General features: G+C 65.7%; 195 protein-coding genes, 3 tRNA genes, 3 rRNA genes and 7 pseudogenes (2 of these 208 only partly in view). 82 read left to right on the forward strand and 126 right to left on the reverse strand.

The genetic code is table 11. The annotated features are described in order from the left end of the window. The 3 genes from BCR55_RS04710 to BCR55_RS04720 all read right to left on the reverse strand — a co-directional run. A protein-coding gene (locus tag BCR55_RS04710; protein ID WP_006407571.1) for a MotA/TolQ/ExbB proton channel family protein crosses the window boundary here: on the reverse strand, window positions 1-659 show its 5' portion. The gene continues 10 nt to the left of window position 1, outside the view; 659 of the gene's 669 nt are visible here — the first part of the coding sequence; it begins with the start codon at window positions 657-659; its stop codon lies beyond the left edge, outside the window. Between the two features lie 17 nt (window positions 660-676). Then, the gene (gene dapB, locus BCR55_RS04715; RefSeq protein WP_065494252.1) at window positions 677-1,474 is read right to left on the reverse strand and encodes a 4-hydroxy-tetrahydrodipicolinate reductase; all 798 of its coding nucleotides are present in this window, start codon (window positions 1,472-1,474) and stop codon (window positions 677-679) included. A 65-nt stretch (window positions 1,475-1,539) separates the two neighbouring features. After that, a complete protein-coding gene (locus BCR55_RS04720) occupies window positions 1,540-2,322 on the reverse strand; it encodes an outer membrane protein assembly factor BamE (protein WP_006400348.1) in 783 nt (260 codons plus the stop codon). Between the two features lie 142 nt (window positions 2,323-2,464). On the opposite strand from BCR55_RS04720, the gene fur reads away from it, so the two are divergent. Beyond that, on the forward strand, window positions 2,465-2,893 hold the full coding sequence (fur, locus tag BCR55_RS04725) for a ferric iron uptake transcriptional regulator (protein ID WP_006400349.1): 429 nt from the start codon (window positions 2,465-2,467) through the stop codon (window positions 2,891-2,893). A 91-nt stretch (window positions 2,894-2,984) separates the two neighbouring features. Here the strand turns inward: fur and BCR55_RS04730 are convergent, their stop codons facing one another. The 3 genes from BCR55_RS04730 to BCR55_RS04740 form a co-directional block, all read right to left on the reverse strand. Continuing rightward, window positions 2,985-3,509: an ureidoglycolate lyase gene (locus BCR55_RS04730; RefSeq protein WP_006407573.1), complete on the reverse strand. Its 525-nt coding sequence runs from the start codon at window positions 3,507-3,509 to the stop codon at window positions 2,985-2,987. A gap of 13 nt (window positions 3,510-3,522) precedes the next feature. After that, complete coding sequence (gene alc, locus BCR55_RS04735; RefSeq protein WP_065494253.1) at window positions 3,523-4,530, reverse strand: allantoicase; 1,008 nt, start codon at window positions 4,528-4,530, stop codon at window positions 3,523-3,525. 189 nt (window positions 4,531-4,719) lie between these two features. Then, entirely contained in the window at window positions 4,720-6,039 is a 1,320-nt protein-coding gene (locus BCR55_RS04740; protein WP_006400352.1) for a C4-dicarboxylate transporter DctA, read from the reverse strand. Between the two features lie 209 nt (window positions 6,040-6,248). Between BCR55_RS04740 and BCR55_RS04745 the strand changes: the two genes are divergently transcribed. Next, window positions 6,249-6,971, forward strand: coding sequence for a FadR/GntR family transcriptional regulator (locus tag BCR55_RS04745; protein ID WP_081336714.1), 723 nt, complete (start codon window positions 6,249-6,251; stop codon window positions 6,969-6,971). 7 nt (window positions 6,972-6,978) lie between these two features. Here BCR55_RS04745 and cynR read toward each other — a convergent pair whose 3' ends face one another. After that, window positions 6,979-7,878, reverse strand: coding sequence for a transcriptional regulator CynR (gene cynR, locus BCR55_RS04750; RefSeq protein ID WP_006407576.1), 900 nt, complete (start codon window positions 7,876-7,878; stop codon window positions 6,979-6,981). Between the two features lie 290 nt (window positions 7,879-8,168). Here cynR and BCR55_RS04755 point away from each other — a divergent pair, with 290 nt between their 5' ends. Beyond that, window positions 8,169-9,368, forward strand: a complete 1,200-nt coding sequence (locus BCR55_RS04755; RefSeq protein WP_053297644.1) for an MFS transporter — start codon at window positions 8,169-8,171, stop codon at window positions 9,366-9,368. 104 nt (window positions 9,369-9,472) lie between these two features. Here the strand turns inward: BCR55_RS04755 and BCR55_RS30175 are convergent. From BCR55_RS30175 to tkt, 3 genes and pseudogenes are all read right to left on the reverse strand, one after another. Then, window positions 9,473-9,835, reverse strand: a pseudogene (locus tag BCR55_RS30175) (MarR family winged helix-turn-helix transcriptional regulator); the annotation flags it as partial. 213 nt (window positions 9,836-10,048) lie between these two features. Next, entirely contained in the window at window positions 10,049-11,059 is a 1,011-nt protein-coding gene (gene gap / locus BCR55_RS04760; protein WP_006407578.1) for a type I glyceraldehyde-3-phosphate dehydrogenase, read from the reverse strand. A gap of 93 nt (window positions 11,060-11,152) precedes the next feature. Next, window positions 11,153-13,225 carry a transketolase gene (tkt, locus tag BCR55_RS04765; protein WP_006400360.1) on the reverse strand — a complete coding sequence of 691 codons (2,073 nt, stop codon included), beginning with the start codon at window positions 13,223-13,225 and terminating at the stop codon, window positions 11,153-11,155. Between the two features lie 215 nt (window positions 13,226-13,440). Here tkt and speE point away from each other — a divergent pair, with 215 nt between their 5' ends. From speE to BCR55_RS04780, 3 genes are all read left to right on the forward strand, one after another. Next, a complete protein-coding gene (speE, locus tag BCR55_RS04770) occupies window positions 13,441-14,298 on the forward strand; it encodes a polyamine aminopropyltransferase (protein ID WP_006407580.1) in 858 nt (285 codons plus the stop codon). 103 nt (window positions 14,299-14,401) lie between these two features. Beyond that, window positions 14,402-14,818 (forward strand): glyoxalase/bleomycin resistance/extradiol dioxygenase family protein, encoded by a 417-nt coding sequence (locus tag BCR55_RS04775; protein WP_006411974.1) that lies wholly within the window; start codon window positions 14,402-14,404, stop codon window positions 14,816-14,818. Then, window positions 14,815-15,582, forward strand: a complete 768-nt coding sequence (locus tag BCR55_RS04780; protein ID WP_065494255.1) for a 16S rRNA (uracil(1498)-N(3))-methyltransferase — start codon at window positions 14,815-14,817, stop codon at window positions 15,580-15,582. The genes BCR55_RS04775 and BCR55_RS04780 overlap by 4 nt, the downstream gene beginning before the upstream one ends. Window positions 15,583-15,686: 104 nt before the next feature. On the opposite strand, the gene BCR55_RS04785 is transcribed toward BCR55_RS04780, so the two are convergent. The 3 genes from BCR55_RS04785 to BCR55_RS04795 form a co-directional block, all read right to left on the reverse strand. Further along, a complete protein-coding gene (locus BCR55_RS04785) occupies window positions 15,687-16,253 on the reverse strand; it encodes a barstar family protein (protein WP_012214136.1) in 567 nt (188 codons plus the stop codon). A 16-nt stretch (window positions 16,254-16,269) separates the two neighbouring features. Next, a complete protein-coding gene (locus BCR55_RS04790; protein ID WP_006407584.1) occupies window positions 16,270-16,701 on the reverse strand; it encodes a ribonuclease in 432 nt (143 codons plus the stop codon). A gap of 371 nt (window positions 16,702-17,072) precedes the next feature. Continuing rightward, window positions 17,073-19,415, reverse strand: coding sequence for an NADP-dependent malic enzyme (locus BCR55_RS04795; RefSeq protein ID WP_035489643.1), 2,343 nt, complete (start codon window positions 19,413-19,415; stop codon window positions 17,073-17,075). A 136-nt stretch (window positions 19,416-19,551) separates the two neighbouring features. On the opposite strand from BCR55_RS04795, the gene thiL reads away from it, so the two are divergent. Genes thiL through BCR55_RS04810 form a run of 3 tightly spaced genes read left to right on the forward strand, consistent with a single transcriptional unit; the run spans window position 19,552 to window position 21,619 of the window. Beyond that, on the forward strand, window positions 19,552-20,550 hold the full coding sequence (gene thiL, locus BCR55_RS04800; protein WP_065494256.1) for a thiamine-phosphate kinase: 999 nt from the start codon (window positions 19,552-19,554) through the stop codon (window positions 20,548-20,550). Then, the gene (locus tag BCR55_RS04805; RefSeq protein ID WP_006407587.1) at window positions 20,540-21,088 is read left to right on the forward strand and encodes a phosphatidylglycerophosphatase A; all 549 of its coding nucleotides are present in this window, start codon (window positions 20,540-20,542) and stop codon (window positions 21,086-21,088) included. Before thiL ends, BCR55_RS04805 begins: the two co-directional genes overlap by 11 nt. A gap of 30 nt (window positions 21,089-21,118) precedes the next feature. Next, window positions 21,119-21,619, forward strand: a complete 501-nt coding sequence (locus BCR55_RS04810; RefSeq protein WP_006407588.1) for a CinA family protein — start codon at window positions 21,119-21,121, stop codon at window positions 21,617-21,619. Between the two features lie 36 nt (window positions 21,620-21,655). Here the strand turns inward: BCR55_RS04810 and BCR55_RS04815 are convergent, their stop codons facing one another. From BCR55_RS04815 to mpl, 18 genes are all read right to left on the reverse strand, one after another. Beyond that, entirely contained in the window at window positions 21,656-22,714 is a 1,059-nt protein-coding gene (locus BCR55_RS04815; protein WP_006410844.1) for a hypothetical protein, read from the reverse strand. 212 nt (window positions 22,715-22,926) lie between these two features. Continuing rightward, window positions 22,927-23,754: an orotidine-5'-phosphate decarboxylase gene (pyrF, locus tag BCR55_RS04820; RefSeq protein ID WP_065494257.1), complete on the reverse strand. Its 828-nt coding sequence runs from the start codon at window positions 23,752-23,754 to the stop codon at window positions 22,927-22,929. A 40-nt stretch (window positions 23,755-23,794) separates the two neighbouring features. Continuing rightward, window positions 23,795-24,856, reverse strand: a complete 1,062-nt coding sequence (locus tag BCR55_RS04825; protein ID WP_006407592.1) for an aldose 1-epimerase — start codon at window positions 24,854-24,856, stop codon at window positions 23,795-23,797. Between the two features lie 70 nt (window positions 24,857-24,926). Next, window positions 24,927-25,721, reverse strand: a complete 795-nt coding sequence (locus BCR55_RS04830; protein WP_006407593.1) for an SDR family NAD(P)-dependent oxidoreductase — start codon at window positions 25,719-25,721, stop codon at window positions 24,927-24,929. Between the two features lie 22 nt (window positions 25,722-25,743). Next, the gene (gene araH / locus BCR55_RS04835) at window positions 25,744-26,760 is read right to left on the reverse strand and encodes an L-arabinose ABC transporter permease AraH (protein WP_006407594.1); all 1,017 of its coding nucleotides are present in this window, start codon (window positions 26,758-26,760) and stop codon (window positions 25,744-25,746) included. 74 nt (window positions 26,761-26,834) lie between these two features. Further along, the gene (gene araG, locus BCR55_RS04840) at window positions 26,835-28,346 is read right to left on the reverse strand and encodes an L-arabinose ABC transporter ATP-binding protein AraG (RefSeq protein ID WP_006407595.1); all 1,512 of its coding nucleotides are present in this window, start codon (window positions 28,344-28,346) and stop codon (window positions 26,835-26,837) included. Window positions 28,347-28,422: 76 nt separating this feature from the next. Continuing rightward, window positions 28,423-29,418 carry an arabinose ABC transporter substrate-binding protein gene (locus BCR55_RS04845; protein WP_006407596.1) on the reverse strand — a complete coding sequence of 332 codons (996 nt, stop codon included), beginning with the start codon at window positions 29,416-29,418 and terminating at the stop codon, window positions 28,423-28,425. Window positions 29,419-29,525: 107 nt separating this feature from the next. After that, complete coding sequence (locus BCR55_RS04850; protein WP_065494913.1) at window positions 29,526-30,305, reverse strand: SDR family oxidoreductase; 780 nt, start codon at window positions 30,303-30,305, stop codon at window positions 29,526-29,528. After that, window positions 30,305-30,982: a 2-dehydro-3-deoxy-6-phosphogalactonate aldolase gene (locus BCR55_RS04855; protein ID WP_065494258.1), complete on the reverse strand. Its 678-nt coding sequence runs from the start codon at window positions 30,980-30,982 to the stop codon at window positions 30,305-30,307. Before BCR55_RS04855 ends, BCR55_RS04850 begins: the two co-directional genes overlap by 1 nt. 28 nt (window positions 30,983-31,010) lie before the next feature. Beyond that, the gene (locus tag BCR55_RS04860; RefSeq protein WP_065494259.1) at window positions 31,011-32,036 is read right to left on the reverse strand and encodes a 2-dehydro-3-deoxygalactonokinase; all 1,026 of its coding nucleotides are present in this window, start codon (window positions 32,034-32,036) and stop codon (window positions 31,011-31,013) included. Then, entirely contained in the window at window positions 32,033-32,932 is a 900-nt protein-coding gene (locus tag BCR55_RS04865; RefSeq protein WP_006400380.1) for an IclR family transcriptional regulator, read from the reverse strand. Before BCR55_RS04865 ends, BCR55_RS04860 begins: the two co-directional genes overlap by 4 nt. Before the next feature lie 367 nt (window positions 32,933-33,299). Continuing rightward, window positions 33,300-33,701 (reverse strand): EF-hand domain-containing protein, encoded by a 402-nt coding sequence (locus BCR55_RS04870; protein WP_006407602.1) that lies wholly within the window; start codon window positions 33,699-33,701, stop codon window positions 33,300-33,302. A gap of 93 nt (window positions 33,702-33,794) precedes the next feature. Then, window positions 33,795-35,402 carry a S10 family peptidase gene (locus BCR55_RS04875; protein WP_065494260.1) on the reverse strand — a complete coding sequence of 536 codons (1,608 nt, stop codon included), beginning with the start codon at window positions 35,400-35,402 and terminating at the stop codon, window positions 33,795-33,797. A 448-nt stretch (window positions 35,403-35,850) separates the two neighbouring features. Next, window positions 35,851-36,588 (reverse strand): monofunctional biosynthetic peptidoglycan transglycosylase, encoded by a 738-nt coding sequence (gene mtgA, locus BCR55_RS04880; protein ID WP_065494261.1) that lies wholly within the window; start codon window positions 36,586-36,588, stop codon window positions 35,851-35,853. A gap of 16 nt (window positions 36,589-36,604) precedes the next feature. Continuing rightward, window positions 36,605-37,471: a shikimate dehydrogenase gene (aroE, locus tag BCR55_RS04885; protein WP_065494262.1), complete on the reverse strand. Its 867-nt coding sequence runs from the start codon at window positions 37,469-37,471 to the stop codon at window positions 36,605-36,607. Continuing rightward, window positions 37,468-39,540, reverse strand: coding sequence for a ribonuclease catalytic domain-containing protein (locus tag BCR55_RS04890; protein ID WP_006400388.1), 2,073 nt, complete (start codon window positions 39,538-39,540; stop codon window positions 37,468-37,470). Before BCR55_RS04890 ends, aroE begins: the two co-directional genes overlap by 4 nt. An 81-nt stretch (window positions 39,541-39,621) precedes the next feature. Next, a complete protein-coding gene (locus BCR55_RS04895; RefSeq protein ID WP_006412030.1) occupies window positions 39,622-40,191 on the reverse strand; it encodes a YqiA/YcfP family alpha/beta fold hydrolase in 570 nt (189 codons plus the stop codon). After that, window positions 40,188-41,678 (reverse strand): UDP-N-acetylmuramate:L-alanyl-gamma-D-glutamyl-meso-diaminopimelate ligase, encoded by a 1,491-nt coding sequence (mpl, locus tag BCR55_RS04900; protein WP_006412032.1) that lies wholly within the window; start codon window positions 41,676-41,678, stop codon window positions 40,188-40,190. Before mpl ends, BCR55_RS04895 begins: the two co-directional genes overlap by 4 nt. A 123-nt stretch (window positions 41,679-41,801) precedes the next feature. Between mpl and BCR55_RS04905 the strand changes: the two genes are divergently transcribed. The 10 genes from BCR55_RS04905 (at window position 41,802) to BCR55_RS04950 (ending at window position 50,118) form a co-directional block, all read left to right on the forward strand. Continuing rightward, a complete protein-coding gene (locus BCR55_RS04905) occupies window positions 41,802-42,446 on the forward strand; it encodes a hypothetical protein (protein WP_006407610.1) in 645 nt (214 codons plus the stop codon). A 7-nt stretch (window positions 42,447-42,453) separates the two neighbouring features. Beyond that, window positions 42,454-43,002 (forward strand): TlpA disulfide reductase family protein, encoded by a 549-nt coding sequence (locus BCR55_RS04910; protein WP_065494263.1) that lies wholly within the window; start codon window positions 42,454-42,456, stop codon window positions 43,000-43,002. A 194-nt stretch (window positions 43,003-43,196) separates the two neighbouring features. Beyond that, on the forward strand, window positions 43,197-43,649 hold the full coding sequence (gene aroQ, locus BCR55_RS04915) for a type II 3-dehydroquinate dehydratase (protein WP_006400394.1): 453 nt from the start codon (window positions 43,197-43,199) through the stop codon (window positions 43,647-43,649). Window positions 43,650-43,714: 65 nt separating this feature from the next. After that, window positions 43,715-44,197, forward strand: a complete 483-nt coding sequence (accB, locus tag BCR55_RS04920) for an acetyl-CoA carboxylase biotin carboxyl carrier protein (protein ID WP_006400395.1) — start codon at window positions 43,715-43,717, stop codon at window positions 44,195-44,197. An 84-nt stretch (window positions 44,198-44,281) separates the two neighbouring features. Next, on the forward strand, window positions 44,282-45,649 hold the full coding sequence (gene accC, locus BCR55_RS04925; RefSeq protein ID WP_006407612.1) for an acetyl-CoA carboxylase biotin carboxylase subunit: 1,368 nt from the start codon (window positions 44,282-44,284) through the stop codon (window positions 45,647-45,649). 2 nt (window positions 45,650-45,651) lie between these two features. Beyond that, window positions 45,652-46,554 carry a 50S ribosomal protein L11 methyltransferase gene (prmA, locus tag BCR55_RS04930; protein ID WP_006407613.1) on the forward strand — a complete coding sequence of 301 codons (903 nt, stop codon included), beginning with the start codon at window positions 45,652-45,654 and terminating at the stop codon, window positions 46,552-46,554. Between the two features lie 45 nt (window positions 46,555-46,599). After that, window positions 46,600-48,042 carry a zinc-ribbon and DUF3426 domain-containing protein gene (locus BCR55_RS04935; protein WP_065494264.1) on the forward strand — a complete coding sequence of 481 codons (1,443 nt, stop codon included), beginning with the start codon at window positions 46,600-46,602 and terminating at the stop codon, window positions 48,040-48,042. A gap of 73 nt (window positions 48,043-48,115) precedes the next feature. Beyond that, window positions 48,116-48,619 carry a thiol peroxidase gene (tpx, locus tag BCR55_RS04940; RefSeq protein WP_006400399.1) on the forward strand — a complete coding sequence of 168 codons (504 nt, stop codon included), beginning with the start codon at window positions 48,116-48,118 and terminating at the stop codon, window positions 48,617-48,619. A gap of 67 nt (window positions 48,620-48,686) precedes the next feature. Beyond that, window positions 48,687-49,625 (forward strand): carbohydrate kinase family protein, encoded by a 939-nt coding sequence (locus BCR55_RS04945; protein ID WP_006407615.1) that lies wholly within the window; start codon window positions 48,687-48,689, stop codon window positions 49,623-49,625. Between the two features lie 19 nt (window positions 49,626-49,644). Then, a complete protein-coding gene (locus BCR55_RS04950; RefSeq protein ID WP_006400401.1) occupies window positions 49,645-50,118 on the forward strand; it encodes a glycine zipper 2TM domain-containing protein in 474 nt (157 codons plus the stop codon). A 214-nt stretch (window positions 50,119-50,332) separates the two neighbouring features. Here the strand turns inward: BCR55_RS04950 and BCR55_RS04955 are convergent, their stop codons facing one another. The 7 genes from BCR55_RS04955 to BCR55_RS04980 form a co-directional block, all read right to left on the reverse strand. After that, complete coding sequence (locus BCR55_RS04955) at window positions 50,333-50,947, reverse strand: histone H1-like DNA-binding protein (protein WP_053297657.1); 615 nt, start codon at window positions 50,945-50,947, stop codon at window positions 50,333-50,335. A gap of 28 nt (window positions 50,948-50,975) precedes the next feature. Further along, window positions 50,976-51,302: a hypothetical protein gene (locus BCR55_RS30185; RefSeq protein WP_080559141.1), complete on the reverse strand. Its 327-nt coding sequence runs from the start codon at window positions 51,300-51,302 to the stop codon at window positions 50,976-50,978. Window positions 51,303-51,384: 82 nt separating this feature from the next. Beyond that, complete coding sequence (locus tag BCR55_RS04960; protein ID WP_035489625.1) at window positions 51,385-52,596, reverse strand: ribonucleotide-diphosphate reductase subunit beta; 1,212 nt, start codon at window positions 52,594-52,596, stop codon at window positions 51,385-51,387. A gap of 363 nt (window positions 52,597-52,959) precedes the next feature. Further along, on the reverse strand, window positions 52,960-55,947 hold the full coding sequence (locus tag BCR55_RS04965) for a ribonucleoside-diphosphate reductase subunit alpha (RefSeq protein ID WP_006407618.1): 2,988 nt from the start codon (window positions 55,945-55,947) through the stop codon (window positions 52,960-52,962). A gap of 450 nt (window positions 55,948-56,397) precedes the next feature. Further along, on the reverse strand, window positions 56,398-56,988 hold the full coding sequence (gene ampD, locus BCR55_RS04970) for a 1,6-anhydro-N-acetylmuramyl-L-alanine amidase AmpD (protein ID WP_059936940.1): 591 nt from the start codon (window positions 56,986-56,988) through the stop codon (window positions 56,398-56,400). Beyond that, window positions 56,985-57,290: a PP0621 family protein gene (locus tag BCR55_RS04975; protein ID WP_006400408.1), complete on the reverse strand. Its 306-nt coding sequence runs from the start codon at window positions 57,288-57,290 to the stop codon at window positions 56,985-56,987. Before BCR55_RS04975 ends, ampD begins: the two co-directional genes overlap by 4 nt. Window positions 57,291-57,303: 13 nt before the next feature. Then, complete coding sequence (locus tag BCR55_RS04980; protein WP_006407620.1) at window positions 57,304-58,200, reverse strand: inner membrane protein YpjD; 897 nt, start codon at window positions 58,198-58,200, stop codon at window positions 57,304-57,306. Window positions 58,201-58,289: 89 nt separating this feature from the next. Between BCR55_RS04980 and ffh the strand changes: the two genes are divergently transcribed. Beyond that, window positions 58,290-59,657: a signal recognition particle protein gene (ffh, locus tag BCR55_RS04985; RefSeq protein WP_065494265.1), complete on the forward strand. Its 1,368-nt coding sequence runs from the start codon at window positions 58,290-58,292 to the stop codon at window positions 59,655-59,657. 94 nt (window positions 59,658-59,751) lie between these two features. Then, the gene (locus BCR55_RS04990) at window positions 59,752-60,303 is read left to right on the forward strand and encodes a hypoxanthine-guanine phosphoribosyltransferase (RefSeq protein WP_006400411.1); all 552 of its coding nucleotides are present in this window, start codon (window positions 59,752-59,754) and stop codon (window positions 60,301-60,303) included. A gap of 94 nt (window positions 60,304-60,397) precedes the next feature. Here BCR55_RS04990 and BCR55_RS04995 read toward each other — a convergent pair whose 3' ends face one another. Together BCR55_RS04995 and BCR55_RS05000 are read right to left on the reverse strand one after the other, a co-directional pair. After that, window positions 60,398-61,006, reverse strand: a complete 609-nt coding sequence (locus BCR55_RS04995; protein ID WP_006400412.1) for a MarC family protein — start codon at window positions 61,004-61,006, stop codon at window positions 60,398-60,400. Window positions 61,007-61,027: 21 nt separating this feature from the next. Further along, window positions 61,028-62,764 (reverse strand): proline--tRNA ligase, encoded by a 1,737-nt coding sequence (locus BCR55_RS05000; protein ID WP_006400413.1) that lies wholly within the window; start codon window positions 62,762-62,764, stop codon window positions 61,028-61,030. A 218-nt stretch (window positions 62,765-62,982) separates the two neighbouring features. Here BCR55_RS05000 and BCR55_RS05005 point away from each other — a divergent pair, with 218 nt between their 5' ends. From BCR55_RS05005 to BCR55_RS05015, 3 genes are all read left to right on the forward strand, one after another. After that, on the forward strand, window positions 62,983-63,630 hold the full coding sequence (locus tag BCR55_RS05005) for an RNA pyrophosphohydrolase (RefSeq protein ID WP_006400415.1): 648 nt from the start codon (window positions 62,983-62,985) through the stop codon (window positions 63,628-63,630). 13 nt (window positions 63,631-63,643) lie between these two features. Further along, on the forward strand, window positions 63,644-64,252 hold the full coding sequence (locus BCR55_RS05010) for a CNP1-like family protein (RefSeq protein WP_065494266.1): 609 nt from the start codon (window positions 63,644-63,646) through the stop codon (window positions 64,250-64,252). Between the two features lie 147 nt (window positions 64,253-64,399). After that, window positions 64,400-65,722 carry an IS4 family transposase gene (locus BCR55_RS05015; RefSeq protein ID WP_065494898.1) on the forward strand — a complete coding sequence of 441 codons (1,323 nt, stop codon included), beginning with the start codon at window positions 64,400-64,402 and terminating at the stop codon, window positions 65,720-65,722. 72 nt (window positions 65,723-65,794) lie between these two features. Here BCR55_RS05015 and proB read toward each other — a convergent pair whose 3' ends face one another. The 4 genes from proB to rplU all read right to left on the reverse strand — a co-directional run bounded on the left by proB (window position 65,795) and on the right by rplU (window position 68,901). Beyond that, the gene (gene proB / locus BCR55_RS05020) at window positions 65,795-66,913 is read right to left on the reverse strand and encodes a glutamate 5-kinase (protein WP_006400417.1); all 1,119 of its coding nucleotides are present in this window, start codon (window positions 66,911-66,913) and stop codon (window positions 65,795-65,797) included. 92 nt (window positions 66,914-67,005) lie between these two features. Further along, complete coding sequence (cgtA, locus tag BCR55_RS05025; RefSeq protein ID WP_006400418.1) at window positions 67,006-68,115, reverse strand: Obg family GTPase CgtA; 1,110 nt, start codon at window positions 68,113-68,115, stop codon at window positions 67,006-67,008. A 186-nt stretch (window positions 68,116-68,301) separates the two neighbouring features. Continuing rightward, window positions 68,302-68,565, reverse strand: coding sequence for a 50S ribosomal protein L27 (gene rpmA / locus BCR55_RS05030; protein ID WP_006400419.1), 264 nt, complete (start codon window positions 68,563-68,565; stop codon window positions 68,302-68,304). Between the two features lie 24 nt (window positions 68,566-68,589). Further along, entirely contained in the window at window positions 68,590-68,901 is a 312-nt protein-coding gene (gene rplU, locus BCR55_RS05035) for a 50S ribosomal protein L21 (protein ID WP_006025184.1), read from the reverse strand. A gap of 209 nt (window positions 68,902-69,110) precedes the next feature. Between rplU and BCR55_RS05040 the strand changes: the two genes are divergently transcribed. The 9 genes from BCR55_RS05040 (at window position 69,111) to BCR55_RS05080 (ending at window position 77,138) form a co-directional block, all read left to right on the forward strand. After that, a complete protein-coding gene (locus BCR55_RS05040; RefSeq protein WP_006400420.1) occupies window positions 69,111-70,106 on the forward strand; it encodes a polyprenyl synthetase family protein in 996 nt (331 codons plus the stop codon). A gap of 169 nt (window positions 70,107-70,275) precedes the next feature. Beyond that, window positions 70,276-70,352 (forward strand) — tRNA-Pro (locus BCR55_RS05045). A 127-nt stretch (window positions 70,353-70,479) separates the two neighbouring features. Beyond that, window positions 70,480-71,778 (forward strand): HlyC/CorC family transporter, encoded by a 1,299-nt coding sequence (locus tag BCR55_RS05050; RefSeq protein ID WP_053297660.1) that lies wholly within the window; start codon window positions 70,480-70,482, stop codon window positions 71,776-71,778. A 211-nt stretch (window positions 71,779-71,989) separates the two neighbouring features. Further along, complete coding sequence (locus BCR55_RS05055; RefSeq protein ID WP_006408715.1) at window positions 71,990-73,261, forward strand: GspE/PulE family protein; 1,272 nt, start codon at window positions 71,990-71,992, stop codon at window positions 73,259-73,261. Further along, a complete protein-coding gene (locus tag BCR55_RS05060) occupies window positions 73,258-74,469 on the forward strand; it encodes a type II secretion system F family protein (protein WP_059940556.1) in 1,212 nt (403 codons plus the stop codon). The genes BCR55_RS05055 and BCR55_RS05060 overlap by 4 nt, the downstream gene beginning before the upstream one ends. Before the next feature lie 45 nt (window positions 74,470-74,514). Continuing rightward, window positions 74,515-75,426, forward strand: a complete 912-nt coding sequence (locus BCR55_RS05065) for an A24 family peptidase (RefSeq protein WP_053297663.1) — start codon at window positions 74,515-74,517, stop codon at window positions 75,424-75,426. Between the two features lie 3 nt (window positions 75,427-75,429). Beyond that, a complete protein-coding gene (coaE, locus tag BCR55_RS05070) occupies window positions 75,430-76,038 on the forward strand; it encodes a dephospho-CoA kinase (RefSeq protein WP_006407630.1) in 609 nt (202 codons plus the stop codon). Window positions 76,039-76,157: 119 nt separating this feature from the next. Continuing rightward, complete coding sequence (gene zapD / locus BCR55_RS05075; RefSeq protein WP_006400426.1) at window positions 76,158-76,913, forward strand: cell division protein ZapD; 756 nt, start codon at window positions 76,158-76,160, stop codon at window positions 76,911-76,913. Between the two features lie 27 nt (window positions 76,914-76,940). Next, a complete protein-coding gene (locus BCR55_RS05080; protein ID WP_006400427.1) occupies window positions 76,941-77,138 on the forward strand; it encodes a DNA gyrase inhibitor YacG in 198 nt (65 codons plus the stop codon). Between the two features lie 61 nt (window positions 77,139-77,199). Here the strand turns inward: BCR55_RS05080 and BCR55_RS05085 are convergent, their stop codons facing one another. The 4 genes from BCR55_RS05085 to secA all read right to left on the reverse strand — a co-directional run bounded on the left by BCR55_RS05085 (window position 77,200) and on the right by secA (window position 82,730). Then, window positions 77,200-77,661, reverse strand: coding sequence for an NUDIX domain-containing protein (locus BCR55_RS05085; RefSeq protein WP_006409614.1), 462 nt, complete (start codon window positions 77,659-77,661; stop codon window positions 77,200-77,202). Beyond that, entirely contained in the window at window positions 77,658-78,527 is an 870-nt protein-coding gene (locus BCR55_RS05090) for an ATP-binding protein (RefSeq protein WP_006407632.1), read from the reverse strand. The genes BCR55_RS05085 and BCR55_RS05090 overlap by 4 nt, the downstream gene beginning before the upstream one ends. 19 nt (window positions 78,528-78,546) lie before the next feature. Continuing rightward, window positions 78,547-79,788, reverse strand: coding sequence for a bifunctional glutamate N-acetyltransferase/amino-acid acetyltransferase ArgJ (gene argJ, locus BCR55_RS05095; RefSeq protein WP_053297664.1), 1,242 nt, complete (start codon window positions 79,786-79,788; stop codon window positions 78,547-78,549). A 143-nt stretch (window positions 79,789-79,931) separates the two neighbouring features. Beyond that, the gene (gene secA / locus BCR55_RS05100; RefSeq protein WP_006407635.1) at window positions 79,932-82,730 is read right to left on the reverse strand and encodes a preprotein translocase subunit SecA; all 2,799 of its coding nucleotides are present in this window, start codon (window positions 82,728-82,730) and stop codon (window positions 79,932-79,934) included. Window positions 82,731-82,986: 256 nt separating this feature from the next. Here secA and BCR55_RS05105 point away from each other — a divergent pair, with 256 nt between their 5' ends. Next, window positions 82,987-83,469 (forward strand): DUF721 domain-containing protein, encoded by a 483-nt coding sequence (locus BCR55_RS05105; RefSeq protein WP_006400433.1) that lies wholly within the window; start codon window positions 82,987-82,989, stop codon window positions 83,467-83,469. A 76-nt stretch (window positions 83,470-83,545) separates the two neighbouring features. On the opposite strand, the gene lpxC is transcribed toward BCR55_RS05105, so the two are convergent. The 18 genes from lpxC to coq7 form a co-directional block, all read right to left on the reverse strand. Further along, window positions 83,546-84,463 (reverse strand): UDP-3-O-acyl-N-acetylglucosamine deacetylase, encoded by a 918-nt coding sequence (gene lpxC / locus BCR55_RS05110; RefSeq protein WP_012214184.1) that lies wholly within the window; start codon window positions 84,461-84,463, stop codon window positions 83,546-83,548. A 240-nt stretch (window positions 84,464-84,703) separates the two neighbouring features. Further along, window positions 84,704-85,210, reverse strand: a complete 507-nt coding sequence (locus BCR55_RS05115) for a peroxiredoxin (RefSeq protein ID WP_006407636.1) — start codon at window positions 85,208-85,210, stop codon at window positions 84,704-84,706. A 187-nt stretch (window positions 85,211-85,397) separates the two neighbouring features. Beyond that, window positions 85,398-86,594, reverse strand: a complete 1,197-nt coding sequence (gene ftsZ / locus BCR55_RS05120) for a cell division protein FtsZ (protein ID WP_006400436.1) — start codon at window positions 86,592-86,594, stop codon at window positions 85,398-85,400. A gap of 144 nt (window positions 86,595-86,738) precedes the next feature. Next, on the reverse strand, window positions 86,739-87,971 hold the full coding sequence (gene ftsA, locus BCR55_RS05125; protein WP_006400437.1) for a cell division protein FtsA: 1,233 nt from the start codon (window positions 87,969-87,971) through the stop codon (window positions 86,739-86,741). 26 nt (window positions 87,972-87,997) lie between these two features. Beyond that, window positions 87,998-88,750, reverse strand: a complete 753-nt coding sequence (locus tag BCR55_RS05130; protein ID WP_006400438.1) for a cell division protein FtsQ/DivIB — start codon at window positions 88,748-88,750, stop codon at window positions 87,998-88,000. A gap of 18 nt (window positions 88,751-88,768) precedes the next feature. After that, the gene (locus tag BCR55_RS05135) at window positions 88,769-89,710 is read right to left on the reverse strand and encodes a D-alanine--D-alanine ligase (protein WP_065494268.1); all 942 of its coding nucleotides are present in this window, start codon (window positions 89,708-89,710) and stop codon (window positions 88,769-88,771) included. 1 nt (window position 89,711) lies between these two features. Then, window positions 89,712-91,109 carry a UDP-N-acetylmuramate--L-alanine ligase gene (murC, locus tag BCR55_RS05140; protein WP_065494269.1) on the reverse strand — a complete coding sequence of 466 codons (1,398 nt, stop codon included), beginning with the start codon at window positions 91,107-91,109 and terminating at the stop codon, window positions 89,712-89,714. Then, window positions 91,106-92,209 (reverse strand): undecaprenyldiphospho-muramoylpentapeptide beta-N-acetylglucosaminyltransferase, encoded by a 1,104-nt coding sequence (murG, locus tag BCR55_RS05145; protein WP_006407640.1) that lies wholly within the window; start codon window positions 92,207-92,209, stop codon window positions 91,106-91,108. Before murG ends, murC begins: the two co-directional genes overlap by 4 nt. After that, on the reverse strand, window positions 92,206-93,489 hold the full coding sequence (gene ftsW / locus BCR55_RS05150) for a putative lipid II flippase FtsW (RefSeq protein WP_006400442.1): 1,284 nt from the start codon (window positions 93,487-93,489) through the stop codon (window positions 92,206-92,208). Before ftsW ends, murG begins: the two co-directional genes overlap by 4 nt. Continuing rightward, window positions 93,486-94,997, reverse strand: coding sequence for a UDP-N-acetylmuramoyl-L-alanine--D-glutamate ligase (gene murD / locus BCR55_RS05155; protein ID WP_053297666.1), 1,512 nt, complete (start codon window positions 94,995-94,997; stop codon window positions 93,486-93,488). The genes ftsW and murD overlap by 4 nt, the downstream gene beginning before the upstream one ends. Before the next feature lie 28 nt (window positions 94,998-95,025). Beyond that, window positions 95,026-96,195, reverse strand: coding sequence for a phospho-N-acetylmuramoyl-pentapeptide-transferase (mraY, locus tag BCR55_RS05160; protein WP_006400444.1), 1,170 nt, complete (start codon window positions 96,193-96,195; stop codon window positions 95,026-95,028). A gap of 16 nt (window positions 96,196-96,211) precedes the next feature. Next, window positions 96,212-97,618 carry a UDP-N-acetylmuramoyl-tripeptide--D-alanyl-D-alanine ligase gene (gene murF, locus BCR55_RS05165; protein WP_065494270.1) on the reverse strand — a complete coding sequence of 469 codons (1,407 nt, stop codon included), beginning with the start codon at window positions 97,616-97,618 and terminating at the stop codon, window positions 96,212-96,214. After that, window positions 97,615-99,156, reverse strand: a complete 1,542-nt coding sequence (locus BCR55_RS05170) for a UDP-N-acetylmuramoyl-L-alanyl-D-glutamate--2,6-diaminopimelate ligase (protein ID WP_065494271.1) — start codon at window positions 99,154-99,156, stop codon at window positions 97,615-97,617. Before BCR55_RS05170 ends, murF begins: the two co-directional genes overlap by 4 nt. After that, window positions 99,153-101,003, reverse strand: coding sequence for a penicillin-binding protein 2 (locus tag BCR55_RS05175; protein WP_065494272.1), 1,851 nt, complete (start codon window positions 101,001-101,003; stop codon window positions 99,153-99,155). Before BCR55_RS05175 ends, BCR55_RS05170 begins: the two co-directional genes overlap by 4 nt. After that, window positions 101,000-101,341 (reverse strand): cell division protein FtsL, encoded by a 342-nt coding sequence (gene ftsL, locus BCR55_RS05180; protein WP_006407645.1) that lies wholly within the window; start codon window positions 101,339-101,341, stop codon window positions 101,000-101,002. Before ftsL ends, BCR55_RS05175 begins: the two co-directional genes overlap by 4 nt. Next, the gene (rsmH, locus tag BCR55_RS05185; protein ID WP_006407646.1) at window positions 101,338-102,279 is read right to left on the reverse strand and encodes a 16S rRNA (cytosine(1402)-N(4))-methyltransferase RsmH; all 942 of its coding nucleotides are present in this window, start codon (window positions 102,277-102,279) and stop codon (window positions 101,338-101,340) included. The genes ftsL and rsmH overlap by 4 nt, the downstream gene beginning before the upstream one ends. 23 nt (window positions 102,280-102,302) lie before the next feature. Then, on the reverse strand, window positions 102,303-102,731 hold the full coding sequence (mraZ, locus tag BCR55_RS05190) for a division/cell wall cluster transcriptional repressor MraZ (protein ID WP_006400450.1): 429 nt from the start codon (window positions 102,729-102,731) through the stop codon (window positions 102,303-102,305). Between the two features lie 385 nt (window positions 102,732-103,116). Further along, entirely contained in the window at window positions 103,117-103,743 is a 627-nt protein-coding gene (gene coq7 / locus BCR55_RS05195; RefSeq protein WP_006407647.1) for a 2-polyprenyl-3-methyl-6-methoxy-1,4-benzoquinone monooxygenase, read from the reverse strand. Between the two features lie 280 nt (window positions 103,744-104,023). On the opposite strand from coq7, the gene BCR55_RS05200 reads away from it, so the two are divergent. After that, a complete protein-coding gene (locus tag BCR55_RS05200) occupies window positions 104,024-105,181 on the forward strand; it encodes a porin (RefSeq protein WP_059940565.1) in 1,158 nt (385 codons plus the stop codon). Between the two features lie 250 nt (window positions 105,182-105,431). On the opposite strand, the pseudogene BCR55_RS05205 reads toward BCR55_RS05200, so the two are convergent. The 9 genes and pseudogenes from BCR55_RS05205 to BCR55_RS05245 all read right to left on the reverse strand — a co-directional run bounded on the left by BCR55_RS05205 (window position 105,432) and on the right by BCR55_RS05245 (window position 117,548). Next, window positions 105,432-106,652 (reverse strand): annotated as a pseudogene (locus BCR55_RS05205) (ISL3 family transposase). A gap of 143 nt (window positions 106,653-106,795) precedes the next feature. After that, window positions 106,796-108,469 carry a long-chain fatty acid--CoA ligase gene (locus BCR55_RS05210; protein ID WP_053297669.1) on the reverse strand — a complete coding sequence of 558 codons (1,674 nt, stop codon included), beginning with the start codon at window positions 108,467-108,469 and terminating at the stop codon, window positions 106,796-106,798. Between the two features lie 137 nt (window positions 108,470-108,606). Then, window positions 108,607-110,682 carry a molybdopterin-dependent oxidoreductase gene (locus BCR55_RS05215; protein WP_065494273.1) on the reverse strand — a complete coding sequence of 692 codons (2,076 nt, stop codon included), beginning with the start codon at window positions 110,680-110,682 and terminating at the stop codon, window positions 108,607-108,609. A gap of 234 nt (window positions 110,683-110,916) precedes the next feature. Continuing rightward, window positions 110,917-111,029, reverse strand: a 5S ribosomal RNA gene (gene rrf, locus BCR55_RS05220). A gap of 152 nt (window positions 111,030-111,181) precedes the next feature. Next, window positions 111,182-114,062: ribosomal RNA gene (locus BCR55_RS05225) — 23S ribosomal RNA — on the reverse strand. 353 nt (window positions 114,063-114,415) lie between these two features. Next, a tRNA-Ala gene (locus tag BCR55_RS05230) sits at window positions 114,416-114,491 on the reverse strand. A 38-nt stretch (window positions 114,492-114,529) separates the two neighbouring features. Continuing rightward, window positions 114,530-114,606, reverse strand: a tRNA-Ile gene (locus BCR55_RS05235). Window positions 114,607-114,667: 61 nt separating this feature from the next. Then, window positions 114,668-116,200: ribosomal RNA gene (locus BCR55_RS05240) — 16S ribosomal RNA — on the reverse strand. Together the 16S, 23S and 5S rRNA genes with 2 tRNA genes alongside form the textbook arrangement of a ribosomal RNA operon. Before the next feature lie 571 nt (window positions 116,201-116,771). Beyond that, the gene (locus BCR55_RS05245) at window positions 116,772-117,548 is read right to left on the reverse strand and encodes an enoyl-CoA hydratase (RefSeq protein WP_006415849.1); all 777 of its coding nucleotides are present in this window, start codon (window positions 117,546-117,548) and stop codon (window positions 116,772-116,774) included. A 128-nt stretch (window positions 117,549-117,676) separates the two neighbouring features. Here BCR55_RS05245 and paaN point away from each other — a divergent pair, with 128 nt between their 5' ends. The 5 genes from paaN to paaK all read left to right on the forward strand — a co-directional run bounded on the left by paaN (window position 117,677) and on the right by paaK (window position 123,306). Beyond that, the gene (gene paaN / locus BCR55_RS05250) at window positions 117,677-119,383 is read left to right on the forward strand and encodes a phenylacetic acid degradation protein PaaN (RefSeq protein WP_065494274.1); all 1,707 of its coding nucleotides are present in this window, start codon (window positions 117,677-117,679) and stop codon (window positions 119,381-119,383) included. A gap of 86 nt (window positions 119,384-119,469) precedes the next feature. Then, window positions 119,470-120,672 carry a 3-oxoadipyl-CoA thiolase gene (pcaF, locus tag BCR55_RS05255; protein WP_065494275.1) on the forward strand — a complete coding sequence of 401 codons (1,203 nt, stop codon included), beginning with the start codon at window positions 119,470-119,472 and terminating at the stop codon, window positions 120,670-120,672. A 45-nt stretch (window positions 120,673-120,717) separates the two neighbouring features. Continuing rightward, window positions 120,718-121,509 (forward strand): 2-(1,2-epoxy-1,2-dihydrophenyl)acetyl-CoA isomerase PaaG, encoded by a 792-nt coding sequence (gene paaG / locus BCR55_RS05260; protein WP_065494276.1) that lies wholly within the window; start codon window positions 120,718-120,720, stop codon window positions 121,507-121,509. Window position 121,510: 1 nt separating this feature from the next. After that, on the forward strand, window positions 121,511-121,969 hold the full coding sequence (gene paaI / locus BCR55_RS05265) for a hydroxyphenylacetyl-CoA thioesterase PaaI (RefSeq protein WP_006406903.1): 459 nt from the start codon (window positions 121,511-121,513) through the stop codon (window positions 121,967-121,969). A 38-nt stretch (window positions 121,970-122,007) separates the two neighbouring features. Next, window positions 122,008-123,306, forward strand: coding sequence for a phenylacetate--CoA ligase PaaK (gene paaK / locus BCR55_RS05270; protein ID WP_053297674.1), 1,299 nt, complete (start codon window positions 122,008-122,010; stop codon window positions 123,304-123,306). Window positions 123,307-123,507: 201 nt separating this feature from the next. Here paaK and BCR55_RS05275 read toward each other — a convergent pair whose 3' ends face one another. Beyond that, entirely contained in the window at window positions 123,508-124,740 is a 1,233-nt protein-coding gene (locus tag BCR55_RS05275; protein WP_080559128.1) for a murein transglycosylase A, read from the reverse strand. Window positions 124,741-124,851: 111 nt separating this feature from the next. Next, entirely contained in the window at window positions 124,852-125,226 is a 375-nt protein-coding gene (gene apaG, locus BCR55_RS05280; RefSeq protein WP_006400465.1) for a Co2+/Mg2+ efflux protein ApaG, read from the reverse strand. Between the two features lie 185 nt (window positions 125,227-125,411). Between apaG and rpe the strand changes: the two genes are divergently transcribed. The 8 genes from rpe (at window position 125,412) to BCR55_RS05320 (ending at window position 132,721) form a co-directional block, all read left to right on the forward strand. Further along, window positions 125,412-126,098, forward strand: coding sequence for a ribulose-phosphate 3-epimerase (gene rpe, locus BCR55_RS05285; RefSeq protein WP_006400466.1), 687 nt, complete (start codon window positions 125,412-125,414; stop codon window positions 126,096-126,098). 4 nt (window positions 126,099-126,102) lie between these two features. Beyond that, the gene (locus BCR55_RS05290; protein WP_065494277.1) at window positions 126,103-126,873 is read left to right on the forward strand and encodes a phosphoglycolate phosphatase; all 771 of its coding nucleotides are present in this window, start codon (window positions 126,103-126,105) and stop codon (window positions 126,871-126,873) included. A 359-nt stretch (window positions 126,874-127,232) separates the two neighbouring features. Beyond that, complete coding sequence (gene trpE / locus BCR55_RS05295; RefSeq protein ID WP_006406907.1) at window positions 127,233-128,726, forward strand: anthranilate synthase component I; 1,494 nt, start codon at window positions 127,233-127,235, stop codon at window positions 128,724-128,726. 13 nt (window positions 128,727-128,739) lie between these two features. Further along, complete coding sequence (locus tag BCR55_RS05300; protein ID WP_065494278.1) at window positions 128,740-129,327, forward strand: aminodeoxychorismate/anthranilate synthase component II; 588 nt, start codon at window positions 128,740-128,742, stop codon at window positions 129,325-129,327. A 12-nt stretch (window positions 129,328-129,339) separates the two neighbouring features. Next, window positions 129,340-130,371, forward strand: coding sequence for an anthranilate phosphoribosyltransferase (gene trpD / locus BCR55_RS05305; RefSeq protein ID WP_006406908.1), 1,032 nt, complete (start codon window positions 129,340-129,342; stop codon window positions 130,369-130,371). A gap of 28 nt (window positions 130,372-130,399) precedes the next feature. Further along, window positions 130,400-131,185, forward strand: coding sequence for an indole-3-glycerol phosphate synthase TrpC (trpC, locus tag BCR55_RS05310; RefSeq protein ID WP_006406909.1), 786 nt, complete (start codon window positions 130,400-130,402; stop codon window positions 131,183-131,185). Beyond that, a complete protein-coding gene (locus BCR55_RS05315; protein WP_006406910.1) occupies window positions 131,185-131,811 on the forward strand; it encodes a CYTH domain-containing protein in 627 nt (208 codons plus the stop codon). The genes trpC and BCR55_RS05315 overlap by 1 nt, the downstream gene beginning before the upstream one ends. A gap of 13 nt (window positions 131,812-131,824) precedes the next feature. Next, window positions 131,825-132,721, forward strand: a complete 897-nt coding sequence (locus tag BCR55_RS05320) for a uracil-DNA glycosylase (RefSeq protein WP_006406911.1) — start codon at window positions 131,825-131,827, stop codon at window positions 132,719-132,721. Between the two features lie 116 nt (window positions 132,722-132,837). On the opposite strand, the gene BCR55_RS05325 is transcribed toward BCR55_RS05320, so the two are convergent. The 4 genes from BCR55_RS05325 to BCR55_RS05340 all read right to left on the reverse strand — a co-directional run bounded on the left by BCR55_RS05325 (window position 132,838) and on the right by BCR55_RS05340 (window position 137,484). Next, window positions 132,838-133,434: an FMN-dependent NADH-azoreductase gene (locus tag BCR55_RS05325; RefSeq protein WP_006400474.1), complete on the reverse strand. Its 597-nt coding sequence runs from the start codon at window positions 133,432-133,434 to the stop codon at window positions 132,838-132,840. 146 nt (window positions 133,435-133,580) lie between these two features. Further along, window positions 133,581-135,383, reverse strand: a complete 1,803-nt coding sequence (locus BCR55_RS05330; RefSeq protein WP_006406912.1) for a M61 family metallopeptidase — start codon at window positions 135,381-135,383, stop codon at window positions 133,581-133,583. A gap of 103 nt (window positions 135,384-135,486) precedes the next feature. Continuing rightward, window positions 135,487-136,215: a DsbC family protein gene (locus tag BCR55_RS05335; protein ID WP_065494279.1), complete on the reverse strand. Its 729-nt coding sequence runs from the start codon at window positions 136,213-136,215 to the stop codon at window positions 135,487-135,489. 90 nt (window positions 136,216-136,305) lie between these two features. Continuing rightward, on the reverse strand, window positions 136,306-137,484 hold the full coding sequence (locus BCR55_RS05340; protein ID WP_006406913.1) for a UbiH/UbiF family hydroxylase: 1,179 nt from the start codon (window positions 137,482-137,484) through the stop codon (window positions 136,306-136,308). On the opposite strand from BCR55_RS05340, the gene BCR55_RS30205 reads away from it, so the two are divergent. Next, window positions 137,474-137,752, forward strand: a complete 279-nt coding sequence (locus tag BCR55_RS30205) for a hypothetical protein (RefSeq protein WP_155770727.1) — start codon at window positions 137,474-137,476, stop codon at window positions 137,750-137,752. The two genes, BCR55_RS05340 and BCR55_RS30205, sit on opposite strands and share 11 nt — an antisense overlap. A gap of 177 nt (window positions 137,753-137,929) precedes the next feature. After that, window positions 137,930-139,024: a redox-regulated ATPase YchF gene (gene ychF / locus BCR55_RS05345; protein ID WP_006406916.1), complete on the forward strand. Its 1,095-nt coding sequence runs from the start codon at window positions 137,930-137,932 to the stop codon at window positions 139,022-139,024. Window positions 139,025-139,133: 109 nt separating this feature from the next. Here the strand turns inward: ychF and BCR55_RS05350 are convergent, their stop codons facing one another. Next, entirely contained in the window at window positions 139,134-140,345 is a 1,212-nt protein-coding gene (locus BCR55_RS05350; RefSeq protein ID WP_065494280.1) for an MBL fold metallo-hydrolase, read from the reverse strand. A 736-nt stretch (window positions 140,346-141,081) separates the two neighbouring features. Between BCR55_RS05350 and BCR55_RS32250 the strand changes: the two genes are divergently transcribed. Both BCR55_RS32250 and BCR55_RS05360 read left to right on the forward strand, forming a co-directional pair. Beyond that, complete coding sequence (locus BCR55_RS32250; protein ID WP_125902617.1) at window positions 141,082-141,402, forward strand: hypothetical protein; 321 nt, start codon at window positions 141,082-141,084, stop codon at window positions 141,400-141,402. Window positions 141,403-141,468: 66 nt separating this feature from the next. Beyond that, window positions 141,469-142,623 carry a JmjC domain-containing protein gene (locus tag BCR55_RS05360; RefSeq protein WP_006406919.1) on the forward strand — a complete coding sequence of 385 codons (1,155 nt, stop codon included), beginning with the start codon at window positions 141,469-141,471 and terminating at the stop codon, window positions 142,621-142,623. Between the two features lie 144 nt (window positions 142,624-142,767). Here BCR55_RS05360 and gabP read toward each other — a convergent pair whose 3' ends face one another. From gabP to BCR55_RS05375, 3 genes are all read right to left on the reverse strand, one after another. Then, the gene (gene gabP / locus BCR55_RS05365) at window positions 142,768-144,159 is read right to left on the reverse strand and encodes a GABA permease (protein ID WP_006406920.1); all 1,392 of its coding nucleotides are present in this window, start codon (window positions 144,157-144,159) and stop codon (window positions 142,768-142,770) included. 367 nt (window positions 144,160-144,526) lie between these two features. Beyond that, complete coding sequence (locus BCR55_RS05370) at window positions 144,527-144,865, reverse strand: MmcQ/YjbR family DNA-binding protein (protein ID WP_065494281.1); 339 nt, start codon at window positions 144,863-144,865, stop codon at window positions 144,527-144,529. A gap of 65 nt (window positions 144,866-144,930) precedes the next feature. Continuing rightward, a complete protein-coding gene (locus BCR55_RS05375; RefSeq protein ID WP_065494282.1) occupies window positions 144,931-146,310 on the reverse strand; it encodes an MFS transporter in 1,380 nt (459 codons plus the stop codon). Window positions 146,311-146,448: 138 nt separating this feature from the next. Here BCR55_RS05375 and gcvA point away from each other — a divergent pair, with 138 nt between their 5' ends. The 3 genes from gcvA to ettA all read left to right on the forward strand — a co-directional run bounded on the left by gcvA (window position 146,449) and on the right by ettA (window position 149,635). Further along, on the forward strand, window positions 146,449-147,366 hold the full coding sequence (gene gcvA / locus BCR55_RS05380; protein ID WP_065494283.1) for a transcriptional regulator GcvA: 918 nt from the start codon (window positions 146,449-146,451) through the stop codon (window positions 147,364-147,366). Between the two features lie 109 nt (window positions 147,367-147,475). Next, window positions 147,476-147,784, forward strand: coding sequence for a DUF3761 domain-containing protein (locus BCR55_RS05385; RefSeq protein ID WP_006400487.1), 309 nt, complete (start codon window positions 147,476-147,478; stop codon window positions 147,782-147,784). Window positions 147,785-147,967: 183 nt separating this feature from the next. Beyond that, window positions 147,968-149,635: an energy-dependent translational throttle protein EttA gene (gene ettA / locus BCR55_RS05390; protein WP_006400488.1), complete on the forward strand. Its 1,668-nt coding sequence runs from the start codon at window positions 147,968-147,970 to the stop codon at window positions 149,633-149,635. Window positions 149,636-149,709: 74 nt separating this feature from the next. Here the strand turns inward: ettA and BCR55_RS05395 are convergent, their stop codons facing one another. From BCR55_RS05395 to BCR55_RS05410, 4 genes are read right to left on the reverse strand one after another with little or no spacing between them, the layout of a single operon-like run. Then, window positions 149,710-150,333, reverse strand: a complete 624-nt coding sequence (locus BCR55_RS05395) for an HAD family hydrolase (protein WP_006406925.1) — start codon at window positions 150,331-150,333, stop codon at window positions 149,710-149,712. Beyond that, entirely contained in the window at window positions 150,330-150,881 is a 552-nt protein-coding gene (locus tag BCR55_RS05400; protein ID WP_006412104.1) for an isochorismatase family protein, read from the reverse strand. The genes BCR55_RS05395 and BCR55_RS05400 overlap by 4 nt, the downstream gene beginning before the upstream one ends. A 58-nt stretch (window positions 150,882-150,939) precedes the next feature. After that, a complete protein-coding gene (locus BCR55_RS05405) occupies window positions 150,940-152,754 on the reverse strand; it encodes an aminopeptidase P family protein (RefSeq protein ID WP_053297717.1) in 1,815 nt (604 codons plus the stop codon). An 18-nt stretch (window positions 152,755-152,772) separates the two neighbouring features. Then, window positions 152,773-153,027, reverse strand: coding sequence for a hypothetical protein (locus tag BCR55_RS05410; protein ID WP_006406928.1), 255 nt, complete (start codon window positions 153,025-153,027; stop codon window positions 152,773-152,775). Between the two features lie 168 nt (window positions 153,028-153,195). On the opposite strand from BCR55_RS05410, the gene BCR55_RS05415 reads away from it, so the two are divergent. From BCR55_RS05415 to BCR55_RS05445, 7 genes are all read left to right on the forward strand, one after another. Further along, window positions 153,196-153,957 carry a response regulator transcription factor gene (locus BCR55_RS05415; protein WP_006406929.1) on the forward strand — a complete coding sequence of 254 codons (762 nt, stop codon included), beginning with the start codon at window positions 153,196-153,198 and terminating at the stop codon, window positions 153,955-153,957. A gap of 26 nt (window positions 153,958-153,983) precedes the next feature. Next, the gene (hemA, locus tag BCR55_RS05420; RefSeq protein ID WP_065494284.1) at window positions 153,984-155,282 is read left to right on the forward strand and encodes a glutamyl-tRNA reductase; all 1,299 of its coding nucleotides are present in this window, start codon (window positions 153,984-153,986) and stop codon (window positions 155,280-155,282) included. Between the two features lie 82 nt (window positions 155,283-155,364). After that, window positions 155,365-156,447 carry a peptide chain release factor 1 gene (gene prfA, locus BCR55_RS05425; protein ID WP_006400499.1) on the forward strand — a complete coding sequence of 361 codons (1,083 nt, stop codon included), beginning with the start codon at window positions 155,365-155,367 and terminating at the stop codon, window positions 156,445-156,447. A 10-nt stretch (window positions 156,448-156,457) separates the two neighbouring features. Continuing rightward, complete coding sequence (prmC, locus tag BCR55_RS05430) at window positions 156,458-157,300, forward strand: peptide chain release factor N(5)-glutamine methyltransferase (RefSeq protein ID WP_012214221.1); 843 nt, start codon at window positions 156,458-156,460, stop codon at window positions 157,298-157,300. Between the two features lie 67 nt (window positions 157,301-157,367). Then, the gene (gene grxD / locus BCR55_RS05435) at window positions 157,368-157,679 is read left to right on the forward strand and encodes a Grx4 family monothiol glutaredoxin (RefSeq protein WP_006400503.1); all 312 of its coding nucleotides are present in this window, start codon (window positions 157,368-157,370) and stop codon (window positions 157,677-157,679) included. Window positions 157,680-157,692: 13 nt separating this feature from the next. Beyond that, the gene (locus BCR55_RS05440) at window positions 157,693-158,289 is read left to right on the forward strand and encodes a UbiX family flavin prenyltransferase (protein ID WP_006400504.1); all 597 of its coding nucleotides are present in this window, start codon (window positions 157,693-157,695) and stop codon (window positions 158,287-158,289) included. A 218-nt stretch (window positions 158,290-158,507) separates the two neighbouring features. Beyond that, complete coding sequence (locus tag BCR55_RS05445) at window positions 158,508-159,299, forward strand: class III extradiol ring-cleavage dioxygenase (protein WP_006406932.1); 792 nt, start codon at window positions 158,508-158,510, stop codon at window positions 159,297-159,299. A 173-nt stretch (window positions 159,300-159,472) separates the two neighbouring features. Here BCR55_RS05445 and BCR55_RS05450 read toward each other — a convergent pair whose 3' ends face one another. Beyond that, window positions 159,473-161,071, reverse strand: coding sequence for an APC family permease (locus tag BCR55_RS05450; RefSeq protein ID WP_006400506.1), 1,599 nt, complete (start codon window positions 161,069-161,071; stop codon window positions 159,473-159,475). Window positions 161,072-161,493: 422 nt separating this feature from the next. On the opposite strand from BCR55_RS05450, the gene BCR55_RS05455 reads away from it, so the two are divergent. Continuing rightward, the gene (locus BCR55_RS05455) at window positions 161,494-161,697 is read left to right on the forward strand and encodes a cold-shock protein (protein ID WP_006400508.1); all 204 of its coding nucleotides are present in this window, start codon (window positions 161,494-161,496) and stop codon (window positions 161,695-161,697) included. A gap of 111 nt (window positions 161,698-161,808) precedes the next feature. Here the strand turns inward: BCR55_RS05455 and BCR55_RS05460 are convergent, their stop codons facing one another. The 3 genes from BCR55_RS05460 to BCR55_RS05470 form a co-directional block, all read right to left on the reverse strand. Then, complete coding sequence (locus BCR55_RS05460; RefSeq protein WP_065494285.1) at window positions 161,809-163,059, reverse strand: Hsp70 family protein; 1,251 nt, start codon at window positions 163,057-163,059, stop codon at window positions 161,809-161,811. 156 nt (window positions 163,060-163,215) lie between these two features. Then, a complete protein-coding gene (locus tag BCR55_RS05465; protein WP_006406934.1) occupies window positions 163,216-163,821 on the reverse strand; it encodes a nitroreductase family protein in 606 nt (201 codons plus the stop codon). A gap of 145 nt (window positions 163,822-163,966) precedes the next feature. Then, a complete protein-coding gene (locus BCR55_RS05470; RefSeq protein ID WP_065494286.1) occupies window positions 163,967-165,250 on the reverse strand; it encodes an MFS transporter in 1,284 nt (427 codons plus the stop codon). Window positions 165,251-165,462: 212 nt separating this feature from the next. Here BCR55_RS05470 and BCR55_RS05475 point away from each other — a divergent pair, with 212 nt between their 5' ends. Then, window positions 165,463-166,083 (forward strand): TetR/AcrR family transcriptional regulator, encoded by a 621-nt coding sequence (locus BCR55_RS05475; protein ID WP_006411753.1) that lies wholly within the window; start codon window positions 165,463-165,465, stop codon window positions 166,081-166,083. Window positions 166,084-166,138: 55 nt separating this feature from the next. After that, entirely contained in the window at window positions 166,139-166,711 is a 573-nt protein-coding gene (locus BCR55_RS05480; protein WP_065494287.1) for a DUF1415 domain-containing protein, read from the forward strand. A gap of 50 nt (window positions 166,712-166,761) precedes the next feature. Here the strand turns inward: BCR55_RS05480 and BCR55_RS05485 are convergent, their stop codons facing one another. The 3 genes from BCR55_RS05485 to BCR55_RS05495 all read right to left on the reverse strand — a co-directional run bounded on the left by BCR55_RS05485 (window position 166,762) and on the right by BCR55_RS05495 (window position 169,482). After that, window positions 166,762-167,652, reverse strand: coding sequence for an SAM-dependent methyltransferase (locus BCR55_RS05485; protein WP_006406939.1), 891 nt, complete (start codon window positions 167,650-167,652; stop codon window positions 166,762-166,764). Window positions 167,653-167,741: 89 nt separating this feature from the next. Further along, entirely contained in the window at window positions 167,742-168,875 is a 1,134-nt protein-coding gene (locus tag BCR55_RS05490; RefSeq protein WP_065494288.1) for a class I SAM-dependent methyltransferase, read from the reverse strand. Window positions 168,876-168,984: 109 nt separating this feature from the next. Then, window positions 168,985-169,482 carry an LEA type 2 family protein gene (locus BCR55_RS05495; protein ID WP_035948168.1) on the reverse strand — a complete coding sequence of 166 codons (498 nt, stop codon included), beginning with the start codon at window positions 169,480-169,482 and terminating at the stop codon, window positions 168,985-168,987. 643 nt (window positions 169,483-170,125) lie between these two features. On the opposite strand from BCR55_RS05495, the gene BCR55_RS05500 reads away from it, so the two are divergent. Further along, the gene (locus tag BCR55_RS05500; RefSeq protein WP_006406942.1) at window positions 170,126-172,297 is read left to right on the forward strand and encodes a M1 family metallopeptidase; all 2,172 of its coding nucleotides are present in this window, start codon (window positions 170,126-170,128) and stop codon (window positions 172,295-172,297) included. A 126-nt stretch (window positions 172,298-172,423) separates the two neighbouring features. On the opposite strand, the gene BCR55_RS05505 is transcribed toward BCR55_RS05500, so the two are convergent. After that, complete coding sequence (locus tag BCR55_RS05505) at window positions 172,424-173,452, reverse strand: transporter (protein ID WP_012467450.1); 1,029 nt, start codon at window positions 173,450-173,452, stop codon at window positions 172,424-172,426. Between the two features lie 211 nt (window positions 173,453-173,663). Beyond that, window positions 173,664-174,650, reverse strand: coding sequence for a hypothetical protein (locus BCR55_RS05510; protein WP_045593878.1), 987 nt, complete (start codon window positions 174,648-174,650; stop codon window positions 173,664-173,666). Between the two features lie 121 nt (window positions 174,651-174,771). Here BCR55_RS05510 and BCR55_RS05515 point away from each other — a divergent pair, with 121 nt between their 5' ends. From BCR55_RS05515 to BCR55_RS05530, 4 genes are all read left to right on the forward strand, one after another. Then, window positions 174,772-175,617 carry a M15 family metallopeptidase gene (locus tag BCR55_RS05515; protein ID WP_006406946.1) on the forward strand — a complete coding sequence of 282 codons (846 nt, stop codon included), beginning with the start codon at window positions 174,772-174,774 and terminating at the stop codon, window positions 175,615-175,617. Window positions 175,618-175,915: 298 nt separating this feature from the next. Next, the gene (tssM, locus tag BCR55_RS05520) at window positions 175,916-179,863 is read left to right on the forward strand and encodes a type VI secretion system membrane subunit TssM (protein WP_065494289.1); all 3,948 of its coding nucleotides are present in this window, start codon (window positions 175,916-175,918) and stop codon (window positions 179,861-179,863) included. Further along, a complete protein-coding gene (gene tagF / locus BCR55_RS05525; protein WP_006400525.1) occupies window positions 179,860-180,849 on the forward strand; it encodes a type VI secretion system-associated protein TagF in 990 nt (329 codons plus the stop codon). The genes tssM and tagF overlap by 4 nt, the downstream gene beginning before the upstream one ends. 4 nt (window positions 180,850-180,853) lie before the next feature. Beyond that, on the forward strand, window positions 180,854-181,813 hold the full coding sequence (locus tag BCR55_RS05530) for an OmpA family protein (RefSeq protein ID WP_065494290.1): 960 nt from the start codon (window positions 180,854-180,856) through the stop codon (window positions 181,811-181,813). Between the two features lie 75 nt (window positions 181,814-181,888). On the opposite strand, the pseudogene BCR55_RS30220 reads toward BCR55_RS05530, so the two are convergent. The 14 genes and pseudogenes from BCR55_RS30220 to BCR55_RS05600 form a co-directional block, all read right to left on the reverse strand. Then, window positions 181,889-182,758: pseudogene (locus tag BCR55_RS30220) on the reverse strand (hypothetical protein). Between the two features lie 56 nt (window positions 182,759-182,814). Beyond that, window positions 182,815-185,097 carry a DUF2235 domain-containing protein gene (locus BCR55_RS05540; protein ID WP_065494292.1) on the reverse strand — a complete coding sequence of 761 codons (2,283 nt, stop codon included), beginning with the start codon at window positions 185,095-185,097 and terminating at the stop codon, window positions 182,815-182,817. Then, on the reverse strand, window positions 185,090-185,923 hold the full coding sequence (locus tag BCR55_RS05545) for a DUF3304 domain-containing protein (protein WP_065494293.1): 834 nt from the start codon (window positions 185,921-185,923) through the stop codon (window positions 185,090-185,092). The genes BCR55_RS05540 and BCR55_RS05545 overlap by 8 nt, the downstream gene beginning before the upstream one ends. A 146-nt stretch (window positions 185,924-186,069) precedes the next feature. Then, complete coding sequence (locus BCR55_RS05550; RefSeq protein WP_065494294.1) at window positions 186,070-187,110, reverse strand: DUF4123 domain-containing protein; 1,041 nt, start codon at window positions 187,108-187,110, stop codon at window positions 186,070-186,072. Then, window positions 187,110-189,671 carry a type VI secretion system Vgr family protein gene (locus BCR55_RS05555; protein ID WP_053297738.1) on the reverse strand — a complete coding sequence of 854 codons (2,562 nt, stop codon included), beginning with the start codon at window positions 189,669-189,671 and terminating at the stop codon, window positions 187,110-187,112. The genes BCR55_RS05550 and BCR55_RS05555 overlap by 1 nt, the downstream gene beginning before the upstream one ends. Window positions 189,672-189,739: 68 nt before the next feature. Continuing rightward, entirely contained in the window at window positions 189,740-190,861 is a 1,122-nt protein-coding gene (gene tssA, locus BCR55_RS05560) for a type VI secretion system protein TssA (RefSeq protein ID WP_065494295.1), read from the reverse strand. 38 nt (window positions 190,862-190,899) lie between these two features. After that, a complete protein-coding gene (gene tssH, locus BCR55_RS05565) occupies window positions 190,900-193,569 on the reverse strand; it encodes a type VI secretion system ATPase TssH (protein ID WP_065494296.1) in 2,670 nt (889 codons plus the stop codon). Window positions 193,570-193,613: 44 nt separating this feature from the next. Continuing rightward, window positions 193,614-194,714, reverse strand: a complete 1,101-nt coding sequence (tssG, locus tag BCR55_RS05570) for a type VI secretion system baseplate subunit TssG (RefSeq protein ID WP_006406957.1) — start codon at window positions 194,712-194,714, stop codon at window positions 193,614-193,616. Next, window positions 194,678-196,513, reverse strand: a complete 1,836-nt coding sequence (tssF, locus tag BCR55_RS05575; protein ID WP_035946276.1) for a type VI secretion system baseplate subunit TssF — start codon at window positions 196,511-196,513, stop codon at window positions 194,678-194,680. The genes tssG and tssF overlap by 37 nt, the downstream gene beginning before the upstream one ends. A gap of 78 nt (window positions 196,514-196,591) precedes the next feature. After that, complete coding sequence (gene tssE / locus BCR55_RS05580) at window positions 196,592-197,077, reverse strand: type VI secretion system baseplate subunit TssE (protein WP_006406959.1); 486 nt, start codon at window positions 197,075-197,077, stop codon at window positions 196,592-196,594. A gap of 62 nt (window positions 197,078-197,139) precedes the next feature. Continuing rightward, entirely contained in the window at window positions 197,140-197,643 is a 504-nt protein-coding gene (locus BCR55_RS05585; RefSeq protein WP_006400546.1) for a type VI secretion system tube protein Hcp, read from the reverse strand. Window positions 197,644-197,714: 71 nt separating this feature from the next. Beyond that, window positions 197,715-199,205, reverse strand: coding sequence for a type VI secretion system contractile sheath large subunit (gene tssC / locus BCR55_RS05590; protein WP_006400547.1), 1,491 nt, complete (start codon window positions 199,203-199,205; stop codon window positions 197,715-197,717). Window positions 199,206-199,220: 15 nt separating this feature from the next. Continuing rightward, window positions 199,221-199,736: a type VI secretion system contractile sheath small subunit gene (tssB, locus tag BCR55_RS05595; protein ID WP_006406960.1), complete on the reverse strand. Its 516-nt coding sequence runs from the start codon at window positions 199,734-199,736 to the stop codon at window positions 199,221-199,223. A gap of 35 nt (window positions 199,737-199,771) precedes the next feature. Continuing rightward, complete coding sequence (locus BCR55_RS05600) at window positions 199,772-200,404, reverse strand: M48 family metallopeptidase (protein ID WP_065494297.1); 633 nt, start codon at window positions 200,402-200,404, stop codon at window positions 199,772-199,774. Between the two features lie 388 nt (window positions 200,405-200,792). Between BCR55_RS05600 and tssJ the strand changes: the two genes are divergently transcribed. The 3 genes from tssJ (at window position 200,793) to icmH (ending at window position 203,620) form a co-directional block, all read left to right on the forward strand. Further along, entirely contained in the window at window positions 200,793-201,392 is a 600-nt protein-coding gene (gene tssJ / locus BCR55_RS05605) for a type VI secretion system lipoprotein TssJ (RefSeq protein WP_006400550.1), read from the forward strand. 102 nt (window positions 201,393-201,494) lie between these two features. Further along, window positions 201,495-202,841, forward strand: coding sequence for a type VI secretion system baseplate subunit TssK (gene tssK, locus BCR55_RS05610; protein WP_006409507.1), 1,347 nt, complete (start codon window positions 201,495-201,497; stop codon window positions 202,839-202,841). Further along, a complete protein-coding gene (gene icmH / locus BCR55_RS05615) occupies window positions 202,838-203,620 on the forward strand; it encodes a type IVB secretion system protein IcmH/DotU (protein ID WP_006406963.1) in 783 nt (260 codons plus the stop codon). Before tssK ends, icmH begins: the two co-directional genes overlap by 4 nt. Before the next feature lie 85 nt (window positions 203,621-203,705). Here the strand turns inward: icmH and BCR55_RS05620 are convergent, their stop codons facing one another. Both BCR55_RS05620 and BCR55_RS05625 read right to left on the reverse strand, forming a co-directional pair. Next, window positions 203,706-204,023, reverse strand: coding sequence for a hypothetical protein (locus BCR55_RS05620; protein ID WP_065494298.1), 318 nt, complete (start codon window positions 204,021-204,023; stop codon window positions 203,706-203,708). A 398-nt stretch (window positions 204,024-204,421) separates the two neighbouring features. Further along, window positions 204,422-205,456, reverse strand: a complete 1,035-nt coding sequence (locus BCR55_RS05625; RefSeq protein ID WP_059938068.1) for an IS481 family transposase — start codon at window positions 205,454-205,456, stop codon at window positions 204,422-204,424. A 39-nt stretch (window positions 205,457-205,495) separates the two neighbouring features. Between BCR55_RS05625 and BCR55_RS32260 the strand changes: the two are divergent. Beyond that, window positions 205,496-205,744, forward strand: a pseudogene (locus BCR55_RS32260) (transposase); the annotation flags it as partial. Window positions 205,745-205,823: 79 nt separating this feature from the next. Here BCR55_RS32260 and BCR55_RS30230 read toward each other — a convergent pair. From BCR55_RS30230 to BCR55_RS05655, 6 genes and pseudogenes are all read right to left on the reverse strand, one after another. Next, window positions 205,824-205,961 (reverse strand): annotated as a pseudogene (locus BCR55_RS30230) (RHS repeat-associated core domain-containing protein); the annotation flags it as partial. Then, window positions 205,957-206,382 carry an SMI1/KNR4 family protein gene (locus tag BCR55_RS05635; protein WP_035489409.1) on the reverse strand — a complete coding sequence of 142 codons (426 nt, stop codon included), beginning with the start codon at window positions 206,380-206,382 and terminating at the stop codon, window positions 205,957-205,959. The gene BCR55_RS05635 and the pseudogene BCR55_RS30230, both read right to left, overlap by 5 nt. 29 nt (window positions 206,383-206,411) lie before the next feature. After that, a pseudogene (locus BCR55_RS05640) lies at window positions 206,412-207,011 on the reverse strand (RHS repeat-associated core domain-containing protein); the annotation flags it as partial. Between the two features lie 289 nt (window positions 207,012-207,300). Beyond that, window positions 207,301-207,603: a hypothetical protein gene (locus tag BCR55_RS32265; protein WP_065494300.1), complete on the reverse strand. Its 303-nt coding sequence runs from the start codon at window positions 207,601-207,603 to the stop codon at window positions 207,301-207,303. Between the two features lies 1 nt (window position 207,604). Next, complete coding sequence (locus tag BCR55_RS05650) at window positions 207,605-212,248, reverse strand: RHS repeat-associated core domain-containing protein (protein ID WP_065494301.1); 4,644 nt, start codon at window positions 212,246-212,248, stop codon at window positions 207,605-207,607. Window positions 212,249-212,304: 56 nt separating this feature from the next. After that, the gene (locus BCR55_RS05655) at window positions 212,305-215,484 is read right to left on the reverse strand and encodes a type VI secretion system Vgr family protein (RefSeq protein WP_065494302.1); all 3,180 of its coding nucleotides are present in this window, start codon (window positions 215,482-215,484) and stop codon (window positions 212,305-212,307) included. A 331-nt stretch (window positions 215,485-215,815) separates the two neighbouring features. On the opposite strand from BCR55_RS05655, the gene BCR55_RS05660 reads away from it, so the two are divergent. Continuing rightward, entirely contained in the window at window positions 215,816-216,616 is an 801-nt protein-coding gene (locus tag BCR55_RS05660) for a transporter substrate-binding domain-containing protein (protein WP_006400561.1), read from the forward strand. Between the two features lie 112 nt (window positions 216,617-216,728). Here BCR55_RS05660 and BCR55_RS05665 read toward each other — a convergent pair whose 3' ends face one another. Continuing rightward, entirely contained in the window at window positions 216,729-216,932 is a 204-nt protein-coding gene (locus BCR55_RS05665) for a hypothetical protein (RefSeq protein WP_006400562.1), read from the reverse strand. 885 nt (window positions 216,933-217,817) lie between these two features. Then, window positions 217,818-218,024: an AlpA family transcriptional regulator gene (locus tag BCR55_RS30245; protein WP_083211775.1), complete on the reverse strand. Its 207-nt coding sequence runs from the start codon at window positions 218,022-218,024 to the stop codon at window positions 217,818-217,820. A 249-nt stretch (window positions 218,025-218,273) separates the two neighbouring features. Here BCR55_RS30245 and BCR55_RS05670 point away from each other — a divergent pair, with 249 nt between their 5' ends. From BCR55_RS05670 to BCR55_RS05680, 3 genes are all read left to right on the forward strand, one after another. After that, the gene (locus BCR55_RS05670; protein ID WP_065494303.1) at window positions 218,274-218,804 is read left to right on the forward strand and encodes an ImmA/IrrE family metallo-endopeptidase; all 531 of its coding nucleotides are present in this window, start codon (window positions 218,274-218,276) and stop codon (window positions 218,802-218,804) included. A gap of 34 nt (window positions 218,805-218,838) precedes the next feature. Then, window positions 218,839-220,077 (forward strand): hypothetical protein, encoded by a 1,239-nt coding sequence (locus tag BCR55_RS05675; protein WP_065494304.1) that lies wholly within the window; start codon window positions 218,839-218,841, stop codon window positions 220,075-220,077. A 332-nt stretch (window positions 220,078-220,409) separates the two neighbouring features. Next, window positions 220,410-220,949: an RIP homotypic interaction motif-containing protein gene (locus BCR55_RS05680; RefSeq protein WP_065494305.1), complete on the forward strand. Its 540-nt coding sequence runs from the start codon at window positions 220,410-220,412 to the stop codon at window positions 220,947-220,949. A 61-nt stretch (window positions 220,950-221,010) separates the two neighbouring features. On the opposite strand, the pseudogene BCR55_RS33255 reads toward BCR55_RS05680, so the two are convergent. Continuing rightward, a pseudogene (locus tag BCR55_RS33255) lies at window positions 221,011-221,130 on the reverse strand (capsid portal protein); the annotation flags it as partial. Between the two features lie 7 nt (window positions 221,131-221,137). Then, window positions 221,138-221,770, reverse strand: coding sequence for a hypothetical protein (locus BCR55_RS05685; protein WP_139094022.1), 633 nt, complete (start codon window positions 221,768-221,770; stop codon window positions 221,138-221,140). A gap of 689 nt (window positions 221,771-222,459) precedes the next feature. Between BCR55_RS05685 and BCR55_RS30250 the strand changes: the two genes are divergently transcribed. Beyond that, the gene (locus tag BCR55_RS30250) at window positions 222,460-223,086 is read left to right on the forward strand and encodes a hypothetical protein (protein ID WP_244131743.1); all 627 of its coding nucleotides are present in this window, start codon (window positions 222,460-222,462) and stop codon (window positions 223,084-223,086) included. Window positions 223,087-223,491: 405 nt separating this feature from the next. On the opposite strand, the gene BCR55_RS05695 is transcribed toward BCR55_RS30250, so the two are convergent. After that, a complete protein-coding gene (locus BCR55_RS05695; RefSeq protein WP_065494308.1) occupies window positions 223,492-224,544 on the reverse strand; it encodes a phage portal protein in 1,053 nt (350 codons plus the stop codon). Further along, a complete protein-coding gene (locus BCR55_RS05700; RefSeq protein ID WP_065494309.1) occupies window positions 224,544-226,295 on the reverse strand; it encodes a terminase ATPase subunit family protein in 1,752 nt (583 codons plus the stop codon). Before BCR55_RS05700 ends, BCR55_RS05695 begins: the two co-directional genes overlap by 1 nt. Before the next feature lie 149 nt (window positions 226,296-226,444). Between BCR55_RS05700 and BCR55_RS05705 the strand changes: the two genes are divergently transcribed. The 3 genes in view from BCR55_RS05705 to BCR55_RS05715 are tightly spaced (at most 37 nt apart) and all read left to right on the forward strand, a layout consistent with a single transcriptional unit that may run on beyond the window. Continuing rightward, window positions 226,445-227,266 (forward strand): GPO family capsid scaffolding protein, encoded by an 822-nt coding sequence (locus BCR55_RS05705; RefSeq protein WP_053297830.1) that lies wholly within the window; start codon window positions 226,445-226,447, stop codon window positions 227,264-227,266. 37 nt (window positions 227,267-227,303) lie between these two features. Further along, a complete protein-coding gene (locus tag BCR55_RS05710) occupies window positions 227,304-228,329 on the forward strand; it encodes a phage major capsid protein, P2 family (RefSeq protein ID WP_065494310.1) in 1,026 nt (341 codons plus the stop codon). Then, window positions 228,326-228,494, forward strand: partial view of a terminase endonuclease subunit gene (locus tag BCR55_RS05715; RefSeq protein WP_065494311.1) — the beginning only. Its footprint extends 518 nt past the window's final position; 169 of the gene's 687 nt are visible here — the first part of the coding sequence; it begins with the start codon at window positions 228,326-228,328; its stop codon lies off the right edge, out of view. Before BCR55_RS05710 ends, BCR55_RS05715 begins: the two co-directional genes overlap by 4 nt.

Here is a 228,494-nt window from a genome sequence, read left to right on the forward strand (position 1 = left end):
TGCGCGCAGACGAACACGTGCAGATCGCGCGCGAAGCCGTCGAGTTCCTCGGCGAGTTGCCGGACGAGCCGCCCGAGGATGTTGTACGCGAGCACGGCCGGAATCGCGACGACGAGCCCGAACGCGGTCATGATCAGCGCTTCGCCGACCGGCCCCGCGACGTTCTCGATCTGCGCCTGCCCGCTCGCGGCGATGCTGCCGAGCGCATGGTAGATGCCCCATACGGTGCCGAGCAGCCCGACGAACGGCGCCGTGCTGCCGATCGACGCGAGCAGCACCTGACCGAATTCGAGGCGCCGCTGCGAGCGCAGCATCGCATGACGCAGCGCGCGCAGCACGCGTTCGCTGCGCTCGACGCGCGCGGCCAGCGCGGCCGGCTCATGTTCGTCGGCCGCGTCGCGCGCGGCCTCCGCGAGCGGCACGAACACGCGCTCGCGATCGGCACCGGCCAGGGCGGCGATGCCCGACTCGAGCGACGACGCGCGCCAGAACGCCGCGAGCGCACGTGGCCCCTGCCGCTTCGCGCGCACGAGCAGCCATGCCTTCATCAAGAGGAAGCACCAGCTGGCGATCGACATCGCCAGCAGCACGTAGGCGACGGCGTGCGTGATCGCATCGCCGCTTTCGAGGTAGTGGACAACGCCGGTGGGAATGGCCATCGGGGTTCCCCGTCGCGTCAGCGCAGGCCGAGCACGTCCTGCATGTCGAACAGGCCCGCATCGCGCGCCGACAGGAAGCGCACGGCACGCAGCGCGCCCTGCGCGTACGACACGCGGCTCGACGACTTGTGGGTAATCTCGATCCGCTCGCCGATGCCGGCGAACAGCACCGTGTGATCGCCGACGATGTCGCCGCCGCGCACGGCCGCGAAGCCGATCGTCGACGGATCGCGCTCGCCCGTCACACCGTGGCGCCCGTACACCGCGCAGTCGTCGAGCGAGCGGCCGAGTGCGCCGGCGACCGCTTCGCCCATCATCAGCGCGGTGCCCGACGGCGCGTCGACCTTGTGGCGGTGGTGCGCCTCGATGATTTCGATGTCGTAGCCGTGCGAGAAGTGCTTCGCCGCGAATTCGAGCAGCTTCAGCGTGACGTTGACGCCGACGCTCATGTTCGCCGCGAACACGATCGCGACTTTCTCGGCGGCCGCATGAAGCACGGCCTTCTGCTCCGCCGTGAAGCCGGTCGTGCCGATCACGAGCTTCACGTCGTGGCGCAGCGCGGCCTCGACGTGCGCGAGCGTGCCTTCCGGACGCGTGAAGTCGATCAGATAGTCGGCCTGCGCGAACACCGCGTCGATGTCGTCGGTCAGCTTGACGCCGGTATCCTTGCCGAGGAACGCGCCGGCGTCCTGACCGAGCGACGGCGAGCCGGCGCGGTCGAGCGCGCCGACGAGCTGCGCGTCGGCATCGTTGAGAACGGCTTCGATCAGCATCCGGCCCATCCGGCCCGATGCGCCGGCAATCGCAATCTTCATGGCTTTCTACACGACAGGTCTAAAGGCAGGCGGCGCGGGCCGCCCCGGTTGCACGCGCGCACCGCTTACTGCGACTGCGCGGGTGCGGTGAGCGGCTGGTTCTGCAGCGTGTCGGACCCTTGCGGGCCGACCGGCGGCGCCGCTTCGTTCGAGACGTTCGGCTGCGGCGGCCGATGGAACTGGAACTGCGGCTGGATCGCCGGCACGGCGCCCGGCGGCTGGCCGCCCGGCACCGGCGCACCGCCCGATGCCTGCGCGGACGGCGTGAAGTGCCGCGTAGCGGAGCCCTGGCCGGAGACCTGATTGGTCGCGCGGTTAGCCGCGCGCGCCGCCCGCGCGTTCGCATCCTGATCGACGACCTCGCCGACCGACGTCGGCGCGCTTGCCGTCGTGACCGCACTCGCGCCGCTCGCGGCCGCGGCGGCGGCCGCCTTGTCCTTCGCCGCTTTCTTGCCGCGGCGGTCGCCGTCGATGTCGGCGAGCAGATCGAGCTCGGACGGCAGATTCTCGGCACCGGTCCAGCTCGCGAGGCGATCGCCCGAGAACGTCAGCACGAGATCGCGCTGCTGGACGACCGACGTCGAGCCGCGCTTGAAGTAGAACAGGTAATCCCAGCGGTCGGCGTGGAACATGTCCGTCAGCAGCGGCGTGCCGAGCAGCGCGCGGACCTGCTCGCGCGTCATGCCGGTCTGCAGTTGCGCGGCCTTCTCCTGCGACACGAAGTTGCCTTGCACGACGGTGATCCGATAAGGCGTGATGCTCTGCGCGATGCGCTGCGTCACGCTGTCGTACGACGAACAACCAGCCAGCGCGGCAACGGCGGCGGCAGCGATGATGGCACTCCGCATGCGGCTCCTCTGAAAGTGCGAAAGAGATTCTGGAATCATTTCCCTCACCGTGCTGGCCCGCGTCGCAGGCCGCGCGTGTTTCTGGAACGGCGAAAAGCCGGTAACATTGAAGCCCTGCATTGTACTCTAGGGACGCCTAGCCATGACCAATCCGACGGATCTCAAGAATATCGGGCTAAAGGCCACCCTACCGCGCCTCAAGATTCTCGAGATCTTCCAGCAGAGCCCCGTGCGGCACCTGACCGCCGAAGACGTCTACCGCAACCTGCTCAACGAGCAGCTCGACATCGGGCTCGCCACCGTCTATCGCGTGCTCACGCAGTTCGAGCAGGCCGGGCTGCTGTCGCGCAGCAACTTCGAATCGGGCAAGGCCGTGTTCGAGCTGAACGAAGGCTCGCACCACGACCACCTCGTCTGCCTCGACTGCGGGCGCGTCGAGGAGTTCTTCGACGCCGAAATCGAAAGCCGCCAGCAGGCGATCGCGAAGGAGCGCGGTTTCCGCCTCCAGGAGCACTCGCTTGCGATGTACGGGTCGTGCACCACCGAAAACTGCCCGCACCGCAAGCACTGACCGACAGCAGCGCCGATGCGCACACGGCCCGGCCGGCATGTCGCCGCCCGGGCCGTCTGTTTTTCCGGCGGCCGTTCGGCCGCCGCGCGCGTCAGAGCGCGCCCGCGCAAGCCGGCTCGAATTCGAGCGCCCAGGCGCCGTCGAGCGGGATCTCGTCGCAGTTCGGCTGCGGGCCGCCGCGATCGACGATCACGAAGTCGCTGACCGCGTCGAGCGCGAGCAGCGGATGGTGCCACACGCCTTTCGCGTAGTTGACGCCCTGCCAGCCTTCCGCGAGGAACGCGCGCATCGCGTCGGGCCGGAACTCGCCGGCCGGCGCGACGACGACCGCGTAGCGCGACACCGCCGCCAGCGGAATGAACGCCTGGCTGCCGTGCGGATGGCGCTCCATCAGCGTGAGCGCGACGGGCAGCGCACGCGGCTGCGCGCGAAACACGCTGACGAGCGGACGGCCGCCGTCCGCGCAGACGTCGATGTTCGCGAGATCGTGGAAGCGCTCGGTCGTGCCGCCGTTGATCGGGAAATGCCGGGCGCCTTCGAGTGCGATCACGTCGCCGAACGGCGCAAATGCTTCGCGGGTCAGACGCTCGACGCGCAGAGTATGCAAGCTGCTCATCGCCACTCCCTCGTCAGGCCGGTTCGCCCCACAGACGCAGCCGCGACACGCCGCCGTCCGGGAAGATGTTGAAGCGCACGTGCGTGACGGGGCCGAGCGCCGCGAGATCGCCAAACGTGTGCACGCTGTCCATCGACAGCTTCTGCTCGCCGAGCAGTTCGGGCCAGAACATCGCCTGCGTGACCAGCGAATCGTCGGTGCCGCCCGTGACGTGCGCGGCCTGCAGCGAACAGCGGTCCGGGAAGTTGCCCTTGAAGAACGCGGTATCGACTTCGACGCGCCGGATGATGCCCGGCCGCGCCAGCGCGACGATCGCCCAGTCGTTGCCGGGCTCGCGGCGGCGCCGCGTCTCCCAGCCGTCGCCCATGTTCGCGCCGCGCCCCGGCATCAGCATCTGCGAGGCGGCACCGAAGTGCTGGTTGTTCGCGGCGACCAGATAGGCGCCGTTCTCGATCGCGGCCAGATCGACCGGTTCGCCTGCCGGCACGCGGCTCCAGTCGCGCTGCGGCTGCCCGTACACGCGCAGCCGCGCGAGCCCGCCGTCCGGATACAGGTTCACGCGCAGATGCGTGTACGGCCGCGCATCGGCGACCTCGACGTAGTGATGCGCGTTGCCCTGCAGCGTCGTCGCAGCCACGATGGTGTGCCATTCGGCGTCGTCCGACGGCGTGTCGCCGTCCGCGAAGCAGGCGTCGATCGACGCGGCCGGCGGGAAATTGCCGGTGAAGTGACTCGTATCGAGGTCGACGCCGTGGATCACGCCCGGCCGCGCGAGCCGCACGACGCAGAAATCGTGACCGGTCGTGCGCTTGCGGCGCGTCTCCCAGCCGTCCATCCACTTGCCGTGATCGTCGTACTTGCCGGGGATGAACACGGCCGGCTCGGGGTTCAGCATGCGCTCCTTCGGCGCGAAGAATTCGTCGCTCGCGAACAGCGCAGCGGCGCCCAGGCGCGGATCGGCGAGATTCATGTAGCGCCGCGTGAAGGCCGGCGCGTTCGGGTCGAGAATGGGGGCTGCCATGTCGTCTCCAATTATCGGCTGCACGTCGCGCGTCGCCGCGCGCGCCAGCCTGGCGAAGCAGGCCGGTGCGGCGGGCGCGTCACGCTTGCCCGCCTCCGTAGCCCGCCGTCCTGATGAAATGCCGGCGCATCGCTGCGCCGGCCGGTTGCAACGTGCGCGGACGGTCCGGGGCAGACCGCCGCGCGGCGCTCAGAGCGCGTGAGCCTGGTCGCCGGCGACCGGCGTCGCGCCGTCCTCCTCGGCCGGCACGTAGCGCAGCTCGCGGTTCAGCACGCGCTTCGCACGTGCGCGGTCGATGTCGTTCTCCCACACCGCGACCACGACCGTCGCGACGCAGTTGCCGATCAGGTTCGTCAGCGCGCGGGCGATCCCGACGAACCAGTCGACCGGCAGGATCAGCACGAGGCCCAGCACCGGAATCGCCGGAATCGCGGACAGCGTCGCCGCGAGAATCACGATCGCCGAGCCCGGAATCCCGTGCGCGCCCTTCGACGTGATCATCGACACGATCAGGACCACGATCAAATCGTGCGCCGACAGCGGCGTGTTGGTCGCCTGCGCGATGAACAGCACCGCGAGCGTCAGATAGATCGAGAAGCCGTCGAGGTTGAACGAATAGCCGGTCGGGATCACGAGGCCGACGGTCGAATCCTTGACGCCCATGTATTCGAGCTTGCGCATCACCTGCGGCAGCACCGCGTCCGACGAAGCCGTGCCGAGCACGATCGACAGTTCCTCGCGCAGGTAGCGGATCAGCTTGAACACCGAGAAGCCGGCGAGCCGCATCACGATGCCGAGCACGACCGTGACGAACACCGCGCAGCTCACGTAGAACACCGCGACGAGATAGCCGAGCTGCTTCAGCGATGCGACGCCGTACTTGCCGGTCGTAAACGCGATCGCGCCGAGCACGCCGAGCGGCGCGAGCTTGATGATGAAGCCGATCACGCGGAAGAACACGTGCGACAGCTCCTCGATCAGCCCGTTCACGCGCTTGGCCTTGTCGCCGAGCAGCGACAGCGCCGAGCCGAACAGCACCGCGAACACGAGGATCTGCAGGATGTCGCCCTTCGCGAATGCGTCGATCGCGGTGTCGGGGATGATCTTCATCAGGAAGCCGGCCGTGTCCTTCAGGCTCTCTGCGTTCTTCGCGTACGACGCGAGCGACGACGCGTCGAGCGAGTGCAGGTTGATGTTCATCCCTTCGCCCGGCCGCGTGAGCCACGCGAGGACGAGCCCGATGCCGAGCGCGAGCGTCGTCATCACCTCGAAGTAGACGACGGCCTTCAGGCCGACGCGGCCGACCTTCTTCAGGTCGCCCGCATTGGCCATCCCGCTCACCACGACGCAGAACACGATCGGCCCGATCACCATCTTGATGAGCTTCAGAAAACCGTCGCCGAGCGGTTTCAGCGACTCGGCGAAATGCGGGAAGAACGCGCCGAGCGCGACCCCGAGGATCAGTGCGATCACGACTCGACCAAACAGCGAATTGAGGAACTTTGACACGGCGCTCTCCCGAGATGGGTTGCAGTTTCGTCTGTTCATACTGGTAAGACCAGTGATGTTATGGTCGATAGTAGGAAGCCGATATAGTCGCGTCAAGGCTCGTCAAAATAGGGATTTCCCGCCCCGCAGCCGAACTGGTGCGACGCGGAAAACCGGCCGTGTCGTGGCTTTCCCGTAGCCGCGGATGCGCGGCGCCGGCGCGGTTTACAATGCCGGTCAGACCGGCCATCGTTCACCTCATGAAAAACGTTCCGCATACCGTGACCGACGCCGCCATCGCGACGATCCGCGACCGGATCGAGGCAGGCGTGTATCCGGTCGGCAGCCTGCTGCCGGCCCAGCGGCAGCTCTCCGAGGAGCTGGAGATCAGTCGTGCGTCGTTGCGCGAGGCGCTGTCGACGCTCGAAGCGCTCGGCATGCTGCGCATTCGCGCCGGCAAGGGCGTGTATGTCGAAAGCGCGCGCGCGACCACCGCCCATGCGTGGCAGTTCGCCGAACAGTCGTCGCCGCCCGACACGTACCAGATGCGCTACGCGCTCGAAGGCTTCGCCGCGCGGATGGCCGCGCGCGTCGTCAGCGACGACGACATCGCGTGGTTCGAAGACAATCTCGCCGATCTGCACGTCGCGCTCACCGAGAACGCGCTCGAGGACGCGTCGCAGCTCGACTTCGAGTTCCACATGCGCATCATCCATCTGGCCGGCAATGCGGCGATCGAATCGGTCCTGCGCAGCAGCGCGGACATCATGAAGGAAAGCCAGCGCATGCCGTTCTACCGGCGCGAGCTGCTGCTGTCGACCTGGCACGAGCATCGCGCGATCGTCGATGCGCTGAGTGCGCGCGACGCGGCCGCGGCCGGCACCGCGATCGAAACGCACATCTCGAATGCCGCGCAGCGCGCGGGCATCTTTTTCCCGACACCGGACGCGTAAGCGCCGCCTACACCCTCGACGCCGGCGACGGCACGCGATACGCGAGCGCGCACTCGATGAATGCGCGCGCCGCGACGCTGCGATAGGCGCCCTTGCGCGTGAGCAGCGCGGCCGTGCGCGTCGGCAGCGGCGGGTCGACCGGCAGCGCGCACAGCTCGTCGCTGCCGCGCGCGACCGCGTCGGGCAGCACGGTCGCGAGCCGTCCGCGTCGCACGAGTTCGAGCACCGCGCTGACCGTGTTCGTCTCGATCGCGATCCGCGGCTGCGCGCGATGCTCGACGAAATAGCGGTCGATGCGCTCGCGCGTCGCAAAGGCGCGGCTCAGCAGCACCAGCGGCTCGCCGCTCAGCTCGGCCGGCGTGAGCGCGCGGCGACGGCGCGCGAGCCGATGCGTGCGCGCGGTCACGAACGCGAGCGATTCGTCCCAGAGCGGCAGCGCGTCGATCTCCGGCGCGCGCGCCGGCACGAACGCGAAGCCCGCATCGAGACGGTCTTCGACGAGCAGCGCCTCCATGCGCGCCTGCGGCATCGCGTCGATCGTCAGCACGACGTTCGGATACGCGGCATGAAACGCGTCGACGAGCGAGCCACTCAGATAGGCCGCGAAGGTCGGCATCATCGCGAGCCGCAGCGAGCCGGTCGCGAGATCGGCCGCATCGTGCAGCGCACGCGCGCCCGCGTCGAGCGCGTGCAGCGCCGCGCGTGCGTGCTTCGCGTAGACGTCGCCGAATTCGGTGAGCCGCACCGTGCGGCCCGAGCGGTCGAACAACGGCACGCCGAGCGTTTCCTCGAGCTGGCGAATCTGCTGCGACAGCGTCGGCTGCGACACATGCAGCGCATCGGCCGCGCGCGTGAAACTGCCCTGCTCGGCGACGGCCAGGAAATAGCGGATGTGACGAAGCAGCATGGCGGCTCAAGTATTGGTTTTACCAATGCATCGTATAAGGATCGAGTCTTGGACGCTATGACTCGATTTCCGCATCATACGCACATCCGCTCCGCGCAACGCACTCGCCGTCGCGCCCCGGGGCGGCCCGGCGCAGCTGTGCAGCGCTCGGCCGCTTCGTGTGCGCAATGCGCGAGGTCTGCGGTCTCCGTGGCCGGCCGCCGCATCGGTTGCGCCGCAAGCGGCTCCGCCGTTCCCTTGACCCGCGCCGCCGACGGCCAGCGCCGCCGGCCGCCGCTTTTTTTGCGACCATGAAACCGTCTTCCGATTCCCATCCGCCGCTGACACGCGGCATGACGCTGCTGTTCGCCTGCGCGTGCGGCATCGTCATCGGCAACATCTACTACGCGCAGCCGCTGCTCGCCGCGATCGCGCACAGTTTCGGCCGCGCACCGGCCGAGCTCGGCTATCTCGTCACGCTGACGCAGATCGGCTACGCGGCGAGCCTGCTGCTGATCGTGCCGCTCGGCGACGCGCTGAACCGCCACACGCTGATCGTGCGGCTACTCGCGCTGAACGTCGTTGCGCTGGTCGGCGTCGCGTTGAGTACGCAGTTTGCGATGTTCGTCGCCGCGAACGTCGCGCTCGGTTTCGTCACCTGCTCGACGCAGCTGCTCGTGCCGTTCGCCGCGTCGCTCGCCGATGCGCGCACGCGCGGCCGCGCCGTCGGCACCGTGATGAGCGGGCTGCTGCTCGGCATCCTGCTTGCGCGCGTCGCCGCGGGCGCGATCGCCGACTGGTTCGGCTGGCGCGCGGTCTACGCGATCGCCGCGGTGATGGTGCTGGCGCTGACGGTCGTGCTGGCCGTGAAGCTGCCGAAGGATCGCCGCGACGCACGACTCGACTATCCGGCGCTGATGAAATCGCTTGCCGCGCTCGTGCGCGCGCAACCGCTGATCGCGCTGCGCTCGGCATACGGCGCGCTCGTGTTCGCGTGCTTCAGCCTGCTGTGGACGGGCCTCACGTTCCTGCTCAGCCAGCCGCCCTACGGCTACAGCGAAGGCCGGATCGGCCTGTTCGGCATCGTCGGCGCGGTGGGCGCGCTCGCGGCGACCTCGGCCGGCCGGCTCGTCGATCGCGGTCACGGCAACGCGGCAACGGGACTCTTCGCAGCCGCCGTGCTCGCCTCGTTCGCGCCGATCGCCGCCGGTGCGCATTCGCTCGCCGCGCTGATCGCCGGCATTCTGTTGCTCGACGTCGGCGTCCAGGGCATGCACATCTCGAATCAGAGCGTGATCTACGCACTCGCCGGCGACGCGCGCAGCCGCGTGACGACGATCTACCTGACGAGCTATTTCGTCGGCGGCGCGCTCGGGTCGTTCGCGGCGAGCGTCGCGTATGGCCTCGACGGGTGGCGCGGCGTGTGCGCGGCAGGCGGCGTGCTTGGCGGCGTGCTGGTTGCGGTGTGGCTCGCGTCGCAGCGCGTCGGCGCGCGCGAGGTCGCGCAGTGATGTGATCGGGTGCGGGGCGTGTGGTGGGTGGGTCCGGGTTGGGGGAAAGCGCTTCGCGCGTTTCGGCGGGCGTCGCTTGCCGCCCGAAGCGGCACTTCCCGTTTCTCGAAATCGGTCAACGGGGCGGTCAGTTTGGCGTTCAAGTCCTTCGTGCGACGCTTCGATCGCTGGCGCGCGGCACGTCCGGCCTCCGTCAGCCACAGGCGCGAAGCGCGGCCGGCCGTCTCGTCCGCGCGACGCTCGATCAATCCCGCCTTTTCGGTCAGGTCGGCAAGACCGCTCATTCCCGGCGCGCCGAGATCCAGCGCGGCACCGGCCTCGCTCATGAGCGCGCCGTTGTGCTCGCCCGGAAAAAACAGCAGCCCTGCCTGGGCTGCAGTGACGCCGCCCGCGGCCGCACGCATTTGCGACCACCGTTGCAGCCGGCGCTGTCCGACATTCAATAGATAGACGAGACGATGCTTCATTGACGAGCAGATATCAGCCGACGGAGTTAGTTCGCGTGCGAATTGCATCACTCGCCTCCAGCGACATTTCCGTAGCGGCCGCATCGAACGTTGGACACATTCCCCGACACGCCCTACCGAAATCCACACCGAACAAAAAAGCCCGGCCGGAAAACCGGACCGGGCTTGCATGGCGCACGCGCCGCCGCATAACGGCGGCGCGCGACGCGATACTTACTTCGCGTTCGCGAACGCGACTGCCGTATCGAGCATGCGGTTCGAGAAACCCCACTCGTTGTCGTACCAGCTCGACACCTTCACGAGGCGGCCCGACACCTTCGTCAGCGTCGCGTCGAACGTCGACGAAGCCGGGTTGTGGTTGAAGTCGACCGACACCAGCGGCGCGTCGTTGTAGCCGAGGATGCCCTTCAGTGCGCCTTCCGATGCTTCCTTCATGATCGCGTTCACTTCCTCGACCGTCGTGTCGCGCTTCGCGATGAACGACAGATCGACGATCGATACGTTGATCGTCGGGACGCGGATCGCGTAGCCGTCGAGCTTGCCGTTCAGTTCCGGCAGCACGAGGCCGACCGCCGACGCCGCACCCGTCTTGGTCGGGATCTGGCTGTGCGTGGCCGAACGCGCGCGGCGCAGGTCTTCGTGATAGACGTCGGTCAGCACCTGGTCGTTCGTGTAGGCGTGGATCGTCGTCATCAGGCCGGTTTCGAGGCCGATCTTGTCGTTCAGCGGCTTGACGAGCGGCGCGAGGCAGTTCGTCGTGCACGATGCGTTCGAGATCACCGTGTGCTCGGCCTTGAGCACGTTGTGGTTCACGCCGTAGACGATCGTCGCGTCGACGTCCTTGCCGCCCGGCGCCGAGATGATCACCTTCTTCGCGCCGCCCTTCAGGTGCGCGCTCGCCTTTTCCTTCGACGTGAAGAAGCCCGTGCACTCCATCACGACGTCGACGCCGAGCTCGCCCCACGGCAGTTCGGCCGGATTGCGATTCGCGAGCACGCGGATCTTGTCGCCGTTCACGACGAGGTAGTCGCCGTCGACCGACACTTCGCCCGGGAACTTGCCGTGCGCGGTGTCGTACTGCGTCAGGTGCGCGTTCGTCTTCGCATCGCCGAGGTCGTTGATCGCGACGATCTCGAGATCGTGCTTCTTGCCGTTTTCATAAAACGCGCGCAGCGTGTTGCGGCCGATGCGGCCGTAGCCGTTGATTGCGACGCGAATCGTCATGGTCTATCTCCTGATGGCTGAAAAAATTCGTTTCGTGCAGCTTCACGTGCGACGCGCGCGAGGGGCGGCGCGCGTCGCGAATGTTTTGATTGCTCAGGCGAGCACGGCCTTCACGGTGTCGACGACGTGGTCGACGGTGAAGCCGAAATACTTGAACAGCACGCCGGCCGGTGCCGATTCGCCGAACGTGTCGATCCCGACGACGCCGCCTTCGAGGCCGACGTACTTGCGCCAGAAATCGGTCACGCCCGCTTCGATCGCGACGCGACGCACGCCGTGCGGCAGCACGCGTTCCTTGTATTCGGCATCCTGGCGGTCGAACACGGTGGTCGCCGGCATCGACACGACGCGCGCGGCGATCCCTTGCTGCGCGAGCGGCTCGACGGCCTTCATCGCGAGTTCGACCTCGGAGCCCGTCGCGATCAGGATGATCTTGCGCGCGACGACTTCCTCGTCCCAGTCCTTCAGCACGTAGCCGCCCTTCTCGATGTTCGCGATCTGCGCGTCGGTGCGCGGATTGAACGCAAGGTTCTGGCGGCTGAAGATCAGCGCCGACGGACGATGGGCCGCGACCGCGTGCGTCCATGCGACGGCGGTTTCGACCGTATCGGCCGGACGCCACACGTCGAGGTGCGGAATCAGGCGCAGGCTCGACACGTGCTCGACCGACTGGTGCGTCGGGCCGTCTTCGCCGAGGCCGATCGAGTCGTGCGTGAACACGAAGATCGACGGCACCTTCATCAGCGCAGCCACGCGCAGCGCGTTGCGGCTGTAGTCGGAGAACGTCAGGAACGTGCCGCCGAACGGCTTGTGGCCGCCGTGCAGCGCGAGGCCGTTGATCGCGGCGCTCATGCCGAACTCGCGCACGCCGTAGTTGATGTGGTTGCCGAGCAGCACGCCCGCGCCTTCCGGATTCGCGCGCACGGCCTTCGAGGCCTTCCAGTTCGTCAGGTTCGAACCGGTCAGGTCGGCCGAGCCGCCGAGCAGTTCCGGCAGCACCGCGGCCAGCCCTTCGATCGCCTGCTGCGATGCCTTGCGCGTCGCCACCGTCTCGGCGCGCTCGTTCGCGCCCGCGACGATCGCCTTCGCCTTCTCGGCCCAGTCGGCCGGCAGCTGGTTTGCCATGCGGCGCTCGAATTCGGCCGCTTCCTGCGGATACTTCGCGCGATACTGCGCGAACGCGTCGTTCCACGCCGCTTCGGCACGCTTGCCGGCTTCCTTCGCGTCCCATGCCGCATAGACTTCCTGCGGAATCACGAACGGCTCCCACTTCCAGCCGAGCGCTTCGCGCGTCTTCGCGATTTCTTCCGCGCCGAGCGCCGCGCCGTGCACGTCGTGGCCGCCCGCCTTCGTCGCCGCGCCCTTGCCGATCACCGTCTTGCAACAGATCAGCGTCGGCTTGTCCGACTGCTTCGCCTTCGCGATGGCCGCGTCGACGGCATCGACGTCATGGCCGTTCACGTTCGCGATCACGTTCCAGCCGTACGCTTCGAAGCGCTTCGGCGTGTCGTCGTGGAACCAGTTGACGACGTCGCCGTCGATCGAGATGCCGTTGTCGTCGTACAGCGCGATCAGCTTGTTCAGCTTCAGCGTGCCGGCGAGCGAGCAGGCCTCGTGCGAGATGCCTTCCATCAGGCAGCCGTCGCCGAGGAACACGTACGTGTAGTGATCGACGATCTTCGCGTCCGGACGGTTGAACTCGTCGGCCATCAGCGCTTCGCCGAGCGCCATGCCGACCGCGTTCGCGAGACCCTGGCCGAGCGGGCCGGTGGTCGTCTCGACGCCCGGCGTGATGCCGTATTCGGGGTGGCCCGGCGTCTTCGAGTGCAGCTGGCGGAAGTTCTTCAGCTCTTCGATCGGCAGGTCGTAGCCGGTCAGGTGCAGCAGCGAGTACAGCAGCATCGAGCCGTGACCGTTCGACAGCACGAAACGGTCGCGATCCGCCCAGTGCGGGTTCGTCGGGTTGTGCTTCAGGTGGCGCGACCAGAGCGCCACGCCGATTTCGGCCATGCCCATCGGCATGCCCGGGTGACCGGAGTTCGCTTGCTGGACGGCGTCCATCGCGAGCGCACGGATCGCGTTGGCCATCAGGGTAGTGGAGGCGGGAGACGAAGTCGTCATGTCGAGTCCGGAGAACGAGTCGAGAAAACGGGAGCACGGCGGCATCCGGAAGCTCGCGCATCGACCGTTCCCGGCGCGCGGTGCGGCGCCTGACGGACGCGAAGCGGACGGAGCCTACGGACGGGGCTGCAAAGCTCGTCATTTTAACAGATGGGCCGGGATTTCCCCGGCGCATCGGCTTGTTCCGGCACGGTTTTCCGCGAAAGCGCGCGCCTCCTATAATTCAGGCGTTGGAACTGCCCGCCTCGCGCGGCCCGCCCGTGAGCACGACCCTCCTCTTTCATCCGACACCCGACGCCACCTACGGCTTTCCGAATGCGCGCCGCCTTGCGCGCGTCGCGTCCGCGCACCAGCAGATCGAAGTCTGGGAAACCGCGCAGCTCGGCCGGCTGTTCACGCTCGACGGGCGGCCGATGACGTCCGTCGGCGACGAGTACGTCTACCACGAGTGCATGACGCATCCGGCCGCGCTCGCGCACCCGGCGCCGAAAAAGGCGCTCGTGCTCGGCGGCGGCGACGGCGGCGCCGCGCGCCAGCTGCTCAAGCATGCATGCATCGAACGGATCGTCGTCGCCGAGCTCGACGACGAAGTCGTCGGCATGGCGCGCCGCTATCTCGACGACGTCCATCAGGGCGCGCTGGACGACCCGCGCGTCGAACTGGTGATCGGCGATGCCGCCCATTTCGTCGAATCGACGGTCGAGCATTTCGATCTCGTCGTGTTCGATCTGACGCCGCCCGATTCGCCGGCCGCCGGCCTCTATACGCGCGCGTTCTACGCACGGCTCAAGCGCATCCTGACGCCGCGCGGCGCGGTGTCGATGCATCTCGGCTCGCCGCTGTTCCATGCCGCGCGGATCGCCGCGCTGCTCGAGGATCTGCGTGCGAGCTTCGCGGTCGTCGATCCGCTCTCCGCGCACGTGCCGCTGTACGGCTCGCAATGGCTGATGGCGATTGCGAGCGACACGCTCGACGCGGCCGCGCTGTTCGCGCACGACATCGACGAACGGCTCGCCGCGCGCCGCATCGAAGGCCTGCGCTACTACGATGCGCGGCTGCATGCGGCCCTTTTTGCGCTGCCGCGCGCGCTGCGCGATACACTGGGCGCTCGCCGCTGAGCGTACGCTTCGCACGCGCGCGCCGCTTCGCGCGATGCGCCAACGCGCGCAGCGAACCGGTGCACGCTCGCGCCGCCTCCCCCGAACGACAGGAGACTGCTTGATGACCGATCCACGTCCGGCCGACGTGCCTTGGTTGACGCCTTACCTGACCGTGCGCAATGCGCGCGCGTCGATCGATTTCTTCACGGCCGCATTCGGCTTCGCGCTGCGCGACGTGCTCGACGAGGACGGCGCGATCATGCACGTCGAGATGGTCTATCGCGGCCAGCTGATCGTGATGTTCGCGCCCGAAGGCGCGTTCGGCTCGACCGCGCGCACGCCGAAAAGCGCGAACGCGATCGCGCCGCAGTCGTTCTATCTGTACGTCGACGACGTCGATGCGACGTGGCAGCGCGCGCTCGACGCGGGCGCGAAGTCGCTGACCGCGCCGCAGGACCAGTTCTGGGGCGACCGGTTCGCGCAGATCGAGGATCTCGACGGCTACCGCTGGGCGCTCGCGCGCCGGCTCGAAGCATGAGCGAAGCCAGCACGACCGCGGCCGTGCCGCGCTTTTTCGTCGACACCGCGTTGCGCGCGGACGCGACGCTCGCGCTGCCCGCCGACGTCGCGCGCCACGCGCAGGTGCTGCGGCTGCAGCCCGGCGATCCGCTCGCGCTGTTCGACGGCACGGGCGGCCAGTATCGCGCGCGGCTCGTCGAGATCGACAAGCGCGGTGCGCTCGCGCAAATCGACGCCTTCGATCCCGCCGAAGCCGAGCCGCCGTACCGCGTGACGCTCGCGCAGGGCATCGCGGGCGGCGACAAGATGGACTGGGTGATCGAGAAGGCAGTCGAGCTCGGTGTCGCGGCCGTCGTGCCGCTGTCGACGGCCCGCGGCGTCGTGAAGCTGTCCGGCGAGCGCGCGGAAAAGCGCGTCGCGCACTGGCGCGGTGTCGTGCGCGCGTCGTGCGAACAGTGCGGCCGCAACCGCGTGCCCGACGTCGCTGCGGTGCGCGCATTCGCCGCATGGCTCGACGGCCTGGCGCCGGCGCCCGTCAACGGCGAGCTGCGGCTGCTGCTGTCGCCGCGTGCGAGCATCCCGTTCGCGTCGCTGCCCGACGCGCCGCCCGCGGCGCCGGTCACGCTGTTGATCGGGCCCGAAGGCGGCCTCTCGCCGGAGGAGGAAGCGGCCGCGCGGGCACGCGGCTTCACGGCGCTGTCGCTCGGCCCGCGCGTGCTGCGCACCGAGACGGCCGGCGCGGCCGTCCTGGCCGCCCTCGCCGCGCGCTGGGGCGGCTGGTAACGCAGCGCCCCGCCGCACGCGAGCGCCGGATGCGAAAAAGCCCGCTGACGCGGGCTTTTCTGCAGATGCCGGCGGATACCGGCAGATAGCGGGTGGTTCGCCGCTTATGCGAACGAATAGAACACGCGGAACGCGACCTTGCGCTCGGCCCAGAACTCGGCGGCCTCGCGGAAGACGTCGAGCAGCGTTTCGCGCCCTTCCTTGTCGAATTTCTGTGCGATCGGCAGCCCTTCGAGCACGATCACGAAGCCCGGCTGCGCACCGGCCTTGGCGACGAGGTCGGTCAGGCAGTCGTACAGCGCGTCGTAATTCTTGCCGAAGTGCTTCGGGAACAGGAACGACGTCGCGATCGTCTCCATCACTTCCTGCTTCGACTGCGCGGCGCCGCAATACGCATAGAGGAAATGCTGGCCGAGCCGGGCGGCTTCGTCGGCGAGATCCTGAACGCGAAATGCGCGGATCGACTGCACGAGATTGGGTCGCACGGTCGTGAAAAGGCTCATAGGCTCCTCGTTCGATGAAAGCCCCGGATCGGCAGATTCCTGTTGGACCGGCGCGGCGCCGGCCTGTGCCGTCGCGCGCAGTTGCATGACGCGCTGAAACAGATTGCCGTCGCCGGCCGCGAACAGTTCCGCCGCCGCCGTATCGTGCGCGTAGATGGAGTCGCTCATGCCGTTCATCCCGAAGTCATTCAACAATACGTTTAAAACTGTTGTAGTGGTCGTCCGTGTAATAACAGTTGTCGATCCGCCGCAATGGCCCGCCGCAGACGATCCGGCGCGCGCCGCGATTGCGCGCGCGCGGCGTCGGCACCGTGTACTCGTGGTAGTAGCCGCGCTTCGCCTTCGGCAGGATCCGCTCACGGTTGCCGAACACGATGCCGTCTTTATCGTACGGATAGGGACCGCCCGCAGCGATCAGGCCGAGCGTGGTCACGGCCTCGCGCGGCAGACGGGCGGTCGGGATCGTATCGAACCCGCCGGCGGCCACATCGGCCGAAACGGTCTGCCGTGCGTAGGCGGCGGAAACCAGACTGCCCGTCGGCGTGCCGACGATACCCATCGCGAACATCGCGAAGACGGACGCGAGCGCGCCGTTGCGGAGCCACTTGCGTGCCATGAACCGGGGTTCCCGCTGTTAAATCAAATAGTTGAACGACCAGCAAAGGCGTTAGCGTAGCGCTATTGTCCGCCCGAATCAATGTTCGTTTGGGAATCGAAAGCGCGCCTTCCTGTCGAATCGCGTATTTTTTACCGAATATTCGTCATTTTTATCTTTCATAGGATAAAATAAGCGCGGCATCTCTCGCGCGGCGAGTCCTGCCTCCTTGCCGCGCTCACCGTCGAGGGTAGGGAGATGCTGATGTTGACTGCGGGATGTGCGCTTGCACGATGCCCGGCGGCGTGCCCGTTGCGGGCACGCCTTTTTTTCGATTGTTGACGTTTTCGCCTGCCGCGCGGCACCGGTCTGCCGGCACCGCGCGTGTGCGCTCAGCGCGCGGCGTTCACATCGGCGACGAGCAGCGCCGCCATGTTCACGATCCGGCGCACGGTCGCGGATTCGGTCAGCACGTGCACCGGCTGCGCGGCGCCGAGCAGGATCGGGCCGATCGCGATGTTGTTGCCGGCTGCCGTCTTCAGCAGGTTGTATGCGATGTTCGCTGCGTCGATGTTCGGCAGCACCAGCAGGTTCGCGTCGCCTTCGAGCGTCGATTCCGGCAGGATTTCCTTGCGCAGCGCCGCGTCGAGCGCGACATCGCCGTGCATTTCGCCGTCGACGGTCAGCTCCGGTGCACGTTCCTTCAGGATCGCGAGCGTATCGCGCATCTTCTGCGCGGACGGCGCGTTGCTCGTGCCGAAGTTCGAGTGCGACAGCAGTGCGACCTTCGGCTCGATGCCGAAGCGGCGCACTTCTTCCGCGGCCATGATCGTGATCTCGGCGAGTTGCTCCGGCGTCGGGTCGACGTTCACGTGCGTATCGACGAGGAAGATCTGGCGGCCGGGCAGCACGAGGCCGTTCATCGCCGCGTAGACGCTGCAGCCGGGCCGCTTGCCGATCACCTGGTCGATGAAGTGCAGATGACGGTGCGTCGTGCTGATCGTGCCGCAGATCATCCCGTCCGCCTCGCCCTTTTTCACGAGCATCGAGCCGATCAGCGTCGTGCGGCGGCGCATTTCGACGCGCGCGAGCTGTTCGCTGATGCCCTTGCGCGCCATCATTTTGTAGTAGGTCTGCCAGAAGTCGCGGTAGCGCTCGTCGTGCTCGGTGTTCACGACCGTGAAGTCGGTGCCCGGCGTCAGACGCAGCCCGTAGCGCTGGATGCGGTGTTCGATCACGGCCGGGCGGCCGATCAGGACCGGCTTCGCGAGCTTTTCGTCGACGATGATCTGAACGGCACGCAACACGCGCTCTTCTTCGCCTTCCGCGAACACGACGCGTTTCTTCTCTTCCGGCGCCGCACGCGCGATCTGGAAGATCGGCTTCATCGTCGTGCCGCTGTGATAGACGAACTGCTGCAGATGCTGCTTGTACGCTTCCATGTCCTCGATCGGACGCGTGGCGACGCCGCCGTCCATCGCGGCCTGCGCGACGGCCGGCGCGATCTTCACGATCAGGCGCGGGTCGAACGGCTTCGGAATCAGGTATTCGGGCCCGAACGACAGATCCTGGATCCCGTATGCGGTCGCGACGATGTCGCTCTGCTCCTGCTGCGCGAGCTCGGCGATCGCGTTGACGGCCGCGATTTCCATTTCCCGCGTGATCGTCGTCGCGCCGACGTCGAGCGCGCCGCGGAAGATGAACGGGAAGCACAGCACGTTGTTGACCTGGTTCGGGTAGTCGGTGCGGCCCGTCGCGAGCACGGCGTCGGGGCGCACTTCGAGCGCGACTTCCGGCAGGATTTCCGGCGTCGGGTTCGCGAGCGCGAGAATCAGCGGGCGCTCGGCCATTCCCTTCACCATCTCCTGCTTCAGCACGCCGGCAGCCGACAGGCCCAGGAAGATGTCCGCGCCGTCGATCACTTCCGCGAGCGTGCGCGCGTCGGTTTCGCGCGCGAAACGCTCCTTGTCCGGATCCATCAGCTCGGTACGGCCCTTGTAGACGACGCCGGCGAGGTCGGTCACCGTGATGTTCTCGATCGGCAGGCCGATGTCGACGAGCAGATCGAGACACGCGAGTGCGGCGGCGCCGGCGCCCGACGCGACGAGCTTGACCTTCTTGATGTCCTTGCCGACGACCTTCAGCCCGTTCGTGACGGCCGCGGCCACGACGATCGCGGTGCCGTGCTGGTCGTCGTGGAACACCGGAATCTTCATGCGCTTGCGCGCTTCGCGCTCAACGATGAAGCAGTCGGGCGCCTTGATGTCCTCGAGGTTGATGCCGCCGAACGTCGGTTCGAGGGCGGCGATCACGTCGACCAGCTTGTGCGGATCGGACTCGTTCAGCTCGATGTCGAACACGTCGATGCCGGCGAACTTCTTGAACAGCACGGCCTTGCCTTCCATCACCGGCTTCGACGCGAGCGGGCCGATGTTGCCGAGCCCAAGCACCGCGGTGCCGTTGGTCACGACGCCGACCAGGTTGCTGCGCGCGGTGAAGCGCGCGGCATTCAGCGGATTCTCGACGATCTCCTCGCATGCGAACGCAACGCCCGGCGAATACGCGAGCGCGAGGTCGCGCTGGTTGATCATCTGCTTGGTCGGGGCGATGGCGACTTTGCCCGGCGTCGGGAATTCGTGGTAGTCGAGGGCGGCTTCGCGGAGCTTGGCTTTGGAGGAGGCTTGGGTGGACATGTGTCTGGTGACGTGCGGATTAGAATGACTGTTCGACGGCATTGTAGCGCCAATCGACCGCCCTCTGACCGTCGATTCGGGTGCAACAGCCGCGACAAAAATGTACTGAACGGTGCAGGAACCGCTGCCGTTCGCCCCGTACAATGCCGTTCCTTCAACCGCTTCGGGTCCATTCGCCGTGCCAGACGCCCTGTCCGAGTTTTCGCTGATCGATCGCTTCTTCGCGCGCCGCGCGACCCGCGGCGCACGCGTGTCGACGCTCGGCATCGGCGACGATTGCGCGCTGATCGCGCCGCGTTCCGGAAAATTGCTAGCCATTTCGACGGATATGCTCGTCGAGGGCCGGCACTTCTTCCCGGACGTCGCGCCCGAGGCGCTCGGCCACAAGACGCTCGCGGTCAATTTGTCGGACCTGGCGGCGATGGGCGCCGAGCCGCGCGCGTTCACGCTCGCGTGCGCGCTGCCGCGCGCCGATGCCGCATGGCTCGAGGCATTCAGCAACGGGCTGTTCGCGCTGGCCGAGCGCTACGGCTGCGAGCTGATCGGCGGCGACACGACGAGCGGGCCGTTGAATCTGTGCGTGACCGTGTTCGGCGAAGTCGCGCCCGACGCCGCGCTGCGCCGCGACGCCGCGCGCGACGGCGACGACGTCTGGGTGTCGGGCACGCTCGGCGATGCACGCGCCGGGCTCGGTGTCGCGCGCGGCGAATGGGCGGCCGGCGCCGACGCGGCGGCCGCGTTCCGGGAGGCGCTCGAGCGGCCCGAGCCGCGCGTCGCGCTCGGCGTCGCACTCGCCGGCGTCGCCCATGCGGCGCTCGACATTTCAGACGGCCTCGCCGGCGATCTGCAGCACATCCTGACGCGCTCGAACGTGTGCGCCGACATCGACGCCGACGCCGTGCCGCGCTCGGCCGCGCTCGCGACGCTGCCGGCCGACGTGCAGCGTCGCTGCACGCTCGCGGGCGGCGACGACTACGAGCTCTGCTTCACCGCGCCCGCGTCCGCCCGCGCGGCGGTCGCGGCGGCCGGCGCCAAGGCGGGCGTCGCGGTCACGCGTATCGGTACAATACGCGCGTTGTCCGCACCGTCGGAGCGCCCCGCGATCGCGTGGCACGACGCCGCCGGCGCGCCTCTCGCCCTCACGTTGCACGGCTTCGACCATTTCCATGCAGACTGATCCGACGCCCGCGCCGCAAGCCGCGCCCGACACCGGCACGGCGCCCCGCGCGCCGCAGCGCGCGAGCGCGCGCTTCATGCTGTCGCATCCCGCGCACATCGTGTCGCTCGGCTTCGGCAGCGGTCTCGCGCCGTTCATGCCCGGCACGTTCGGCTCGCTGTTCGGCTGGCTCGCGTTCGTCGCGCTGAACCGCTATCTGACCGTGCCCGAATGGTGGTTGCTGATCGCGCTCGCGTTCGTCGCGGGCATTGCGATCACGGGCTTCACCGCGCGCAGAATGGGCGTCGCCGATCCGGGCGCCGTCGTCTGGGACGAGATCGTCGCGATCTGGCTCGTGATGCTGTTCGTCACGCCGGCGACGTTCGTCGGCCAGCTGTGGGCGTTCGTCGTGTTCCGCTTCTTCGACATGGTGAAGCCGCCGCCGATCCGTCATTTCGACCGTCGTCTGACCGGCGGGCTCGGCATCATGGTCGACGACCTGATCGCCGCGTTCATGACGCTGCTCGTGATCGCGCTGTGGCGTTCGCTCGTCGGCTGACCGATTACCGACTTCCGTTTCCAGACGCGCATGCCTACCGATTCCGTCATCCATCAGCTTGCGATCCGCGCAGGCAACAAGCTGCGTGACGAGCACCTGATGCTCGCCACCGCCGAATCCTGCACCGGCGGCCTGATCGCCGCGGCCATCACCGACATCTCCGGCAGCAGCCAGTGGTTCGAGCGCGGCTTCGTCACGTATTCGAATCAGGCCAAAAGCGAGATGATCGGCGTGCCGCCCGATCTGATCGAGAAGCACGGCGCGGTCAGCGAGCCGGTCGCACGCGCGATGGCCGAAGGCGCGCTGCGCAACAGCCGCGCGCAGGTCGCGCTATCCGTCACCGGCATTGCGGGCCCCGCAGGCGGCAGCGAGAAAAAGCCGGTCGGCACCGTGTCGTTCGCATGGAGCAACCGGCTCCATACCGACGTCGAAACGCTCGTATTCAAGGGCGATCGCGAGCAGATCCGCACGCAGGCGGCCGCGCATGCGCTGCGCGGGCTGCTGAAGCTGCTCGACGAACGCGAAGGCTGACGCGCGCGCGGCCGTGCGCCGCTGCGCGCGTGCCGCTTACTGGATCGCGTCGGGCTTCACGACGATCCAGTTGCGATCGGCCGTCACCGGCAGGCCGAGCGCCTTCTGCTTCGCGGCCGATTCGTCGGACCATGCGCGGATCTGCGCCATCTGCTTGTCCTTCTTGTCGACCCAGACGCGCACGCCGCCGCGCGCGACGTCGGTCGCGTTCAGCAGCATGTAGCCGTCGGACGCGGGCGTATCGCCCGCGACGAGCACCGGCTTCTTCCACTGGTCGATCCAGCCGACGATCGAACCGAGCTTGCCCTCGTACCACGTCATCGGGTTCATCAGGAACGGCGTGATCACGAGATTGCGGTTCGCGGCTTCGTCGTACTTGCCGGCCTTGATCTGCAGCCGCGACGTCGTGAGCGCGCCGGTCGCCGGATTGCGCAGCAGCGTCGTCACGCCGATCACGTTCTCGGGCTTCACGTTGTAGCCGTACTTCGGGTCGGACAGCACGAGCCGCGCCAGCTCTTCGTGCGCGGCCGTCATGACGTACACCTCGATGCCGTTCTCGCGCAGCGCGTTGTAGAGCTCCTGCATCCCGCGGAAGAAGCGCGGCGGGTTCGCCGTACCGTCGACGACCTTGTCGCCCTGCCAGTAGCGGATCGGGATCGGCTTGCCGTCGGCGAGCATCGCGTCGATGTGGCGCTTCAGGTCGGCGAGCGACAGCCCCGCGAACGCCTGCGCAATCCACGGGTAGCAAACGAGATCGTCGATCTCGCAGAGCCGGTAGTAGTAGCTTGTCAGCGATTCCTTGTAGTCGGCGGAATCCTTGAACGGAATCAGCTTCAGCGATGCGTCGAGCGTGTCGCGCGTCAGCACGCCGCGATGCTCGAGGTACGGCAACAGCGACTCCTCGAGGTCGTAGCGGTACGTCGTGTTGTCGGCATCGAACACCGCGTAGTCGCCGCGATGGGCGTGCGCGGCGATCATCGCGTTCAGCGCCTTCGCGCTGTCGGCCGGCCAATGTGCGAGATCGGCCGCATGCGCGAACGTCATGCAGAGCGACGCGGCAAGCGCGGTCAGAAGTCGTGAATACAGCTTCGGCATGGCGTCGCTCCTTTTCTTGACATTGTGATGACGGATCGATGACAAGCGGCAGCATCGCGCGATTGCAGCGCGCGCATGCAGTGCGGAAACGACGGGAAGTTGTCCGCGCGCGCCACGGCGGCGCGGCGGGGACGACGCGGCAGCGGCGCGGCGGGGACGACGCGGCAGCGCCGCGCCGGAGGCGGAGCGCCCGCATGCGCGGGCGCGGTGCATCAGCGATACGCGTTGATCGCGTCGCGCGTCTTCTGCGCGGCGAGCGCCGCGGCTTCGGCGAAATCGTCGCCGCTGCTCGCGTAGAGGATCGCGCGCGACGAGTTGATCATCATGCCGGTACCGTCGGCCGTACGGCCCGCGTTCACCGTCGCCTGCACGTCGCCGCCCTGCGCGCCGATGCCGGGAATCAGCAGCGGCATGTCGCCGACGATCCCGCGCACGATCTCGATCTCCTTCGGGAACGTCGCGCCGACGACGAGGCCGAGCTGGCCGCTCTTCGCGTTCCACCGGTTCGCCGCGAGATCGGCGACGACCTGGTACAGCGGCCGGCCGTTGGTGTCGAGGAACTGCAGGTCGGAGCCGCCCGGATTCGACGTACGACACAGCACGATCACGCCCTTGCCCTCGTGGTCGAAATACGGCTCGACCGAATCGAAGCCCATGTACGGGTTCACGGTCACGGCGTCCGCGCGGTAGCGCTCGAACGCCTCGCGCGCGTACTGCTCGGCCGTGCTGCCGATGTCGCCGCGCTTCGCGTCGAGGATCACGGGCAGGCCGGGATGCTGCAGATGGATGTGCGCGATCAGGCGCTCGAGCTGATCTTCCGCGCGATGCGCGGCGAAATACGCGATCTGCGGCTTGAATGCGCTCGCGTACGGCGCGGTCGCATCGACGATCTGCCGGCAGAATTCGAAGATCGCGTCGGGCTGGCCGTCGAACTGCGCGGGAAAGCGCGACGGCTCGGGATCGAGGCCGACGCACAGCAGCGAATTCGTGCGTTGCCACGCGGCGCGCAGCGAATCGAGGAAAGTAAGCGGGGAAGACATGGGCGGATACTCGCGGCAAACCGTTGGTAGACCGCGTATTTTACCCGCGTCGCCGACCACCCTCGCGCGCCACGGCGCCGGTGCGCGCGTCGCTGCGTGCGACGCTGAACGCGAAGCGCCGCGTCAGCCGCTCGCCGGGCGCGAGCAACGTCATCCCGTGCGCCGCCGCGCCGCCCGGCAGGTTCACCGCATTGATCGGATGATCGACCGGCTCGAAGCAGAAGAAATCCGCGCCGGGCGGCGTATAGAGCACATACGCGTCGGCATCGGCCGCGACCGTCAGCGTGATGCCGCGACGCGGCCAGCTCACCGTCGCATGGCCGCCCCAGCCCGTGAACGCGTGATTGACGAGCGTCGCCGGCAGCGGATAAGCGACGCCGAACTGCCACGCAGGCGGCACGCTCACGTGGCGCACCGGCAGAAAATCCGCGCCGGACAGCCACAGGCCGCCCGCCGCGGCCGCCAGTTCGGTCGCGTCGTCGCGCACGATGAACGGATGCACGCCGAGCCCGAACGGCAGCCGCGTGCGGCCCGCGTTCTCGATCGTCAGCGCGATCGTCAGCGTCGCATCGTCGAGCTCGAACGACTGGACCGCGCGGAACGCGTACGGCGCACCGCTGCGGCGGTCGAGCGTCAGCCGCAGCGACGTGTCGGTCGCATCGTCGACCTGCCAGCACGAGAGCCAGCCGTCGCCGTGAATCGGCAGCGGCTCGTCGAGCCGGTTGCGCGGCACCGCGATGCTGCGTCCGTCGCATTCGAAGCGCGCGCCGCCGATCCGGTTCGAGTACGGCAGCAGCGAATAGCAGGCGAGCTCGTTCGGGTCCGTCGCGGTTTCCGGCTGCGCGCAGCGGCGAAACACCGGCACGAGCGCGCCGTCGTCGCGCCGCCAGTCGAAGCGCGCGATGCCGCCGCCGAGATGCGGCAGCACGTCCACCCGCAGCGCCGCATTCGACAGCGTGACGGCCGCCGCATGCGCGGCGCCGACGCCGCGCGCGAACACGGCGGTCTGCGGCCCGGCGCTGACCGGCTGCGCGGCGGCCGCAAGGCGCGCGCGGCGCGACTGGCTGGTGGACGACGATGCGCGCGAGGACGTGGCGGTCATGATCAGCTCCTTTCGTTCGTCGATGAAACGATGCGCTCGATGGGCGGCCGCTACGCGGGCCGCGCGACGGTCAGGCCCACCCGCCGTCGACGATCACGTCCTGCGCGGTGATCATCCGGCTGTCGTCGGCCGCGAGGAACAGCGCCATGCGCGCGAGATCGGCCGGCAGCAACTCCGCCTCGAGGCACTGGCCGGCCTTGATTGCGGCGCGGCCCGCGTCGTCGAGCCAGAGCCGGCGCTGCTTGTCGGTCATCACCCAGCCGGGCACCAGCGAATTCACGCGAATCCCGAACGGGCCGAGATCGCGCGCGAGCCCGCGCGTGAGGCCCTGCACGGCCGCCTTCGCCATCACGTACACCGGATAGCCGCCGTTCTTCAGCATCCAGCTGATCGAGCCGAGGTTGATGATCGCACCGCCGCCGAGCCGTTTCATGTCGTCGATCACGGCCTGCGCGGCGAAGAACTGGTGCCGCAGGTTCACCGCGATGCCGGCGTCGAACGACGCGGGCGTCACGTCGGCGATCGCATGCCGCACGTCGTTCGCCGCATTGTTCACGAGCACCGCGATCGCGCCGATCTGCGTACGGATCGTGTCGATCGCGCGACGCAGCGCCTCGATGTCGGTCAGGTCGCACGGCAGGAACAGCGGCGCGTGGCGTGCGCCGCCGAGACGATCGGCGAGCGCGCGACCCGCGTCCGCATCGAGGTCGACGAACGCGACGCGCGCGCCCTGCTGCGCGAAGTGCTCGACGAACGACGCGCCGATGCCGGTCGCACCGCCGGTGATCAGCACCGCGCGATCGACGAGGCTCGGATAGTGCGCATAATTCGCATGCGCGTCGCGCGCGGAAGAATCGGTGGTCATGCAGCGTCTCCGTGTAGGCGGCTCAGTCGCGTGCGCCGCGGTTCTTCAGCTGGTCGAGCAGCACGGCCGCGAGCAGGATCGCGCCGCGCACCAGGTACTGATAGAACGCGTCGATGTTCAGCAGGTTCATCACGTTCTCGACGGTGCCCATGATCAGCACGCCGATCACGACGCCCGAGATCGTCGCGCGGCCGCCCATCAGCGACACGCCGCCGAGCACGCACGCCGAAATCACGTTCAGCTCGAAGCCCTGCGCGGCGTTCGGCTGGCCCGACGTGATCCGCGATGCGAGGATCACGCCCGCGAGCGCGGTCACCGCACCCTGGATCAGGAAGATGTAGACGCGCGTGCGTTCGACGTTGATCCCCGCGAGCCGCGACGCTTCCGGATTGCCGCCGATCGCGAGCGTGTTGCGGCCGTACACGGTCTGGTTCAGCAGCACGCCGAACACGATGAAGCACAGCAGCGTGACCCAGATCGGCAGCGATACGCCGAACAGCGTGAGGCCGCCGAGCGCGATGAAGGTATCCGACGACACGCCGACCGCCTGCCCCTTCGACACGATGAAGCCGAGCCCGCGCACGATCTCCATCGTCGCGAGCGTCGTGATCAGCGCGTTGATCCGCAGGTAGGCGATCACCGCGCCGTTGACGAAGCCGATCGCGGCGCCGGCCGCGACCGCCGCGACGATCGCGACGAACGTGTTGTCGGTCGCGTTCAGCACCATCGCGCAGAGCACGCCCGAGAACGCGACGGTCGAGCCGATCGACAGGTCGAAGTCGCGCGACGCGAGACAGAACATCATCGTGCACGCGACCATCCCGATCTGCGAGATCGACAGCGCGAGGCCGAGCATGTTGTCGATCGAGAAGAAGTGATCGACCGTCAGCGACATCGTGACGAACATCACCGCGAAGATCGCGATCAAGCTGTATTCGGTGAGCTGCTGCCACCATTTCTGGCGGTCGCTCTGCTGCGGCACCAGCGCGTCGGCCGACGGCTTCACGGCTGCGCTGGCGAGGTTTTCGTTGACTTGCATGGTTGTGTCTCCTGCTCCTGCATCGCGCGGCCCTGCGCCGCGCGCTATCGATTCGAATCCGGCGCCCGGCGGCGTCACGCGGCCTGCACCGCGCTCGCCTGCGGCAGCGCGAGGCTCAGCACCGCGTGCTCGTTCGCCTGCGCGCGCGGCAGCTCACCCGCGATGCGGCCTTCGCGCATCACGACGATGCGGTCGGACACGCCGAGCACTTCCGGCAGCTCCGACGACACCATCACGATCGCGCAGCCGCGTTCCGCGAGCCGATAGATCACGTCGTAGATCTCGTGCTTCGCGCCGACATCGATGCCGCGCGTCGGCTCGTCGAGGATCACGACCTTCAGGTCGGGCTCGGCGAGCCAGCGCGAGAGGATCGCCTTCTGCTGGTTGCCGCCCGACAGGAAGCGGATCTTCTGCCGGCGGTTCGGCGTCTTGATCTTCAGCCGCTGGATGAAGCGGTCGGCCGTGTCGTTCTCGGTCTTGCGATCGATGAAGAGCCCGGCGCGCAGCGAATGGCGGCGGCAGCTGATGTTGATGTTCTCCGCGACCGACGCCATCGCGATGATCCCTTCTTCCTTGCGGTCTTCCGGGCACAGCACGATCCCGTGACGGATCGCGTCGCCGGTGCGCTTCACGTCGATGCGCTTGCCGTCTAGCGTCAGCGCGCCCGCGCGGCGGCGGTCCGCGCCGTACACGAGCCGCATCAGTTCGCTGCGGCCCGCGCCGACGAGCCCGAAGAAGCCGACGATCTCGCCCGCACGCACCGAGAAGCTCGCCGGCTCGCGCAGCGCGGGGCCCTCGATGCCTTCGGCCGAGAACCGCACGTCGCCGAGCGCGCGCGGCGCGTAGTGATAGATGTCCGAGATCTCGCGCCCGACCATCTCGGCGACGAGCCGCTCGCGCGGCACGTCGGCAAGCGATGCGTGCGACGCGATCTTGCGGCCGTCGCGGAAGATCGTGCAGGCGTCGCACAGCCGGTAGATCTCGTCCATGCGGTGCGAGATGTAGATCAGCGCGCGACCCTGCGCGCGCAAGTCGTCGACGAGCTTGAACAGCACTTCGGTCTCGCGGTGCGACAGCGAGCTCGTCGGCTCGTCGAGCGCGATCACGCGCGCGTTGCGCATCAGCGCCTTGCAGATCTCGACCATCTGCCGCTGCGCGATCGACAGCCGACCGAGCTTCGCAGCCGGATCCAGATCGACGCCCATCGCGGCGAGCCGCTCGCGCACGTAGCGCTTCGCGTCGCCCTTCCTCACCCAGCCGAACGCGTTCGGCAGGCGGCCGAGCAGCAGGTTTTCCGCGACCGTCAGGTCGGGCACGTACTGCAGCTCCTGGTGAATCACCGCGATGCCGGCCGCGATCGATGCCGCCGCATTCGGAAAATGCACGGGCCGGCCGTCGACCAGCACGCTGCCCGCATCGGGCTGATATTCGCCGCCGAGAATCTTCAGCAGCGTCGACTTGCCCGCGCCGTTCTCGCCCATCAGGCCGTGCACCTCGCCGGCGTGCACGTCGAACGAGATGCCGTCGAGCGCGCGTACGCCGGGAAATACCTTGCCGATATTGTCAAAACGCAGTGCCGCTGACACGTCGCTTCTCCACTTCCACTTGCATGATCGATGGACCGCGCGCCGCCGCATCGCTGCGACGACCGCGCGGCGCCCGTTACTTCGATGCGAGTCCCATCTGCTCGCGCACCTTCGTCACGTTGTCGCGCGTCGCGAGCATGCCGGTGGTGAGCGTCAGCGGCGGCGGCGCCTTGCCCTGCGTGATCCACGTGTACATCAGCTCGGAGGTTTCCTCGCCGTGGCGCTTCGGGCTGATGATGACGGTGCCGAAGAAGCCGGTCGGCTGCGGTTTCTTGAACTCGTTCAGCGCGGAGTCGGAGCCGCCGATGCCGATGCCGATCATGTTGTCCGCCTTGAAGCCGCGCCCTTCGGCCGCGCGCACGGCGCCGAGCACGGCCTCGTCGTTCAGGCCGTAGGCGACCCAGTGCTTGAACTGCGGATTTTTCGTGAGCGCGATGTTCGCCGCGTTGAACGCGTTCTCGGTGTCGGTCTTCGCCTGCGGCGCCGCGATCACGTTCGCCTTCGGAAAACCGGCGGCGACAAGCGCATCGGTCGCACCCGTCGTGCGGTCGTGCGCGGTCGGCAGCTGCTCGTACGTGATGTCGATCGCGCCGACGTCCTTCATGTCCCAGCCGCGCTTCTTGATCTCGGCCGCGATACCCTCGCCGACCTGCTTGCCGATGTTGTACGCCGAGATCCCCATGTGCGGCACCGCTTCGATCGGCTTGCCCGCGCCGTCGACGAGGCGGTCGTCGACCGTCATCATCTTCAGGTTGTGCGACTTCGCCTTCGCGACGATGCCCGGCCCGAGCTTCACGTCGGGCGTGCAGATGATGAAGCCCTGCGCCTTCTGCGCGGCGAGGTTGTCGATCGCGCTCATCACCTTCTCGCCGGACGGCGCGCCGATCTTCACGAGCGTGAAGCCCTTGTCCTTCGCGGCGATCTCCGCGAACTTCCACTCGTCCTGGAACCACGGCTCTTCCGGCTGCTTCACGAGAAAGCCGATCTTCACCGGATCGGCCGCGTGCGCGATCGGGCTCCCCATCACCACCGCGGCCGCAGCGGCCAGCGTGACGAACGTTCTGCGTTTCATCTCCAGTGTCTCCTTGTCTTCATCGAACAGGATGCGGCCGCTTGTTGGTGTCGACGCAGCGTGCGCGCGGCCGGCGCACGTGCGGTCTGTCGAATCGCTGCTTCAGTTCAGTCGTGGTACAGCGCCGCGCGCCCGCCGTCGACGGTGATGCACGCGGCATTGATGAACGGCGCCTCGTCGGACGCGAGGAACACCGCGGTCATCGCGACTTCTTCGGGCCGGCCGATCCGCTTCATCGGCTGCAGCGCGAGCGTCTCGGCGCGCGCGGCGGCCGGATCGGGCTGCGCGTCCCACCAGTCGCGCGTGAGCTGCGTCTCGATGTAGCCCGGCGCGATCGCGTTCACGCGCACGTTGCGCGCCGCGTATTCGATGCCGAGCGCGCGCGTGAGGCCGAGCACGCCGTGCTTCGCGACCGGGTACGGAAAACAGCCCGGGATGATCCGGAACGCATGCGTCGACGCGATGTTCACGATGCTGCCGCGACCGCGCTCGACCATGCCCGGCAGCGCCGCGCGGCAGCCGTGCCAGACGCCGTCGAGATCGACCGCGAAGCAGCGGCGCCAGTCGTCGTCGGTCATCGTCAGCGGATCGGCGAACACGTTGATGCCCGCGTTGTTCACGAGCACGTCGAGCGCGCCGAGCGCCGCTTCCGCCTGCGCGAGCGCGTCGCGTACCGAGCCCTGCTGCGTGACGTCCGCATGCAGCGGCAGCACGCGTGCACCGTCGACGTCGCGCGCAATCGCCGCGGCCGTCTGCTCGGCCTGCGCGAAATCGACGTCGACGAGCGCGATGCGCGCGCCCTCGCCGGCAAATGCGCGCGCGATCGCCGCGCCGATGCCGCGCGCCGCGCCGGTGACCATCGCGACCTTGCCCGCCAGCCGGTTCATCATGCGGCTCCGCCGCGCGCCGCGCGCAGGCCGGCCTGGAACGCGCGCGCATGGGCGGCCGTCGTGTCGGCCGACTGGCCCGGCCGGTAGAGCGCGGAGCCGAGCCCGAATCCGTTCGCGCCGGCCGCGAGGAACGGCTGCATGTTGTCGGGCGCGATTCCGCCGACCGGCACCAGCGGCACCGCGCGATCGATCACCGCGCGCCATGCCTTCACGACCGCCGTGCCGAGCTGCTCGGCGGGAAACATCTTCAGCACGTCGGCGCCGTTGGCGAGCGCCGCGAACGCTTCGGTCGGCGTCGCGACGCCCGGCGCGCAGGCGAGGCCGCGCTCGCGGGCACGGCGTATCACCGCGGTATCCGCGTGCGGCATCACGATCAGCGCACCGCCTGCGTCCTGCACGCGGTCCACGTATTCGGCGCGCAGCACGGTGCCCGCGCCGACGATGGCGTCGTCCGGCAACGCGCGGCGCAGCGCGGCGATGCTATCGAACGGCGCCGGCGAATTGAGCGGCACCTCGACGAGCCGGAAGCCGGCGTCGTACAGCGCGCGGCCGTGCTCGACCGCTTCGGCCGGCGTGATGCCGCGCAGGATTGCGATCAGCGGGCACGCGTCGAACGCGCGCATCAGGCCGGCATGCGGCGTGTACGGCGCGGGCAGCGTCAGGTCGGACGACATCGTTACATTCCTCCGCAATCGGTTCGGTTCAGTGGCCGGCGCATACGGGTTCGCCGTCCGTGTGCACGAGCCCCGCGCGCGACGCGATCTGCCACAGCCCGCGCTCGGTCGCGTGCGCGACGACGCGCGCGTGCATGCAGCCGAACGCATGCAGCGCGTCGACGTAGCGCGCGCACAGCCGGTCGTCGCCGATCAGCAGCAGCGGCTGATTCGCGAGCGTCGCGCCGCGTTCGGCGAGCATCGCGTCGAGCGCGTTCAGCTCATGGCCGATCAACAGCCCGGACAGATAGTCGCCCTGCGCATCGGGCGCGAGACGCTCGGTCAGGCCGAGCGTGCGCGTGCTGAAAATCGTGCCGAGCAGCCCGGTGTGCTGCGCGTCGCGTGCAACCGTCACGCCGCGCTCGAACGCGGCGCGATCCGGCGACGCCGGCGCGCGCATCGTGCGGCCGAGAATCGTGTGGTCGCGCAGCGCGGCGAACAGCTCGCCCGTCATGAAGGTCTGGAATCGCTCGATGAGGCCGCCGTTGACCCACGCCCATTTCGCATGGGTGCCCGGCAACCCGATCAGGAGCCCTGAACGATCGGCATCAAGCGTCGGATCGGCCGCGAGCGCGCCGACGATCTGCGTTTCTTCGCCGCGCATCACGTCGGGCAGCTCGCCCGTCGCGATCACGCCCGGCACGATCGACACGGTCGCGCCGCGCGCGGTCGTCACCGTGACGAGACCCGCGACGAGCGCGTCGGCGCCGGCCGGCACCGCGACGTACGGCGCCTCGCGCCAGCCCTGCGCGCTGCCGACCATGCCGGCCGCGAGCACCGGCACGGCGCCCGCGCGGTCGAGCCAGTCGCCGCACGCATCCTCGAACGCCGCGTCGAATGCGTGCGCACTGCCGCCCGGCACATGCATCACGCCCGCCGCGCGGCTGCGCGTGTCGAGCAACGCGCCGCGCGCGTCGTACAGATAGGCGCGCAGCGACGTCGTGCCCCAGTCGAGCGCGATCAGCGACGTTGCGGCGCCGGCGGCATCCGGAACGGTCCGGGTCGGATTCGTCATCGTTTGATCCTGCGGGTACCCTGCGGCGGGCTCCAGCCCAGTTCCGCGGAAATGGCTCGCGCTTCGCGCTGCACGAGCGGAATCAGTTCGTCCATCCGGTCGTGCGGCATGTACGGAATCGTGCTCGCGACCGACACCGCCGCGACGATCGCACCGGACGCGTCGCGGATCGGCGCGGCCACGCAGCGGATCGACGCCTCGTTCTCCTCGAGGTCGAACGTGTAGCCGCCGGCCGCGTAGTGCGCCATCCGCTGCAGGAACGCCGCCGAGTCGGGCCGGTTGTCGGGCTTGAAGCTGACGCCGGCGAGCGCGCGCCGCGCGGCCTCGAACAGCGTGCGCCACGTCTCCGGCGCGAGGTCGAGCATCATCGCCTTGCCGATGCCGGTCGAGGCGAGCGGCATCCGGTGGCCGACGCGCGAGCGCATCTCGAGCCCGCGCGTGCCGGGAATCTTGTCGATGTACAGCACGTCGTCGCCGTCGCGCACGCCGAGATGAATCGTGTCGAGCGTCGCTTCGGCAAGCGCCTCGAGATGCGGCCGCGCAACGGCGGTCAGCGGCATCTGCTCGAGTGCGATCGTGCCGAGTTCGATCAGCTTCGGCCCCAGTAGATAGCCGCCCTGCACCTGGCGCAGATAGCGGGCCTGCACGAGGCTGCTGACGAGGCGATGCGTGGTGCTGCGCGTCGTGCCGAGCGCGGCGCCGATCGCGCGCATGTCGCGCGCGCCGTTCGCGATCGCTTCGAGAATCGCGAGGCCGCGCAACAGCGTCTGCGTGCCGGCCTGCTGCGCGGCGAGATCGAGCGGCGTGCTGGTCGCGCCGATGCTGTCGCTGAGCGGCGCATCGTCCGGCGTCGCGCGTCGGGCGTCGAGGGCGAGGGAGTCGGGCATCTTGGTCATGGGACGGGGCTACTTCAACGGGATCGGTGAAACCGCGTCCTGCGCGCCGGGCACGAGCCCGGCCGCGGCAACGCGGCGCGCGAAGCACCGAGGAAAGCGCCCGGCAAACGTCATGGAAGGTGTCTCCGTATGCGTCGGGCGCCGCGCGGTGCGGGTCCGAAGCTGTCGATGTGCTTCGGATTGTAGGAGCGTACGCATCCACCTCCAATATTTGAATGCGCTGCCCAGATAATGAGAAAAACGGTCGATCGGCCGTCGACGTTCGATGCGTGCGGCGCCGATGTGCGCGGGGGCGAAATCCGCGTGCACCGCAGGTTCCGCCCCCGGTTTGCCGCCGCGCGCGTCGCGCACGGTCGCGATCGATCGCCTACTGCTGTCCGCTCTCGCTACGCGTCTGCATGTAGCGCTGCACGTCGCTGAACGACACGCGGCCGCTGCCGCTCGCGTCGATCTGCCGGAAATGGTTCGCGACGTAGCCGAGCCCCGCCGCGCGCGCCTGCGCTTCGGTGATCGAACCGGTGTTCTGCGTGTCGGCCGCGCTGAACTGCCGCGCGAGCTTGCGCACGACCTGCGCGTGCAGCGCCGCGCCGGTCGTCTGCGTGCCGGCGGTCGGGCGGCGCGCGGCCGGCGGCACGTACGGGTCGCCGAGCTGCGCCTGCCGTGCGCGGGCGGGTGCGGCCGCGTCGCTCGCCTGCGCGAACGCGGCCGAGGACAGCGCGACGCCCGCTGCTGCGAGCGCCGCGGCGATGACGATGAGACGTTTTTGCATGTCAGGCTCCAGTCTGGAATGAGGTCGTCGAGGCCGGCCGCATGGCGCGTGCGGGCGCGATTCGTCCGACGCGCGCACCGGCCGCGTGTCGCGTCAGCGCGCGGCCGTGCGGTAGAAGGCCGCCAGATCCGCCTTCTCCTGCGGACGCGACGTATCGTCGAGATAGACCATGTGTCCGCCCTGATAGTCCTTGATCGTCAGGTTCGGTTGCGTGCCGAGCCGCGCGAGGTCGAGCTCGGTCTGGTAGAACGGCGTCGCGATGTCGTGATAGCCGTTCAGCGACAGCACCTTCAACGCCGGATTCAGCGTCAGCGCCGCCGCGAGGTCGGGAATCGTGTCCGGCATCGCAAGGCCGTCGTGGCTCCAGTCCCACGTATTGATCGCGTTGCTGCTGACAGCATAGGCGGTCTTCGCCGTGTACTTCAGCTCGTTCGGCAGATAGCTTGCGATCGTGTCGGTGAACGGCTTCGTGATGTAGGTGCTGGACGGATCGCCGTCGGCGGCGAGCGCGCTCGATATCGGTACGTTCACGCGCGCGTCGTAGCGGCCGATCAGCGTGCCGGGAAGCAGCGACAGCTGGAAGCTGTTGTCGAAGAAGGTCGGCACGACGTTGAAGTCGGCGTTCCACAGCGACGCCTTCACGCCGGTCGCGTTCGTCATCGTCGTCACGAGGCTCGGCGACGGCGGCGTATGGTTCGCGAGATACGCGTTCACGGCGGGCGCGTAGCTGCCGGCCGTCAGCAGGCGCATCTGGTCCGCATACGGCGGCAGGCTCGGCGGATTCGGATTGTCGAGCTGGTAGTACGCGCCGACCGTCCCGTACGACGGCACGAAGCCCGCGCAACTCACCGCGCTCGCGCCGTTGTTCGAGTTGCCGACGTAATCGCTCGCCATGTCGCAGTTCGTGTTGTAGTCGAGGATCGACGACTGCAGCACGATTCCGTCGAGCTTGACGCCAGCCGTCTCCAGCAGGTTCGCGAGCACGTCGGTGCGCGGCGTGCCGTACGATTCGCCGAACAGGTATTTCGGCGAATCGTTGCGCTGGTTCACGCTCAGGTAGCGCGTCACGAAATCGCGAAAGGCGCCGGCGTCCTGGTCGACGCCCCAGAACGTCTGGTTCGTGTTCGGCGCGATCGCCTCGGAATAGCCGGTGCCGATCGCGTCGACGAACACGAGATCGGTCGTATCGAGCAGGCTCTCCGCGTTGTCGACGAACGGAAACGTCGAGGTGTTCGCGTTCGGATCGCCGGTCTGGATCCGCTTCGGGCCGAACGAGCCGAGATGCAGCCATACCGAGGCGGAGCCCGGGCCGCCGTTGTAGAGGAACGTGACCGGCCGTTTCGCGGCGGGCTGGTTGTCGGCCGTGTAGGCGACGTAGGAGAACGACGCCTCGGGTGCGCCGCTGCGCGGATCGCGCGCGACGAGATGGCCGGCCGTGGCCGTGTAGCGGATCGTCTGGCCGTTCAGCGTGATCTGATGATGCGTGACGGCGGCCTGCTCGACCGCGGCGGACGCATCGAGCGACGCGTTCGCATTCGACGAATAGCTGTTCGGATCGGCGTAGGGCTTGTCCGCCTGCGCGGCGGACTGTGCTGAATCGCCGGCGCTGGCGACGGACGACGTGACGTCGTCGTTGCAGGCCGTCAGGATCAGCGAAGAAAACACGACTCCCAACCACAGCTTCGCTTGGCTTGCTGGCATCGTTGCCTTCCCTCTCTCGATGTTGTTATGTCGAGCAGCCGGTCGGGCCGCCCCCCACCTCATGCGCGCGGCGGGTAAGCCGCGGTGCCGGCCAATATACGCGAGCGTGTCAGCATTGAAAAATTTTGAAATATTCGCGCGAGCGGCCGTTGCGGCGCACACCTTACAGACACGCTTCGAATGCCGAAACGTCTGTTTTCGTCCCGCTTTCAGCGGCGCGTGCGCGCGTCGCCGGAGCGGCGAAATCGCGTGCATCGCGTCCGGTACGCGACGATGTACGCGCATGAAGACCTGCATTGCTCAGCAACGCGAAATAGACGGTTTAATCTAGAGAAAGCGGCGTGGAACGAACCGCGTGCGCGGTCGCTGCGGCGCACAAACGAGGCATGAAGGGACGGCAAGCAATACGAGCGGCATGCGGCGACGCCGCCGTCACGGCAAACGTCTGCTACTCCGATTGCGGCAGTTCGGCCGCGCCCATCCGGCGCGCGATGATCGCCGCGCGCTGCGCCTGATACGCGGAGCCGCGGTGCGCGTCGAACCAGCGCGGCTTCGGCAGCATGACCGCGAGGCGCGCGGACTGCCACGCACCGAGACGGCTCGCCGGGATCCGGTAGTAATAGCGCGCGGCGGCCTCCGCGCCGTACACGCCGCGCCCCCATTCGACCGAGTTCAGATAGATCTCGAAGATCCGCTCCTTGTCGAGCAGCGTTTCGAGCATCCACGTGATGATCAGCTCCTGCCCCTTACGGATGTAGCTCTTCTCGCGCGACAGGAACAGGTTGCGCGCGAGCTGCTGCGTGATCGTCGAGCCGCCGGCGACGATCCGGCCGCGCGCCTTGTTCTTCTCCCACGCCTGCAGAATCGCGTCGACGTCGTAGCCGTTGTTGGTCGCGAAGGTAGCGTCCTCGGACGCGATGATCGCGCGCTTCAGGTTGCGCGAGATCTTGTCGTACGGCACCCACTGATGCTGGATCTGCGCGGGCGGCGTGTCGTGCGACAGCCACCACGCGTCGGTACGCATGAACGCGGTCGAACCGGGATTCACGAACGACCACAGTGCGATCTGCACGAAGTAGAACAGTTGCGTCGCGAGCCATGCGGCCGCGAACACCGCGCCCGCGTAAACGATCCAGCGCGTCGGGCTGGCCACGCGCGTGCGTTGCGTACCGGTCACCGCTACCACGTGCCGCTCGCGCCGTTCAGTTCGCCGCGAGCGCGCGGCGCAGCGCGGCCAGCACCGGCGCGCCGTCCGGGCGCACGCCGCGCCACACGAAGAACGATTCGGCGGCCTGCTCGACGAGCATGCCGAGCCCATCCGCCGTGCGCGCACCGAGCGACGCCGCGTGCTGCATGAACACGGTCGGCTGCGCGCCGTACATCATGTCGTACACGAGCGTGCCCGCACCGAACGCGGCCGCGTCGCACTCGGGCAGCGCCGCGTCGAGGCTGCCGGCCGTCGCGTTGACGATCACGTCGTACGGCTGCGCGCGTACTTCGCCGGGCCCGCCGCCCGCGAGCGTGCAGCCCGCGTCGTGCGCGGCCTGCATGAACTGGCTGACCAGCGCTTCGGCCTTGCTCGCCGTGCGGTTCACGATCGTGATCGACAGCGGCGCACGGTCGAGCATCGGCAGCACCACGCCGCGCGCCGCGCCGCCCGCGCCGAGCAGCAGGATGCGCGCGCCCGCGAGCGACACGCCGAGGTTCGACTCGATGTCGCGCACGAGGCCGACGCCGTCCGTGTTGTCGCCGTAGATGCGGCCGTCTGCGTCGAAGCGCAGCGTATTGACCGCGCCGGCCGCCGCCGCACGCGGCGACAGCGTGTCGGCGAGCGCATGCGCGTCGAGCTTGAACGGCACCGTCACGTTCGCGCCGCACCCGCCTTCGGCGATGAAGGCGCGCACGGCCGCCTCGAAGCCGTCGACCGGCGCGAGCCGGTGCGTATAGTCGATCGCCTCGCCCGTCTGCGCGGCGAACTGCGCGTGGATGAACGGCGACTTGCTGTGCGCCACCGGATTGCCGAATACCACGTAGCGGTCGGCACCGCGCGTCGGGGCGGTCGCGCTCACGATGCGCGCTCCTGCTGCGACGCGCCAGCGTCGGCATCGGCGCCCGGCGCTGCGTCGTCCGATTCGGCCAGCGCTTCGGCCTCGGTCTGCGCGGACGCTTCCTGCGCGTCGAGCAGCGTGTCGTCGCCGGCTTCGTCGTCTTCGTCGGCCGCGTCGCCGCTCGTGACGACCGGCGCGTCGAGCACGTGCAGCAGCCGCACCGACGCCTCGATCGTCAGCTCGTCGAGCGCCATTACCTCGAGCAGCACGCGCGTGCCGCGCGCATGGACGCCGAGTGCCGGCACGTGCAGCAGCAGCGGGATTTCCTCGAGGCGCACGAGGTCGCCCTTCACGACGGTCGCGACGACCTGCTTCTTCTGCTCCTGCGCGAGCCAGCGCAGGCACCAGAAATACTCCATCCGCCGTTGATGATCCGCGTAGGCCGTGTAGGTATCGTCGAATCCCTGTACGACCGCGTACAGATCGGCGTCCTTCGGCTTGAACGGCGCGGCCAGCTTCGCGGTCACGCCGTGCTGCACGCAGGCGAGCAGCTGCCACTGGTTGACGAGGTCGACGTAGCGGCGCAGCGGCGACGTGCTCCATGCATACTGCGCGACGCCGAGCCCTTCGTGCGGCGCGGCCGTCGTCTGCATCCGCGTGCGCTTCGGACCCGGCGCGCCGAAGCCGCGCTGCGTCCGGTAGATGCCCGGCACCGTGTGGTCGTGCAGGAACGCGCCCCAGGTCGAATTCGCGAGGATCGCGAGCTCCGACACGATCAGGTCGAGCGGCGAGCCGCGGCGGCGCGGCGTGATCGTCACGTGCTCGCCTTCGACGTAGAAGTTGTAGTCGGTATTGCGCTGTACTTCGCGCTTCAGCCCGTAACCCGCGCGCGCGACCTGGCGTTTCTCGAACAGCGCCTGCGCGAGCGGCCACAGCACCGCGATGTCGTCCTTGTGCGGATAGTCGCCGGTGCCGGCCGCGAGCGACTCTTCGGTCACGAGTTCGTCGAGCGTGTTGTGGCGCAGATTGCTCTTCACGAACACGAGCTCGGCGCGCGTCTCGCTCGCGACGATGTCCTGCGTCTCGCGATTGACGATGATGTAGAGCGACAGCGCCGGGCGATAGTCGCCCTCTTTCAGCGTGAAGACGTCGACGACGTCGTCCGGCAGCATCGTGATCTTGTCGCCCGGCATATAGACGGTCGACAGGCGCGCCCGCGCGATCGCGTCGACCGCGTCGCCGCGCACGATGCCGAGCGCCGGCGCCGCGATGTGCACGCCGACCCGCACGCGGCCGTCGGACAGATGCTCGACCGAGAACGCGTCGTCGATTTCGGTCGTCGTGATGTCGTCGATCGAGAACGCCTGCACGTCCGCGCGCGGCAGGTCGTCGGGCAGGCTGCCGACGGTGACGGGCGGAAAGCCGGTGCCGTGCGGGAAGAATTCCGCGAGAAAGCGCGCTTCGTGCAGCGCCCGCGCCGACGCGATCCCGCCGCAATCGAGCATCAGCCGCGCGGGCGACACGCCGCGCGCGCCGGCCGCCGCCTCGAGCGCCTTGTATTCGATCGAGTTCTTGTCGGGGCGCGTCAGCAGGCCGAGCACCTTGCCGGCGAATGCGTCCGGCAGCTTGCCGGCCTTGAGCTCCTCTTCGTACTGGGCCTGAACGAGGGCCTGCTGGCGCTTGCGCTCGAGCGACGCGAGCGCCATCTTCAGCTGCTCTTCGGGCGCGCGCTGATACTGGCCGCGCCCCTTGCGGCGGAAGTAGACGGGCGCGCCGTGCAGCCGCAGCACCAGCGCCGCGCGTTCGACCGGGCCGTACGTCGCACCGAAGTACTCTTCGGCGAGCGCCGTATACGCGAATTCCTCGGCCGGCGCGCATTCCCACAGGAAATCCAGGTCGATCTGCTGCGCGGCCGCATCGGCCTCCTGCATCAGCTCGCTCGCGGCCGGCTTCTCGAATTCGATCAGCACGTCCTTCGCGCGCACTTTCGCGCGCCGCCCGCCGGGCAACTCGACCTGAAACGCGTCGCCCTGGCGCGACAGCACGCTGCCCGCCTTGAAACTGCCCGATTCCTCGAAGAAAACGTTCACTCAGTACTCTCGTTCAGACTGCCGGACGCCGCGCAGACGGCGCCGCATGATGTTGGGGAATTCGACCGGCTCACGGCCGGTTCATGTCGCTTTTTCGTCGCAAAACGCGAGAACGTCGTCGACATAGTCGGCAAATTCGCTGATGCCGTGATCGCTGCCCTCGATCACGCGCGTTTTCGCGCCGCGGTAGTGGGCGAGCATCTCGCGGTAGTCGAGCACTTCGTCGCCCGTCGCCGCGAACAGATAGTAGCGCTCGGGACGCGTGATCGCCGGCACGCGCAACGCGTCGAGCTCCTGCAGATGGCGGCGTTCGACGACGATCGTGCCACCGCCGTGATACAGCGGCTGTTCGCCGAGATACTGTTCGAGATCGCGCTGCGGCACGATCGCCGGGTTCAGCAGCACGGCTTTCCAGCCGTGCTTTTCGGCGAGCCACGTCGCGTAATAGCCGCCGAGCGAGCTGCCGATCACGGTCACGTCGCGCGCGCCGGCCGCTTCGGCTTCGGCGAGCGCGACCGCCTCGAGCGGCGACACCGACAGCGACGGGCACCGCCATTCGTCCAGGCGCCCGAGCTCGGCCATTCGCGCGGCGAGCAGCCGCGACTTCTGCGACGCGGGCGACGACCGGAAGCCGTGCAGATAGAGGATCACGCACGGCTCCCGAGCGCGTCGAGCAGCTTCTGATGCACGCCGCCGAAGCCGCCGTTGCTCATCACGAGCACGTGGTCGCCGGGACGCGCCGCTTCCGCGACGGCCTTCACGAGCAGATGGAGATCGTCGAACGCGCGCGCCTTGTCGCCGAGCGGCGAAAGCGCGTCGCCGAGATTCCAGCCGAGCGCGTCGCGGCCGCTCGGCGCGCCGTAGCCGAACACGAGATCGGCATCGGCGAGGCTCGCCGGCAGCTGCGCCTTCATCACGCCGAGCTTCATCGTGTTCGAGCGTGGCTCGAGCACCGCGAGAATGCGGCTGTTTTGACGGCCGATGCGTGCGCGAAGCCCGGCGATCGTGGTTTCGATCGCGGTCGGATGGTGCGCGAAGTCGTCGTAGACGGTCACGCCGTCGACGCTGCCGCGCACCTCCATGCGGCGCTTCACGTTGCGAAACGACGCGAGCGACGCGGCGGCCTGGGCCGGCGGCACCCCGACGTGGCGCGCGGCGGCGATCGCCGCGAGCGCGTTCATGCGGTTGTGCTCGCCCTGCACCTGCCATGCGACTTCGCCGACACGCTCGGCATGCGAATAGACCGCGAAGCGCTCGTCGACCGGCACGCCGTCCTCGGCCGGCAGCGCCTGCCAGCCGCCATCGACGCCGAAGCGCTCGACTTCGCTCCAGCAGCCGCGCGCGAGCACGCGCTCGAGCGCATCCGAGCGGCCGTTCGTGACGATCCGGCCGACGCCCGGCACGGTGCGCACGAGATGATGGAATTGCGTCTCGATCGCGGCGAGATCGGGGAAGATGTCGGCGTGATCGAATTCGAGATTGTTCAGCACCGCGGTGCGCGGCCGGTAGTGGACGAACTTCGAGCGCTTGTCGAAGAATGCGGTGTCGTATTCGTCGGCCTCGATCACGAAGAAGCTCGAATCGGTAAGCCGCGCCGACACGCCGAAGTTCAACGGCACGCCGCCGATCAGGAAACCGGGGGCGAGCCCGGCGTCCTCGAGCAGCCACGCGAGCATCGACGACGTCGTGGTCTTGCCGTGCGTGCCCGCGACCGCGAGCACCCACTTGCCGGCGAGCACGTGCTCGCCGAGCCATTGCGGGCCTGACACGTACGGCAGCCCGCGGTCGAGGATCGCCTCCATCAGCGGATTGCCGCGCGTGACGACGTTGCCGATCACGAAGAGATCCGGCTTCAGGTCGATCTGGTCGGCGCCGTAGCCCTCGATCAGCGTGATGCCCTGCGCCTCGAGCTGCGTGCTCATCGGCGGATAGACGCCCGCGTCGCAACCCGTCACCGTATGCCCCGCCGCGCGCGCGAGTACGGCGAGACCGCCCATGAAGGTGCCGCAGATGCCGAGAATGTGGATGTGCATAGATGAATGCTTTCGCGCCGCCTGGCGCCGTCGATTCGGAAAGGATGGTCTGCGTCGCGCCGCACGGGCCGCGTGGCCGGCCGCGCGCGTGCCGAGGCGACGCAAAGAGCGTCATTGTAACTGACGCCCCGTGCGCACCGGGCGCCGGCGCACACCGCGGCACGCGCCGGGCGGCGTGCGGCCGCAGCGCGGTCGGGCGCCGCGGCGATCGAGTATGATTGCCGGATCATGTCTCGCAAACCCCTTGTCGATCCGCGGCGCGTCCGCGAGGAAATCGCCCAGTCCGCCGCGCGCCTGATCGCGGAGGACGGTCTCGACTATGCCGGCGCCAAACGCAAGGCCGCGCGCCAGCTGCTCGGCGACACGCGCGTGGCTGGCGAATGGCTGCCCGATAACGACCTGATCGAGGAAGAACTGCGCGAATACCTGGCGCTGTTCCAGAGCGATACGCAGCCGGACGAGCTGCGGCGCCTGCGCGAAATCGCGCTCGACTGGATGCGCCGGCTCGCCGAATTCAATCCGTACGTGACGGGCGCGGTGCTGAACGGCACCGCGAACGCACATTCGGACATTCATTTGCAGACCTTCACCGACAACCCGAAGGACGTCGCGATCTACCTGCTGAATCAGAACGTGCAGTACGACGTCTCCGAGACGCGGCATTTCGCGGGCCGCGGCGACGTCGAGACGCTGAGCTTCCTGTGGCGCCCGCGGCGCGACATGGACGCGATCGGCATCCACGTCGCGCTCTACGCGAGCGACGACCTGCGCGGCGCGGTCAAGGCCGACGCGCGCGGCCGTGTCGCGCGCGCGGACGCCGCCGCGCTGCGCGCGCTCGTCGGCGCGGGAACCGCGCCTTCCGAACCGGAATGATTGAACGATGATGATGAAACGCATGCTGGCGCTCGCAGTGGTCGCGGCCGCCGCCGTCGCCGGCGGGATCGCCGCCGGCCGCTGGTTCCACGGCAGCACCGACGACGGCGTCGCCGTCGCCGCGGCCGGGCAGGGCAATCCGGTCGAGCAGCTGTGGGCCGCATCGCTCACGGGCGTCGACGGCAAGCCCGCGACGCTCGCGGCCTTCAAGGGCCAGAAGGTCGTCGTGAATTTCTGGGCCTCGTGGTGCGGCCCGTGCGTCGAGGAGATGCCCGAACTCGTCGCGCTGTCGCATCAATACGGGCAGAAGGGCATCCGTTTCGTCGGGATCGGCGTCGATTCCGAGCAGAACGTGAAGAACTTCCTGCAGAAGGTGAAGGTCGACTACCCGGTGTTCGTCAGCGGCTATGCGGGCGCAGATCTGGCCCGTAATTTCGGGAACACGGCCGGCGCTCTACCTTTTACGGTCGTCATCGACGCCACGGGCAAGATCCGCGAGACAAAATTGGGACAAATCCAACCTGCGGAGCTGAAAAAGACGCTCGACGCGTTGTGACGCGTCCGAATCGCGATGTGCAAGTTGACTGCGGTTCGCGCATCGATCGCGGCAGTTTCGCGCGAATTCGCCGACACTTTGCATTGATGCCGGTAATTATTACAGGGCCGGCGCGCGCGGCCGTTCGGCAAAACTAGACAAATTTCTCTAAATAGCGCTAAAGTGCGCGCAATTCCGCAGAATTAGAAGCGACCATGACACGATTGCTGGTGCTGCACGGCCCTAACCTGAACCTTCTCGGCACCCGGGAACCGGAGGTGTACGGCCGCGTCACGCTGGCGCAGATCGATCAGGCGCTGGCCGCGCGTGCGCAGGAAGCGGGGGCCGAACTGTCGTCGTTCCAGAGCAACCACGAAGGCGCGCTCGTCGACCGCATCCAGGCCGCGCGGGAGGAACAGACCGATTTCATCCTGATCAACCCGGCGGCGTATACGCACACGAGCGTCGCGATCCGGGATGCGCTCGCCGGCGTCGGCATTCCGTTCGTCGAGGTACATCTGTCGAACGTGCATCGCCGCGAAGCGTTCAGGCACCACTCCTACTTTTCCGACCAGGCCGAAGGCGTGATCTGCGGGCTGGGCTGGAAAGGCTATCTGTACGCGCTCGAGTACGCGCTGGACAAGCTGCAAGGCGCGTCGCGCGGCTGATTCCGCGATCTGGATTCAGCGCCGGGCTCAACCGGCGCTTTCACGTATTGAAAGGGGAATTCCCGATGGATCTTCGTAAGCTGAAAACTCTGATCGACCTCGTCTCCGAATCGGGCATCTCCGAGCTCGAAGTGACGGAAGGCGAAGGCAAGGTGCGTATCGTCAAGAACGCGCCGCCGGTTTACGTGCAGCCGACGGGCGGGTTTGCCCCGCAGGTCAGCGTCGCCGCATCGGCCGCGCCGACGTCGGCCGAAGCGTCGGCCGCAGCGCCTGCAGCCGCCGCGGCGGCTGCACCGGCACCGGCCGCTCCGCAGGGTCACGTCGTGACCTCGCCGATGGTCGGCACGTTCTATCGTGCGCCGTCGCCGGGCGCGGACCCGTTCGTGCAGGTCGGCGACTCGGTCAAGGAAGGCCAGACGCTCTGCATCATCGAAGCGATGAAGCTGCTCAACGAGATCGAGTCGGACAAGGCCGGCGTGATCAAGGAAATCCTCGTCGAGAACGGCCAGGCCGTCGAATACGGCCAGCCGCTTTTCGTGATCGGCTAAGCCCGCCGCGCGGCCATCCGGCCGCGCGCCGCCGATGCTCTCCAGGCGCCGTTCGCGCGCCCCTCGAAGAGACGAATACTCGCTATGTTTGAAAAAATCCTCATTGCCAACCGCGGTGAAATCGCGCTGCGCATTCAGCGCGCGTGCCGCGAGCTGGGCGTCAAGACGGTGGTCGTCTACTCGGAAGCCGACAAGGAAGCCAAGTACGTGCGCCTCGCGGACGAGGCCGTCTGTATCGGCCCGGCCCCGTCGAACCTGAGCTACCTGAACATGCCGGCGCTGATCAGCGCCGCGGAAGTCACCGACGCCGAAGCGATCCACCCCGGCTACGGCTTCCTGTCCGAGAACGCCGACTTCGCGGAACGCGTCGAACAGTCGGGCTTCACGTTCATCGGCCCGCGTCCGGAAACGATCCGCCTGATGGGCGACAAGGTCACCGCGAAACAGACCATGATCAAGACCGGCGTGCCGTGCGTGCCGGGCTCGGAAGGCGCGTTGCCGGACGATCCGAAGGAGATCGTGAAGATTGCGCGCGCGATCGGCTATCCGGTGATCATCAAGGCCGCAGGCGGCGGCGGCGGTCGCGGGATGCGTGTCGTGCATACCGAAGCTGCGCTCGTCAATGCGGTGAACATGACCCGCGAGGAAGCCGGCCGTGCGTTCGGCAACCCGCAGGTCTACATGGAGAAGTTCCTCGAGAACCCGCGCCACATCGAGATCCAGGTGCTGTCGGACGCGCACAAGAACGCGATCTGGCTCGGCGAGCGCGACTGCTCGATGCAGCGCCGCCACCAGAAGGTGATCGAGGAAGCGCCGGCGCCCGGCATTCCGCGCCGTCTGATCGACCGCATCGGCGATCGCTGCGCGGACGCGTGCAAGAAGATGGGCTACCTCGGCGCCGGCACGTTCGAATTCCTGTACGAAAACGGCGAGTTCTACTTCATCGAAATGAACACGCGCGTGCAGGTCGAGCACCCGGTCTCGGAAATGATCACCGGCGTCGACATCGTGCAGGAGCAGATCCGCATCGCGGCCGGCGAGAAGCTGACGCTGCGCCAGCGCGACATCCAGTTCCGCGGCCACGCGATCGAATGCCGGATCAACGCCGAAGATCCGTTCAAGTTCACGCCGTCGCCGGGCCGGATCACGTCGTGGCATACGCCGGGCGGCCCCGGTGTGCGCGTCGATTCGCACGCCTACAATGGCTATTTCGTGCCGCCGAACTACGATTCGATGATCGGCAAGCTGATCACCTACGGCGCGACGCGCGAGCAGGCGATCCGCCGCATGCGCATCGCGCTGTCGGAGATGGTCGTCGAAGGCATCCAGACGAACATCCCGCTGCACCGCGAACTGATGATCGACTCCAAGTTCGTCGAAGGCGGCACGAGCATCCACTACCTCGAAAACCGGCTCGCGCAGAAGCAGGCCGTCGCACCGGAAGAAGCGTAAGCATGAGCTATCGCGAACTCGTCGTCGAACTGGCCCGCGAGCACGCGGAGGCGCTGTCCGACGCGCTGCTCGAACTCGGCGCGCTGTCGGTATCGGTCGAAGATGCCGATGCCGACACGCCCGACGAACAGCCGCTCTTCGGCGAGCCGGGCCTCGTGCCGGAGCGCACCGCGTGGCAGCACTCGCGCGTGATCGCGCTGCTGTCGCCCGACCACGAGCCGGCCGTGCTGCTCGCGGCCGCCGCGAACGAGATCGGCCTCGATGCCACGCCGACGTTCGACGTGCGCGAAGTCGAGGAACAGGACTGGGTGCGGCTCACGCAGTCGCAGTTCGAGCCGATCCCGATCGGCGAACGGATCTGGGTCGTGCCGTCGTGGCACGACGCCCCCGATCCCGACGCGCTCGTGCTCGAGCTCGATCCGGGCCTCGCGTTCGGCACGGGCAGTCACCCGACCACGCGCCTGTGCATGGAATGGCTCGAGCAGTCGGTGCAGCCGGGCCAGTCGGTGCTCGATTATGGCTGCGGCTCGGGCATCCTCGCGATCCTCGCGAAGAAATGCGGGGCGAACCCCGTCGTCGGCATCGACATCGATCCGCAAGCCGTCGAATCGGCGCGTCAGAACAGCGAACGCAACCGCGCGGAAGTCACGTACGGGCTGCCGGACGCGTGCCCGGCCGGCGAGTTCGACATCGTCGTCGCGAACATCCTGTCGAATCCGCTGAAGCTGATGGCGTCGATGCTCGCTTCGAAAGTGAAACCGGGCGGGCGCATCGCGCTGTCGGGCGTGCTCGCGCGTCAGGCCGACGAAGTCGCGGCCGTGTATGCGCGTTACGTCGACATCTCGGTCTGGCGCGAACACGAAGGTTGGGTCTGCCTCGCCGGAACGCGGCGGGAAAGCCATTAGAATAGCGCTGTCCTTCACTCTGGCCAGCAGGCCGCCCGGCTCGACATGTTTCTTGCGACGCGCTGCCCTCATTGCGAAACCGTCTTCCGGCTGCAGCCGGAACAGCTGTCGCTGCATCAAGGGCTCGTGCGTTGCGGACACTGCCGGCAAGTCTTCAATGCCGCGCAATCGCTCGTGCCCGAGCACGCGCAGCCGCCCGCATCGCCCGCCTCCAAGCCGACGTCGCCCGAACTGAAGCCGAGCGACGCTGAGCGGCCGACGAACCTTCGCGATATCGACGATGCCGGCAATGCCGCGCATGCAGACGCACCGCCGCGGCTGTTCGCCGATGCGCCGCGCGACGTGCCGCCAAGCGCCGACTACAAGCCCGAAGGCTGGGACATGTGGGCGCCGTGGCTCGACGGCAGCATCGATCCGGCGTTGCAGCACAACGGGAAAACGGTCCGGATCGAACCGCTGGTGCCGGTCGCGCTGCCGTCGATCGAAGCGGGCGTCGTTCGTCTGACAGGCACGCCCGAGCGGACGCCGCACGCGCGTGAAGCCGACGCTGCGTCGCGTGCCGGCGATGCGCACGACCCGCTCTCGGCTTCCTCTACTTCGCCGCACGAAACGGACGCTGCGTTGCCGCCAATTGCGGCATCCGCTGCATCGACCGAAACCGACGCAACGCTGCCGCCGCTCACTGCATCCGCCGACGCACCCGCGGCGGTGCCGCCCTTCCCGCCCTCTGCCGACACCGACGCACGCGAACCGCGCTTCATCGCGCCCGTGCCGACCGACGCCGGCAACGACGCCGACGAACCGGCCCGCCCGCCGCACTTCGCAATGCCGGACGATATCGACGCACCGCGCGAGCCGCGTTTCGCAGCCGCAACGGCACCGGCGACAGCGGCCTTCGCTACCGCCGATACGCGCGCACCGGCCGACGAACCGTTCGCCGCGGTGCCGTCCGACGACGATCATCCGCCGTTCGCGGTCACACGCGAAGCGCGCGAGCCGCAGCGTCGCGGGGTGCTCGGCGGCTTCGTGGGCGGGCTCGTCGCAGCCGCGCTCGCGGTGCTGCTCGTCGCGCAGCTCGCGTGGTGGCAGCGCGAACCGCTGATGATTCATTGGCCGGCGGCGCAAGGCTGGTTCCGCCAACTGTGCGCGCCGCTCGGCTGCACGGTCGCGCCGCCGCGCGCGATCGACGGGCTGCGGCTCGATGCAACCGATCTGCGCCAGCTCGACGGCCCGCGCGTGCTCGAACTGAAGGCGCCGCTGACGAACCGCTACCGTGTCGCGCTCGCCTATCCGTCGCTCGAGCTGACGCTGCTCGACGACAGCAATCGCGTCACCGTGCGCCGCGTGCTCGCGCCGCGCGAGTACGTGCGCCCCGGTACGCCGATCGACGCCGGGCTGCCGCCCGGCACGACGCAGACGATGATCGTCCGCCTCGACACGAACGGCGCACCCGCATCGAATTTCCGCGTCCAGATCTTCTATCCGTGACGCACCGCGGCGCGCGCACGCGCGCCCGTCTCAACCCGCGCGCCCGAGCGGCGCGCTATTTCGGAGCACGAACATGAGCAAAGTTACGCTGGGTGGCAACCCGATCGATCTCGCCGGCACGTTCCCGACCGTCGGTTCGCAGGCCCCCGACTTCAAGCTGGTCGGCAAGGACCTCGCCGATCTGACGCTCGCCAGCTTCGCCGGCAAGCGCAAGGTGCTGAACATCGTGCCGAGCCTCGACACGCCGACCTGCGCGACGTCGACCCGCAAGTTCAACGAAGCTGCGTCGTCGCTGGACAACACGGTCGTGATCGTCGTGTCGGCCGACCTGCCGTTCGCGGCATCGCGCTTCTGCACGACCGAAGGCCTCGAGAACGTCGTGACGGCGTCGACGTTCCGCACCGGCCGCGCATTCGCGAACGCATACGGCGTCGACGTGACGAGCGGCCCGCTGAACGGCCTGACGGCGCGCGCGGTTGTCGTGCTCGACGCGCAGGACAAGGTGATCCACGCGCAACTCGTCAGCGAGATCAAGGACGAGCCGAACTACGACGCAGCGCTCGCCGCACTGAAGTAATCCGCCGCCGCCCGGCCCGCGCCGGCCGGGCGGCCGCCTCCCTTTGCTCTCTACAGGAACGCACGCCTTGACTACGCTGATTTGCGGCTCGCTCGCCTACGACAACATCATGACTTTCGAGGGCCGGTTTCGCGAGCACATCCTGCCCGACCAGGTTCACCTGCTGAACGTGAGCTTCCTCGTGCCGACGATGCGACGCGAATTCGGCGGCTGCGCGGGCAATATCGCCTACGCGCTGCACATGCTCGGCGGCGACGCGCGCATCATGGCGACGGTCGGCGCGAACGATGCCGATCGCTATCTCGAGCGGCTCGACAGCCTCGGCCTGTCGAAGGCGAACGTGCGCGTGGTGCCCGATGCGCATACCGCGCAGGCGATGATCACGACCGATCTCGACAACAACCAGATCACGGCTTTCCACCCGGGCGCGATGATGCTGTCGCACCTGAACCGCGCGGACGAAGTGCCGGGCGTGAAGCTCGGCATCGTCGCACCGGACGGCTTCGACGGGATGGTCCAGCACGCCGAGCAGTTCGCGAAGGCCGGGATCCCGTTCATCTTCGATCCGGGCCAGGGCCTGCCGCTGTTCGACGGCGCGACGCTGCGCCGCATCATTGAACTCGCGACGTTCGTCGCAGTCAACGACTACGAAGGCAAGCTCGTCAGCGACAAGACGGGCTGGTCCGAACAGGAAATCGCCAGCCGGGTTCAGGCGTTGATCATCACGCGCGGCGAGCACGGCTCTACCATTCTTCACAAAAACGGCGAAGAACAGATTCCCGTCGTGCGCGCCGAGCGCGTCGTCGACCCGACCGGCTGCGGCGATGCCTTCCGGGGCGGGCTTCTCTACGGGATCGAAAACGGCCTCGACTGGGCAACCACGGGCCGCCTCGCAAGCCTGATGGGCTCGCTGAAGATCGCTTACCAGGGGCCCCAGACTTACGTACTGACGCGCGCCGAAATCGACGCGCGCTTCGAGGCTGCGTTCGGTTACAGTCTCAAATGAATATTGTTGGAGAGCAAAGATGCTGACGAAAAAAACCCTCACGCTCGCGGCCATGGTCACCGCCACGGTGACGCTCGCCGGCTGCTTCACGCCGCCCGGCTCGGCGGACGTCTATAGCGTCGGCCAGGCGCAGCGCGAACAGACGGTCCGCATGGGCACCGTCGAAAGCGTTCGCGCGGTGCGCATCCAGTCCGACGGCGGCGGCAGCGCGATCGGCACGCTGGGCGGCGGCGCGCTCGGCGCCGTGGCCGGCAGCGCGATCGGCGGCGGCCGGGGGTCGATCCTGACGGCCATCGCAGGCGGCCTCGCGGGCGCGGTCGCGGGCAATGCGATCGGCGAAAACATGAGCACCGCGAACGGCGTCGAAATCACGGTGCGCCTCGACAACGGCGATCTGCGCTCGATCACGCAGGCCGCGACCGGCGAAGTGTTCCGTGCCGGCGAACGCGTGCGTCTGTTGTCGAGCGGCGGCGTCACGCGCGTCACGCACTAACGAGTACCTCAGCGCGCGGCGCGAGCCGCGGTCGAACGCATGTGCGAGGCTGCACATGCGTTTTTTTTCGTCCGTACGCGACGGGCGCCGCACACGGATGAAAACGCGGACGAAAAAAATCCCGCCACCTGAACCAGATGGCGGGACCGATTGAGTAGCGCTACTCAACCCACGGACACGACGGAGGTGTCCGGGTGGTGCTCGTCAACCGCGATTACGGACGGCTGCCGGTCGGGAACGGCCATGCCGCTGCCGGGTTGAGCGCCGTCTTCACGCCCGATGCCGGTGCGACCGATGCCGTCGATGCCGTCGTTGCCGGTGCGGCCTTCTTCACCACAGCCTTCTTCGGCGCAGCAGCCTTCTTCGCCGGCGCGGCCTTCTTCGCGGGCGCAGCCTTCTTCGCTGCAGCCTTCTTCGCCGGTGCCGCCTTCTTGGCAGCAGCCTTCTTCGCCGGTGCGGCCTTCTTCGCCGCTACCTTCTTCGTCGCGACCTTCTTGGCTGCAACCTTCTTCGCTGCGGCCTTCTTCGCCGGTGCCGCCTTCTTCGCGGCGACCTTCTTCGTCGCGACCTTCTTGGCTGCAACCTTCTTCGTTGCGACCTTCTTCGCAGCGGTCTTCTTCGCCGGTGCTGCCTTCTTCGCTGCAACCTTCTTGGCAGCGGCCTTCTTCGCCGGCGCTGCCTTCTTCGCGGCAACCTTCTTCACCGCGACCTTCTTCGCAGCAACCTTCTTCACTGCAGCGGCCTTCTTCGCCGGTGCTGCAGCCTTCTTCGCAACGGTCTTCTTCGCAGCAGCCTTCTTGGCAGCCGGTTTCTTCTTGGCAGTAGCCATGTTGTTCTCCTTCAGGTTCAGATGAGAGTCAGTTCAAACTACACCCTTCGTCAAAACCCGCTTCCCGCGGACGCTGTTCAGCACGTGCGCTTCGAAGCGGGCTATTCATCGGCGTACGCGGATACCGCACGCTTACGCTAATGAATACGGTATGGCGCGCGAAGCCACCCGGCTTCGCGCGCCAAATCAAGTCGGCAGCCGGCACACGTCGCGCCGCTGCCCCTAATCGCTTGATCAAGCGAACGACCACACGGCCGTCCGCTTTTTCCGGAGGGAAGTTTGCCCATCCCACTGAAGGGTTCGCAAAGTGCCTGTCGTGTCGTTGGGCCTTTAAGGCACCGGGCATGCTTTGCATCAGGCGTTCTTGCTCCTAAACCTTGGGCCGGCGCCGAGAGGCCGCCGGCTGCTCCATCATGTGACGGGTTCGCTGCTGCGGGTTACTCCCAGGACAGCGCGCCTCCCGTTTGATACTCGATCACACGCGTCTCGAAGAAGTTGCGTTCCTTCTTCAGGTCGATCATCTCGCTCATCCACGGGAACGGGTTTTCCTCGTTCGGGAACAGCGGATCGAGGCCGATCTGCTGGCAACGACGGTTGCAGATGAAGCGCAGATAGCTCTTGAACATCGACGCGTTCAGGCCCAGCACGCCGCGCGGCATCGTGTCCTCGGCGTAACGGTATTCGAGTTCGACAGCCTGCTTGAACAGCTCGCGGATCTCCGCACGGAACTCGGCCGTCCACAGGTGCGGGTTTTCGAGCTTGATCTGGTTGATCAGATCGATGCCGAAATTGCAGTGCATCGACTCGTCGCGCAGGATGTACTGATATTGCTCCGCAGCACCCGTCATCTTGTTCTGGCGGCCGAGCGCGAGGATCTGCGTGAACCCGACATAGAAGAACAGGCCTTCCATGATGCAGGCGAACACGATCAGCGACTTCAGCAGCTTCTGATCCGCTTCGAGCGTGCCGGTCTTGAAGGCCGGGTCCGTCAGCGTATGGATGAACGGGATCAGGAATTCGTCTTTCGCGCGGATCGACGGGACTTCGTGGTACGCGTTGAAGATCTCGCCTTCGTCGAGCCCGAGCGACTCGACGATGTATTGATACGCGTGCGTGTGGATCGCCTCTTCGAATGCCTGGCGCAGCAGGAACTGGCGGCACTCCGGTGCGGTGATGTGGCGGTACGTGCCGAGCACGATGTTGTTCGCGGCGAGCGAGTCGGCCGTGACGAAGAAGCCGAGGTTGCGCTTGACGATGCGGCGCTCGTCTTCGGTCAGTCCGTTCGGATCCTTCCACAGCGCGATGTCGCGGGACATGTTGATTTCCTGCGGCATCCAGTGGTTCGCGCAACCGGCCAGATACTTCTCCCACGCCCACTTGTACTTGAACGGCACCAGCTGATTGACGTCAGTCTGGCCGTTGATGATGCGCTTGTCGGCGACATTGACCCGCGCTTCGGAACCGCCGGCGGGAACAGCCGATGCTTGCGGCGGCACCGCAAGATCGCCTTCGAAAATGTCACGGACCTGATGGGCGGCAGGCGACGCAGCCTGCATTCCGACAGCCGTCCCCGCGGAGGTGCGCATCGCGTTTTGCTGCGCTCCGCTCGCGGGAGTTACGGCGGTCATCTCGTCATCCCAGTTGAGCATAAATTCTCACCATCAATTTAGAACGGTTTGTACCATCTTTTCCTGAGCGATAAAAGGGTTCGCTCACGAAAAATCCTTTTTTCGATTCGCGTTGCGACCTCGATACAACACTTTGAGCAACGCATCGTCGATCATGCAGTGCGCGACCTGTGTCGCACATCGTTTGCGAGGTGCACTCGACGCATCGAACGCTGATCGAAACGTGACGTCGTCGGGGATGTCTCGATCGTTCGTCGTTGCCTGCAACGCAGATGTCGCGTTACAGATTCCTTATCATTTTTTTAGTAGAGAGCGGCGCGCACTTCAACCTGGATCGCTCGTCGTGCGCGCCGCCCGCAGTCTCTTCGACTCAGGCGTGCAGCGTTACTGGCACGCTTCGCATTCGTCGAAGCCAGGGTCGCCAGGACGCATCGTGCACACCGGACCTTCCGCCTCGACCGGCGCGAGCGCCGCTGCATCGAGCGCGCCCGACGACACATCGCCGCCCGCCGCACCGAAGCCGCCCGCTGCGCCCTGCGCGCCGCCTGCCGCGCCGCCGCCGCTCGTCGGCACCGCGTTCAGCGCGCCGTGTGCGACCGTCGACTTCTCGACGTGCGTCGCCGCCATCGTGCGCAGGTAGTAGGTCGTCTTCAGGCCGCGCAGCCACGCGAGTTTGTAGACCTCGTCGAGCTTCTTGCCCGATGCGCCGGCCATGTAGATGTTCAGCGACTGCGCCTGGTCGATCCACTTCTGGCGACGCGACGCGGCCTCCACCAGCCACTTCGGATCGACCTCGAACGCGGTCGCGTAGATCGCGCGCAGGTCGGCCGGGATGCGGTCGATGCGCGACAGCATGCCGTCGAAGTACTTCAGGTCGGCGACCATCACTTCGTCCCACAGGCCGCGCTCCTTCAGGTCGCGCACGAGGTACTCGTTGACGACCGTGAACTCGCCCGACAGGTTCGACTTCACGTACAGGTTCTGGAAGGTCGGCTCGATGCACGCCGACACGCCGATGATGTTCGAGATCGTCGCCGTCGGCGCGATCGCGACGCAGTTCGAGTTGCGCATCCCGTGCGTCGCGATCCGTGCACGCAGCGTGGCCCAGTCGAGCGATTCCGACGAGTCGACCTCGACGTAGCCGCCGCGCGCTTCGGCCAGCAGCTTCAGCGTGTCCTGCGGCAGGATGCCGCGATCCCACAGCGAGCCGCGGTAGCTCGAGTAGCGGCCGCGCTCCTCGGCCAGCTCGGTCGACGCGTAGTAGGCGTAGTAGCAGACCGCTTCCATCGAGCGATCGGCGAACTCGACCGCCGCTTCCGACGCGTACGGCGTGCGCAGCAGGTGCAGGCAGTCCTGGAAGCCCATGATGCCGAGGCCGACCGGACGGTGCTTCAGGTTCGAGTTACGCGCCTTCGGCACCGCGTAGTAGTTGATGTCGATCACGTTGTCGAGCATGCGCATCGCGACGCTGATCGTGCGCTTCAGCTTGTCGTGGTCGAGCGCGTAGGTGCCGTCCGGCTGCTTGACGAGGTGCGCGACGAGGTTCACCGAGCCGAGGTTGCAGACCGCGATTTCGGTGTCGCTCGTGTTCAGCGTGATTTCGGTGCACAGGTTCGACGAGTGGACGACGCCGACGTGCTGCTGCGGCGAGCGCACGTTGCACGGATCCTTGAACGTGATCCACGGATGGCCCGTCTCGAACAGCATGCCGAGCATCTTGCGCCACAGCTGCTGCGCCGGAATCTTCTTGAACAGCTTGATCTCGCCGCGCGCGACTTTCTCTTCGTAAGCCGTGTAAGCCGCCTCGAAGTCCGCGCCGAACTTGTCGTGGAGATCCGGGCAGGTCGACGGCGAGAACAGCGTCCACTCGCCGCCTTCCATCACGCGCTTCATGAACAGGTCCGGAATCCAGTTCGCCGTGTTCATGTCGTGCGTACGGCGACGGTCGTCGCCCGTGTTCTTGCGCAGCTCGAGGAATTCCTCGATGTCGAGGTGCCACGATTCGAGGTACGCGCAGACCGCGCCCTTGCGCTTGCCGCCCTGGTTCACCGCGACGGCCGTGTCGTTGACGACCTTCAGGAACGGCACGACGCCCTGCGACTTGCCGTTCGTGCCCTTGATATGCGAGCCGAGTGCGCGCACGCGCGTCCAGTCGTTGCCGAGGCCGCCGGCGAACTTCGACAGCAGCGCGTTTTCCTTCAGCGCTTCATAGATGCCGTCGAGGTCGTCCGCGACCGTCGTCAGATAGCACGACGACAGCTGCGAGCGGTGCGTGCCCGAGTTGAACAGCGTCGGCGTCGAGCTCATGAAGTCGAAGCTCGACAGCACGTTGTAGAACTCGATCGCACGCGCTTCGCGGTCGATCTCGTTCAGCGACAGGCCCATCGCGACGCGCATGAAGAACGCCTGCGGCATTTCGATGCGCGTGCCGTCGACGTGCAGGAAGTAGCGGTCGTACAGCGTCTGCAGGCCGAGGTAGCCGAACTGCAGGTCGCGGCTCGCGTCGAGCGCTTCGCCGAGGCGCTTCAGGTCGAACTGCAGCAGCTTGTCGTCGAGCAGGCCGGCTTCGACGCCGCGCTTCAGGAACTGCGGGAAATACTCGGCGTAGCGCGTCGACATGTCGGCCTGCACGACTTCCTCGCCGAGGATCTCGCGGCGGATCGTGTGCAGCAGGATGCGGGCCGTGACCTGGCTGTATGCCGGATCCTTCTCGATCATCGTGCGCGCAGCGAGGATCGCCGAGTCGTAGACCTGGCTCATCGGCACGCCGTCGTACAGGTTCTTCACCGTCTCCGCGACGATCGGATCAGGGTTAACCGCAGCGCCGAGGCCGTCGCATGCCGACACGATCAGCGCGCGCAGCGCGTTCATGTCGAGCGGACGCGTGACACCGTTGTCGACGACGTTGATGCCGCCCGTCGTCTCGCGCACCGCCGCCGTTTCCTCGCCCGCATGCTGGCGCTCGAGGTGACGCTTCTCGCGATACAGCACGTACGCGCGCGCGACGTTGTGCTCGCCGCCGCGCATCAGCGCGAGCTCGACCTGATCCTGGATGTCTTCGATATGGAACGTTCCGCCGTTCGGGCGGCTGCGCACGAGCGCGCGCACGACGTTGCGCGTGAGCTGGTCGACGAGCTCGCGCACGCGCGCGGACGCGGCGCCCTGCCCGCCGTTGACGGCCAGGAAAGCCTTGGTCACCGCGATCGCGATCTTCGACGGCTCGAACGCCACCACGCTGCCGTTGCGGCGGATCACCTTGTAGTCGGCGAACGTTGCCTGCGGCGCGAGCGCCGGCGCGCCTTGTTCGGCCCCGCCGAGAGGACGGCTCGATGCGCTCTCGTACTGGGACGTCGCGTTGTCGGTGGTTTGCATGTGCAAAGCTCCTGGTGTTGGATGGTGCGGAGAGAACCGCGGATTAAAACGAACGCTGCGCGATGCGGTGCGCAAGCGGTAAGAGGCGAGCGATGCGTCGGGGAAGCCGGTTCCGTCGATGCGCGACAACCGGTTCGGTCGTGTGCTTCGTCATGTCTACCCTACCCGCGATGTTCGCTGCGCTGATTGCGGCGCCTGGACTGCCCGGCCTGACGCGCCGCCCTGAGAACCCCGTTCGCCGGCGTTGCCTGCCGGCCGGTGCCGCTCGGGTTTCCCCTGCGACACACACTATATCTAGTGCAGAACTGCTCAACAGGCACCAAGTATAGTGGACATTCCGGCGAGGTCCAAACGGAGAATTTGCGCCGGAGGTCTTGACATCGCGCACGGGCAGACGCGACAAGGCATTGATCCGAGAAAAGGGGTTTCCCGGTCAAAAAAACCCTGCGCTCACTGCTGCCGGAAAGGAAAGTATTCGGCGCCGAACCCGGCATCGCGCGCGAAGCGTTGCCAATCGAAATGCGGACCCGGGTCGGTCTTGCGGCCGGGCGCGACGTCGGAATGCCCGGCGAACGCGTCGACCGGATAACGCGCGGCGAGCGTGCGCGCGAGCACGACGAGCGTCGCGTATTGCGCATCGTCGAACGGTACGTCGTCCGCGCCTTCGAGCTCGATGCCGATCGAGAAGTCGTTGCAGCGCGGCCGGCCGAAAAACTCGGACGCACCGGCGTGCCACGCGCGCTCGTCGCACGACACGAACTGCACGAGCTCGCCGTCGCGGCGGATCAGGAAATGCGCGGAGACGCGCACGTCGCGCAGGTGACGCTGGTAGTACGGGTGCGCGTCGCAGTCGAGGCGGTTCAGGAACAGCGCCTCGATCGCGTCGCCGCCGAACTCGCCGGGCGGCAGGCTGATGTTGTGCACGATCACGAGCGACGGCACCGCGCCCGCGGGCCGCGCCTCGAAGTTCGGCGAGCGCGCGTGGCGCGCTTCGCGCACCCAGCCGGCCGCGTCGACCGACAGCCGCCGCGCGTCGGTCATCGCGCGCCGCCCGCGCGTGCGGCGTGACGTTGCGCGTGCTCGGTGCTGCAGAAGTATTCGCCGCTCGCCGCCGCGATCGCATCGCCCTTCGGCGCATGCACGCCGCACTCGGCACAGCGCACCATCGGCTCCGGCAGCGAGCGCGCATCGCCGTTCGGACGCGCGGCACCGGCGCCGTAGCCCGGCGCGCCGGACGCATCGGCGCCGCGGCCTGCGCGCGCCTGCTCCTGCGCGTGACGCAGCTTGCGCGCAAGCCACGAACCGGCGAAGAAGAGAAGAATCAGGAGAAGAATCTGTCGCATCGGAAACCTGCGGTCAAACGACGGAGCGGTGCAGCAGCACCTCGAAAACGAACCGGCTGCCGACATACGCGAGCAGCAGCGCGGCGAACGACACGAGCACCCAGCGCGCCGCGCCGCGCCCGCGCCAGCCGGACGTCTTGCGCGCGATCAGCAGGCCGCCGAACATCAGCCACGACAGAATCGCGAACACCGTCTTGTGATCGAGGCGCAGTGCGCGCGCATCGACCTGCTCGCTGAACAGGATGCCCGACGCGAGCGTCAGCGTGAGCAGCACGAAGCCGGCGCCGATCAGGCGGAACAGCAGCTTCTCGAGCGTGAGCAGCGGCGGCAGCGTTTCGAGCCAGCTCGCGATCCAGCCGGTCGAGCCGTCGCGCCCGCCGCTTCGCAGCGACTGCAGGCGCCGCTCGACCATCAGCATCAGCACCGCGTGCAGCGCCGCGATCGCGAACAGTCCGTACGCGATGTTCGCGATCAGGAAGTGCAGCTTGAACAGCGGTGCTGCGGCATAAGGCAGCACCCGCACGCCGCCGAACACGAGCGGCAGCAGCGATGCGCCGCAGGCGAGCGGCAGCACGAGCAGACGCAGGCTGTCGAGCGGGAAGAAGAAGCTCTCGATCCAGTAGATGCCGGCGCCGAGCCAGAACATCGCGGACAGCGCGAACGCGAAACCGAAGATCATCGCGTCGTGCGGGAAGATCGTCATGTGGAGCAGCACGCCGTGCGCGACGAGCGCGGCGAACAGCAGCGCGCGCCCGATGCCGCTCATCCCGGACGCGGCCGACGCCGGAACGGGCACGGCCGGCACGCTCGCGACGAGCGGCGACGCCGCGCCCTGCCGATGCGTGCGCCAGCCTGCGACGGCAAGGCCGCCGTACAGGAATGCGGTGAGGGCATACAGTACAATATCCATGTTCGAAGTTTACACTAGGCCCCCTTCCCGCGACGGCTCCGTTGTTCGATGACCGCCGCGCCTTCGGGCCCCACTGTCCATCGCTCCCCATGCTCGACAATCTCACTCAACGGATGGCGCGCGTCGTCAAGACGCTGCGCGGCGAAGCCCGGCTCACCGAGGCGAATACGCAGGAAATGCTCCGCGAAGTGCGTCTCGCGCTGCTCGAGGCCGACGTCGCGCTGCCGGTCGTCCGCGAATTCATCGCGAAGGTCAAGGAAAAGGCGCTCGGCGAGGAAGTGATCAGCAGCCTGTCGCCGGGCCAGGCGCTCGTCGGCGTCGTGCAGAAGGAGCTGACCGCCGTGATCGGCGGCGACTACGAAGGCAAGGCCGCCGAGCTGAACCTCGCAGTCTCGCCGCCTGCCGTGATCCTGATGGCCGGCCTGCAGGGCGCCGGCAAGACGACGACGGCCGGCAAGCTCGCGAAACTGCTGCGCGAGAAGTACAAGAAGAAGGTGCTGACCGTCTCGTGCGACGTCTATCGCCCGGCCGCGATCATGCAGCTGAAAACGGTGAGCGAACAGGTCGGCGCCGAATTCTTCCCGTCCACACCCGACCAGAAGCCGGTCGACATCGCGGTCGCGGCCGTCGACTGGGCGAAGCGCCACTATCACGACGTGCTGATCGTCGATACGGCCGGCCGGCTCGGTATCGACGAAGCGATGATGCAGGAAATCGCCGCGCTGCACGGCGTGCTGAAGCCCGCGGAAACGCTGTTCGTCGTCGACGCGATGCTCGGCCAGGACGCCGTCAACACCGCGAAGGCGTTCAACGACACGCTGCCGCTCACGGGCGTCGTGCTGACCAAACTCGACGGCGACTCGCGCGGCGGCGCCGCGCTGTCGGTGCGGCACGTGACGGGCAAGCCGATCAAGTTCGTCGGCGTCGCCGAGAAGCTCGACGGCCTCGAGGTGTTCCATCCCGACCGGATGGCGAACCGGATCCTCGGCATGGGCGACATCCTCGCGCTCGTCGAGGAAGCGCAGCGCGGCGTCGACGTGCAGGCCGCGCAGAAGCTCGCCGACAAGGTGAAGAAAGGCGGCGACTTCGACCTGAACGATTTCCGCGCGCAGATCTCGCAGATGAAGAACATGGGCGGGCTGTCGTCGCTGATGGACAAACTCCCCGCGCAGTTCCAGCAGGCCGCGGCCGGCGCCGACATGGGCCAGGCCGAGAAGCAGATCCGCCGGATGGAAGGGATCATCAACTCGATGACGCCGGCCGAGCGCGCGAAACCCGAAATCATCAAGGCGACGCGCAAGCGCCGCATTGCAGCCGGCGCGGGCGTGCCGGTGCAGGAAGTCAACCGGATGCTGAACCAGTACGATCAGATGCGTACGATGATGAAGAAGCTGAAGGGCGGCAACATGCAGAAGATGATGCGCGGCCTGAAGGGCATGATGCCCGGCCTGCGCTGATTCCGTCCGCCGGCCGGCGCGCGGGTTTTTGCCGTAGCGCGCACCGGCCGTTGTGCTTCACTCTTATTTGTATACCGACTGTCCGCCAGAACACATGAACCGCGAAGAAGCCCTCCACATTTTCGAACACTCCGAAGAGATCGTCTCGGCGGACGCCGTCAACGCATCGATCGTCCGGATGGCCGATGCGATCCGCGCCGAGATCGGCGACGCGTTCCCGCTCGTTCTGTCGGTGATGGGCGGCGCGGCGGTGTTTACCGGGATGCTGCTGCCGCATCTCGATTTCCCGCTCGAATTCGACTACATCCACCTGACGCGCTACCGCAACACGACGCAGGGCAGCCCGGAGATGCACTGGCGTGTCGCGCCGCGCGAGTCGGTGAAAGACCGCATCGTGCTCGTTCTCGACGATATCCTCGACGAAGGCGAGACGATGGCCGCGATCCGCGACCGCATCCTCGACATGGGCGCGAAGCGCTTCATGTCGGCCGTGCTGTGCGAGAAGACGCTCGCGAAGGCGAAGCCGCTGCATCCCGACTTCTGCGGTTTCTCGGTGCCGGACCGCTACGTGTTCGGCTGCGGGATGGACGCGAAGGGCTACTGGCGCAACCTGCCGACGATCCGCGCGCTGACCGCGAACGTCTGAGCGCACGCCGGCTTCGCCGTCGCCAAACGGAAAGCGGCGCCCGGGTTCATTGCCCGGAGCGCCGCTTTTTTTGTCGTTACGCGCGAAACGCGCGTCAGGTCTGCAACTGGTGGACGAACGCGCGGATGCCGGCGAGCAGCATCTCGACCGAGATCGCGACGAGCACGAGGCCCATCAGCCGCTCGAACGCGGCGACCGTGCGCTCGCCGAGCCATTGCTGGATCCGTTCGGCCAGCACCAGCGTGATCGCGCACAGGATCATCGTGACGGTCAGCGCACCGACCCATTCGAACATCTTGCCGGGCGCCTGCGACGTCAGCAGCATCACCGTCGCGAGCGCGGACGGCCCCGCGAGCGCGGGGATCGCGAGCGGCACGATGAACGGCTCGCCGCCCGCCCGCGGATCGCTGCCGAGCGCGCCGTCCGGATGCGGAAAGATCATCCGAAGCGCGATCAGGAACAGCACGATCCCGCCGCCGAGGCGCAGCGACAGGTCGGTCAGGCTCATCATCCGCAGGAAGCGATCGCCGACCACCATGAAGAACAGCAGGATCACGAACGCGATCCCCACCTCGCGCAGGATCAGCTTGACGCGCCGCTCGCGCGGCACGTCGCGCATCGCCGAAATGAACAGCGGGATATTGCCGAGCGGATCGGTGATCAGCACGAGAAGCACGGTAGCCGACAGGAAGGTGTACTCCACCGCGTTCCCCGTCCGATCCGCTTAGTGCGCGAGTGCCGCGCGGACCTTCTCCGCGACCGTCGCCGCGGCCTCGCCGGCCGGCAGCAGCGTCGCTTCGGTGTCGCGGCGGCCCTGGTACTCGATCTTGCCGTCCTTCAGCCCGCGCTCGCCGATCACGAGGCGGTGCGGCACGCCGATCAGTTCCCAGTCGGCGAACATCACGCCCGGACGCTCGCCGCGATCGTCGAGGATCACGTCGATGCCGGCCGCCGTCAGTTCCGCGTACAGCTTGTCGGCCGCTTCGCGCACCGCGTCGCTGCGGTCGTAGCCCATCGGGCACAGCACGACTTCGAACGGGGCGATCGACTCCGGCCAGATGATGCCCTTGTCGTCGAAGTTCTGTTCGATCGCCGCGCCGAGAATACGCGTGACGCCGATCCCGTAGCAGCCCATCAGCATCGGCTGCGGCTTGCCCGATTCGTCGAGGAACGTCGCGCCCATCGCTTCCGAGTACTTGGTGCCGAGCTGGAACACGTGGCCGACCTCGATGCCACGGCAGATGTCGATCGCGCCCTTGCCGTCCGGCGACGGATCGCCCTTCTTCACGTTGCGCACATCGGCGACCTCGGGCTCCGGCAGATCGCGGCCCCAGTTCACGCCGGCGATGTGATAGTCGACCTCGTTCGCGCCGACGACGAAATCGCTCATGTTCGCGACCGTGCGATCGGCGATTACCTTCACCGGCTTCTTCGTGCCGATCGGGCCGAGATAGCCCGGCGGCGTGCCGAACCACTCGACGATTTCCTGCTCGGTCGCGAAGCGGTGGTTCTTCAGCCCCGGCAGCTTCGATACCTTGATCTCGTTCAGATCGTGATCGCCGCGCAGCATCACGAGCCAGATGGTCGGCTCGGCGCCTTCGTTGTCGGTGGCGAGCACGATCGACTTGATCGTGCGCTCGAGCGGGATGTTCAGCAGCTCGGCGACGGCCTCGCACTTCGCCTTGCCCGGCGTCGCGACCTTCGTCAGCGCTTCGGCGGGCGCGGCGCGCTCCGCGATCAGCGGCAGCGCTTCGGCCGCCTCGACGTTCGCCGCGAACTCGGAGCTCGGGCAGTAGGCGATCGCGTCCTCGCCGGTATCGGCGATCACGTGGAACTCGTGCGAGAAGTTGCCGCCGATCGAGCCGCTGTCGGCCGCGACCGCGCGGAATTCGAGGCCGAGGCGCGTGAAGATGCGCACGTACGCGTCATACATCTTGCGATACGACTCGCGCAGGCCTTCCGCGTCCTTGTCGAACGAGTACGCGTCTTTCATGATGAATTCGCGGCCGCGCATCACGCCGAAACGCGGACGGATCTCGTCCCGGAACTTCGTCTGGATCTGATAGAAGTTCACCGGCATCTGCCGGTAGCTCTTGATCTGATTGCGCGCGATGTCGGTGACGACTTCCTCGTGCGTCGGCCCGATCACGAAGTCGTTGTCCTTGCGGTCCTTGAAGCGCAGCAGTTCGGGGCCGTACTGCTCCCAGCGCCCCGACTCCTGCCACAGTTCGGCCGGCTGCACGGCCGGCATCAGCAGTTCGACTGCGCCCGCCCGGTTCATTTCCTCGCGCACGATCGCCTCGACCTTGCGAATCGAGCGCAGACCGATCGGCAGATAGTTGTAGATGCCGCCGGCGACGCGACGGATCATGCCGGCGCGCACCATCAGCTTGTGACTGACGATCTCTGCGTCGGCCGGTGCTTCTTTGAGGGTGCCGATAAAGAAACGGGAAGCTTTCATGCGGACGGTTCCAAAAACGGCGCCCCCAGGCAGGGCGCCCGAAAAAGATTCAAGGTGAAAAAGCTGCGCGCGACGAACGACGATGGCGCAGATGACGTAGCAGACAAATCAGGGACAATTCAGCCGGCGCGCCTCGCGCGGATTCGCTCCGTCACGGTGCGCAGCGCCCGTTATCTGTTTATAATCAAAGCAATTTTAAAGGATTCGAAGGTGGTTGTATGCTGGATCGTGAAGGCTTTCGCCCGAACGTCGGCATCATCCTCTTGAACGCGCGCAACGAGGTGTTTTGGGGCAAACGGCTCCGCGAGCACTCCTGGCAGTTTCCTCAAGGCGGGATCAAGTACGGCGAGACCCCCATGCAGGCGATGTACCGGGAACTGCACGAGGAAACGGGCCTGCTGCCGGAACACGTCAAGATAATCGGCCGCACTCGCGACTGGTTGCGTTACGAGGTGCCTGACAAGTTCATCAAACGCGAAGTACGCGGTCATTACCGCGGCCAGAAACAGATCTGGTTCCTGCTGCGGATGCTCGGACGCGACTGCGACATTTGCTTGCGCGCGACCGATCACCCGGAGTTCGATGCGTGGCGGTGGAACGAGTACTGGGTGCCGCTCGATGCGGTAATCGAGTTCAAGCGGGATGTCTATCAGTTGGCGCTGACGGAACTGTCGCGCTTCCTGCGCCGCCCGGCGCAGCGAGCCGACAAGCCCCGTGGGCCGCGTCTGCCGCGCTATCCGCGCGTGATCGCCGCGCAACCCACCGAGACGCTGACGATTGTCGACACATCGGTCGTCTGTTCCGAGGTCGAAGTGGAGGCGAGCACGCTCGACGAGATGCCGCCCCGCGTGATCGTCGGCAAATGACGAGTCGGACTGCATGACCGGGCGCGACCTTGGTGTCGCGCCCTTTTTTTACGAGGAATGCATATTGAAAGCGATTGCTCTCGTGCTCGCGTCGATCGCCGCAGCCGCCGCACTGGCCGGCTGCGCGAATTCGAAAACGCCGACCAACAAGGACGACAGCGCGTTCGTGTATCTGCTGGACCGCCAGGGGAACTGGAAGGAAAACCCGGTCGACACGCTGCCGGCGCTCCCGCAAGCGGCCGACCTGCTGCCGTTCAACGTGTCGCAGAACACACCGCTGAAGTTCTTCGTCGACGCGAAATCGCTGACGGTCGGCAGCGACGGCGTCGTGCGTTACACGGTCGTCGTCACGAGCCCGGCCGGCGCGCGCAACGTGAATTACGAAGGGATCCGCTGCGATACGTACGAATGGCGCCAGTACGCGGGGCTGAATTCGGACCACGACGGCTGGGACCGCACGGTCGAGAACGACTGGCGGCGCATCGAGAACGGCGAGCTGAACGCGTATCACGCGGCGCTCTATCAGGACTACCTGTGCGCGAACAAGATGCCGCAAGGCTCCGCGCAGCAGATCGTCGAGAACATCCGCTTTCATCGCACCGCGATGAGCCAGCTGCGCTGATCGTACGCGGCCCCGGCAGTGTCGGCGGCATTCGGCAAAAAGCCCGCATCGAGCGGTAATGCCGTTCAGTTAAGCAACTGAACGGCATTTTTGTTTTGGGGAAGGAGTGGTTGTAAACGCTGCTCTGAGATGTTAACTTTTGGCGCGATGCTGACCGACCACCTGACCTTCATGCTCGATGCCGAACCTACCGACCTGAGCCGGTTGGCGGAGCATCTTCCCCATGCATGGATCGAACAGGCCATCGAAGCGACAGGCACGGCGAGCATTCGTCGCCGTCGCTTGCCGGCTGAACAGGTGGTCTGGCTGGTGATCGCGCTGGCGATCTATCGTCATTGGTCAGTCAGCGAAGTGGTGGACAGTCTGGAACTGGTGCTGCCCAACGAGACCACGTTCGTCAGCAAGAGCGCCGTCACCCAGGCCCGGCAGCGCTTAGGCCACGCCCCGATAGCTTGGCTGTTCGAGCAAACCGCGCAAGCATGGTGCAAGCAGGATGGTGCGCGCCATGCCTTCAAAGGGCTTAGCTTGTGGGCCATGGATGGCACCACGCTACGCACGCCGGACAGTGCCGCGAATCGGGAGCATTTCGGGTCCCAAAGCTACGCGAGCGGCAAGGTGGCCAGCTACCCGCAGGTGCGGGCCGTCACGCTGACCTCGATCCCGACGCATCTGGTAGCAAACATTGCGTTTGGCCGCTACGACACCAACGAGATGATCTACGCCAAGAATCTGCTGGCGCAGATTCCCGACCATTCGCTCACGGTCTTCGACAAAGGCTTCCTGGCAGCCGAGATCCTGTGCGGCCTGAGCTCGGGCGAACGCAATCGCCACTTCCTGATTCCGGCAAAGTCCAATACGCGTTGGGAGGTACTGTCGGGCAAACCGGACGATGCATTGGTGCGCATGCGCGTCTCGCCTCAGGCTCGGCAGAAATGCCCCGATCTGCCGGAGTGGTGGACGGCGCGTGCAGTGCGCATTCAAGATGCACAGGGGCGGGAACGTGTACTACTGACGTCGTTGACCGATCGGCGCCGCTTCAAGTTGGCCGATCTGGTTGCTTGCTACGAGCGGCGCTGGCAGATCGAGACCAGCTATCGCGAACTGAAGCAGTCCATGCTCGGTAGCGAACTGACCCTACGTAGCCGAACCGTCGACGGCATCTACCAAGAGATCTGGGGTGCGCTGATCGCTTACAACCTGATTCGCCGCGAAATGGCTTGCGCCGCCTTCGAGGCCAAGTGCGAACCGACCGAACTGAGCTTCGTTCGCTCGTTCCATCTCATCCAGCACGAGATGATGTGGGCTGCACGCACGCCTGCCTTCGCCAAGCTGCCCGCCGTGCTCAAGCGACTTCGCGAACACCTCAAGCTGCTCATCAATGTAAAACGGCCTGATCGCAAATGCGATCGGGCCGTCAAGTCCCGTCCTGCTCGTTATGCCGTCCGGTTCCTCAGAAAGAACCTTAACTGAACGGCATTACGCATCGAGCGGGCTTTTTCATTTCGGCCGCGATAACGCATGGCGCGACTGCCCGCGCTGCGTTCAGACGAGCACCAGATTGTCGCGATGGATCAGCTCGGGCTCGAGCATGTAGCCGAGCACGCTTTCGATTTCGCCGCTCGGCTTGCGGTGGATCAGCTTGGTCTCGGCGCTGCTGTAGTTCGTCAGGCCGCGCGCGACTTCGCGCCCGTCCGGGCCGACGCATGCGATGACCTCGCCGCGCGCGAACGCGCCCTGCACGTCCGTCACGCCGATCGGCAGCAGGCTCTTGCCGCCGGCCGTCAGCTTCTCGACCGCGCCGGCGTCGATCACGACGTGCCCGCGCACCTGCAGGTGGTCGGCCATCCATTGCTTGCGCGCGGCCATCCGCGCCGTGCGCGCGATCAGCTGCGTGCCGATCGCCTCGCCACCGGCCAGACGCACGAGCACGTCCGGCTCGCGGCCGCTCGCGATCACCGTGTTGGCGCCGCTGTGCGCCGCGCGCTTCGCCGCGAGAATCTTCGTCAGCATGCCGCCGCGGCCGAGGCTCGAGCCGGCGCCGCCCGCCATCGCCTCGAGCTCCGGCGCGCCCGCATTCGCCTCGGCGACGAGCGTCGCCGCCGGATCCTTGCGCGGATCCGCAGTGAACAGCCCCGACTGGTCGGTCAGGATGATCAGCGCGTCGCCTTCGATCAGGTTCGCGACGAGCGCGCCCAGCGTATCGTTGTCGCCGAACTTGATTTCGTCGGTGACGACCGTGTCGTTCTCGTTGATGATCGGCACCACGCCGAGACGCAGCAGCGTCAGCAGCGTCGAACGTGCGTTCAGGTAGCGCTCGCGATCGGCGAGATCCGCATGCGTGAGCAGGATCTGCGCCGTGCGAATCCCGTGCTCGGTGAAGCGGCTCTCATAGACCTGCGCAAGCCCCATCTGGCCGACCGCGGCCGCGGCCTGTAGCTCGTCGATCTCGCGCGGCCGCTTGCTCCAGCCGAGCCGCTGCATGCCTTCGGCAATCGCGCCCGAACTGACGAGCACGACTTCCTTGCCCTGCGCGCGCAGCGCTGCGATCTGCGCAGCCCAGCGGCCGATTGCCGCATGATCGAGCCCCTTGCCGTCGTTCGTCACGAGGCTGGAGCCTACTTTCACTACCAATCGCTTCGAATCCGCGATGATCGAACGCATCGTGCGCTGTCTCCTGTATCTGATGCCTGCCCGGCCGGGCGCGATTCAATTCCGGCGCCGGACCGACGCAGACCGGCGCGTGACGGGTACGCTCAGGCGTCGTCGCCCGGCGCAGCATTGGCGGCCGGCGGCGCATCGCGGAAGCGCACGTCTGCCGCCAGATCTTCCGCCTCGGCCGCGCGATGCGCGTCCGAATGCTCGGCCAGATAATCGTAGATCGCGTAGCACAGCGCTTCGCAGCCCTGCCCCGTCAAAGCGGAAATCTCGAACACGGGGCCGTGCCAGTCGAAGCGCTCGAGAAAATCGGCGACGCGTGCCGCACGCTCGTCCTCGGGCACCATGTCGAGCTTGTTCAGCACGAGCCAGCGCGGCTTCTCGTAGAGCGCCTCGTCGTACTTGCGCAGCTCGCCGACGATCGCCGTCGCTTCGGCGACCGGATCGACGCCTTCGTCGAACGGCGCGATGTCGACGAGATGCAGCAGCAGACCGGTGCGCTGCAGGTGCCGCAGGAACTGATGGCCGAGGCCCGCGCCTTCGGCCGCGCCCTCGATCAGCCCCGGGATGTCGGCGATCACGAAGCTCTTGCTCGGGCCCACGCGCACGACGCCGAGATTCGGCGCGAGCGTCGTAAACGGGTAATCGGCGATCTTCGGCTTCGCGTTCGACACCGAGGAGATGAACGTCGACTTGCCCGCATTCGGCATGCCGAGCAGGCCGACGTCGGCGAGCACCTTCAGCTCGAGCTTCAGCATGCGCCGCTCGCCCGGTTTGCCGTCGGTCTTCTGCCGCGGCGCGCGGTTCGTGCTCGACTTGAAATGCAGGTTGCCGAGGCCGCCGGCGCCGCCTTTCGCGAGCAGCACCTGCTGGTCGTGCTCCGTCAGATCGGCGATCAGCTCGCCGGTGTCCATGTCGGTGATCACCGTGCCGACCGGCATGCGCAGCGTGATGTCGTCGCCGCCCTTGCCGTAGCAATCGGAGCCGCGGCCGTTTTCGCCGTTGCGCGCCAGGTGCTTCTTCGCGTATCGGTAGTCGATCAGCGTGTTGATGTTGCGGTCGGCGATTGCGTAGACGCTGCCGCCCCGGCCGCCGTCGCCGCCGTCCGGCCCGCCGAACGGAACGAATTTTTCGCGGCGCATCGACGCGCTGCCATCGCCTCCATCGCCGGCAATGACTTCGATTCGCGCTTCGTCAATGAACTTCATTCGTTACTCCGCCCAGTATTTCCGCTATTGTGCCGCGCGCCGGCGCGCTTGAACAATCGGCCGTTCGGCCAATCGTACGCCGGTTTTTGCGACGGCCGCCTACGCGCACCTGCGCGCGGCGGCCAATAAAAAAGGCCCCGCGAAGACTGCGGGGCCTTTCGGCTACGAAGCCCGTGATGCCTGAACTCAGGCAGCTGCCGGGACGACGATGACCGTATGCTTCTTGTCCGCGCCCTTCGTCGCGAACTTCACGTGACCGTCGACCAGCGCGAACAGGGTGTGATCCTTGCCCATGCCGACGTTCTCGCCTGCGTGCATGCGCGTGCCGCGCTGACGCACGATGATGCCGCCGGCGTTGATCGCCTGGCCGCCATACACTTTCACGCCGAGACGTTTCGACTCGGAGTCGCGGCCGTTACGGGACGAGCCGCCTGCCTTTTTGTGTGCCATCTGATTGCTCCTTTACCGAGGCGCTTACGCGTTGATCGCGTCGATGCGCAGCTCAGTGTAGTTCTGGCGGTGGCCGCCGTGCTTTTGGTAGTGCTTCCGGCGACGCATCTTGAAGATGGTGACCTTGGCGTGACGACCGTGCGACACGACGGTGGCCTTGACGGAAGCCCCACTGACCAGCGGCGTACCGAACTTAATCGATTCGCCTTCGCCCACTGCGAGAACCTGGTCGAGCGTGATTTCAGCGTCAATGTCAGCCGGTATCTGTTCTACTTTCAGTTTTTCGCCAACGGCAACCTTGTACTGCTTGCCGCCGGTTTTTATGACCGCGTACATTGAGAACCTCACTCTGGATCCATTTTTCCGCACACCACGCGCGGAAAAGGCGTGATTATACAGAGAGTTAGCATCGACGTCAAAGCCGATTGACGATTGCCGCGCGCGGGCCTCGGCCGGACGGCCAAAATCGCGGGCGCGCAACGTGCGACAGACCGGAATATTGCCGATTCGCCTTATAATCCGCGGCATCACCCAATTCCATCATCATGTCGTCGTCCACCGCCTCCCCCTCCCTCAGCGCCGCCCACCTGCTCGCCCCGATCGCCAGCGACATGGAGCAGGTGAATCGCGTTATCCGGCAAAGCCTCGCGTCCGACGTGCTGCTGATCAACCAGATCGCCGAGTACATCATCGGCGCGGGCGGCAAGCGGCTGCGCCCGGCACTGCTGCTGCTCGTGGCCGGCGCGCTCGGCGAAACGTCGCATCAGCGGCACGTGCTGGCCGCCGTCGTCGAGTTCATCCACACGGCGACGCTGCTGCACGACGACGTCGTCGACGAATCGGAGCTGCGACGCGGCCGCGAGACGGCCAACGCGCTGTTCGGCAATGCGGCGAGCGTGCTGGTGGGCGACTACCTCTATTCGCGCTCGTTCGAGATGATGGTCGGCGTCGGCAAGATGCGCGTGATGGAGATCCTGTCCGAGGCGACGACGATCATTTCCGAAGGCGAAGTGCTGCAGCTTCTGAACATGCACGATGCGGACGTCGACGAAACGCGCTACATGCAGGTGATCCGCTACAAGACGGCCAAGCTGTTCGAAGCGTCGGCGCGTCTGGGCGCAGTGCTCGCTGGCGCCGACGCACCGACGGAGGCCGCGGCCGCCGAATACGGCCGGCGGATCGGCACCGCGTTCCAGATCATGGACGACTGGCTCGATTACGCGGGCACGGCCGAAGCAATGGGCAAGAACGCCGGCGACGATCTGCGCGAAGGCAAGCCGACGCTGCCGCTGATCTATCTGATCGAGCGCGGTACGCCCGAGCAGGCGGCGCTCGCGCGCGAAGCGATCGAACAGGGCGGCACCGATCGGTTCGACACCATTTTCGATGCGATCACGCGCTCGGGCGCGCTCGATCACACGCTCGAATGCGCACGCCAGGAAGCGCTGGCGGCCGCAGCGGCGATTACCGCGTTTCCCGATTCGACATACAAGGAAAGCCTGCTCGCGCTGTGCTCGTATTCGACGTCGCGGCAGTCGTAAGGGCGCGGCAGTAGGCGCGGCGGCAGGACGCCATGGCCGCGCCGATCAGACGCTTCGAAAATTTTCTTTCCCAAGGTATTCCATTTTCGAAAAAGCGCTGATATAGTTATGTTCTTGCTCGACGACGCAGCTGTCTTGAAGAAGACGGCGAAATCGGAAGAGTCCAAATCGGGGTGTAGCTTAGCCTGGTAGAGCGCTACGTTCGGGACGTAGAGGCCGGAGGTTCGAATCCTCTCACCCCGACCAGATTTGTAAAAACCGTGCACCACGTGCACGGTTTTTTTTCGTCCGTACGCGCGGCGCCCTCGCCGCATCGGTACGGCCGCCTCTGCTATATTCGCTCCATCCCTGTCCTTCACAGCCTCTTCCACGCGTGGACCAAATTCCCTTATGGGCGCAAATCGGCGCCGTCTTTCTGCTTCTCCTCTGTTCCAGCTTCTTTTCCATCTCCGAAACCGCCATGATGGCGCTCAACCGCCATCGGCTGAAGCATCTCGTCGGCCAGGGCGCGCTTGGCGCGAAAGCGACGCAAGGCCTGCTCACGCGCACCGATCTGCTGCTCAGCGTGATCCTGATCGGCAACAACCTGTTCAACACGATCATCCCGGTCCTCACGACGTCGATCGCGCTTCATACCTTCGGCCGTAACAATCTCGCGCTGTCGATCGCGACCGGCATCGTCGCGTTCCTGATCATCGTGTTCGCGGAGATCGCGCCGAAGATCGTCGGCGCGACCTTCCCGGAGCGCATCGCGCTGCCCGCGAGCCTCGTGATCGCGCCGCTGATGCGCGTGTTCAAGCCGGTCGTCTGGTTCGTCAACGCGCTCGCGAACGGTGTGCTGTGGGCGCTGCGCATCAATACGAAGAAAGGTCGCGATCAGCGGATGTCGGCCGACGAACTGCGTGCGATCGTGCTCGAATCGAGCAGCTTCATGCCGACCAAGCACCGCAGCATCCTGCTCAACCTGTTCGATCTCGAAAACATCACCGTCGACGACGTGATGGTGCCGCGCCGCCAGATCGAGTCGCTCAACTTCCATGCGCCGCTCGACGACATCCTGCATCAGCTCGAGACCTGCTATCACAACCGGCTGGTCGTCTACGAGGGCGATATCGACAAGGTGCTCGGCGTGCTGCACGTACGCAAGACGCTGACCGCGCTGCACAACCAGGATTTCGATCGCGAAACGCTGCGCGAACTGCTCGCGGAACCGTATTACGTGCCGTCGGGTACGCCGGTCGTCCAGCAGCTGCAGTATTTCCAGGAAAGCCGGCAGCGCACCGCGCTCGTCGTCAATGAATACGGCGAACTCGAAGGCCTCGTCACGCCCGAAGACATCATCGAGGAACTGATCGGCGAGTTCACGACGTCGATGCCGCGCAGCGAGCGCGCGGGCGGCTGGGATGAAAACGGCGAATGCATCGTCGCGGCCAGCATGCCGCTGCGCGAGCTGAATCGCTGGCTGCATCTGAAGCTACCGACCGACGGCCCGAAGACGCTCAACGGCCTGATTCTCGAAATCCTCGAGGAAATTCCGGAAGACGACGTCTGCCTGAAGATCGGCGACGTGATGCTCGAAGTGATGCGCAGCGACGATCAGGCGGTGCGCACGGTGAAGCTGTTCCGGCCGCGCGGTGCCGGATCGCGCGCGAAGGGCGGCGCCCGTCGCTAGCGCATTTGCGTCCGTTCGCGCGGCGCGTCCGTGTCGCGCGCCGCTGCGACGCGCGGGAAGAACGGTTTCACCGTCACGCCAAGCTCCCCGCTAACGCCGAACGCCCGTCACGGGCGCGGCCGCGCCTGACCGAACGGCCGACTACCGGTGCCTGCCGTGCCGCGCGATCCTGTACGCGTCTCGATCAACGGCGGCCGACGCGCCGGCTCACATGAACTTTCCCGCTTCCCGCACGGCGCCGCGTGCGCCTGCGCCCTCCGACGCAGCGGCCGCGGCCGCTGTGCCCCGCTCGCTCGATGCGGCGCAGCTCGACGATGCGCCTGCGGTGCGCCTGCTCACCGACACGCTGCATGCGGCGCATGCACGCGATGCCTCCGACATTCACATCGAGCCGTTCGAAGGCGGCTGGCGCATCCGGCTGCGCATCGACGGCGTGCTGCACGAGCATGGGCGGCCGCCCGTTCACCTGCGCGACGCGCTTGTCACGCGCATCAAGGTGCTCGCGCGCATGGACATCGCCGAGCGTCGGCTTCCGCAGGACGGCCGGCTGCGGATCGCGCTCGGCGGCGGCACGCGCGGCGACTACCGCGTGAGCTCGCTGCCGACGCTGTTCGGCGAAAAGCTCGTGCTGCGCCGACTCGAAACGCTGCCGCCCGATCTCACGCTCGCCGCGCTCGGCTTCGATGCGCAGCAGGCACGCGCGATGGAAGCCGCGATCCGCGCACCGCACGGCCTCGTGCTCGTCACGGGCCCGACGGGCAGCGGCAAGACGCTGTCGCTGTACTGCGCGCTGCAGATGCTCGATCGCGATGCCCACAACGTCTGCACGGTAGAAGACCCCGCCGAAATCCAGCTCGATGGCATCAACCAGGTCGGCGTCGCGGAAAAAGCCGGCCTCACGTTCGCGACCGCGCTGCGCGCACTGCTGCGGCAGGATCCGGACGTCATCATGGTCGGCGAGATCCGCGATGCCGAAACGGCCGACGTCGCGATCAAGGCCGCGCAGACCGGCCATCTCGTGCTGTCGACGCTGCATACGAACGACGCGCCGGCCGCGATCGCGCGGCTCCTCGACATCGGCGTTGCGCCGTACAACCTCGCGGCCGCGCTGCGCCTCGTCACGGCGCAACGGCTCGTCAGGCGGCTGTGCGTCGGCTGCCGCGTGCCGTCGGACGCGCCGGCCGCGCTGCTGCGCGACGCGGGCTGCGACGCGCCCGCGCTCGAATCCGGATGGCGCCCGTTCGTCGCGCGCGGCTGCGCCGCATGCCACGGCATCGGTTATCGCGGCCGCATCGGCCTGCATCAGACGATGCCGGTGTCGTCGCGGCTCGCCGAACGTATCGTCGCGCGTGCGAGCGTCGGCGAACTCGCGCGATGCGCGGCGGCGGAAGGTGTTCGCAGCTTGCGCGACGCGGCGCTCGCGCGCGTTCGAGATGGCACGACGAGCGTCGCGGAAGCGCTCGCCGCCACGCCGAACGCATGACCGTGCGCACGCCGCCCCGCGAGATGCGCTTCGCCTGGCGCGGCCGTCGCCGCGACGGCACGCCGCGCAGCGGCACCGTCATCGCGTTCGACGCCGCCGCTGCGCGCGCCGGGCTCGCGCGCGACGGCATCGCCGTGCTGTCGCTCGCCGCGCGCGGGCCGGCAAGGCCGCCGACGGCGCGTGCCCGCGACGTCACGCGCTTCACCCGTCAGCTCGCGAGCCTGCTGCAGGCCGGCCTGCCGCTCGCGCCGGCGCTCGACATGCTGTCGCGCACGCGCACGCACGGCGGCCTGCCGCGCATCGCCGCCGGCCTGGCGCGCGAGATCGTCGACGGGCAGCGCTTCGCGGCCGCGCTCGCGCTGTACCCGTCGCAGTTCGGCACGCTGTATCGGCAACTGATCGAGGTCGGCGAAGCGTCGGGCGCACTCGGCACGGTCCTGATGCGCATCGCCGAGCATCGCGAACGTGCGGACGCGCAATGGCGCAAGCTGCGCACGGCGCTCGCCTATCCGGCCGTCGTGATCCTGTTCGCACTCGCGATCGCGGCCGCGCTGATGGTGTGGGTCGTGCCGACCTTCCGGCAGATCTTCGACGGTTTCGGCACCGCGCTGCCGGCGCCGACCCGTGCGCTGCTCGCGCTCTCGTCCGCGCTGTCGGCATCGGGCGGCGCATTGGCCGCCGGCGCCGCCGCAACTGCGCTCGCCACGCAATACGCGTTGCGGCGCTCGCCGACGCTGCGATACGCGCTCGCGCGGCAGGCGTTGCGCGCGCCGCTCATCGGCGACACGCTGACGCGATACGCGGCCGCGCGCTGGTGCCGCTCGCTCGCGACGCTGCTCGGCGCCGGCGTGCCGCTCGCCGACGCGTTCGCGACGCTCGAACGAACGGCCGGCCACCCCGTGTTCGAACGGGCGAGCACGCAGATCGCCGCGCGCGTGCTGCGCGGCGCACGCCTGGCCGACGCGATGCAGGCGAGTGACTGCTTCCCGGACGACATCGTGCAGCCGATCGCCGTCGCCGAAGAAACCGGCGCGCTCGACACGATGCTCGCGGACATCGCGACGTTGTCCGAACATCAGCTCGACGCACGTATCGACACGCTGGCCGCACTCGGCGAACCGCTGATCGTGATCGTGCTCGGCGCGCTCGTCGGCGGGCTCGTAATCGCGATGTATCTGCCGATCCTTCAGCTCGGCAACGTGGTGTAGCATCGCAGCGCACTGTCGCCCTTTTTGTCGGAACCCCTCAGCATCATGACGCCCGCGCCCCTGTACGCCGCCTCTTCTGCGCCCGAGAGCACGCTGCTCGCCCTGGCGATGCTGCCGCCTGCCGCGCAGTATGTGTTCGCGGTCGTGCTCGGCCTGTGCGTCGGCAGCTTCGTCAACGTGGTCGTGCACCGGTTACCGGTGATGATGCAGCGCGCGTGGCAGCGCGAGATTGCCGACGCAACCGGCAATGCGGCGGCCGCACCCGACGACGGCTATCCGCTGCGCTACGACCTCTGCCGTCCGCGCAGCGCCTGCCCGCATTGCGGCCACGTGCTGCGCGCGTGGGAAAACATCCCGCTCGTCAGCTATCTGCTGCTGCGCGGGCGCTGCAGGCAGTGCAGCCGTCCGATCGGCGCGCGCTATCCGCTCGTCGAGCTGGCCGGCGGCCTGCTCGCGGCCGGCTCGCTCGCGGCCTTCGGGATGACGGGCACCGCGCTGGCCGCGTTCGGCCTGTGCGCGGCGCTGCTCGCGATGAGCGCGATCGACATGCGCACCGGCTACCTGCCCGACTCGATGACGCTGCCGCTCTTGTGGGCCGGCCTCGTGCTGAATCTCGGCGGCACGTTCGCGTCGCTGCGTTCGGCGGTGATCGGCGCGATGGCCGGCTATCTGTTCCTGTGGTCGATCTACTGGCTGTTCAAATGGCTGCGCGGCATCGAGGGCATCGGCTTCGGGGACCTGAAACTGCTCGCGGCGCTCGGCGCGTGGCTCGGCTGGGCCGCGCTGCCGCAGGTCGTGCTGTTCGCAGCCGTGACGGGCGCGCTCGTCGGGCTCGTCGCGACCTGGCGCGGCCGCATGCGTTTCGAGGAGCCGATTCCGTTCGGCCCGTTCCTTGCGGCCGGCGGGGCGGCTACGCTGTTTTTCGGCACCCCTTTTTATTCCGCGCTCGGAGGCTGACACATGTTTTCAGTGGGACTCACCGGCGGTATCGGCAGCGGCAAGACGACCGTCGCCGATCTGTTTGCCGCGCGCGGCGCGTCGATCGTCGATACCGACGTGATCGCGCACCGTATTACCGCGCCGGGCGGTCTCGCGATGCGCGAGATCGAGCGTACGTTCGGGCCGGATTTCGTCGCCGCCGACGGCTCGCTCGATCGCGCGAAGATGCGCGCGCTCGTCTTCAGCGACGACGCTGCGCGCCGCCGCCTCGAAGCGATCACGCACCCGCTGATCCGCGCGGAAACCGATCGCGAAGCGCGCGAAGCGCAAGGCGCGTACGTGATATACGTCGTGCCGCTGCTCGTCGAATCGGGCAACTGGAAGGCGCGTGCCGACCGGATACTCGTCGTCGACTGTCCGGTCGAGACCCAGATTGCGCGCGTGATGCGGCGCAACGATTTCACGCGCGAGCAGGTCGAAGCGATCATCGCGCGGCAGGCGACGCGCGAGGCGCGTCTTGCCGCGGCCGACGACGTGATCGTCAACGACGCGGCGACGCCGGCGGCACTCGCCGCGCAGGTCGATGCACTGCACCAACGCTATCTGCAGCACGCGGCAACGATGCGCTAACGATGCGTTGAACGCGCGCGCACTCGTGATGGCGTACGAAATTGGCGCGTTGCTAGGGTAGAGTGTGAGCATTAGAATGTCCTGCATTGTTTCCATCCCTATCCGAGAGGCGAGCGCGCTTGATTCTTTACGAGTATCCGTTCAATGAGCGAATTCGCACGCTGCTGCGCCTCGAAGACTTGTTCGAGCGCTTCGCGTTCTTTTTGGCTCAAGAGGACCCGCGGGAACATCACGTCGCGCTGACGACGCTGTTCGAAATCGCCGAGGTGACGGGCCGCGCGGACCTGAAATCGGATCTGATGAAGGAGCTCGAACGTCAGCGCCAGACGCTCGCGCCGTTTCGCGGCAATCCCGGCATCGAACAGAACGCGCTCGAAGCCGTGCTCGGCGAGATCGAGCAGACGCTCGCCAATCTCGCGCAAATGCAGGGCAAGACGGGGCAGCATCTGGTCGACAACGAATGGCTCGCGAGCATTCGCAGCCGCGCGGTGATCCCCGGCGGCACCTGCAAGTTCGACCTGCCGTCGTACTACGCATGGCAGCAATGGCCCGCCGAGCAGCGGCGCCAGGACATCGCGAAGTGGATCATGCCTTTGCTGCCGCTGCGCGACGCGGCGACGATCGTGCTGCGGCTCGCGCGCGAATCGGGTCAGGCGTCGAAAGTGATGGCGATGCAGGGCAGCTATCAGCAGATGCTGTCCGGCCGCAGCTATCAGCTGATGCAGGTGCGTGTGCCGCGCGAACTGCACGTGATACCGGAAGCGAGCGCGAACAAGTACATGCTCTGGGTGCGGTTCACGATGCAGGACGGCGACGTGCGGCCGCGCGCGGTCGACATCGACGTGCCGTTCCAGCTGACCTTGTGCAATCTGTAACGGCCGCGTGCCGGATCGTTTTTTCGTATGGTTACCGTTGTCAAATGTCCGTCGTGCGGCGTAGCGGTGCGCTGGACGCCCGAGAATCAATTCCGTCCGTTTTGTTCGGCCCGCTGCAAACAGCTCGACCTCGGTGCATGGGCGTCCGAAAAGTACCGGATCGGCGGCTCGGACGATGCGCCGCTGTCCGATGAGGACGGCACGGACGAACGCCGCGACAACTGAGCGGCGCGCGACGCCGCCGGGTATGCGAAGCGATCGGCCGCACGGGCCGGCCGCGGCGACGTCAGCGTGACGCCGCCTCCTGCTCGAGCAGTGCCAGCACCGGCAGCGCCGCGGGCAGCAGCGGCGCGACGTCGACCGGCAGCGGCTGCCAGACGAACGCCTGCCCTTCCTTGCTGTGCGGCTCGCCCGTCCAGCCCGTGACCTTGCAGAAATACAGCCGCACGTACGCGTGCGGATAGTCGTGCTCGAGCGTGTGCCAGCGGTGGCTCGCCGTGACGACGATGCCGAGTTCCTCGTGCAGTTCGCGCGCGAGCGCGTCCTCGACGCTCTCGCCGGCCTCGAGCTTGCCGCCCGGAAATTCCCAGTAGCCTTCGTACGGCTTGCCCTGCAGCCGCTGCGCGAGCAGGTAGAGGCTGCGGCCGGTCGCGTCGTCGGACTGCACCATCACGCCGACCGCGACTTCGGTCACCTTGCGCCCGTCGGGTGCGTGCGCGGCGGACGCCACGCCATCGACGCCGCTCATGCCTGCTCCTTGCGGCCCGACCAGTCGCGCGCGAATTGCCATGCGACGCGTCCCGAACGCGACCCGCGCTCGAGCGCCCACACGAGCGCGTCGCCGCGCGCGGTCTCGATTTCCGCTTCCGGGCAACCGAAATGGCGCAGCCAGTGCGCGACGATGTCGAGATAGTCGTCCTGCTTGAACGGGTAGAAGCTGACCCACAGCCCGAAGCGCTCGGACAGCGAGATCTTTTCCTCGACAACCTCGCCCGGATGGATTTCGCCGTCCGGCAGGTGCTTGTACGTCTCGTTGTCGCTCATGTACTCGGGCAACAGATGGCGGCGGTTCGACGTCGCGTAGATCAGCACGTTGTCCGATTGCGCGGCGATCGAGCCGTCGAGCGCGACCTTCAGCGCCTTGTAGCCCGACTCGCCGTCCTCGAACGACAAGTCGTCGCAGAACACGATGAAGCGCTCGGGGCGCGGCGAGATCAGCTCGACGATGTCGCCGAGATCGTGCAGATCGTCCTTGTCGACTTCGATCAGGCGCAGCCCGTCGTTCGCGAACGCGTTCAGGCACGCCTTGATCAGCGACGACTTGCCGGTGCCGCGCGCGCCCGTCAGCAGCACGTTGTTGGCCGGCTTCTTCTGGACGAACTGCCGCGTGTTCTGCTCGATCAGCCCTTTCTGGCGATCGATGTTGTGCAGATCGTCGAGCGTGATCGTCGACACGGCCGGCACCGGCTGCAGATAGCCGCGCCCCTGGCGCTTGCGCCAGCGGAACGCGTGCGCCGCGTTCCAGTCGACGGCTGCCGGCGCGGGCGGCAGCATGGATTCGAGGCGGCCGAGCAGCGCTTCGGCCCGCGTCAGAAATTGTTCGAGCTTGTCCATGTCGTTCGAGCGCCCCCGATCAGGAGCGGTAATCCGCGTTGATGCTCACGTAATCGTGCGACAGGTCGCACGTCCAGATCGTTGCTTGCGCGTCGCCGCGGCCGAGCAGCACGCGGATCGTGATCTCGCTCTGCTTCATCACGCGCTGGCCGTCCTCTTCCCGGTAGGCCGGGTTGCGGCCGCCCGCCTTCGCGACGAGGACGTCGTCCAGATACAGGTCGATCTTGTCGACGTCGAGATCCGCGACGCCCGCGTAGCCGATCGCCGCGAGAATCCGGCCGAGGTTCGGGTCCGATGCGTAGAACGCCGTCTTGACGAGCGGCGAGTGGCCGATCGCATAGGCGATCTGCCGGCACTCGGCGACGCTGCGCCCGCCTTCGACCTGCACCGCGATGAACTTCGTCGCGCCCTCGCCGTCGCGCACGATCAGCTGCGACAGCGTCTGCGCGAGCGCCGTGACCGCATCGCGCAGCGCCGCGTAGGCCGGCGAGTCGGTCGACGTGATCGCCGGCAGCGTGCTCTTGCCGGACGCGATCAGCATGAACGAGTCGTTCGTCGACGTATCGCCGTCGATCGTGATGCAGTTGAACGAGCGGTCGGCGACTTCCTTCACGAGCGTGTCGAGCACCGGCTGCGCAACCGCTGCATCGAAGGCGAGGAAGCCGAGCATCGTCGCCATGTTCGGCTTGATCATCCCCGCGCCCTTGCTGATGCCCGTCAGCGTGACCGTGTGGCCGTCGATCGTCACGCGGCGCGACGCGGCCTTCGGCAGCGTATCGGTCGTCATGATCGCCTGCGCGGCGTCGTACCAGTTCGCGGCAGCGCGGTTCGCCAGCGCGGCCGGCAGGCCCGCCTTCAGCCGATCGATCGGCAGCGGTTCGAGGATCACGCCGGTCGAGAACGGCAACACCTGCGACGGCTCGATGCCGGCCAGACGCGCGAGTTCGGCGCAGGTTTCGCGCGCGTTCGCAAGGCCCGGCTCGCCCGTGCCCGCATTGGCGTTGCCCGTATTCACGACGAGCGCGCGGATCCCCGCGCCGCCCGCGCGCACCTTCGCCAGATGCTCGCGGCATACGGTGACGGGCGCCGCGCAAAAGCGGTTCTCGGTGAACACGCCGGCGACCGTCGCACCTTCGTCGACGGAGATGACGAGCACGTCCTTGCGATTCGGCTTGCGGATGTTCGCTTCGGCCCAGCCGAGCGTGACGCCGGCGACGGGATGCAGTTGGGCGGGATCGATCGACGGAAAATTGACAGCCATGGGGCACACCTGCCGAAAGGAAAATGCCGGCGCGCGCCGGCATCGATTGGACGAACCGGCGGCCGCTCGCGCGCGCCGCCGCAACTCAGATCACTGACGTCAACCCAACACGACGCGGCGCACAGGGCACGCCGCGCCGCCGATCATGACAGCTTGCCGTGACAGTGCTTGTACTTCTTGCCGCTGCCGCACGGGCACGGGTCGTTGCGGCCGACCTTCGGCATTTCGCCGCCGGGGCCGCTGTGCGCCATCGCGCTGCCGACCATGTCGGCCGTCGCGGCGGCCGCGGCGACCGCCGCACCGCCGGCCGCCGGCGCGCCGGCTTCCGCGAACTCCGCGTGCTGATACTCGACGTTCTCGAGATGGCTGCTGCGCTCCTCGATCTGCTCGGCCGCCTCTTCGAGCTGCTCCGGCGACTGGATCTGCACGTTCATCACGATCCGCGTGACTTCCTGCTTGATCGCCTCGAGCATCGCTGCGAACAGCTCGAACGCCTCGCGCTTGTATTCCTGCTTCGGATTCTTCTGCGCGTAACCGCGCAGGTGGATGCCCTGACGCAGGTGGTCGAGCGCCGCCAGGTGCTCGCGCCACAGGCGGTCGACCGTCTGCAGCATGACGGAGCGCTCGAACGCGCTGAACGATTCGCGGCCGACCAGCGCAACCTTCGCTTCGTACTGCTCGTCGGCGGCCGTCGTCACCGCGTCGAGGATCTCGTCCGCCGTGATCGACGACGACTCGTTCACCATTTCCTGAATCGCCAGATCGAGCTGCCAGTCGTTGCGCAGCGCTTCCTCGAGCTCAGGCACGTCCCACTGCTCTTCGATGCTGCCTTCCGGCACGAACTGGCGGACGACGTCGGCGATCACGCTGTGACGCATCGCGGTGATCGTCTCGGTGATGTCGTGCGCTTCGAGCAGTTCGTTGCGCTGCTGGTAGATGACCTTGCGCTGGTCGTTCGCGACGTCGTCGTACTCGAGCAGCTGCTTGCGGATGTCGAAGTTGCGCGCTTCGACCTTGCGCTGCGCGGACTCGATCGAACGCGTGACGATGCCGGCCTCGATCGCCTCGCCTTCGGGCATCTTCAGACGATCCATGATCGCGCGCACGCGGTCGCCCGCGAAGATGCGCAGCAGCGGATCGTCGAGCGACAGATAGAAGCGCGACGAGCCCGGATCGCCCTGACGGCCCGCACGGCCGCGCAGCTGGTTGTCGATCCGGCGCGACTCGTGCCGCTCGGTGCCGATGATGTGCAGGCCCCCGGCCGCCTTCACCTGCTCGTGCAGCGATTCCCACTCGTCATGCAGCTGCTGGATGCGGCGCGCCTTCTCGTCGGCCGGAATCGACTCGTCGGCCTCGATGAACGCGGCCTGCTTCTCGACGTTGCCGCCGAGCACGATGTCGGTGCCGCGGCCGGCCATGTTGGTCGCAATCGTGATCGCGCGCGGGCGTCCGGCTTCCGCGACGATCGCGGCTTCGCGCTCGTGCTGCTTCGCGTTCAGCACTTCGTGCGGCAGCCCGGCCTGCTTCAGCAGGTGCGACAGCAGCTCCGAGTTCTCGATCGACGTCGTGCCGACGAGCACCGGCTGACCGCGCTCGTAGCAGTCGCGGATGTCGCGGATCACCGCGTCGTAGCGCTCCTTGGCCGTCTTGTAGATCTGGTCCTGCTTGTCGATCCGCTTCGGCGGACGGTTGGTCGGAATCACGACCGTCTCGAGACCGTAGATCTCGTTGAATTCGTACGCTTCGGTATCGGCGGTACCGGTCATGCCCGCGAGCTTCGCGTACATCCGGAAGTAGTTCTGGAACGTGATCGACGCGAGCGTCTGGTTCTCGCTCTGGATCTTCACGTGCTCCTTCGCCTCGACCGCCTGATGCAGGCCGTCGGACCAGCGGCGGCCCGCCATCAGGCGGCCCGTGAATTCGTCGACGATGACCACTTCGCCGTTCTGCACGACGTAGTGCTGATCCTTGTGGAACAGCGTGTGCGCGCGCAGCGCCGCGTACACGTGGTGCATCAGCGTGATGTTCTGCGGCGCGTACAGGCTTTCGCCCTCGCCGATGAGGCCCCACTCGGCGAGCAGGCGCTCGGCCTTTTCGTGGCCCGACTCGGTCAGGAACACCTGGCGCGACTTCTCGTCGAGCGTGTAGTCGCCCGGCTTCTCGACGCCAGTGCCGTCGGCCTTCTCCTCGCCGATCTGGCGCTCGAGCAGCGGCGGCAGCGCGTTCATCCGCACGTACAGCTCGGTGTGATCCTCGGCCTGGCCGGAGATGATCAGCGGCGTGCGCGCCTCGTCGATCAGGATCGAGTCGACTTCGTCAACGACTGCAAAGTTCAGTGCCCGCTGCACGCGCGCGCCGGTCTCGTAGACCATGTTGTCGCGCAGGTAGTCGAAGCCGAACTCGTTGTTCGTGCCGTACGTGATGTCGGCCGCGTACGCCTGCTGCTTCTGGTCGTGCTCCATCCCGGACAGGTTGATGCCGACCGACAGACCGAGGAAGTTGTAGAGGCGCGCCATCCATTCGGCGTCGCGCTGCGCGAGATAGTCGTTGACCGTCACGACGTGCACGCCGCGGCCCGACAGCGCATTGAGGTAGACGGGCAGCGTCGCGACCAGCGTCTTGCCTTCGCCGGTGCGCATTTCGGCGATCTTGCCGTAGTGCAGCACCATGCCGCCGATCAGCTGCACGTCGAAGTGGCGCATCTTCAGCACGCGGCGGCTCGCCTCGCGGCAGACCGCGAACGCTTCGGGCAGCAGCTTGTCGAGCGACTCCCCGGCCGCGACACGCTGGCGGAATTCGTCCGTCTTGCCGCGCAACTGGTCGTCCGTCAGCTTCTCGATCTGCGTTTCGAGCGCATTGATCGCCGCGACGGTCTTTTGGTATTGCTTGACGAGCCGCTGGTTGCGGCTGCCAAAAATTTTCTGGAGAAAACCGGTTGTCATCGGATCGGATCCTGCGTCGCAGCACCGGCGCCCGGCGCGTGTTGCGCGCCCCGACGCCCGAGCCCCGGCGGCTTAGCGAATGGGTGGACTCAAACGTCGAATTTTAGCACGCGAGGGCGCACGCGCCCGTGTCTCGGCGGGATCGCGGTTGCGCGCCGCATGCGCGTCGCGAGCGCCGAAACCCGCGCGGGCGCGGGCCGGCGCGAGTACAATCGGCGGCAACCTCCGCGCGCGTGCGCGCCCGAAGAATGACTCGATGACCCGCTTTTCCAACCGTTTCGGCCCGCTCCCCGCGTATCGCCCGCAGCCCGTGTCCGAAGTGCTCGGCCGCGCCGATGCCTTCGCCGCACTGCGCGCCGGCGTCGAGCAGGTCGCGTCGCTGCAGCGCGACCTCGCCGCGTTGCTGCCCGACTATCTGGCGGCGCACGTCGAACCGGGCTTCGTGAAGGACGGCACCCTGACCCTCTTTGCCGCCCACAACGCGCTCGCGGCCCGCTTGCGGCAGGTCGAACCGCGCCTGCTCGCCGATCTGCAAAAACGCGGCTGGCCCGTGTCGACGCTGCGCGTGCGCGTGCGGCCGAAGGACGCGCCGGAACCGGCGCCGCAGAAGCAGGCGCGCATGACGCCAGCCGGCGCGGCCGCGTTGCGCGATCTGGCCGACCATCTCGCGCCGTCGCCGCTGCAGGCCGCGCTCGCGCGGATGGCCGCGCGCCACGGCGCGAAGAAGACGCCGCGCTGAGCACGCGGCGCGCAAGCGAAACGCAATAAAAAAGCGGCCCGCAGGCCGCTTTTTTTACAGATTCGACTTGCCGCGCTTACGCGAAGGCCGTCTGCGTATCGAACGCGAAGCCGCTCGGCGCAGCTTGCGGATCGTCGAACGTGACGATCTCGTAAGCGTCCTCGTGTGCGAGCAGTTCGCGCAGCAGCGCGTTGTTCAGCCCGTGCCCCGACTTGTACGCGGTGTACGACGCGAGCAGCGGATGGCCGACCACGTACAGATCGCCGATCGCATCGAGCATCTTGTGCTTCACGAATTCGTCGTCGTAGCGCAGGCCGTCGTTGTTCAGGATGCGGTACTCGTCGAGCACGATCGCGTTGTCCATGCTGCCGCCGCGCGCCAGGCCCAGTTCGCGCATCATCTCGACTTCGTGCGCGAAGCCGAACGTGCGCGCGCGCGCGATCTCGCGCACGTACGACGTGTTCGCGAAGTCGACCTCGAGCGCCTGGCCCGTCTTGTCGACCGCCGGATGACGGAAGTCGATCGTGAATTTCAGCTTGAAGCCGAAGAACGGATCGAGACGCGCGAACTTGTCGCCGTCGCGCACTTCGACCGGCTTCTTGACCTTGATGAAGCGCTTCGGCGCATTCTGCTCTTCGATGCCGGCCGACTGGATCAGGAACACGAACGATGCCGCGCTGCCATCCATGATCGGGATTTCCTCGGCCGTCACGTCGACATACAGGTTGTCGATGCCGAGCCCCGCGCACGCGGACATCAGGTGCTCGATCGTCGACACGCGCGCGCCATCCTTCTGCAGCACCGATGCGAGCCGCGTGTCGCCGATCGACATCGCGCTGGCCGGAATATCGACGGGCGTGGGCAAGTCGACGCGCGAAAACACGATCCCCGTGCCCGGCGCGGCGGGACGGAGCGTCAGTTCGACCTTGCGGCCCGAGTGGAGACCGATACCGACGGTCTTCACGATCGATTTGATGGTGCGCTGCTTCAGCATGATGTTCTTTGTCTTGATTGAAGATTCCAATCAGGAGTTATCTTCGATAGGCGTGATTATAGCGTAATTCCCTATTCAACGCCGTTTGAAACTGCGTATCAATCTGTTTCGACTGTTTACCCGCGCCGATACGGGACGGGCCGATGCCCGGAACGGAGGCGTTTCCGGTCATCGGCCCGTGTTACAACTGCCCCGAGCGCGGTAAGCGGCGTTGCCGGCAAGCAACGGCGCACCGCACGATCAGGACGTCAACGTCGCGAGCACGCTCGCCGCATCGCTCACTTCGAATTTGCCCGGCGCTTCGACGGCCAGCGTCTTGACCACACCGTCGTCGACCACCATCGCGTAGCGCAGGGAACGGATTCCCATGCCACGCGCGGACAAATCCTGCGTCAGCCCCAGCGCATGAGTGAAAGCCGCGCTGCCGTCCGCCATCATGCGCACCTTGCCCGCGGTGTGCAGATCACGTCCCCATGCGCCCATCACGAATGCGTCGTTGACGGACACGCACCAGATCTCGTCGATGCCCGCCGCGCGCAAGCGCTCCGCGTGCTCGACATAGCCCGGCACATGCTGCGCCGAGCAGGTCGGCGTGAAAGCGCCCGGCAATCCGAAGATCACCACACGCTTGCCCGCGACCTGTTCGCGCACGCTGAAGGCGTTCGGCCCCAGCGTGCAGCCCTCGCGCGCGTCGTCGACGAATTCGAACAGTTGCGCGTCGGGCAGCGCGTCGCCCACTTGAATCATGGCTGGTCCCTCATAGCGATACGGTTTTTCGGCATGTTGCGGACAGCACGACCCACCCCGCTTCGCGCAAGCGAAGAGGGCACGTCTCCCGGCCCGGCGTCGTCTCGACGCGGCCTGTTGCGGTTCGTGGCATCCGTCACGCCGGCGTTACCGCGGCGACACCGCCGCGGCTTCGCCTGTGTATGCGTCAGTCGGCCTGCTTGCGCAGGAAAGCCGGAATGTCGTACGTGTCGACACCCTTCTCCTGCAGCGCCTGCACGTGCGATGCCGCGGTTTCGCGCGAGTTGCGCCACACCGCCGGCGTGTCGAGCGCGCCGTAGTCTGCCGTGCTGACGTGGTGCGGCTGTGCGTAGCCGTGCGAAACCGCGTTGACCGGCTGGTTGTCGGTACCGGTGCGCAGCAGCGTCATCGGTGCCGACTGCTGCTTCTTCGCCGCACGGCCCAGACCCGTCGCCACGACCGTCACGCGCAGCGCATCGCCCATCGCGTCGTCGTACACCGCACCGAAGATCACCGTCGCGTCTTCCGCCGCGTAGCTCTTGATCGTGTTCATCACTTCGCGCGTTTCCGACAGACGCAGCGAACGGCTCGACGTGATGTTGACCAGCACGCCGCGCGCGCCCGACAGATCGACGCCTTCGAGCAGCGGGCTCGCCACGGCCTGTTCCGCCGCGAGGCGCGCGCGATCGACGCCGGCGACCGTCGCCGTGCCCATCATCGCCTTGCCCTGCTCGCCCATCACCGTCTTCACGTCTTCGAAGTCGACGTTCACGAGACCGTCGACGTTGATGATTTCCGCGATGCCGGCCACTGCGTTGTTCAGCACGTCGTCCGCGCACTGGAAGCACTTGTCCATCTCGGCGTCGTCGCCCATCACGTCGAACAGCTTGTCGTTGAGCACGACGATCAGCGAATCGACGTGATCCTCGAGCTGCTGCGAACCGGCTTCCGCGACGCGCATGCGCTTGCCGCCTTCGAACTCGAACGGCTTGCTGACCACGCCGACGGTCAGAATGCCCATCTCCTTCGCGATCTGCGCGACGACCGGTGCCGCGCCCGTGCCGGTGCCACCGCCCATGCCGGCCGTGATGAACACCATGTGCGCGCCGCGCAGTGCGTCGGCGATGCGCTCACGCGCTTCCTCGGCCGCTGCACGGCCCATTTCCGGCTTCGCGCCGGCGCCAAGGCCGGTATTGCCGAGCTGGATCACCGACGGTGCACGCGAACGCGACAGCGCCTGCGCATCCGTGTTCATCACGATGAAGTCGACGCCTTGCACGCCGCGGTTGATCATGTGCTGCACGGCATTGCCGCCAGCGCCGCCAACGCCGACCACCTTGATGATGGTGCCGTTGGTTTCGGTTTCCAGCATTTCGAATTCCATTGTTGCCTCCGTCAAGAAAATTACCGCTACTCGGCCGTTATTCGGCAGGAGATCGGGCAACCCCCTGTCGCGCGCCAGCCGCCGGCACCAGCGCGAATTTCGATTCGGTTCTCCGCACGCTCGGTTTGCCGAGCCGCGCGGCGCTTAAAAATTGCTCAGGAACCACTCCTTCATCCGCGAGAAGATCTGCCCCGCGTTGCCGGACTGCACCGCAACCTTGCGGCCGCGCATGCGCTGCGCGCTGCCTTCGACGAGCAGCCCCATCGCCGTCGAATAGCGCGGATTGCGCACGACGTCGGCAAGACCGCCCGCGTACTCGGGCGCACCGATGCGCACCGGCTTCAGGAAAATGTCCTCGCCGAGCTCGACCATGCCCGGCATCATCGCCGCGCCGCCGGTAATGACCACGCCGGAGCTCAGCAGTTCTTCGTAACCCGATTCGCGCACGACCTGCTGCACGAGCGAGAACAGTTCCTCGACGCGCGGCTCGATCACGGCCGCGAGCGCCTGGCGCGACAGCGTGCGCGGACCGCGCTCGCCGAGACCCGGCACTTCGACCATCTCGTCCGGATCGGCGAGTGCCTGCTTCGCGATTCCGTAGCCGACCTTGATGTCTTCCGCATCGGGCGTCGGCGTGCGCAGCGCCATCGCGATGTCGCTCGTGATCTGGTCGCCGGCGATCGGAATCACGGCCGTGTGACGGATCGCGCCTTCCGCGAAGATCGCGATGTCGGTCGTGCCGCCGCCGATGTCGACGAGCACCACGCCGAGATCCTTCTCGTCTTCGGTCAGCACCGCGAGCGACGACGCGAGCGGCTGCAGGATCAGGTCGTTCACCTCGAGCCCGCAGCGGCGCACGCACTTGACGATGTTCTGCGCGGCGCTGACCGCGCCCGTCACGATGTGCACCTTCACTTCCAGCCGGATCCCGCTCATCCCGATCGGCTCGCGCACGTCTTCCTGCCCGTCGATGATGAATTCCTGCGTGAGGATGTGCAGCACCTGCTGGTCCGTCGGGATGTTGATCGCCTTCGCGGTCTCGATCACGCGCGCGACGTCCGTCTGCGTGACTTCCTTGTCCTTGATCGCGACCATCCCGCTCGAATTGAAGCTGCGGATATGGCTGCCCGCGATGCCGGTGAACACGTTGGTGATCTTGCAGTCGGCCATCAGCTCGGCTTCCTCGAGCGCGCGCTGGATCGATTGCACGGTGGCCTCGATGTTGACCACCACACCTTTTTTCAGACCCTTCGATTCGCTCTGGCCCAGACCGATCACCTCGTAATGGCCTTCGCCCTTCAGCTCGGCGACGATGGCCACCACCTTCGACGTGCCGATGTCGAGGGAAACCAGCAGATCCTTGTAGTCTTTGCTCATAAAGTGCTCTTGCGTGTGATCTCTCGTTACTTCTTGCGCTTGTCGGTATCGGTCAGGAACCGCATGCTTGCCGCGCGAATCGCGAATCCGTTCGGATAGCGCAGGTCCGCGTACTCGATGTCGTTGCCCCAGCGCTCCGTGACCGCCGGCCACGCGGCGACGAGGCGCTGGCTCCGGTCATGCAGCGTGTCGTTGTTGCGCTCTCTGCCCAGCTCGACCTGCATCCCGTTCGACAGCTTCACCGTCCACGCGTAGCGCGCCGACAGCGTCACTTCTTCCGGCGCCGCCTTCAGCGGCGCAAACCATTTCTCGAAGTCGCGATACCGCGCGACGACTTCCTTCGCACTGCCCTCCGGGCCGTCGAACGCGGGCAGTTCCCGATCGAGCTCGCCCTGGTTCGCGGTGAACAGCTCGCCGTCGACGCTCACGAGCTGGCTGCTGCCCCAGGTACCGAGCGGCTTGTACTCTTCCAGCGTCACGGCGAGCGCGTTCGGCCACACGCGGCGCACGCTCGCGTGCCGCACCCACGGCATCTGCTCGAACGCGGCGCGCGCCGTGTCGAGATCGACCGTGAAGAAGTTGCCCTTCAGCCGGCCGACGAGCCCCGCACGCACCGTCGGCGTGTTGATGTGCTCGGTGTCGCCGTCGATCCGTATCTCGCGCAGCGTGAACGTCGGACGCTGAATCAGCCAGTAGCAGCCGGCCGCCGCCAACACGAGCAGCAGCAGCGCGTACAACGCGCTGGCGGCAAGGTTGAGTTGGCGAACGTTGTTCCACATACGTGTTCCGTTTCCGCGTCAGTCGTTGAGCGTGAGCGACAGCACCTTCACGACCAGTTCCGAATAGCTGATGCCGATTGCGCGCGCGGCCTTCGGCGGCAGCGAGTGGTCGGTCATGCCCGGTGCCGTGTTCACTTCGAGGAAGTACGCGTTGCCGGCCGCGTCGAGCATGAAGTCCGCCCGGCCCCAGTCGGTGCAGCCGAGCACGTCGAACGCGCGGCGCGCGAGGCGCTTCAGCTTCGCTTCCTGGTCGGCCGGCAGCCCGCACGGGATCAGGTATTGCGTGTCGTCGGCCACGTACTTCGCGTGATAGTCGTAGAACTCGCCCGCCGGCACGATCTTGATCAGCGGCAGATCGAGATCGCCGGCGATGCACGCCGTGTATTCACCTCCGCCTTCGATGCTCTTCTCGACGATCACGATCTTGTCGTGCGTCGCGGCTTCCGCGAGCGCGGCCGGCAGCGCGTCGGCCGTCTTCACCTTCAGCACCGCGACGCTCGAGCCTTCGCTCGCCGGCTTCACGAACAGCGGCAGGCCGAGCTTCGCGACGATCTCGGTCGCGCGCGCGGCGTAGTCGTCGTCGCGCATCACCGTCTCGAACGGCGGCGTCGGCACGCCCGTCTGCTGCCACACGAGCTTCGTGCGGAACTTGTCGAGCCCGAGCGCCGAGCCGAGCACGCCGCTGCCCGTGTAGCGAATGCCGTAGAAATCGAGCGCGCCCTGGATCTGGCCGTTCTCGCCGTAGCCGCCGTGCAGCGCGTTGAACGCGCGCACGAAGCCTTCGTCCTTCAGCGCCGACAGCGGCCGCTCGGCCGGGTCGAACGGATGGGCGTCGACGCCTGCGTCGCGCAGCCCCTGCAGCACGAGGCGGCCCGAGGTGAGCGACACCTCGCGCTCGGCGGATTCGCCGCCGAACAACACCGCCACCTTGCCGAAACGTTTCGGATCGATCCCGCTCATGTCATCCCTTCTGTTGCGTGTTCTGCACGATCTTCGCCGGCACGCCGCCGATCGAACCCGCGCCCATCGTGATTACTACGTCGCCGTCCTGCGCGACCTTCGCCAGTGCCTCCGGCAACGCGTCGACCGTCTCGACGAACACCGGTTCCACCTTCCCCGCCGCGCGCAGCGCGCGCGACAGCGCGTCGCCGTTGGCCGTCGCGATCGCCGCCTCGCCGGCCGCATACACTTCGGTCAGCACCAGCGCGTCGACCGTCGACAGCACGTTGACGAAATCGTCGAAGCAGTCGCGCGTGCGCGTATAGCGGTGCGGCTGGAACGCGAGCACGAGCCGGCGGCCGGGGAACGCACCGCGTGCGGCCGCGATCGTCGCGGCCATCTCGACCGGGTGATGACCGTAGTCGTCGATCAGCGTGTAGCGGCCGCCGTCGGCGGTCGGCACGTCGCCGTAGCGCTGGAAGCGCCGGCCGACGCCGTTGAATTCGGCCAGCGCCTGCTGGATCGCGTCGTCCGACACGCCGAGATCGGTCGCGATCGCGATCGCCGCGAGCGCGTTCTGCACGTTGTGCAGGCCCGGCAGGTTCAGCACGACCGCGAGCGGCGTGCGTCCTTCGCGGATCACCGTGAAATGCATGCGACCGTCGCGCGCGTCGATGTCCTCCGCGCGCACCTGCGCGTCGGCCGACAGGCCGTAGCGCACGACCGGCTTCGAAATGAACGGGATGATCTGCCGCACGTTCGGATCGTCGACGCACACGACCGCGCTGCCGTAGAACGGCAGGCGCTGCGTGAATTCGATGAACGCCTGCTTGAGCCGCGCGAAATCGTGGCCGTACGTATCCATGTGATCGGCGTCGATGTTCGTGATCACTTCGATCACCGGATACAGGTTCAGGAACGACGCGTCGGATTCGTCGGCCTCGGCGACGATGAAGTCGCCGGTGCCGAGCCGCGCGTTCGCGCCGGCGCTGATCAGCCGGCCGCCGATCACGAACGTCGGGTCGAGGCCGCCCGCGGCGAGCACGCTCGCGACGAGGCTCGTCGTCGTGGTCTTGCCGTGCGTTCCGGCGATCGCGATCCCCTGCTTCAGGCGCATCAGTTCCGCGAGCATCACCGCGCGCTGCACGATGGGCACGCGCTGCGCGCGCGCGGCCAGCACTTCCGGGTTGTCCGAGCGCACGGCCGTCGACACGACGACCGCGTTCGCGCCTTCGATGTTCGCCGCGTCATGGCCGATCGCGATCCGCGCACCGAGCGCAGCCAGGCGATCGGTCACCGCGTTGCGCGCGAGATCCGAGCCGCTGACCTGATAGCCGAGATTGACGAGCACTTCCGCGATGCCGCTCATGCCCGCGCCGCCGATCCCGACGAAATGAATGTGTTTGACGATGTGTTTCATTGCAATGATTCCAGGTTCGCGCCGGCTACCGTCGCGCACACGCGCGCGACTTCGTCGGTAGCCTCGGGCTTTGCCAGCGAGCGCGAACGCTCCGCCATCGCCGCGAGCGACGCCCGCGACTGGCCGCGCAGCCAGTCGGCGAGCAGTTCCGCCGACAGGTCGCGTTGTTGCACCAGCACCGCGGCACCCGCATCGGCGAGGAACGCGGCGTTGGTCGTCTGGTGATCGTCGACCGCGTACGGGAACGGCACGAACAATGCCGCGACGCCCACCGCCGCGATTTCCGACACCGTCATCGCACCGGAGCGGCAGATCACGAGATCGGCCGCCGCATACGCGGCCGCCATGTCGTCGATGAACGGCACGAGCCGCACGTCGTCGCCGGCCGCGAAGCCGGCGGCTTCGTAATTCGCCTTCAGCGCGTCGATGTGCTTGGCGCCCGCCTGATGCACGACGCGCGGACGCTCGCCCGGCGCGAGCAGCGCCAGCGCACGCGGCACGACTTCGTTCAGCGCGGCGGCGCCCAGGCTGCCGCCGACGACCAGCACGTTGAGCGGGCCGCTGCGCGCCGCATAGCGTGCTTTGGGCGGTTCCGTGCGCGCAAGTTCCGCGCGAATCGGATTGCCGGTCCATTCGGCGTGCGGCAGCGCGCCGGGAAACGCGACCAGCACGCGCTTCGCGAACTTCGCGAGCACCTTGTTCGCGAGGCCCGCGATCGAATTCTGCTCGTGCAGCACGAGCGGACGGCCCGACAGCGCGGTCATCACGCCGGCCGGGAACGTGATGTAGCCGCCCATGCCGAGCACGACGTCAGGCCGCACGCGGCGCAGCGCGCCGAGACTCTGCGCGCAGGCACGCAGCAGGTTGAACGGCAGTGCGAGCTTGGTCTTCAGCCCTTTGCCGCGCAGCCCGCCGAAGCGCACGTATTCCATCGGAATCCCGTGCTTCGGCACGAGCGTCGCTTCCATCCCGGCCGGATTGCCGAGCCACACGACGCGCCAGCCCGCCGCTTCCATCCGGTGCGCGACCGCGAGCCCCGGGAACACGTGGCCCCCGGTGCCGCCTGCCATCACCATCAGCGTGCGTCGCGACGCGGTCATACCTTCCCTCCGCGCATGAGCACCCGGTTCTCGTAGTCGACCCGCAGCAGCACCGCAAGCGCGACGCAGTTCAGCAAAATGCCCGAGCCACCGTAGCTGACGAGCGGCAATGTCAGGCCCTTCGTCGGCAGCAGCCCGAGGTTCACGCCCATGTTGATGAACGCCTGCGCGCCGAACCAGATGCCGATGCCCTTCGCCATCAGCCCCGCGAACGTGCGGTCCAGCGCGAGCGCCTGACGGCCGATCTCGAACGCGCGGCGCACGATCCAGTAGAACAGCAGGATCACGACCAGCACGCCGACGAAACCGAGCTCCTCGCCGATCACCGCGAGGATGAAGTCGGTATGCGCTTCCGGCAGGTAGTTCAGCTTCTCGACGCTGCCGCCGAGACCGACGCCGAACCACTCGCCGCGGCCGAATGCGATCAGCGAGTGCGTGAGCTGGTACGCCTTGCCCTGCGCGTAGCGCTCGTCCCACGGATCGAGATACGCGAAGATCCGCTCGCGCCGCCACGGCGACAGCCACACGAGCATCGTGAACGTGCCGATCGCGGTCGCGACGAGGCCGCCGAACAGCTTGCCGTTCACGCCGCCGAGGAACAGCACGCCCATCGCGATCGCCGCGACCACCATGAACGCGCCCATGTCCGGTTCGAGCAGCAGCAGCGCGCCGACGAGGCCGACCGCGAACGCCATCGGCAGAAAGCCCTTCGCGAAGCTCTGCATGTATTCCTGCTTGCGCACCGTGTAGTTCGCCGCGTAGATCGTCACCGCGAGCTTCATGATTTCCGACGGCTGCATGTTCGTGATGCCGAGCGGAATCCAGCGCCGTGCGCCGTTCACGCCCTTGCCGACGTGCGGAATCAGCACGATCACGAGGCCGACGAGCGCGATCAGGAAAAGGTGCGGCGCGTACTTGTCCCACGTCGACACCGGCACGCGGAACGCAATCACCGCCGCGATGAACGCGACGACGAGCGAGACGACGTGGCGCATCAGGAACGCGTAGTCGTGATACTGCGCGTACTTCGGCGAATCGGGCATCGCGATCGACGCCGAATACACCATCACGACGCCGAGCCCGAGCAGCGCGATCGCGACCCACAGCAGCGAGTAGTCGAAATCGAGCATCCGCGAGCGGCTCGGGCGCACGCCGTTGACGACGCTCGCGAGGCCGCCGGTCGCCGCGCGCGTGGCCGACGCGACGCGGCCGCCCGCGGCATTGCCGCCGGCATCGCGCCGGTCGTTGAAACGGGAGACGAGGCGATCGGACCAGCTCATGGCGTCGCTCCTTTGTCGGTGGCGAGTTCGTCGACCGCCGCACGGAACACGTCCGCCCGGTGGGCATAGTTGCGGAACATGTCGAGGCTCGCGCATGCGGGCGACAGCAGCACCGCGTCGCCGGGCTCCGCGAGCGCCGCCGCCGCGTGCACGGCCGCTTCGAGCGTCGGGTGCTCGGCGAGCGGCACGCCGGTTTCCGCAAGCGTGTCGCGGATCGCCGGCGCATCGCGGCCGATCAGCATCACCGCACGGCACCAGCGCGCGACCGGCGCGACGAGCGGCGCGAAATCCTGGCCCTTGCCGTCGCCGCCGGCGATCAGCACGGTCTTCTGCGCGAGCCCGTCGAGCGCGGCGACCGTCGCGCCGACGTTCGTACCCTTGCTGTCGTCGACGTAATCGACGTCGTCGATCGTCGCGATCACTTCGACGCGATGCGCTTCGCCGCGGTATTCACGCAGCGCGTGCAGCAGCGGCGCGGCCGGCAGATCGATCGCGCGCGCGAGCGCGAAGGCGGCCAGCGCGTTCGCCGCGTTGTGCAGCCCGCGGATGCGCAGCGCGTCGGCCGGCATCAGCCTCTTGTGCGCGATATCGGGCGTATGCGCGTCGCGCTTGCGACGGCGCGTCGTCGTCGCCGTTTCGTCCGGTGCGTCGCGATCGATCGCTTCGACGAGCCATGCGATGCCGTTGTCGCGCGACAGCCCGTAATCGCCGTCCTGCGTCGGCTCGTTCAGGCCGAACGTGATCGTGCGCGGCGCGTCGGCCGCGCCGGCTGCCGGTGCGAACTTCATCACGACCGGATCGTCGCGGTTCAGCACGCGCGTCGTCGTCGCGCCAAAGATCCGGCCCTTCGCCGCCGCGTACGCGTCGAAGCTGCCGTGCCAGTCGAGATGATCCTGCGTGATGTTGAGGATCGCGGCCGCATCGGGCGCGAACGTGCGCGCGGTTTCGAGCTGGAAGCTCGACAGTTCGAGCACCCAGACGTCGGGCAGCGCCGTGTCGTCGATGGCGGCCGCGAGCCGGTCGAGCATCGCCGGGCTGATGTTGCCGGCCACCGCGACCTTCCTGCCCGCGCGCTGGCACAGCAGGCCCGTGAGGCTCGTCGTCGTCGTCTTGCCGTTCGTGCCGGTGATCGCGAGCACCTTCGGCTGATAGCCGCTCGTGCCGAGCGCGCGCAGCGCCTGCGCGAAGAATTCGAGTTCGCCCCATACGGCGACGCCGCGCTCGTTCGCCGCCGCGAGCAGCGTCGCGAGCGCCGGCTCGAGCGGCGACAGGCCGGGGCTCAACCCGACGATCTCGACGCCGCCGTCGAGCAGCGCGGGCCCGAACGGCCCGCCGACGAATTCAGCGTCGATGCCTTCGGCGCGCAGTGCGGCAAGGTTCGGCGGCGCCTCGCGGGTATCGGCAATGCGCAGCCGGCACCCGTGCCTCGCGCACCACCGCGCGATCGCGAGGCCCGATTCGCCGAGCCCCAGCACAAGCACCATCGGCCGTTGCCGATCTCCAAACATCTCGCCAGACATCCTTGTTACCTTTCCTTTACCGCAACTTGAGGGTGGACAGACCGAACAGGCACAGCATCAACGTGATGATCCAGAAACGCACCACCACCTGCGTTTCCTTCCAGCCGGACAATTCGAAATGGTGATGCAGCGGCGCCATCTTGAAGATGCGCCGCCCTTCGCCGTAACGCTTCTTCGTGTACTTGAACCACGTGACCTGCAGCATCACCGACAGCGTTTCAGCGACGAAGATGCCGCCCATGATGAACAGCACGATTTCCTGGCGAACGATCACCGCGACCGTGCCGAGCGCGCCGCCGAGCGCGAGTGCGCCGACGTCGCCCATGAACACCTGCGCGGGGTGCGTGTTGTACCAGAGGAACGCGAGCCCTGCCCCGCCCATCGCCGAGCAGAAGATCAGCAGTTCGCCCGCGCCCGGAATGTGCGGGAACAGCAGATACTTCGAATAGACGGCGCTGCCCATCACGTACGCGAACACGCCGAGCGACGCGCCGACCAGCACGACCGGCATGATCACGAGACCGTCGAGGCCGTCGGTGAGGTTCACCGCGTTGCTCGCGCCGACGATCACGAAATAGGTCAGCGCGATGAAGCCCCACACGCCGAGCGGGTAGCTGATCGACTTCAGGAACGGCAGCATCAGGTCGGCCCGCGCCGGCAGCCCCATCGACAGCCCGCTGCGCACCCATGCCATGAACAGGTCGAACACGCGCACGTTGTTCGCCTCCGACACGCTGAACGCGAGATAGACGGCCGCGAACAGGCCGATCACCGACTGCCAGAAATACTTCTCGCGCGACGACATCCCGCGCGGATCCTTGTAGACGACCTTGCGGTAGTCGTCGACCCAGCCGATCACGCCGAAGCCGAACGTGACGAGCATCACGATCCAGATGAAACGGTTCGTCAGGTCGCCCCACAGCAGCGTCGCGACCGCGATGCCGATCAGGATCAGCACGCCGCCCATCGTCGGCGTGCCCGATTTGACGAGGTGAGTCTGCGGGCCGTCCTTGCGCACGGCCTGCCCGACCTTCATTTCCGTCAGCTTGCGGATCACCCACGGTCCGCACACGAGCCCGATGCCGAGCGCCGTGATGGTGGCCATCACGGCACGGAACGTCAGGTACGTGAACAAGCGCAAAAAGCTTGCGTCTCCTTGCAGCCATTGCGCCAGCGCCAGCAGCATGCTTCCTTCCTTCTACTCAGTGGGCGGCGGGCGTCGTGCCCGCCGCGGGTTGGTTCGTCAGCGCGTCGACCACGCGCTCCATCTTCATGTACCGCGAGCCCTTCACGAGCACCGACGCCTCGGCACCGTAGCCCGCCGCGAGCAGCGCGTCGACGAGCGTGCCCACTTCGTCGAAATGGCGCGCCGCTTCGCCGTACGCCGCGCAGGCGTCGCGCGATGCGTCGCCGAGCGCGAACAGCGCGTCGATGCCGCGCTCGCGCGCGTATGCGCCTACCTCACGGTGAAACGCCGGCCCTTCGTCGCCGACCTCGCCCATGTCGCCGATCACCAGCACCCGCGGCGCCGGTTGCGCAGCGAGCACGTCGATCGCCGCGCGCATCGAGTCGGGGTTCGCGTTGTAGGTATCGTCGACGACCGTCGCGCCGGCGAGGCTGCCCGCGCTCGCGCGACGCACCTGCAGCCGGCCCTTCACCGGTTCGAACGATTCGAGGCCCTGCTTGATCGCCGACAGCGCGACGCCCGCGGCCAGCGCGGCTGCCGTCGCGGCCAGCGCATTGCGTGCGTTGTGCTCGCCGAGCGCGCGCAGCCGCACGGTCAGCGTGCCCGACGGCGTATCGATCGCGAGCTCGCCGCCGTGCAGCCGGCCGGCGACTTGCGCCGCCGTCTGCCGTTCGTCGTCGTGCAGCGCGAAATCGAGAATCCGGTTGCCGGTCGCCGCGACGCGCCAGATGCTCGCGTACGCATCGTCGGCCGGAAACACCGCGACGCCGTCGGGCGGCAGCGCATGGATCACGGCCGCATGTTCGAGCGCGACGGCTTCGACCGTCGCCATGAACTCCTGGTGTTCGCGCTGCGCGTTGTTCACGAGCGCGACCGTCGGTGCCGTCAGGCGAGCGAGGATCTCCGTTTCGCCGGGATGATTCATCCCGAGCTCGATCACCGCGAGGCGGTGCGCGGCCGTCAGACGCAGCAGCGTCAGCGGCAGGCCGACGTCGTTGTTGAGATTGCCGGCCGTCGCGAGCCGGGCGTCCGCGCCGACCGCCGCGGCAAAGATCGACGCGATCATTTCCTTCACGGTCGTCTTGCCGTTGCTACCCGTCACCGCGACGACCGGCAGCGCGAATCGTTTGCGCCAGCCGTGCGCGAGCGCGCCGAGCGCCGCGCGCGTTTCGCCGCCGACGATCATCGGCAGCGCGACGCCCGCCGGCGCCTGCGCGACCAAGGCGGCCGCGGCACCGCGCGCGGCGACGTCCGCGAGAAAGTCGTGCGCGTCGAAGCGCTCGCCTTTCAGCGCGACGAACAGATCGCCCGCGCCAACGGTGCGGCTGTCGGTCGACACGCGCTCGAACGTCACGTGCGCATCGCCATGTACCGTCGCGCCGGGAATCAGGCGTGCGGCTTCGTCGAGACTCAGCATCGTCATTCGCCGCCTCCCTTGCCGTGCGTCGCACGCGCGGCGAGCGCGAGCCGCGCGTGGTCCTGGTCGGAGAATGCGCGCTTCTTGCCCATGATTTCCTGCGTTGCCTCGTGTCCCTTGCCGGCGAGCACGACGACGTCCTCGCGCGCGGCGCCGCGCACGGCCTGCAGGATCGCGCTCGCGCGATCCTCGATGCGGCGCGCGCGATCGGGCGCCGTCATGCCGGCGACGATCTGGTCGATGATCGCTTGCGGATCCTCGCTGCGCGGGTTGTCGCTCGTGACGACGACGTCGTCGGCGAGCCGCTCGGCGATCGCGCCCATCAGGGGCCGCTTGGTCGCATCGCGATCGCCGCCGCAGCCGAACATGCAGACGAGCCGCCCGCCGCGCGCGACGGCGATCGGGCGCAGCGTGTCGAGCGTCTTCTCGAGCGCATCGGGCGTATGTGCGTAATCGATCACGACGAGCGGCTCGTCGTTCTGCAGCCGTCCGCCGAGACGCTGCATCCGGCCGTTGACGGGCTCGAGCCGCGCGATCTCGGCAAGCGCCGCGTCGAACGGCACGTCGGCCGCGAGCAGCGCGCCGAGCACGGCGAGCAGGTTGCTGACATTGAACGTGCCGAGCGTGCCGACCTCGACGTCCGCGTCGCCCCACGACGAACGCAGACGGAATGCCGTGCCCGTCGCGGTCGCCCGCACGTCGAGCGCGACCAGTTCGCGATCGGCGTCGAGCGCCTGCTGCGTATCGCCGATCCCGTACGCGATCGTGCGCACGCGGCCCGCGAGTTTTTCGAGCAGGCGGCGGCCGGCCGCGTCGTCGCGGTTCACGACCGCCGCGCGCAGCCCGCGCCAGGCGAACAGCTTCGCCTTCGCCGCTTCGTACGCTTCGAATGTGCGGTGATAGTCGAGGTGATCCTGCGTCAGATTCGTGAAGACGGCGATGTCGAACGCCGTGCCGTTCACGCGCCCCTGATGCAGCGCGTGCGACGACACTTCCATCGCGACCGCCTGCGCGCCGCCATCGCGCAGCTGCGCGAGGCTGCGCTGCAGCTGCGGCGCATCGGGCGTCGTGAAGCCGGTCGGCACGAGATGGCCCGGCATTCCGCTGCCCAGCGTGCCGATGATGGCGCACGGCTGGTGCAGCGCCGTCAGCGCGGCGGCGATCCACTGCGTGCAGGTGGTCTTGCCGTTCGTGCCCGTCACGCCGATCGCGAGCAGGCCGTCGCTCGGATCGCCGTACCAGCCGCTCGCGATCTCGCCGGCGAGCTGGTCGAGCGCCGGCACCGCGAGCGCGACGGGCGCGTTCGGCGTGGCGGCGAGTCCCTCCGGCTGGTACAGCACGGCGGCCGCGCCGCGCGCGAGCGCGTCGGCAATGAATGCGCGATTGTCTGCCCCGTCGACCGCATAGGCGACGAACACGTCGCCGGCCCGAAGGCTGCGCGTGTCCGCATGCAATTGCGCGGCGGGGGCTACATGCTGACGCAGCCACGCAAGCGCGGCTGCGATTTGCTGATGCGCCGGATGGGAACTGCGAGCGGCGCTCATCGAACGACTCCTGGTGAATTGCGTGTGGTGCTGGATACGATCATATGCTTCGCCTTGCCGCCCGCGGCCAGCTTTTGCGCACCGGTCGAAGGCGCGGCGGCCGGCGAATCGTCCGACACGACGAGCTGCTTGATCGGCATGTTCGGCGGCACGTTCAGCGCGCGCAGCGTATCGCCCGCGATCGCCGAGAAGACGGGGCCGGACACCTGTCCGCCGAAGTGGCTGCCGGCCGTCGGCTCGTCGACCGACACCGCGACGACGATCCGCGGATTCGGCATCGGCGCCATCCCGACGAACGACGCGCGGTACTTGCGCGTATAGCCGTGGCCCTCATGCTTGTACGCGGTACCGCTCTTGCCGCCGACGCGATAGCCGGGCACCGCCGCATCGGGCGACGTGCCGCCCGGCGCGACCACGGTCTCGAGCATCGCCCGCACTTCGCGCGCGGTGGTCGGTGTAAACACCTGCGTACCGGCGATCGGCTGCTTGGGGTCGGTCTTGAAAATGGTCACGGGCATCAGTTCGCCGTCGTGCGCGATCGCCGTGTAGGCGCGCGCGAGCTGGAACAGCGAGGCGGACAGCCCGTAGCCGTACGACATCGTCGCCTGCTCGATGCGGCGCCAGCTCTTCCACGGACGCAGCCGGCCCGCGGCCGCGCCCGGGAAGCCGACCTTCGGCGCCTGGCCGAGGCCGATGCTCGTATACATGTTCCACATTTCCTCGGGCCGCATCGTCATCGCGATCTTCGTCGCGCCGATGTTGCTCGACTTCTGGATCACGCCGCCGACCGTCAGCGTGCCGAAACCGGCATCGTCGGTGATCGGCGCCCCGTCGAGCACGAAATGCCCGTTGCCCGTTTCGACGAGCGTATTCGGCGTCACGCGGTGCAGGTCGAGCGCGAGCGACACCGTAAAGGGCTTCATGATCGAGCCCGGCTCGAACACGTCGGTCAGGATCCGGTTGCGCAGCTGCTCGCCGGTCAGCCGCGAGCGGTCGTTCGGGTTGTACGTCGGATAGTTGACGAGCGCGAGCACTTCGCCGGTACGCACGTCGACGACCATCGCCGCGCCGGCCTTCGCCTTGAACTTCTCGACGGCGGCTTTCAGGTTCGCATACGCGATGTACTGGATCTTGCTGTCGATCGACAGATCGACGTCCGCGCCGTTGTGCGGCGGAATCTGCTCGGCGACGTCCTCGACGATGTGGCCGAGGCGGTCCTTGATCACGCGGCGCATGCCGGACGTGCCCGACAGCAGCTTCTGGTCGCCGAGCTCGACGCCCTCCTGTCCTTCGTCCTCGACGTTCGTGAAGCCGATCAGGTGCGCGGTGATCTCGCCTTCCGGATAGAAGCGCTTGTATTCGTTGCGCTGATAGATGCCGGGAATGTCGAGCGCGGCGACCTTGTCCGCGATGTCGATCGGCACCTGGCGCTTCACGTAGACGAAGCCTTTGTCTTCCGACAGCTTGACGCGCAGCTCCTTCGGCGTCATGCCGAGCAGCTTGCCGAGCTGGTTGATCTTGTCGGCGCCGAGATCGTCGGGCACCGCGTCCGGAATCGCCCAGATCGCGCGCACGGGCAGGCTCGTCGCGAGCACGAGCCCGTTGCGGTCGAGGATCTTGCCGCGCGTGGCCGGCAGTTCGATCGTGCGCTGATACCGGCTTTCGCCCTGCTTCTGATAGAACGCGTTGCCCGGCCCCTGGATCCAGAAGGCGCGGGCCGCGAGCGCGACGAACGCCATGAACAGCATGAACACGACGAGCTTCGAGCGCCACATCGGCAGATGCACGGACAGCACGGGGCTCGACGAGAACTTCACGTCGTGGCGCTTCTGCGGAGGCTTCTTCATCGCGCGCCTCCCTTGCCCTTGCCGGCCGAGTCGGCCGATGCGGGGATCGGCGCGTCGACGGCCTTCGCGGCGCCCGGCGGCAGCGTCAGGTACTGCGTGCGGCCGGTCGTGATCGGCTGCATCTTCAGCGAGTCGTTCGCGAGCTGCTCGATGCGCGACGTTTTCGACAGCGCGCTCTGCTGATATTGAAGCTGCGCGTAATCCTGCTGGAGCTGACGCTCCTGCGATTGCGCGCGCTGCAACTGGATGAAGATCTGCCGCTGCTGGTTCGTCGAGTTGACGACGGACAGCGCACAGCCCATCACGATGATCAACAGGAAGATGTTGAAGCGGCTCATGGCGTGACGCGCTCCGCAATGCGCATCACGGCCGAACGGGCTCGCGGGTTGGCGACCACTTCCGCTTCACTCGGAAACTGGCGGCCGATGATCTTGAGCGGCGGGCTCGGGAGGTCGACGGCACGGATCGGCAGGCGACGATCGACCGCAGGCGCACTGGCGTGCGCCTGCATGAATCGCTTGACGATCCGGTCCTCGAGTGAATGAAAGCTGATGACCACCAGCCGCCCCCCTTGCTCCAGCAACGACAATGCCGCGTCTAGTACGACTTGCAGGTCCGCAAGCTCTTGATTGACGTGAATCCGTATAGCCTGAAAGGTGCGGGTTGCCGGATCCTTGCCCTTCTCACGGGTTTTGACGACGTGACCCACGATTTGGGCAAGCTCGCCCGTGCTGTCGAGAGGCCCGAGACGGTCGGACTCTGCCCGGCGAGCAACAAGCGCCTTTGCAATCTGAAAAGCAAACCGTTCTTCCCCATAATCTCGTATCACCTCCGTCAGTTCCTGCAGCGAAGCCCGCGCGAGCCATTCCGCCGCCGATTCGCCGCGCGTCGGATCCATACGCATGTCCAGCGGACCATCGGCGCGGAAGCTGAAGCCGCGCGCCGGATCGTCCACCTGCGGCGAGGACACGCCCAGGTCCAGCAATACACCCGACACCTTCTCGATGCCGCGCGCCGCAAGCGCGCCGCGCATCGAGGCAAAGCTGTCATGCACGATCGAGAAGCGCGCATCGGCCATCGCCTGCGCCGTCTCGATCGCTCTCGGATCCTTGTCGAACGCGATCAGCCGCCCGGCCGGCCCGAGCCGCGCGAGCACCGCGCGGCTGTGACCGCCGCGCCCGAACGTGCCGTCGACGTAGATGCCGTCCGGACGCGTCACGAGCGATTCGACCGCTTCGTCCAACAGCACCGTCCGATGCTGCAATTCGTTTCCCATCGCGGGCGTCTCCGTCACCGCAATCAGAACGTGAAGTTCTTCAGCGCGTCGGGCATGCCCTGCGCCATCGCTGCCTGCTCCTTCGCGATGTAGGTCTGCGAATCCCACAGCTCGAAGTGACTACCCATTCCCAACAACATGACTTCCTTTTCCAGCCCCGCTGCCATGCGCAGCTCGGGCGATACGAGAATCCGGCCCGCGCTGTCGAGATCGACATCCATCGCATTGCCGAGAAAAATCCGCCGCCACCAGTGCGCGTCCATCGGCAGCGCGGCGATCTTGGCGCGGAACACCTCCCATTCAGGGCGCGGAAACAGCAACAGGCAGCCGTCCGGGTGCTTGGTCACAGTCACCCGTCCTTCTGCCTGTCCTTGCAGCGCTTCGCGATAGCGAGCCGGCACCGACATCCGCCCTTTCGCATCGAGCGTCAGCGCCGACGCCCCTTGGAACACGTTCCGCTCTCCCGTTCAGGGCACCGAAGCACCCGCTCTCAAGGCTGAGAATTTAGCCGGATTAGCCCGCCAAATCACACAAAAATACACTTTCTCACACTGTCTCCCACTTTAGAGGAAGGGTGTGGCACGGTCAAGGGAGCGGCCCGCTTTTTTGACGAATTTTGTTAGTTAGAACAAGGACTTACGCGCACATGCTCATGCAGCCCCTTATCCAAAAACCGTTATAAATGAATGAGCTAGTGCAACTTGTGAAGGTGATACGTGAGAAGGGCCGGGCAGACGGGGACGGGGACAGGACTTTCGGGGACGGGAAAACGCGGACGAAACGGGCGGGTTCGACGGGGTGGCCGGCGCGGCACGTCGTCCGCCGCCGGCGCGCATCTTACAGGTAGTACGCCGTGCGCGTCATGATTTTCGACGCGGCGCGCATCAGCATTCGCGCAGGCAGCGGCAACTCGATGCCGCCGGCATCCGTGGCCGCCTTGCCGTGCTTCGCTTCGTCGACGCGCATTTGCTCGACGATCGCGCGCGACGCCGTATCGCCGGCCGGCAGGTCCGACAGGTGGCCGTCGAGATGACTCTCGACCTGGCGCTCCGTCTCGGCCATGAAGCCGAGGCTGACCTTGTCGCCGAGCGTGCCGGCCGCGACGCCGATCGCGAGTGCGCCCGCGTACCACAGCGGATTCAGCACGCTGGGACGCGAATCGAGCTCCTTGAGGCGATGGGCCGTCCACGCGAGGTGATCTTCCTCCTCGCGCGCGGCGTCCTCGAACATCGCCTTGGCGGACGGCGAACGTGCCGTGAGCTTCTGCGCCTGATAGAGCGCCTGCGCGCAGACTTCGCCGACGTGATTCACGCGCATCAGCCCGGCCGCGTGCGTGCGCTCGGCCGGTGTGAGCTCGGCGGCCGGCGCCTCGGCCGGCGCGGGCACCGGGCGGCTCATCCGGCTGATACCCGTAAGCGACCGCAGCCCGCGGTCGAATTCGCTGATCAGTTCATCCAACACCATCCTGTTCTCCTGGCTGCATGTGCCGCCGCCGCGAATGGCGAAGGCACGCGTCCCGCTGCGTAAACGACTTGATTCTTCAGCGGAAATTGCGGTTAACCCGTGATTTTAACCATTGTTGCATAAAGGAAACATGCCGAGGTTGCGGTACGGCATTTCGCTTTGTGGCAAAAATCCGTTTTGCTACATTACGAGCGACTTCTTGCGAAGTTGACGGGGGCAGCCGGCAAAACATAACTACCCGCCCCGACAGAAAAATTCAGTGATTCTTGGAGATCCGTTAATGAAAAAGTCGCTTCTCGCGCTCGTCGCGCTGGGCGCGTTCGCTGGCGCTGCCCATGCGCAAAGCAGCGTGACGCTTTACGGCATCATCGATGAAGGTTTCATCTTCAACAACAACGCGAAGGGCCAGCACCTGTACGGTCTGAGCAGCGGCGTCATGCAGGGTAGCCGTTTCGGCCTGCGCGGCACCGAAGACCTCGGCGGCGGCCTGAAGGCGATCTTCACCCTCGAAAACGGCTTCGACGTGAACTCGGGCAGGCTCGGCCAGGGCGGCCTGATGTTCGGTCGTCAGGCCTATGTGGGCCTGTCGAGCCAGTACGGCACGGTCACGCTGGGCCGCCAGTACGACTCCGTCGTCGACTTCGTCGGCCCGCTCGAGGCAGGCGACCAGTGGGGCGGCTACATCGCCGCTCACCCGGGCGACCTCGACAACTTCAACAACGCGTACCGCGTGAACAACGCGGTGAAGTACACGAGCCCGACCTACGGCGGTTTCTCGTTCGGCGGCCTGTATAGCTTCGGCGGCCAAGCGGGCCAGTTCTCGAAGAATCAGGTCTGGTCGCTCGGCGCCGGCTACAACAACGGCCCGCTCGTCCTCGGCGTCGGTTACTTGAACGCGCGCACGCCGGCGAACTTCGGCGGCATGTTCAACAACGGCTCGACGGCCGCGACGACGGCCGTGTCGTCGCCGGTCTATGGCGCCTATGCGAACACCGCGAACACGTACCAGGTCATCGGCGCGGGCGGCGCATACACGTTCGGCGCAGCGACGATCGGCGCGACGTACTCGAACACGAAGTTCAAGGGCTTCTCGGTCGGGCCGTTCGTGAACCAGACCGCGACGTTCAACAATGGCGAAATCAACTTCAAGTATCAGCTGACCCCGGCGCTGATCCTCGGCGCAGCGTACGACTACACGCAAGGCAGCAAGATCAACGGCAGCTCCGCAGCCAAGTACCACCAAGGCTCGCTGGGCGTCGACTACTTCCTGTCGAAGCGCACGGACGTCTACGTGATCGGCGTGTATCAGCATGCATCGGGCAACACGCTCGACGCGAACGGCAATGTCGTTCAGGCACATGCCTCGATCAACGGTCTCGATCCGTCGGCGACGAGCAACCAGGTCGCAGCGCGCGTCGGCATCCGTCACAAGTTCTAATCAGCTTGTCTGACAAGCCGCAGCACATTGAAGGCGCCTTCGGGCGCCTTTTTCTTTTTCCGACGCGCGTACGCGCCTGCGGCCGCTTGAACTCGCCGCTCGACGATGCGTGATCCGCTCGCGGATCACCCCGCAACGGGTGACCGCAGCAGCGGCATTCGTCGGGCCGTGCCATGCGCGTCCTCGTCGCGCCACGCAGCGGGCGGCCTTGCAATTGCGACGACGCTTTTCGCGCAGGCAAACAAAAGGTTCATCGAGGATTACCGGGGAACGCGGCGCGAATCTTGAGGAAGAAGTATTCGTCGTCGCGGTACCCGTAAGCTCGACACTTGATGACCTTGATGGTGTTGTTGATGCCTTCAACGATGCTGGTATTGAGCGGATGGCGGCAGCGAGTCACGATGCCGTGCCAGTAGCCCTGCAGACGCTCGGCGAACTTTTGCAGGGCCGCGATCCCACTTTGCTGAGCCTGCTCGAACCATTGTTCCCAAGCCTTTTGCGCCCAGGCCGGCTTTCGGTAGAACCAGAGCCGCTTGAGCTCGTCACGTAACACGTAGACGCATAACAGCGCCTGATTGGCCGCCAGCAATTCCTTCAGGTGCACGGCCTGATCCGGCTTGAGGTTGTGGCGGTTGCGCAGCAACAGCCAGCGGCTGGACTTCAGAACCTTGCGGGCTGGCTTGTCATGTCGGAGTTGATTGGCCTGATCGACCCGCACCCGATCGATCACTTCGCGGCCGTACTTGGCCACGACGTGGTACAGGTCGAAGACGATTTCCGCCTGCGGACACTGTTCCCTGATTTCGAGTTCATAGGCCGTGGTCATGTCGATCGCGACCGCTTCGATACGCTTGGCCGCGCCTTCGGGAAGCTGCTCGAAGAAGGCCCGGGCCGTCTCACGCGAGCGTCCCGGTCCGATCCAGAGTACTTGCCGGCTGATCGGGTCGACCACCACCGTGGCGTAGCGATGACCTTTATGCAGCGCGAACTCGTCCATCGCCAGATAGCGGATCGTTGACCAATCGGGCTCGCTCACGCGCGCCCGCAGGCGCATCTTGTCGATCGATTTGACCGTGTGCCAGCCCAGATCGTAGAAGGCCGCCACCGCCTACACGCTGGCCGCTTGCAGCAGTTTCTCGCAAGCCTTGGCGAAGCGCTCCGTCACTCTCTGGTAACGGCCCAGCCACGCCAGCTTCTCCAGTCGCGGGCCGCCGCAGCGTTCGCACCAGACCCGGCGACGAGGCACATGCAACACCACTCGGTATTCGAATAGCGGCAAGTCACGCACCCGACGAACCGTCGTCTCGTGGATCTGCTGGCAGCGTGCCCCACATTGCTCGCAGTACATGATCTTGCCGACCGGCTTTAAATACAGCGACAGCGTACGGCCCTCGCCTTCCGGCCATTCCACACGCTCCAGCCGGTAACCCGTCCAGCAGCCCAGTGCCTCAAGTGCTTTGCGATCGAGCAATTGCCTCTCCTGACGTCCTTAAAGTCAGGCGTCAGGTTACGCAATCGCTCTCAAACTCTCCACGGTTTCCTGCGATGAACCAAACAAAAAGCCCGGCATAGGCCGGGCTCGTCCTGCGGTCCGCTCGCTCGAGCGTTGCGCCGTTACGCGCGTCCGTCGCGCAGTTCTCGCCGCAGGATCTTGCCGACGTTCGTCTTCGGCAATTCCGTGCGGAATTCGACGAACTTCGGCCGCTTGTAGCCGGTCAGGCGCTCCTTGCAGTACGCAAGCAGATCCTTGTCGGTCAGCGCCGGATCCTTCTTCACGACGAAGAGCTTCACCGCTTCGCCCGAGTGCTCGTCCGGCACGCCGACCGCGGCCACTTCGAACACGCCCGGATGCGATGCGACGACGTCTTCGACTTCGTTCGGATACACGTTGAAGCCGGATACGAGAATCATGTCCTTCTTGCGATCGACGATCTTCACGTAACCGCGCGCATCCATCACGCCGACGTCGCCGGTCTTGAAGAATCCGTCCGGACACATGACCTTCGCGGTTTCCTCCGGGCGGTTCCAGTAACCGGCCATCACTTGCGGCCCGCGGATGCAGATCTCGCCCGGCTCGCCCAGCGGGACGTCGTTGCCGGCATCGTCGCGAATCGTGACTTCGGTCGAGGGCAGTGGCAGCCCGATCGTCCCGCTGTATTCGGTCGCCGTGACCGGATTGCAGGTCGCGACCGGCGACGTTTCGGACAGCCCGTAGCCTTCGACGATCGCCGTATGAGTCTTTTCATACCAGCGCTTCGCGACGCCTTCCTGGATCGCCATCCCGCCGCCGTTCGCAATCACGAGCTTCGAAAGATCCAGTTGGCCGAAGTCGGGATGATTCAGCAGCGCGTTGTACAGCGTGTTGACGGCCGGGATCGTCGATATCTGATAGCCCTTCAGCTCCTTGATCATTCCGCCGATGTCGCGCGGATTCGGAATCAGCACGCCCATGCCGCCGGTGCGCATCGTCAGAAAGCCGCAGACGGTCAGCGCAAACACGTGATAGAGCGGCAGCGCGACAACCGTCACGAACTGTTTCACGTCGGGATACTTGTCGTGTGCAGGCTGATGCCACGCGCCGGCCTGCAGCACGTTCGACACGATGTTCCGGTGCAGCAGCGTCGCGCCCTTTGCGACGCCGGTCGTGCCGCCCGTGTATTGCAGGAATGCGACGTCGTCGGGGCCGAGCTTCGGCGGCTTGAACGTTTGCCGCGCTCCTTCGGCGAGCGCCGCATTGAAGCGCGTAAAGGACGGCAACTGCCAGGCCGGCACCATCTTCTTCACGTTGCGCACGACGTAGTTGACGATCCAGCCCTTGATGCCGAGCAGATCGCCCATCGACGCGACGACGACGTGCTTGATCGCCGTATTCGCAATCACCGCCTGCAGCGTCGACGCGAAATTCTCGAGAATGACGATCGCTTCGGCACCACTGTCCTTCAGCTGATGCTCGAGCTCACGCGGCGTGTAGAGCGGGTTCACGTTGACGACCGTATAGCCGGCACGCAGCACGGCCGCAATCGTGACCGGGTACTGGAGCACGTTCGGCATCATGATCGCGACGCGCGCGCCGCGGGCGAGGCCGCGCGACTGCAGCCACGCGCCGAAGCGGCGCGACAGCGCATCGAGTTCGCCGTACGTAATCGCCTTGCCCATGCAGACGAATGCCGTACGGTCGCGATATTGCGTGAAGCTCTCGTCGAGGAGGTCGGGAACGGATGGATACGGAGACGCGTCGATTTCGGCTGGAACGCCGGGCGGGTACGATTTCAGCCAAATTTTTTCCATACTGCGCGTCTCCTCACGGATTTTCGAATGGTCGTGCTAAAACGCATCGTAGCGGGTCGCCCGTCGCGAGACAACAGGGTTAGACGTCCCCTTCGAACGGGGGACGATGCTCGCCCGACGCGCGTGCGTCCGTTCGCTCAGGCGGGTTCGACTTCGACCAGACAGTCGTAGAACGTCGCCGAATTGCCGAGATCGGTCAGCGCCTGGCTCGTGACCTCGTTCGCGTTGCGGCCGTCGGGCGACAGCTTCTTCCACCAGATCGACAAGCCGACGACGAGCCCCGCACGCGCGCGGTCCGTCACTCTCGCGACGGCCTGCATCGATCCGCGGTCGTTGAAGATGCGCACGAGATCGCCGTCCGCAATGCCGCGCGATGCGGCGTCCGCCGGGTGCATGTCGAGGTGCGGCTGCCCTTCCGTGCTGCGCAGGCTCTCGACGTTGACGAACGTGCTGTTCAGGAAGTGGCGCGCCGGCGGCGAAATCATCGCGAGCGGGTAACGGGCCGCGAGCTCCGGCGCCGCTTCGGCCGACTCGAAAGGCGGCAGATAGTCGGGCACCGGATCCAGACCCATTTGCTCGAGCCGCGCGCTGTAGAACTCGCACTTGCCGGACGGCGTGCGGAACCCGCCGTTTGCAAACGGCGCATCGGGCAATTTCAGCTTCAGCCAACCTTCGCGCTTCAGCGTGTCCCAATCGCTGTCGAGCGAAGGGTCGTCCCATCGAAGCGCCGCGCGCGCGACTTCCTCGTCGGAGTGATAGAGCGCCGGCTCGTCGAGCCCCATGCTGCGCGCGATGCCGCGGAAGATTTCCGTGTTCGGCCGTGCCTCGCCCACGGGCGGAATGGCCGGCAGGTTCGCCATCACGTAGATGTGCCCGTACGATTTGTGAACGTCCAGGTGCTCGAGCTGCGTCGTCGCCGGCAGCACAATATCGGCGAAATCGACGGTATCCGTTTTGAAATGCTCGAGAACGACGGTGAATAGGTCTTCGCGTGCGAACCCGGCCGCGACCTTCGACGAGTCGGGTGCGACGGCAACGGGATTCGAGTTGTAGACGATCACCGCCTCGATTTTCGGACCGAACGCCGCATCGCCCGGGTGCAGCAGCGCATCGCCGATCGCATTCATGTTGATGATGCGCGGCAGCTTGTGCGGCCAGCCGGGGATCAGATCCGGGCGCAACAACGCGGGCTGATTGATTGGCGCGAATTCCGACGACGACAGCAGCAGGCCGCCCGCGCGGTCGCGCCAGGCACCGGTCAGCGCGGGCAGGCTGGCGATCGCGCGCACCGCGTTACCGCCGCCGCGCACGCGCTGCATGCCGTAATTGAGGCGGATCGCTGCCTTGCGCGTCGCGCCGTACCGGCGCGCGAGATCGATCAGTTCCGACGCATCGATACCGCAGATCTGCGCGACGCGCTCCGGCGGATACGACAGCGCGCGCGCCTTGAGCGCGTCGAATCCGAGCGTATGGTCGGCGATGTAATCGTGATCGAGCAGATTCTCGGTGATCAGCACGTACATCATGCCGAGCGCGAATGACCCGTCGGTGCCGGGCTTCAGTGCGATGTGCTGGTGGCACTTTTCGGCGGTCAGCGACCGATACGGATCGATCGCGACGAGCCGCGCGCCACGCCGCTTGGCTTCCTGCGCGCGGGTCCAGAAATGCAGGCTCGATGCGATCGGATTGGCGCCCCAGATCAGGATCAGTTCGCTTTCCTCGAAATGCTCGAGATGCATCCCGACGCTGGCGCCATAAGTGAAGCGCAGGCCGGCGGCGCCGGCCGCCGCGCAGATCGTCCGCTCGAGGCGGGACGCGCCGATCTTGTGGAAGAAGCGCTGTGCGATGCCTTCGCCCTGCACGAGACCCATCGTTCCCGCATAGCTGTACGGCACGATCGCTTCGGGCGCGCGCGTCGCAATGTCCCCCAAACGGCGACCAATTTCGTCGAACGCCTCGTCCCAACTGATCGGCGCGAAGCGCCCTTCGCCTTTCGCGCCGATGCGCTTCAGCGGCACGGTAAGACGGTCCGGATGATGAACACGCTCCGCATATCGGCTGACCTTCGTGCAGAGGACGCCTTGCGTCGGCGGATGGTCGGGGTCGCCTGCGACTTTGATCGCCCTTCCGTTCTCGACAGTCACGCGCATGGCGCACGTATCCGGACAATCATGCGGGCAGACGGCCCGAGCAACGTGGGTGGCGGCGTTCATTGTTGTGGGTGCGAAGATGGGGATTCGCAAATTTTACGTGGACCTGCCGGATAAAGCGCTCATTCCGTACAGGTCGCGGGCTTTATTTGAAGATGGGGCTAGGCGGGCCGGTCGGAGGAGAAGAATCGGAGATCGCAGCGGCGCATTTGGCCGGCGCTCGGGCCGACAGCGCATTTCCGGCGCCACAAATGCAAAAACCCCCGCCTGTTCGGGCGGGGGTTTCTGGCTTAGGGAGCCTGACGATTACCTACTTTCACACGGGAATCCGCACTATCATCGGCGTAGAGTCGTTTCACGGTCCTGTTCGGGATGGGAAGGGGTGGGACCGACTCGCTATGGTCATCAGGCAAAGAGGGTTGTTGCGCCGCTTCGCAGCGCAACCAATCGGGAAGAAGCAGTAATTTTGGGTTGTGTGTATCGCACACGAGAATCCAACGTGTCGCTTTGGATCGCAGCCGGTGCTGTCGCACGGCGCCGATCTACAAGGCAGACTTGTTATAGGATCAAGCCTTACGGGCAATTAGTATCGGTTAGCTGAACGCATTACTGCGCTTACACACCCGACCTATCAACGTCCTGGTCTCGAACGACCCTTCAAGGAGGTCAAGCCTCCAGGGATATCTCATCTTAAGGCGAGTTTCCCGCTTAGATGCTTTCAGCGGTTATCTCTTCCGAACATAGCTACCCGGCGATGCGACTGGCGTCACAACCGGTACACCAGAGGTTCGTCCACTCCGGTCCTCTCGTACTAGGAGCAGCCCCCTTCAAATATCCAACGCCCACGGCAGATAGGGACCAAACTGTCTCACGACGTTTTAAACCCAGCTCACGTACCTCTTTAAATGGCGAACAGCCATACCCTTGGGACCGGCTACAGCCCCAGGATGAGATGAGCCGACATCGAGGTGCCAAACACCGCCGTCGATATGAACTCTTGGGCGGTATCAGCCTGTTATCCCCAGAGTACCTTTTATCCGTTGAGCGATGGCCCTTCCATACAGAACCACCGGATCACTATGACCTGCTTTCGCACCTGCTCGACTTGTCGGTCTCGCAGTTAAGCACGCTTATGCCATTGCACTATCAGCACGATTTCCGACCGTACCTAGCGTACCTTCGTACTCCTCCGTTACCCTTTGGGAGGAGACCGCCCCAGTCAAACTGCCTACCATGCACTGTCCCCGATCCGGATCACGGACCAAGGTTAGAACCTCAAACAAACCAGGGTGGTATTTCAAGGACGGCTCCACCGAAACTAGCGTTCCGGTTTCATAGCCTCCCACCTATCCTACACAGATCGGTTCAAAGTCCAATGCAAAGCTACAGTAAAGGTTCATGGGGTCTTTCCGTCTAGCCGCGGGTAGATTGCATCATCACAAACACTTCAACTTCGCTGAGTCTCGGGAGGAGACAGTGTGGCCATCGTTACGCCATTCGTGCAGGTCGGAACTTACCCGACAAGGAATTTCGCTACCTTAGGACCGTTATAGTTACGGCCGCCGTTTACCGGGACTTCAATCAAGAGCTTGCACCCCATCATTTAATCTTCCGGCACCGGGCAGGCGTCACACCCTATACGTCCACTTTCGTGTTTGCAGAGTGCTGTGTTTTTATTAAACAGTCGCAGCCACCAGTTTATTGCAACCCCTTCACCCTTCCAGCGCAGGCTGGTCAAGCTACAAGGGCGTACCTTATCCCGAAGTTACGGTACCAATTTGCCGAGTTCCTTCTCCCGAGTTCTCTCAAGCGCCTTAGAATACTCATCTCGCCCACCTGTGTCGGTTTGCGGTACGGTCATCGTTAGACTGAAGCTTAGAGGCTTTTCTTGGAACCACTTCCAATTGCTTCGCGACCGAAGTCGCTCGCGCCACACCCTTGAATCCTGCGCCCGGATTTGCCTAAGCGCCTTCTCCAATGCAGCGACCGGGACGTCCAACACCCGGACAACCTTCCGCGATCCGTCCCCCCATCGCATCTAACGACGGTGCAGGAATATTGACCTGCTTCCCATCAGCTACGCATTTCTGCCTCGCCTTAGGGGCCGACTCACCCTACGCCGATGAACGTTGCGTAGGAAACCTTGGGCTTACGGCGAGGGGGCCTTTCACCCCCTTTATCGCTACTCATGTCAGCATTCGCACTTCCGATACCTCCAGCACCCTTTACAAGGCACCTTCGCAGGCTTACGGAACGCTCTCCTACCATGCGTGCAAGCACGCATCCGCAGCTTCGGTATATGGCTTAGCCCCGTTACATCTTCCGCGCAGGACGACTCGATCAGTGAGCTATTACGCTTTCTTTAAAGGGTGGCTGCTTCTAAGCCAACCTCCTGACTGTTTTAGCCTTCCCACTTCGTTTCCCACTTAGCCATATTTGGGGACCTTAGCTGGCGGTCTGGGTTGTTTCCCTCTTGACACCGGACGTTAGCACCCGATGTCTGTCTCCCGTGATTGCACTCTTCGGTATTCGGAGTTTGCTATGGCGGGGTAATCTGCAATAGACCCCCCAACCATGACAGTGCTCTACCCCCGAAGGTGAGACACGAGGCACTACCTAAATAGTTTTCGGAGAGAACCAGCTATTTCCAGGTTTGTTTAGCCTTTCACCCCTATCCACAGCTCATCCCCTAACTTTTCAACGTTAGTGGGTTCGGACCTCCAGTACGTGTTACCGCACCTTCATCCTGGCCATGGATAGATCACCTGGTTTCGGGTCTACGCCCAGCAACTGAACGCCCTATTCGGACTCGCTTTCGCTACGCCTGCCCTATACGGTTAAGCTTGCTACTGAACGTAAGTCGCTGACCCATTATACAAAAGGTACGCCGTCACCCCTTACGAGGCTCCGACTGTTTGTATGCATGCGGTTTCAGGATCTATTTCACTCCCCTCCCGGGGTTCTTTTCGCCTTTCCCTCACGGTACTGGTTCACTATCGGTCGATCACGAGTATTTAGCCTTGGAGGATGGTCCCCCCATCTTCAGACAGGATTTCACGTGTCCCGCCCTACTTGTCGTACACCTAGTTCTTTCATACTGCTTTCGCCTACAGGGCTATCACCTGCTATGGCCGCACTTTCCAGAGCGTTCGGCTAACAATACAAATAAAGAGTACAAGGCTCATCCCATTTCGCTCGCCACTACTTTGGGAATCTCGGTTGATTTCTTTTCCTGCGGTTACTTAGATGTTTCAGTTCACCGCGTTCGCTTCGCATGGCCTATGTATTCAGCCATGGATACTCCATAAGGAGTGGGTTTCCCCATTCGGACATCCCCGGATCAAAGCTTGTTTGCCAGCTCCCCGGGGCTTTTCGCAGGCTACCGCGTCCTTCATCGCCTGTGATCGCCAAGGCATCCACCACATGCACTTGTTCGCTTGACCCTATAACGAGTCTGTCTCGTCGACAGTCGTTACAGGTTGAGTTCTCGCGTGTCGCTCAGCGTTAGTGCTTTAGCACTTACGCGGAGCCCACACTACGTGTGTGCCGTATTCCAATTAGAGCCGAACATGAAGTTCGAATCATCTTGAGATACATCGATACAATCACAACCCGGATAGTTTCCACGTCCATCTCATAAGACGCTTCCGCTATCCAAATTACTTACTTCTTCCTGATTGTTAAAGAACGACAGCCGATACAGTTTCCTGCATCACTCTGACTGGCTCAATCGCCAATGGCAAATGCTCGTCTCACATGTCACTTTCGTGTGAGTCAAACGCTTCCCATTGAAGATTGGTGGAGGCAGACGGGATCGAACCGACGACCCCCTGCTTGCAAAGCAGGTGCTCTCCCAGCTGAGCTATGCCCCCATACAGAGACTACCCAGGTTTCTTCTCGCCAGACAACTTGGTGGGTCTGGTTGGATTCGAACCAACGACCCCCGCCTTATCAAGACGGTGCTCTAACCGACTGAGCTACAGACCCCTGAGTCTGTCTTGATTACAGCCGATAAGCGTGAGCGCTCAACTTCGCGAGATAGCTCTGGAAAGGAGGTGATCCAGCCGCACCTTCCGATACGGCTACCTTGTTACGACTTCACCCCAGTCATGAATCCTACCGTGGTGACCGTCCTCCTTGCGGTTAGACTAGCCACTTCTGGTAAAACCCACTCCCATGGTGTGACGGGCGGTGTGTACAAGACCCGGGAACGTATTCACCGCGGCATGCTGATCCGCGATTACTAGCGATTCCAGCTTCATGCACTCGAGTTGCAGAGTGCAATCCGGACTACGATCGGTTTTCTGGGATTAGCTCCCCCTCGCGGGTTGGCAACCCTCTGTTCCGACCATTGTATGACGTGTGAAGCCCTACCCATAAGGGCCATGAGGACTTGACGTCATCCCCACCTTCCTCCGGTTTGTCACCGGCAGTCTCCTTAGAGTGCTCTTGCGTAGCAACTAAGGACAAGGGTTGCGCTCGTTGCGGGACTTAACCCAACATCTCACGACACGAGCTGACGACAGCCATGCAGCACCTGTGCGCCGGTTCTCTTTCGAGCACTCCCGAATCTCTTCAGGATTCCGACCATGTCAAGGGTAGGTAAGGTTTTTCGCGTTGCATCGAATTAATCCACATCATCCACCGCTTGTGCGGGTCCCCGTCAATTCCTTTGAGTTTTAATCTTGCGACCGTACTCCCCAGGCGGTCAACTTCACGCGTTAGCTACGTTACTAAGGAAATGAATCCCCAACAACTAGTTGACATCGTTTAGGGCGTGGACTACCAGGGTATCTAATCCTGTTTGCTCCCCACGCTTTCGTGCATGAGCGTCAGTATTGGCCCAGGGGGCTGCCTTCGCCATCGGTATTCCTCCACATCTCTACGCATTTCACTGCTACACGTGGAATTCTACCCCCCTCTGCCATACTCTAGCCTGCCAGTCACAAATGCAGTTCCCAGGTTGAGCCCGGGGATTTCACATCTGTCTTAACAGACCGCCTGCGCACGCTTTACGCCCAGTAATTCCGATTAACGCTCGCACCCTACGTATTACCGCGGCTGCTGGCACGTAGTTAGCCGGTGCTTATTCTTCCGGTACCGTCATCCCCCGACTGTATTAGAGCCAGGGATTTCTTTCCGGACAAAAGTGCTTTACAACCCGAAGGCCTTCTTCACACACGCGGCATTGCTGGATCAGGCTTTCGCCCATTGTCCAAAATTCCCCACTGCTGCCTCCCGTAGGAGTCTGGGCCGTGTCTCAGTCCCAGTGTGGCTGGTCGTCCTCTCAGACCAGCTACTGATCGTCGCCTTGGTAGGCCTTTACCCCACCAACTAGCTAATCAGCCATCGGCCAACCCTATAGCGCGAGGCCCGAAGGTCCCCCGCTTTCATCCGTGGATCGTATGCGGTATTAATCCGGCTTTCGCCGGGCTATCCCCCACTACAGGACATGTTCCGATGTATTACTCACCCGTTCGCCACTCGCCACCAGGTGCAAGCACCCGTGCTGCCGTTCGACTTGCATGTGTAAGGCATGCCGCCAGCGTTCAATCTGAGCCAGGATCAAACTCTTCAGTTCAAACCTGTTACTGTTTTCGGTTCTCTCGAACCGGTCGCTCACTCAAAGCTGACAGGTCATATGAATTGCTTCATAAACCTGACTTACTTTAGTGTGAGACTCTTGATACTTTTGCTATCCCGATCCGAAGATCAGGCCTCGCTCACATCAAGCGCCCACACTTATCGGCTGTTAGTTTTTAAAGAACATGTCTGCGAGCAGATCGTCTTGCTCAGCAGCGCTGCGTTGTCAGCAGCAGAGAAGCGAGATTATGAACACCGTTTCGCAGCTCGTCAACAACTTTTTTCACTACATCGTTGCGACTGCGCGGTTCTTCTTCCTTCGTCGGGCGGGTGCTCTATGCTGCAGCACACGTCCGGCTCCGCTTCCCCTCTCGCGCTGCGTTTCCGTTAGCGCGAAAGAGGCGTGATTCTATGCAGCCCACGCCCAACGCGCAAGCGGTTTGTGAAAATATTTTTAAAAGCTTCCGTGCGCTGCCGCGCACGGTGGCTTCGGGGCAACGACGCACGGGTCCGACTGCATTGCGCGCTGCGCCGTTGGCATCAACGGCCGCAGCCACCGCGCAATGCCATCACCGGTTCTTGAACACCGGCTTGCGCTTCTCGACGAACGCCGCCATCCCTTCCTTCTGATCCTCGGTCGCGAACAGCGAGTGGAACAGCCGGCGCTCGAAATGAACGCCTTCCGCCAGCGTCGTCTCGTACGCCCGATTCACCGACTCCTTGATCATCATGACAGCGGGCAGCGAAAACTCGGCGATCGTCGCCGCAGCCGACAACGCCTCGTCGAGCAGCTTGTCCGCCGGCAGCACGCGCGATACGAGCCCGGCGCGCTCCGCCTCGTCAGCATCCATGAAGCGCGCAGTCAGGCACATGTCCATCGCCTTCGCCTTCGATATCGCGCGCGGCAGGCGCTGCGTGCCGCCGGCGCCCGGCATCACGCCCAGCTTGATCTCCGGCTGGCCGAATTTCGCCGTATCGGCGGCGAAGATGATGTCGCACATCATCGCCAGCTCGCAGCCACCGCCGAGCGCAAAACCGGCGACCGCTGCAATGATCGGCTTGCGGATCTGGCGCACCGTTTCCCAGTTGCGGGTGATGTAGTCGCCGCGGTACACGTCCATATAGGAATAGGTGGCCATCATGCCGATGTCCGCTCCGGCCGCGAAGGCCTTCTCGCTTCCCGTTACGACGATCGCGCCCACGGCGTCGTCCGCGTCGAACGCCTTCAGCGCTGCGCCCAACTCGTCCATCAACGCGTCGTTCAGCGCGTTCAGCGCCTTCGGCCGGTTCAGCGTGATCAGTCCGACACGCCCCCGCGTCTCCACCAGGATGTTCTCGTAAGACATCTATTTCTCCTCGATCAATGAATTGAGAAACGCCTCGCACACGCGAATAGTTTGATGCTACCATTCTCCGACCAACCGGTCGGTTAATTAATCGATCCAACCCTTCTCACGTTCATCAGGCCGCCGTCATGACCCATGCACTGTTCACGAAGCACGAAGACACGCTGAAACGCGCACTCGCCGCCATCGAGAGCCGCGGATACTGGAGCCCGTTCGCCGAAATGCCGAGCCCCAAAGTGTACGGGGAAAGCGGCAATGCAGACGGCGAAGCCGCGTTCAAATCGCACCTCGGCAAGACCTTCGAGCTCGACCAGCCGGCCAGCGGCGAGACGGTCGGCGCGGAACGTTCTCCGTATGGCGTCGCGCTCGACATCCGGTATCCGAAGTCGACGCCCGATGCGCTGATCGCCGCCGCCGGCTCTGCCCAGCGGGCGTGGCGCGAGGCCGGCCCGAGCGCGTGGATCGGTGTCAGCCTGGAAGTCCTCGCGCGCCTGAACCGCGCCAGCTTCGAAATCGCGTACAGCGTGATGCACACGACGGGCCAGGCGTTCATGATGGCGTTCCAGGCCGGCGGCCCGCATGCGCAGGACCGCGCGCTCGAGGCCGTCGCCTACGCGTGGGACCAACTGCGCCGCGTCCCGGCCGACGCGCATTGGGAAAAGCCGCAAGGCAAGAACCCGCCGCTCGCGATGCAGAAGCGTTACACGATCGTCCCGCGCGGCACCGGGCTCGTGCTCGGCTGCTGCACGTTCCCGACCTGGAACGGCTATCCCGGCCTGTTCGCCGATCTCGCGACCGGCAACACGGTTATCGTGAAGCCCCATCCCGGCGCGATCCTGCCGCTCGCGATCACCGTGCGGATCGCGCGCGACGTGCTGCGCGAGGCCGGCTTCGATCCGAACGTCGTGACGCTGCTCGCCACGGAGCCGAACGACGGCGCACTCGTGCAGGACCTCGCGCTGCGCCCCGAGATCAAGCTGATCGACTTCACCGGCAGCACGCAGAACGGCACGTGGCTCGAACGTCACGCCCATCAGGCGCAGGTCTACACCGAAAAGGCAGGCGTCAATCAGATCGTGATCGACTCGACCGACGATCTGAAAGCCGCCGCCAAGAACATCGCGTTCTCGCTCGCGCTGTACTCGGGGCAGATGTGCACCGCGCCGCAGAACATCTATGTGCCGCGCGACGGCATCCGCACCGCCGACGGCCATGCGAGCTTCGACGAAGTCGCGCAGGCGATCGCCGGCGCAGTGCAGAAACTCACCGGGGACCCGGCACGGTCGGTCGAGCTGATCGGCGCCATCCAGAACGACGGCGTGACGGCACGCATCGACGCCGCGCGCGCAGTCGGCCGCGTGCTCCTCGATAGCCAGACGCTTCAGCACCCCGCCTTCCCCGACGCTCGCGTGCGCACGCCGCTCGTGCTGCAGCTCGACGTCGCCGACCGCGAAAAATTCACGCAGGAATGGTTCGGGCCGATCTCGTTCGTGATCGCGACCGACTCGACCGCGCAGTCGCTCGATCTCGCCGGCGAGATCGCCGCCGAGCACGGCGCGCTGACGCTGTCCGTCTACAGCACGGCCGACGACGTGATCGACGCCGCACACGAAGCCGCGGTGCGCGGCGGCGTCGCGCTGTCGCTCAACCTGACAGGCGGCGTGTTCGTCAATCAGTCGGCGGCGTTCTCGGACTTCCACGGTACGGGCGCCAATCCGGCCGCGAACGCGGCGCTGGCCGATGCCGCATTCGTCGCCAACCGCTTCCGCGTGGTTCAGAGCCGCGTCCATGTTGCGCCGAAGGCGGCGCCCGCGGAAGTCGGCCAACCGGCATAACCCGAATGGCGGACGTGCAAACGCCGCCACATTCTCTACCATGAACGAATCCGCCATCCGGCGGGTTCGTCGCCTTCCGATACGCCATGACTGACGCCTATATCTGCGATGCCATTCGCACCCCTATCGGCCGCTACGGCGGCGCCCTGAAAGACGTCCGCGCGGACGACCTCGGCGCGGTGCCGCTGAAGGCGCTGATCGAGCGCAACCGCGACGTCGACTGGAACGCGGTCGACGACGTGATTTACGGCTGCGCGAACCAAGCCGGCGAAGACAACCGCAACGTCGCGCGCATGTCGGCGCTGCTGGCCGGGCTGCCGACCGCCGTCCCCGGTACGACGCTGAACCGGCTCTGCGGCTCGGGCATGGACGCGATCGGCACGGCCGCGCGCGCGATCAAGGCCGGCGAAGCGCGGCTGATGATCGCCGGCGGCGTCGAAAGCATGACGCGCGCGCCGTTCGTGATGGGCAAGGCCGCGAGCGCGTTCGCGCGTCAGGCCGACATCTACGACACGACGATCGGCTGGCGTTTCGTCAATCCGCTGATGAAACAGCAATACGGCGTCGACTCGATGCCGGAGACGGCCGAGAACGTCGCGGTCGACTACAACGTGAGCCGCGCCGATCAGGATCTGTTCGCGCTGCGCAGCCAGCAGAAGGCGGCCCGCGCGCAGCAGGACGGCACACTGGCCGAGGAAATCGTGCCCGTCACGATTGCGCAGAAGAAGGGCGACCCGCTCGTCGTGTCGCGCGACGAGCATCCGCGCGAAACGTCGCTCGAAGCGCTCGCGAAGCTGAAGGGCGTCGTGCGCCCGGACGGTACGGTGACGGCCGGAAACGCGTCGGGCGTCAACGACGGCGCGTGCGCGCTGCTGCTCGCGAATGCCGAAGCGGCCGACCAGTACGGCCTGCGCCGCCGCGCGCGCGTCATCGGCATGGCGACCGCCGGCGTCGCGCCGCGCGTGATGGGCATCGGCCCGGCGCCGGCGACGCAGAAGCTGCTGCAGCAACTCGGCATGACGATCGACCAGTTCGACGTGATCGAACTGAACGAAGCGTTCGCGTCGCAGGGTCTCGCGGTGCTGCGCATGCTCGGCGTCGCCGACGACGATCCGCGCGTGAACCCGAACGGCGGTGCGATCGCGCTCGGCCATCCGCTCGGCGCGTCGGGCGCGCGGCTCGTGACGACAGCGATGTATCAGCTGCATCGCGCGAACGGCCGCTTCGCGCTGTGCACGATGTGCATCGGCGTCGGGCAAGGCATCGCGCTCGCGATCGAACGCGTATAACGACCGCCCCGCGCGCACCATAACGAATCATTACGGAGACACTGCATGTCCTATCAGGCAATTCGGCTGGACATCGACGAAGCCGCCCGCGTGGCGACGATCACGCTGCATCGTCCCGACAAGCTGAACAGCTTTACGCGCGCGATGCATCGCGAGCTGCAGTCGGCGCTCGACGAAGTCGACGCGGCCGGTGCGCGCGCACTGATTCTGACGGGTGCGGGGCGCGGATTCTGCGCCGGTCAGGATCTCGCGGACCTCGATTTCACGCCGGGCGCGCCGACCGACCTCGGCGCGCTGATCGACGAGCACTTCAATCCGCTGATCCGCCGCCTGCAGCGCTTGCCGATTCCGGTAATCGCCGCCGTCAACGGCACGGCCGCCGGTGCGGGCGCGAATCTCGCGCTCGCCTGCGATATCGTGCTCGCCGCGCGCTCGAGCAGTTTCATCCAGGCTTTCGTCAAGATCGGCCTCGTGCCGGACTCGGGCGGCACGTGGTTCCTGCCGCAGCGCGTCGGGATGGCGCGCGCGCTCGGCCTTGCGCTGACCGGCGACAAACTCGGCGCCGAACAGGCGGAACAGTGGGGACTGATCTGGCGCGCGGTCGACGACGACGCGCTCGCCGCATCGGCCCGTGAACTGGCCGCGCGGCTCGCGCAGCAACCGACGCTCGCGATCGCGTCGATCAAGCAGGCGATGCGCGACGGCATGACCCATACGCTCGACCAGCAACTCGATCTGGAGCGCGATCTGCAGCGCAAGCTCGGCCAGTCGCACGATTACGCCGAAGGCGTCAACGCATTCATCGAAAAGCGTGCGCCGCGCTTCGAGGGCCGCTGACATGACGACGAACCCGACGACCGACACGCTGGATCCCGACGCACTCGCACGCATGACCGCGCAGACGATGTACGAAGCCGACGCGTGCAGCCGCGCGCTCGGCATCGAAATCGTCGACGTGCGCGCCGGTTACGCGTGCCTGCGGATGCCCGTGCGCGCCGATTTCCTGAACGGCCATCAGATCTGCCACGGCGGGCTGATCTTCACGCTCGCCGATTCGACGTTCGCATTCGCGTGCAATTCGTACAACGTCAACACGGTCGCGGCCGGCTGCTCGATCGAGTATCTGCGGCCCGTGCACGGCGGCGACGTGCTGACCGCCGAGGCGACCGAACAAACGCGCAGCGGTCGGCATGGCATCTACGACATCCGCGTGACGAACCGCGCCGGAGAAACGGTCGCGATGTTTCGCGGCAAGTCCGCGCAGATCAAGGGCACCGTGATACCGGAAGACCGCTGACGTCGGCGCCACGCCCATAACAAACACTGGAGACACGCATGACTACCCCGCTACCGCTCGAGCCGATCGAGACCGCATCCCGCGACGAGCTGACCGCGCTGCAGCTCGAACGCCTCAAATGGTCGCTGCGGCACGCGTACGATAACTCCCCTGTCTATCGCCGCAAGTTTGACGAAGCCGGCGTGCATCCGGACGACCTGCAAACGCTCGCCGACCTGTCGCGCTTCCCGTTCACGACGAAGAGCGACCTGCGTGACAGCTATCCGTTCGGGATGTTCGCGGTGCCGCAGGAGCGGGTCTCGCGTATTCATGCGTCGTCGGGCACGACCGGCAAACCGACCGTGGTCGGCTACACGGCGCGCGACATCGATACGTGGGCGAACCTCGTTGCGCGCTCGATCCGCGCGGCCGGAGCGCGCCCCGGCGACAAGGTGCACGTGAGCTATGGGTACGGGCTATTCACCGGCGGCCTCGGCGCGCACTACGGCGCCGAGCGCGCGGGCCTCACGGTCATTCCGTTCGGCGGCGGCCAGACCGAAAAACAGGTGCAGCTGATTCAGGACTTCCGCCCCGACATCATCATGGTGACGCCGAGCTACATGCTGTCGATCGCCGACGAGTTCGAACGGCAGGGCGTCGATCCGGCGCAGAGTTCGCTGCGCATCGGCATCTTCGGCGCCGAGCCGTGGACCAACGACATGCGCGTCGCGATCGAGCAGCGGATGAAGATCGACGCGGTCGACATCTACGGGCTGTCCGAAGTGATGGGCCCCGGCGTCGCGTCGGAATGCGTCGAAACGAAGGACGGCCCGACGATCTGGGAAGATCACTTCTACCCGGAAATCATCGATCCGGACACCGGCGAAGTGCTGCCGGACGGCGAACTCGGCGAGCTCGTGTTCACCTCGCTGACGAAGGAAGCGCTGCCGATCATCCGCTACCGGACGCGCGACCTCACGCGTCTGCTGCCGGGCACCGCCCGTACGATGCGGCGCATGGAAAAGATCACGGGCCGCTCGGACGACATGATGATTGTGCGCGGCGTGAACGTGTTTCCGACGCAGATCGAGGAGCAGCTGCTGAAGCAGCGCGCGCTTGCGCCGCATTACCAGATCGTGCTGACGAAGGAAGGGCCGCTCGACGTACTGACGCTCAACGTCGAGCCGTGCCCGGAAACGGCGCCCGACACCGCCGCGATTCAGGCCGCGAAGCAGGCGCTCGCGTACGACATCAAATCGCTGATCGGCGTGACGGCGGTGGTCAACGTGCTGCCGGTCAACGGGATCGAGCGCTCGGTGGGCAAGGCGCGCCGCGTGATCGACAAGCGCAAGGGCTGAGCCGGCAAGTCGTCGCGCGCCGCATAGCGAACGTCGACGCCCGCAACGCCATTTCGATGCAGCGCCCGACCGGCGAACGCCGGGCGGGCGTTTTTCTATTCATCGGCGCGAACCGCCTCGCCCGAACGATTTCGCCGACAGGCGCGCGCCGCGTCGGCTACGCGCCGCCATCGCCCGTCACGACGACCGACACGAAAACCCTCACGAATTCGGAAACAGCAGCCACATCCGGCCGACCTGCTTCATGCGACCGGCGAGGTCGCCGGCATCGTCGCCGAGCCCCCAGAAATAGTCGGCCCGCACGCCGCCCTTGATCGCGCTGCCCGTATCTTGCGCAAACACGAGCCGGTTCATCGGCGTGTTCGTCAGTGGACGTGTGGTCTGCAGAAACACCGGCGTGCCGAGCGGAATCGACGCCGGATCGACGGCGATCGAACGCTCGGGCGTGAGCGGCACGCCGAGCGCGCCGATCGGACCGTCCGCGCCGCCGTGCGGCGCTTCTTCCTTCGTCGGCATCTCGCGGAAGAAGACGAACCGCGGGTTCGTGTCGAGCAGCGCGTCGACGCGGCCCGGATTCGCCTTCGCCCACGCCTTGATGCCCTGCATCGTCGCCTGCGCCGGCGTCAGTTCGCCGCGATCGAGCAGCCACTTGCCGATCGAGCGATACGGCTGATTGTTGGTGCCGCCGAAGCCGACCCGCATCACCGAGCCGTCGTCGAGCAGCACGCGCCCCGAGCCCTGCACCTGCAGGAAGAACGCCTCGATCGGGTCGTCGACCCACACGAGTTCGTTGCCGTTCAGTATCCCCGAGCGTTCGAGCTGCGCGCGCGCAGGCAGCGCCGCGCCGGCGCGATAGCCGGCCGGCCAGCGGTACAGCGCATATTGATACGGGCCGCGGCGCACGCGCGAGCCGTGCAGCAGCGGCTCGTAATAGCCGGTCACGAGGCCGTCGAGCGTGCCGTCGGTGTTCGCGAACTGGAACGGCGTGAAGTACGTTTCGAAAAACGCGCGCGCGCCGTTCGCGTCGAGTTCGTCGAGCCGCTCGGCGGCCGCGCACGCGCGCTGCCACGCCGGCTGCCGCGCGAGCCGCACGCAGTTCTGCCGCAGCGCGGCCGTCGCGCCGATCAGCGAATCGTCTTGCCAGCCCGGCACCTGCTGCCACGCCACCGGCGTGAGCCGCTTCGCGGCGACCTGCCCCGGCACGATCGCCGCGCCGGTCGGCGGCTTCAGCGCGGTCGGCCGCGTCGGCGCGCCGCCGCATGCGGCGAGTAGCGCCGCCATCGCGACCGCCGCCGCCCAGCCGGCCGCCCGGCGCCCAAACCACATACAATGTCCGTTCTTGATGGAAACCGCCATGTCAGATTTTCTCGACCAATATCCGATGCTCATCTTCGCGCTGGAAGCCTTTCTCGCGCTCGCCCTGCTGGTTTTCATCGTCGCGTGGACCGCGTCGGGCAGAAAGAAGCACGCCCGCAACAACGACCGTCAGCCGCGCTGATCGCGGCGCGCGCAGCACCGCGCCGCGCCGCGTGCGGCGTCGTGCGCTCAGTGCAGCGTGCGCGGCATGTGCAGCGCGAACTCGTCGATCGGCGCTTCGAAGCGCTCGCCGTCTTCGGCCACGCAGAAATACGCGCCACGCATCGTGCCCACCGGCGTCGCGATCACGGCCCAGCTCGTGTACTCGAACTGTTCGCCCGGCTGCAGCAGCGGCTGGTGCCCGACCACGCCGAGCCCTTTCACTTCCTGCACGTGGTTCTCGCTGTCGGTGATGATCCAGTGGCGCGCGATCAGTTGCGCGGCGACCTGCCCCGTGTTGCGGATCGTCAGCGTGTACGCGAATGCGTATTGACGACGTTCGGGGTCGGATTGTTCCGGCAAGTAGCTGGTTTTCACCGAAACGGTGAACTGATACTGACTCATGGTGTTTCCGCTGGAGGGTAAGGCCCGCGCCGGCGACGTGGACGAAGGACGCGGCAGGCGCGCCGCTTTGGTTCGGCATTCTGCTTGATGCGCAAACGGGCTGCAACCGGACGGCCCGCCGCCGCGCCGCGCCCGGCGGGCGGTAGAATGGCGGTTTTGCGCCGCAGCGTCCCCGCTTCCCTGTCATGACTCAATTCCGCATCGCTCCCAGCATCCTGTCGGCCGACTTCGCGCGGCTCGGCGAAGAAGTCCGCAACGTGGTCGCCGCCGGCGCCGACTGGATCCACTTCGACGTGATGGACAACCATTACGTGCCGAACCTGACGATCGGCCCGCTCGTGTGCGAAGCGATTCGTCCGCACGTGCAGGTGCCGATCGACGTGCATCTGATGGTGCGTCCGGTCGACCGGATCGTGCCGGACTTCGCCAAAGCCGGGGCGAACCTGATCAGCTTCCATCCGGAAGGCTCCGACCACATCGACCGCACGCTGACGCTGATCCGCGATCACGGCTGCAAGGCCGGTCTCGTGTTCAACCCGGCGACGCCGCTGAATTATCTCGATCACGTGATGGACCGGCTCGACTACGTGCTGCTGATGTCGGTGAACCCCGGTTTCGGCGGCCAGTCGTTCATTCCGGAAACGCTGAACAAGCTGCGCGAAGCGCGTGCGCGCATCGACGCGTACACCGAACGCACGGGCCGCGAGATCCTGCTCGAGGTCGACGGCGGCGTGAAGGCGGACAACATCGCGGAAATCGCGGCGGCCGGCGCCGACACGTTCGTCGCGGGCTCGGCGATCTTCGGCAAGCCCGACTACCGAAAGGTGATCGACGAGATGCGCGCCGCCCTCGCGGCCGTCGAGCGGAGCTGACGCGATGGCTCAGCCGCCGCTTGCCGCGCCCGCCTCCGCCGCCGAGCCGCCCGCCGCCGGCGATCGCACGATCCGGTTGAGCGCGCCGCGCATCGACGCGGCGCTGATCGATCTGGACGGCACGATGGTCGATACGGTCGACGATTTCACGGCCGGCCTGAACGCGATGCTCGCGAAGCTCGGTGCGCCGGCCACGTCGCGCGACGAAGTGATCGGCTACGTCGGCAAGGGCTCCGAGCATCTGATTCATTGCGTGCTGGCGCCGCGCTTCACTGCCGACGAAGTGCGCACGCGCTTCGACGACGCGCTCGCGATCTATCAGGCCGAATACGCGAAGATCAACGGCCGCCACACGCGCCTCTATCCCGACGTCGCGACCGGCCTCGATGCGCTGCGCGCGGCAGGCATCCGGCTCGCGTGCGTGACGAACAAGCCGCACCGCTTCGCGGTCGAGCTGCTCGAGCAATACGGGCTTGCCGATCGTTTCGGCATCGTGCTCGGCGGCGACAGCGTCGCGCGCAAGAAGCCCGATCCGCTGCCGATGCTGGCCGCCTGCGAGGCGCTCGGCGTCGCGCCGCACGTGTCGGTCGCGATCGGCGACTCGGAAAACGACGCGCTCGCGGGCCGCGCGGCCGGGATGGCAACGCTGACGGTCCCGTATGGCTACAACCACGGCAAGCCTATACAAACGATAAATTCGGATGGTATAGTCGATTCGTTGCTGGCTGCGGCTCTCGCGATCGTCGCGCACAATGCCGGCCAGCCAACCGTCTGACTATTTCTTCCATCCGCATGTTTCTGAATAAAAAACGGAGTCTGAGCAGCATCGACCGGGGAGCCTGGCCCTGGCGTCGCTGGTCGCGCTAACCTCTTCGATGAGGTACGCTGAAGCACGTCTTCAGCGCCGTTTTTTATCTCGCTGCGCATCCGCGCGCCGATCGTCGCACCACCCGAGTTCCACCGTGTCCGAACGCCTGCGTTCAGGATCGGCTGGAGGCTCGCGACGTTCACGCTGCGGGCCGCGCCGGCCGGCACCAGGCACTTCAGGATCGACCGCCCTTTCGCCGACGGTAGCCCGCGCAGCGTCAAACGATCCCTGGCGCACGCGCCGCTCGTCCCGAACAGGACCGGAACATGACCGAACTCGAATTCCAATCGCTCGCGAACGAAGGCTATAACCGCATCCCGCTGATCGCCGAAGCGCTCGCCGATCTCGAAACGCCGCTGTCGCTCTACCTGAAGCTCGCGCAACCCGAACGCGCGGGCGCGAACTCCTTCCTGCTCGAATCGGTGGTCGGCGGCGAACGCTTCGGCCGCTACTCGTTCATCGGGCTGCCGGCACGCACGCTCGTGCGCACCCGCAACGGCGTCTCCGAAGTCGTGCGCGACGGCGCGGTCGTCGAGACGCACCACGGCGATCCGTTCGAATTCATCGCGTCGTTCCAGGCGCGTTTCAAGGTCGCGCAGCGCCCGGGCCTGCCGCGCTTCTGCGGCGGCCTCGCCGGCTACTTCGGCTACGATGCGGTGCGCTACATCGAGAAGAAGCTCGCGCACACCGCGCCGCGCGACGATCTCGGCCTGCCCGACATCCAGCTGCTGCTGACCGAGGAAGTCGCGGTGATCGACAACCTCGCCGGCAAGCTGTATCTGATCATCTACGCGGATCCGGGCCAGCCCGAGGCGTACGCCAAGGCGAAGCAGCGCCTGCGCGAGCTCAAGCAGCGGCTGCGCGCGACCGTGCAGCCGCCCGTCACGTCGGCGAGCGTGCGCACCGAGACGTTCCGCGAATTCAAGAAGGACGACTATCTGGCCGCCGTGCGTCAGGCGAAGGAATACATCGCGGCCGGCGAACTGATGCAGATCCAGGTCGGCCAGCGCCTGACGAAGCCCTACCGCGACAATCCGCTGTCGCTGTATCGCGCGCTGCGCTCGCTGAATCCGTCGCCGTACATGTACTACTACAACTTCGGCGAGTTTCACGTGGTCGGCGCGTCGCCGGAAATCCTCGTGCGCCAGGAAAAGCGCGGCGACGACCAGATCGTCACGATCCGCCCGCTCGCCGGCACGCGCCCGCGCGGCAACACGCCCGAGCGCGACGCGGAGCTCGCGACCGAGCTGCTGAACGATCCGAAGGAAATCGCCGAGCACGTGATGCTGATCGACCTCGCGCGCAACGACGTCGGCCGCATCGCCGACATCGGCTCCGTGCAGGTGACCGACAAGATGGTGATCGAGAAGTACTCGCACGTGCAGCACATCGTCAGCTCGGTCGAAGGCAAGCTGAAGCCCGGCATGACGAACTTCGACGTGCTGCGCGCGACGTTCCCGGCCGGCACGCTGTCCGGCGCGCCGAAGGTGCGCGCGATGGAGCTGATCGACGAGCTCGAGCCCGTCAAGCGCGGGCTCTACGGCGGCGCCGTCGGCTACCTGTCGTTCTCGGGCGAGATGGATCTCGCGATCGCGATCCGCACGGGCCTGATCCACAACGGCAACCTGTATGTGCAAGCGGCGGCCGGCGTCGTCGCGGATTCGGTGCCCGAATCCGAATGGCAAGAGACCGAGAACAAGGCGCGCGCGGTGCTGCGCGCGGCCGAACAGGTCCAGGACGGCCTCGATAGCGACTTCTGACCGGAGACTGACCATGCTGCTCATGATCGACAACTACGACTCGTTCACCTACAACCTGGTCCAGTACTTCGGCGAACTGGGCGAGGACGTGCGCACCTACCGCAACGACGAAATCACGCTCGACGACATCGCGCGCCTGAATCCCGACACGATCTGCCTGTCGCCGGGGCCGAGCAATCCGCAGCACGCGGGCATCACGCTCGACGTGCTGCGCGAATTCGCAGGCAAGAAGCCGATTCTCGGCGTGTGCCTCGGCCATCAGGCGATCGGCGAGGCGTTCGGCGGCCGCGTCGTGCGCGCGAAGACCATCATGCATGGCAAGGTGAGCCGCATCGAGACCGACGGCCGCGGCGTGTTCGCCGATCTGCCGAAGCACTTCGACGTCACGCGCTATCACTCGCTCGCGATCGAGCGCGAGTCGCTGCCCGACTGCCTCGAGATTTCCGCGACGACCGACGACGGCGAAATCATGGGCGTGCGTCACAAGACGCTGCCGATCGAAGGCGTGCAGTTTCATCCGGAATCGATCCTGTCCGAACACGGCCATGCGCTGCTCGAGAATTTCCTGAAGCAGGCGCGCGCGGCCGCGCATGCCGCCTGACGGAGCGCGACGATGACGATTACTCCGCAGGAAGCGCTGCAGCGCACGATCGAGCACCGCGAGATTTTCCACGACGAGATGCTGCATCTAATGCGGCTCATCATGCGCGGCGACATGTCGCCGGTGATGGCGGCCGCGATCATCACCGGGCTGCGCGTGAAGAAGGAGACGATCGGCGAGATCGCCGCCGCCGCGACCGTGATGCGCGAATTCGCGAACCACGTCGAGGTGCAGGACAATTCGAACTTCGTCGACATCGTCGGCACGGGCGGCGACGGCTCGCATACGTTCAACATCTCGACCGCGTCGATGTTCGTGACGGCCGCGGCCGGCGCGAAGGTCGCGAAGCACGGCAACCGCGGCGTATCGAGCAAGTCCGGCAGCGCCGACGTGCTGGAAGCGCTCGGCGTCAACATCGACCTGCAGCCCGACCAGGTTGCCGCGTCCATCGCCGAGACCGGGATGGGCTTCATGTTCGCGCCGAACCATCATCCGGCCATGAAGAACATCGCGGCCGTGCGCCGCGAGCTCGGCGTACGCACGATCTTCAACATCCTCGGCCCGCTCACCAATCCGGCCGGCGCGCCGAATCAGCTGATGGGCGTGTTCCACCCCGACCTCGTCGGCATCCAGGTGCGCGTGATGCAGCGCCTCGGCGCGCAGCACGTGCTCGTCGTGTACGGCAAGGACGGGATGGACGAGGTGTCGCTCGGCGCCGCGACGCTCGTCGGCGAACTGCGCGACGGCCAGGTGCACGAATACGAGATCCATCCGGAGGACTTCGGCTTGCAGATGGTGTCGAACCGCACGCTGAAGGTGGAAAATGCCGAGGAATCGCGCGCGATGCTGCTCGGCGCGCTCGACAATCAGCCCGGCGTCGCGCGCGAGATCGTCACGCTGAATGCGGGCACCGCGCTTTATGCGGCGAACGTCGCCGGCTCGATCGCCGACGGCATCCGGCTCGCGCGCGAAGCGATCGCGAGCGGCAAGGCCCGTGCGAAAGTCGACGAACTCGTGCGCTTCACGCAGCAATTCAAGCGCTGACCCCGTTACGAATCAAGCAGGAACCCCAATGAGCGACATTCTCGACCGAATCATCGCCGTCAAGCGCGAAGAAGTAGCAGCCGCCATGCGCAGCACGCCGCTCGAGGCGCTGAAGCTGGAAGCGTCCGCGCGCGACCGGCGCGACTTCGTCGGCGCGCTGCGCGCCAAGCATGCGGCCGGCCAGCCGGCCGTGATCGCCGAAATCAAGAAGGCGAGCCCGTCGAAGGGCGTGCTGCGCGAGCATTTCGTGCCCGCCGACATCGCCCGCTCGTATGCGGCGCACGGCGCCGCGTGCCTGTCGGTGCTGACCGACGAGCAGTTCTTCCAGGGCGGCGTCCGCTATCTCGAGGAAGCGCGCGCCGCGTGCGACCTGCCGGTGCTGCGCAAGGACTTCATCGTCGACGCGTACCAGATCCTCGAAGCGCGCGCGATGGGCGCGGACGCGATCCTGCTGATCGCCGCCGCGCTCGACACGCCGCTGATGCAGGAGCTCGAAGCGTATGCGCACTCGCTCGACCTCGCGGTGCTCGTCGAAGTGCACGACCGCAACGAAATGGAGCAGGCGCTGACGCTCAAGACGCCGCTGCTCGGCATCAACAACCGCAACCTGCGCACGTTCGAAACCTCGATCCGGGCGACGCTCGACATGCTCGACATGATTCCGCAGGACCGCATCGTCGTGACCGAGTCGGGCATCCTGTCGCGCGCGGACGTCGATACGATGCGCGCGGCGAACGTCAACACGTTCCTCGTCGGCGAGGCGTTCATGCGTGCCGACCAGCCGGGCGAGGAACTCGCACGGATGTTCTTCTGATGGCGATCGAAAAGGAAATCAAGCTCGCGCTGCCGGCGGGCCACGCGCCGGCAGCGCACCGCTTCTTCGAGACGCTGACCGGTGAGCGCGGCCGCGAGATCGCGCTGTCGAACGTCTATTACGACACGCCCGACCTCGCGCTCGCGCGTTCGAAAAGCGCAGTGCGCGTACGCCGCACGCCGCAAGGCTGGCTGCAGACGTTCAAGACGGTCGGCAGCGCCGAACACGGGCTGCACCGCCGCCACGAATGGGAACTGCCGGTGGCCGGCGACGCGCTCGAAGTCGCCGCGCTCGTCGCCGCATGCGACGTGCCGGAAGCCGCCGCCGCGCTGCGTGACGCGGCGCCCGCGCTACACGCGCTGTTCCGCACGGATTTTTCGCGTACGCTGTGGCGCGTCGCGATCGGCGGTGCGACGGTCGAGGCGGCGGTGGACATCGGCGAGATCGTCGTCCACACGGACCGCGACACGCGCCGCGAACCGATCAGCGAAATCGAACTCGAACTGCTCGACGGCCCGGAAGCGGCGCTCGCGACGCTCGCCGCCGAGCTGCAGCAGGCGCTGCCGGGTCTCGCTCCCGAAAACATCAGCAAGGCGCAGCGCGGCTACCGGCTGCGCGCGCAATAAACCCGCATCACGCATGGCAACCCGCAAGACCTCCCGCACGCCGCTGCAGGCGTCGCTGTTCGACGATCCCGTGCCGGAAACGGCCGAGGCCGACCTCCGGCCCGCTGCGCCGGCCGCTCCCGCAGCCGAGCGCCGGCCGGCCGGCAAGATCGCTGCCGGCGCCGCGGCCGCCCCGCATGCCGCGCGCGACATCCCGCACCTCGCCGCGCAATTCGATGCACTGCCCGCCGTATGGCGCGACGTGCTGAAGCCGTTCATCGACAGCGACGCATATGCGCCGCTATGCCGCTTCGTCGACGACGAACGCGCGGCCGGCAAGACGATCTACCCGACCGACGTGTTCCGCGCACTGCGGCTGACGAGCCCCGACGACGTGAAGGTCGTGATCCTCGGTCAGGACCCTTATCACGGCGACGACCGCGGCACGCCGCAGGCGCACGGCCTCGCATTCTCGGTGCCGCCCGCCGTGCGCACACCGCCGTCGCTGCGCAACATCTTCAAGGAAATCGCCGCGAACTTCGGCCACGATACGCCGCGCCACGGCTGTCTCGACACGTGGGCGCGCCAGGGCGTGCTGCTGCTGAACACCGTGCTGACGGTCGAGCGCGGCGCGGCCGCGAGCCACGCCAAGCGCGGCTGGGAGCAGTGCACCGATACGCTGATCCGCGAGCTCGCGAACCGTCATCGCGGCCTCGTGTTCATGCTGTGGGGTGCGCACGCGCAGGCGAAGCGTGCGCTGTTCGACGCGAGCGCGCACTGCGTGCTCGAGGCGCCGCATCCGTCGCCGCTGTCCGCGCATCGCGGCTTTCTCGGCTGCCGCCACTTCGCGCTCGCGAACGACTATCTGGTCGAGCACGGCCGCACGCCGATCGACTGGCGGCTGCCCGAGGTCGCCGAAACGCTCGCGTAACGGCGGCTGCGCCGCGTCCTGCGTCGGCCGGAATGCAAAGCGCCGCGCCCCTGTCGGGACGCGGCGCTTTTTGCTTTCAGATCGAGCCGCGGGCGTGCGACGCCCGCGTCCAACCCTTACGCAGCGGCGATCGCCTCGCGTGCACCGGCCAGCGCCGCGCTCTGCGCTTCCGGCCCCATGTTCAGGCCTTCCGCGTAGATGAAGCTCACGTCGGTCATGCCGACAAAGCCGAGGAACGAACGCAGATACGGCGTCTGGCTGTCGTGCGGGGTGCCCGCGTACTTGCCGCCGCGCGCCGATACGACGTACACCTTCTTGCCCTTGATGAGGCCTTCCGGGCCGTTCTCGGTGTAGCGGAACGTGACGCCGGCGCGGGCGATCCAGTCGAAGTACGTCTTCAGTTGCGAGGAGATGCCGAAGTTGTACATCGGCGCGCCGATCACGATGATGTCGGCGGCTTGCAGTTCGGCGATCAGCGCATCGCTCTTCGCGACGATCGCATTCTGCTCCGCGCTGCGGTTCTCGGCCGGCGTGAAGAACGCGCCGAGCACCGATTCGTCGAGATGCGGCAGACCATCGGCCAGCAGGTCGCGGACCACGACCTTCGCACCGGGATTCGATTGTTGCAGCTTTGCCGTCAGTTCGTTGGACAGCAGCGTGGACTGCGCGCCTTGCGAACGCGCCGCCGAATTGATTTGCAGAATGGTCGTCATGTCAGGCTCCGGTTGGGTTGCGCTTCGGTAGCGCGAGTGACGCCATTGTGCGTGGCCGCATTTGCGTGAAAAAGCGGGCTCAGGGCGACGGATTGTTGCAACAGCAGAACAATTGCGGATCGCGCCCCGATTCCCGCTTCGTCATGCTAGCCCTTCAGCCAGGCTTCGCGCGCCTTCAGCAACGCGGCCGGTCTCGCGGCGGCCGTCAGCCGGTAGCGCGACACCTCCGGGCCGTCGAGCTTCAGTTTCGCGGTGCGCAGTTCGTCGCGGCGGAAGGCGTGGACCTCGACCTTGTCGCCCGGACGGTAGCGCGCGAGCAGCGCATCGAGGTTCGTGCCCGTCACGCGCAACCCGTCCAGCGCGATCAGCGTGTCGCCGGCCGACAGCCCCGCACGATGCGCGGCGCCGCCTTCATAGACGGCTGCGAGCGTGCAGTCGGCGCCGCCGCGCAGACGTGCGCCGATCGACGGTTTCGCGACCGCACCGGGCGCGCCGAGGTCCGGCGCGAGCGTCACGCCGAACGGTGCGAGCAGCTCGGCGAGCGGCAGGTCGCGCGTGCCGTGCACCGCATCGCTGAACAGACGGCCGAGTGCGACGCCGGTCGCTTCTTCGATCAGCGCGGCGACTTCGTCTTCGGCGACGCCCGCCTGCTTGCCGCGATAGAAGTCGCGGCCGTAGCGCTGCCAAAGCAGACGCATCACGTCGTCGAGCGACTTGCGGTGACGCGTCTGCGCGCGAATCGCGAGATCGAACGCGAGCGCGACGAGCGAGCCCTTCGTGTAATAGCTGACGATCGCGTTCGTCGCGTTCTCGTCCTGGCGGTAGTACTTGATCCACGCGTCGAACGAGCTGTCCGCGACGCTCTGCTTGAGGCGGCCCGTGCCGCGCAGCACGCCGCCGATCGTGCGACCGAGCGCCGCGAAATATTCGTCCTGCGACATCAGCCCGCTGCGCACGAGCATCAGGTCGTCGTAATACGACGTGAAGCCTTCGAACAGCCACAGCAGCGACGTGTAGTTCTCGCGCGTCAGGTCGTACGGCACGAACGCGGCCGGCTTGATCCGCTTCACGTTCCACGTGTGGAAGTATTCGTGGCTGCAAAGGCCGAGATACGTGCGATAGCCTTCCGTCGTTTCCGGGCGCCCCTTCACCGGCAGATCGGTGCGATTGCAGATCAGCGCGGTCGAGGCCCGATGCTCGAGGCCGCCGTAGCCGTCGCTGACCGCGAGCGTCATGAACACGTAGCGATCCATCGGCGCCTTCTTCGACTTCGGCTCGAACAGCGCGATCTGCGCTTCGCACACGCGCTTCAGGTCCGTGCGCAGCCGTTCCATGTCGAGCTGCGTCACGCGCCCGGCGATCACGATGTCGTGCGGCACGCCGTGCGCGTCGAACGTCGCGAGCGCGAATTCGCCGATCGTGACGGGATGGTCGACGAGTTCGTCGTAGTTTGCCGCGCGATAGGCACCGAAGCCGTAGCGCTTCGTGCCGCGCGCCTCCGGCAGCGCGGTCGCGACGCGCCATGCGCGAAACACGTCGCCGGCCGGTTTCGCGATGTCGACTTCGCACGGCGCATCGTCGCGGCCCGCGACGTTCAGGAACACCGCGGTGCCGTTGAAGAAACCGCCCGATTCGTCGAGATACGCGGAGCGCACCGACAGATCCCATGCGTAGACGACGTAGCGCAGCGTCAGCGCGCCGCTGACGGGCGCGGCCTGCCACGTATGCTTGTCGGTCTTTGCGATCCGTACCTTGCGGCCGGCGTCGTTGAACGCGTCGAGCGTCACGATGTTGCGCGCGAACTCGCGCACGAGATAGCTGCCCGGAATCCATACGGGCAGCGAAAAGCGCTGGCCGTCGGGATCGGGATCGGAAACCGTCACCGTCACTTCGAACAGGTGGGCGGCAACGTCTTTCGGGACAATCGAATAGCGGATCGGCTGGTTCATCGTGGCAATCGGTCGAACTGCGGCTGCGGAAACGAAGAGAGGCGCCGGCAGGCATCGCGGGCGCCCCTCGCTGGCCGGGCGCGCGGCCCGGCGTGTCGGTCGGTTACTTGCTCGACGCGAGCGCCTGGTTCAGCTGGTCGGCCGACACCGCGCCCGGCAGGCGGCGGCCGTCCGGCAGGAAGATCGTCGGCGTGCCCGTGACGTTCATGCCGCGGCCGAGCGCGAGATTCTTGTCGAGCGCGCTCGTGTCGCAGTTGCCGGCGCCGGACGGCGCACGATGATCGAGCATCCAGCTCTGCCACGTCTTCGCGCGATCGGTCGCGCACCAGATCGCCTTCGACTTCGCGGTCGAATCGGGCGACAGCACCGGATACAGGAACGTGTACACGGTGACGTTGTCGACCGACTGCAGCGTGGTTTCGAGACGCTTGCAATACGGGCAGTTCGGATCGGAGAACACAGCTATCTTGCGCGCGCCGTTGCCCTTCACGACCTTGATCGCGTTGGCGAACGGCAAGCTCGTGAAGTCGATCTTGTTGAGCTCCGACAGGCGTGCGTCGGTGAGGTTCTTGTGCGTCTTCGCGTCGACGAGATCGCCGAGCAGCACGTAGTCGCCCGCCGCATCGCTATAGATGATCTGCGAGCCGAGGTTCACTTCGTACAGCCCCGCGACCGGCGATTTCGACACGCTCTTGATCGGTGCGTCGTTGCCGAGACGCGCTTGCAGCGTGGCTTTCAGCTTGTCGGTGGCCTGATCGGCCTGCGCAGTGCAGCCGAGCGCCGCCATCGTGACGGCCAGCGCCAGCGAGGCGATGCGGATCGTTTTTTTCATCGAGTTGTTCCTTCAGCTCTATCGGAATGCACGGCACAGTGTACGCCGTAACGGAACCGAGTCCGACCGGCGATGCGGCCGAAGGTTCGCTCAACCGAGCGCGGCGGATACCAGCCAGCGCTTCACGAGCGGCTGCGCGCCGACGAACGCCATGCCCGCATTGCGCACGGCCTTCGCGAACGAACCGGGCACGGCGAACAGCCGCTGCAGGCCGTCGGTCGCGACCATCAGCGCGCGGATGTCCTCGCGGCGCGAACGCTCGTAGCGGCGCAGCAGCACCGTATCGCCGAGGTTGCGGAAGCTTTCCTTCGTCGCGATCGCATCGGCGAGCGCGGCGACGTCGCGCAGGCCGAGGTTCATACCCTGCCCCGCGAGCGGATGGATCAGATGCGCGGCATCGCCGACGAGCGCGACGCGCGGCGCGATCAGCTTGTCGACCGTCTGCAGCGCGAGCGGGAAACCGGCGGCCGGCGTCACGCATTCGAGCGTGCCGACCTGCGCGTGCGACACGCGCTCGACTTCGGCCGCGAGCTGCGCGGGGTCGAGCGCGAGCAGCTCGTCCGCGTGCGCGGTGTGCGCGGACCACACGAGCGACACGTGGCCGTCGGGCAGCGGCAGCAGCGCGACGATTTCGCCGTCGCGAAACCATTGATACGCGGTTTCGCGGTGCGGCAGCGACGCCTTGAAGTTCGCGACGACGCCCGTCTGCCGGTAATCGCGCCGCTCGACGCGCGCGCCCATCTGCGAACGTACCCACGAGTGTGCGCCGTCCGCGCCGACGACGAGATCGGCTTCCAGCACCTGCCCCGACGACAAGGCGAGCACGGCCGCGTCGTCGCGCACGTCGAGGCCCTGCGCGCGCGCGTCGAACCAGGTCAGGTTCGGCTGGAAACGCAGCGCGGCGTCGAGCGACGCCTCGATCAGCGACGATTCGGCGATCCAGGCGAGTTGCGGCACCGACGCCTGATAGGCGGAAAAATGCAGCTCGGCGTGCGCATCGCCGTACACGCGCATGTCGTAGACGGGCGCGAGCCGGCCGTGATCGAGCGCCTGCCAGACGCGCAGCCGCTCGAGCAGCGCCTGCGAGCTGGACGACAGCGCATACACGCGCGTATCGAACGCGAGATCGGCCGGCCGCGGCGTGACCGGCTGCGCGAGCAGCGCGGTCTTGTAGCCGGACTGGGTCAGCGCGAGCGCGGCCGTCTTGCCGACGAGCCCGCCGCCGACCACGGCGACGTCGAAGGTATGGTGGACAGTCATGGCGGGCATTATAGCCGCGGGGCCAAACCCTTACGCGGCCGGACTTTGCGGGAAATCAGCGGAATCGCGGCACGCGGCGGCGCGACCGGCCGGCGCACGCGGGCGGTTGCTGCGCCGCGCGCACGTCGATTGGGGGCGTGTGGTGGGGGCGGGGGCGCTGGCGGCAGCAGCGGCGGTGGTCGCGGTGGCCGCGGTGGCCGCGGTGGCGGCGGTGGCAGTGGTGACGGTTGTGACGGTTGTGACGGTTGTGACGGCTGTGACGACGGTGACGGCGTGATGGCGGCGGCGCCGGCGGCCGCGCCGGAGCGCTCCGCAGCCGGAAACCGGCGCGTCGGCACGGTACAATAGCGTCTTTGAACGCCGGCCCGTCGCGCTGCCCAGCGCCGGCCGCCCTCTTTGTCCCGCGCCGCCGCGCCCTGCCCGGCCGCGCCGCTTCATCCGTTCGAAGGATTCCATGAGCCTCAAATGCGGCATCGTCGGCTTGCCCAACGTCGGCAAGTCCACTCTATTCAATGCGCTGACCAAGGCCGGCATCGCCGCCGAGAACTACCCGTTCTGCACGATCGAGCCGAACGTCGGCATCGTCGAAGTGCCCGACGCGCGCCTGAAGGCGCTCGCCGAAATCGTGAAGCCCGAGCGCATCGTGCCGGCCGTCGTCGAGTTCGTCGACATCGCGGGCCTCGTCGCCGGCGCGAGCAAGGGCGAAGGCCTCGGCAACCAGTTCCTCGCGAACATTCGCGAAACCGATGCGATCACGCACGTCGTGCGCTGCTTCGAGGACGACAACGTCGTCCACGTCGCAGGCAAGGTGAGCCCGATCGACGACATCGAGGTGATCAACACCGAACTCGCGCTCGCCGATCTCGGCACGGTCGAGAAGGCGCTCGCGCGCTACTCGAAGGCCGCGAAGTCCGGCAACGACAAGGAAGCGGCGAAGCTCGTCGCGGTGCTCGACAAGGTGCGCGCGCATCTGGACCAGGGCAAGGCCGTGCGCGGCCTCGCGCTGTCCGACGACGAGCAGGCGCTGCTCAAGCCGTTCTGCCTGATCACGGCGAAGCCGGCGATGTACGTCGCGAACGTGAAGGACGACGGCTTCGAGAACAACCCGCACCTCGACGCGGTGCGCAAGTACGCGGAAAGCGAGAATTCGCCGGTGGTCGCGGTGTGCGCGGCGATCGAAGCGGAAATCGCCGATCTCGACGATGCCGACAAGGAAGCGTTCCTCGCCGACATGGGCATGTCGGAGCCGGGTCTCGATCGCGTGATCCGCGCGGGCTTCAAGCTGCTCGGGCTGCAGACCTACTTCACCGCGGGCGTGAAGGAAGTGCGCGCGTGGACGATCCACATCGGCGACACCGCGCCGCAGGCGGCCGGCGTGATCCACACCGACTTCGAGCGCGGCTTCATCCGTGCGCAGACGATCGCGTTCGACGACTTCATCGCGTACAAGGGCGAGCAAGGTGCGAAGGAAGCCGGCAAGATGCGCGCGGAAGGGAAGGAATATGTCGTGCACGACGGCGATGTGATGAACTTCCTGTTTAACGTCTGAGCGTCGTTTCGATGCTGCCGTGAGAAAGCCCGCTCGATGCGGGCTTTTTCTTTTTTGCGTGGCGGGACGCGGCGCGGCGACGGTACCGTGTCGCGGCCGCATCCGTTCGTTACTCGCCGTCGCCGATCGCGATCGTGCCGGACATGTGGAGAAACTGCCCGTCTTTCGTCGCGATGTTCGTGTTCACCGTGCCGCGCGCGAAATCCTCGACGTGCACGACGTTCGAGCCGGTCGACGGCTCGTGCCAGTACACCATGTACACCTGCGGCCGAATCTCGTGCGCCGTGTATTGCACGGTATCGGCCACGCCCTTGAATTGGCCTGCCGTGCCGATGAACGACATCGTCTTGTCGTCCTGGAAGTGCAGGTCGAACACCGTGTCGCCGAACGCCACGCGCGCGACCTTGCCGATTGCCGGAAACGGCTGCGGCGCAGGCCACTGCATCTCGCCCTTCGCGACCTTCGCGCTCAGCTCGAGCGACGATTTCGCCCCCAGCGTCGGATAGCGCGCCTCCATCGCGGCGATCAGCGCTGACGAATCGCGTGCGCGCGCGGCCTCCTGATCGAACGCCTTCACATAGGCGCGCGTAAAGGCGACGCCGGTCGTGAACGGCCGGCTGCCGTCCGCGTTCGGCAGGAAGTGGCCCGGTACGACGCGCACCGGCTTCAGCGCATCGATCCGGTCGAGCGTCGCGAGCCAGTTCGCGTGCGACAGCGGGGTCTGCGTATCGGCCATCCACACATGGATGTTCGCCGCGACCGGAATTCCGCCCACCACCGTGCGCTCCGACGGAATCCACACGAACGTGCGGTCCGGCGTCGGGCCGTCGAGCCCGACGATGCGCAGCTTCTCGCCGTCGACGCTCAGCGTGTCGCCGTCGAGCGGCCGCGGCACGATGATCGACGCCGGCGCGTTGTCCTTCAGGATCGGCCGCCAGTACGCGAGCTTGCCGTCCTTGCTCGCTTCGATTGCGGCGACCGTCTGCGGCGTCGCGACGATCTTCGCGTCCGGGAACGCCGCGTGGATCGTGTCGAGGCCGAAGTAGTAGTCCGGATCGCTATGGCTGACGTAGACGGCCTTCAGCGTCTTGCCCGTCGCCTTGATCCGGTTCACGAGCGCCTGCGCGTCGTTGCGCTGGAACTGCGCGTCGATCAGGATCGCTTCGGTCTTGCCCGACACGATCTCCGACGACACCGGAAATATGCTCTTCGCGCCCGGATTGTAGACATCCACGGCCAGCGGGCCGGCAATGCTCGACGATGCCGCGCCGAGCAGCGCGCTCGCCGCCAGCACGGATGAAACCAGATGACGTACCGACATGGTCGTACTCCTTCAGAGATGAGGTGGACGAACGATAAATGAAACCATGTCAGTTACAAATAGCCGATCTGTTGATCGTCCATTTACTCGCGAGAACGAATCGCGGAGGGGCGACGCAAATTTGCTTTTTGGTCTGCCTTTACCTGGGAATGTTGCCCGACGGATGCGTCGACCGGCTTCTCCGCCCTGGTCCGACCGCAAAGCCGTTACACCGGCTGTCCGTAGACCGACTCGAACCGATGGATCAATTGAATGGCGCCGGACGGATACAGCCCGAAAATTCGTTCAGCACACTTCCGACAAAAAACAGCGATCGCCATCTTGCTACGACTTCAGACATTTTCCGACGCAGATTTATAAAAATTAGTATTTGTTCTATATGCAAGCATCTGATCGCACACAATACTGCCCCCATCACTTCCCGTAGGCACTCGGCACCTCATCAATCCAAGGATCAATCACTCCATGAAAAATGAACCACACGCCGAGATTCTCGGCATAAAATTCACCCCCGGTTCAGTCGACGCTTTCTTCATCGACTTCTTCATTGGATACGCACTCATCATTTCCATCCATATTGTCCTGTATTGGCTATTCAAAATAATATCGACGTTCATCATAAAAACAAAAGTAAACCCCTGGATGATCCTAATATTTTTATCCGTAATTTTAGGAAACATCGCAAAATCACTACTTACCAAACATCCCTGACATGACGGTTTTTCGGAGAATTGAAATGCGCGAACTATCAATTCGAGAACTGAAGGTAGTCTCTGGCGCCGTAGGGCCAATCGGTGCCGCGCTTGGCGGTGTCGGAGGGGGGGCCATTTACTTGGGGCAAGCATCGGTCACCGGACAAGCGAGCCCCACCGGTCTCGCTTCAGCGATACTTGCCGGGGCCACGCTTGGCTTTTTTACCGGCCCAGCAACCCCCACACTCATGCAAGCCGGTGCAATGACCATTCTCAATGGTCAGCTTGGATTTTATAGTGGAATGGCCGCTGGTTTCTTGGAAAATGCGACCAACTCGGCGGGCACCAACTACAACGCGCCATGAACCAACTACAACTAAATCACCTTCCCCAACCGAACCCGAAACCAGCCCAAACATCAAATCGTTCCGATGAGCATTTCGTTCAGCGTCTCCCCTAAAGACTTCGCACTCGATTACCAGGAAAAGCGCCCCTTGCTTATGAAAGGAGCCGTATCGCTTCGCAACTTCTCCTGGCGGGACGTAAATGAAATCTTCGAACGCAGCAACGTAGCCTCCGACGATTTCAAGCTGACTTTCGACGGCATCCGACCAAAGAGCGAATACATCGAAAGCTGGTGGGACATCGGCACGCTTCGCCATCGCCTGATCAAGCCAGTTGTCTACGATTATTTGCGCAAGGGCGCGACATTGATCGCAAACAAAATCGCCACTGAACCGAAGGTCAATCAGTTATCGAGACAACTCATCGAATTCACCGGCAGACAGGTGGTCAGTAGCGCCTACCTGGCATTCGGTGAGCGCGACTCGTTCCGCTGCCATTGGGATACACGTGACGTTTTCGCAATACAACTCATCGGGCGCAAGCGGTGGGTCCTGTACGAGCCCTCACTCGAGGCACCGCTTTACATGCAACAAAGCAAGGATTACGAGGGCCTGTATCCGTGTCCTGACACCCCGTATATGGACGTCATGTTGGAGGCCGGTGATCTGCTCTATCTACCACGAGGCTGGTGGCACAACCCGCTTCCCGTCGGTGAAGCGACCTTCCATCTTGCATTCGGAACTTTCCCGGCCTATGTCATTGATTACTTGAGTTGGGCGATAAACCGAATGCCGCACTTGCTCGACGCCAGACGTTCGTTGAGTGACTGGGAGAACGATAAAAACGTCCTGGCGTCGATAGGGCAACAATTCGAGGACTTCATTTGCACCCGAGAGAATTACCGCCGCTTTCTCGACGATAGGACTGGGGCCATACGTATCGAGACAGATCTCGCACTCGAGACATTGGGGAACCCAGCGGTGTCGGCAATCCCAGATGAATCGAGAATTCGCTTGAGCGCTTATCGGCCGCCTGGCCGCGACGATCGCTATGTGATCGCCAACGGCACCAAGGTCAATCTGGACGATCAAGGCGCAACGCTGATTCGACTGATCGTCGAGCGCCCCGGCATCAGCCTCGGAACACTGATTTCTGGTTTTGCCAACACCGATGCGGACCGCATCCGCGATCTGGTCACGGATCTCTGTCGCCAGGATATTCTGGAGTTTTCTCTCGCGTAACGCGCTATCGCCGATATTCATCGCGCTGCCGCGTGCGGTGTGCCGCCAACGCCCGCCCTCCCCGACGCCACGCCTCGATTCCACCGCGCCTACGCCGCACAGCGCGAACGGGCGCAGCAGCCGCGCCCGTCCGGTTCACGCGAGTTACGTCGCCGACACGCGCCGCCCCTCCCCCACCCGCGCATCGCGACCTCGCTTGTTCAGCCACGACGCAAGCAGCACGAACAGCGCCAGCACGGCCGTCGCACCGACTTCCATCCGGTGTTCCTCGCTCACGAGCATCACGGTCAGCGTGCCGCAGATGAACAGGATCACGGCCCACGTGAGCCACGGGAACATCCACATCCGCAGCGGCAGATCCGCGCCAGTCGCTTCGAGCGTCCTGCGCATCCGCAGCTGCGAGATCGCGATTACGAGATACACGAGCAGCGCGATCGCGCCCGAGGTCGCGAGCAGGAAGCCGAACACCTGCTCGGGCATCAGGTAGTTCGCGATCACGGTCACGAAGCCGAACGCGGTCGAGGCGAGCACGGCCGCGCGCGGCGTGCCGGTCGCATCGGTGCGGTGCAGGAACGCGGGCGCGTCCTTGCGCTTGGACAGCGAGAACAGCATCCGTGACGCCGTGTACAGCGCCGAATTCAGGCAGCTCGCAACCGACACGAGCACGATCACGTCGATGATCGCCTTCGCGTTCGGCACGCCGATCAGCTCCATCGCACGCTGATACGAGCCGTGCGCCGGCAGCAGCGGGTCGTTCCACGGCACGATTGCCGCCACGACGAGGATCGAGCCGAGATAGAACAGCGTGATGCGCCAGATCACCGAATTCGTCGCACGCACGATCTGGCGTTGCGGGTTGTCGGACTCGGCGGCCGCGATCGTCACGATTTCAGTGCCGAGAAACGAGAACATCGTCGTCAACATCGCCGCGAGCACCGCGCCGGCGCCGTTCGGCATGAAGCCGTGATGCGCGAACAGGTTCGACACGCCCGACACGGCCGGCGCCGGCACGATGCCGACGATCGCCGCAGCGCCGACACACAAGAACACGACGATCGCGACGACCTTGATCAGCGCGAACCAGAATTCGAATTCGCCGTAGTTCTTGACCGAGAACAGATTCGTGATGGTCAGCAGCAGCGTGATGCCGAGCGCGAACATCCACGTCGCGATGCCCGGGAACCACGCATTGAGGATGGTCGCGGCGGCCGTCGCCTCGATCGGGATCACGAGCACCCAGAACCACCAGTACAGCCAGCCGATCGTGAAGCCGGCCCAGTGACCGATCGCGCGGTCGGCATAGGTAGAAAACGAGCCGCTGTCCGGATGCGCGACGGCCATTTCGCCGAGCATGCGCATCACCAGCACGACCAGCACGCCCGCGATCGCATACGCGAGGATCGATGCCGGACCGGCTTCCGCGATCGCGTGGCCGGAACCGACGAACAAGCCCGCGCCGATCACGCCCGCAATGGACATCATCGTCACGTGCCGCTGCTTCAGGCCGGTGCCAAGGCCTGTCTTGCTTTCCTTCATCTGTCTCTCTCCAAAAAACGGTCCGGTACGACCGGTGTCGCGTGAAGGCGGCGTGGGGATTGTCTTTGTTGAGCCGGGATGGAACCGCGTGCGTGCGGCACGCGAATCCGCCGGGCCGCTCCGGGACGGCGCGCCGCGCAGTCTGCGAAGCTGCGGGTGCGATGCGGCGCGCAGCGCGCCGGCGCATCGCGCGCGCCGATTCCGTCGGCTTTCGGTCAGCCGCCTTCGAAGCGATGCAGTGTAAGCATCAAACGGTTCTTCACTAAGAACCAATTGAATATTTTCGATGGAACCACTTGTTGCATCGACGCGCATCGATGCAACGCGTGATCCGGTTCGGCCGCACGTGCCTGCACCGATCGCCGCGTCAACCCGCGTCGCCCGCTTCCCGCCATTTGGCCGGCACGATCGCCTCCCATTCGCGCCGAAGCAGGTTTGTCACCGCCTCGGGACTCGCGGCCGACAGGCGCACCAGCACGATCGGCCAGCCGACGTAGTGATCGGTCACGTAGTACACGTCGGGCTCCGATTCGATGAGCCATGCGCGCTCGTCGGGGCCCACGCCCTTTACGACGAGCGTGTCGCCGTCCTCGCGCAGCCGCGCGAGCATCTTGCGCCTCACCTTCAGCGCGGGTGTGCCGTATGACGTGCCTTCCTCGACGCCCCGCCACGCAAGCACGATTTGCCGAACTTCGTCGAACGTCATGAGGCCCTCCGCGTTTCGTCGCCGGTTCACGATCCGCCCACCCTACCGGAAATCGCGCGGTGCGCCTATCGGCCGGCCGCGCGCGCCGCCGCTCGCGTGCGCCCGCTCGTCGCGACGATCGCGAACGCGATCGCGTTGGCGGCGGCGCTGGCCAGGATCGGCACCAGATAGCCGCCGCCCGCGTCGTAGATGAAGCCGGCCGCGGCCGGCCCGATCAGCGTGCCGAACGCGACGCTCGTATAGAGCACGCCGATGATCGCGCTGACGTTGCGCCCGCCGAAGGCGTCCATCACGACCGCGGGCAGCACGGCGACCCAGCCGCCGTAGAATACGCCGAACACGAGCGCGAACGCGGCGAGCGTCGCAACGGTGCCGGCGCCCGCCCACGCGACGAGCGCGACAGCCATGCCGGCAAACATCGCGAGCAACGACGCGCGGCGGCCGAAGCGGTCCGCGAGGCCGCCGAGGAAGAAGCGCCCGGCCGTGCTGCCGACGCCGATCGCGCCCAGCAGCAGCACGGCCGCGGCCGGCGCGACGCCGTGATCGACCGCGTACGGCACGAGATGCACGAACGGCACGAACACGCCGAACGAGCAGACGAGGCAAGCCGCGTAAAGGCTCGCGAACGGCCGCGACAGGACGGCTTCGCGCACCGTCGCACCGGCGGCCGGCACGTCGGTCGGACTGCGCCGCGGCGCCGCATCGGACGGCGCCCGCTTAGCACACGGGCCGCGATCGCATGCCGACGCCGACGCGCCGTCGGCGGCCGGATCCGTCACATCGCCATCGGGCAGCAGTCCGCGCCCGCGCGGATCGTTCTCGATCAGCAGCGACATCCCCGCGCCGAGCACGACCGCAAGCACGGCCAGCGCAAAGTACGCGCCGCGCCAGCCGACTTGCGCGATCAGCGCGGACGCGAGCGGCGGCATCGCGAGCGTGCCGACGCCGATCCCCGCGACCGCGAGCCCCGACGCGAAGCCGCGGCGCCGCACGAACCAGCGCTGCACGGCGCCGACGGCCGGCACGTACGCGCAGCCGACGCCGAAGCCCACGCCGAGCCCGTATGCCGCATAGACCTGCAGCAGCGTACGCGCGGCGCCGGCGGCCGCGAGCCCGGCGGCGGTCAACAACATGCCGACGACGGCCAGCCGCCGCGAGCCGAATCGATCGGCGAGCGGCCCGCTGACGATGCCGAAGCCGAAATACAGGAAACCGGCGAGCGAGAACACGAGCGAGATCTGGCCGCGCGACGCGGCGAAATCGCGCTGCAGCGGCTCGACGAACGCGCTGAACGTATAGGCGCTGCCGAATCCGACGAACGTCACGGCGAACGCGGCGGCGACCACGTACCAGCCGTAGAACACGCGCGATGTGCGTAGGCGATCGATCACGATGCTCCTCCCGAGCCGCACCGGCCGCCACGCCGGCGTCCGGATTTGCGTCATGGATATAGTTGAACTATGTTGATCGCATCGCCCGCCGCCACGACGACGTCGGCAACGCGATCCGACACACCCACGTTACTCGCGCGTGCGCAGCGCCTCAAACGATATTTGCTCGGCCTTTCGATTGAGAAAAACTCAATGAATCGTTCCCGCCTGCCGCCGCTGAACGCGTTGCGCGCATTCGAGGCGGCCGCCCGCCATCTGTCGGTGAAGTCCGCGGCCGAAGAACTGTCGGTCACGCCGGGCGCCGTGAGCCAGATGATCCGCACGCTGGAGACGCATCTCGGCGTGCAGCTGTTCGAACGCGTGAACCGCGGCATCCTGCTGACCGCCGCGGGTCGCGACTACCTGCCGCCCGTGCGCAACGCGTTCCGGCAGATCGCCGACGCGTCGCAGCGCGTGTCGGGCGCGGCCGACAGCGGCGTGCTGACGATCAGCGTCACGCCGTTTTTTGCGTCCGCGTGGCTCGTGCCGCGCCTCGCGCAGTTTCGCGACGCGTGTCCGGACGTCGATCTGCAGATCGTCACGAGTCATGCACTCACGGATTTCGCACGCGACGGCGTGGACGTCGCGATTCGTCACGGCCTCGGCCGCTACGCCGGACTGTGCAGCGAGCACCTGCTGACGGTGGAAATCGTCGCGCTCGCGTCGCCCGAGCTCGTCGCGCGGCTCGGCATGCCGCGCACGCCGGCCGAGCTCGTCGATTGGCCGCATCTGCACGATGCCGAGCGCAAAGGCTGGCACACCTGGTTCGATGCGCAGCGCATCGACGATTTCGGCCCGCCGCGCGGCCCCGCCTTCGACGATGCGGGCCTGCTGCTGCAGGCGATCGTCGCCGGGCAAGGCGCGGGGCTGCTGCCGGCCGCGATGGTCCGCGGCGAGCTCGCGAACGGCCGGCTCGTGCAGCTCGCCGACGTCGCACGGCTCGACGATTTCGCGTACTACCTCGTCTACCCGCCGCATCATGCGGAACGGCCGAAGGTGGCTGCGTTCCGGCGCTGGATACTCGATGCCGCGCGCGCCGGCGACGCGCCATCGATGTCCGGCGCGACGTAGCGACAGCGCGCGCCGCGGCCGGCCCGCGCCGCGCCGCTTCTCCCGCGCATCGGTTAGCATGCCGCCCACGGCCATCGCGCCGCTCCGATAACAACATCCCGAGAAGACCATGCCCGCCCTGCTCCGCCGCGCGACGCGCATCGCAGCCTTGTCGATCGCGCTGTTCGCCGCCACTGCGCCGCTGTCCGCTCCGGCACACGCGTTCCGCGCATCGCCCGCCTACGGCAACGAGGCCGACCTCGATCGCCACGACACCTATCGCAATCGCGACGGCGAAACCGTCCACGCGCCGGCCCGCTCGAAATCGGGCCGCGTGCCGGAAGGCGCGAGCGCGCGATGCCGCGACGGCGCGTACAGCTTCAGCCGCCATCGACGCGGCACGTGCTCGGGCCACGGCGGCGTCGCCGAGTGGCTCTGAGCGTGCCTCGGCCAAACGGCCGAGCCGCGCCAGCGACAGCCGGCGGCGAAGTACAATAGCCGTTCGCGTCGCCGCACGCGGCACACCGTCGCGCCTCGCGCGGCCGCTCCGTACCGAATCATCCGACGCCGCCACGCCAGCACGCTGCGCGGCCGTCTCAACCACTTCTGACTTCACACCGAAATGGCCCAATACGTTTTCACGATGAACCGGGTCGGCAAGATCGTGCCGCCCAAGCGCCAGATTCTGAAGGACATCTCGCTGTCGTTCTTTCCGGGCGCGAAGATCGGCGTGCTCGGCCTGAACGGCTCGGGCAAGTCGACGCTGATCCGCATCATGGCAGGCGTCGACAAGGACATCGAAGGCGAAGCGACGCCGATGCCGAACCTGAACATCGGCTACCTGCCGCAAGAACCGCAGCTCGACCCGAGCAAGACGGTGCGCGAGGCGGTCGAGGAAGGTCTCGGCGATCTGTTCCAGGCGAACAAGAAGCTCGAGGAAATCTACGCCGCGTATGCGGAACCGGACGCCGACTTCGACGCGCTCGCGGCCGAGCAGGCGAAATACGAGGCGATCCTCGCGTCGAGCGACGGCGGCAGCCCCGAGCAGCAGCTCGAAGTGGCGGCCGACGCACTGCGCCTGCCGCCGTGGGACGCGAAGATCGAGCACCTGTCGGGCGGCGAAAAGCGCCGCGTCGCGCTGTGCAAGCTGCTGCTCGAAAAGCCCGACATGCTGCTGCTCGACGAACCGACCAACCACCTCGATGCGGAATCGGTCGACTGGCTCGAGCAGTTCCTCGTGCGCTTCCCGGGCACGGTCGTCGCCGTCACGCACGATCGCTACTTCCTCGACAACGCAGCCGAGTGGATTCTCGAACTCGACCGCGGCCACGGCATTCCCTGGAAGGGCAACTACAGCAGCTGGCTCGACCAGAAGGAGGAACGCCTGAAGCAGGAAGAGGCGGCCGAATCCGCGCGCCAGAAGGCGATCAAGAAGGAACTGGAGTGGGTGCGCCAGAACCCGAAGGGCCGTCAGGCGAAGTCGAAGGCGCGTATCGCGCGCTTCGAGGAGCTGAACAGCCAGGAATACCAGAAGCGCAACGAAACGCAGGAAATCTTCATTCCGGTCGGCGATCGCCTCGGCAATGAAGTGATCGAGTTCAAGAACGTCAGCAAGTCGTACGGCGATCGGCTGCTGATCGACAATCTGAGCTTCAAGATTCCGGCGGGCGCGATCGTCGGCATCATCGGTCCGAACGGCGCCGGCAAGTCGACGCTGTTCCGGATGATCACGGGCAAGGAGCAGCCGGATTCGGGCGAGATCGTGACGGGCCCGACCGTGAAGCTCGCGTACGTCGACCAGAGCCGCGATGCGCTCGACGGCTCGAAGACGGTGTTCGAGGAAATCTCCGGCGGCGCCGACGTGCTGACGGTCGGCAAGTACGAAACGCCGTCGCGTGCGTACATCGGCCGCTTCAACTTCAAGGGCGGCGACCAGCAGAAGATCGTCGGCAACCTGTCCGGCGGCGAGCGCGGCCGCCTGCACCTCGCGAAGACGCTGATCTCCGGCGGCAACGTGCTGCTACTCGACGAACCGTCGAACGACCTCGACGTCGAAACGCTGCGCGCACTCGAAGACGCGCTGCTCGAGTTCGCCGGCTCGGTGATGGTGATTTCGCACGATCGCTGGTTCCTCGACCGGATCGCGACGCACATCCTCGCGTTCGAAGGCGACTCGCAGGTCACGTTCTTCGACGGCAACTACCAGGAATACGAAGCCGACAAGCGCGCACGCCTCGGCGAGGAAGCGGCGAAGCCGAAGCGCATCCGCTACAAGCCGATCACGCGCTGATCGGCCGGCGGCCCCGCCGACCCACAAACCCCGCGCTGTCTGTCCGAAGCGCGGGGTTTTTTGATGGCGGCGGCTTACGCGAGCGCGCCGAGTTCGCGCAGCCGCGCTTCGGTCGCGGCCGCGCTCGTGTGGTGAATGCCGTGCCAGCCGAGCGCGGTTGCGGCGGCCGCGTTTTTCGCGTTGTCGTCGATGAACACGAGTTCGTGCGGCGCGATGCCCGGCAGATGCGGATCGATCCGCGCATGCATCGCGCGGTAGATCGCCGGGTCGGGCTTCACGAGCTTCACGTGGCCCGATACGACGATGTCCTTGAAGCGCCGCAGCACCGGGAAGTGCTCCCATGCATACGGAAACGTCTGCGCGGACCAGTTCGTGAGCCCGAACAGCGGCATGCCGCGCGCGTCGAGCCGCTCGACGAGCGCGACGCCTTCCGCGAGCACGCCGCCGATCATCTCGTGCCAGCGTGCGTAGAACGCGCGGATCAGCGCTTCGTGTTCGGGATACTGCGCGACGAGCTCGTTCGTGCCTTCTTCGATCGTCTGTCCGCCGTCCTGCCGCACGACCCACTCCATCGCGCAGACGTGCGTGAGAAACCAGCGGCGCTCGGCGTCGTCGGCAATCAGTTTCCGGTACAGATACTCGGGGCTCCAGTCGATCAGCACGCCGCCGAAATCGAACACCACCGCCTTGATCGTCATGCGAGCTCCGTTGCGAGCACGTCGGCCAGCGGGCGCGGCGTCACCGCGTTGCCCGACAGCGAACTGTTTTCCCAGATGAAGTGATGATGCGCGACGATCTGCTCCGCCGACAGGTGCGCGCGCGTATTCGTCGTATGCAGATCCGACACGACGGTCGTGCGGTAGCCGAGCAGCGCCGCGCGACGCGCGGCCGCATCGACGCAGAACTCGGTCGCGTAGCCGCAGATCAGCACCGACCGGACGCCGTGCCGGTCCAGCTGGGCGGCGAGCGGCGTGTCGTGAAACGCGTCGCTCATCCGCTTGCGGATGCGCCAGTCGCCGGCCTCGACGACGAGCCCGCGATGCAGCTCCCAGCCGGGCGTGCCGGGCACGATGTCGTCGGCCGCGTCGCCGTCGTGCTGCACGAAGCACACCGGCGCACGCGCGGCGCGCGCCGCCGCGGTCAACCGGTTGATGCCCGACACGACGTCGTCGAGCCGGTACGCGGGCGTCGCGCGCTGCACGAGCCCGTGCTGCATGTCGACCACGATCACTGCGGTATCCGTCATCGTCGCTCCTCGCCGTCGTTATCGTCGGGCCGCCGCGCGGCCCGTGCCGTTCGCCGCGTCAGACCGGCTGCGTGCGCGCGTCGAGCCATGCTTTCGCGTCGCCGCTCACGTGCCGGCCGACGCGCTCGCGCACCGTCGCGTGATACGCGTTGAGCCACGCGCGCTCTTCCTCGTGCAGCATCTCGATCAGCACGCAGCGCGTGTCGATCGGGCACAGCGTCAGCGTCTCGAACGCGAGGAAATCGCCGAACTCGGTCTGCCCGGCCGCGCGATTCACGACCAGGTTCTCGATCCGCACGCCCCACTGGCCGGGGCGGTACACGCCCGGCTCGATCGACGTGATCATCCCTTCTTCCATCGCCGTGTACGGCTCGGCCGGCGCGTAGTGCGAAATCACCTGCGGACCTTCGTGCACGTTCAGGAAATAACCGACGCCGTGGCCCGTGCCGTGACCGTAGTCGAGACCGGCCGCCCACATCGGCGCGCGCGCGATCGCGTCGAGCATCGGCGAGCGGATGCCGCGCGGGAAACGCGCACGCGACAGCGCCATCATCGACTTCAGCACGATCGTGAAATCGCGCCGCTGCAGATCGCTGACGGTGCCGACCGGCACGACGCGCGTGATGTCGGTCGTGCCCGTCAGGTACTGGCCGCCCGAGTCGACGAGCAGCAGCCCGTCGCCGGCGATCGTCGCATGCGACGCAGGCGTCGCGCGGTAATGCGGCATCGCGCCGTTCGCGTTGAAACCGGCAATCGTCGCGAAACTCGGCGACACGTAGCCGGGGCGCCGCGCGCGCGCGGCCGTCAGCTGCTCGTCGATCGTCAGCTCGGTGATCGTGTCGCGGTTCACGGCCTGCTCGAACCACGCGAAGAATTCGGCGAGCGCCGCGCCGTCGTGCTCCATCGTCACGCGCACATGCGCGATCTCGGCGGGCGTCTTGCGCGATTTCGCGAACGTCGACGGGTTCACGGCCTCGACCCGCTTCACGCCGGCCGGCACGGCTTCGAGCGTGCCGAACGTCACGCGGCGCGGGTCGACCAGCAACGTCGCGCCGTCCGGCAGCGCGGCGAGCGCCGCCCGCGCGTCGCCATACGGCCGCACGTCGACGCCGTCCTGCGCGAGCGACGCGGCCAGCGCCGGCGACACCTTGCCGTCGGCGACGAACAAGGTCGCGCTGTCGATGCCGATCATTGCGTGCGCAACGAATACCGGATTGAAGCTGACGTCGGCGCCGCGCAGATTGAACAGCCACGCGAGATCGTCGAGCGTCGACACGAAATGCCATTGCGCGCCCTGCGCCTGCATCGCGCGCCGCACGTCGGCGAGCTTGCTCGCGCGCGTCGTGTCGGCCTGCGGCGCGACGTGCTCGAACACCGGATCGGCGGGCAGCGCCGGCCGCTCGGGCCAGATCGCGTCGAGCAGGTCGAGATCGGTGCGCAGCGCGATCCCGCGCGCGCTGAGCGCCGCCGTCAGCGCGCGCGCCGCGGCGACGCCGAGCACCGCGCCGTCGACGCCGACCGTCGCACCGGCCGGCACGTTCTGCGCGAGCCAGTCGACGTGCGGTGCGCTCTGCTGGCCGCCCGTCATCTTCATCAGTTGCACGCCGGTGCCGGCGAGCTCGGCTTCGGCCTGCACCCAGTAGCGGCTGTCGACCCAGAGGCCCGCGAAATCGGCGGTCACGACGAGCGTGCCGACCGAGCCCGTGAAGCCGGACAACCAGCGGCGGGCCTGCCAGCGCTCGGGCAGATATTCGGACAGATGCGGATCGGCGGACGGTACGAGATACGCGGCCAGATCCTCGCGGACCATCGCGCCGCGCAGCAGCGCGAGCCGGGCCGGCACCGGCGAGACTTCGGGGAGACGGGCATTCATGATTTCACCTGAGAGCTTTCATCGACGGGCCGCGAGCGCGACCGTCACGGCGACGGCGACGAACGCGGCGCCGGTACAGACCGGCCATTCGAGCGTTTCGCCGTCGTAAAACAGTCCCGAGAGGTTGCCGAGCATGCGCGCGGCGGCGGCCGCCGCGATGCCGACGAGCACCGACGCCCACCACGCCGGCCGGCCCGCACGCCGCATCGGGTGCAGCCAGCGGCCGACGAGCCCGACGGCCGCCCCCAGGACAACAATCCCAAACCAGTTCATTCGACGCCTTCTATAAATTCAGATTCGTCCAATAGGCGTGAACGTTGCCAGCGGCTAGCATCGATCATCCATCGAACCCGGGACAGCCGGGCGCCGCGAACGTTCGAGTGTAGGGGCCCAGTCGACGTTATGGCAAGCGCGCACCGGCTGCCGCATTGAACACACATCATGCGAATCGCTCTGATCGATCCGGACGCGGACCACGCCGCGTTCCTGAATCGCCAGCTCTTCATCGGCGGTCACGTTTGCCACGCATTTTCCACCGCCGCGGCGTTCTTCGAATGGCTTGCAGGCGACACCTGCGACATGCTGATCGTCGCGGGCTGGGCCGGCGACAGCCCTGCCGAAGACATCATTCCGCGCGCGCAGGCGGTCCTGCCCGGGCTGCCCGCGATCGCCGTCTTCCATCTGTCACGCGAAAGCGAAATCGTCGCCTGCCTGCACGCGGGTGCCGACGACTGCCTCGTGCGCCCGGTCGGCGGGCCCGAGCTGCTGGCGCGCGTGACCGCGCTGAGCCGGCGCGCGGGCGTGCGCCGGCCGCCGGTGCGCTCGCGCGAAATGTATGGCGAATTCGCGTTCGATGCGACGCACTTGCTCGTCAGCTTCGGCCAGCACACCGTCGCGCTCACGCCGAAGGAGTTCCGCTTCGCGCGGCTTCTGCTCGCGAACCTGTCGCGGCCGGTGTCGCGCGCCCATATCCTCGAGACGGTGTGGGCGCGCCACCGCGACATGAAGTCGCGCACGCTCGACACGCACGCATCGCGGCTGCGCAGCAAGCTGCGGCTGCTGCCGGAACGCGGCTACCGACTGCTGCCGCTGTACGGCTACGGCTATCAGCTCGATCGCGTGCCGATCGAGCCCCCAAATCGCCGCCCGCGCCTCGCGGACGCCCGCTACAGCGCAGGTGAGCAATCCGCCGAGACGCTATAATATGCGGCTAAACGATAGCCCTCGATATGCAACTCCTCACGATCGGAATCAACCACCACACTGCGCCAGTCGCCTTGCGCGAACGCGTGGCGTTTCCGCTCGAGCAGATCAAGCCGGCTCTCGTCACGTTCAAGAACGTCTTCCTCGGCCCGCAGGCGCCCAACGCGCCCGAAGCGGCGATCCTGTCCACCTGCAACCGCACCGAGCTCTACTGCGCAACCGACGATCGCGCGGCGCGCGACGCCACGATCCGCTGGCTGTCCGACTATCACCGGATTCCGGTCGATGAACTGGCGCCGCACGTCTATGCGCTGCCGCAGTCCGAAGCGGTCCGGCACGCATTTCGCGTCGCCTCGGGCCTCGATTCGATGGTGCTCGGCGAAACGCAGATCCTCGGTCAGATGAAGGACGCGGTGCGTACCGCGTCGGAAGCCGGCGCGCTCGGCACCTACCTGAATCAGCTGTTCCAGCGCACGTTCGCGGTTGCGAAGGAAGTGCGCGGCACGACGGAAATCGGCGCGCAGTCGGTGTCGATGGCGGCCGCCGCGGTACGCCTCGCGCAGCGGATCTTCGAAAAGGTGTCGGATCAGCGCGTGCTGTTCATCGGCGCCGGCGAAATGATCGAGCTCTGCGCGACGCACTTCGCCGCACAAGGCCCGCGCGAGCTGGTCGTCGCGAACCGCACGGCCGAGCGCGGCCAGCGGCTCGCCGAACGCTTCAACGGCCGCGCGATGCCGCTGTCGGACCTGCCGGCGCGGATGCACGAATTCGACATCATCGTGTCGTGCACCGCGTCGACGCTGCCGATCATCGGTCTCGGCGCGGTCGAGCGCGCCGTGAAGGCGCGCCGTCACCGTCCGATCTTCATGGTCGATCTCGCCGTGCCGCGCGACATCGAGCCCGAAGTCGGCAAGCTGAAGGACGTGTTCCTGTACACCGTCGACGATCTCGGCGCGATCGTGCGCGAAGGCAACGCATCGCGTCAGGCGGCGGTCGCGCAGGCCGAAGCGATCATCGAGACGCGCGTGCAGAATTTCATGCAATGGCTCGATACGCGCAGCGTCGTGCCGGTGATCCGTCATATGCACACGCAGGCCGACGCGCTGCGCCGCCTGGAAGTCGAGAAGGCGCAGAAAATGCTCGCTCGCGGCGACGATCCGGCCGCCGTGCTCGAAGCGCTGTCGCAGGCGCTGACCAACAAGCTGATCCACGGCCCGACGAGTGCGCTCAACCGCGTGAACGGCGCCGATCGCGATTCGCTGATCGAGCTGATGCGCGGTTTCTATCAGCACGCGCCGCGCTCCAACGATCAGTCCGGCCACTAGCGCCGGCCGATCGCACTGCCGCCGGCCGTCGGCCGGCCTATCCTTTCCGAATACTCCTTGCCCGGGAGCGCCGCTCCACACCATGAAGACGAGCATGCAACGCAAGCTCGACCAGCTGTCCACCCGGCTGGCCGAACTGAACGATCTGCTGAGCCGCGAAAACGTCACGGCCGATCTCGACCAGTACCGCAAGCTCACGCGCGAACACGCGGAACTCGGTCCGGTCGTCGAGCAGTATGCGCTGTGGCGCCAGTCGCGCAGCGACGAGACGGCCGCGCAGGAATTGCTCGCCGATCCGTCGATGCGCGATTTCGCCGAGGAAGAAATCCGCAGCGCGCGCGAGCGGATGGCGCGGCTCGAGGTCGAGCTGCAGAAGATGCTGCTGCCGAAGGATCCGAACGACGATCGCAACATCTTCGTCGAAATCCGCGCGGGCACCGGCGGCGACGAATCGGCGCTGTTCGCCGGCGATCTGCTGCGCATGTACCTGCGCTTCGCGGAACGGCAGCGCTGGCAGGTCGAGATGATGTCGGAAAGTCCGTCCGATCTCGGCGGCTACAAGGAAGTGATCGTGCGGATCGCCGGCCAGGGCGCGTATTCGCGGCTGAAGTTCGAGTCGGGCGGGCATCGCGTGCAGCGCGTGCCGGCGACCGAGACGCAGGGGCGCATCCATACGTCCGCATGCACGGTCGCCGTGATGCCGGAGGCGGATGAAATCGGCGAAGTCGAGATCAATCCGGCCGACTTGCGGATCGACACGTTCCGCGCCTCGGGCGCGGGCGGCCAGCACATCAACAAGACCGATTCCGCGGTGCGTGTCACGCACCTGCCGACCGGGATCGTCGTCGAGTGCCAGGACGACCGCTCGCAGCACAAGAACAAGGATCGCGCGCTGAAGGTGCTCGCCGCGCGTATCAAGGACAAGCAGTATCACGAGCAGCACGCGAAGGAAGCCGCGACGCGCAAGAGCCTGATCGGCTCGGGGGATCGTTCCGAGCGAATCCGCACGTACAACTTCCCGCAGGGCCGGATGACCGATCACCGGATCAACCTGACGCTCTACCGGCTCGAGGCGATCATGGACGGCGATCTCGACGAGCTGATCGGCGCGCTCGTCAGCGAGCATCAGGCCGAGCTGCTCGCGTCGCTCGGCGACGCCGACTGAGGCCGCGACGATGTCCGCACCGACCGCCGACGACCTGCTGCGCGCGACGCCGCTCGATGCGGTCGACGCGCGCGTGCTGCTCGCGCACGCGCTCGGCTGGACGCGCACGCAGCTGATCACGCGCGGCGATCGGCCGCTCGATGCAGAGGCAGTCGAACGCTATCGTGCGCTCGAAGCGCGCCGCGCGGCCGGCGAGCCCGTCGCGCAGCTCGTCGGGATGCGCGAGTTCTTCGGCCGCCCGTTCGACGTGACGCCCGACGTGCTGATCCCGCGCCCCGAAACCGAACTGCTCGTCGAAGCCGCGCTCGACGCGATCGACGGGCTCGCGCATCCGGCCGTGCTCGATCTCGGCACCGGCAGCGGCGCGATCGCGGTGTCGATCGCAGCCGAGCGGCCCGATGCGCGCGTATGGGCGCTCGACCGGTCGGCCGCCGCGCTCGCGGTCGCGCAGCGCAACGCCGACAAACTGCTCGATGCGCGCCGCCCCGGCGGCCCGCTGCAGTGGCTGCAGAGCGACTGGTACGCGGCACTCGATCCCGCGCTCGCCTTCGATGCGATCGTCAGCAATCCGCCGTATATCGCGCAGCACGATCCGCATCTGTCGCAAGGCGACCTGCGCTTCGAGCCGCGCGGCGCGCTGACCGACGACGCAGACGGGCTGAGCGCGATTCGGACGATCGTCGCCGGCGCGCGTGCGCATCTGAAGCCGGGCGGCACGCTGTGGATCGAGCACGGCTACGACCAGGCGGAAGCGGTGCGCGCGCTGCTCGCATCGCACGGTTTCGACGCGGTCGAATCGCTCGCCGATCTCGCCGCGATCGAACGCACGACGGGCGGCCGCTTGCCCCGCTGACGCCCGGCCCGCCCGGTTGAAATCCGCTATCATTTCGATCTAACGCCCCGCAAACGCAAGGTCAGTCATGGACACCCAACAACGTATCAAGCAAATCGTCGACGAAAACCCGGTCGTGCTCTTCATGAAGGGCAACGCGCAATTCCCGATGTGCGGCTTTTCCGGCCGCGCGGTGCAGGTGCTGAAGGCCTGCGGCGTCGATCAGTTCAAGACGGTCAACGTGCTCGAGGACGAAGAGATCCGTCAGGGGATCAAGGAATTCTCGAACTGGCCGACCATCCCGCAGCTGTATGTCAAGGGCGAGTTCATCGGCGGCTCGGACATCATGATGGAGATGTACCAGTCGGGCGAGCTGCAGCAACTGTTCGCCGCCGCGTAACACCGCTTCCCCGATGGTCTCTCCCAGCGCGCCGCGTCGCCGGCTGATCGTCGCGATCACCGGCGCGACGGGCGCGATCTACGGCGTGCGGCTGCTCGATCTGCTGCGCGCCGCCGGCGGCGTCGAGACGCACCTGCTGATCTCGAACGCCGGCTGGCTCAATATCCAGCACGAACTGAAGCTGTCGAAGTCCGACGTCGAAAGCCGCGCGGACGTCGTCCATTCGGTGCGCGACGTCGGCGCGACGATCGCGTCCGGCTCGTTCGCGACGCACGGCATGGTGATCGCGCCGTGCTCGATGAAGACGCTCGCGAGCATCGCGCACGGGCTCTCCGACAACCTGATCACGCGCGCGGCCGACGTAACGCTGAAAGAACGTCGCCGCCTGGTGCTGATGGTGCGCGAAACGCCGTTCAATCTCGCGCATCTGCGCAACATGACGGCCGTCACCGAAATGGGCGGCATCGTGTTCCCGCCGCTGCCGGCGTTCTATGCAATGCCGAAGACGATCGACGAACTCGTCGACCAGACCGTCACGCGCGTGCTCGACCTGTTCGCGCCCGATACGCCGCTCACGACGCCGTGGGCCGGGCTCCGTCACGCGCAGTAGCGCGCCTCTCGCGGCGAAACCTCGCCGTTTCCGAGCCATCTTCGCCGATTTTCGCGCAAGTTCGGAGAAAGCCATCCGCTCATGGCGCGGATGGCCGCCGAGCCGATGCGCGGCTCGATTATCAACTCGAGAGATTCAATAAAATCCAGAACCGCTGTTTATCAATCTCGCGTGCGGATCTATAGTCGAACGCAACATCCCTTCAGCAGGCCACCGACATGAACCGCTTGCCTTCGCTTTACCTGTCGCATGGCGCGCCGACGCTGCCGATCGATCCGGCATTGCCGTCCGGCGCATTCACCGAACTCGGTGCCGAACTGCCGCGCCCGCGCGCGGTGCTGATGCTGTCCGCGCACTGGGGCACGCAGCAACCCGTCGCGAGCATTGCCGCGCATCCGGACACGATTCACGACTTCTACGGCTTTCCGCGCGCGCTCTACGAAATCCGCTACCCGGCGCCCGGCGCGCCCGACGTCGCGCAGCATGCGGCCGACCTCCTGAACGCGGCGGGCATCGCGACCGCGACGCTCGAGCACGGCCTCGATCACGGTGCGTGGGTGCCGATGCTGCTGATGTTCCCGCACGCCGACGTGCCGGTCGCGCAGCTGTCGATCCAGCCGCGCGCGGACGCCGCGCATCACTTCGCAGTCGGCCGCGCGCTGCGGCCGCTGCGTGACGAGGACGTGATGGTGATTGGTTCGGGCCAGATCACGCACAATCTGCGCGCGGCGGATTTCGGCGCGTCGCCGGAGGACGCCGATCCGCGCGTCGCGGAATTCACCGACTGGTTCGAGACGAAGCTCGCCGAGCGCGACATCGACGCGCTGCTCGACTACCGCAGGCAGGCGCCGCACGCGGCGCTGATGCATCCGACCGACGAGCATCTGCTGCCGGTGTTCGCGGCGCTCGGCGCGGCCGACGACGACTACCGGCTCGGCATCCAGGCGCTCGGCACGTATCAGCGCGTGCTGGCCATGACGAACTACGTGTTCTCGAGCGCGACGGCCTGAGCGGCCGCGCGGCCGCGCAGCTGCCGGCCCCGCTGCCCGCCCCGCTTAGCGCCCCGCTTAGCGCCCCCTGCCGGACCGCACAAAACAAAAGCCCGCCCGAGCATCGCTGCTCGGGCGGGCTTGCTTGCGCGCTCGGCCGCCGCCGATTCCGGCGGCAGAGCGGACTGCTTGCGTCAGGCGCCGATGCCTTCGAGGATCTCGTCGTGCGACTCGCGCTCGTCGAGATACTGCGTCCGGTAGCCGGTGTTCACGCCCCAGAAGTAGAACCCGAGCGAGATCACGGCGACGACCAGCATGTCCCAGCCGTACGGTAGATAGCCGTAACCGCCGAACTCCTTGCTGCCGATCAGCGACAGCACGGCCATCGTCGGCAGATACGCGACGAGCCACCATGCCGCCTTGAGGTCGGCACCCCAGCCGGTCCAGCCCGACTTGCCCTGGAAGTAGAAGTACACCGGCAGCGCGACGATCATCAGCAGGATGATTTCGCCGGTCAGCGGCCACTTCGCCCAGTACAGGATCAGCGACGCGCAGACGAATGCGAACGGCGCGATCAGCTTCATCGCCGGAATCGACAGCGGGCGCTCGATGTCGGTCGCCGCACGGCGCAGCGCCATGAGGCTGATCGGACCCGTCAGATACGAGATCACGGTCGCGACCGAGATCACTGCCGCGAGCGAGCTCCAGCCGCGGAAGAAGAACAGGAAGATGAACGACACGAGCAGGTTGAACCACATCGCCTGACGCGGTACGCCGTAGAGCGGATGCACGTTGCCGAACATCTTCGGCATCGTGTTGTTGCGCTCCATCGCGTAGATCATCCGCGTGGTCGTCGCCATGTACGTCGTGCCGGTACCGCTCGGGCTGATGAACGCGTCGACGTACAACAGGATCGCGAGCCAGTTCAGGTTCAGCGCGATCGCGAGTTCCGCGAACGGCGACGAGAAGTTGAAGTGCTGCCAGCCCTTCGCGACGTCGGCCGGATTCACCGCGCCGATGTACGCCATCTGCAGCAGCACGTAGATCACGAGCGCGAGCAGAATCGACGCGATCACCGCGAACGGCACGCTGCGCGACGGGTTGCGCGCTTCACCGGCAAGGTTCACCGGGCTCTGGAAGCCGTTGAACGCGAACACGATGCCGCTCGTCGCCACCGCGGTCAGCACGGCGGACCAGCCGTACGGCGCGAAACTCGCACCGGAGCTCGTGCCGAGGTTTTCCGAATGGAAGCTCGTCAGCATCAGGCCGAGGATCGTCAGGCCCGGGATCAGGAACTTGAAGATCGTGATGGCGGTGTTCGCCCGTGCGAAGGCCTTCACGCCCCAATAGTTCAACAGGAAGTACACGACCACCAGCACGGCCGACAGCAGCAGGCCCGGCGTCGTCAGTTCCCCGTTGACGAAGAGCGCATGCGCCCAGGGATACGGCCACGTGCTCATGTACTGGATCGATGCCTCGGCCTCGATCGGAATCACCGACACGATCGCAATCCAGTTCGCCCATGCGCTGATGAAGCCCACCAGCGACCCATGCGAGTAGCGCGCGTAACGCACCATCCCGCCCGACTCGGGGAACATCGCACCGAGCTCCGCGTACGTGAGCGCAATCGCGAGAATCACGACGGCGCCGATGATCCACGCGCAGATCGCCGCCGGACCGGCGATCTTGGCGGCTTTCCAGGCACCGAACAGCCAGCCCGAGCCGATAATCGAACCCAGCCCCGTCAGCATCAATGCAAACGGGCCGATGTTCCGTTGTATAGAACTCTTCACATCCTCTCCTGTGTCTCAAAAAGCATGGTCGGCCCGCAGTTCGGGATCGGCTCGAACTGCGCCGCGCACGCATTCTTGGGGGGACAGGTCACCCGATCGGGGCAACCTGGTCCGCGCGGCGCGTAGTTTAACGGTTGCACCTCCAAGTTGGCGCCAAAATCGATCGCCCCCTACAAAAAATCCGGCGTTTCTGCAATGTTTGTAAGCTTAAATATCCGCAATAACCCTGAGGACATGGAAATACGGTTGACCGCGCGCCCGATTAGCCGTATAACGGACTTCGCAGGATTTCAAGCGGCGAGTGAATTGGTCTTTCGTAGTTCGCCCATCAACGGTACTCCGGTTGGTCCCATTACCCCCTTCCTTGATTTTCCGCACCCCATGGGCTTCGGCCCCGTTTTATCTTTTTAGGAACAAGTAACATGGCAACCGGTACCGTCAAGTGGTTCAATGACGCAAAGGGCTTCGGCTTCATCACCCCGGAAGGCGGCGGCGACGATCTGTTCGCGCACTTCTCGGAAATCCGCGTCGAAGGTTTCAAGACGCTGCAAGAAAACCAGAAGGTCGAATTCGAAGTGAAGACGGGCCCGAAGGGTCTGCAAGCTGCGAACATCCGCCCGCTGTAATTGCTGCGCGAGATTTCGTGAAAAAAGCCCCGCTTCGGCGGGGCTTTTTATTTGTCGCGTCGGAGCGTGCCAGGCACGGCGCGCAGCGCGTGCGCACCGCGCGTCGGCCGGTCAGCCGAACAGTCGCTGCGCGTGAATGCCGAGGCCCGTCGCGACGCTGGCGAGGCGGTCGCCGAACACCGGCTGCGCGTCCGGAAACGCGGCCGCCAGCGCGCCGGACAGGAACGCCAAGCCGGTCGAGCCGCCCGTGAAGTACAGCGCGCCGACGTCGCGCGGCGCGACGCCCGCCAGCCGCACCGTTTCGCGCGCGGCGTCGACGATCCGTGCGGTGTCCTCGCGGCTCGCATCGATCAGGCGCGCCGCGTCGAAGGCGATCTGCAGGTCCTCTTCGACATCGTTCAGGTCGATCATCGTCTCCCCGCCCGCGGCCACGCCGATCTTCGCCTCTTCCGCGCGCGCCATCAGCGCATGCCCGAGCCGCTGCTCGACGACGCGCACGAGCCGCTCGTGCTGCCGCGCGTCGCGGTACAGATGCTTCATCAGCTTCAGCTCGCCGAGCCGCTTCGGCGTATAGACCGTATTGATCAGATGCCAGGTCGCCAGATCGAAGTAGATCCGGTTCGGCAGCTCGCGGCCCTCCGGATCGAGCGCGCGATAGCCGAACGCGGGCAGGATCGCCGACAGCTCGACGCGCCGGTCGTAGTCGGTGCCGGCGACGTGCACGCCGTGATGCGCGAGCACGTCGTCCTTGCGGTCGAGGCGCGTCATGCGGTCCGGGCCGACGCGCACCAGCGAGAAGTCGGACGTGCCGCCGCCGATGTCGGCGACGAGCACCAGCCGCTCCGCCTGCTGGCGCGACTCGTAGTCGAACGCGGCCGCGATCGGCTCGTACTGGAACCGCACGTCGGCGAATCCGACCGACTGCGCGGCCGCCTGCAGCTGGTTCTGCGCAAGGCGGTCGGCGCGCGGATCGTCGTCGACGAAGAACACCGGGCGGCCGAGCACCGCACGGCGGATCGGCGCGCCTGCGCACGCCTCGGCCTTCTGCTTCAGGCGTTGCAGGAAACGCGCGATCACGTCGGTATAGGCGATCGCGGTGCCGTCGCCGAGATCGGTCGTCGTCTCGGCGAGCGGCGAACCGAGGATGCTCTTCATCGAGCGCATCAGCCGGCCGTCGAAGCCGTCGATGTACGATGCGAGCGCCGCTCGGCCGTATTCGACCGTCTCCTCGTCGTTGTTGAAGAAAATCGCGGTGGGCAGCGTCAGATGGTCGCCCTCGACGGGCGCGAGCCGCATGCCGTCGCCGTGGGGCAGCGCCACGGCGGAATTGGACGTACCGAAATCGATCGCGCAGTAAGTCATGGGAAAGAGCCGCCGCATGGCCGGCGCGAAAACGGAAAGGACGGGCTTTTTAACATGAAGCCCGCGCGATCACAACGGGCGGGCGCGATCGGCGTATGGCCGTCGCGCCGGTCGCGCGGCGCCCGCGGCGCGCTCCGCCGCGGCGCGCGCAGGCCGTCACGCGGCCGCTTCGAAGCCCTTCTTCCACGCGCCCGCGTAGACGATCTCGCCGAGCGGATGGCGCGTGCGCGGCGCCTTCTCGCGATCGCGCAACACCGGATCGAGCTTGTCGACGTTGCCGTAGTGGCCGAGCGAGATGATCGCGGGAATCGCGACGTCGGCCGGGATCTCGAACGCCTCGCGGAACGCGTTCGCGTCGAAGCCGCTCATCTGATGTGCGGCGAGCCCGAGCGCGTGCGCCTGCAGCACGAGCGACATCGCAGCCGCGCCCGCGTCGTACAGCGCGGTCGGCGCGGGCTCGCCCTTCGGCGTCAGCGTATGCGCGGTGACGGCGATCAGGACCGGCGCCGGTGCGTTCCAGCCCTGATTGAACGGCACGAGCGTCGCGAACGCACGCTTGAACGCGGCTTCGTCCCGCGTGCGATCGAACACGATGAAGCGCCACGGCTGCGCGTTGTACGCGGACGGCGCCCAGCGCGCCGCCTCCAGCACCGCATGCAGGTCGGCGGCGCTGATCGGCGCGTCGGAATAGGCACGCGGGCTCCAGCGGCCCGCGATCAGTTCGTGAATCGAAACGGTAGTGGGAGCAGGTTTGACAGACATGCGGTTCCTCGCTGACATCGATGAAGGGGCGCGAACGCCTCGCCGAAACGCAAGCATAACCGCTTGCGGCGACGCGCGCCCGATCGCGTCGGACAATGCAAATCGCCGCACCTGCAAAGGCGGCCGCACGCGGCGGCCGCGGTATTCAGGCCGCCTGCGCGGCCGCGCGCGACGGTCCGCGGTTGATCCGCAGCACGATCAGCGCGCCGATAATGCAGAGCCCGCCCGAGATCATCGACGCGATCGTGTAGGTGCCGAGGCTCGCCCGCAGCATCCCCGCGCCGAGCGCCGCGAACGCCGCGCCAAGCTGATGGCCGGCGACGATCCAGCCGAATACGACCGGCGCGGCCGCCTTGCCGAACACGTCGGTCGCGAGCCGCACGGTCGGCGGCACGGTGGCGATCCAGTCGAGCCCGTAGAACATCGCGAACAGCGGCAGCCCGAAGAAGTCGATGCCGAACGCATGCGGCAGATAGATCAGCGACAGCCCGCGTAGCCCGTAGTACCAGAACAGCAGCACGCGGTTGTCGTAGCGATCGGACAGCCAGCCCGACAGCGTCGTACCGAACAGGTCGAACACGCCCATCGCGGCGAGCAGCGACGCGCCCTGCACTTCCGTCATCCCGTAGTCGCTGCACATTGCGATCAGGTGCGTGCCGACGTAGCCGTTGGTGCTCGCGCCGCAGATGAAGAAGCTGAAGAACAGCAGCCAGAAATCGCGCGAGCGGGTCGCCGTGAGCAGCGTGCGGAACGCGACCGCGAGCGGATTCTCCTTCGTCGCGTCGGGCGCGGCCGGCGCATCGGCCGGCTCGCCGTATGGACGCAGGTTCACGTCCGCCGGCCGTTCGGGCAGCAGCAACGCGACGAGCGGAATCACGATCGCCGCCGCGAGCGCGACGACCAGCACGACCGGCCGCCAGCCGTGACGCTGCGCGATCGCCGCGAGCATCGGCAGGAACACGAGCTGGCCGGTGGCCGTGCTCGCGGTCAGAATCCCCATCACGAGGCCGCGGCGTGCGTGGAACCAGCGCGTGACGAACGTCGCGGACAGCGTCAGCGCGACGACGCCCGTCGAACAGCCGACCATCAGCCCCCAGATCAGCACCATCTGCCAGCTCTGCGTCATCATCGACGACAGCGCGACGCCCGCGCCCATCGTCGCGAGCGCCGTCAGGATCGTCGGGCGCAGGCCGAAGCGCTGCATTGCGGCAGCCGCGAACGGCCCCGTCAGCCCGTACAGCGCGATATTGACCGAGATCGCGAGCGAGATCGCCGCGCGGCTCCAGCCGAGCTCGCGCTCGAGCGGCACCATCAGCACGCTCGGCGTCGCGCGCGTGCCGGCCGCGGCCAGCAGGATCAGGAATACCACCGCCGCCGCGAGCCATCCGTAATGGAACCGCCCGCCGATTCGTGTCACTGCCCAGTTCATCTCGCGTTCTCCAGTCGGCCGGCACGCGCCCGCGCGCCGCCCATTTGACCGGGCCACCTCCGCCGCACACCGCATCGGCTGACCCGGGCCGATGCTTGGCATTTTTTCCATTGTCCGGACCGGCATTGTTACTGACCGGTCACAAGTGTGTTGCGATCGTAGTGACCAGTCGGTAACATGTCAAGCAATTCACCACGCAGTCGAGGGTCATCATGTCGGGCATCGAGGCCGCCAAGCCGCCAGCTCGCCGCACGCGCCGCGCGATCGCCGGCGCCACCGCACAGGAGCATCTGCTGCGCGCCGCGCAGGAACTGTTTTACCGGGAAGGCGTGCGCAGCGTCGGCGTCGAAGCGGTCGTCGAGCTCGCCGGCGTGAATAAGATGAGCCTGTATCGTCAGTTCTCGTCGAAGGACGACCTGATCCTCGCGTATCTCGCGCGCATGGATGCGTGCTTCTTCGAGCGCGTCGACGCGAGCCTCGCGAAGCATCCGGGCGACCCGAAGGCGCAGCTGATCCAGTATTTCGTCGATCTTGCCGAGCGCGCGACGCAGAAAGACTACCGCGGCTGCCCGTTCGTCAACGTCGCCGCCGAATTTCCGGACGCGTCGCATCCGGCGCGCGAGCGCGTCGCGCAGAACAAGGAACAGCTGATGAAGCGGCTGGTCGCGCTCTGCGAAGCGGCCGGCGCGCGCGATCCGAAGGCGCTCGCCGATTCGCTCGCGCTCGTCATCGAAGGGATCTATGCGGCAAGCCAGACGTACCGGCACGGCGAAACGCCGATCGGCATCGCACCGGCGCTCGTCACGCAGCTGATCGCGGCCGCCTGCGCGTAGCGGCCGCGCGCGCCCGCTACAATGCGGCCGTTGCCGCCCTTCCCGCCCGTTTCCGATGATCGACACCCGCCCCGAACCCACCGACGAAATCGTCGCCGCCACGCGTCACTGGCTCGCGCGGGCGGTGATCGGACTCAATCTGTGCCCGTTCGCGAAGAGCGTGTACGTGAAGGATCAGGTGCGCTATGCGGTCAGCGACGCGACCGCGCTCGACACGGCGCTCGCCGATCTCGAAGCCGAACTGCGCGCGCTGGAAGCGGCCGATCCGCGGCAGATCGACACGACGCTCGTGATCTATCCGCACGCGTTCGCGGATTTCGTCGACTACAACGACGCGCTGTTCTTCGCCGATCGCCTCGTGCAGCAGCTGAAACTCGACGGCGTGCTGCAGATCGCGAGCTTTCACCCGCAGTATCGGTTCGACGGCAGCGAACCGGACGACATCGAGAACTACACGAACCGCGCGCCGTATCCGATCCTGCATCTGCTGCGCGAGGACAGCATCGCGCGCGCGGTCGACGCGTTTCCGGACGCCGCCGCGATCTACGAGAAAAACCAGGAAACCCTGCGCCGCCTTGGCCACGACGGCTGGCGCGAGTGGATGAGCGGCACGGGCGACGACGTCTAGCGCCGCCGGCTCCGCCCGATTGGCGCGCACGCGCGCCGGGCGCGCAGGCGTCAGCCGGCGTGCTGTTCGACCGTTTCGCCGGCCGCCGCGTCGCGCTGCGGAACGAAAAAGCGCTCGCGCAGCTCGGCGAGCCCGAACATGTCGAGGATCTCGTTCAGCCGCTCGCTCGGGCGTCGGCGCGGCAGGTTCTTGTACTGCGCGATGATCAGCTCGTTCTTCATCGAATGTTCCCAGCCGACCAGCTCGGTCACGCTCACCTGATAGCCGTGCGCCTCGAGCTGCAGGCAGCGCAGCACGTTCGTGATCTGGCTGCCGAATTCGCGCGTATGCAGCGGATGACGCCACACTTCGGTCAGCGCGTTCGCGAGCGACTTGCCCTTGTGGCGGCGCAGCACGCCCGCGACTTCGGCCTGGCAGCACGGCACGAGCACGATGTGCCGTGCGCGCTTCGCGAGCGCGAAGCGGATCGCGTCGTCGGTCGCGGTGTCGCACGCGTGCAGCGCGGTGACGACGTCGACCGTATCGGGCAGCTTCGGCGACGTGATCGAATCGGCAACCGACAGGTTCAGAAACGACATGCCGCCGAACCCGAGCCGCGCGGCCAGTTCGGTCGAACGCGCGACGAGCTCCTCGCGCGTCTCGATCCCGTACACATGCGACGCGAACGCCGGCGTGCCGTGTCCCGGCTGCTGCTTGAAGAAGAGGTCGTACAGGATGAAGCCGAGATACGACTTGCCGGCGCCGTGATCGACGAGCGTCACCGCGCCGCGGTCGGCCTGCACGTTCGCGAGCAGCGGCTCGATGAACTGGAACAGGTGATACACCTGCTTCAGCTTGCGGCGGCTGTCCTGGTTCATCTTGCCGTCGCGGGTCAGGATATGCAGTTCCTTCAGCAGTTCGACGGACTGCTCCGGACGGATTTCGTAAGTCTTGTTGGACATCGTGAAGCGCGGCCGGGCCGCGGTCGGTCGACCACGGCCCGGCAGCGGGCAATCGTGAGGAATGGCGACAGTTTACCGAAAACGCGCGCTCAGGCTCGCGCGCCGAGCCGCCATAGCGACGTGAGCTCGGCACGGCGCGCCGCGTGCAGCGGATCGTCGGCATCGGCGCTCTTCGGGTGCGCGGGGCGGATGTCGTCGCGGCCGAGCACGACGAGGCCGGCCGCGTCGATCCATTGCAGCAGCGTGTCGCGCGGCCGCAGCCCGAGATGCTCCGCGAAATCGGACAGGATCAACCAGCCTTCGCCACCCGGTTCGAGGTGCGCGGCGAGCCCCGCGAGAAACCCGCGCAGCATGCGGCTGTCGGGATCGTAGACCGCAAACTCGATCGGGGCGCTCGGCCGCGCGGGCACCCACGGCGGATTGCAGACGACGAGCGGCGCACGGCCCGGCGGAAACAGATCGGCTTCGACGACGTCGACGCGGCCCGCATAACCGAGCCGTTCGAGGTTCTCGCGCGCACAGGCCAGCGCACGCGGATCCTGATCGGTGGCGACGACGCGCTCGACGCCGCGCGACGCGAGCACCGCCGCGAGCACGCCGGTACCGGTGCCGATGTCGAACGCGACCGACGTCGCGGGCAGCGGCGCGCGCGCGACGAGCGTCACGTATTCGCCGCGCACCGGCGAGAACACGCCGTAGTGCGGATGAATCGCCGCGCCGCCGAGCGCCGGAATCGGCACGCCTTTCTTGCGCCATTCGTGCGCGCCGACGAGCCCGAGCAGTTCGCGCAGCGACACCATCGACGGCGCGTCGCCCGGCCCGTACGCTTCCTCGCACGCGGCGCGCACGTCGGGCGCGCGGCGCAGCGGAATCCTGTAGTCGGCGTCGAGCGGGATCAGCAGCATGCCGAGCGTACGTGCGCGCTGCGACTGCGCGAGCCGGTGCAGGTTGAATGCCTCGACGCCGGCGGCAGCCTTCGCCTTCTTCGGCTTGCGCTCGACGCGGCGCGCCATCGCCTGCACGAGTTGGCGCGCATTCTGGAAATCGCCCTGCCAGACGAGCGCGGTGCCCTCGCACGCGAGGCGATAGGCGGCGTCGGCAGTCAGGCGGTCGTCGGCGGGCACCGCGCGCTTCGGCGGCGGTACGCCGGCTTCGGAGCGCCAGCGCACGGCATGATCGACGCCGTCGGCGTCGGTCCAGTGGAAAACGGGGAAATCGGTCACGCGAGCTCGGCTACGGTTGGCTTCGGCGCGGCGGACATTCGCCGCGCGGACGACACCATACCGCGCTTTGCATCGTGCGGCAAAGCGGGCACGGCACGGTACAGGCGCGTCACGATGCGCCCCAGCCCGGCATCGCGGGCAGGCGCAGCGTGCCCGCGTCGCTGAAGTGCACCGTGCCGAGCACGCCGCCCGCGAGCCGGCCGCGCAGCGCATACGGCAGTTCGCCGTTCGCGGCGGCGCCGGGCAGGTTCCACGCCTGCCGCGCGGCCGCGAACGCGGATACCGACACCGGCACGTCGAGCACGGCCTCGCCGAAGCGCGGCACGACGCCCGAGCGATCGCTGACGCCGCTCGCGAACGGCGCGCCGTTCAGCTCGAGCGCGACCGCGATGCCGTCGTATTTGATCGGCGTGTCGTTCGGGTTCTGCACGCGCAGCTTAAGGCTGAAACGCATCTCGAGCCCTTGCCCGACGAGCGGATCGAGCCCGACCACCGACACGCTGAGGGGCTCGCGCGTGAGACTCGCGCAACCGTCGAGCACGAATGCCGCCGCGAACAGGAACAGCACGGCGCGCAGGGGCGCGAAACGGAACAGGGCTCGCAGCATGGACAGCCTCCTCGCGGCAGCGAATTCGTCGGATCGATCCGGCATTGTACCGACCGCACCCGCACGCGAGCGATTTCGTAGTTCCAGCGCACCGCCGGTTCCTTAACAGATTAAAACTACGGAATTCCACAAATAACCAAATCGTTAATTCATTCCATCCGCAATTCAATGAAGCGCAAAAACCGCAATAGGCTGACTTTCTAATTTTTTCGTTTCCTTTACCCAAAACCATCAAGTATATTGACGCATCCTTCGAGCAGGCCGACAAACCTTCAAGCCGCATGACGGCGACTTTGCGGAACGGCGACACCACGCCGTCCTTCCGTCCGGCGGCCTGGCCCGGCCCGCCCCGTGGGGCGTCGGTTCAAAGCAGGCGCGCGCCCGTGCACGGCGCGCCGCCTGTCGTGCGCGCGCATTCCATTCAGTACAACACGCGCCCGGCGATTTCGAACCGGCAAGTCAACCGATATCCGGAAACACAGAGGGGGCAGCAAACCATGATTACCTTTACGTAGTCGGCCGGCCGTCTTTTCGAATAAATCCGTCATTGGCTTTTTTCGCCGCTTATCCAGCGGCGGGGGATTGCTTTTGCCGGCGTTTTCGCAGCACTGAACGACTCTTTCTACAATCGAGGTTTTCAGTCATGTCGATTTCTATTCGCAAGATGCGTTATCTGCCGCTCGTTGCCGCGCTCGCGCTCGCCGGGTGCGGCGGCGACGACGGCGGCCTAGGCTCCGCTTCCGCGCTCAGTTCGGCCGCCGCGCCGAACGCCGGCTCGTCGCCCGCCGCCGGCGGCCCGCAGACCAGCGCGTCCAACGTCGACAAGAGCGTCGCGCCCGTCGAGCTGCCGGACACCGTCGTGCCGATCAACTACCGCCTCTGGTTCCGTCCGAACGAGGCGCTCAACGCGTTCGACGGCCGCGCCGACGTCGAAATCAAGGTGCTGAAGCCCGTGAACAACATCGTGATCGCGGGCCACCGGATCAAGTTCACGAACGGCCGCATCACGCTGCAGCCGGGCAACATCCAGCTAATCGCGACGCCGCAGGACAAGGGCGACTTCTATCAGCTGCGCCCTGTCAGCGGCTCGATCTCGCCGGGCAACTATTCGCTGCACATGGAGTGGTCCGGCATCATCAACTTCAAGTCGTACGACGATCCGGTAAACAAGACCGGCGGCAGCTGCGGCGACGATCCGTATCCGGGCTGCTCGGCCGCCGAAGGGATCTTCCGCGTCGACCTGAAGGCGACCGACGGCACGACGAGCGGCGCGATTCTCACGCAGGGCGAAACCAACCTCGCGCGCCAGTGGTTCCCCGGCTGGGACGAGCCTGCGTTCCGCCCGACCTATGAAGTGACGGCCGAAGTGCCGCAGAACTGGCGCGTCGTGTCAAACGCGGCCGAGAAGCCGTCGACGAACGTCGGCGGCGGCTACAAGCTCGTGCAGTTCGAGAAGACGCCGCCGATGCCGTCGTACCTGCTGTTCTTCGGCGGCGGCCTGTTCGACACCTACGAGGACGACTTCACGAGCCCGCTGCCGGGCGGCAAGGGCGGCCTGCATCTGCGCGTGTTCACGCCGCCGGGCATGCGCGACTGGGCGAAGCCGGCGATGGACCGCACCAAGCAGGCGCTCGACTTCTACTATCGGTACACCGGCATTCCGCTGCCGCTCACGAAGTTCGACACGGTCGCCGCGAACGATGCGTTCAAGGAGCAGAAGGACCTGAACTTCGGCGGGATGGAGAACTGGGGCTCGATTCTCGAATTCGCGGACGACATCCTGCCGGAGCCGGGCCAGCCGATGTCGCAGTACGGCAACGAGGTGCTCACGCATGAAGTCGCGCACCAGTGGTTCGGCGATCTCGTGACGACCGACTGGTGGGACAACGTGTGGCTCAACGAGTCGTTCGCGACGTTCTTCGAAACGAAGACGACGATCCAGTTCTTCCCCGACGAGTTCAGCTGGCTCGATCAGGTGAAGAACAAGTACCGCGTGATCAATCGCGACATCGGGCCGAACGCGTTCCCGGTCGCACCGAACTTCAACGGCTGGGCGTCGAACGACTTCGTGCTGAGCGCGAGCGCGTTCACCTACGACAAGGGCGGCCACGTGCTGAAGACGCTCGAGAACTATCTGGGCGAGCAGACGCTGCGCAAGGGCCTGCAGCAGTACCTGACCGACTACTCGTTCGGCAACGGGACGCCGAAGCGTCTGTGGGACGCGCTGTCGAAGGCGAGCGGCCAGCCGGTCGGCCCGATCGGCGACAGCTACGTGCGGCAGACGGGCGTGCCGCTGGTCTCGCTCGACACGCAGTGCGACCTGACGAAGAACCAGACGATCGTCACGCTGAAACAGCAGCCGTTCCCGAACAAAAACGCGTATCCGGGCCTGCAATGGACGGTGCCGATCACGCTCGCGTACGGTCAGGGCCTGTCGAAGCGCACGACGCTCGCGCTGAAGGACACGCAGGCGCAAACGCGGCTCGACGGCTGCACGGGCGTGGTCGCCGATCCGAGCGGTCTCGACTACTACGTTGTGAACTACAGCGACGCGGCCTGGAGCGGCGTGCTCACGCAGGTCAACGGCTCGACCGATCCGGTGCTGCTCGCGAACCTGAAGAGCGAAGCCGCGCTGCTCGTCGCGAACAACCTCGCGCCGGCCTCGCGCTCGACGTCGATCGGTTCGGTCGCCTCGCCGGCCGCGATGAAGCTGCGTCAGACGCCGACGTTCGACGGCATCGCGCCGACGACGAAGGAACGTCCGGCACTGCGTTACCAGGGCGCGTTCAAGCCGCGCAAGGTGCTCACGCAGTAACGATGCACGGCCGGCCGACGCCGCTTGCGGCGCCGCGCCGGCCGGCGCATGCGCTTACCCGTACGACGGGCCTCGCGAGCGAGGCCCGTTTTTTTGCGGATGCGTCGCGCGGTGCGGCCGCGCCGCTCAGCGATCGTTGCGCCGACGAAACGCCCACCATGCGGCGAGCGCGGTGAAGCCGGCGACGAACAGCACCATCAACCAGAACCCGTGCTTGTTCTCGGCGAACGGCACGCCGCCGACGTTCATCCCGAAGAAGCCCGCGACGATATTGATGGGTAGCGCGATCACGGTGACGAGCGTCAGCGTGAACAGCGTGCGGTTGTTCTGTTCGTCCAGACGCGAGCCGATCTCTTCCTGCAGCAGCTTGATGCGCTCGACGAGCCCCGCGAGATCGGCGAGCACGAGCGAGAACTCCTCGGTCGATTCGCGCAGCTCCTGCACGTCGTCCGCGTGCAGCCAGGCGGGCGGCCGCGCGAGCAGCCGGAAGATCGAGCCCGGTTCCGGCGCGAGCATGCGCTGCAGGCGCGTCAGCGTGCGCCGCATCGTGCCGAGCTCGATGCGGTTCGACGTGAGCCGCTGCGACAGGAAGCTGTCCTCGATCCGGTCGACGTCGACGCTCGTGCGCCGCATGATCTGGATCAGCAGGTCGGCCTGATCGCGCAGCAGATGCATCAGCAGCTCGGCCGGCGACCGGAAGCGCTCGCCGTCGCGCACGCACGCGCGCAGCGTGTCGACCGAACGCAGCGGCTTGAGGCGCGCGGTGACCATGATGCGCTGCTCGACGTGCACGAACAGCGTCGCGATCTCCGACGGCGTCAGCTCGAGGTTGAACATCACGTCGTTGACGATCGCGCGCAGCGCGCCGTCTTCCTGCTCGATACGCGTCGAACGCGAGCCTTCATGCAGAAACTCGAAGAAGCTGTCGGGCAGTCCGAGATGCGTGCGCATCCAGCGCTCGCTCGCGCCGTGCGCGAGATTGAAGTGCAGCCACACGAAATCGTCGGCGTCGGCTGCATCGCGCGCGCAGCACGTGCGCAGCCAGTCGGCCGCAGCCGATGCGTCGAGCGGCACGCCGGGCTCGCCGCGCATGAAGCGGAACCCGCATATCATGCCGGACGTGTCGGCGCCGTAAGTCTGTGCGATCAGGTCCATCGTGTCGAAGCGAGGGTGCGTCGAGCGCGCGTCGCGCGTCGCCGGCAGCGCACCGGGAAGGGAAACATGACGTATGCCGCACATGTGTGACGGTTTCGTGACAGTGTCATGTATGCCCTGCTGCGACTGTGCCGCGCCGATGCATGGGCCCCAAAAGCAACGCGCCGCCCGGTGGGCGGCGCGCATGCGGCGATTCGGTGCGTGCGGAGCCTTACTGGCGCGCGTCCGACTGCGCGGCAGTCGGGCACGCCGGATCCTTGCCCCAATGGCCGTCGCAGACTCTCCAGCGGCACAGCTGATCTTCGAAGAAGCCGCGCTCCGAGCATTCCTTCACGCGTGCCGCGAGCGAGCCGCCGGTCGCGGCTGCCGCCTTGGTCGGCATGGGCTGCGCCTTCTGCGCGGCCGCTTTCTTGTCGGCCGGCTTCGTACGTGCGACGAGCGCGGCGAGCAGATCGGCGTCCGGATCGTCCTTCGCGGACGCCGTCCGCACCGACGTGTCGCGATGCTTCTTCTGCGCGAGTTCGGCCTGCTCCTTGCGGTGCTTGCGGGCCTCGGCCTTTGCGTCGACCTTGGCGTCCGCCTTGCTGCGGGCGGCCACCTTCGCGCTCTTCGCGTCCGGTTTCGCATCGGCCTTCGCGGTTTTCGCCGTCGTGGCGGCTGCAGCCGTCGTCGCGGCAGCAGTGGCCGCCGTGGCGGCCGTAGCCGCTGCGCCGGCCGTCGTCGCGCCGGATGCCTCGTCGGCGCCGTTCGCGAGCGCGCGCGACAGCCGGCTGTCGTCCGCTGCCGGCGGTGCCGATGCGGACGCAACCGCTGCCGATGCCGGCTCGTCGTTGACGATCGTCGCCGGCTGCACGGCCGACGCCGCGGATGCGCCGTTCTGCGCAACCTGCGCGGTCGCCCCGCTTGCCGGCGTCGCTTTCCCGGCCGCTTGCGCGGGCGCGGCGGCCACCGCGGCCGGCTCGTCGGCCGACTGCTGCTGCCAGCGCCATGCGCCCCAGCCGCCGACGGCGACCAGCAGCGCGACGACGGCGGCGATCGGCGCCTTCAGCGACCGGCGCGGCGGCTCGGCCGGCGGCGTGACGCGTCCTTCCAGATCCGCGAGAATGCGCGACGGCTGCGAGCCGCCGTTGTCCGCCGGCTTTGTATCGGACAGCAGGCTCGGTGGAGTTTTCGAATTTGAATTTTCCGGCGCACTCATTCAGCGTCTCATTGAATCCTGGTTTAATTCACCGCGATAATATAGCCCGGCCTCTCGAAGCAGCCTGATTCTAAGAGCAAGCATTGCAAAACACAATCAATTCCAATTTCCGGGGATTTCATTGATTGCCGTCGCACTCGTCGCCTATTTCGCCGTTGCCGTCGCCGTTGCGGCACTGTTGCTTTTACCAGGCATCCGCGCGACGGTTTTCGATTCCGTCGCGCAATTTCACGGCCGTCTTACGCGCCGCGCGAACGATCGCGCCGCACGCGCACGAAGTCAGATTGTTAAATCGGCACGCGTCACGCGCACCACGCTGAGCGACGTGCAAAATTTACTGGTTCGGCGGCGCTTGATGATTATGGTCTCGGCGGGTATTCTTGCGACGCCGCCATTGGTCGCGATTGCGTTACGCGGCAGGCAATTGTTTCAGTACGACGACACGGCGCGCGTGCCGGACGAAAAGATCGCCGCGCTATTGCAGGGCGAGCAGCTCGTGCCGCCGCCGCCGTTGCCGCCGGAAGTCTTTGCCACGCGGGAAGTCGAGCAGGTAAGGCCGGCGCTGAAGGACGCGAGCCGCGACTGGAATCTGCTCGATCCGGATTTCCGTACGCGCTTGCTGCTGGTCTACAAGATCATGCACGAGCAGTACGGTTATGAAATGGCGCTGCTCGAGGGTTATCGAAGCCCGGAACGGCAAAACCGGCTCGCGCAGATGGGCAGCAACGTAACAAATGCGGCGGCGTTCCAGAGCTATCACCAATTCGGGCTCGCGGCCGACAATGCATTCCTGCGCGACGGCAAGCTCGTCATTTCCGAGAAAGATCCGTGGGCAATGCGCGGCTACCAGTTGTACGGACAGGTGGCCGAACAGGTCGGTCTCACGTGGGGCGGCCGATGGAAAATGATGGATCTCGGGCACGTGGAATACCATAAACCCGGTTTTAAACTGGGACGCGGCAGCTAGCCAGGGCTGCCGGACAGGAAATAATGAGGGCGGCATGGGGCTTGTTAATCACCCGACAGGAAACGATATCGGCGGCGCAATCGATCGGGCATTTCGATGCGCGATTTTTTCCGGCCGCCGCCTGCGTTTTAAAACTCACAGCGTCCTTTCATCCATGCGCGCGCCTTCTCCGATGCCGCGGGCGCATTGATGCCAGCCCCCTTCACCCCGTTTGACAGCATGGCGACACGTCGCGGTGTCACGCTTGCCGCTCGCACGCCCGTCGCCTCACCGAATCGCACCGGAACCTGAACGTCCTATGCAACGCATCCTCAACGTGCTGACTCACCCGCGTACGCTCTCGATCGTCGGGATCGTCGCGCTCGCGGCGATCCTCTTCATCGTCGCCGACATGCTGCAGCTGCCGCTGCCGTGGGCCGCGATCGCGCTCGCGGCGATCCTCGCGCTGTGGCTCGCGGTCGCGCTCTGGCGGCGCTGGCGCGTGAAGCGCGCGAACCGGCAGCTCGGCGAGGTGCTCGAAGAACAGGCCGAAACCGGCAAGATCGCGGCGCCCGCCGCGGCGGCCGTCGCGCCCGATGCGAAGACGGCCGACCTCGACGCGCTGCGCACGCGCCTGTCCGATGCGGTGAAGACGATCAAGACCTCGAAGATCGGCCAGGTATCGGGCGGCTCCGCGCTGTACGAACTGCCGTGGTACATCGTGATCGGCAACCCCGCGGCCGGCAAGAGCAGCGCGGTGATCAACTCGGGGCTGCAGTTCCCGTTCGCCGACAAGAACAGCGCCGTGATCCACGGCATCGGCGGCACGCGCAACTGCGACTGGTTCTTCACGACCGAAGGGATCCTGCTCGACACCGCGGGCCGCTACTCGGTTCACGAGGAAGACCGCAGCGAATGGCTCGGCTTCCTCGGCCTGCTGAAACGCTACCGGCCGAAGGCGCCGATCAACGGCATCATCGTGACCGCGAGCATTGCCGAACTCACCGGCAACCGCCCCGAATTCGCGATCAATCTCGCGAAGAACCTCCGCCAGCGCGTTCAGGAACTGACGGAAAAGCTCGAAGTGTTCGCGCCGGTCTACGTGATGTTCACGAAGGCCGACCTCATCACCGGCTTCACCGAATTCTTCAGCAGCAGCGACAAGCACGAGTACGACCGCGTGTGGGGTGCGACGCTGCCGTACGAACCGGACGAGAAGCGCGACGTCGTTGCGCTGTTCGACGAGCGCTTCGAGGAGCTCTACGAAGGGCTGAAGGAAATCAGCATCGCGCAGCTGTCGCTGTCGCGCGGCCATCAGCTGTCGCCGGGCCAACTGAGCTTCCCGCTCGAGTTCTCGACGATCAAGCCGGCGCTGCGCGCGTTCCTCGCGACGCTGTTCGAGAACAACCCGTTCCAGTACAAGCCGATCTTCCGCGGCTTCTACTTCACGAGCGCGCTGCAGGAAGGCGAAACCAGCAGCGCGGCCGCGCAGCGCATCGCACACCGCTTCGGCCTCGACGCGAGCGCGCTGCCGAAGCCGCACAGCGCGTTCTCGAAGAACGGCTTCTTCCTGCGCGACCTGTTCTCGAAGGTGATCTTCGCCGACCGCCAGACCGTGCGCCAGTTCGCGAGCCCGACCAAGACGCGGCTGCGCTACGCGACCTTCTTCGGCTTCGTCGCGGCGCTCGCGCTGGCGCTCGGCGGCTGGACGTGGTCGACGATCGGCAACCAGCAGCTCGTCGCGAACGTGCAGGCCGATCTCGACAACGTCACGCGCCTGCAGCAGGGCCGCAACGATCTGCAGTCGCGGCTGCAGGCGATGGACATCCTCGAGGACCGCATCGAGCAGCTCGAACAGTTCCGCCGCGACAAGCCGCTGTCGGTGTCGCTCGGCCTGTATCAGGGCGATCGTCTCGAACAGCACTTGCTGACCGAGTACTACAACGGCGTGCGCCAGATCCTGCTGAACCCGGTTTCGCAGAACCTCGCATCGTTCCTGAAGGACGTGAACGCACACCCCGACCAGCTCGTGCCGATGACGCGGCCGCCCGAATCGGGCGCCGTGCAGGCGAGCGCGCTGCCGGTATCGACGAACCCGGCGGGCGCCGCGCCTCAGGCCGGCGCCGCGCAACCGTCATCGTCCGTCGCGGGTGCGCTCGCCGCGCCGCAACCGCCGGCCGCGCCGCAAGGCGGCCTGTACAGCGACGCGTCGCCGACCAACGTGCAGGACGCGTACAACGCGCTGAAGACTTACCTGATGCTGTCCGACAAGCGTCACGTCGAACAAGCGCACCTGAGCGACCAGCTCGCGCGCTTCTGGCGCGGCTGGCTCGAGACGAATCGCGGCAACATGCCGCGCGACGAGATGATCAAGAGCGCCGAGCGCATGATCTCGTTCTATCTCGCGCGCGTGAACGACGACGACTGGCCGATGATCGACGCGAACCTCGCGCTCGTCGACCAGACGCGCGAGAACCTGCGTCGCGTGGTGCGCGGCATGCCGGCCCGCCAGCGCGTGTACGAGGAAATCAAGGCACGCGCGTCGACGCGCTTCGCGCCGATGACCGTCGCGCGCATCGTCGGCGACGGCAACCAGGGGCTGATTGCCGGCAGCTACGCGATCCCGGGCACGTTCACGCGCGACGCGTGGTTCGACTACGTGCAGCCTGCGATCCGCGACGCGGCGACCAAGGAGCTGCAGGCGAAGGACTGGGTGCTCAATACGTCGACGCAGGACGACCTCACGCTCGAGGGCAGTCCCGAGCAGATCCAGAAGACGCTGGTCGGGATGTACAAGACCGAGTACGCGCAGCACTGGCAGAAGTTCATGCAGGGCATCGCGGTGCAAGGCTTCAGCAGCTTCGGCCAGGCCGTCGACGGCATGAACCGCCTCGGCGACCCGCAGGACTCGCCGATCCGCAAGATCCTCGAGACCGCGTATGAGCAGACCTCGTGGGATAACCCGTCGCTGGCGAACGTCGCGATCAAGAAGGCGCAGACCGGCGTGGTGAACTGGGTCAAGCAGTTGTTCACGCGCTCGCAGGCCGGCCAGGTTGCGGCCGCCAACATCGACATCAACGGCAATCCGGTCGAGGTGCCGATGGGCCCGATCGGCCAGGAGTTCATCGGCCTCGCGCGAATCGTCGCGACGCACGACGGCACGTCGATGCTGAAGGGCTACATGGACACGCTGTCGAAGGTGCGCACGCGCTTCAACGTGATCAAGAACCAGGGCGATCCTGGGCCCGGCGCGCGCCAGCTGATGCAGCAGACGCTCGACGGCAACGGCTCGGAGCTCGCCGATTCGCTGAAGTTCGTCGACGAGCAGATGCTGACCGGCCTCACCGATTCGCAACGCAAGGCGCTGCGCCCGCTGCTCGTGCGTCCGCTGATGCAGGCGTTCTCGGTCGTGATTCAGCCGGCCAGCGTCGAGGTCAACAAGGTGTGGAACGCGCAGGTCTATCAGCCGTTCCAGAGCTCGCTCGCGACCAAGTATCCGTTCGCGGCGAACGCGAAGGTCGAGGCCGGCGCCGGCGAGATCGCGCAGGTGTTCGGTCCGGACGGCTCGATCGCGAAGTTCGTCGGCACGACGCTCGGACCGCTCGCCGTACGCCGTGGCGATACGCTTGCCGCGCGTACGTGGGGCGACATGGGCCTCGCGCTCGCGCCGGAGTTCACGAACGGCTTCGCGCGCTGGGTCGCACCGCTCGCGGGCGGCGCGGCCGGCGGTGCCGCCGCGTCGTCGGAACCGCAGACCGTGTTCCAGATCCTGCCGCAGCCGAGCACCGGCACGACCGAATACACGGTCGCGATCGACGGCCAGCAGCTGCGCTACCGCAACACGCCGCCGCAGTGGACCAACTTCGTGTGGCCGAACCCGCAGGGCTCGCCGGGCGCGACGCTGTCGGCGACGACGTTCGACGGGCGCACCGTGCAGCTCGTCAACGAGCCCGGCCGCTACGGTCTCGAGAAACTGATCAACTCCGCGCAGCGCAAGCGGCGGCCGGACGGCACGTTCGACCTCACGTGGACGCAGGGCAGCGTGAGCGTGTCGGTGACGATGCGCATCATCAGCACGTCGCAGCCGACAAGCGGCGGCGGCGACCAGCCGCAGCAGCAGAGCCTGCGCGGGCTGCAACTGCCGTCGTCGGTCGTCGACGCGAGCGCGGGCGCCGCACAGAACGCGGCCCAGGCCGGCGCCGGCGCGCCGGCCGCCGCGCCGACCGTCGCGGCCGCTACCGGTTCGAATGCACAGGGGGCGCAATGACGCAAACCGTTCAGGCGCAAGTCGCCTATTTCGGCAAGATTCCTTCGCGCGGCGATTTCGTGAAGAGCGCGCACAATCCGCAGTTGCTGCAGACGCTCGATCGCTGGATCGCGCAGGCGCTCGAACTGCTTGCGGAAGATCCGCGCTGGAAGATCGTCTACGAAGATGCGAAGCCGATGCATTTCGCGTTCCTCGGCTCGCGCAGCAAGCTCGCGATCGCGGGCCATATGGTCGCGAGCCACGACGTATCGATGCGCCGCTTCCCGTTCCTCGGCGCGACCGCGCTCGAAGTCGACCGGCCGCTCGCGTTCCTCGCACGCAGCCCGCTCGCGTTCGCGCGGCTGTGGTCGCGCGTCGCCGCGCAGATCGCGCCGCTGCTCGCGAGCGAGGAGCCGCCCGGCGCGCTGCAGGCGCTCGGCGACACGCAGGTGCCGATCGACATCGGCGGGCCCGGCACGTCGCATGACGGCACGTTCAACGACTTCGTCGAACATCAGTCGCTGTACGGGCTGCAGCAGATGCTGCTCGAAAGCGGCCATCCCGTGCGGCTGCGCGGCGCGATGCTCGCGCTCGGCTCGCTGCTGCGGCCGGTGATGCAGAGCGGCTCGTCGCATATCGAACGCGGCCTCACGCTGCCGCTGCCCGTCGATCCGTTCTACCGCAGCCTCGTCGCCGCGTTCTGGCTCGAACTGATTGCGCCGTTCGTCGCGCAGGCCGATTTCGAGCTCGCGATCTTCATCGGTACGATCGCCGAGCGCGAACGACTGATCATCGGGTTCAACGGTGCGTCGGCGAAGACGCTGCTGAGCGTCGTCGATCCGCAAACGTACGCCGCCCACAACATCGATATCGACGATCCCGAGTGGATCGACGCTCATGCGCAAAACGATCCGCAGGTCAGCAAACTCGTCAGCTATCTCGATCAACCACAGCTGTCGCTGCGCGTCGCCATCGACGCGTTCCGCGAAGCGTTCATCGGAGGCTGACGGGATGCAACGTACGATTCATGTCCGGCGTATGCGCTTGTCGCGCTTGTCGTCCTTCGTTGCCGCCCTTCTCGCTGCCGGCCTCGTCGGCAACGGTGCGGCCTACGCGCAGAACGCCGGTGGCGCGACCGTCACGCCGGTCGGCAACGGCACCGTCGCGGCGAGTGCGCTGCCCGCGAATGCCGGCGCAGGTTCGGCAAGCGCGGCCGCATCCGGCACGCTCGTGCGCGGCACGGCCGGCACGCTTGCGCCGCCGCCTGCGAATGCGACGCCCGGCCAGGTTGTGGTCGGCGGCAAGGTGCCCGACGAAGCGACCAAGGCCGCCGTGCTGCAGAAGCTGCGCGACACGTACGGCGCCGCGAACGTCGTCGATCAGATCGAGGTCGGCGACGTCGCGACGCCGCCGAACTGGAGCGCGAACGTGCAGAAGCTGCTCGGCGCGCAGCTCAAGCAGATCAGCAAGGGGCAGCTGAAGATCAACGGCACGCAGATCGAGATGAAGGGCGAGGTGCACAACGAGGCGCAGCGTCAGCAGATCGCAAGCGACATGGCCAATACGCTGAACCCGACGTATACGATCCGGAACGGGTTGCGTGTGTCGGCGTCGGAGCAGGGATTGCTCGATCAAACGCTCGCGAACCGCACGATCGAGTTCGAGACCGGCAGCGCGACGCTGACGCCGCAGGGCAAGCAGATTCTCGACCAGATGGCGACCGCGCTCGCGAAGCTGCAGAACCGGACCGTCGACATCATCGGGCATACCGACAACTCGGGGAACCGGACGTCGAACATCGCGCTGAGCCAGGCTCGTGCGGATGCTGTGAAGGGATATCTGATCACGAAGGGAATCGCGCCGCAGCAGATGACGACGACAGGCGTCGGGCCGGATCAGCCGATCGCGCCGAACGATACGGCGGACGGGCGGGCGAGGAATCGGCGGATCGAGTTTCGGGTTGGGCAGTAGGTGGGGAGACGGGGCCGTTTGACCGAATTCGAAACGGGCCGCGTCATTGACGCGGCCCGAGCACGCCCGTGTGCGTCAGCCTCGACTGCCTCGGCTGCCTCGGCTATCGTCGCGCGGCGGCGGCAATAATCCCGCTTCGATCGGCGGCACAGCAACCGACGGGAATCGATCCTGCGCCAGTTCCGCCGCAATGTCCGGCGACAAAGCGGCCATCTCTTTCGCGAATGCGCCGCGCGTCCCGTTGCTCGACCGAATGCGTTTCTGCACCGCCGGGTGCGCGTCGAACCGGGCGTTCACCAGAAGCGCGAAATACGCGTATTGCGCGAGATCATCGCGATCGGTGAAGCGGTACCTGAGCCACGCTGCCGCGACCGTCCGCGAAATTCGGCGATGCAGTTGGGCATCGTTGTCCCCGTTTCTCGTCGAGCTGCTTTCCGTATCGTTTCGTCAGCTCGCGCGATACGTCCACGATGGGCAAGCGCGTAGTCCCCAGCATCTCGCCTGGAAATGCCAGTTCGACATGGTGATCGGGGTAGAAATGAATCTCGAGAATGCGCGAACCGATCGAGTCCGGCACGTTGGTCGGAGCCAGCGATGCGTTCGCTTCCGCCTGCTGCTTCTTCACCTGCTCGCCGGGCCGCCAGTCGTCCGCGTCGTAATACGTCCACTGAACCTTGAAGTTCGTGCCCTTCAGCGAATAGCAGCATGCGATGCTGCCCTCGCCCGCTCCCGGTTCCAAATCGCCACCTCCGCGAGCCTTATTGCCGTATTGGTCTGTGATCGTAAATCGAGCGAGGTTGTACGGCAGGTAATTCAGTGCTTCCGTGGAAACAGCCACATAGGTCGGCTCGGATTGCTGCATGCTGCGATCGACACGAATAGTAGATTGGCCGCGGCAATTCGCAACACGGCAAACGTACGCGCTACCGCCAGCGCGTTCGGCAGAATCGCGGACCATACGGCCCGGGCGACGGCCGGCGGTAGGAAGTTCTCGTCGCCGCTCAATGGACGGAAGGCGTTGCGCCGCCCTTGTATCCGCGCGCCCATTCCTTGCTCTGCTTGGCGGCCTGGTCGATTCGAGCAGCGACGCGATCGTCTTTCTGGCGTTGCTTTGCTTCCTTGTCGAGATCGGAGACCCCGAACTCGTCCGTGTCCCGCGTGCGGAAGTACAGCGAGGGCGCGAGCACGTGATCCTGCCAACTCGTCAACAACGTGTCGTGAACGAGCAGGTCGAATAGTGCCATCACGTCGGGAGGAAGCGGGTGCTTGCCTTCGATTCCTTCTTTCCAGGCCGACACTAGTTCCATCTGAGGTTCGGGCAGCATGGCTGCCTCGATCGCGTCCGCGCTCGCCTTGTTATCGGAATCCCATGTGTCCGGCGTGTTCCGGATTCGTTCTGCTGATTTCCGCAAGCCGTCCTGAAGGGACGCGCGGTACAGCATCCTTTCCGACTCCTTGTGAAGACGTTCCCACACGGTCGTGTAGTCTTTCGGCGCCTCGGCGAGCAACTTCTCGTAACGCTTCTGCGCCGCGTCGCTCGCCGCCTTCATCCCCCGCAACGTCGCTTGATCGGCGGGGCTCCGACTCGCCAGCATGCTCATGTTGATGCCCTGGCGCTGCAGTTCCCAGTCGAGTTTCGACTTCGTCGTCTTGCGCTGCAGGTCGGCGTCGGCCATGTTGCGCTTCCAGTCCGCCACTGGGTCGGACATCGTGCGCCGGAATTCGGGGTCCTGATAGCGGACGGCAATCCAGCGCAGGAAGATTTTCGAATGGGAGACGAGGTCGATGCCGGCTTTGCGGGGGACGAGTGCGCGGTAGGCGTTGACCAGTGCCCTAATCCGGTATTCCCTTCCATCGCATTTGATTGGATCAGAGAGCTTGAAGCGCTGGAACACGGGTGCGTTGTACAGATACAGATCCTCCATCGTGTCCATAGCGGCCCCCGCCTTCAGTGCTTCCAGCAACATATCTTGCAGCGGGATCCTCATCAGTTCGGCATTAAAACCCAAGGACCCGTTCGGTGCTCCACCGACGACATCGCAACTAGTGCCCGGATAGAGAAACTGCTCGCCGCGGGTTTTCTCGAGACTATCAAGACGCTGATAGAAGCGCATCTCATGCGCAGCAGCGAAATGAACACAGCGCTGGACGCTTGCCGGAATGCCGAGAGGCCGATCCTTGTAGCTGGTTTTTAGCAATCCAAGATAAGGCACCATCCCGATCAGTTCGCCGGCCTCCTCCGACATGATCGACGAAACGGCGTCGAGAAGACCGACAAACTTGATCTGAATCGATACGCCGTCAATCGCAAGATCCGTATCGTCCCTGCGTTTGTATTTCTCTGCCAGATGGTTGATAAACGCACGTGCGAGCACGCATCCCCGATCCGCCCCAAAGACCGATACCTCGATGAGGCGAACCTTCGGCATCTGGTTCTTGACGGTATGGTATGCAGCCTCGAATTGATCCCTGGCCGCGATCAACCGGGTGTCGACGCCAGTTCCGAATGCCTCGGCCATGACAGCGTTGTCACGTACGATCGGTACGTTCTCCATCGCCAAGCCAACGAAGAGTCCGCGCGCAACGGCCATGGCCGCCTTCATCGGGGTTCCCTTAATGTTCGCCTTGGCGTCGTTCTTGGCATTGCGCCACAGCAACGTGCCAGTGGCCTTGGTTCGCTCCCAGATTCGCTCCGGCGACGCATTCAGCACATTCGCGATTCGACGCGCCTGAGCAGGAATGTGCTCAATATCCTTTCGAAAATCCTCGAATGCCTTCTCGATTGGTCGAAACGAAAAATCTCCCGCGAGAAACTGCTTTTTCACGTCGTCGACCCGCCTTTTTACGTCGGCCTGTTTGAGCGGCGTATTGACACGCGCGAACGATTGGGCCACCGACGACGCCCCCTTGGCGAGCTTCTTGCCCGCCAGTTTGGCGGCGGCTACGCCAATGTTGTTCCATGTGTTGGATTTGGCATCGTCGTTCAGCGGCGTACCCAGGCCGGAATAGTAAAAGCGAAACCAGAACTGGTTCGCTGGTCGCCTCGGGTCCTCAATGTCACGATGTGCCTCCCAAAGCCGGGCGATATTTGAATACCGCGAACTCGATTTATCGTCTATATCTCGGTTGCGCCCGAACGCATCGAAGAAAAAACCCATACGGATCGTCGCCCCGCAAGGCATGCAATCGCTCTTCGGGTACATGGTCGCGTTCTGATTGACGATCTGCATGTACACCGATGCCGGTGTTGCATCATCCGGATCCAGTTTGATTCTTTCAGCCATGCTTTTTCTCCTCTACGCGCGGGGGCGGAACAAGTCCATCGGGTAGGGACGGCACCGCTACCGACTCGAACTTGCCGCTCGTCAATTCAGACAGAGTCTTCTTCGGCAACGATTGCATCGCCTTCGCAAAGGCCCCCGGCTTGCTGGCGTCCGCTTGCAGGATGCGCTGAATCTCCGGATGCGAGTCGAAGCGATTATTGACGAGCAGATTGTAGTAAGCGTATTGCTTCAGATCGTCGAGATCGGTGAGATGGTATTTCAGCCATGCAATCGCGACCACACGGGCGACACGACGAAACTGCTGGTCTTCGCGCTCATCGTACCGCTTGTTCAACTGCGTCTGATACTGACTCGCCATCCAACGCGACACATCGACCATTGGGATGCGCGACTCATCCATCAGCGCACCAGGAAACTGGAACTCGATGTGACGGTCTGGATAAAAGTGCACTTCGAGAATTCGATCACCGACCTTCTCTGGAACCTGCGCCGGCGGCATCGTCACCTTGGCCTCCGCGTGAAACGTCTGTTCGTTGCCCTTGTGCCACTGGTCAACGTCGACATAGCTCCATTTGACTGTAAACTCCGTGCCTTTAAGTTTGTAGCAGCACGTCACGCCACCTCCGCCACCTGGCAAGCTATTACCCCCCCCAGCTTTGTTACCGTATGCGTCGGTAATCGTGAATCCGTCCAGGTTGTATGGCAGATAGTTGTGCGCGATTACCGAAATCCCGGTATACGTCGGCTCTGACTTTCCGCATGCAGTCGTTGCCACCACGAGCAAACACCCCGCCAGCGTACGACTCATCAGACTCGACAATCTCATTGCTCTACTCATTGATGTTTTCCTTTTGAATCGCTCTCAGCGCGCGACACAGGCATAGACCCGACCGCAATCCTCGGCATGCCCTCAGCGACATAGCTCAGCTCAAGCCCAGAACCATCGCAATCGCGCCCACCGCTACCGCGGGCCTACGCCGCATCCTCACGCGCCTCCAGCAACTCCCGCTCATGCATGTCGCGAATCGCATCCCAAGTCGCATCATCGATCGACGCCAGCGCTGCATCGACGCTCGTTTCTCCGCGTGACGCCGCTTCAAGACACGACTTCACGATCGGATGCTCGTCGAACCGCGGCGCAACCTGCACGCCGGTCACGACATAGGAGAGCAGCCCAATCTCATCGACGATCCCGTGCGCCGCCGCACGATCAAGCTGCTCGACAACCAGGTCGTGAAGCTCCGCATCCGACAGGTGATCGACCACCGCCGCCATCGTCTCCCTGAACTTCAGCACGAGCTTGTCTGGATACCCGAGCTCGATCAACTTCGCATGCTGCTGCTCGCTGAGTCCCGCCGCATCGGCCGCCGGCATCGCTCCTTCGACCGCCGGCGCATCGTTGCGCCACACCACCTCATCGAGCTGTCGATCGCGATACCGAATCTCGTTGAACGGCGCAACGAACTGTCGTGTCTGCGCATCGCTCCACACCCGTCGAATACGGTCGAACACATGGTTGTCGAAGAAGAACAGGTAGTACGCGCGACCGTTCGGCAATCTGTACTGCACGTACCGGCGCAGATGCGCATCAAGTGCATCGAACGACCACGTCGACCACATCCACGTCACCGCATGCAGATCGACCGCATCAAGCCACAGCTGGCGCAGCAGCCGATGCTGCTCGGCATTCTCGTCGTCAAGCGTGTCGCGATCGAACGCGATCAGGTACGGCGCGATATCCGTATAGGCTTCGAGCCCCGTATCGGTCCACAGCGACGCGTAGCGTAGACGATGCACCATCGCGAGTCGCACATCGAGCTCCTGATAGCCCCGTGTATCGACGAGGACATACAGCCGCATCGCCCTGCCGACTTCGTCGGTGCGAGCCAGCGAAGCCTTCAGCATTGCCAGAAACGCCGGCCACTCCGGCTCGCGCGGATTCGGAGCAGTGTCGATGGTTTCGTTTGCGCCAGTCGCGTCATTCCGACCGGTCACGTCGTTAAGCTCGTCCATCAATCCGCCTCGACCATTGCTTCGCGCCCGCTATGCGCATTCAGCACACACTGCTTGCACGTTCCGCCCGGCATCGCGGGCAGCGGATACGGCATGCTGGCCGGTCCGTTGAACTGGTGCTGCGCGCCCTTGAAATCCACCTTCCCCGGCGCATGAATCTCGATGTTGCCGCCCTTGATCCGGATATAGGCGCCGCCCGACGTCAGCAGGACCTCCTGCTTGGCGGCCACGTCGACATGCTCGGTTGCCGACATCAGCTTGACCACCTTCTGCGCAGTGACCTCGACGCTATCCGCATGCGCCTGTATCTCGACCTTCCCCTTGCCGGCAAACAGCTTCATTCCGGCATTCTGCGCGAACAGGCTGATGCGATCGCGGATGCCGGCAATCAGCGACTTCCCGCTGGCAATGAACGTGCTCTGGCCGCTGACGATATTGGTCTGCCGATCGGCCGACACGTGTACCGACTGCTGCGACGATAACGCGACGCCCGCCGGACTCCCAAACAACATCACGGGCTCCTTGAACGCATTCGCATTCCCCGTCCCGCCGCCCGCGGTCCTGCCGCCACCCGCCGTCGCGCCCGCGACGCTGTTCTGCGTCGCATCGGCAAACTGCTTCAGCGCATCGTGCCCATCGCCGAGCCCCGCAGCCTGATGCATCTCGCTGACCTGCGACATCGACTCGATCAGCCCCTCGGCATTGACGAGCTGCTGCCGCGCTTCCGACACATCGAGCGGCTGGCTGCTCGCCTGCTTCGGATGCGTCGTCACATACAGCCCCTGCCCCGCGCGCACCGCGCCATACGCGTCCGTGCGCAAATCGAACCCCGAACCGAGATACGCGCCGCGCGTGTTGCCGTCCTGCTCGATCAGATAGCCGAGATGCAGCAGCGAATTCGCGCTGCTGCTGAACAGGCGCGCGCGGTTCTGCCCGGTCGCGTCGTCGAGCACCATCTCGTTGTGCCCCGATCCCGCATACTCCTTCGACCGGAAGCCCGACAGAATCCCGTTGCTGTGCCACTGCGGCGCGGTCGCACCGTTATACACGCGGTGCAACGCGATCGGTCGGTCGCAGTCGCCGCCCACATAGCCGATCAGCACTTCCTCGCCGACGCGCGGAATATGCACGCCGCCGTAACCGCCGCCGGTATCCGACTGCACGACGCGCACCCAGCACGACGCGTTCTCGCGGCCTTGGCTTTGCCGATCCCACACGAACATCACCTTGATCCGGTTCAGTTCGTCGGTGTAAACCTCTTCGCCCGGCGGACCGACGACGACCGCCGTTTCGAGCTGCATCTCCGGCTTGCGATGCACGAGCGGGCTGCGGTACGGCACGCTCGCGCGCTGCGCTTCGACCTCGACGAGATAGAACCCTGCCGAGCCGTCGTCGTGGCCGACAACGAATGCCGCAGCATCGCGGTACGCCGCTTTCACCCGCGCAAGTTCGTCCTGCAAACTGTGCGGAAAGTGCGCCTCCTCGGCCGAAAGCGGCAGGTTGTTCTCGACATACCGGCTCACGGCGATCGCCGCGAATTCGCGATCCTGGGCCGAATCGCGGTCATGCTCTGGATGATCGGCGAGCGTGAAGCGCCGGCCCGCGTCGATGCCGCGCACGCCGCCCACGCCGAAGAAGCGCTTCGCGCGCGACTCCCATTCCTCGAGACGAATCTTCGACAGCTGTTCGCCGCGATCCTGGCCCGGATACGTGTACGCGCCGGTGTATTCGTAGATTTCCGCCTGCTCCGGCAGATCGCCCTGGCCGCTCTTCGTCGGCAACGACGTGCCGTTCGGACTGCCGGCCGACGACGGCGACTTGTAGTCGAACGTGCGCGTGGTATGCAGCGAGCTTTGCAGCGTCCGCGACGCGGCCCACTGCGTAAACCCCGCGGTTTCGGTGCCCGCGCCTGACCGCTCGAACCTGACGACGTTCGGCGACAGCGCGTCGATCGCATGCAGATCGTCGGTCACGACAAGCGTGTGCGCACTGCCGTCTTCCGCGTGCCGCCAAAACCCGAACAGCCCTTCGTCCTCCATCAGCCGATGCACGAAGTTCCAGTCGGTTTCGCTCTGGCGGCAGTACGAGCGCGACGGCAGCGGCTTCGATAACGCAAACTGATACCGGCCCTTCGCCTGCGGATGGGTATCGAACACGTCGGCCAGGATCGCGTCGACGCTCTCGTCCTGCCAGTAGCGCATATCGCTGCGGAACTTCAGGAAGTGCATCCACGACGCGAACGTCAACTGATAGCTCGACAGACTGCCGTCCGCGCCGAGCCGGCGAGCGGTATGCACATATCCGTTGATCGGCAGATACGACTTGTCCGCCTGCTGGATCCACAGCGTGATCGGCTTGGCGATCAGCGTCTTGAGCTCGATGTCGCTCGCAGCGGACTCGAAGTCGAGCGCGACGCTGAAATCGCGGCCCAGTTCGGCGCGGATTACTGCGCGGCGCGGCACGAGTGCATTGCTCGGCAGCGACGGGATGTCGGTCTTCAGCAGACGATCCTGCTGAATCAGCCCGCCGCGAATCGCCTGTATCAGTTCGGTCACGTTCATACGTCACCCTTCTTGTTGTTCCTCGCGAACCCGCCGGGCCCGCGCTCTCAGGTCGAAAGCCCGGTCGCTCACGACTGCTCGTCCGGCCTCACCCCCAGCAGCTCGCGAATATGCGACAGCGATCCGTCATCCTTGACGACGCTCTCGAGCCACTTGTGCAGCGGCATGTCGGCCCATTCCGCCGCCTTGTCGGCGAGATACGCGACCGGGCTATGCGGCTCCGTCTGCCTGAAGTAGCGCGCGACCGCACGCAACTGATCGACGGCCTGCGCACGGTTCTGAATGCCGGCGATCATCTGCGTCGCCGGCGGACGCGGAGCGGTTTGCGACTGCACGTGGGTCTCCTCGGTCTGGATCGGCGTGCCGAAACTCGGCTCGATGCGCTCGGGCTGCGCGGCGGGCGGCACTTCCTTATGCGGCGCGCTGCCGGTATAGCCCTGCTCGCGCGCAAAGCGCTCGGCAAGCCGATACACGGTCTCGAACGCATCGCGCGTCTGCCGGAAACTCGGCGCGGCATCGCCTGCACGCGCGACCAGCGTGTCCTCGAACGCATCGAGCGCGAACTCGAATGCCTTCAGGTTCGCGAGCAGCGTCGCGTAGAACGCGATCGGCGTCACGCGCCGCGATGCATCGATCTGCTCGACCGACGGCTTGCCGCGCGCGATGTCGTCCGCATGCTCGGGATCGCGCTTGATCGCCTGCGCCACGTGCTGCGCGACCTCCCAGTCGAGCGTCGTGAACGCGTTCGCCGCGCCGTCCGTCATCGGTATGCCGCGCAGCAGCTCGGCCGTACGGCCGGCCAGCCACGCGACGTTGCCGAGCCGGTATTCGACGTCCTCGCCTTCGGGCAGCGGATGAACGGTGTCCCAATACTCGCGGCACAGTCCTTCGAGCAGCGCATAGCCTTCGGTGAGACCGGTGATGCCGTCCTCGAGCGCGAGCGCCTCGGTTAGCCACACCGCGACGCGCAGATCCTTCGTGCGCGTGCGCAGCAGCTCCGTCGCGCGCTCGACGACGAGACCCCAGTCGGCCTCCTTGATTTCGGTCACCCACTCGCCTTGATCGAGCGTCGGATCGTCGTAGCGCCGCGCCTCCTGGATCGCGTCGAATTCGTTCGAGAACAGCAGGTCGTCGCCGGTGGGCGACGCATCGCTGATCGGCGTCAGCAGCTCGGGGAGATTGATGGGCATGGTTCAGTAAATCCGTTGATGCATCGGAAGGGGCGCGCTCATTCGACCGTATACGCAAACTCGCCGGCGTCGTCCGCGCACACCGCGATGCGCGTAATCGACGCGCCGTCGGCGATCCGGCCCAGCACGTGGCCCGCGATCTCCGGCAACAGCGTCCCGTTCAGAATGTGGTCGACGTTGCGTGCGCCCGAGTCGACTTCGGTGCAGCGCGCGAGAACCGCGTCGACGAGCGATTCGTCCCATTCGAACGCGGCCTTGTGGTTCGCCTCGATGCGGCTGCGAATCCGTTCGAGCTTCAGCTCGATGATCTCGGCGAGCACGTCGTCGGAGATCGGGTAGTACGGCACCACCTTCATCCGGCCGAGGAACGCGGGCTTGAATGCCTTGTACAGCTGCGGGCGCAGCGCCTCCGCGAGCGCATCGGGATCGGGCAATTCCTCGGCCTGCTTGTTCAGGCACGCCTGCATCACCGCGGCCGAACCGACGTTCGACGTCAGGATGATCAGCGTGTTGCGGAAGTCGATCTCGCGCCCTTCGGCGTCGTCCATCATGCCCTTGTCGAACACCTGGAAGAACATCTCGAGGACGTCCGGATGCGCTTTCTCGACCTCGTCGAGCAGCACGACCGAATACGGATTGCGCCGCACGGCCTCGGTCAGCACGCCGCCTTCGCCGTAACCGACGTAGCCCGGCGGCGAACCCTTCAGCCCGGACACGCTGTGCGCCTCCTGATACTCGCTCATGTTGATCGTGATCATCTTGCGCTCGCCGCCGTAGAGGATGTCCGCGAGCGCCAGCGCCGTCTCGGTCTTGCCGACGCCGGACGGCCCGACGAACATGAACACGCCGCGCGGCTTGTTCGGATCCTCGAGATTGGCGGACGCGGTGCGCACGCGCTGCGCGATCGCTTCGAGCGCATGGTCCTGGCCGATCACGCGCGCGGCGAGCAGCGGCTTCAGATTGAGCACGGTGCCGATCTCGTCCTTCACCATCCGGCCGAGCGGAATGCCGGTCCACGCAGCGACGATTTCGGCCACCACGTGACCGTCGACCTGCAGCGGCACCATCGGTTCGCCGCCCTGCAACGCATGCAGCGCCGCGACGCGTTCGGCGAGCTTCTCGCGCGTGGCCTGCACGTCGACCGGCTGGCCGTCGTCGGCCGGCGCGCGGGCGCGGTCGAGCGTCTCGCGCAGCGCGGTGATCTCGGCGACGATCGCGCGTTCCGCCTCGTAGCGCGCTTCGTCCTTCGCGAGCTGTTCGAGCGCCGCGTCACGCGCGCCGCGCAGCTCGCCGAGCCGTTCGTCGTGCGCTGCGCCGCTTGCCGCATCGCGCTCGAGCGATGCGATTTCCGCGTCGATGCGCTCGATGCGCTTTTTCGTGTCGTCGATCGCGGCCGGCGTCGCGCTGTGCGCGAGCGCGACCTTCGCGCACGCGGTGTCGAGCACGCTGATCGCCTTGTCCGGCAGTTGCCGGCCGCTGATATAGCGATGCGACAGCCGGACGGCCTCGGTGATCGCATCGTCGAGAATCCGCACGTTGAAGTGCTTCTCCATCAGTCCTGCCATGCCGCGCAGCATCGCGGCCGCCAGCGGCTCGCTCGGTTCCTCGACCTTCACCACCTGGAAGCGTCGCGCGAGCGCGGCATCCTTCTCGAAGTACTTCTTGTATTCGCTCCACGTCGTCGCCGCGATCGTGCGCAGCTCGCCGCGCGCCAGCGCGGGCTTCAGCAGGTTCGCCGCGTCGTTCTGGCCGGCCTGTCCGCCCGCGCCGATGATCGTGTGCGCCTCGTCGATGAACAGGATGATCGGATGCGGGCTCTTCTTGACCTCGTCGATCACGCTCTTCAGGCGGTTCTCGAACTCGCCCTTCACGCTCGCGCCAGCCTGCAGCAGCCCCATGTCGAGCACGTGCAGCGCGACGCCGCGCAACGGCGGCGGCACGTCGTCGGCCGCGATGCGCAGTGCGAGCCCTTCGACCACGGCCGTTTTGCCGACGCCGGCCTCGCCCGTCATGATCGGATTGTTCTGGCGGCGCCGCATCAGGATGTCGATCGCCTGACGGATCTCGGCTTCGCGGCCGATCACCGGGTCGATCTTGCCGTCCCGTGCACGCTGCGTGAGGTTCGTCGTGTACGTGTCGAGCGCAGGCGTCTTCGATGCGCCCGCTGCCGGCACGCCGCCCTCGGCCGGCGCAGCGGCGTCGCCGTGCTCCGCGTCCGCACGATGCGGCTCGGCTTCGCTGGACCCGGCCGTGATCTCGTCGAACTTGTGCTTCAGATCGGTCACGTTCACTTCGGAGAAGCGCGCCGACATCCGTTGCGCGAACTGTGCGAGGTCCGGCGCCGTGAGCAGCGCGAGCAGCAGGTGGCCCGAGCGGATGCGGCCGAGCTGCGAGTCGAGCGACGCGATGAGCCACGCCTGCTCGAACAGCGCGATCAGATGCACCGAGAATACGGGCGTGCGCGTGTTGCCGGTCTTCAGGCGCGTGAGTTCGCGCTCGAGATCGGCGCGCAACGCATGCGCGTCGATGCGGCTCGCGCGCAGCGCGAGCGACAGGTCGCCCGCGGGCTCCTCGAGCAGCGCGAGAAACAGATGCTCCAGATCGACCTCGTAATGGCCGCGCGCAAGACACGCGCTCGCCGCGCGCTCGGCCGCATGCCGGCACAGCGGATTCAGTTTCGTGATGAGGGTCTTCAGAGGCGTGCTCATGGCGTCGATCTCAGGTTCGTTTGCGTGTTTGTTGTCGTTCGGTATCAGTGAATCACGTGCAGCTCGTAGCGCGCGTCGGACCGGTCTTCGTCGGCGTCGCGCGTGCAGAGGAACGCGTCCCAGCCGAGCCGCGAGCCGGCGCCGAGCACGCTCGCGCCGACTTCGGTCCGCTTCAGCACGAGCTTCACTTCGTATTCGAGCGTGACGCCGGCGAGCAGCGTCAGCATCCGCTCGAGCGCAACGGCCTGCGCGCCGCCCGGCAGGAACGCCTCGTAGTCGCGCTTGGACAGCGGGCCGATCACGATCCGGGCGCGCATGTCGCGCTGCCACACGCGTTCGCCGACCAGCGCCGTCGCGCCGAGCACCGCGTTGACCTGGCCGAGCACGCTCAGCTGATCGGGCGGCACGTCGTACCACTTGCCGACGAACTGATCGATCTTCACCGGCACGCGGAAATAATCGGACAGCGTGCGCTGCAGATAGGCGGCCGACATCGGCCGGTGTCGCGCCGCGAGCGCATAGCCGGCGACCGCTTCGTCGAGCACGCCGCCCGCGCCTGCCGCGAGACTGTCGCGCACGTCGTCGCTCGCCACGCCCGCGATCGCGAGCAGCAGCGGCAGATAGCGCTCGTCGCGATCGAGCTCGTAGTGGAACGGCAGCCGGTATTTCTTCCAGGCCGCGTAGAACAGCGCGGTCGCGCGGTTCGAGAACACGTCGAAGAATGCGCGCGCCGCATGGTCGCGCTTCAGATGCTCGCGCGCCGCGATCTGTTCGGTGTAGTGCAGCGGCAGCGCGCCCTGCGCGCCGAGCAGCCCGAAGAACGCCGGCGTCAGTTCGACGCGCCCGAGCTCGCCTCCCGCGACCGCCGCTTCGCGCTGCTCGGTCGAGTCGAGCGGCAGGCCGTCGTCGTCGAACGAGCGCGCGCCTTCGATCTCGCTCGGCGGAAAGCCGAGCGACAGCGTATTGCGGAACGCGATCCGGTGCGCGACGACGTCGCCTTGCCGCCACGCGCCGGGCGCATCGGCGGCCTGCCGCGCGAACAGCCCTTCGAGCACGCGCACCGCCTGGAAGAATTCGAAGCGGTGCGGTTCGTCGAGCAGCGTATCGACTACGCCAGAATCGATTCGCCGGTGCGGGGCTTGCATCGGATGATCTCCTCGCCGGTGCGCTTCGACACGACGACCAGTTGAACAAAGCTGTTGAGGTGCACGTACAGCCCGAAGAAGCTGTCGAGCACGCGCACGAACGACGCGAGGCTCGCGCCGACGAAATGCTCCTCGTCGATCGTCAGCCGCACTTCGATCCCCCGCACGAATGTCGCGAACGGCTTGCCGGGCAGCCACTGCACGGCGCCGCGCTGCTCGATCGCGACGAGCCCGTCGATCTGGCGCGTCGACACCGCGGTGCGCCGCAGGTCGTACAGCGTCAGCATCTCCTTGAGCGGCGCGAGCCCGTGCGCGACGAGCGACACGTGGTTGAGCGCGAGGTGCGACACGAGACGCCAGTGCGCGGCGCGGCCGCGCTCGAAGCGTACCGTCTGCGTCGGACGGCGCAGCAGCGCGATCCCGGCCGTCTGCGCGCCGCCGTCCTGGAACAGGTCGCCGCCTTCGAGGCCGAACGCGAGCATCGCCGGCAGGTCGCGGTTCGTGCACGTGAGATCGAGGCTCAGCGTGTCGGTCTGCGGTGAAGTGGGCTCGAAATCGATGTCGACGATCGAGATCTCGGTCTCGTAGCCCGGGCTCTTCTGCGCGACCGAGTCGTTGCGGCGCGCGAACCAGTAATGGCCGATCCGCGCCGCTTCGCCGTGATGCAGCGAATAGAACGGCCGGAACTCGATCACCGATTCCTCGTGCGCCTGCTGCCGCACGAGCTTCACCGAGTCGATCGAATAGACCTCGTACGCGAACGCGCGGCGCGCCTCCGCGATCACCGGATACGATACCGCGCGATGCGTGATGCGGATCGGCTCGCCGTGCTGGCGGAACAGGTTGACGACCGGCGTGCAGAACAAGCGGAAGTGGCTCGCGGCGAGCAGCTCGAGCAGCCGCGCGACATGCGAATCGCTGCGCACGTCCTGCAGCACCAGATGCAGCGTCGCGCGCTGGCAGCGGCCCGATGCGCGCGCGATCGCGGCGATGTCGAAATCGACGAAGTCGAACTTGTCGGGAAAGCCGAAGTATTCGGTCAGCAGACGATACGCGGGATGCGATTTCGCCGGATAGTCGATCAGCGCATCGCCTTCGTCGAAGCCGGCCTGCGCGATCGGCAACTGGCGCAGCGCGGTCCAGCGGCCGTTGCGCTCCGGTTCGACGTACGCGCCGAGCACGTTGACGAACAGGCAGTCGGTCAGCGCGGCGACGAACGACTGCTCGCCGTGCAGATGCGCGCGCAGCGTCGGCAGCTTCAGCGCGCCGAGATCGAGCTGCGCGGCGAGCGATTCGAACGTGATCGAGATGACGCCCGTCGCGTTCGACGGCAGCACCGTCGCGCTCGGCGCGAGTGCGACCGGCGTATAGCGCGCCTCCGAAATGCGGATCGGCGCGAGCGTCACGTCGTAGGCGGTGCGGAACCGGCACTGCACGCCGCGGATCGGGCGGCTCTTGAGCTCGGTGCCGCGCCGGATCACGACCGGCTCCGTCTGCTGCCCGGGCGCCGCCGCCGCGAACTGCGCGATCGAGCACGACGGAAACGGCCGCAGATAGTGCGGATACAGCACTTCGAGCAGCGCTTCGGTGAATTCCGGGTAGTCGTCGTCGAGCTTCTTGTTGATCCGCGCGCCGAGCAGCGCGAACGACTCGATCATCCGCTCGACGTGCGGGTCCTCGCAGTGCTCGCCGGACAGCGCGAGGCGCGCCGCGATCTTCGGATAGCGTTCGGCGAAATCCCGCGAATAGCGCCGCAAAAACGATAATTCGCGCTCGTAGTACGGCAGCAATTCTTCCATCGACGACCCCGAACCTCTTCCATTCCGTGCCGGACCCTGTTCCGCCGCCGTGCGGTCCGGCCCGCGCGGCGGCTTGAATTACAGCATGCGTGCCGTGCGCGCGCGCGTGACCGAATACTGGAGCGTCGAAGGCTGCAGCATTGCATCGAAGCTGACCGGCTCTTCGGCCGGATGCACGACGAGCAGCGCCTGGATCGCGAAGTAGAGCGCGTTGGTCGACTGCTCGTTCAGCTCGAACGTCACCTGCACCTGCTGCAGCCGCGGCTCATGGCGTGCGATCGCCTGCTGGATCGACTTGCAGATGAATGCGCGATCGTAGTGGCTGGCGAGGCTCAGCCCCGCGAAATCGTTGAGCCCGTAAGTCAGCACCGACTTCTGGCATTCCGGCAGCGCGGCCAGCTCGGTTTCGGTGTGTGCGATACGGGTATTGAGGATCGCCTCGACGTCGCGGGCGACCGTGTTCTTCAGCTCGTCCAGCGACAATTGCCGCATCGCGGCCGAGGCCGGCAGATGCGGTTCGTCGTCGAACAGCTTGTCGAGAAAACTGGGTTCGAAGCGTTTCATCGGCCGGCATCTGCTGCGAAAACGGCAACGGAGCGCCGCGCGCCCCGTTGCCGCAACCGACCTTAGACCGCGTAGGTCTTGTCGTTCTTCGTCAGGCTCCAGGCGCCCTGCGTGTTGCCGCCCTGGTTGCCGCCGATCTTCTGCTGCGTCTGCTTCCACTGCACGGCCGCATACTTCAGCGAGAACGTCTCGACCGGCAGGCCTTCCTCGCGCACGCTCGGCGCGATGCTCGAGATGATCACGTACTTGAGCTTGATCTCCAGATACTGGACACGCTTGCCTTCGCCGTCCGCACGCGAGAAATGAATCGTCACTTCGTCGAACGTCGTGCCACCCGACGCGTGCTGATACAGCAGCGGGCTCGACGAATCGATTTCCTTCGTGAAGATCATGTCGCCGTGCTCGCAACGCGTGGCGGTGTGGCCGCCTGCGGTCGACGCGGTCGCCGAACGCGGCTGGATGATCGAGTGATCCCACGATTTCAGTTCGATCCAGCCCTGGTGGTCCTTGTCCGCGGATTCGCCTTTGATCGCCGGACTACCAAACTGCATGTGCATGTGTAACATGGCCCTTCGACTCCCCAAAGAGGTGGTTTTAACGTCCTACCCAGGCGGCCCGCCCGGGCGATTTTGCTCGCTTATGAATTTGCCGGTTTGGGCAGATCAGCGACAAGTCGCAGAGAAATCGAGAGTTCGTCGAGCTGAAAGTGCGGGCGCAGGAACGCGACCGAACGATACGAGCCCGGCTTGCCCGGAATCTCCGATACTTGTATGGATGCCTCGCGCAGCGGAAATTGCGCCTTCTGCTCCTGCGTCGCGTTGTCGTCGAGCAGCACGTATTGCGAAATCCACCGGTTGAGGAAGGTCTCCACGTTCTGCGCCGACGCGAAGCTGCCGATCTTGTCCCGCATCATCGCCTTCAGGTAGTGCGCAACGCGCGATACCGAGAAGATGTACTGAAGCTGGGCAGAGAGCACGGCGTTCGCGTTCGCGCTGTCGGTGCTGTATTTTTTCGGCTTCTGCACCGATTGCGCAGCGAAGAACGCGGCGTAATCAGAATTCTTGCAATGGACGAGCGGGATGAAGCCGAGATCGCTCAGCTCCTTCTCGCGGCGATCGGTGATCGCGATCTCGGTCGGGCACTTCAGCGCGACTTCGCCGTCGTCGGTCTTGAACGTGTGCGTCGGCAGATCCTCGACGAGCCCGCCGCCCTCGACGCCGCGAATCGCCGCGCACCAGCCGAAGTCGTCGAATGCGGCCGTCAGCCGCGCGGCGAACGCCCACGCGGCGTTGCACCACAGATACTTGTCGTGGTCGGTGCCGTCGACGTCTTCGACGAAGTTGAAGGTTTCCGCGGTCTGGCCGTCCTTCGGATTGAACGGCAGGCGGCCGAGGAAGCGCGGCAGCGTGAGGCCGACGTAGCGCGAATCCTCGGAATCGCGGAACGACTTCCACTTCGCATATTCGACCGTGTCGAACACCTTGCCGAGATCGCGCGGCTTGCCGAGATCGGCGAACGATTCCAGGCCGAGCAGCTCCGGCGACGCCGACGCGATGAACGGCGCGTGCGCGGCCGCCGCGACGTGCGACATCTGCTCGATGAAGTACATGTCCTCGGGCTGGCGCGAGATCTCGTAGTCGCCGATCAGCGCGCCGAACGGCGAGCCGCCGAACGTGCCGAATTCTTCTTCGTAGACCTTCTTGAACAGCGCGCTCTGGTCGAACTCGCTGGCGCCCTTGAAGTCGCGCACGAGGTCGCGCTTCGGCGCGTGCAGCGCCTTGATCTTGATCGTCTGGCCCGTGTTGCTTTCCTTGACCAGATAGTCGAGCCCGCGCCATGTGCTTTCGAGGCGCTGGAATTCCGGTGCATGCATCACCGCGGACAGTTGCGCCGAGATCAGCCGATCGAGCTCCGCGACGCGCGCGTCGATCGTCGCCGACAGGTTGTCCGACACGACGACCGTGCCGTCGAGCACCTGGTGCACGAGTTCGCCGATCAGGTCCTTCGCGCGCGCATGCTCGGAATCGGATTTCGCGACCTTGCTCTTCTCGACGATTTCGTCGAGCAGCGAAGTCCCGGCGGCGTATTCCGCGCCGCTCGCTTGGGCCGGAGCCGTTTGCTGGTTCATCTCAACACTCCGTCGTCATTCGCCGTCTTTGTCGCCGCCCGTGCCCTTCGCGAGCGCCTGCAGCTGCTGCGTGTTCTTCAGCACCTCGGACAGCAGGTCTTCGAGCTTGTCGTTGCCGGCGAGCTTGTTGCGCAGGTCGGCGAGCTTCGAGCGCGCCTCGAGCAGGCGGCGCAGCGGCTCGACCTGCTCGACGACTTCGTCCGGATTGAAATCCGACAGCGAACGGAATTTCAGGTCGACCGCGAACTTGCCGCCCTCGGGGCTCAGCCGGTTTTCCACCTGGAACGCCGCGCGCGGCTCGATCGCCTTCATCACGTCGTCGAAATTGTCGCGATCGATGTTGACGAACTTGCGATCGCGCAGTTTCGGCTGCTCGACTTCGGACTGGCCGGCCAGATCCGCGACGACCCCGACGACGAACGGCAGCTCCTTCACCTCGATCGCATCGCCCTTCTCGACCTCGTAGGTCAGCTGGACGCGCGGCGGCCGTATTTTCTGCAAGCTTTTCTGAATGCTCTCTTTCTTGGCCATCGACGGCTCCCAGGTTGGTTGTGGTTATGCGCCGATCAACGCAGCGCGCTGAACGGATCGCCGCCCTTTTGCGGCGCACCGCTGCTCGACGTCTGCGCGGGCTGCGTCGCGGCGCCGCTGTCGGCGGCCGCCGTTGCGGCCGCGGCCTTCGCTCGGTGAATCGGGCGCCGGACCTTGCGCGCCTGGACCTTCTGCTCCGGCGGGAACAGCGCGTTCTCGCCGAGCGTTTCGCGCAGCTGCTTCGCGAGCGCCTGCGCATCGGACTTCGCGTCGCCGGCCAGCGACGCATCCTGACGCAGTTCGCCGAGCGACTGCGTCGCGATCCGCAGGCCCGCGACCGCGAGCACGCTCTTGGCCTGACGGTCGGTCGAGTCGCGCTGCAGCGCTTCCTGAGCGGCGACGATCGCCTGGCCGTAATGGTTCTGGGCAAACTGGATTTGCGCAATGCGCGACCACGGCTCTTCGCGTGTCGGGTCCGACTTGGCAAGCGCCTGATAGAGGCCGAGCGCGCGATCCTGATCGCCCGATTTGGCCACTTCGTCCGCTTCTGCCAGCGATTTGTTGAATACTTCGGCGGTCGGCGGCGTGGTCGGCTGACTTGCACAGCCCGCAATCACGCCGCAAGCCAGCACTACCCCAGACAGCTTTGCGAAGAGACGATCTTTCATCGTTATATCCACCGGCGCGTGAGTTTTAAATCGTTGAGAATCCGTTCTTTTGCTTTGCAAGAAGCGCGCGGGTATAGTACCGATCAATTTTTCATAATTCAATCGTCGCGTGCAGGCTAATTTCTTTTAAAACCGGGCGCTGCCCCGATGAAACACGGCGGGCGGCGGGTTCGAGACACCGTTCGAATCCGCCGGAAAGCCGCGGTTTTGCTGTCTTGCGGCGGCTCGCCGGGAGCATCGGAAAAAATTGCCGAACCGCTCTGTCGCGACGCACGCAGGCTTAATAGTTGAACGAGGGACCGGCCGTGCATCGCGCCGATACGCGAAATGCCCGGCAGTTTTGACAGGGAGCAAAAGGCGGCACGCCGGAAATAAGATGAGATCGCCCATGATTCGCTACGGATTGCCGTTGATCGCTTGCGCGCTGCTGGCCGGCTGCGCCGCCGCGCCGCTGCTCGGATCGGCCGCGAGCGCCGTGATGTCGGCCACCGGCATCGGCAAGCCCGAGGTGCCGGACTCGCAAAAACCGCCGCGCAACATCGGCCTCACGCTCGCCGCCGCGCCGAATCTGAATGCGGCGACCGATAACAAGCCGCTCGCGCTCGTCGTGCGGCTTTACGCGCTGAAAGACCCGACTTCGTTCCAGCAGGCGCCGTTCGACGCATTTACCGATCCGAACAAGGAAAAAGCCGCACTCGGCGCCGATTTGCTCAACGTCCGCGAAATCACGCTGATTCCCGGGCAGCGCTATACGGCGACCGAGAAAGTGTCGCGCGAAGCGCAGGCATTCGGCATCGTCGCGCTGTTCCGCGATCCCGCACTGCAGCGATGGAAGCTGACATTCGACCCGGCGAAGTCGGAGAAATCCGGCATAATCATCGGCCTGCATAATTGCGCAATGACGGTGACCGGGGGCACGGTGATCGCACCGCAGCAGGGCGCGCCTTCGCAACCGCTGAATATGCTGTCGTCGGTCAGTTGCGGTTAAACGTGACGCGCGAATGTCAATTAACAAGAGTTAACAAATCGCGATTTAATTCGGGCACGAACAGATCGATTACATCGCAACGCGACATTAACCGGATTCGACATGAGTTATTCGGCCAAGGTGCTGTGGGGAGAAGGGCTGTTCCTCCGGCCTCAACATTTTCAGCGGCAGGACGCGTACCACGAGGCGCGCCTGTTCGAATCGATCCAGGCGATCCAGCCGTACAACTGGGGGCTGCGCACGCTGCGGATCGACCATGACGCGCTCGGCAGCAACGTGCTGCGCGTCGCCGAACTCGCGCTCGTGTTCCCCGACGGCACGCTGTACGCGGCGCCGCAGGGCGACGATCTGCCGCCGCCGATCGCGCTCGACACGCTGCCCGACGGCATCAACGAATTCGTGTTCTATCTGGCGCTGCACCCGCTGCGCGAGAACGGCACCAACTACAGCGACGATCCGGCCGCCGGCTTCACGACGCGCTTCGTCAGCCAGCAGAGCAGCGTCGCCGACAACTTCACCGACGCGGCCGAAGCCGACATCACGTTCCTGAAGACGCAGGTCAAGCTGATTGCGCACAGCGAGCCGCGCGACCAGCTGCTGTCGGTGCCGCTCGTGCGCGTGCGGCGCACCGCGACGTCCGGGTTCGAGGTCGACGACAGCTTCGTGCCGCCGTGCCTCGCGATTGAAGCGTCGCCGCTTTTGCATCAGCGGCTGCGCCAGCTCGTCGACGCGCTGCAGGCGAAAGTCAATGCACTGTACGGCTTTCATCGCGAGCCGTCGAAGAACATCATCGAGTTCCGCTCGGGCGACATCGCCTCGTTCTGGCTGCTGCACACGGCGAACGCCGCGTTCGCGACGCTCGCGCACCTGCATCAGCACGCGGCGCTGCATCCCGAGCGGCTGTTCCATGAATTGCTGAGGCTCACGGGTCAGCTGATGACGTTCTCGAAAGGCTATTCGCTTGCCGATCTGCCCGTCTATCGCCACGACGATCCGGGCCCCGGCTTCGCGCGTCTGGACGTGATGCTGCGCGAACTGCTCGACACCGTGATCTCGACGCGCTACTTCGCGATCACGCTCGACGAGGTGCGGCCGTCGTTCCATCTCGGCCGGCTCGACTCGGGCAAGATCGACGACAAGACCGAGTTCTACCTGGCAGTGTCCGCCGACATGCCGAGTGTCGAGCTCGTCGATGCGGTGCCTGCGCGCTTCAAGGTCGGCGCGCCCGACGACGTCGACAAGCTCGTGCTGTCGGCGATGCCCGGCGTGCGGCTGTCGTACACGCCGCAGGTGCCGCCCGCGATTCCCGTGCGGCCGGGCGCGTGCTATTTCCAGCTTGATTCGCGCGGCGCGCTGTACGAGCGCATGCTGCAGGCCCAGTCGGCGATGATCTATGCGCCGACCGGCATCAATGACCTGAAATTCGAACTGATCGCGGTCACATCATGAGCTACGCGCCTTCCCTGTTCGGCGACAACGCGCCGACACCCGTGCATACCCCGTCGTCGACGGACGCCGCATTTCAGGCCCGTTCGCTGCTCGATCTGCTGTACGACGGGTTCTTCATGCTGTTCCTGCTGAAGAACGGCCGCGAGCCGGACAGCGCGAGCGAGTTCAGCACGAAGATCCAGGAATTCCTGTCGGATTTCGAGCGCGGCGCGAAGAAGCTCAATATCGCGGCCGAAGATGTGTACGGCGCGAAGTTCGCCTATTGCGCGGCGGTCGATGAAATGGTGCTGTCGTCGCAGTTCAAGATCCGTGCCGACTGGGAGCGCCGGCCGCTGCAGCTCGTGCTGTTCGGCGAGCAGCTCGCGGGCGAGAAATTCTTCCAGTATCTCGAGGAATGTCGCGCGCAGGGCGCGGCGCGGTTGCAATCGCTCGAGGTGTTTCACATGTGCCTGCTGCTCGGGTTCCAGGGCAAGTATCTGCTCGAAGGGCCGGAGAAGCTCGCGTATCTCACCGCGCGGCTGGGCGACGAGATCGCGCACATGAAGGGCAAGCGGGCCGCGTTTGCGCCGCATTGGCCGCTGCCGGATCAGATCGCGCACCGGTTGAAGCGGGAGGTGCCGGTTTGGGCGATCGGGGCCGTGTTCGCGCTGGTGGCCCTGCTCGGGTATCTCGGGCTCAATGCCTACCTCAAGGACAAGACGCTGCAGGCGTTGGCACCTTATTCGCAGGTGATCAAGGTCGGGCCGGAGTCGGCGAATTTGACGATTTCGTTGCCTTGACGGCTGTGCTTCGTTCGGACGTTGACGCTGTATGAGAGAGGACCGCTTGGCGGTCCTTTTTTGCTATGGCATGTGACGTGTGGCTTCAGAGCAGGATGAAGTCTTCGTTGTCGACGTAGAACGTGAATGCGTCGAACAGCTGCGTGGCGGTCGGCTCGTCGACCTGGTCATGCGCATTGATTACGATGTCTTCGATCGTCGCGCTGTTCAAGGTCACGCGCCAATCGGGGTGTGGGGCGGTGGTGGGTGGCGAAGCAGCTTCGGTGTTGGCGGCATCTTCGATGAATGCGGCCTCTGTGTCGAGGGTCCATGGCGTCCGCGGGAGGCAGAGCCATCCGTGGAAATCGCCAGGGTGTTCGAGGATGTGTTTCAGCGACGCGGTGGTCACGGGGATGGTCGGCATGGGTGTTGCGGCTATAACCAGGCTGAAGTCGATGCAAGTCGGGTGATGCCACTGAAACGAATGCGCCTGCGTCGCAGCGCTCGCGGCAGCGAGCCGTGATTATGCCAATTTCGGAGGCGCGAGGCGGATCGACGGTTGTTGTCGGTCGAGCGCTCCGTTCTCCGATATACATCGTCAAGCGCAGGATGGTCATCCATTGCGCTTGCCGAGGCGGTCGAGCCGGTCGAGCCCCAGTACGACGAGCGGGAGCGATGCCCGTCGCCATGCGGCGTGCAGGAAAGCGGACCGCAAGAGAGCGCACCCATTTCCCGCGTTGGATTGCCTCTTGTCAAACTGAGCCAGCCGTTAGATCAGACGAGATCGGCATGCCATTGCGTGTGCGATTCACGGACATCGTTTCACTTCTTGGTGCGCCTTTTTCGTTCCGTGGTGGAGCTCGAGGCTCCGTTAGGAGACGCGAGCTCCACCACGCGCCGGTGATGTTCGGCGAGGGTCTTGTCGACGCGCCATTCACGGTGGCGAATTCGTTCTTTCGTTTCGTCGTAGGCACTTTCCACCTCCTCCGCGAGAGGCGTAATTTCGCTTAACTCCGCGATACGATCGATGGGCGTTTTGCCACCAAGTGAGCCGTGCGGGCGCCGCCAGTTATAGTCGAACTGCCACTCCTCAATTCGTTGGTCGATCGCATCCCCGGTCGGTGGATGATCCGACCAGAATTCGTTGAGGTCGGTGAGCTGCGAACGCTCGACCTTGCCGTTGAGGTGTGGCGAACGGGGCGGAATCGGTCGGAATTTGATGCACTCGCTCATCAAGCGCCGCTGCACTGACTCGGCGAAGAACTCACCGCCTCGGTCGGTCTGGATACGCTGAATCGGGAACGGCATCTCCTCAATGACGCGATTAAGAAAAAGCAGCGTATTTCGGGCATTTCTGCGTGGGTAGATCGCCAGTACCCGGAATCGCGAACAGTCGTCGATCGCCGTGTACTGGTACGCACCTCGAGCGATTTTCATCGTGTCCATCTGGACGCGGTCTCCAGGCACCGGCCGGCTATAGCGTTTCGGCTGCGTCGGTCGCCTGGATCGAACCAACGGTTTTACACCCGCCTCGCTCAAGATCTTGTGAATGGTCGCGAGGGATAGCTCTCGTTGCTCGTGCAGTCGCAGTTCATTCTGGATCCGCCGTGCGCCTTTGCGCTCAGCGCGCAATCGGAGGACCGTCGCCCGATCAGCCTCGGAGACCTTCCGGTTTGGGCTGCGCAGTGGACGACGGCTTTGAGACTGGAGACCTGCTTCGCCAGCTTCCTGATAGCGACGCAGCCATTTGCGAAGTGTCGGCCGAGATATGCCGCACCGTGCGCACACGAGGCCGGCATTGCCGGTCTCGTGATACATGCGTACCCAACGTAATCGCGCGGCGATCTCTCGGTCCATCGCTTCATTCTAGTTGAAACGATGTCTATGAATCACACAGATCAGGTGATTCCGTTCTACGCCTTCGCGCCTGACATCCGGAAAATTGTATATACGACCAACGCGATCGAGTCGCTGCACATGCAGCTTCGAAAGATCATCAAGGCGCGCGGCCACTTCCCGTCGGACGAGGCCGCGCTCAAACTGATCTGGCTGGCGCTGCGCAACGTCGTGGCCAAGTGGACCGGCTCTCGGCACGATTGGAAGAGCGCCATGACACAGTTCGCGCTGCTTTACCCGGAACGATTCAACATTGGAGTCCGAATCTCAACCCGCCTCACACACGAAATTCCGGATACCTCCCTCACCCCCTATACAAACAATCGCAGCACGTCAAGCCGAGCGGATCAACCCACCCCACGGGGTTGGGTGCGTATCGAAACACGTTTATCCCACCGCTAAACCCGACGGGATCTCTGCTGGTGAACCTGCCGAGTTGGGGATCATAGTAGCGATGCCGGTTATAGATCGTTGCCCGTTATGTGGCCGTCGTGGATGGCGGTCAACCCGGCAACGAGATCGCTTGCCAGTGATTTGACCTCATCCTCAGCTAGCGCACCGAGCGGCACGACAACGAAACGTTGGTCCCTTCGGAGATCCAGAGCAAAGCAGTAATCCCCACCGTCCGTACCGATGCCCACAAAGCCCCGGCCCATGCGTGTCGTGATCGAGTACAAGGCATTGAGTTCGATGACCTGCTCGACGGCCCACATGGACAGATAGAGGTCACCAACTTCGCCCTCGCCCCCATCCGACCACGCAAGGAAGTCCTTATAGTTCAATGGAAGCAGGACGCCTAGTGTCTTTTCCAGGCGAGCGATTTCTGCACGGGTAGCGGGAGCCCTTCTGCGAAAGTCGACGCCCAGCAACGCTGTGAAATCCGTCATTTGATGGCTCCGAGTTGGTCGAAATACTTCTACGCCTTCTTCAAGGCACGCTTACGGCAGTCGTCCGAGATCCCAGCAGCCCGCATATCTTGAGACGAATAGTTGAATTGATCCTGAATGCTGGTAGCCCACGGGTCCTGTCCCGCAGCCGTCATTGCGTCGCGACGTGCGTTCTGGCTATCGCTGATCGCTTTGTGGATCGGGTTTTGTGGGATAAGAATCGCAGGAGCTTCTCGGTAGTTGTACCCCTCGATTTCGTTCGCCTTAGCCCAACGATCCTGAATGATGTGGTGACTCTGATAGCCAGACAGCCGGGGGCTCGGTTGATTACCGTGGGGCTCAACGCCACATGGGCACCCGCATCGCTTCGCGAGACCAAGTGGATCAATCCAGCCCGTCGGGTTATCAGCGTACTGATAGACGTTGATGCCGCCATCGAGGCCGATCGGGTCCTTCGACACGAACCGTCCGCTACTCGGATCATAGTACCGGTGCCGGTTGTAATGCAGCCCCGTCTCCTCATCCTCCTGCTGCCCCTGAAACCGCAACGAATTCCTCGCCACGATCCCCGCCGCCTTCGACGCCCGCGCGATCACCTCCCGCGCTTCGCCCCACGCCTTGTACGACGCTTAATTGAACTCGTCCCACTACTCGAAGTGCATCACTGCATATGCCTTCAGGTTACCCTGCGCCTTCAGCACCTCTGCGGACAACATACCTTGCCGTCCTGCTCACGGGTGACCAAGGCCGAGCCGGAGTCGGCGAATTTGGCGATTTCGTTGCCTTGAGGTTGCGCTTCTTCCAACGCTGTCGAGGGTCGCTCCGCGGCCCTCTTTTTTTGTGCCGCCTGGTGCGCTGGATCAGAGCAGAATGAACTGGCCAAACAATTGCTTGACGCTGCGATCGCCGAATAGACCGTCAAAGCACTTCAGCCAAGCACTTCGCGCAAATCGCACTAAATAGCCCTATTGCCTTCTCCATCGCACCTTCGTCCACGAACGTGCATATTTCCTCGGAGTCCCAAACTCCCCCCAAGCTTTGTAGAATAGTCCGGTCTTCCGCGGTTCCATAGCCGGGATATTCCAGCTCCTGATAAACCAACGTCATCGGAAACACTCGCTTAAAGTCGGATCCCACACCGTTTCGGATCAGATCGACAACATTGTTCGTCACCAATTCAGCAGGTTGGGAGCCATGTTTTTCACATTTTGCGTGAGCCATATTATCTGACCTTCATTTTAAATCCACGTTGAGTAAGATACCGTGATTGACCCAAAGGCCCAGAGGGAACGTTTTCTCCACCGGCCCGCAGGACATTCGCAACGTGATCGACGCAACTATTTGACCTCTCATCATATTGACCTAACTGCCGTCCGATTTGGGCCTGCTGATAGGCAATCGCAGCATTGGCATTCGGAAGGGGTACTTCCGTGGTATGAAGGATGGGGTCGCCCACCATTAACCTTTCGCGCCTCTCGTTTACAACTGTTGTAGTCGTATCGCCCGTGATTACTTGATGAGTATGGACAGATGCAGTCGGACTCTGCACTTCAACCGTATAGTGCCCAGTTCGGCTTCCCGTATCGTAGTGTCGAATCACTGCCTTACCAGCACATGGTGTGAGTCCAAGGGGGTCGATCCATTGAGTCGGATTCGCCGTATGCCGGAACAGGTTGATTCCACCGCCCACGCCGACCGGGTCTTGCGATGTGAAACGCCCAATGCTGGAATCATAATACCGATGCCGGTTGTAATGCAGCCCCGTCTCCTCATCCTCCTGCTGCCCCTGAAACCGCAACGAATTCCTCGCCACGATCCCCGCCGCCTTCGACGCCCGCGCGATCACCTCCCGCGCTTCGCCCCACGCCTTGTACGACGCTTCCCAGACAACATCCCCATCCTGGTCCGTCAGCAACTGCGGCGTGCCGATCTGGTCGCAGTGGTAATAGAAAAGCTTCGCGTCAGCCCGCCGCTGCGGCACCTTCTGCAGCGGATCGTCCTCCGGCACGTACCGATCGCTGCTCTTCCACTCCGGCGTCTCGATTCCGAGAACCGGCTCGGCCACATACTGCGCGAGCGGCACGAACGTCCCCGGCTCGTAGATATAGTGCGTGCCGCGCTCTCCATCGCTTTCGTACGCGAGCGTGTCGCCATCCCATCCGAACACCGTCCGCTCGCCGTTCACCTCCTTCGCGATCCGGCGGCCGAACGCGTCGTAAAAGTACCGCGCCTCGCTCTGCCGCGACGTCTCCGCAACGCGCGCCGACAGCAGACGGTTGAACGCATCCCACTCGTATTCCTGCTCGCCCGCCGGCGTATGCTTGCGCACGAGATTGCCCCGCGCGTCGTACTCGAAGCGCATCCCCGCATACGCCTTCAGCAGGTTGCCGAGCACTTTCGGTACCTCTGCCGGCAACGTGCTTTCCGGCCGCACCGGGCTCGGCCGCGACGCAGGCGTGTCGCTCGATCGCGCCGGATCGACGATATTGCTCGCCGGATCGAACGCGAACCGCTCCTTCGCGACCGGGCTGATCGCCTCGATCAGCCGTCCGACCGGATCGTACCGATAGTCGATGCCGCCCTTGCGGCTGTCCTCGATCCGCGACAACTGACCGGCCGCGTCATAGCGATACCGTCGCTCGACCAGCGGCGCCGGCGACGTGGACCGTTGTATCGTCTGTTGCAGCACGCGTCCGGCCGGATCGTAGTGCGTGCGTTGTCCGACCTTGCTCGACAGCATCCGCACCGTCTCTCGATGCAGATCGTCGCGCTCGAATTGCACTCGCTCGTCGCCATCCAGCAGCATCCCGTGCACGTGCCCGGAGCCGTACATCAGCCAGTCGATCGCGTGGCCGTCCGGTCGCACGGTGCGCCGTCGATTGCCGAGTTCGTCGTATTCGTGATGCCACACGTAGCTGCGTCGCTCGCCGAACAGATTGTAGGCGTGATGCTCTCGGACGAGGTTCCCGACCGGGTCGAAGAAGAACTGCACGCGACTGTAGCGGTTCACCGCGTCGATCAGGCGGCCACTCCGATCGTACGCAAACCGCTCCTCGCTTTCGCCAGAAGCACGCTTCAGCAGCCGCCCGTTCACGTCGAGGTCAACCGACGTCACGCAGCCGGCTTCGTCGACGGCAACGAGACTACCGCTGTCCTTGTCGTATTGATAACGCGTCGACTTGCCGTCGAAGCCGATCTCTTCGATCAGCCGTCCCGCCGGATCGTAGTGGAACTGATATGTTGCGAAGTTCGCATCGGTCAGTGCAGTGAGCCGGCCGAGACGATCGTAGCGATACGCAATCGTCTGCCCGAGTGCGTCTGCGCGGCTCGCAATGCGGCCCGCCGCGTCGTAGCTGTATCGCGTCGAACGGTTCAGTTGATCGGTATGCCGCAGCAATCTGCCTTCGGCGTCGTACTGCACGTGCTCGACGCCGGCGGGAGAACGAATCTCCGACAGCTGCCCGTTAGGTCCGTAACCATAAGCGACCACGCCGCCGGACGCATCCTTGGCCTCCACCACGCGCCCGATATCGTCGTACTGCCACTCCGTATTCTTTCCGGAGCAATCGGTGTAGCTCGTGAGCTGCCCGGCGTCGTTGTATTCGAGCGTCTTGGTCCCGCCCTTCGCATCGGTGATCTGCGTCGGCAACCCCTTATCGTTGTACGCGTACTTCGTCGCGTGCTCGAGCGGATCGATCTCCTCGACGAGATTGCCCGCATCGTCGTACTTGCGCTGCCACACGTGCCCATTCGGATCGACGAGCCGGATCATCTGGTCCTTGTCGTCGTACGCCATCTCGATGATGCTGCCGTCGGCGCGTTCGTGCCGAACGAGATTGCCGCGTGCGTCGTATTCCCTGCGCTCGATGCTGCCATCCTGCCGGATATGCAGCACCAGATTGTGATTCGCGTCGCGACGGAACCACTCCTGATTGCCATCCGGATACACGATCCGGTACACATAGCCGTGAATGTTGAAGTAGTACCGCGTCATCCGACCAAGCGCATCGGTCACGTATGTGAGGCGGATGTTCGGATTCCATGCGAGCCGAATGTCCAGGCTGCCGTCATCCGCATATTCACGAATGCATTTCGCGTCCGCGTTGTCTTCGGCATCCGCGCCATCCCATTCGAGCGACATGCCGCGGCCCGTTCGATCTGTATAGCGCGTCACAAGATGCCGGTGATATTGATACGTCCGTGCATTGCCATGGCGGTCGACCGCACGGACGAGATCACCGTTCGCATCGTATTCATAGCTCGCCAACGTACGGCGCTCACCGTCCTTGAGCACCTGCTCGATCTGTACGATCCGGCCATGCCGGTCATGCTCGAGCGCAAGCACATTGCCGCTCGCGTCGATCAGGCGCGCGAGGCGATCAAGCGCATCGTAGTCCAACGTGACGGTGTTCCCGGCGCGATCTTTCTGCATCGCGAGCCGGAACGCATCGCCTCGGCGTTCGTATACATGCAGAACGTCATGGCCGTATGCGATCGTCGCCCACGTATCGTCGAGCCGCGACAGCGTCAGGTTCTCCGACAGATCGTCGTGCACCGCTCCGGCCGCGAGTGCCGGGTAGTCGATGCTGCGCCCCTCTGCATCGCGGTAGATCCACCGGTCGTTCTTGACGTCGATGCGCGTCGTATAAGGCGTGATCCAGCGTGCACCCAGCTCGCCGCTGTCATATGCAGACAGCCGCGAGCGATAGGTACGCTCCCAGACGAGCGGCAACGCGCCCGGCAGATCGAAATCCACGTGCGAGAACGTCTCATCGCCGAACGCGAAATCGATGGAAGCCGGTGACCCGCCGATGCCGCAAGCCTTGCATTTGCTCTTTCCCTGCCCTTCGGCCGGTGCCTGCGCGTCGGTTTTCTCCAGCCCCTCCTGGCCGCGCGTCTTCTTCGCCTGACTCTTTCCGGCGGCCTTGACGTCCGCACTCTGTTCATGGAGCTTCGCGCGCGCCTTCACACGCCCAACGGCCTCGATCAACTGCAACACGAGCCACATCATCTTGCCTTCTTCGCTCCCGGCGAGCGAACGGATCGACGTTGCGACCTTCGGCGCCTCGGTCCGCAGGAAGGTCACCGTGCCGCGAAACGGCTCCAGCCACGCGTCCGGCGCGAGCTTCGCCATCGTGCCCGCCGTCTTGTTCGCTACCTTCTTGCCAAGTGCCTTGGTGCCCTCGTATGCGAACTGGATGCCGTCACCGACGCGGCTTGGGCTGTACCACGGCCGATCGTCGGCGATCTTCTTCGCGAGCTGCTGCTGACGTCTCAGATTGCCGCCGGCGTCGAAGAGCTGCCCGTGCAGCGCCTTGTCCATGCCGTTCGCCAGCGCGATCATGATCTCTTCGCACTTCGACGCGCAACCGTCGAGCAGCTCGGTGAGTCCGGCCTTCAGCTTGTTGAGAAAATCCTCGATTTCGGTCGCGCATGTCGCGTTGATGTGCGTGACAAGCACGGAGATGATCGCTGCACCGAGATTGTTGCGCGTTGCCAGTAATTCGTGACGAACGAGCGCGAGTAGCGGACGCGCCGACATCCGGAACGGCGCAAGCGTTGGCGGAATCGGAATGATGCCGAGAAGATTGATCGCGAGGCTCATGTAATCGAGCACCTGGCCGCCGCGTTTCTCGACGATCTCGGCAATATCGCCAAGTGCGTCGGCCATCGCCATGATGTTGCCGACGATCGGCACCGCGCCGGCAAAAGTCTTCACGTCCTCGAACGTAATGTGGTTGCCGCTGATCCGGCGCAACCACGCGTCGAAGCGGTTGCCGACTGCGGCGACGTCCTTTGGCGAAACATCGCTGAGCCAGGTAACGGCCTGTTCTTTCTCGGCGCCCGGTGGAAGTTGCTGTGCCATGTCGTTTTTCGTTCAAATCGCGATTTGTTGTTCTCGACGGCCGATACGCCGCCCTCTCAGGATTTAAGCGGGCCGCCGAAGCCGCTGGTCGGCAACTTCATGCCGGCGGCGCCGCCAGCCGATGCCATCGCCGTAGCGCCCTTGCCGGCGATCCCCGCCACACCGGGCAAAGCGCCCTGCAGCGCCCCGGATGCAGCATTCGCGGCTGGCGCAGCCAAGGCCGCGAGGCCGCCTTGACGCGCGGCCTGCACCATCCCCGCCACCTGCTTCGCGGCGCTGCCCAAGCTTGAAGCGGTCTGCAACGCGGACACCGCACCCGCGCCGCCCAGCGCAGCCGCCGCAGCCGGCAACGCGGAGCTCGCCAGTCCGCCCAACGCAGCACCGGCGCCGCCTCCACTCGCCAGCCCCGCCGCAGCCGTCGCAGCCGCGGGCGCCATTCCCTTCAACTGGCTGGCGAGCTGACCGGCTGCCGCGGCCTGCGCACCCTCCGGCGACGGCGTGACAGGCTCGGCCGGCCACTTCGCTTCCTTGAAATAGTTCGCCGGCTGATCCGACTCGCGCGGATCCTTTCCGAATTCGACACGCACTGCGCCGGGCGGCAGTCCGCTCACAACCGTATAGCCGCTGTTGTCGAGCGCCCCCTTCTTCAGCACCGCGCCGTTCACGTCCTTCACCGTGAACAAGCCGCCCTTCACCGCCTCGCCGTTCGCGTACTTGTGAAACAGTTCCAATTGCCCCGGCTGATCGGGCCTCGGGCTCGGCAACGGATAGCCCATGCTCGCGGGCCCCGCGAACGTATGCGACGCACCCTTCACATCGACCGCACCCGGCGTATGAATCTCGATGTTCCCGCCTTGAATACGGATATAGCCGCCGCCGCTCGTCAGCAGAATCCCCTGATCGGCCGCGATCTCGATCCTGTCGGTTGCGGACACAACCTTTACCGCCTTCTGCGCAGTCACTTCGACGTTGTCCGACTGCGCCTGGATCTCCACCTTGCCCTTGCCCGCGAACAGCTTCATCCCCGCGTTCTGCACGAACAGGCTCAGCTTCTGTCCGATGCTCGCGATCAGCGACTTGCCTGCGGCCACGTGCACGCTCTGGCCGCTCGCGACGTTCACGTGATCGTTCGCGACCATGTGCACCGACTGCTGCGTCGACATCGCGATCCCCGACGGGCTGCCGAACAGCATCACCGGTTCCTTGAATGCATTCGCGCTGCCCGTTCCACCGCCCGCAGTACGCCCGCCCGACGCATTGCCCGACACGCTGCTTTGCGTCGCGTCCGCGAACGCGCGCATCGTGTCGTGCGCTTCCTTCAGGCTTTCCGCCTGATGCTGTTCGCTCACGCCCGACATCGCCTCGATCAGGCTCTCGCCGGTCACGAGCTGCTGCTGCGCTTCCTTCACGTCGAGCGGCTGGCTGTTCGCCGCCTTCGGATGCGTGGTCACGTACAGCCCCTGACTCGCGCGCACCGCACCATACGCATCCGAGCGCAGATCGAACCCGCTGCCGAGATACGAGCCGCGCGCATTGCCGTTCTGATCGATGATGTAGCCCAGATGCAGCAGGCTGTTCGCGCTGCTGCTCATCAGTTGCACGCGGTTCTGCCCGGTGGCGTCGTCCATCACGAGCTGGTTGTAGCCGCCGCCCGCGTATTCCTTCGATCGATATCCGGACAGAATGCCGTCGCTATGCCACTGCGGCTTGTTCGCGCCGTTGTACACGCGCCCGACCGCCAGCGGCCGGTCGCAGTCGCCGCCGACGTAGTCGATCAGCACTTCCTCGCCGATTCGTGGCACGTGCACGCCGCCGTAGCCGCCGCCGGTGTCCGACTGCACCACACGCACCCAGCACGATGCGTTCTCGTTGCCCGGATTGAGGCGATCCCATACGAACTGCACGCGAATCCGGTTCAGCTCGTCGGTATAGACCTCCTCGCCCTGCGGACCAACGACGATCGCCGTCTCGAGGTGCATCTTCGGCTTCGCGTGCTCGAACGGGCTGCGATACGGCACGCTCGTGCGCTGCGCCTCGACTTCGACGAGATAGAAGCCGAGCGAACCGTCGGGATGCGGCACCTGAAGTTCTCGCATGTCCCCGTATCGAGCGCGTACCTGTGCGAGCGACGACGCAAGGCTGTGCGGAAAATTCGAATCGCTCGCGGACACGGGCAGGTTGTTCTCGATCCACCATGCGACTTCGATCGTCGCGAACTCGCGCTGGTCCGCCGGATCGCGATCGTGTTCGGGATGGTCCGCCAACGTAAAGCGCCGGCCCGCATCGATAGCACGCACGCCGCCCGCGCCATGAAAGCGCTTGGCCTGCGATTCCCACTCCTCCATCCGGATCTTCGTCAGATGGTCGCCGCGTGTCTGGTCGAGATACGTGTACGCGCCGGTGTATTCGTAGACTTCGAGCTGGTCGGGCAATTCGCCCTGACCGGCCATCGTCGGCAGCGACGTGCCCTTCGGGTTCGACGGCTGCGACGGATTCTTGTAGTCGAACGTGCGCGTCGTGCGCGTCACGCTCTGCAGCGTGCGCGTGCCCGACCATTGCGTGAACGCGTCGGCTTCGCTCGCCGCCCCGCCTCGATAGAAACGCACGGTCTCCGGCGACAGCGGCGCAAACGCCTGCAGGTTGTCAGTGATCACAAGCGTATGCGACTTGCCGTCGTCGGCCTGCTGCCACGTGCAATAGAGCCCCTCGTCCTCCATCAACCGATGGATGAAATGCCAGTCGGTATCGTGCTGGCGCGTGTACGAGCGGTTCGGCAGCGGCTTGGATAGCGCGAAGCGGAAGTGGCCCTGCGCTTGCGGATGGCAGTTCAGGACGTCGGAGATGATCTGATCGACTGCCGCGTCGTTCCAGATGCGCTGATCGCGGCGAAACTTCAGAAAATGGGTGAAATCGGCGAACGTGAGCTGATAGGTTGTCAGCCCACCGTCGGCGCCGAGTCGGCGCGCGGTATGCACGTAGCCGTTGATCGGCCGGTAGCTGCGATCGGCCTGCTGGAGCCAGAGCGTGATCGGCTGCGCGATCAGTTTTTTGAGTTCCAGATCGCTGTCGGTCGACAGCACGTCGAGCGCGAATTCGTACGCGCGCCCAATGCGCGAACGCCCGACCGCGCGCTGTACGGTGAGGACATTGGCTCCCAGCGGCGTATCGAGCTTCAACAGCCGGTCCTGCTGAAGCAACCCGCCGCGCAATGCGGCAATTGTGTTCTGCATGTTCATGGCTACGGCCTTTTCTTCTTTTGACGCACCCTCGGCGGCGCGAGCATTCGACTTCGCTCGCGCGATTTTACAGACAAATCTCGGCGTTTCTCGTAAAACTGACCTGATTTAAAAGAGCGGTAATTCGAACGCGCCAAAAATCGTTTTGCGTGCCACCGCGCGGATCCGTCGCCGTTGCTTTTTGCCGTTGAAATCGATTGCAATCAGGGCCAATTCGACTTTCGGCGCGGCCCAGTTGCGAGTAGTGTCGACGTGCCGTATTCCGGCCGCGGCCGGCCGCGACCGCTGCCCGGGCTCGCCCAACCACACACTGAACTACTGGAGATCCGCGATGAAACGTACGAAGTTCCTGCTGTCGGGCCTGCTGCTTGCGTCGGCCCTCGGCTTTACGGCCGTCGCCGCCCACGCCGAAGACCTGCTCGACTCCGTGAAGAAGGCCGGCGTGCTGCGCGTCGGCCTCGAAGGCACGTATCCGCCGTTCAACTCGCGCGGCACGTCGGGGCAGCTCGAGGGCTTCGACGTCGACGTCGCCAATGCGGTGGCCGGCAAGCTCGGCGTGAAGACGCAGTTCATCCCGACCGAATGGAGCGGCATCATCGCGGGCCTGCAGGCCGGCAAGTTCGACGTGATCGTGAACCAGGTGACGATTACGCCGCAGCGCAAGGAAGCACTCGACTTCAGCGAGCCGTACACGTATTCGGCTGCACAGCTGATCCAGCGCAAGGACGACAAGCGCGACTTCAAGTCGCTCGAGGATTTCAAGGGCAAGAAGCTCGGCGTGACGCTCGGCACGAACTACGATCAGATGGCGCGCAGCGTGCCCGGCATCGAGGTGCAGACGTATCCGGGCGCGCCGGAAAAGCTGCGCGATCTGGCCGCGGGCCGGATCGAGGCGACGCTCGACGATCGGCTGATGCTGCCGTACATGATCAAGACGTCGAATCTGCCGCTGCGTGCCGGTGCGGTGCTGAACGGCGGCAAGCAGGAGATGGCGATCCCGTTCCGCAAGGGCAATCCGAAGTTCGAGAAGGCGATCAACGATGCGCTGGAGTCGCTGCGCAAGGATGGCACGCTGAAGAAGATCTCGATGCACTGGTTCGGCAGCGATGTGACGGTGCCGGTCGCGCAGTAAGCGGTTCGCCGCGGTTTCGTTGCGTCACGCCGTTCGCTGGTGCGGCGGCTTGACGCGTTTCTGCGGTTCTGTACCGGGCTCTTCTGTTCCGGTCTCCTCCGTTTCGTCTCCGTCAAGCCGCCTCGTCGAAGCGCGCGAGCAGCATCTGGCCGATCGGCGTCAATGCGGGGCGCGCCGCTACCGCGCTCATGCGCGCTTGCGTATCGTCAACCAGACGCTTTTCGACGAGAACGGTGAAAGCCGGGTTGGATCGATCGACGCTGTCCGGCGCGCGGGCGACGCGAAGCAGCATCGAAAATTCATGCGGACTCAACATGACGGTTGTCTCCTGATCGTTCGCGATTCATTCAGGATGAATCGGCGTCGATCGTGTCTTTGAATGAACGGTGCAATGCACGAAACGGTACGCGTTGCAGGGAGCGAGATCCCGGACGCCCTTAGGCGACGCGGGCACGTCGTCGCTCGAGGGTTGCGCACGCCCTGACGCGCGAACGTATCGCCGCGGATTCAGGTACGCATGTACGGATGTCGCGGGAGCCTTTCTGTCTGGCAAAAAAGCCCGGGAAACAATACATTGGCACCCGAATTGCACGCGAGGCCGCGCCAGGAAGGAGCAACCTTATGGCCGCATCGTGACGCGACCGTGACATGAAAACGGGGGAGCAACGAGGCGGTATGTGCGCGGCCGGTTTCGCCGTCCATCTGATTGCGGCCGATGATATGCATCGGGTTGGCGCCGTAGTGCCGGAACACGACGGGGATCACGGCAACGGAGCCGAAAACCTCAAGCCCGGGGATACGGGAAAACGGCAGGGTCGGTTTTATCGGATTTGCCGTTGTGGCACGCGTCGGCCCGGCCGACAGCTTGACCTCCGCGCGATGGCAATTCGTGCGCGCCCGTCAACTTGGACGAGCCGTCTGCGAGCACGGTCTCATCGTTTGGAAACGCGAGCGGCTTATCGGAAATGCGAAGGGGTTACGCAAACATCGCGTAACCCCTTGATTTCATTGGTGCCGGCTGCAGGACTCGAACCCGCCACCTGATGATTACAAAGCAGTCGAAATTGTCAATGATAGCAACGACTTAGCGCGTATCTGCGTTTCCAAAATGCACACTTCCGTTGCCTTCCCAGCCTTGTCTGGCAAGGATCGAATTCCGATTGGAAACGCCTCAAAACTCACGACTGATTCGAAGCGAAATCTACCTGAGAGCGCGAATCCAATCCTCGACGGTGGATTCGCGCCAAGCCACAGCCCGAGCGCCTAGCTTGACGCCAGCCGGAAATGTTCCTGCGCCAATCCTGCGATAGATCTCACTTTTGGACAAGCCAATGCGTGCGCGAACCTCTGCGAAGCGCAGCAAGCGCTCCGGACGGTCCAGTCGCGAATTTTCGTACAGGTCGCTCATGCTATTTCTCCTGCTGAAATCTCACGCGAGATTGCTAGCCGCGGGTGACCGCGCCGGCTGGCAGCGGGCCGGCCCGCTCAGCCATGCGTTTGCCATAAGCCCACAAATACTGTAAAAATATACAGTGGTAGGGTGAACTGCCGGGCGTGGCGCCCGGTGGCAGGCCAGTGGACGAAATATTTGCCACTTGTCAAGGGGGTTCGCTATAATCCCCGGTCAATAGGAAAAACTAAACCCTTTGAGGCTCACATGAACACGCTCGCCTTTGCATCGCCAGAGCCGTGCAACCTCGGGAAGAAGGCCGTAGGCGACCTGGCGGAGAAGCTTGCCCGTCATATTCAGTACGAGATCGGCTCAGACCTTGAGTCTTTGGTAGCCCGCCTCGGTGGGGAAATTCGCTACCAAGACATCTGGGCGCTAGACTCGAGCGAATCTGGCTCTATTGAGATCCACGGCGACAACAAATTTGTTGTTACGCTCGCGGCACATACGAGTCGAGCTCGTGATCGATTCACGATAGCCCATGAGCTTGGTCACTACTTTTTGCACTATCGCCTCCCTCGCGTAAAGGGTCGCGACATAGGGCCAATGCGAGCAGCGCGCTACGGTGGAGATCAGGCTGAAGTCGAGGCAAACTGGTTTGCCGCATCGTTCTTGATGCCGGAAGGAAAGTTCACAGAGGCGTTCCATGCAACGGGGGGCGACCTTGTGTCGCTCGCGTCACAGTTTGGCGTGTCAACGTCTGCCGCAGGCGTGCGCGCAAAATCCCTCGGCTTATAACAACAAATCGGGCGACGAGCCCACTGCATTCGTCATGACAAGCGATATCCTGGCGGAGCTTCCGGACTTCTTGAAGCCGAAGCTCCGCCTTTTCATGAGCGTTGATATCACGGGGTCAACGCAATTCAAGCAACTTCTTTCGCACTCGCCACACAAGGGCAGCACAGCGCACAAGGAGGACGGTGAGGAAGGATCACCCTCTGAGCCATGGCTCTCCCCCATTCTCGAGTTTTACGAACAAATTTCAGCGACGTTCGAAGACCAATGGAAGGTGGTAACCAAGCATGCGCAAGAAGAGCAACACGATTGGCCTGTTGGCGATCGACCCACCGTGTGGAAGGCTGTTGGCGATGAACTGATTTTCACGAAGATCCTCACGGACCATCGACAAGCGTACCTGTCCGTGCTCGCCTGGCTTCTCACGATCCAAGACTATCGGCGGCGGATTAAGGAGCACAGCGCTGGACTCGACTTGAAGTGCGCGGCCTGGATCGCTGGATTTCCAATCAACAATGCGGAAGTTATTCTCGATCACCAGTCCTCGAACGGTCTCGCCGGCTGCGATGATGGCGATTACATTTTCGGCAACCTGGCACGTCTTTTTGCTGCCAACGTCGGTCCGCAAACGCACTCTGGGTCCAGCTCCGAGCGCAGTATTACCGGAATCCGAGATTTCATCGGACCGTCTATTGATACGGGGTTCCGCGTTGCTTCGGCGGCGTCACCGCGCAAATTCGTACTAGCGGCGGACCTTGCATTCATGCTGTCGCATACCGCGGGAAATCTTCCTACGTCATGGGATCTGAAAAGGCTTGAGTTCTATTACGAAGGCCGTAAGGATCTAAAGGGCGTCACGAATGGCACTCCCTATCCTGTATTCTGGGTGAATGCCGTTATGCCCGACCCGCTGATGGAAATCGAAGACAGGATCGAGAAACGTGAACCGACCCAGGCGAGTGAAGTCAAGACCTTCTGTGAACGCTACCTGGAAAAAAACAAAGATACCCACGTAATGAAGCCGTTCATCTACGGCGATCAGGACGTTCTATTCAAACGAATTCCTCCGCGGCACATCGAAAAACTGAACAAGCTAGCCAGCTACTGGAAGCTGGAAAATGCACGGCGCGAGGCCGAGCGGAAGGCGCAGTTGGATCCGGAGAGCACGGAACAGCAGCCGGCACCGGAAACGTCGGGGAGCGATCTTGAAACGCTTTCGACACAACTAATCCCTGACAGCACTCCGGTTGCACCTTCTCAACCTCAGTCCGAGTAGCGCAGCGATCGCGCGCATGTCCAAATTGCGCGCGATTCTCTAGTACTCAAACCATCGAAGTCCTTCCTTTGGGGGCCAGCGCAGCGTGGCCCGCTCCTCCGTAGCCCCCGTGATGCCCTTTCCGGCCGCACGACAGCCTCGCCGAGCCTCCCCATCACGATCTCCGCCCGTCGCAGCCCCCCCCTGCGCCGGCCGATCCTCTGTAGCGCCTCGATCCTGAGCCGCCCCAAGCACAAATAGGGCCGCGCCGGAATACCTATGCGCGATCCATTTCACGAGCGACTTTGCTTGCTAATATTTCACTTCCACATGTCAGCGGGGAAGTACACGAAATGAATAATCCGTTTGCATCCATGCACACCGATACCGTGCGCGTCGAATCTCCCGACGGGACACAGTCGGGTACGTATATGACTAAGATCGGCGCCAAAAACGGCTATCACGCAGCGACTGTATTCGACGAAAGCTTTATTGGTGCGGAGGGTTGGATATTGTCGAGAGAACTGCCGAACGGCCGCGAAGACACGTACAAGATCGTCGAGGCAAACTACAGCAAAGGTATCAGCGGCATCCCACCTCACTGGAGCCTAAAATTGTATAAGGATGCGTCCCTGCTCCACGTGGCCCAGGGGAAGCCGGCCCCGAGCATTACGATCAATCACTCCCATGGTATCCAGATCGGCGATCACAACGTTCAACATATCGCGAGCAGTCTTGCCGGTTTGATCGAAAAAATCGACGGGTCGGCGGCCTCCGCCCAGGAAAAAGAGGAGGCAAAAAACTTGGTGGGTAAGCTACTCGAAAGCCCAGTTGTAGCCAGTGTCTTGGGCGGAACAGTGTCAGGCGTATTGGCTCTGCTGAAACACAGCTGACCGTTCAACAAGCCGGTTGTATTAAGTTGCGCCCGACACCGGCGGAATGACGTACTCGTCAATACTTCCGCCGGAACAGCATCGACGATTCGTGCAGCCATGCCGAGTGAAGCGAGCTGAGATATTCGGGCAGACCATACACCTCTTGATTGATGTCCGATCGCATCAGCTGGAATACGCTGCCCCGTTCAATGCCACTGTTCGAAACTCAGGTACAGGCCAAACCTCTGCTTCACCCCCTCCAATGCCTCGTCAGCAAACCACTTCATGATGGCATTGTGGGCTTCCATATGCTGAGGCGGGATGACATTGTTATTCGTCTTCGCGGCCTGGTGGATGGCCCACAAGGAAGCGTGTTGGGCATTGAGATGGCGCACATATTCCGCGAGGTCGCGGCCGAATAAGAACTCGATTTTGGGTATGAGGTTCGTCATCTCGCGCCGCTCCGGTACGTGAAGCTGGTCGCACCCACCCTGAACGATAGTAGATGCAAAGGTCCAGACGACCATAAAGAGTTCGTAGCGTTTCTCAAACAGGTCGAGGTTCAATTTCGCCCTCGCGACGCGATATTGCCGCCATGCAATCAGCCCACCGATGATGCCAACGAGCAGCGCTACCACTGCCGCCGGCAACCCCTTCACCAGTTCAAACCCTATCGATTGCGCCCCAGACACTCCCGCTCCGCTGAACTCCGAGTGACCGATTGCCAATTTGACCGCCGAAACCGGCGTACGCCCGGTCAATGTAAAGTAAATGGCTTGCGCCTCGCACGCTGCCAACATAAACCCCCCCGCACATATTTGAATGGCTGGAGCGTACATGAAGTTTGCATGCGCACGACATTGCATAACCAAGGCGCATAAAGCTGCATAGACGAATCCGGCCGCCGGCCTCCACGCGGCCCGCACCCGGCGGCCCCGAGCGCCGGATGCATGCGTGCATAAAAACCGTTCATTTTCGCGGGTAGGTGGGGCGGGGTCACAACTGCGCGCGCCTAGTCTGAATGCTCGTCGGGCGCGACAAGTCATGCCGCTCGTACGCCCCCGGATGCATCAGCTGCGTCACGCCTCTGCCTCGCGCCAGACCGCCGCGGGGTTTTGCTGGCCGGCGGCCACTCCGAGCCGCCGAATTCCATCTCGGCCACGTACGGACGCTGGCACAAAAACGCCGCGGGCACCGAGACCCTGCCGACATTTGCCGGCTTCATCGTGAATGCAGGGGACGAACGTACGCGACCGGCCATGCAGCGACATTCGCGCGCCGCTTAACTGCGGCATTCAGACGCCGCATCAATGTACAAGAGCAGCCCTTTCCGTAGCCCCCGCTACAGGCCGCCGATGGAAGCGCTTGAGCGCAGAAGAGGGAAAAGGGAACGTCGCACGACAGACGCATCTCACGCACAACATGATTGTTTTATGCGCGAGATAGTGATACTGTGCACAAACAGATTCGATTAGGAGGTGGTATGGCGTTCCGGGCAGACGAAGCGGCGCGAGCAGGGCTTGGGAGTGTGTTGGACTACTTGGTCCCACGCGCGCAATACCTGGATGAAGCGGGAAGAGAGGAAAGCCGCGAGGCCCTTCTCGATATCGCAGATCAGCTTGGACCGGTAGTGGAAAGCTATCCGAGCTGGCATCCGCTTGTCCGAAACTACAAAGACGATCGCTGCCCGGCTACGACTCCGGGACCAGACTGCGGATACCATGGACTGGACCACACCCGCTATTTCGCCAATGGCTTCATCACCTGTCCGTACGACGACGGGCAAAGGGTGTTGGATTCAGTGAATGCTCTTCCGTATCATCCTGCCGCGCAAATCACGGCCGAGCGACTCGATGCCAAGTTGTACAACCCAAGTTGCACGCCGATACTCGTCAAATGCGAATGGGCAAAGCCGTTGAATCGAGACGGCACGATTCCGTTAAGTGTCGCGATGCCGCTGCTTCTTGAAAAGGAGCTCCCGTGTGTTTGGGGAGCCGAAGTTGCCGAAACATGGCAGTCGATGCGCTCATATTTTTTGGGACGTCCGCACGGAAGCAGATCGTCGCTGTTTGTCAACCAGGAAACTGGACAAGCGCTCAAAAAGGTTTGGGAGGCGCTGATTTATACGGGGATGTTCGGGCCGATCAAAGTTTGATCGATCTCGACGGATGTACTAGCCGGCCGTGGTCCGTCAGTGGGAGTTTCTTGAATGAAGCGTTCAGGGTCGTTAGCGGACGATCGTCAAAAGGGCGAACGTAGGTCTTAGCGTAGGTCCGGTCCGCGAGCCTTGTCAGAGAAGGAAGAGGTACTGCTGCACCATCGGAGTAACGGTTGCAATGCTGGCGCACGTTGCGTGCTCATGTGAGCGGGAAAGTCGCTTTGGTCGCCGACTTTACCAATGGGTCGGACGGGTCGCGCGTAGTTCGACATCTGGCCAGTTTCCGGCGGCAAGGGCCGACGGCTACCAGCCCATATCGGGGCATTCGCGACCACGTAAATGTGCAAGGGGTTGCATCTATCACAAGAAATCAATAGCACACTCAACGCGAACCCCACTGCATCACTGCGCGGCCGGCATATAAGGGCGAAAGCGAACGACCTCGACGCCGAGCCAATCGTTTACCTCCCGCAGCCGCGCCTTCAGCGGTTCGATCTCGAGTTCGTTGAACACCTCAGCGGCCTTGTGCACGTCACCGAACCCGCCCGCGTTGGACGGAATAATTCCCATCAGCTGCGGCGGCACTCGGTGCGCCGCGAGCTGATCCTCCACCGTCACCTTTTTGATGTTCCAAAACTCGTCCTTTGCCGCGACTTCGCCGATCGGCAGCAGCTGGATGCCGTCCTTCTTCCCCTTCGGCGCGTACATGAACAGGTTCCGGAAATTGCCCGGCCCCTTCGCGTTTCGCAGAGCCTCACGCAGGTTGTCAACGTCCTCCTGTTTCTCGGCCGCGTCGGTCATGTATAGGATGAAGCCCGCATGGCTGCCGTTCTTGTAGTAGCGCCGCCGGAACAGCGTCGCGCTCTCGTTTAGCCACGTCGAATTCAGCGCCGAGAGGTATTCGGGCAGCCCGTAAATCTCCTGGTTCAGATCCGGCTCGTACAGGTGATATACCGCGCCCACGGGAAACGCGTGCGGCTCACGCACGTTCGTCACGAACCAATACTGGCCCGGCTCGATCCCGACCCGCGTGTATTTCGCGAGCGAGCATTTCAGTGCCATCGGCTGGCCGAGCCGATTTGTGCGCAGCTCGAGGTAGCTGTTCGCGAAGACCAGGTACTCGAGCACGAACCGGCTGAAGTCCGCGCGCGACAGCAGCGGATGCTCAACGTACGACTGCACAAGGATGTTGCGCTTCACGTAGATAGCCGAGCTGTGATGCGGCGCTGCGCGAAACGAGCGCGCAAGCCCGTCCAGCGGCAGCGGCGGCTCGTACCAGTTCCCCATGCGCATGCACTCGACGTAGTCGAGCAGCTCGCGCCGGTCGAGCACGGCAACCGGATCGCCGAACGAGAACACCTCGGCGCGCGGCGCCGACGCCGAGTTCGTGCCGGCCGCCGGCTCGGCACGCTCATGCGTGCGACGCCCAGCGCCGCGTCGATACTTGCGTGACATCAGAAAATCTCCATGAATCCGGTGTTGGTACCTGTCGCCCCCTCGAGCGGCTCGTTCGCGAGCGCGTGCATGCACGCCCAGGCGAGGTCGCCGTGGCTCGCCTCTTCTGAGCGGCTCGCCTTGTACGTGACCTGCAGGCCGCTGGGCGTGAGCGTCTTCTTGATTGCCATGAATGACGCAGCGAGATCCTTCCAGCCCGAGTCAAATTCGAACCGGCCCTTGCGGATCACGTTCTGCGCCTTCATTACGAGCGCGGTCTTGATCTCCACCGAGTAGTGGAACGGCGTCGCGGCCGGGAAGAACTTCGTGACGAGCTGGTAAACGCCCTGCCCGATCCCGGTCGTATCGATGCCGATGTAGGTGACCCGGTAGCGCCGGGTCAGCGCCTCGATCTGACCGGCCTGCGCCTCAAAATCGAGGCCGTGCCACTGGAACCGCTCGAGCACGCGGAACTTTCCGCCCGGATACTTCGGCGGCGCCACGACGACACAGCCAGCGCTGTCGCCTGTATGCGACGGGTCGTAGCCGATCCACACCTCTTCGTCGCCGAATGGGCGCAGATACAACGGCTTGAAGTCGTCCCACACTTCCCACGTATCGACCATGCAGGGCTGCAGCGCCGACAGCGGAAACACCGACAGCGAGTCGTCGATGAACTGACACAGCAGCAGGTTCGCGTATTCGTCGGCGCTGTATTCGAGTTTCAGGCGCTCGAGGTCGAACAGGTTGCAGCCGCCGCGCACGGCGTCCTCGACGGTCACGATCTGCCGCCACTGGCCGTCGCCGCACGCGCGGCCCGCAGCGAGCGAGGCATTCGAAATATCGATCGACACGCGCTGATCCTTCGGGCGGCCGCGGTTGAACAGCGCGCCGGACCAGAACGGATACGCGTCGTGTGCGAGGCTCGATGGCGTCGAAAAATACGTCTGACGCCACTGCGAGTGGATCGCCATGCCGGACGCGACCTTGCGCAGGTCCTGAAAGCGCGGCACCCAGAAGTACTCGTCGAAATACAGGTTGCCGTGGTAACTCTGCGCGGTGCGCGCGTTCGTGCCGAGGAAGTACAGCGTTGCGCCATTCGGTAGCACGATTGGGTCGCCCTTCAGCTCAACGCCCACCGTATCTTTCGCGAACTGGACGATGTACTGACGGAACACGTGCGCCTGCGCCTTGCTGGCCGACAGGAAGATCTGATTGCGGCCGGTGTGCAGCGCGTCGAGCAATGCCTCACGCGCGAAGTACCAGGTCGCGCCGATCTGCCGGCTCTTCAGGATGTTGCGGATTCGTTCCTTGAATCCCGCGCGATACCACGTGCGCTGATAGTCGAAGATCGATTCGAGGAATGCATCGTTCAGCTTCTCGATCTGCTCGTCGGTGAACGCGTTGCGCTCGTCCGCGCTGCGCGACCGTCTCGTCCCGCCCGCGCTCCCGCATTGGCTCACCTTCGCGTCGTTCGCCGGGCGCGTGCGCAGCCGGTCGAGCTGACGCGTTAGCAGGTCAATCTCTTTGAAGTCGCGCCCTTCTTTCTTCTCCTTCACGACGAGCCGAATCAGCTGCGCCTCCATCGACAGCGCGACGCGATCGACCGGCTCGGTCTCGTCCCATCGATCGCGCCGCTTCCAGCTGTACAGCGTGGCCGGCTTCTCACCAAGCATGTCGGCGATACGCGCGATGCGATAGCCCTGCCAGTAGAGATCACGTGCGCGTCGGCGTGGATCAACGTCAGATGAATCAATGAGAAGTGCAGTCATGCGGCAAGGCTACCGACGCGCGCGCGCGAGCCCTACTGCCGCCGGTTGTACTGGTTGCGCACACAACCGCTGTTCATTGCGACGCCATCGCGAACTGCCGACACTGGAATCCCTGAATACAGCACCCTGCCCTCTCAGAGGTTTCGCACATGGCACAGGACACGAAGAAGACGAAGTTTTTCCGGATCGCGACCGAAGGCGCGACCACGGACGGTCGCACGATCGATCGCGCGATGCTCGAACAAATGGCCCGCTCGTACGATCCCGCGGTGTACGGCGCGCGCATCAACATGGAACACATTCGCGGGCTTTATCCCGATGGCGCGTTTCGCTCGTATGGCGACGTGATTGCGCTGAAGGCCGAAGAGCAGGACGGCAAGATGCGTCTGCTCGCGCAGCTCTCGCCGACCAAGGATCTGATCGCGATGACCACCGAGCAGCGGCAGAAGGTCTACACGTCGATGGAGGTCGACCCCGACTTCGCGGGCACCGGCGAGGCATATCTGGTCGGTCTGGCCGTCACGGACAACCCGGCGAGCCTCGGCACGGAGATGCTCGCTTTCAGCGCGAAGAACCGTGCGTTCGACACGCGCAAGCTGCGCCCGGAAAACCTCTTCAGCGCCGCGGTCGAAGCCGACATCGAGCTCGAGGACGAAGCCCCGACGCGCACGAGCGATGCCGCGCGTTCGCTGTTCTCCAAGGTCCGCAGCCTGCTCAATCTCAAGGAAGCGTCCGACGATCAGCGCTTCTCCGATCTGTCGCAGTCGGTCGTGGCGGTCGCCGAAAGCCAGAGCCAGGTGCTCGATCAGGTCGAGCGGTTCAGCGGCGAGCTGGCCGACGTGAAACGCGCGCTGAAAGACGCTGAAGCGCGCCATTCCGATCTGGTGCAGAAGCTCTCGCGCACCGACAGCGACCGCCAGCAACGGCCGACGTCGACGGGCGGCGACAACGCCGTGCTGACCGACTGCTGATCGATCTCGCCACCCATTTTCGTAAAACGGAGAATCCATGCGGAACGATACCCGCGAGCTCTATACCCGCTTCGTCGAGCGCATTCAGGAACTGAATGGCATCAGCGATGCGACTGTGAAGTTTTCGGTCGATCCGACCGTGCAGCAGACGCTCGAAACGAAGACGCAGGAATCGAGCGCCTTCCTGAACAGCATCAACGTGATCGGCGTGACCGAGATGGAAGGCGAGAAGGTCGGTCTCGGCGTTTCGGGGCCGTCCGCGAGCCGCACCGACACGAGCAAGCGTGAGCGCGAAACGCGCGACATCGCGACGCTCGACAGCCAACGCTATCGCGCCGAGAAGACGAACTACGATACGCACATCACGTATCAGCGCCTCGACGCCTGGGCGAAGTTCCCGGACTTTCAGGCTCGTCTGCGCGACGCGATCATTCGACGCGCGGCGCTTGATCGGATCATGATCGGCTGGAATGGCGTGCGCGCGGCAGCCGACACCGATCTCGCGGCGAACCCGCTGTTGCAGGACGTGAACATCGGCTGGCTGCAGCAATACCGCAACAACGCGAAGGAACGCGTGTTCTCGGGCGTGAAGATCGGCAAGGACGAGCGGTTCAAGAATCTCGATGCCGTCGTCACGCTCGCGAACAACGAACTGCTCGAGCCGTGGTACGTCGAGGATCCGAATCTCGTCGTGATCTGCGGCCGCGAGCTGCTGCAGGACAAGTATTTCCCGGTCGTGAACAAGGATCAGCCGCCGACCGAAGCGCTCGCCGCGGACGTCATCACGGCGCAGAAGCGCATCGGCAATCTGCCGGCCGTGCGCGTGCCGTACTTCCCCCCGCGCGCGCTGATGATCACGCGCCTGGACAACCTGTCGCTGTACTGGCAAATCGGTGCGCGCCGTCGCGCGCTGATCGACAACCCGAAGCGCGATCGCATCGAGAACTTCGAAAGCTCAAACGATGCGTACGTGATCGAGGAATTCGGCGCGGGCTGCGTGGTCGAGGACATCCGCTTCGTCGACACCGATCCGGCGCCGGACGCACCGGCGGGTGGCGCATGACGAACCCGTTCCGCCAACACTTCCAGCGCACCGTCGCGGCCAAGGCCGCGCGCGGCACGCCGGCGAGCGTCGGCGGGCTGCGCGACGACTCGGCGTACACGCTGATGCTAGCGCAGCTCGACGAGCACCGCCGCGCGCTGAAGGCCGTCGAGTCGCTCGAGCGCA

The sequence above is a fragment of the Burkholderia sp. CCA53 genome, assembly GCF_001685525.1.
GTDB classification, from domain to species: Bacteria; Pseudomonadota; Gammaproteobacteria; order Burkholderiales; family Burkholderiaceae; genus Burkholderia; species Burkholderia multivorans.

Bases quoted from the DNA above. Each gene is read 5' to 3' on its own strand.
- dapB (WP_065494252.1), bottom strand. From the start codon at position 1,474: ATGAAGATTGCGATTGCCGGCGCATCGGGCCGGATGGGCCGGATGCTG.
- BCR55_RS04720 (WP_006400348.1), bottom strand. From the start codon at position 2,322: ATGCGGAGTGCCATCATCGCTGCCGCCGCCGTTGCCGCGCTGGCTGGT.
- fur (WP_006400349.1), top strand. From the start codon at position 2,465: ATGACCAATCCGACGGATCTCAAGAATATCGGGCTAAAGGCCACCCTA.
- BCR55_RS04730 (WP_006407573.1), bottom strand. From the start codon at position 3,509: ATGAGCAGCTTGCATACTCTGCGCGTCGAGCGTCTGACCCGCGAAGCA.
- alc (WP_065494253.1), bottom strand. From the start codon at position 4,530: ATGGCAGCCCCCATTCTCGACCCGAACGCGCCGGCCTTCACGCGGCGC.
- BCR55_RS04745 (WP_081336714.1), top strand. From the start codon at position 6,249: ATGCCGGTCAGACCGGCCATCGTTCACCTCATGAAAAACGTTCCGCAT.
- cynR (WP_006407576.1), bottom strand. From the start codon at position 7,878: ATGCTGCTTCGTCACATCCGCTATTTCCTGGCCGTCGCCGAGCAGGGC.
- BCR55_RS04755 (WP_053297644.1), top strand. From the start codon at position 8,169: ATGAAACCGTCTTCCGATTCCCATCCGCCGCTGACACGCGGCATGACG.
- gap (WP_006407578.1), bottom strand. From the start codon at position 11,059: ATGACGATTCGCGTCGCAATCAACGGCTACGGCCGCATCGGCCGCAAC.
- tkt (WP_006400360.1), bottom strand. From the start codon at position 13,225: ATGCCGCCGTGCTCCCGTTTTCTCGACTCGTTCTCCGGACTCGACATG.
- BCR55_RS04775 (WP_006411974.1), top strand. From the start codon at position 14,402: ATGACCGATCCACGTCCGGCCGACGTGCCTTGGTTGACGCCTTACCTG.
- BCR55_RS04780 (WP_065494255.1), top strand. From the start codon at position 14,815: ATGAGCGAAGCCAGCACGACCGCGGCCGTGCCGCGCTTTTTCGTCGAC.
- BCR55_RS04785 (WP_012214136.1), bottom strand. From the start codon at position 16,253: ATGAGCGACTCCATCTACGCGCACGATACGGCGGCGGCGGAACTGTTC.
- BCR55_RS04790 (WP_006407584.1), bottom strand. From the start codon at position 16,701: ATGGCACGCAAGTGGCTCCGCAACGGCGCGCTCGCGTCCGTCTTCGCG.
- BCR55_RS04795 (WP_035489643.1), bottom strand. From the start codon at position 19,415: ATGCCGTCGAACAGTCATTCTAATCCGCACGTCACCAGACACATGTCC.
- BCR55_RS04805 (WP_006407587.1), top strand. From the start codon at position 20,540: ATGCAGACTGATCCGACGCCCGCGCCGCAAGCCGCGCCCGACACCGGC.
- BCR55_RS04810 (WP_006407588.1), top strand. From the start codon at position 21,119: ATGCCTACCGATTCCGTCATCCATCAGCTTGCGATCCGCGCAGGCAAC.
- BCR55_RS04815 (WP_006410844.1), bottom strand. From the start codon at position 22,714: ATGCCGAAGCTGTATTCACGACTTCTGACCGCGCTTGCCGCGTCGCTC.
- pyrF (WP_065494257.1), bottom strand. From the start codon at position 23,754: ATGTCTTCCCCGCTTACTTTCCTCGATTCGCTGCGCGCCGCGTGGCAA.
- BCR55_RS04825 (WP_006407592.1), bottom strand. From the start codon at position 24,856: ATGACCGCCACGTCCTCGCGCGCATCGTCGTCCACCAGCCAGTCGCGC.
- BCR55_RS04830 (WP_006407593.1), bottom strand. From the start codon at position 25,721: ATGACCACCGATTCTTCCGCGCGCGACGCGCATGCGAATTATGCGCAC.
- araH (WP_006407594.1), bottom strand. From the start codon at position 26,760: ATGCAAGTCAACGAAAACCTCGCCAGCGCAGCCGTGAAGCCGTCGGCC.
- BCR55_RS04845 (WP_006407596.1), bottom strand. From the start codon at position 29,418: ATGAAACGCAGAACGTTCGTCACGCTGGCCGCTGCGGCCGCGGTGGTG.
- BCR55_RS04850 (WP_065494913.1), bottom strand. From the start codon at position 30,305: ATGAACCGGCTGGCGGGCAAGGTCGCGATGGTCACCGGCGCGGCGCGC.
- BCR55_RS04855 (WP_065494258.1), bottom strand. From the start codon at position 30,982: ATGTCGTCCGACCTGACGCTGCCCGCGCCGTACACGCCGCATGCCGGC.
- BCR55_RS04860 (WP_065494259.1), bottom strand. From the start codon at position 32,036: ATGACGAATCCGACCCGGACCGTTCCGGATGCCGCCGGCGCCGCAACG.
- BCR55_RS04865 (WP_006400380.1), bottom strand. From the start codon at position 32,932: ATGACCAAGATGCCCGACTCCCTCGCCCTCGACGCCCGACGCGCGACG.
- BCR55_RS04870 (WP_006407602.1), bottom strand. From the start codon at position 33,701: ATGCAAAAACGTCTCATCGTCATCGCCGCGGCGCTCGCAGCAGCGGGC.
- BCR55_RS04875 (WP_065494260.1), bottom strand. From the start codon at position 35,402: ATGCCAGCAAGCCAAGCGAAGCTGTGGTTGGGAGTCGTGTTTTCTTCG.
- BCR55_RS04905 (WP_006407610.1), top strand. From the start codon at position 41,802: ATGTCTCGCAAACCCCTTGTCGATCCGCGGCGCGTCCGCGAGGAAATC.
- BCR55_RS04910 (WP_065494263.1), top strand. From the start codon at position 42,454: ATGATGATGAAACGCATGCTGGCGCTCGCAGTGGTCGCGGCCGCCGCC.
- aroQ (WP_006400394.1), top strand. From the start codon at position 43,197: ATGACACGATTGCTGGTGCTGCACGGCCCTAACCTGAACCTTCTCGGC.
- accB (WP_006400395.1), top strand. From the start codon at position 43,715: ATGGATCTTCGTAAGCTGAAAACTCTGATCGACCTCGTCTCCGAATCG.
- accC (WP_006407612.1), top strand. From the start codon at position 44,282: ATGTTTGAAAAAATCCTCATTGCCAACCGCGGTGAAATCGCGCTGCGC.
- prmA (WP_006407613.1), top strand. From the start codon at position 45,652: ATGAGCTATCGCGAACTCGTCGTCGAACTGGCCCGCGAGCACGCGGAG.
- BCR55_RS04935 (WP_065494264.1), top strand. From the start codon at position 46,600: ATGTTTCTTGCGACGCGCTGCCCTCATTGCGAAACCGTCTTCCGGCTG.
- tpx (WP_006400399.1), top strand. From the start codon at position 48,116: ATGAGCAAAGTTACGCTGGGTGGCAACCCGATCGATCTCGCCGGCACG.
- BCR55_RS04950 (WP_006400401.1), top strand. From the start codon at position 49,645: ATGCTGACGAAAAAAACCCTCACGCTCGCGGCCATGGTCACCGCCACG.
- BCR55_RS04955 (WP_053297657.1), bottom strand. From the start codon at position 50,947: ATGGCTACTGCCAAGAAGAAACCGGCTGCCAAGAAGGCTGCTGCGAAG.
- BCR55_RS30185 (WP_080559141.1), bottom strand. From the start codon at position 51,302: ATGCAAAGCATGCCCGGTGCCTTAAAGGCCCAACGACACGACAGGCAC.
- BCR55_RS04960 (WP_035489625.1), bottom strand. From the start codon at position 52,596: ATGCTCAACTGGGATGACGAGATGACCGCCGTAACTCCCGCGAGCGGA.
- BCR55_RS04965 (WP_006407618.1), bottom strand. From the start codon at position 55,947: ATGCAAACCACCGACAACGCGACGTCCCAGTACGAGAGCGCATCGAGC.
- ampD (WP_059936940.1), bottom strand. From the start codon at position 56,988: ATGACCGACGCGCGGCGGCTGTCGGTCGACGCGGCCGGCTGGGTGCGC.
- BCR55_RS04975 (WP_006400408.1), bottom strand. From the start codon at position 57,290: ATGCGACAGATTCTTCTCCTGATTCTTCTCTTCTTCGCCGGTTCGTGG.
- BCR55_RS04980 (WP_006407620.1), bottom strand. From the start codon at position 58,200: ATGGATATTGTACTGTATGCCCTCACCGCATTCCTGTACGGCGGCCTT.
- ffh (WP_065494265.1), top strand. From the start codon at position 58,290: ATGCTCGACAATCTCACTCAACGGATGGCGCGCGTCGTCAAGACGCTG.
- BCR55_RS04990 (WP_006400411.1), top strand. From the start codon at position 59,752: ATGAACCGCGAAGAAGCCCTCCACATTTTCGAACACTCCGAAGAGATC.
- BCR55_RS05000 (WP_006400413.1), bottom strand. From the start codon at position 62,764: ATGAAAGCTTCCCGTTTCTTTATCGGCACCCTCAAAGAAGCACCGGCC.
- BCR55_RS05005 (WP_006400415.1), top strand. From the start codon at position 62,983: ATGCTGGATCGTGAAGGCTTTCGCCCGAACGTCGGCATCATCCTCTTG.
- BCR55_RS05010 (WP_065494266.1), top strand. From the start codon at position 63,644: ATGACCGGGCGCGACCTTGGTGTCGCGCCCTTTTTTTACGAGGAATGC.
- BCR55_RS05015 (WP_065494898.1), top strand. From the start codon at position 64,400: ATGCTGACCGACCACCTGACCTTCATGCTCGATGCCGAACCTACCGAC.
- proB (WP_006400417.1), bottom strand. From the start codon at position 66,913: ATGCGTTCGATCATCGCGGATTCGAAGCGATTGGTAGTGAAAGTAGGC.
- cgtA (WP_006400418.1), bottom strand. From the start codon at position 68,115: ATGAAGTTCATTGACGAAGCGCGAATCGAAGTCATTGCCGGCGATGGA.
- rpmA (WP_006400419.1), bottom strand. From the start codon at position 68,565: ATGGCACACAAAAAGGCAGGCGGCTCGTCCCGTAACGGCCGCGACTCC.
- rplU (WP_006025184.1), bottom strand. From the start codon at position 68,901: ATGTACGCGGTCATAAAAACCGGCGGCAAGCAGTACAAGGTTGCCGTT.
- BCR55_RS05040 (WP_006400420.1), top strand. From the start codon at position 69,111: ATGTCGTCGTCCACCGCCTCCCCCTCCCTCAGCGCCGCCCACCTGCTC.
- BCR55_RS05055 (WP_006408715.1), top strand. From the start codon at position 71,990: ATGAACTTTCCCGCTTCCCGCACGGCGCCGCGTGCGCCTGCGCCCTCC.
- BCR55_RS05060 (WP_059940556.1), top strand. From the start codon at position 73,258: ATGACCGTGCGCACGCCGCCCCGCGAGATGCGCTTCGCCTGGCGCGGC.
- BCR55_RS05065 (WP_053297663.1), top strand. From the start codon at position 74,515: ATGACGCCCGCGCCCCTGTACGCCGCCTCTTCTGCGCCCGAGAGCACG.
- coaE (WP_006407630.1), top strand. From the start codon at position 75,430: ATGTTTTCAGTGGGACTCACCGGCGGTATCGGCAGCGGCAAGACGACC.
- BCR55_RS05080 (WP_006400427.1), top strand. From the start codon at position 76,941: ATGGTTACCGTTGTCAAATGTCCGTCGTGCGGCGTAGCGGTGCGCTGG.
- BCR55_RS05085 (WP_006409614.1), bottom strand. From the start codon at position 77,661: ATGAGCGGCGTCGATGGCGTGGCGTCCGCCGCGCACGCACCCGACGGG.
- BCR55_RS05090 (WP_006407632.1), bottom strand. From the start codon at position 78,527: ATGGACAAGCTCGAACAATTTCTGACGCGGGCCGAAGCGCTGCTCGGC.
- argJ (WP_053297664.1), bottom strand. From the start codon at position 79,788: ATGGCTGTCAATTTTCCGTCGATCGATCCCGCCCAACTGCATCCCGTC.
- secA (WP_006407635.1), bottom strand. From the start codon at position 82,730: ATGACAACCGGTTTTCTCCAGAAAATTTTTGGCAGCCGCAACCAGCGG.
- BCR55_RS05105 (WP_006400433.1), top strand. From the start codon at position 82,987: ATGACCCGCTTTTCCAACCGTTTCGGCCCGCTCCCCGCGTATCGCCCG.
- lpxC (WP_012214184.1), bottom strand. From the start codon at position 84,463: ATGCTGAAGCAGCGCACCATCAAATCGATCGTGAAGACCGTCGGTATC.
- BCR55_RS05115 (WP_006407636.1), bottom strand. From the start codon at position 85,210: ATGATTCAAGTGGGCGACGCGCTGCCCGACGCGCAACTGTTCGAATTC.
- ftsZ (WP_006400436.1), bottom strand. From the start codon at position 86,594: ATGGAATTCGAAATGCTGGAAACCGAAACCAACGGCACCATCATCAAG.
- ftsA (WP_006400437.1), bottom strand. From the start codon at position 87,971: ATGAGCAAAGACTACAAGGATCTGCTGGTTTCCCTCGACATCGGCACG.
- BCR55_RS05130 (WP_006400438.1), bottom strand. From the start codon at position 88,750: ATGTGGAACAACGTTCGCCAACTCAACCTTGCCGCCAGCGCGTTGTAC.
- BCR55_RS05135 (WP_065494268.1), bottom strand. From the start codon at position 89,710: ATGAGCGGGATCGATCCGAAACGTTTCGGCAAGGTGGCGGTGTTGTTC.
- murC (WP_065494269.1), bottom strand. From the start codon at position 91,109: ATGAAACACATCGTCAAACACATTCATTTCGTCGGGATCGGCGGCGCG.
- murG (WP_006407640.1), bottom strand. From the start codon at position 92,209: ATGACCGCGTCGCGACGCACGCTGATGGTGATGGCAGGCGGCACCGGG.
- ftsW (WP_006400442.1), bottom strand. From the start codon at position 93,489: ATGAGCTGGTCCGATCGCCTCGTCTCCCGTTTCAACGACCGGCGCGAT.
- murD (WP_053297666.1), bottom strand. From the start codon at position 94,997: ATGTTTGGAGATCGGCAACGGCCGATGGTGCTTGTGCTGGGGCTCGGC.
- mraY (WP_006400444.1), bottom strand. From the start codon at position 96,195: ATGCTGCTGGCGCTGGCGCAATGGCTGCAAGGAGACGCAAGCTTTTTG.
- murF (WP_065494270.1), bottom strand. From the start codon at position 97,618: ATGACGATGCTGAGTCTCGACGAAGCCGCACGCCTGATTCCCGGCGCG.
- BCR55_RS05170 (WP_065494271.1), bottom strand. From the start codon at position 99,156: ATGAGCGCCGCTCGCAGTTCCCATCCGGCGCATCAGCAAATCGCAGCC.
- BCR55_RS05175 (WP_065494272.1), bottom strand. From the start codon at position 101,003: ATGAAGAAGCCTCCGCAGAAGCGCCACGACGTGAAGTTCTCGTCGAGC.
- ftsL (WP_006407645.1), bottom strand. From the start codon at position 101,341: ATGAGCCGCTTCAACATCTTCCTGTTGATCATCGTGATGGGCTGTGCG.
- rsmH (WP_006407646.1), bottom strand. From the start codon at position 102,279: ATGGGAAACGAATTGCAGCATCGGACGGTGCTGTTGGACGAAGCGGTC.
- coq7 (WP_006407647.1), bottom strand. From the start codon at position 103,743: ATGGTGTTGGATGAACTGATCAGCGAATTCGACCGCGGGCTGCGGTCG.
- BCR55_RS05200 (WP_059940565.1), top strand. From the start codon at position 104,024: ATGAAAAAGTCGCTTCTCGCGCTCGTCGCGCTGGGCGCGTTCGCTGGC.
- BCR55_RS05210 (WP_053297669.1), bottom strand. From the start codon at position 108,469: ATGGAAAAAATTTGGCTGAAATCGTACCCGCCCGGCGTTCCAGCCGAA.
- BCR55_RS05215 (WP_065494273.1), bottom strand. From the start codon at position 110,682: ATGAACGCCGCCACCCACGTTGCTCGGGCCGTCTGCCCGCATGATTGT.
- BCR55_RS05245 (WP_006415849.1), bottom strand. From the start codon at position 117,548: ATGTCTTACGAGAACATCCTGGTGGAGACGCGGGGGCGTGTCGGACTG.
- paaN (WP_065494274.1), top strand. From the start codon at position 117,677: ATGACCCATGCACTGTTCACGAAGCACGAAGACACGCTGAAACGCGCA.
- pcaF (WP_065494275.1), top strand. From the start codon at position 119,470: ATGACTGACGCCTATATCTGCGATGCCATTCGCACCCCTATCGGCCGC.
- paaG (WP_065494276.1), top strand. From the start codon at position 120,718: ATGTCCTATCAGGCAATTCGGCTGGACATCGACGAAGCCGCCCGCGTG.
- paaI (WP_006406903.1), top strand. From the start codon at position 121,511: ATGACGACGAACCCGACGACCGACACGCTGGATCCCGACGCACTCGCA.
- paaK (WP_053297674.1), top strand. From the start codon at position 122,008: ATGACTACCCCGCTACCGCTCGAGCCGATCGAGACCGCATCCCGCGAC.
- BCR55_RS05275 (WP_080559128.1), bottom strand. From the start codon at position 124,740: ATGAAAACCAGCAGGGCGAGCGCGAGAAAGGCTTCCAGCGCGAAGATG.
- apaG (WP_006400465.1), bottom strand. From the start codon at position 125,226: ATGAGTCAGTATCAGTTCACCGTTTCGGTGAAAACCAGCTACTTGCCG.
- rpe (WP_006400466.1), top strand. From the start codon at position 125,412: ATGACTCAATTCCGCATCGCTCCCAGCATCCTGTCGGCCGACTTCGCG.
- BCR55_RS05290 (WP_065494277.1), top strand. From the start codon at position 126,103: ATGGCTCAGCCGCCGCTTGCCGCGCCCGCCTCCGCCGCCGAGCCGCCC.
- trpE (WP_006406907.1), top strand. From the start codon at position 127,233: ATGACCGAACTCGAATTCCAATCGCTCGCGAACGAAGGCTATAACCGC.
- BCR55_RS05300 (WP_065494278.1), top strand. From the start codon at position 128,740: ATGCTGCTCATGATCGACAACTACGACTCGTTCACCTACAACCTGGTC.
- trpD (WP_006406908.1), top strand. From the start codon at position 129,340: ATGACGATTACTCCGCAGGAAGCGCTGCAGCGCACGATCGAGCACCGC.
- trpC (WP_006406909.1), top strand. From the start codon at position 130,400: ATGAGCGACATTCTCGACCGAATCATCGCCGTCAAGCGCGAAGAAGTA.
- BCR55_RS05315 (WP_006406910.1), top strand. From the start codon at position 131,185: ATGGCGATCGAAAAGGAAATCAAGCTCGCGCTGCCGGCGGGCCACGCG.
- BCR55_RS05320 (WP_006406911.1), top strand. From the start codon at position 131,825: ATGGCAACCCGCAAGACCTCCCGCACGCCGCTGCAGGCGTCGCTGTTC.
- BCR55_RS05325 (WP_006400474.1), bottom strand. From the start codon at position 133,434: ATGACGACCATTCTGCAAATCAATTCGGCGGCGCGTTCGCAAGGCGCG.
- BCR55_RS05330 (WP_006406912.1), bottom strand. From the start codon at position 135,383: ATGAACCAGCCGATCCGCTATTCGATTGTCCCGAAAGACGTTGCCGCC.
- BCR55_RS05335 (WP_065494279.1), bottom strand. From the start codon at position 136,215: ATGAAAAAAACGATCCGCATCGCCTCGCTGGCGCTGGCCGTCACGATG.
- BCR55_RS30205 (WP_155770727.1), top strand. From the start codon at position 137,474: ATGGCGGGCATTATAGCCGCGGGGCCAAACCCTTACGCGGCCGGACTT.
- BCR55_RS05340 (WP_006406913.1), bottom strand. From the start codon at position 137,484: ATGCCCGCCATGACTGTCCACCATACCTTCGACGTCGCCGTGGTCGGC.
- ychF (WP_006406916.1), top strand. From the start codon at position 137,930: ATGAGCCTCAAATGCGGCATCGTCGGCTTGCCCAACGTCGGCAAGTCC.
- BCR55_RS05350 (WP_065494280.1), bottom strand. From the start codon at position 140,345: ATGTCGGTACGTCATCTGGTTTCATCCGTGCTGGCGGCGAGCGCGCTG.
- BCR55_RS32250 (WP_125902617.1), top strand. From the start codon at position 141,082: ATGCGCGAACTATCAATTCGAGAACTGAAGGTAGTCTCTGGCGCCGTA.
- BCR55_RS05360 (WP_006406919.1), top strand. From the start codon at position 141,469: ATGAGCATTTCGTTCAGCGTCTCCCCTAAAGACTTCGCACTCGATTAC.
- gabP (WP_006406920.1), bottom strand. From the start codon at position 144,159: ATGAAGGAAAGCAAGACAGGCCTTGGCACCGGCCTGAAGCAGCGGCAC.
- BCR55_RS05370 (WP_065494281.1), bottom strand. From the start codon at position 144,865: ATGACGTTCGACGAAGTTCGGCAAATCGTGCTTGCGTGGCGGGGCGTC.
- BCR55_RS05375 (WP_065494282.1), bottom strand. From the start codon at position 146,310: ATGACGCAAATCCGGACGCCGGCGTGGCGGCCGGTGCGGCTCGGGAGG.
- gcvA (WP_065494283.1), top strand. From the start codon at position 146,449: ATGAATCGTTCCCGCCTGCCGCCGCTGAACGCGTTGCGCGCATTCGAG.
- BCR55_RS05385 (WP_006400487.1), top strand. From the start codon at position 147,476: ATGCCCGCCCTGCTCCGCCGCGCGACGCGCATCGCAGCCTTGTCGATC.
- ettA (WP_006400488.1), top strand. From the start codon at position 147,968: ATGGCCCAATACGTTTTCACGATGAACCGGGTCGGCAAGATCGTGCCG.
- BCR55_RS05395 (WP_006406925.1), bottom strand. From the start codon at position 150,333: ATGACGATCAAGGCGGTGGTGTTCGATTTCGGCGGCGTGCTGATCGAC.
- BCR55_RS05400 (WP_006412104.1), bottom strand. From the start codon at position 150,881: ATGACGGATACCGCAGTGATCGTGGTCGACATGCAGCACGGGCTCGTG.
- BCR55_RS05405 (WP_053297717.1), bottom strand. From the start codon at position 152,754: ATGAATGCCCGTCTCCCCGAAGTCTCGCCGGTGCCGGCCCGGCTCGCG.
- BCR55_RS05410 (WP_006406928.1), bottom strand. From the start codon at position 153,027: ATGAACTGGTTTGGGATTGTTGTCCTGGGGGCGGCCGTCGGGCTCGTC.
- BCR55_RS05415 (WP_006406929.1), top strand. From the start codon at position 153,196: ATGCGAATCGCTCTGATCGATCCGGACGCGGACCACGCCGCGTTCCTG.
- hemA (WP_065494284.1), top strand. From the start codon at position 153,984: ATGCAACTCCTCACGATCGGAATCAACCACCACACTGCGCCAGTCGCC.
- prfA (WP_006400499.1), top strand. From the start codon at position 155,365: ATGAAGACGAGCATGCAACGCAAGCTCGACCAGCTGTCCACCCGGCTG.
- prmC (WP_012214221.1), top strand. From the start codon at position 156,458: ATGTCCGCACCGACCGCCGACGACCTGCTGCGCGCGACGCCGCTCGAT.
- grxD (WP_006400503.1), top strand. From the start codon at position 157,368: ATGGACACCCAACAACGTATCAAGCAAATCGTCGACGAAAACCCGGTC.
- BCR55_RS05440 (WP_006400504.1), top strand. From the start codon at position 157,693: ATGGTCTCTCCCAGCGCGCCGCGTCGCCGGCTGATCGTCGCGATCACC.
- BCR55_RS05445 (WP_006406932.1), top strand. From the start codon at position 158,508: ATGAACCGCTTGCCTTCGCTTTACCTGTCGCATGGCGCGCCGACGCTG.
- BCR55_RS05455 (WP_006400508.1), top strand. From the start codon at position 161,494: ATGGCAACCGGTACCGTCAAGTGGTTCAATGACGCAAAGGGCTTCGGC.
- BCR55_RS05460 (WP_065494285.1), bottom strand. From the start codon at position 163,059: ATGACTTACTGCGCGATCGATTTCGGTACGTCCAATTCCGCCGTGGCG.
- BCR55_RS05465 (WP_006406934.1), bottom strand. From the start codon at position 163,821: ATGTCTGTCAAACCTGCTCCCACTACCGTTTCGATTCACGAACTGATC.
- BCR55_RS05470 (WP_065494286.1), bottom strand. From the start codon at position 165,250: ATGAACTGGGCAGTGACACGAATCGGCGGGCGGTTCCATTACGGATGG.
- BCR55_RS05475 (WP_006411753.1), top strand. From the start codon at position 165,463: ATGTCGGGCATCGAGGCCGCCAAGCCGCCAGCTCGCCGCACGCGCCGC.
- BCR55_RS05480 (WP_065494287.1), top strand. From the start codon at position 166,139: ATGATCGACACCCGCCCCGAACCCACCGACGAAATCGTCGCCGCCACG.
- BCR55_RS05485 (WP_006406939.1), bottom strand. From the start codon at position 167,652: ATGTCCAACAAGACTTACGAAATCCGTCCGGAGCAGTCCGTCGAACTG.
- BCR55_RS05495 (WP_035948168.1), bottom strand. From the start codon at position 169,482: ATGCTGCGAGCCCTGTTCCGTTTCGCGCCCCTGCGCGCCGTGCTGTTC.
- BCR55_RS05500 (WP_006406942.1), top strand. From the start codon at position 170,126: ATGTCGATTTCTATTCGCAAGATGCGTTATCTGCCGCTCGTTGCCGCG.
- BCR55_RS05505 (WP_012467450.1), bottom strand. From the start codon at position 173,452: ATGGACCTGATCGCACAGACTTACGGCGCCGACACGTCCGGCATGATA.
- BCR55_RS05510 (WP_045593878.1), bottom strand. From the start codon at position 174,650: ATGAGTGCGCCGGAAAATTCAAATTCGAAAACTCCACCGAGCCTGCTG.
- tssM (WP_065494289.1), top strand. From the start codon at position 175,916: ATGCAACGCATCCTCAACGTGCTGACTCACCCGCGTACGCTCTCGATC.
- tagF (WP_006400525.1), top strand. From the start codon at position 179,860: ATGACGCAAACCGTTCAGGCGCAAGTCGCCTATTTCGGCAAGATTCCT.
- BCR55_RS05530 (WP_065494290.1), top strand. From the start codon at position 180,854: ATGCAACGTACGATTCATGTCCGGCGTATGCGCTTGTCGCGCTTGTCG.
- BCR55_RS05540 (WP_065494292.1), bottom strand. From the start codon at position 185,097: ATGGCTGAAAGAATCAAACTGGATCCGGATGATGCAACACCGGCATCG.
- BCR55_RS05545 (WP_065494293.1), bottom strand. From the start codon at position 185,923: ATGAGATTGTCGAGTCTGATGAGTCGTACGCTGGCGGGGTGTTTGCTC.
- BCR55_RS05550 (WP_065494294.1), bottom strand. From the start codon at position 187,110: ATGGACGAGCTTAACGACGTGACCGGTCGGAATGACGCGACTGGCGCA.
- BCR55_RS05555 (WP_053297738.1), bottom strand. From the start codon at position 189,671: ATGAACGTGACCGAACTGATACAGGCGATTCGCGGCGGGCTGATTCAG.
- tssA (WP_065494295.1), bottom strand. From the start codon at position 190,861: ATGCCCATCAATCTCCCCGAGCTGCTGACGCCGATCAGCGATGCGTCG.
- tssH (WP_065494296.1), bottom strand. From the start codon at position 193,569: ATGAGCACGCCTCTGAAGACCCTCATCACGAAACTGAATCCGCTGTGC.
- tssG (WP_006406957.1), bottom strand. From the start codon at position 194,714: ATGCAAGCCCCGCACCGGCGAATCGATTCTGGCGTAGTCGATACGCTG.
- tssF (WP_035946276.1), bottom strand. From the start codon at position 196,513: ATGGAAGAATTGCTGCCGTACTACGAGCGCGAATTATCGTTTTTGCGG.
- tssE (WP_006406959.1), bottom strand. From the start codon at position 197,077: ATGAAACGCTTCGAACCCAGTTTTCTCGACAAGCTGTTCGACGACGAA.
- BCR55_RS05585 (WP_006400546.1), bottom strand. From the start codon at position 197,643: ATGTTACACATGCACATGCAGTTTGGTAGTCCGGCGATCAAAGGCGAA.
- tssC (WP_006400547.1), bottom strand. From the start codon at position 199,205: ATGAACCAGCAAACGGCTCCGGCCCAAGCGAGCGGCGCGGAATACGCC.
- tssB (WP_006406960.1), bottom strand. From the start codon at position 199,736: ATGGCCAAGAAAGAGAGCATTCAGAAAAGCTTGCAGAAAATACGGCCG.
- BCR55_RS05600 (WP_065494297.1), bottom strand. From the start codon at position 200,404: ATGAAAGATCGTCTCTTCGCAAAGCTGTCTGGGGTAGTGCTGGCTTGC.
- tssJ (WP_006400550.1), top strand. From the start codon at position 200,793: ATGATTCGCTACGGATTGCCGTTGATCGCTTGCGCGCTGCTGGCCGGC.
- tssK (WP_006409507.1), top strand. From the start codon at position 201,495: ATGAGTTATTCGGCCAAGGTGCTGTGGGGAGAAGGGCTGTTCCTCCGG.
- icmH (WP_006406963.1), top strand. From the start codon at position 202,838: ATGAGCTACGCGCCTTCCCTGTTCGGCGACAACGCGCCGACACCCGTG.
- BCR55_RS05620 (WP_065494298.1), bottom strand. From the start codon at position 204,023: ATGCCGACCATCCCCGTGACCACCGCGTCGCTGAAACACATCCTCGAA.
- BCR55_RS05625 (WP_059938068.1), bottom strand. From the start codon at position 205,456: ATGGACCGAGAGATCGCCGCGCGATTACGTTGGGTACGCATGTATCAC.
- BCR55_RS05635 (WP_035489409.1), bottom strand. From the start codon at position 206,382: ATGACGGATTTCACAGCGTTGCTGGGCGTCGACTTTCGCAGAAGGGCT.
- BCR55_RS32265 (WP_065494300.1), bottom strand. From the start codon at position 207,603: ATGGCTCACGCAAAATGTGAAAAACATGGCTCCCAACCTGCTGAATTG.
- BCR55_RS05650 (WP_065494301.1), bottom strand. From the start codon at position 212,248: ATGGCACAGCAACTTCCACCGGGCGCCGAGAAAGAACAGGCCGTTACC.
- BCR55_RS05655 (WP_065494302.1), bottom strand. From the start codon at position 215,484: ATGAACATGCAGAACACAATTGCCGCATTGCGCGGCGGGTTGCTTCAG.
- BCR55_RS05660 (WP_006400561.1), top strand. From the start codon at position 215,816: ATGAAACGTACGAAGTTCCTGCTGTCGGGCCTGCTGCTTGCGTCGGCC.
- BCR55_RS05665 (WP_006400562.1), bottom strand. From the start codon at position 216,932: ATGTTGAGTCCGCATGAATTTTCGATGCTGCTTCGCGTCGCCCGCGCG.
- BCR55_RS30245 (WP_083211775.1), bottom strand. From the start codon at position 218,024: ATGAGCGACCTGTACGAAAATTCGCGACTGGACCGTCCGGAGCGCTTG.
- BCR55_RS05670 (WP_065494303.1), top strand. From the start codon at position 218,274: ATGAACACGCTCGCCTTTGCATCGCCAGAGCCGTGCAACCTCGGGAAG.
- BCR55_RS05675 (WP_065494304.1), top strand. From the start codon at position 218,839: ATGACAAGCGATATCCTGGCGGAGCTTCCGGACTTCTTGAAGCCGAAG.
- BCR55_RS05680 (WP_065494305.1), top strand. From the start codon at position 220,410: ATGAATAATCCGTTTGCATCCATGCACACCGATACCGTGCGCGTCGAA.
- BCR55_RS05685 (WP_139094022.1), bottom strand. From the start codon at position 221,770: ATGTACGCTCCAGCCATTCAAATATGTGCGGGGGGGTTTATGTTGGCA.
- BCR55_RS05695 (WP_065494308.1), bottom strand. From the start codon at position 224,544: ATGTCACGCAAGTATCGACGCGGCGCTGGGCGTCGCACGCATGAGCGT.
- BCR55_RS05700 (WP_065494309.1), bottom strand. From the start codon at position 226,295: ATGACTGCACTTCTCATTGATTCATCTGACGTTGATCCACGCCGACGC.
- BCR55_RS05705 (WP_053297830.1), top strand. From the start codon at position 226,445: ATGGCACAGGACACGAAGAAGACGAAGTTTTTCCGGATCGCGACCGAA.
- BCR55_RS05710 (WP_065494310.1), top strand. From the start codon at position 227,304: ATGCGGAACGATACCCGCGAGCTCTATACCCGCTTCGTCGAGCGCATT.